Origin of the sequence: Dickeya lacustris (genome assembly GCF_029635795.1) — a bacterium.
Lineage (GTDB): Bacteria > Pseudomonadota > Gammaproteobacteria > Enterobacterales > Enterobacteriaceae > Dickeya > Dickeya lacustris.
Genome location: NZ_CP114280.1, coordinates 2,304,125 through 2,534,810, shown reverse-complemented (window position 1 = coordinate 2,534,810; position 230,686 = coordinate 2,304,125). Strand labels below are relative to the sequence as shown.

Here is a 230,686-nt window from a genome sequence, read left to right as displayed (position 1 = left end):
GCCGCAGATTTGCAATTACGCGGTGTCCCGGCTGTTTTCGTCAACGGTAAATATATGATAAAGAGCGATGGTTTGGATACCAGCTCTATGGATAGTTACGTTAAACAGTATGCTGACGTTGTAAAATTCCTGCTCTCCCAGAAATAAACACGCGGTGACTGCCACCGTACGCCACACGATAATCTCGTGTGGCGTTTTTTTTGACAACAACTCAGTGATGGTGATTTAGCAGGATTTTCTTTTGCTACGGCCAGGTTATCGCTTTTTTTCAGATATTTTTATCTGATATCTATCCACATTAGCAGAAAGGCTCTCTCAGCTATTATTGGCATGTTTTTTATTTTCAATATATTGATATTTAAAATATTTAATTGTTTTTCTCGCTGTTTTATCGAAGAAGTTAGCACTCTGTTAATTTCTATTCACAAAGTTATCCACAGTTTTTTTTGCGAATTGCTGTGCAAATATCGTCGCTGCTGCGCGTTAGCATTCGTTTCCCACAGCCAGCTATGGCATCCTTAGCCCCATGTCAGAAATTAACGTTTGCGAAATATCATGGTTCAAATAGCGGATAACCCCCTTATTCTGGTTGATGGTTCCTCTTATCTCTATCGTGCCTATCATGCCTTTCCTCCACTGACTAACAGTGCGGGAGAGCCGACCGGCGCGATGTATGGTGTGTTGAATATGTTGCGTAGCCTGTTGCAACAATATCACCCCAGCCATGTTGCAGTTGTTTTCGATGCGAAAGGCAAAACGTTCCGTGATGAGTTATTCGAGGATTACAAATCCCATCGTCCGCCAATGCCTGAGGAGTTGCGCGCTCAAATTGAGCCGTTGCACCGGATGGTCAAGGCCATGGGGCTGCCGTTGCTCGCTGTGCCAGGCGTTGAGGCCGATGATGTGATTGGTACATTGGCGCAACAGGCTGAAAAAGCGGGCCGCGCAGTGCTTATCAGCACGGGTGACAAAGACATGGCGCAATTGGTTACGCCTGCTGTCACGCTGATTAATACCATGAATAACACTATTCTCGGGCCGGATGAGGTCTGTGCTAAGTATGGTATTCCGCCCGCGCTTATCATTGATTTTCTGGCACTGATGGGCGACTCCTCAGATAACATTCCTGGCGTTCCCGGTGTGGGGGAGAAAACCGCCCAGGCGTTATTGCAGGGGATTGGCGGGCTAGATGCGCTGTATGCCAATCTGGATAAGATTGCCTCACTGACGTTCCGTGGTGCCAAAACGATGGCGGCGAAACTGGAACAGCATAAAGAAGTGGCTTATCTCTCCTATCAACTGGCGACGATTAAAACCGATGTTGAGCTGGAGCTTGGCTGTGAACAACTGACCATCAATGAATTAGACAGCGATGAATTGCGTGAACTGTTTAGCCGCTATGAGTTTAAACGCTGGCTGGCGGATGTTGAGGCAGGGCAATGGTTGCAAAGCGGCAGGAAAAGCCAGCCTGCGGTGCCATTTGTAAAAGATTCGAGTGAACCTACTGCTACGCCGGATGAGATAGCTTGTGTGTTACCTCAGGATGGTTATGTCACAATTCTGGATGAGCCTACCTTACAGGATTGGATCGCTCGTATTCGTACTGCGGGGCTATTCTCGTTTGATACTGAAACCGATGGGCTTGATACCCTGAGCGCGAATCTGGTCGGGGTGTCGCTGGCGATTAAACCGGGTGAGGCGGCGTATTTACCGCTGGCACATGATTATCTTGATGCGCCAGTACAGCTTGACCGCGAGCGAGTGCTAACGCTGTTGAAACCGCTGTTAGAAGACCCGGCTGTCGGTAAAATCGGCCAGAATCTGAAGTTTGATAAAGGCGTGATGGCCCGTTACGGCATTGATTTGCGCGGTATTGTGTTTGATACCATGCTGGAGTCGTATGTGCTGGATAGCGTAGCCGGTCGTCACGACATGGATAGCCTGTCTGAACGCTATCTACAGCATAAAACCATTACGTTTGAAGAGATCGCTGGTAAGGGGAAGAATCAGCTAACTTTTAATCAGATCCCACTGGAGCAGGCATCGGTTTATGCCGCCGAAGATGCAGACGTAACATTGCGTTTGCATGAAACGCTGTGGGCGAAGCTGAAACCGCAGGCGGAACTCTGCAACGTCTTCCAGAATATTGATATGCCGCTGGTGCCGGTGTTGTCGCGGATGGAGCGCACCGGTGTGCTGATTGATACCGCGATTTTGGCCGAACATTCTCAGGAACTGACGCAACGACTGGCTGAACTGGAAGTTCAGGCACACGAACTAGCCGGGGAGGCGTTCAATTTATCCTCCCCTAAACAGCTTGGGGCGATTCTGTACGAGAAGTTGCAGTTACCCGTCATTAAAAAAACGCCGAAAGGCGCGCCATCGACTAACGAAGAAGTCTTGGCGGAGCTGGCGCTCGATTATCCGCTGCCCAAATTGATTCTTGAGCATCGAGGGTTGGCCAAACTGAAATCGACTTACACGGATAAGTTGCCGCAGATGATCAATGTGCAAACGAAGCGGGTGCATACTTCTTATCATCAGGCGGTAACGGCAACCGGTCGGCTTTCATCCAGTGATCCTAATTTACAGAATATCCCGGTGCGTAACGAACAGGGCCGACGGATTCGTCAGGCATTTATTGCTCCTGAGGGGTTTAGCATTTTGGCGGCGGACTATTCGCAAATTGAATTACGGATCATGGCGCACTTATCACGAGATGCCGGGCTACTTAATGCCTTCTCACAGGGGTTGGATATCCACCGTGCAACAGCGGCGGAAGTATTTGGATTACCGTTGGAAAAGGTAACGAGTGAGCAGCGACGCAGTGCCAAAGCCATTAATTTTGGTCTGATTTATGGCATGAGTGCGTTTGGGTTAGCCCGTCAGTTAAGTATTCCCCGCAGCGACGCGCAAAAATACATGAATCTCTATTTTGAGCGTTATCCTGGCGTACAGGCGTACATGGAGCGCACGCGTCAACAAGCGGCAGAGCAGGGCTACGTCGCTACGCTCGATGGTCGCCGTCTCTATTTACCGGATATCCACTCCCGTAATGCCATGAGCCGTAAGGCAGCGGAACGTGCGGCTATCAACGCACCGATGCAGGGTACCGCAGCGGACATCATCAAAAAGGCGATGATTGCCATTGATGGTTGGCTACAACAGGAAAAACCGCTAGTGACGATGCTGATGCAAGTACATGATGAACTGGTGTTTGAGGTGCATCACTCTGTTCTTGAGGAAGCTCGCACCAAAATACGCCAATTAATGGAGGGCTGTATGCAGCTGGATGTTCCATTACAGGTTGATATTGGTACGGGAAGTAATTGGGATCAGGCTCACTAAATGGGTTGGATAAGGCTACTGTGAATGGAGAGCGGTAGCATCGAGTGTGTTATTCGACGTAATGCCATCAATACCGGTAAAAATATTGCATATTCTCTTTTTGGTGGTTTTTACAGCTAGTGATGAGCGATTTCTGTAATTAAACTACAGGATTATGTGACTGAGTTTGGCTTTGCTTAATTCATCGCCGATTTTTATGAAATTAAACAACAAAAAAACCTTTTTTCCAGAAAAGAATTGGGGTAAAGTTAAACACGTAGGGTACAGAGGTAAGATGTTCTATCTTTCAGACCTTTTACTTCACGTAATCGGATTTGGCTGAATGTTAGCCGCCCCGGTCAGGTTTCTGACCGGGGCGTTTTTTATTGCATCGCGGAAAATCTATTGATAACTCAAACTTATGCCACCGATGCCAAAGCCAGCCCGGTAGCATAAATGGTTGATATCACTATTCTGAAGGAAGAGGCCGGTACTATCGTTGCAGCCCGGTTACTCGGCTGCGTCAGCGGTGGGCTCATCGTCCTGCGGGGGTAATGTGCTAAACCAGTTATCGAGTTTCTGGCGTAATTTATCTACACCGCTTTTTTTCAGGGATGAGAATGTTTCAACCTGAATGTCTCCCATTAACGGCAATACCGCTTCACGCACCATATTAAGCTGAGACTTACGCGCACCTTGCGCCAGTTTGTCAGCTTTGGTGAGCAGTACCAGAACCGGTAACTGCGTGGCCACCGCCCATTCCAGCATTTGTTGGTCGAGATCTTTAAGCGGATGGCGTATGTCCATCAATACCACCAGCCCTTTTAGGCATTGGCGTTTTTGCAGATATTCGCCCAAGGCTCGCTGCCACTTGCGTTTCATCTCTTCGGGTACTTCGGCATAGCCGTAGCCGGGTAAATCGACCAGGCGCACGCCCTGTGTGACTTCAAACAAGTTGATAAGCTGGGTTCGGCCTGGCGTTTTACTGGTTCTGGCCAGATTTTTTTGATTCGTTAATGTGTTCAGCGCACTCGATTTTCCCGCGTTAGAACGTCCTGCAAAGGCGACTTCAATACCGCTATCGGCAGGAAGATGACGAATGTCCGGCGCACTGGTGACAAAATGGGTCACATGGTAGTTGTATTGTTGGGTCACAATCTTTGTCTCTGTCTGGGTTCGCAGTGTATGTGGCTGATTATACCTGTAACAGAGGATAAAGGCGGTGTTTATCTGTTTTTAGCCAATCGGCAGTGACTTCCCGGAGCGAAAAAATAAAACCACGCCTGAAGACGAGGATCACTTTTTTATTGGTATGCTTTCTGCTAGATTCCGCCGCAACTCTCCTTTTTATCCGCTCATCCGAACCCGAGATTGATGCTATGAAACAACCATTCAAAGGCCCGGGACGTAAAGTTTCCGCGCCAAAAATTAAAAGAAAAAGCCGCGAAGAGTTAGATCAGGAAGCGCGCGCGCGTAAACGCCAGAAAAAACACCGTGGTCATGTGGCAGGAAGCCGTGCTCAGGGAACTGGCAATAAAAAGCAGAACGCGTCCTCAGGGCAAGCTAGCGATCCGCGCATCGGCAGTAAAAAACCGGTGCCACTATTGCCAGAAGGCGCGGCATTGCCGGTATCGAGACCTGTCGTTGCCGAGGAACAAATCGTTCGTTTATCGCCGCAAGAAGAGCTCGATAAACTGGAAAACGATCCACAACTTGATGCATTGCTGGACAGGCTGGAGAGAGGGGAAACCTTATCGGCCAAAGAGCAATCATGGGTAGATGAAACTCTGGATCGAATTGATATTCTGATGGAACAGTTGGGTATCGATCTTGATGATGACGAAGACGAAGAAGAGCAGCAAGAGGATATGTTGCAATTGCTGCGCCGTAATAATCCGAAAGACGGTTATTGATGCTAAAAGCGCTGTTTGTACTGATAGCCATACTGCTTTTATGTTTTTTAGCCGGTCTGTTGGTTAAACTGTGGTGCCTGTCGAAGCGTAAAGGCAGGCTACAGCGAGCGGTTTTGGGCGGGCAACGTAGCGTGTTCCGGCGTCAGTCATCAGGAAAGGGGTATCGGAGGGAGTAATCAGTATGTCCGGGCAGACGATAGACTGGGATTTGGCGCTGATCCAGAAATATAACTATTCTGGGCCGCGTTATACCTCTTACCCAACGGCGTTGGAATTCAGCGAACGTTACGATAGCGCCGCATTTGCTAGCGCCGTAGCGCGCTATCCTGAGCGGCCGCTTTCGTTATATTTGCACATCCCGTTTTGCCATAAACTGTGTTACTTCTGCGGTTGTAACAAGCTGGTGACGCGCCAGCAGCATAAAGCAGATGAGTACCTCGAGCATCTGGCGCGGGAGATTCACCAACGTGCGCCACTGTTTGCCCACCGTACGGTTACTCAGATGCATTGGGGCGGCGGCACGCCTACCTTTTTGAATAAAGCGCAGGTCAGCCGGTTGATGGCGCTGTTACGCCAGCATTTCCACTTTTCCGCTCAGGCAGAGCTGTCGCTGGAAGTTGACCCTCGTGAAATTGAGCTTGATATGCTTGACCACCTCCGTGCTGAAGGCTTTAACCGCCTTAGCATGGGAGTGCAGGATTTTAATAAAGAGGTGCAGCGGTTGGTCAACCGCGAGCAGGATGAAGCCTTCATTTTTGCCCTGATTGAGCGCGCCAAGGCGTTGGGGTTTGCTTCGACCAATATCGACCTGATTTATGGCCTTCCCAGGCAGACGCCGGAGAGCTTTGCGTTTACCTTGCAACGGGTAGCCGAATTGCGCCCTGACCGGCTCAGTGTCTTTAACTACGCGCATTTACCGGCGCTGTTTGCCGCCCAGCGTAAAATAAAAGAGGCTGACTTACCGAATGCAGAGCAAAAGTTGGCGATTTTGCAGCAAACTATCGAAAACCTGACGGCATCTGGCTATCAGTTTATTGGTATGGATCACTTCGCCCGACCTGACGATGAGCTGGCAATAGCACAGCGCGAAGGCAAATTGCACCGTAATTTTCAGGGTTACACCACGCAGGGAGAGACTGACCTATTGGGGTTAGGCGTGTCTGCCATCAGTATGATTGGTGATAGCTATGCCCAGAATCAAAAAGAGCTGAAGCTGTATGCGGCATCGGTTGAGCAACAGGGGCATGCGCTGTGGCGAGGTGTGACGCTCACACAGGATGATTGCCTGCGTCGCGATGTGATTAAAGCGTTGATTTGCCATTTCCGGCTGGAGTTCACGGTTGTTGAGCAGGCGTATGGCGTGTCATTCCGTGAATATTTCCGCGAAGATTTGGCCTTGCTGGAGCCGATGGTGCAAGATGGCCTGGTTGACATTCTGCCGCAAAGCATTGAGGTCACGGCCAAAGGGCGTCTGCTTATTCGCAATATCTGTATGTGCTTTGATGTTTATTTGCGCAGTAAAATGCGTGAGCGGCAATTCTCTCGCGTGATTTGATATCGCATGTTGAGCAATATGGCATGATGAAAAAAACAGCCCGCAGTCTTGCGGGCTGTTTGCATTTTATATCAGTGATGATATCAGTAAGTTTTCTGGTGTATTCAGCGATGAATTAGCTGAAGAAATTGATTAACACTGCACATAGCACGGCTGCAATAGCAGTTTGCGATGAATGACCCACCGCACTGCTGATTTCAGCGCCGTGCGTCACGGCAGAAAAAAGTGATTCCAGCATGGTTCCCCTCTCCAGTCAGCGGCACGATCATACTGCTGGCGCTGTGCAAGTAAAGTATAAAATAGCGGAAAATTTGTACGCTACATCGTACTTTTTCACAGCGCTATTTTTGCGCGTAGGCTGAGGGGTAACACGACACGCGCGTTATTCCATGCCCAGTTCTTTCAGTTTGCGCGTCAGGGTATTTCGGCCCCATCCCAGCAAACGAGCCGCCTCTTGTTTATGCCCTTGCGTGTGGCGTAACGCCGTTGTCAGCAGCGTGCGTTCCATTTCCGGTTGTGCCTCCGCCAACAGATTTTGATGACCGGAACGCAGCGCGCGGTCAGCCCACTGTGCCAGTAACGTGGCCCAGCTATCTGGCATCACATGTACGGTGGCATCCGGTGCCGTGGTTTCAAACAACTCCGGCGGCAGATCCTGAATTAACACTTCTTGCCCGGCTGCCATCACCGTCAGCCAGCGGCAGGTGTTTTCAAGCTGGCGCACGTTGCCCGGCCAGGGTAAACGCGTCAGCGCCGCTTCGGTTTCCGGGTGCAGATTCTTTGGCTCCACACCCAGTTCTTTCGCGGTTGCTTGCAGGAAGTAACGCGCCAGACGGGGAATATCTTCACGTCGTTCGCGTAGCGGCGGCAAATGAACGCGAATCACGTTCAGACGGTGGAACAGGTCTTCACGAAATTTACCTTCCTGCACCCGCAACTCAAGATTCTGGTGCGTTGCAGCAATGATGCGTACATCGACTTTAACCGCCGCATAGCCACCAACGCGGTAAAACTGGCCGTCAGCCAATACGCGTAACAGGCGGGTTTGCACATCCAGCGGCATGTCGCCGATTTCATCTAAAAACAGCGTGCCGCCATCTGCCTGTTCAAACCGCCCTTGCCGAATCTGGTTTGCGCCGGTAAACGCGCCTTTTTCATGGCCGAACAGTTCTGATTCAATCAAATCCTTGGGGATCGCTGCCATATTCAGCGCAATAAAAGGCGCTTTGGCGCGCGGGCTGTGGCGATGTAGGGCATGAGCCACCAGCTCTTTACCGGTGCCGGATTCCCCATTGATCAGCACACTGATCGAGGAGCGTGAAAGCCGACCGATAATTCGGAACACATCCTGCATGGCAGGGGCTTCGCCAATAATATCGGTGGTTGGCCCGCTAATGGGTTGGTTGCGAACCGGTTGCTGTTGCTCAAGATAATGGCTGATGGCGCGTTCAACCAGCGCGACGGCTTCGTCAATATCAAACGGTTTAGGCAGATAATCAAAAGCGCCTTGTTGATACGCACTGACGGCGGCATCTAAATCGGAGTGCGCGGTCATGATAATCACCGGCAGCATTGGGTGGCGTTGCTTAATCTGTTGCAGCAATGCCAGTCCGTCCATACCGGGCATACGAATGTCGGACAACAGCACATCGGGCGTTTGTGTGGCCAGCGCATTGAGCGCCTGAGTGCCGTTATCAAACGTGGCGCAGGTTAAGCCCGCTCCGGTAAGCGCACGTTCCAGCACCCAACGGATGGAGCTATCGTCATCGACAATCCAGACTATCCCTCGTTGCATCGTGAACCTCACTGGCGAATGGGCAGATACACCGAGAATTCGGTATGACCTGGCCAACTGTTAAATTCAATTTTTCCTGAGTGCTGATCGATAAGATTGCGAGCAATCGATAGGCCTAATCCGGTACCGCCTTCGCGGCCGCTCACCATTGGGTAGAACAGCGTATCCTGCAAATGAGCGGGAACACCGGGGCCATCATCTTCAATATCGATACGAGCAACCAGCCGGTAACGCACGCCGTGCAAGGTGAGCTGAAAAGCGGTTCGCGTTCGGATGGTAATGGTGCCGCCTTCTTCCCCGAGCGCTTGCATGGCGTTACGGGTAATGTTGAGCAGCACTTGTTCAATTTGGTCTGGGTCGTGCGTGAGTTCTGGCAAGCTCGGGTCGTAGTCTCGCACCAGCGTGACATTCTCGGCTTTTTCCATCGACACCAGTTGGAATACTCGCTCGGCTACCTGATGGATACTTTGCGTGACGTGTAAACCGGGTTGCTGCGGGCCGAGTAAACGGTCAACCAGATTGCGCAGGCGATCGGCCTGCTCAATGATCACTTTGGTGTATTCCAGCAGCGAGGGGTCTGGTAAGGCTTTAGACAGTAATTGCGCCGCGCCACGCAACCCTCCGAGCGGGTTCTTGATTTCGTGTGCCAGGCCGCGAACCAGATCGCGCGCTGCCTGCTGTTGCGCATGCTGTAGCTGTTCCTGGCTGAGGCGGCGTTGATTATCCATCGGCGCCATTTCCAGCAGAATGAAGTCGTGATGAATACGCTGCGCGGTCAGCGACATAATATGTGCCCGACCATCAACGACAAGCGTGACTTCGTTATCGGTAAAGCCTTGCCCGGAATCGAGGCTTTCGCGCATTAAATCGATATTCAGTGAAAAGTAACCGAGTAGCTCCGGTAGCGGTGTGCCTGAGAGCTTACGCGAACTTTGCGCTAAAAGTTGCTGCGCAGCCGGGTTGGAATAGTGAATAGCCAGATCTTTATCCAGCAATAATATGCTGTTTATTAAAGAATTTAGGATCTGCCCAGCATCGGGCAGCGTGCCTGTTGCCATAACGCAGACTCCCACACTATTTGAGTGCACACTATTCTGGATTGTAGGTTAAGTCGCAACGATAAAATGTTTGGTGGAGAAAAAAGCCCATCCGAAGATGGGCTGAAAAGTTTCCACGGCAACAAAAATAAACATAAATAAAAAACGGTCATCAGACGGCAGAATGAACATCATTTTCTTCGTTCCTGCCGCCTGTAAGCGGGATTACACGCTGTAGTACAGTTCGAACTCAACCGGATGCGGCGTCATACGAACGCGGTCGTTCTCAGCAATACGCAGTTCGATGTAAGCATCTATGGCATCGTCAGTGAACACGCCGCCACGGGTCAGGAACTCGCGGTCTGCGTTCAGCGCGTTCAACGCTTCTTCCAGAGAACCTGCAACGGTTGGGATCTCTTTCGCTTCTTCCGGCGGCAGATCGTACAAGTTCTTGTCCATGGCATCACCAGGGTGGATCTTGTTGATGATACCGTCCAGGCCAGCCATCAGCAGTGCAGCGAAGCACAGGTACGGGTTAGCAGCCGGGTCCGGGAAGCGGACTTCGATACGACGTGCTTTCGGGCTTGATACCACCGGAATACGAATAGACGCAGAACGGTTACGGGCAGAGTAAGCCAGCATAACCGGTGCTTCGTAACCCGGGACCAGACGCTTGTAAGAGTTGGTAGTCGGGTTAGACAGGGCGTTGATGGCTTTCGCGTGTTTGATAACACCACCGATGTAGTACAGCGCAGTTTCAGACAGGCCGCCGTATTTGTCGCCGGAGAACAGGTTGGCACCATCTTTAGCCAGAGACATGTGGCAGTGCATACCAGAACCGTTATCACCGAACATCGGTTTCGGCATGAAAGTTGCGGTTTTGCCGAAAGCGTGAGCGACGTTGTGTACAACGTATTTGTAGATCTGAATTTCGTCAGCTTTTTTGGTCATGGTGTTGAAGCGGGTAGCCACTTCATTCTGACCAGCGGTAGCGACTTCGTGGTGGTGAGCTTCAACCACCAGGCCCATCTGCTCCATGGTCAAACACATGGCTGAACGCAGATCCTGTGCGGAATCTACTGGCGGAACCGGGAAGTAACCCCCTTTCACTGCCGGACGGTGGCCTTTGTTGCCGCCTTCGTATTTGGTGCTGGAGTTCCATGCACCTTCGATATCGTCGATAGCGACGTGAGAACCAGAAATGCTGCTGCCGAAACGGATGTCGTCGAACAGGAAGAATTCTGGCTCAGGCCCGAACAGTACGGTATCCGCGATGCCGGAAGAGCGCAGGAAATCTTCAGCGCGTTTGGCAATGGAGCGCGGGTCACGGTCATAACCCTGCATGGTGCCCGGTTCCAGGATGTCACAACGGATGATCAGGGTCGATTCTTCAAAGAACGGATCCAGAACCGCAGTAGTCGCGTCCGGCATTAATACCATGTCGGATTCGTTGATGCCTTTCCAGCCACCAATTGAAGAACCGTCAAACATTTTGCCGTCTTCGAAGAAATCAGCGTTGACCTGGTGGGCCGGAATGGTGACGTGCTGTTCTTTACCTTTGGTATCCGTGAAGCGGAGGTCAACAAACTTCACCTCGTGTTCATTCAGCATCGTCAAAACGTGTTCTACTGACATACTTGGTTCTCCCGATTGTGTCATTTATCTATCGTCGTGGAACGAATATCGTTGTGGAAATGATGTTGTTACCGTACGTAAGTTATAGCTAAAACTGTGCCAACTTTATCCGAATAGTGCAAACAGGCATTCCCGCTGGTTTTTCACGCGCAGACAGACTGCACCAAGATAGTTAATTGCACCAGAGTTGCGCACCATATTGGTGATACTGCACCTAATTGGTGCTTGACGGGTAACGGGTTGCTGCTTTATTGCACCGTGAAAGGGATCACAGACCCGAGATACGCAGGTTGTTTGCGGAAGATGATTGTGATCTTGTTTAGTCGCTCGCTTAATACGTGTACAATAGCGCGCTATTTCTAAAATGCCTGAGGCAAAGCTGTGATCGAAAATTTGCGTAACATCGCTATTATTGCGCACGTTGACCATGGAAAAACCACCCTGGTTGATAAGTTGCTGCAACAGTCCGGTACTTTGGGTGAGCGTAATGACGCCACCGAACGTGTTATGGACTCCAATGATTTGGAAAAAGAGCGCGGAATTACCATCCTCGCCAAAAACACCGCCATCAACTGGAATGACTACCGTATCAACATCGTAGATACCCCGGGACACGCCGACTTCGGCGGCGAGGTAGAGCGCGTGATGTCCATGGTGGACTCGGTATTGCTGCTGGTAGACGCGATGGACGGCCCGATGCCGCAAACGCGTTTCGTAACCCAAAAAGCTTTTGCCCATGGCTTAAAGCCGATTGTTGTTATCAATAAGGTAGACCGTCCGGGCGCTCGCCCTGACTGGGTTGTCGATCAGGTTTTCGATCTGTTTGTAAACCTGGGTGCGACCGACGAGCAGTTAGACTTCCCGATTGTTTATGCCTCCGCGCTGAATGGTATTGCCGGCCTGGATCATAACGAAATGGCGGAAGACATGACGCCGCTGTTTGAAGCGATTGTGAAGCATGTGGAAGCGCCGAGCGTTGACGTTAACGGCCCGTTCCAGATGCAGATCTCCCAGCTTGATTACAACAACTATGTTGGTGTTATCGGTATCGGCCGTATTAAACGCGGCGTGGTGAAACCGAACCAGCAAGTCAGCATCATCGACAGCGAAGGCAAAGTACGTAACGGCAAAGTGAGCCAGGTGCTGGGCCATTTGGGTTTGCAGCGTATTGAAAGCACGCTGGCAGAAGCGGGCGATATCATTGCTATCACCGGGCTTGGCGAGCTGAACATCTCTGACACTATTTGCGACACCTCCTGTGTGGAAGCGTTGCCTGCGCTGTCAGTTGATGAGCCGACTGTAACCATGTACTTCTGCGTGAACACGTCGCCGTTCTGCGGTAAAGAAGGTAAATTCGTTACATCACGTCAGATTCTTGACCGCCTGCGTAAAGAGCTGGTGCATAACGTGGCGCTGCGCGTAGAAGAAACGGAAGACCCGGATGCATTCCGCGTGTCTGGTCGTGGCGAGCTGCATTTATCTGTTCTTATCGAAAACATGCGTCGTGAAGGTTTCGAACTGGCGGTATCCCGTCCGAAAGTTATCTTCCGCACGATTGACGGCCGTCGTCAGGAACCGTTCGAACAAGTGACTGTGGATATCGAAGAGCAGCATCAGGGCTCGGTGATGGAAGCGCTGGGTCTGCGCAAAGGCGAAATGCGCGACATGATCCCAGACGGCAAAGGTCGCGTCCGTCTGGATTACGTGATTCCAAGCCGTGGTCTGATCGGTTTCCGTACCGAATTTATGACCATGACCTCGGGTACCGGTCTGCTGTACTCCACGTTCAGTCACTACGATGACATTCGTCCGGGTGAAATCGGCCAGCGCCAGAACGGTGTGCTGATCTCTAACGGTCAGGGTAAAGCGGTTGCCTATGCGCTGTTCAGCCTGCAGGATCGCGGTAAGCTGTTCCTGGGCCACGGCGCTGAAGTGTACGAAGGCCAGGTCATCGGTATTCATACTCGTTCTAACGACCTGACAGTAAACTGCCTGACCGGTAAGAAACTGACCAACATGCGTGCTTCCGGTACTGACGAAGCAACCGTGCTGGTGCCGCCGGTGAAAATGTCACTGGAGCAGGCGCTGGAGTTTATCGATGATGATGAACTGGTTGAAGTCACGCCGAACTCGATTCGTCTGCGTAAACGTCACCTGACCGAGAATGACCGTCGTCGCGCGAATCGCTCCGCTAAAGACGAGTAATTCTCCGCTGGATGACAGCTTGCGTGAGTGCCGTCATGACTGACGGTACCACCCTGCGATAAGGCCCCGCTCTGGGGCCTTAGTTTTTTCTGCCAATACAGAGCAATGATCTTCGGCACTATTTTGTACCGTATTATGATCCTGCTTAGTCCCTGTTCAGCACCATTATTTCTCGCTACAGTGAAAATCTCACCGATGAATCTGGAGGATGCATGCTGTATATCTTTGATTTGGGTAACGTCATTATTGATGTTGATTTCAACCGCGTACTGGGAGTGTGGAGTAATTTAAGCGGAACGCCGCTGGCCACATTGCGTGAGCGCTTTGTCATGGGGCATACCTTTGAGCAACATGAGCGTGGTGAAATCAGTGATGAGGAGTTTGCGTCTCGTTTGTGCCATGAAATGGGTATTTCACTGAGTTTTGAGCAATTCTCTGCGGGGTGGCAGGCGATATTTCACGGTATTCGCAAAGATGTGATCGACATCATGCACCGCCTGCGACAAGAAGGACACCGTGTCGTCATACTCTCCAATACGAATCGACTTCATTGCCTGCATTGGCCTGAGCTTTACCCGGATGTGATACCGGCGGCAGACAAACTCTATTTATCGCAGGAAATGGGATGTCGCAAACCTGAAGCGGCGATTTACCAGCAGGTGCTGCAAGCAGAAGGCGTCATAGCGTCTGAGGCCTGCTTTTTTGACGATAACCCTGCCAACATTGATGCTGCGCAGGCTCTGGGTATTCAGGCCGTTCTGGTGAGTGATAAGCAGGTTGTGCCCGATTTTTTTGCCAGTCAGCTTTTTAAGCAGGAGTCATAAGGGCGTTATGATTGCATTAATTCAGCGGGTGTCGGCTGCCAGTGTTGTCGTTGATGGCGATACGATAGGGGAAATTGCACATGGGTTGCTCGTGTTACTCGGCGTAGAGCAGGGTGATGATGAACAAAAGGCGACCCGATTATGTGAAAAAGTGATCGGGTATCGGATTTTTAGCGATGACAACGGCAAGATGAATCTAAACGTTCAACAAACCGGCGGCAGCTTACTGGTGGTATCGCAATTCACGCTGGCGGCGGATACGCAAAAAGGCATGCGCCCCAGTTTCTCTCGCGGCGCGGCACCGGCGCAAGCCGAGCAACTGTATCAATATTTTGTCAGCCAGTGCCGTGAACATGGCGTGATGACGCAAACCGGTCGGTTTGCCGCTGATATGAAAGTCTCTTTAGTGAATGATGGGCCTGTCACTTTCTGGTTGCAGGTGTAGTGCCTAAATAAACAGAGGTTGAGACAGACATATGTATTACCTGAGAGTGCCGGAAAGTGCCGAAGAACTGGATGCCTACTACCAGTTTCGTTGGGAGATGTTGCGTAAACCATTACATCAGCCGCTCGGTTCTGAACGCGATGCCTATGATGCGCTGGCCCACCATCAAACGATTGTGGATGGGCAAGGCAATTTAGTGGCAGTGGGTCGCCTCTCAATCAATGCCGATAATGAAGCATCGATCCGTTTTCTGGCTGTGCACCCAAACGTACAGCGTAAAGGGCTGGGCACACTGATGGCGATGGCGCTCGAATCCGTGGCGCGGCAGGAGGGCGTTAAGCGCGTGGTGTGCAGCGCGCGTGAGGATGCTGTCGCCTTCTTTTCGCGGCTTGGATTTGCCAACCAGGGGGAGATAACAACGCCGCTGAGTACGCCGGTGCGTCATTTTCTCATGATTAAGCCGGTCGCTACGCTTGATGATATCCTCCATCGCCCGGACTGGTGCGGTCAGTTGCAGCAAGCCTGGTACAACCATATCCCGCTGAGTGAAAAGATGGGTGTACGTATCAGTCAGTATACCGGGCAGAAGTTTATTACTACGATGCCGGAAGCGGGTAATCAAAACCCTCATCATACGTTGTTTGCCGGTAGTTTATTTTCGTTGGCGACGCTAACCGGCTGGGGGCTTATCTGGCTGTTGCTGCGTGAGCGTCAGCTCGGCGGTACGATTATTCTGGCGGATGCGCATATTCGCTACAGCTCACCGGTGACGGGGCGTCCGAGTGCGGTTGCCGATCTTGGTTCGTTGAGTGGCGACCTGGACAGACTGGCTCGTGGCCGTAAGGCGCGGGTACAGTTGCAGGTCGAACTGTTTGGTAACGATCGGCAAGGGGCTGTTTTTGAAGGGGTGTACATCGTTCTGCCGCCAGAGGCGGACTCATCGGGCGAGCTGCCGGTTGCGGCTATCCGTTAAACGGCTATGCCCGCATTAATAGCGGCTGTCGATGAATGATATCTATTGTGTGCGTATATTTTTTGCATATATTGTGTACGCATCGTGAACAGCCCACCGCGACGGTAAACGTAGCGGCGGGCTGAGGTTCTTAAATCTGTGCTGATGGTGTGGCCGATGGTGCTGGTGGCGTTGCGGCAGGAGCCTCGGCTGGTGGTGTGACCGTGACCGGTGCCGGTGTGCTGTCAGCTACGCTACCTTGATGCATATTCTGGCTAAAGGTTCGTCCGTTACTATCAATTCCTTGCAGCGTTCCGCCCAGCGTTGATTTGAGCGGGGTGCTGGCATCCAGTCGGCCATTTACATGCAGTTGCAGATTGGTGTTGCCTGCTGGTGAGCTAGCCGGTTGCGGCCATCCCCATCGGGTTAACACATCAAACGCGACCGCTTTGCCGTTCAAATCCAGTGTAAATGCGCGTGAGGGCTGCTGGCTGATAACCGCTTTGGCTTCCAGCAAGCCGGTTTTTGTAAATGCGCTAAGATCGGTCAACGTAATTTGGTTGTCATTGGCGCTTAACGCCACGGACGGTCTGCGAACGTCCACCTTATTAAACGTCGCGTCGCTGGCATTCAGCGTCAGTGAGCCTTGCCAGATACCCCATTGATGATCGCGCGCCAGCAAAAGGTTATTGCCGAATCCATCAAGTGCCGTCAGTTGGAAAGGAAAATCGGGCGTGATGTCGATCAGCAGATTATGGTTGGCGTTAAACTTCTTGATTTCCACCTCAGCCAGCCAATCCGGTAGCGTGCGCAACCAGCGCTGCCGCCAGTCTGTCGGCAATGTGTACTCCATCCCCGCGACGGCCAGTTCATCGAGCGTCAGTCGGTGAGTGTTACGCAGCCAGTTGCCTGTGGTACGTAATAAGCCGCCTTCCCAACGGGTTGAGAATTGTTTGATATTCACGCCTTGCTTTGACAGATCAAGGCTGACTATCGGGTCAACAAAATGCATGTTGCCGTTGACGATGTCAGTTGCATTAAACGACAGGGAGCCATCATCACTTTGCCAGTCGTTCTGGCGGAAGGTGACATTTTGCAGCGTGACGTCCAAATCGGTAAATGCCCAGTTTAGCCCCTCGATGCGAGCATCAATCAGGTCAAAACGGTTAACCGTCACGGCGGGCAGCCGCGCCACTGGTTGCCAGAAATCCGTAATAGATTGCTGGGTTTGCAGTCGAACATTACTCAAGCGCAGTGTATTAATCAGCCAACTGCCATCTGCCGTCCGGGAGGCATTACCGGTCAGTTCACCGCGTGCGACGTCTGCACCGAAATTCTCAAGCGTCAGTTGCTGTTCGTTAAACTGACCCTGTACCAGCACTTTGCTGGCAGGGAGGTCATTGAGCGTTAACGATTGAGCGCTTAACTGAAAAGCGGCTTTTTTACCTAACAACGCCCCTTGCTCTGGTTTCCAGGGAACGATACCACCGGTGACTTGTTCACCCTGTAGACGCCAATCGCCATCCTGACCCTGTAGCGCCATATTTTTTAGCTGGAGCCGGTCGGCTTCAATGGGCAGAGTAAAACCGGTTTGTGCCAGATTAAGTGTGCCGCCTTCTAATATCAGGCTGGAAAAATGCCGAGGATCGGTTATCTGGCGTACGCTGAACCCCACCACAATGTTTTTAGCCGTCAGTGTAACGGGCTGATTTTTATGACTGAAACTCGTGTCCTGAAGCGTGATTTGCCCAGGGGAAGACCAGTCATGCGCCATTTTCTTAAATGACACCTGGTATTCGGAGCGCTGATTCACCCACTGGGTAATCTGCTTTGCCCCCCATTCTGTCTGGGCCAATACATACAGCACGATCGCGACCAGTAATGCCAGTAGCAGCAGTGTGAGAATAAGTTTCCCGATAAGTTTCATTGCCTCAGTCCGTGCCAGTCATAAAAGATTATGGTGTTATGCCGTAATTACTCAGCCGCCTCAACAAGTAACTTATTACAGCAAATAAATAAGGGCCGATGTTACACCATCGGCCCTTATTATCACGTCAGATTAAAAATTTCTGGAAGCGTGGCTTACTCTTTTTCGTGAGGAAAGACCAGATTCAACACAATTGCTGTGATGCCGCCCGCAGCGATACCGGACGATAACAGTGTTTTCAGCCAGTCTGGCGCAAATTGCAGAATCAGCGGCTGCTGAGAAACGCCCAGCCCGACGGCCAGCGACAGCGCAATGATCATGATAGCCCGACGGTTGAGCGGCTCACGGGAAACAATCCGCACGCCTGAAGCCGCGATGGTGCCGAACATGACGATGGTCGCGCCACCCAGCACCGGTTCAGGAATATGCTGGACAAATCCGCTGACTGCCGGGAACAAACCAAGCACGATAAGCATCAGCGCGACAACAAAACCGACATAGCGGCTGGCGACGCCGGTCAACTGGATTACGCCGTTGTTCTGGCCAAAGCAAGAGTTAGGGAAAGTGTTAAATACCGCAGACAGGCAGGAGTTGAGGCCGTTTGCCAGTACGCCGCCTTTCAGACGTTTCATATACAGCGGCCCGCTAACCGGCTGTTCCGAAACATCGGACGTTGCCGTGATATCGCCAATAGTTTCCAGTGACGTCACCATAAACACCAGCATTAACGGAACCAATAAACTCCAGTCAAAGCCAAGACCATAGTACATCGGCGTCGGCACCATGATGAGCGATGTGGTGCCGGAAGCGGTGTGCTCTGGCAACATCCCCATCAACCAGGCAGCCAGGTAGCCAATCGCCATGGCTATCACCAGTGAGGCGACGCGCAGATAAGGATTACGCTGGCGGTTGAGCAAAATAATGACGGCCAACACCACAGCGGCCAGTAAGAGATTTTTGGGGGCGCCGAAAGTGTGGTTGCTCATTGCCGCAAAGCCTCCGCCGATAGAGGTCAGGCCGACCTGAATCAGCGATAAGCCGATAATCATTACAACAATGCCGGAAACCAGCGGGGTAATGATGCGGCGCGCCAGATGTAATACGCGCGAGAGCAGCATTTCTGTGCAAGACGCTATCATCAGGGTGCCAAACAGCGCGGCCATCATGGTTGGCACATCTGCCCCGCCGTTTTTCAGCGCCATGCCGCCCATAATGAGCGGAGTCACAAAGTTAAAGCTGGTGCCCTGAATCGACAACAGGCCAGAGCCGACCGGCCCCCAGGTTTTAATTTGTAAAATTGATGCCAGGCCGGAGGCGAACAGCGACATGCTAATAATGTGCTGAGTGTCCTGGGCTGGCAGACCTAATGCCTGACAAATCAATAGCGCTGGGGTAATCACCGCAACAAACATGGCAAGCAGGTGCTGACAGGCGGCAAACAGCGTTTGCGGCAGCGGTGGTCTGTCTTCAAGGCGATAGATGAGTTCACTGCGCTGAGGTGCGGCAGCGGCTTCTGTTTGGGATGTTTCCGTGGTGGTAGTCATGATGTAAGTTGGCGTTCCTGAAACGACAAAGAGCGCATTTTAATGATCTCTTGGTTGAAAGCAAACGTTTGCTAATGTTCGAACGAATGATTTTTGGGTTATGGAATAACGCTAAAGATGATTTTTATTCTTAAAATAAGGGATACATGAATAAACCATCTGAATGGCTAAAATTTTATTTAGATATGAATTTCAATTCACTATATATAATTTTATTATCCTGCTAATTATATGTAATGTATTAATACCTATTATAAGTATTATTTTCAGCTAGATTAAAATATTTTGTATGATATATAATGACATAAAGTGTTATACGATAATTGTAATATGGCAAGATTGCGGGAAGCGACTTTCTCCCTTCTGCACTATATAAATAAAAATATTTCCCTTTAAAATACTCAAGAATGGTAATGTGAAATTAAAAATAGTGTTGATAGCGCTATTTTTTCTATAACGGCTCAAGCAACTGTCACCGAATTAAAAGGTGTTTGTGTTTTTGGCACTGTTTATGACACGCTACCAAAGGGGTTAAATTTGATGTGAATGATGAATTGATTGTGTCTGAATTAATCATTATTCCTATTGAAGGTGCTGAATACATACATTTTGTTGTACTTGATAGAATGAATAAAGAAAGTGCAATCGTTTATGATCCTGAAATTGGGAAAGTGAATATGCCGATTTATGAGTTAAAACATCGATGGAACGGATATGCATTATTAATCGGAGGCTGAGGTGACGAATAATATCAATGGGTTGAATAAGGGTGATGCAGCAGCTTATGGGGCATGGGGAATTCAGGTTAATAAAAGACATGAAAAATTCAATGAGCTCCTAAATATAGCAGCTAATGAACAGCAAAAAAACACGATGTCACCTGTTTCACTCGTGAATTCAAAAACAGGGAATCATGTTTTTAATGGTTTTTTCAGTAATTTCTTGGAAGGTAATCCTGATACTCCATCAGGAAAAGATGTATCGAATAGCTTATCTAAGGAGGAGAAGTTTATTTTAAATGAAGCTAATTCTTTGTTAAGAAATAGGATTATCTTCAATAAATATATATCACAGTTACAAAATTCTGAAACCAATACCGGTTCAGTGATTTTTGTTAAAATATAATATATATTTTTTAGCTATATGTAGTAATGATATTGACCATAAAATGGATCCTAACGTGGTGCATCAAGCGTTGGTATAGCGTGTACGTTCAGGAAGCCAGCGTGCTATCAGGGCGTTGGCGTGTTCAGGGTAATGGGTATGGAGATGGCGGGCAACGCGTTGCACCTGAGGGATAAGTGCCTGATCGCGCAATAAATCGGCGACCTTAAACACGGCATTACCGGTCTGGCGTGTACCAAGAAGCTCCCCTGGGCCGCGAATTTCCAGATCGCGCTGGGCAATCACAAAGCCGTCATGGCTGTCGCGCAATACCTGCAAACGCATTTGCGCGGTTTTACTCAGCGGTGATTTATATAGCAGCACGCAGTGTGACGCGATGGCTCCTCGCCCGACGCGGCCACGCAACTGATGCAATTGCGCTAACCCCAGTCGCTCCGGGTTTTCGATAATCATCAAACTGGCGTTAGGCACATCAACGCCGACTTCTATCACCGTTGTTGCAACCAGTAATTGTAATTGGTTGGCTTTAAAGGCCTCCATGACCGCCTGCTTTTCTTTGGGTTTCATGCGGCCATGCACCAGACCAATCGCGAGATCGGGTAAGGCTAACTGTAACTCCTGACAAGTGGCTTGCGCCGCTTGTGCTTCCAGCAGGTCAGACTCTTCAATCAGCGTACACACCCAATATGCTTGTCGCCCCTCTTGCAGACAGGCGTGGCGTACTCGTTGGATAATCTCGTCGCGCCGGGTATCCGGGATTGCGACGGTGGTAATAGGGGTGCGCCCAGGCGGTAGCTCATCGATGATGGAGGTATCAAGATCGGCATAGGCGGTCATTGCCAGCGTGCGCGGGATGGGGGTGGCGGTCATAATCAGTTGATGAGGATGAAAGCCCTGCTCTTCGCCTTTCTCCCATAACGCCAGTCGCTGATGTACGCCAAAGCGGTGCTGCTCATCAATGATGACCAACGCCAACCCGTTGAATTGTACCTGCTGCTGAAAGATGGCGTGCGTGCCGACCACCATCGCCACCTGACCGCTGGCGATAGCATCTTGTTGCGCCTGACGCGCCTTGCCTTTTTGTTTGCCTGCCAGCCAACCGACTTCGATGCCCAGTGGCTCAAACCAGCGGCGGAAGTTGGCGGCATGTTGTTCGGCGAGCAGCTCGGTCGGTGCCATCATGGCGACTTGCTTACCATGGGCTATCGCCCGCAGTGCCGCCAGAGCCGCGACCAGCGTTTTCCCCGACCCAACATCGCCTTGCACCAGACGCATCATCGGAAACGACTGACCCATATCTTGCTCGATTTCGGCCACGACTCGCTGCTGTGCGGCCGTTGGCGTAAAGGGCAGCGCCGCCAGTAGCCGTGATTTTAACGGGTGTTCCGGTGGCAACGGCTGGGCGTGATGACGTTTTGCGCCAGCTCTGACCGCCAGCATACTGAGCTGATGGGCCAGCAGTTCTTCCATGACCAGCCGCTGCTGCGCCGGATGATGCCCTTGCTCAAGCTCACTGAGTTTGACATCCGGCGGTGGGCGATGCAGCGTACGCAGCGCCTCGGGCAAGCTGATCAGTCCATGGCACAGCTCTTGTGGCAGCAGTTCGGTCATTGGGCTGCTATCCAGACAGGCGAGCGCCTGATCGGTCAATTTGCGCAGCGTCGCTTGCCGCACCCCTTCTGTCGTGGGGTAAACTGGCGTGAGCGTTTCCTGAAGTTCAACGACGGCGCTCTCGCCCTGCACCCGGTATTCAGGGTGGATTATTTCGCCGCCGAGTTTACCCCGGCGCACTTCACCGTAAGCGAGCACTCGCTTACCGGGTGAGAGGCTATTTTTCATGGCAGCGTTAAAATTGAAGAAGCGCAGCGTCAGCACACCGCTGCCATCGCTAATCTGGCATGTCAGCATGCGTTTACGACCAAACGAGATGTCGCAGCGCAACACGTCGCCTTCCACCGTGGCATACATACCCGGCAGCAGGTCGTTGATGGTGTAGAGATGGGTGCGGTCTTCATAGCGCAACGGCAAGTGCAGTAACAGGTCTTGTACGGTTTCAAGCCCAAGCCGCGCCAGTTTTTCCGCCAGGCTGGCCCCAACACCCGCAAGCGTACTCAACGGTTGGGTGTGCAGCAGGCCGCGATGCATTATCGCTCCGCGACGAGCTGAGGTTCGGCTGCCTGCATCGCGGCCCACCATGCGGTTTCGGCGATAACCTGACCGTTTGTGTCAATCAACGGGCGCGGCAGGCCTTTACGTTTGGCGACGCGAGCCAGCACCGGGTAGCCGCCCTCAAAAAGCAGGCGTTGCTGCTCTTCTTCATCCAGCGGGCTGCTGTCTCGCCGATACAGACCGGCGATTTGGCGCTGGCGCTGTGCTTCATACAAAATCAGTGCAGAGGCAACGGACACGTTGAGTGACTGCACCATGCCAGTCATCGGGATGATGATGTCATGATCGGCTAATGCCAGCGCTTCGTCGGAGATGCCGGTTTTTTCCTGGCCGAGCAGAATACAGGTTGGACGCGTGTAATCGATGTCACGAAAATCAACCGCGCTGGCTGAGAGATGTGTGGCAAGAATTTGCATTCCCTGCGTTTTTAGGTGGGAGACCGCATCGTGAATCGTGCGATGCGTTTTCACCTGAACCCAGCTATTGCTGCCCGCAGCCGTCGAGACGAGCGTCCTCATGCGGTGTGTCGGCCAAACCGCATGAACCTGATGTACGCCTACCGCATCGGCCGTGCGGATCACGGCGGAAATATTGTGCGGTTTGTGTACCTGCTCCATGCAAACTGTCAAATCAGGCTGGCGGTTATTGAGCATCTCACGGATGCGTGCATAACGTTCTGGGCTCATAACGGGTTAATTTCGGTTACGGTTAACTTTTATCACATCCGGCATCACCCGAATCTTGCGCATAATATTCGCCAGATGAACGCGGTCGCGTGCGGTGAGGCGGATAAAGGCACTGTATACACGGCCATCGCGCTCTTCGGTATTAATACTCTGAATATTTGAGCTCGATGCGCTGATAGCCGCCGTCAGGTTCGCCAGCGCGCCCTGATGATTGAACATATCGACCTTAATTTCGGTCATGAACTCCTGCTCAGTCACTTTATCCCACTCTACCGCCATGAATTTTTCTGGCTCTTTCTGGTAGCCACGGATGTTGCGGCAGGACTCGTGATGAATCACCAACCCTTTGCCAGGGCTGACGTGTGCAATAATCGGATCGCCTGGAATCGGGCGGCAGCACTTGGCAAAGGTGATCAGTACGCCGTCTGCGCCTTTGATAGGCAGCTTGCGAATACCGGTTGTGCCGGTTTCCGTATGCTCTTCCAGCAGGTTATTGGCGACAACCACGCTCATTGCATTACCGAGGCCCACTTCGGCCAGTAAATCATCCAGCGAAGCCAGTTTCATGCGCTCCAGCTCACGCTGGATATTATGTTCAGGAATATCAGACAGTTTGCGTCCATTACCCAGAGCATGGTTGAGCAGACGACGGCCAAGACTGACGGAATCATCGCGCTTGAGGTTTTTCAACATCTGGCGGATTTTTGCCCGGGCTTTCGAGCTGACGACAAAATTCAGCCAGGCGGCATTCGGGCGAGCGCCCGGCGCGGTGATAATTTCTACCGTCTGACCGCTGGAAAGCGCCTGCGACAGAGGGTATGGCTGGCGATCGACGCGCGCGCCGACGCAGGCATGGCCGATGTCGGTATGTACTGCGTAGGCGAAATCGACCGGAGTAGAACCGGCGGGTAACTGAACGATACGCCCTTCGGGTGTGAAAACGTAAATCTCATCAGGGAACAGATCAGATTTCACGCTTTCAATAAATTCAAACGAGCTGCCTGCGCTTTGTTGCAGTTCCAGCAAGCTTTGCATCCAGCGTTGCGCCCGCACCTGAGCGGTGGTGCTGCTGCTTTCGCCTTCTTTGTACGCCCAGTGTGCCGCCACCCCCATTTCCGCCATTTGGTCCATGTCCTCGGTGCGAATTTGTACTTCAACCGGAACACCGTGCGGGCCAATCAATGAGGTATGCAGTGACTGATAGCCGTTGGCTTTGGGAATGGCGATGTAATCTTTTACCCGCCCAGGGCGTGGTTTGTAGAGACTATGTACCTGGCCGAGTACGCGATAACAGGTATCCACCTCTTTGACTATCACCCGGAAGGCATAAATATCCATAATCGAGTGAAAGCGCTGCTCTTTGAGGTGCATCTTGCAGTAAATAGAATAGAGGTGTTTCTCTCTACCACTGACGCGGCAACTGACGCCTGCTTCTTTTAAACGCCCTTCGATTTCAGAGAGGATCTTCTGAATCATCTCTTTACGATTACCGCGTGCGGCTTTGACCACCTCTTTGATAACGCGATAACGGTTGGGATAGAGCGCTTCGAACCCTAACTCTTCCAGCTCGGTTTTCAGATGGTGAATACCGAGGCGGTGAGCCAGCGGGCTATAGATTTCCAGGGTTTCGCGGGCGATACGGCGGCGTTTATCTGGCCGCAGCGAGCCGAGCGTACGCATGTTATGGGTGCGGTCGGCCAGTTTTATCAGGATAACGCGAATATCCTGCACCATCGCCATGATCATTTTGCGGAAGTTTTCCGCCTGCGCCTCTTTCTTGTCGCGGAATTTCAGCTTATCGAGCTTAGAAACCCCCTCCACCAGCTCGGCGACGCTTTTTCCGAACAACTGCTCCATATCCTGATAGGTAGCAGGCGTATCTTCGATAACATCATGCAGCAGCGCCGCCATCAACGTTTCGTAATCAAGGCGCATTTCCGCCAGAATACACGCGACGGCGACAGGATGTGTAATGTAAGGCTCACCGCTGGAGCGAGTTTGCCCCTCGTGAGCATCACGTGCGACAAGATAAGCCTGCTTAAGACGTTTTATCTGATCTTGTGGCAGATAACGTTGAATCAGCAGGTCGAGGCTTTCGAAAAGATACAAGGGCGACTCGTAGGCAGATGCGAAATTAACGACGACCTTCAGCGATAGCGGTGACAGCCTGAATCTCTGCTGCTTCCTGCTCCTGCTGTTCCTGACGCTCGCGGGTATCCAGAATCTGATTATTGATGAGACCTTCCTCGATTTCGCGCAGTGCGATCACGGTATATTTGTCGTTCTCTTCTGGAACCAGCGGATCTTTGCCACCCACCTGGATCTGACGGGCGCGACGGGCTGCGACCAGCACCAGGTCAAAGCGATTACCAATTTTTTCTACAGCGTCCTGAACAGTTACGCGTGCCATAGTGTGTACTCCAGTGGGGAAATAAAATGACTGGGCATCATACTGAAACTGCCGTCAGTCTGCCAATAGTTTGCTGATTAAAGCGTCATGCCGAACTTTCTGGCGCGCCAGACGCAGCCGTTCGGCCCGAATAATGGTTTTCAAATCCAGCAATGCCAGATCGAAATCGTCATTAACAATCAAATAATCATATTCGGCGTAGTGGCTCATTTCGGCGACCGCCTGTTTCATTCGACGGGCGATAACCTCTTCGCTGTCCTGACCTCGGCCACGCAGACGACGCCCCAGCTCATCTTGTGATGGCGGCAGGATAAAGATGCTACGGGCTTGCGGCATACGCTGGCGAATTTGACGAGCGCCTTGCCAGTCGATATCCAGAAACACATCAACGCCGGTGGCCAGCACCTGCTCTATAGCCGCGCGGGATGTGCCGTAATAGTTGCCGAAAACTTCAGCATACTCCAGAAAATCCTCTTCGGCGATCATGCGTTTAAACTCATCGACCGACACGAAAAAATAGTGCTCGCCATGGACTTCACCTGGCCGTACCGCCCGGGTGGTGTGCGAAACGGACACTTGAGTGTCATACAACGGCTGTGTTTTCAGCAGCGCCTGAATCAGGCTGGATTTTCCTGCTCCGCTGGGCGCGGAAACGATATACAACGTGCCTTGAGCCATAGTGAATTCTGTTTGGTAGAGAAGATAACGAGAAGCGCAGCCAGTCGCGCATTTTTCCGCATTATACACGCCGTTTTATTGTCAGTCGCGTTCAATAGCCTGCGCGGATTGCAGGAGGATGTCATGCAGACATTGGCCATTATGCCAATGCGCTTCCGGTTATCTTTGTCTGTAACGCCAGTGCGTTTTTTTTCTGCGGCCCATTGCGCAGTTTGCTGCATCAGCACTCGTTTTCAGCGGTTTCCTGCGTTTTACTCCGGCGAGTTTCACGGAGGAGACGCGATGCGATATCAATGGATACTGATAGTGGTTGTCGTAATGGGATGCGGTATGGCCGGTGCATCCTGTCCGGCATGGTCGCCCTGGCGCGCCGAACAGGAGATGACGCGGGTGGGCGAGCAACTGGCAGAGTGGGATAACGCCTATTATGCGCGAGGCGAGAGTTTGGTGTCCGATCAGGTTTATGATCAACTTCGCCAGACGCTGTCAGTCTGGCAGGCTTGCTTTTCCTCTGATACGGCTCGCTATGCCGTTCGTTTGCCTTCTGGCGGTAAGCAACAGCATCCGGTGGCGCATACCGGGTTGAAAAAACTCTCGCAGCCTCTTGAGTTAACGCAGTGGTTTCGGGCCCATCATGATATTTGGGTGCAACCCAAAATAGACGGCGTTGCCGTCACCCTTGTCTATGAGAACGGCCAGCTGGCCCGCGCGATAAGCCGTGGTAATGGTCTGCAAGGTGAGGACTGGACGGAGAAAGTCCGGCTAATGCGCCGCGTGCCGCAGTCCCTTTCTGGTGCGCCGGGTAGCCTTGTATTGCAGGGGGAGATTTTTTTACCGGTGGAGGGCCATCGTCAGCAGCAAAAGGGCGGCCTTAATGCCCGCGCCCGTGTGGCAGGTGAAATGCGGCGCACTCACCCTTCGGCGCTATTGCCTCATCTTGGTGTGTTTATCTGGGCGTGGCCGGATGGCCCGGTCGAAATGGCGCAGCGATTAGCGCAATTGCGTGCGATGGGCTTTGGTTTGACGGCAGAGTATACCCATTCGGTGGCATCTCTGGAGAATGCCCGCTATTGGCGAGATTTTTGGTATCAGTCACCGTTGCCTTTTGTCACCGATGGTGTGGTATTACGTCAGTCTCAGGAGCCGGCAGGGCGTTTTTGGCCAGACAGTCCGGCAGGCTGGGCGATAGCCTGGAAATATCCGCTAGTGAGTCAGGTAGCGGAGGTGGCGGCGGTTGATAAACGCGTGGGGCGAACCGGAAAGATAGCCGTCGTTTTGCGATTACAACCGATCATTCTTGATGATAAGCGGGTAAGTCGAGTGAATCTTGGCTCTTTAACGCGCTGGCGTCAGTGGGATGTGATGCCGGGAGACTGGGTGAGTATCAGTCTCGCGGGGCGCGGAACCCCGCGCTTAGAGCACGTTGTGTGGCGCAGCCGTATGCGCCAGGCACCAGACGTACCCGAATGGGAGCCGATGGATGTGCTCGGTTGCCTGCGCTGGAGTCCGCCATGTCATGAACAATTTCTTGCCCGCCTGGTATGGATGAGCGGGCGTAATGGGCTGGCGCTTACAGGGGTCAGTGAGGGGACATGGCGGCGTTTGATACGTAAGGGCGGATTGCCGGATATGGTGTCGTGGCTGGCGATGAGTGCGGAACAATTGGCTCAGGCGGGCGAACTGGGGGAAAAACAGGCGCTGACCCTTTATCACCGTTTGCAGCAGGCCCGCCACCAGCCGCTAAAAAACTGGTTGCTGGCATTGGGTATACCATTACCACGTAGCGCTTTCTCGGTATTGGATGGCGTGCCATTAGACGTATTAACACAGCGAACGGTGGCTGACTGGCAAGGTTTTGCGACAATTGGAGCCCGGCGGGCACAGCGAATATGGGATTTTTTTCATCATCCCGAACTTGCCAGTCAGCTCCAATGGTTGAATGAGCAACGCGTGGAAATATCGCCCCGGTAATAAAGCGCTTTACTCATAACGTTCATCTATAAATCGTCCTGTCAGGGAATTTCATTTTGTGCGCTAAAACAGCAAAAAGAAAATTAACATGTCGGTAGTCAGAAATAGAATCGCTATTCTGGTGATGGATAAATTAATTTTATCTGTTTGTGTAAAGTTATTTCAGTTAATTTCCGTTTATTTCGCTGATGGTGGGCGGGTAATAGGCTGGCGACGGCGGGGGGCTGAACTTTCTGTGGCGCGCTCTGTCTGTTTACAGGATATCTTTTACCTCTGGAGCAGAGTCTGGCATGAAATTTCCGCAGGCATTGTCACAGCCGCGCCTGTCTTGGTTGCTGGCGTTCTATATTGGCTTTTTTTTGAATGCATCGATTTTCTATCGCCGAGAAGATGCCTTCCCTTTTTTCAGCAGTAATATTTTTGCCAGCCATATTCCTATTTTGGTGGAATTAACCGCCTGCGTTTTGTTTACCTTTTTCTTAATGCGGATATTGTCTTTAGGGGGACGGCGTTTTTTTCGTATTACGGCATCATTACTGGTCATCATTTCGGTGGCGGCCAGTTATTACATGACATTTTTTAATGTAGTGATTGGTTACGGCATTATTGCTGCGGTCATGACAACAGATATTGATTTATCTAAAGAGGTGGTCGGTGGGGCTTTTGTCATTTGGCTGGCGGGCCTAACCCTTCCCGCGCTGTATCTTATCTGGAAAGCGCCCTTGCAACAGACGCTGATGACACAACTGCAATCGCGGGATAAACGCTGGACGACAGTGCTCGGCTTGCTGGCGGTTGCCGCGATGGTGTGGGCACCATTGCGTTATCTTGACCGAATGAACAGCTCTGCCGAGAAAGCGGCCAATCAGGATTTACCCAGTTATGGCGGCGTGGTAGCCCATTCTTATCTGCCAGCGAATTGGCTGTCTGCTGTTGGGTTATTTGCTTACGCCCGTTATGACGAGAGTCAGGATGACAGTGAGTTGTTTGATCCTGCTAACGCTTTTACGTATCAGCCTCCAGCCGGAATAGAGGAGACCTATGTGGTCTTCATTATTGGCGAAACCACCCGCTGGGATCACCTGGGATTGCTGGGTTATCAGCGAGATACAACCCCTCAATTGGCGCAGGAGCCTGACTTGCTGGCGTTTCGTGGCCGCTCCTGCGATACCTCTACCAAGTTGTCGATGCGTTGTATGTTTGTGCGCGAAGGCGGAACGGAAGACAACCCGCAGCGAACGCTGCGCGAGCATAATATTTTTGCTGTGATGCAGTCTCTTGGCTTTAGTTCAGAGCTGTTCGCGATGCAAAGCGAGGTCTGGTTTTATAACAATATTCGGGCCGATAGCTACGCGTTTCGTGAAATGATCGCGTCAGAAAAGCGCAACGAAGGTAAAGCGGTTGATGACATGCTGCTGGTGGATGAATTATCGCGCTCGCTGGCCCGTTACCCTAAAGGCCAGCATTTGGTGGTGCTGCATACGAAAGGCTCACACTACCTTTATTCGATGCGCTATCCACGCAGTTATGCCCGTTTCCAGCCGGAGTGTATGGGCGTTGATGCGTCTTGTACTCGTGAGCAATTAATTAATTCATTTGATAACAGCGTGTTATATACCGATGCGTTTATCAAGCGGGTGATAGATCAGCTACGCGGCAAAAAAGCTTTATTGGTGTACGCATCCGATCATGGCGAATCAATAGACGAAAACTACCATCTGCACGGAACGCCACGGCAAGTGGCACCGCCAGAGCAATTCCGTTCGCCGATTATGCTATGGGCATCGCCGTTGCTGTTGGCCCAGCCGGATTATCGGCGCGCATTTGACCGCCTGCGAGTGTTACAGCAGCAAGGCCGGGTATTACGGCATGAGGAAATCTTTGACGCTATGCTGGGGTGCCTGGGTTATCGCTCGCCCGATGGCGGCATAAAGGCCGACAATAATTGGTGCGCTTTGCCAGCGGAGTCAGCGCGTTGAGCGCCTCTACTGCCTACTGATACTGTGGCCACGCAGGGTAAACCGGCGTTAATCCTATCCGGCGTTAATCCTATGATGTGCAGCGAGGGCGGCGAAAAGTGGCAAATTCTGTATGTCAGCATAGCGGGAGCCTACTTTGTCGCCAACCTGCGGGCTTTGATGAAAAAGGGATTGACGCTACCATAGGTGCGCAGTAATATGCGGCCCGCGTTCGGTGAGTGGCGCAGCCTGGTAGCGCACTTCGTTCGGGACGAAGGGGTCGGAGGTTCGAATCCTCTCTCACCGACCATTTTCAAACGGTTTCCCGATAACTGTTAACATGAAACTCGCATCGTAAAGATAGCGAGTTTTTTTGTTTCTGGCCTCAGCCCGTCAATTCCCGCATGGCATTTTCTGTTTTTCCCATCGTTGCCTCGTTATCCCATGACTATTGCACAGATTACAGCGACATCTCTTGCTTCAGTCCGTTTTTTTGGGGTGATTTCTGGTCTGTTTATTTTTTTATTTTCTGTTTTTTATTGGGTTTTTTATTAATACATTCTGTTTTGTCTGTTATTTACCTTATTTTACAGATTGACCAATTTCTTGATCATTTAGTCAATGAATCGTTAGGTTTTTTAATGAAATAACATTGATTGAGATGAAAAAAACAGCACGTGCATGATGTGCTGATGTCATGCGTTTATGGCCGGCTATTTTTGTCTCTGGCGTGGGTTATTGCAGTAAGCGCAATGCTTGCTCTGCTTGCATCCGGCGTCCCTGATCGGCAAGTTCACGACCAGAACGCGCGGGAGCGCGCAGCGCTGCGTTCAGGTAGGTTTTTGCCTCGGTTTTGCGGCCGGATTTCAGTAAGAAATCGCCGTAAAAGTAGTTGGCATCAATACTGTTGGGGTTTATGGTCAGTGCCGTTTTCAGGTATGTTTCCGCTTTTTCTTCATTGCCAAAACCTAACGGCCAGCCGGGAACCTGATAATACAGTACGCCGAGAATGGTATACGCCGAGCCATCAAGGGCCTGAGGGTCAAGGGCGAGGGCTTTTTCCAGCGAATTTTTCGCCTGTTTCGCCAGGCTCAGTGCCTCGCGACCTTCTTTAACTCCGGCAAGGCTACTGTCTACCATGGCTGACCAGATAAGATAGTCAGCCTTGCCGGGGTGTTGGTTGGCCTGCGCCTGCGCCGTTTGGCTGAGTTCGGAAAAGCACGGCGCTTTTTGTCTTGCCAGCGTGTGGTACTGGCAAACTGACCACTGCCGATGAATATCAACCGGTGCAATCGCGCCCGCTTGCCCAACGATAACAACGCTACTGAGTAGCGTGATGGCCTGATACCTGAGCGGGCGAATGCGCATGCGGAGTTCCTGTTATTCCTGTCCTTTGGTATGACGCCAGTGTTTAGCGAACTGGCGGCAGAGTGTGCTATCTAGTACCGACGGCATCAGCGTGTTTAAGCACATCACCAGCTTTTCACGCAGGCTCTGTTTACGACGAACGTTCTCTTTTTCCAGCATCATGACCGCCTTTTCCGCGATTTTTTGTTCGTTATCAACGCTCGTTAACGGTAGCGGTTCTTGTGTTCGGGTGTGTAACGCAGGTGCGCCACGCGGCAACCTGGGTGACAGGTGCAATACATTAACACCCTGAGATGACAATTCTCGGTACAGCGCTTCGCTAAAACCGCGCAGCGCGCTTTCCCCGGCGCAGTACACGCTGTAGCCGGGGTATCCCACGCTAAATGTGGGGCTGATATTCATGATAATTGCCGACGAATTAAGGCAATCAAGCAGGGCATTTGTAAGCAGGATAGGGGTTGCCGCTGTTTGCATCAGCTGGCGTTGGATTGTGCTGTAATTCTGTGTCGCAAACGGATGAAAAACGGGGGCGTCGATATAATTTATCAGGACATCTAGCCTGGCGTTTTCTGGAAAACACTCCGCCAGCGCGCTGAGGTCTTGTTCGTCGCCCAGGTCTGCCAGCAGAATATTATGGTGGCCAGGGTTCGGTAAGCGCCGAATCAGTGCTAATAATGGCTGTTCGTTCTGGCCTGCCAGATACAGCCGCGCGCCTTTGGCTGCCAGTAATAGCGCCAGTTCCTGACCGAGAACACTGATAGCGCCTGTCAGTAAAATGCGTTTGTTTTCAAGTTTCATTTTAGTGCTCCGTGAGGCTGTGCAGCATATTGCTGTACAGCGGATAGACCACGTGAGCGGTATGAATAATGGCGTGTTTGTCGCCACCATCACGGATGTTGTCCATCAGCGTTGCAAAAAAGCTGAGATGCGCATCGTTGGAGGCGCGGTGTGATCGCAGGTACGTCATGGCGCTGGCTGGTAAACCCAGCTCGCTTTCTACCTGTTCGGCCAGTTCTGGCGCAATGTGCATATCGCTGCCTTCAAGTACGTGTACCAGGCCGAAAATGCTCATCGGGTTATGCTGGATTTGCTCATAAAGGTAGGCGGCCATCAGGTCGGTGTGGCGTGGCGGCGCATGGCGATGCAGGAACGCTGTTTCTCCGCCACACGCCAAAATGTCGTTGATTATCCAGGCTTTGTGGCCGTATTCCACCTGAATGTAGTCGCTAATCGCCCGGCGCAGCCAGGTTTGGTGAGGGGGAAGGCGGCTTCCGGCAGCCATCAGCAGCGATGCCGTATAACTGGCGTAATAGTAAGCCTGCGTCAGAAAAGCGATATACACATTTTCAGTCAGCGTTCTCTGGCGGCAGGCGTGAACCACCGGAGAGGTGAGAATCAGTTGTTGCGATGGCAAGGTAGCGGATTGTAATTGTTGATAAAAACCCATTTTGTGCTCCCGAATAGCCTTAGCAGGCAGGTATGTGGATAGCCGCGTTTTATGGCGCTTATCGCTCGTCAGGTATGTCCAGACCGTAAGATTTCTCTGGTTAGCCATAAGGCAATTTACGATGCTGCCATACTAGCGAGGGAGCATTAAGAGAGACTTAAGACCGTTAAAAAACCTCGTGCAGGCAATAATAATGCTGATAATTCAAAGCCGATTTAACGGGGCTGATTACTCACAGGAGAAAAGATGTCGGGATCTCGCTTGGCCTATCGAATGGCAATGATGGCAGTGATGACCAGCGCCTCGCTGGTTGGGCTGGCTCAGGGGTATTCAATCCCGCTGGTGACATTGAAATTAACGGCGTTGGGGTATGGCACCGCGTTAACCGGGGTGATGTCTGCGTTACCGGCGATTGGCGTGTTTGTGTCTTCATGGGTGGCAGCACCGGTGGCAGCACGCCTGCCCGCCGGGCGGTTACTTGCACTGTCAACCCTGGGGATGGGAATCAGTCTGGCGCTCTCTTTTTATCTCGACAGCCTGCCAGGGCTGGTGCTGCCGCGATTTGTGATGGGGTTTTGCTGTGGCCTTATCATCGTCATGGGAGAAACCTGGGTGAGCGGTTATACGGCGGAACATCGGCGTGGCGTATTAGTCGGGATTTACGCTACCGCCTTTACCGGTTTGCAATTGCTTGGGCCGTTGATGATTTCGCTGACAGGGCTGGATAACCCGATTGGGCTATGGCTGATTCTGGCGCTGCATGTTGGTTGCCTGTTGATGTTGCCCGGCGCTTCTTTTGCACGGATGACGTTCAACGCCCATCGCCAGCGCAACCTGTTTTCTCTGCTGCTGGCTGCGCCGGCATTGGCGATGGCAGTGTTCGCATTTGCTTTCTTCGATGGCGCTGTGCTGGCGATGCTGCCGCTATACGGTATGTCGTATGGCTATGAGGAGAGCCTGGCGGTGTTGCTGGTAACGGTATTATTTATTGGTGATACGCTGCTTCAGGTGCCTATCGGCTGGCTTTCCGACAAGTTTGGTACGGCGCAGGTACACCGCTACTGTGGCGCTCTTTTTGTGCTGATGCTGGTGGGGTTGCCGCTCAGTTATGGTACGGGTTGGGTATGGGTGAATGTGTTCTGGCTGGGTGCGGTGGCGGGCAGTATTTATACCCTGTCGCTGGTGAGAGCCGGTAAGCAGTTTCAGGGCGTGGATTTGGTCGCGATTAATGCGCTGTTTGGTGTGTTATGGGGGGTCGGCAGTTTTAGCGGGCCACTGATGAGCGGCGCACTGATGCAGTGGTATGGCCATAATGGTTTGATAATTATTCTGACGTTACTGGGCTTACTGTTCCTGCTGGCCAATGCGTTGCCCGCGCCGTGGCTATCATCACGCACCCATACGCTGAAATAAGCGCGTCTGTTTTACGGCGCAACGGCAATTTAACCTGCCGTCGCTTAACCCGTCGCGGCTGTCATCCTGATCATCCTGACGACCGCATTCGCTGTGTGCCCGCCGCATGTGGTCGCCGGGGAGGGATAACGATGACACACGGGCAGGCGCGCTGCCCGTGTATTTGCTCAGGTCGCCTTCGCGTGTTCGCGGCTTACTTTGAGTATTGCACCGGTAACAGCGCGCTGTTATCCACAGCGTCGTTCAGCCGTTTTAGCGCGGCATCCAGCGGGCATACCGTGCCGATTTCTGTTTTCTCGCATCCCTCGAAAGAAAACTCACTGCGCAGCGGCGGATGTTGGCTGTCCAGCGGCTCAAGGTTGCGGATTTGGTCGAGCGATTGCGCCTGAAAGTAGAGTCGCAGGAAGCGCTGGCCGGATTGCAGGTTCCGCCAGCGCTCGAAAATCAGGCTGCCCGCCGGCGGAATATTACCGCGCGGATAATCGCCTTGTTGCCAGGTGAAACCCAGCATGGCGCGCAATTTGGCAATATTGGTGTCATGAGCAACATACAGCAGCCATTTGGCCTCGGGCGGTGCGTCAGCCTGATGGTCAGGAGCCAGCGCCAGTGCAATTTGGTGCATCAGCGTTGAGGCTCCCCGGCGGGCAACGTAGGGTAAATCGTTAGTGAAATCATACTGGATAGTCGCCATCGTCATCAGGGCGCTCACCTCGGCGGCGCTGCGCGCCTGACCAAAAGCGACCTGGCTGAGTGGGTTGTTGTTGCTATAGGCCAGCCGGATAGTTTCGGCCATGTTCGCCAGTGTTTCCGGGCCGTGTAGCGAGATGTTGCCCTTCTTGCTCTCTTTGATGGCCCATTCGGTTTCAAAGGCTGGGCAGGCGGTATTCGGCAGGCAGACCGCCTGTTTCAGCTTGTCGATAACCGGTTGTAGCGAGGTTTGTATCTGGCGCGCGCTTTGGCCCTGCATGGCATGTTCGAGCGCGGCTTTGACCTGTGCCTGGTCGAGCGTCACGCCGGCGGCTTCCGCATGAAATAGCGTATCCTGTTTTTCGCTGGCCGGGCCTTGAATCGTAACGCCGCAGCCGGGAAACACGCCATCCATTAACGCCATCGCGGTTTCCTGCGTGCGCTGCAACGGGCTTGCCCAGACAAACACGTCGCCGGGCTGTGGGCAGTGTTGTGTCAGCAGGCCGTGCTGACGCAGATAGCTACCTTCATACTGACCTTTGTGTACCGCCGCCGCGTAGCCATGGCCGGTGAGCTCGCCGTAGCGGGTCAGCCATTGCGGCCACTCGCGCCCGGTGCCCGCCTGAATGGTCTTCATGTTGCCTTCTGTGGGCGGCCGCACACCGTGGCGGCTAATCTCAACCACCTTTTCCAGTTGCCAGTCAGCGCTGGTTTGCGCCTGAGCGCTGAATAATGGCAGCGCGGACAAAAATAGCCCGGCTGCGATGCGCGTCATGATTTTTTGCTTGCGTGTAGAGAGCATGATGAATCCTCAGAGTGGGGATGTCGGCGGCGGATGCCACTTGTCGTTGTGACTCGTTATGACGTCGTCGCTACATGGTGCATAAGGCTAAGTCAGCACGGCGGCAGGAAACATCCTTTTTCTATGTAAGAATCGCAGGATGTTTTGCAGCCTGTAACTATTTTTCAGCTGTTATTATTTTGGCGTGTGATTTTAGCCCGGTATGGCGCTTGCGCCATTGTGTTATCCCGCATGTGTGACCGGGGTTGAAAGCGCAAAGTCAGGCGCATCTTATTCTCAGGAGATGGCATGTCCGATAGGTTTTCTCATTGGGCCATTAGGTTAGAACGGCATCAAACGCCGCTCTATCTGCTCAGTATGTTATGCGCGGCGCTATACGCCTGGTGGCGGCCATCCGGCGGCACGACGGTGTTATGGCTCAACCCGGCAATGGCAGGCATGCTGTTCGTCACATTTTTACAATTGCCGTTGGATGATGTATTGCGAGCGCTAAGACAACGGCGGTTTTTGCTGGCGTTATTGGTGACGAATTTTATGGTTGTCCCGCTGTTGGTGGCGGCATTAGTACGCCTGTGGCCAATGGAAGCGCTGGTCGCGACCGGTGTTGCTATTGTTTTGCTCTGCCCTTGTGTGGATTACGTGGTGGCGTTCTCTCACCAGGGGAGCGCTGACTCGCGGTTGTTGTTGGCGACGACGCCATTGCTGCTGTTGGTGCAAATGCTGGCGCTGCCATTGTGGTTGCCTGTGGTGGTGCCGCAGCTGTTGGCGATAACCCTCGATATCACGCCATTTTTGCAGGCGTTTAGCGTATTGATGGCGCTGCCGTTGTTGCTGGCCTGCTGGGTGCAGCGTTGTGCGAACCGGTATCGAGCCGTCGCGCGGCTGGCAGCGGGGTTGGCGCTATGCCCAGTCCCGGCTATGGCACTGGTGTTGGCGTTGATAGTGGCATTTGTCGTGCCGCAACTCGCGCAGGCGGGGGCCGTTGCTGCACAGGCATTGCCGGTGTATGTGGTCTTTGCCTTGACTGCCCCGGCGCTGGGCTGGCTAATGGCGCGTTGTTTTGCGTTAGCGGCGCCCGCAGGCCGGGCACTGGTGTTTAGCGCGGCAACGCGTAATGCGCTGATTATTCTGCCGCTGGCGCTGGCATTACCGAATGCGTTGCCGGTGATCCCGGCGGTGGTCGTGACACAAACGCTGGTGGAGTTGCTGGCGGAGCTGGTGTATATCCGCTGCGTTCCGCGCTGGCGTTTTATTCATCGTTGATGCGCGGTTTTTTACCTATCGCTGAGATAAAAAGGATAGCAATGAGAACATTCAAACAGTTACGTGGGCCTGAGCGGTTGATTCGAACCGGGCAATGGGCCATTGCGCTGCTATTTGCCTATTTTCTGGTGATGATCAGCGCCGGTTTGCTCGAAGACCTGCCTTCGTTCACACAAGCGCCGCAGCGCAGCCAGTTTATTGATAAAAGTGCGCTGGAAGCGGAAAAAAACCGCATGGCACCGCTTCAGGAGGAGCAGGAAAAACTGACGACGGCGCTGGCGGATAAGCAAGAGGCGCGCGAAATGGCCGCCAGTGATTACGCCAAAGCCAAGGCCAGTTTCGATAACTGGCGCGCCACCCGCAGCAGTACCGAACAGTCTGACCAGAACCCGGAAGTGATAACGCGCAATCGCGAGCTCGATCGCCTGCTCACGTTGCAGCGTCAGTTAGATGGGCAACTGGCCGAGTTGCAGCGACAGCAAAGCCAATTGCGCACACAATTAGCGCCGATGACACGCGCTATCAACCTCATTCACAGTGAGGCGGATGAGCGTTACGCACAGGCGCTGCGCTCGGCAGAATTGCAGGCGTTCTTCATCCGTCTGGCGTTTATTGGCCCGTTGCTGATTGCTGCACTGTGGCTGTTTCGCCGTTACCGGAAGAGCAGTCAGTGGCCGTTTGTCTGGGGTTTTATTCTGTTTGCCCTGTTCGGCTTCTTTGTCGAGCTGGTGCCTTATCTGCCCAGTTTTGGCGGTTACATTCGTTATGGCGTCGGTGTGGTTTTAACCTATTTTGGCGGGCGAGCGCTGTTGCGCGGCTTGCAGCGCTATCTGGAGCGAAAAAAGCAGGAGCAGGAAGCTTCGCAGGAGGCGCGTAAAGAATCCATTCACTATGAGGCGGCATTGACGGCGCTGTCGCGCAACCAGGGCCCAGGGTGTGACCGGCCATTAATTATGCAAAACGGCGCGACACCGGCATTTTGTATGCACTGTGGTTTGCAGTTGCTTTCGACGTGTTCGGCCTGCGGGTTGCGTAAAAACGCGTTTTACCATTACTGCCCGGATTGTGGCACCCCCGCCCAGTCTGCTGCCTCATAAGTTATCCGCCGGGTGTCGATGCACCCGGTGCCTGTGCTGGCGGCGGCCATGTTTTATACCAATTTTACACGGTGATAATTTGCTTTTACGGCAAATTTACTCGCCGTTGCGTAGCCTGCTTGGGTGCGCGGGTTATCTCCGTCGCGACAGGTGGCCGGAATAACGGCCAGAGTCTTGTTATCTGCTGTGCGGCAGGTTCATTCATTGGGGGAGTGAGCCTGCCATAGCAGATAGCCTTGCTGGGAGGAGGTGTGGTGAACATCATCAGGCTGGTTTCAGGAGCGCTATTGTTGGCTGTATCGTGGTCTGTACCGGCTATCGCGCCGTACCCGCCCACAGACAGCCATGTCTTTAGCCCGGCGCAACAAGCGGAGATCCGCCGCATTGTGATGGAGTATTTGCTCTCTCACCCGGAGGTCATCCAGGCTGCGCACCCGGCACCTGGTGAAACCGGGTGCCTGCCCGTGTCGTCACTGCCGATGACCGTCAGGCAGGCCGGGCAGCCCTGATGCGGTGGCAATCTTTGGTGCGAAATCACCTCCGTAGAGATGGATTATTTATCATATTTTTTGAATAATGTGAGCAAATAAACCCGGTTTTAACGCGGAGCTAACAGGTCTATTATCACTTCCATCGAAAGCGATGACGCTTTCAGCAAAGAAAAAACCAAATTTAATGTGAAGGATATTAACCATGAAAGCTATCAAAAATATTGTTGCAGTTATCGCACTTGCTACCGTTTCTTTTGGCACACTGGCCGCAACCGAAGTTCAGCAGTCTGCCCGTGAGAGCATTGGCACCGTCAGCGCTAGCGCGAATACGTTGGATGGTTTGCAGGCCAGCTTGTCTGAAAAAGCCACGGCAGCGGGTGCCAAATCATTTCGCATTATCTCAGCCACCGGCAACGACAACCAACTGCGCGGCGTCGCTGAAATCTATAACTGATAACGCGATGGCGATAAGCCTGCGTGATATTGAGCAACAATGGCCGCCTCAGGGCGGCTTTGTTATTTTGGTACAAGCGTACTGACGGTTATACCGCAAGCCATCCTTTGAGGATATTCACCCGCACCGGAGCATAAGGCTCCAGCCTGCCATCTTGGGGCGTGCCGATTACCCCAGCGCCTGCGCGCAGGCCCAGGCAGAGCTCCAGGCCCACTGGAAGTTATAGCCGCCCAGCCAGCCGGTAACATCCACGACTTCGCCAATAAAATAGAGCCCCGGCACGTTGCGCGCTTCCAGGGTTTTGGAGGAGAGGTCGCGCGTGTCCACGCCGCCCAGCGTCACTTCGGCGGTGCGATACCCTTCGGTGCCGTTAGGTTGTACCCGCCACTGTTGCAGTGTGGTTTCCACCTCGGCCAATTGCGATGGGCCGAGTTGTTTTAGCGTCACCTCCGGTAATTGCCCCAGTGCTTGCAGGCATTCCACCAGCCGTTTCGGTAGCCACTGCGCCAGCGTATTTTTCAGGCTCTGGTTTGGGTGAGCCTGACGTTCAGTGGTTAAAGCGGCGCTGAGATCAAGGCCGGGGAGCAGGTTGATGGTGACAAACTCACCCGGTTGCCAGTAACTTGAGATTTGTAAAATCGCCGGGCCAGAGAGCCCCCGATGGGTAAACAGAATGTTTTCGCGAAAGGTGGTGCCATGGTGTGCGCTGACGATGGCCGGCACGGAGACTCCGGAGAGGGTTTGTAACTGCTCGAGTAGCGGTTTGTGCAGCGTAAAGGGCACCAGCGCGGCGCGGGTTGGCAATACGTTGAGGCCGAACTGTGTCGCCAGTTGATAACCCAATGGCGACGCCCCAAGCCCTGGCATCGACAAACCGCCAGTTGCCACCACCAGTGCCGGTGCCTGCATCAGGCCTTGAGCGAGGGTTATCTGAAACTGGTCTGTTTTTTCTACCGAGATGACCTCGCTGCGTAAGCGCAGTTTGACGTTGCCTGCCTCACACTCTGTTATCAACATATCGACGATTTGCTGGGCAGATTCATCGCAAAACAGCTGGCCGAGGGTTTTTTCATGCCAGGCGATACCGTGGCGACTCACCAGACTGATGAAATCCCACTGGGTATAACGGGCGAGCGCCGATTTGCAGAAATGCGGGTTATGCGACACATAAGCGGCAGGCTCGGTGTACAGGTTGGTGAAGTTACAGCGTCCGCCGCCGGACATCAGGATTTTGCGACCCGGTTTTTTGCCGTTATCCACCAAGGCAACCCGTAGCCCTTTCTGGCCGGCTTGTGCGGCGCAGAATAGCCCGGCGGCTCCGGCTCCGATTACGATAACGTCAAACTGTTCCACATCACTCTCCTGGGGTTATTGCGCCATTCATGCCATCAATACTGCCATCTATGCCGACCTGATTAGCCGCCAGACGGTGATTCTGCGGTAGGCGCTGTACCGCGCGGCTAAGTATATACTGCTCATCCGGTGAGTGGCAGAGAGTGCGTTAGTGGCAGAGAGCGCGTTACGGTGCCTGACGATGCCCGTCTTGCTGACACGGGGGCTGACTGCGCCCGGCGGTGGGTTTATTAGAGAATTTGCTGATTGAAAACAATAATACGTTGATTTTTATTAAATAAATGGTTTTTTGACGCAAAATTGGCGTTAATTAAGTCAAAAAAAAGTCATATTTTGCTTTTCCCGTTTCAGCTTGTCGCCGATAATGCGCCGCGTTCATGACCACTACATGGCCTAACACTTATGCTACATTTATTTGCCGGGCTTGATTTCCACACCGGTCTGATGCTGGTTCTCGCCCTGCTTTTCGTTTTGTTCTATGAAGCCATTAATGGCTTTCACGATACCGCCAACGCGGTAGCCACCGTTATTTATACCCGCGCGATGCGTGCTCAACTGGCTGTTGTTATGGCCGGGGTATTTAATTTTCTCGGTGTGCTGCTGGGGGGGCTGAGTGTCGCCTATGCCATCGTACACTTGTTGCCGACCGATCTGCTGCTGAATGTCAGCTCGGCGCATGGGCTGGCGATGGTGTTTTCTATGCTTCTGGCGGCAATCATCTGGAATCTTGGTACCTGGTATTTCGGCTTACCGGCTTCCAGTTCCCATACCTTGATTGGTTCGATTATCGGCATTGGTCTTACCAATGCGTTAATGACCGATACCTCGGTAATGGAAGCACTCAATTTACCCAAGGTTGTCAGCATTTTCCTCTCGCTGCTGGTGTCGCCAGTGGTTGGGATGATGATTGCCGGGTTGACGGTGTATGTGCTGCGTCGCTACTGGAGCGGCAATAAAAAACGCCAGCGCGTGCATTTGACGCCTGCTGAACGTGAAAAGCAGGATGGCAAACGCAAGCCGCCTTTCTGGACGCGTACGGCGTTGATTCTTTCTGCGGTGGGGGTGAGCTTCTCTCACGGTGCGAACGATGGTCAGAAAGGCATTGGCCTCATCATGCTGGTGTTAATTGGCGTTGCGCCTGCCGGTTTTATGCTCAATATGAATGCGTCTGGCTATGATATCAGCCGCACGCGTGATGCCGTGGCCAACTTGCAGACGTATTACCAATCTCATAACGCTTCGCTGGCGCATGTGATTGACCTGTCGCAACCGGTTATCCCGGCACCGGAAACGGTTATTCCTGCTACCGGGAACAAGCCAGATTTTCACTGCGATACGTCGCGCGCAATGATAGCGATCGACAGGGCCTTGGTGCTGTTTAATAACATTAAACACTATGAGGAACTGCCCGCTGACGATCGCGCCCGCGCCCGCCGTTTACTGATGTGTATTTCCGATACGCTGGATAAAGTGGCGAAGCTGCCTGAAACCTCTGCCGATGATAAACGCCTGCTGAATAATTTGCGTGGCGATCTGCTCTACACCGTTGAGTACGCGCCGATTTGGATTATTGTGGCGGTGGCACTGGCATTGTCTCTGGGCACTATGGTGGGCTGGAAACGCGTTGCCGTCACTATCGGTGAGAAAATTGGTAAGAAAGGCATGACATATGCCCAGGGCGTATCGGCGCAGATGACAGCGGCGGTATCGATTGGCATTGCCAGCTATACCGGTATGCCGGTATCGACCACCCATGTGCTTTCCTCGGCGGTCGCTGGCACCATGATTGTTGATGGTGGCGGCGTACAGAGTAAGACGGTGAAAAGCATTTTACTGGCGTGGGTGTTTACCCTGCCGGTATCGATGGTGATGTCGGGTATTCTCTATTTTGGCTGGCGCTGAAACTGATTTAACGGTTTTGGCGTTGTTCATGTGAAAAAGCGACCGAGAGGTCGCTTTTTTTATGTTTAGTCTTTTGTCCGGCACCCGCGCGGTAATACGCAGGTGCTATAGCCATCAATCATCAACCGTCAATCATCAGGCATTGGGTGGGATAACCCGGCGGCTATTCGCTCAATGCCAGATGGCTAAAGCAATCAGGCTGACGACCACCAGACCGCATAACGCTGAGGTTAAAATAAACTGACCGCGAACCCGCGCGCAGCGGCGGATAAAAGCAGGGTCGTGGTGGTCAAGATAACGTTGTGCGTAGATATAGCGAACCAGCCGTAACTGCTTGCTGGGCTGACCATGCGAGGTGAAAAAACCCGCGCCATCGACATACTGATAAAGCAGCGGATCACAATCCCTCAAAATCAGCAACAGCACGCGCAGCGAGGAGTAATATCGCGCCATATTGATTACACAGACAACACATAAAGCCCAGAAAAGCGCAATTGTACTTATCATCATGCTCCCCTCCCGGATTATGACCCATCAGATGTTCTCATGTGTCGGCTCCTGCTGACATCACATCTGTGGGGGGTTATGCCACAGGTTAGTTACGCGATGTGATGGGCCGCCAGACTGGCGAGTCCCGCTTATTGCTTTGTTTCTTTTCCCTGTTTTTCCCTGTCTCAAGACGGGATTTTTCCCCGGTCTTATTTCTATTGTAGAAGAGCCGCAGGGTTTTTTGCCACATTCCACGTAGGCTTGCTGAAAATGCTAAACATCACGATTTCTTTTGATCCGGTAGTCGTTTCGCAAGCAGCAAGCGGTGAACTTTTTAACAGCGCGACTACACTGTAAAACACGGTCAGGATGTTGCGCCTCTATGAGTCTTATCGGCGTAATTGGCGAAGGCTTCAGGGGGAGATGTCGCCTGCCTTCGCACAACCGTTACAAAATATGTAGCGTTGTGATCTGCTGAACATAACCCTGAAAAGTGTGGGTGGTATGCTTAATTCATCGCTACAGAGTGTCGAACTGGCAGGAGAAGTCTCTGCTGACCCATCAGGTAGTCATTAAGAAAGGAGCTTATCATGGCTTACAAACACATTCTTATCGCGGTTGATCTGTCACCGGAAAGTAAAGTGTTAGTGGAAAAAGCGGTATCGATGGCGCGGCCTTATGATGCCAAAGTCTCTTTGATCCATGTTGACGTGAATTACTCCGATCTTTACACCGGGCTTATTGATGTCAATTTGGGGGATATGCAGCAACGGATTTCTGAAGAAACCCAGAGCGCGTTGAAATCTCTGGCAGATAATGCGGGCTATCCCATTACACAGACTTTAAGCGGTAGCGGTGATTTAGGGCAGGTATTGGTGGATGCTATCCGTAAATATGAGGTTGATTTGGTGCTGTGTGGTCATCACCAGGATTTCTGGAGCAAACTGATGTCTTCTGCCCGCCAGCTTATCAATACCGTACATATTGATATGCTGATTGTGCCGCTGCGTGATGATGAAGAATAAGCCGCATAACGTAAAGAACGTGAGCGTACCATTGATAAGAGGCATAGCCATTGGCTATGCCTCTTTACATGGACACCGGAATTTTTGCATGGACACCGGAATTAATGCACCCGGAACACCTGTACCAATTCGGCCAACTGCCGCGCCTGCTCCTCAAGTGAGGCGGCCGCTGCGGTTGCCTGCTGAACCAGCGCGGCGTTTTGTTGAGTGACGCCATCCATTTCATGCACCGCCTGCGTCACCTGGCTGATGCCCTTGGATTGTTCATCCGAGGCGGCGACGATTTCGCTCATGATGTCGTTAACCGATGTGACCGCCGATAACATATCGCGCATGGTTTTACCGGCATTTTCCACCATGCTGACCCCCTGGCCTACGCGTTCGGCGGATTCGCCTATCAGGGCGGTGATGTCTTTGACCGCGTTGGCGCTGCGCTGCGCCAGGCTACGCACTTCTCCGGCGACGACGGCAAAACCGCGCCCCTGTTCGCCTGCGCGCGCCGCTTCAACTGCTGCGTTGAGCGCCAGAATATTGGTCTGAAATGCGATACTGCTGATGATGCTGGTTATCTCGCTGATTTTCTTTGAGCTGTCATCAATACTGCTCATGACGTTCACAACCTGACTGACGATTTCGTCACCGCGCTGGGCAATATGCGCGGCATTTTGCGTCAGACGGGTAGCGCTGTGCGCGTTATCCGCGTTCTGTTTCACGGTTGCGGTTATCTGCTCCATGCTGGCCGCCGTCTCTTCCAGCGCAGAGGCCTGTTGCTCGGTGCGGGAGGCTAAATCGACATTGCCTGCCGAGATTTCAGCCGCGCCATGGCTAACGGACTCACTGGTGCTCATGAGTTGCTCAACAATACTGCGTAGCTGCTGTTGCATCTCGGACATGGCGTAGAAGATGCTATGGGTGTCGCCCGGCGGCACGACAATGTGCTGCGTTAAATCACCCTGTGCGACCGCCAGCGCAATTTTTGCCGCCGCGATGGGCTCACCGCCGACCGGTCGCAGCACTTTACGGGTAAAAATCAGGGCAATAACCCCGGATACCACCAAAATGCTGATAAGCGTCATGATAATGCCGATATAACGCAGCCTGACCAGCGGAGCGAGGATGACCTCTTGTGGCACCGTGACGCCCAGCATCCACGGCGTGCCGGTATTGCCGATGCTAATCGGCAGGTAGGCATTCATCATCTCTTTTTGGGTGAACGAACTCATTCGTGTGGAAGTAAACGGCGTACCTGACTGAATGCTCTCCAGCAGTTTGGGGTCGCCTTCCAGTTTTTTGGTAATGCGTCCGGCGTCGGGGTGGGCGATGTAATTACCGCTGGCAGAAAACATCATGGCATAACCGGCACCACCGAACGGTTTGATCTCATTGACCATTTTTTGCAGCGTCGCCAGCGAAAAGTCGGCGGTGACGGAGCCATAGAATTTACCGTCAATCATGATTGGCACGGCAATCGACGTCAGCAGCACATCGACCCCGTTATAGGGATAGCTGTAGGGCTCAAGAATCACCTCTTTTTGCAGCTTGCGAGGCAACAGGTAGTAATCACCGCTACCGGGTGTTTCGTAATCGGTCAGGTTATGCAGGGCGACCTGGCCATTGTTATCGCGATCGACATAGCGCACGAAGCGGCCTTTCGGGTCTTGCTCTGGCAGGCTGGCGAACTGTGCGTCTTTGCCGTCAAATGTATTGGGCTCAAAAGCCAGTGACATGGAGAGAAGCTCCGGGTGACTTTTGAGCGCATTCTTCAGGATTTGCTCTGCGGTGGCGCGATCCGGCGTGCCGGATTCCCGCAGGCTGATAACGCTTTGCGCCAGACTGCGGGCGGCTAACAGCGCGGTGTCAATGCGGTTTTGCACAGAATAGGTGCTGGCTGTCGCCGTTTGCTCCAGGATATCTTGTACGCTGGCTTTATGTTGCTGACCGGATTGCCACAGTAAAAAACCAATCGTAATAGCAAACCCCAGAGTGATGATGAGGACGGTGGTGACGAGCACCAGCGCCCGTGTAGACAGGGCATTTTTCCCTGCTGGTTTGTCAAGGGTACTGACGGATGCAATCTCAGAGGATGTATAGGAAACCAATGGGTTAGGCATAGCAGCGCTCCACTGTACAACTTCATTAATGAATTAAATAAAAATAACAGCGGTAGTAAATACAGCCAGATACAGACGGTTATTTTTTTACTGTATTCAAAATTACCATCGACCGTAGCGTAAGTTTCTTTAATCACATGCAGATGACACGTCAGTGGATTTTCTGGTTTTATGCGGTTTAATCGCGTTAGGATAGCCGCGTTTAGTCAGATCATTGGGGAATTTCATGGCGATAAAATTGATTGCGATTGATATGGATGGCACGTTACTGACGCCGGAGAATCGCATTTCACCGGCGGTCAAACAGGCGGTGGCTGCCGCGCGTGAGAAAGGCGTTTATGTCGCATTAGCCACGGGGCGACCGTTTATCGGCGTTGAGCGTTACCTGCGCGAACTCCAGTTACAGCACGAAGGGCATTATTGCATTACAAACAACGGCGCACTGGTTCAGCGCACCAGTGATGGCGAGTGCGTGGCGCAAACCACATTGAGTTTTGATGATTATCGCTACTTTGAGGCATTATCGCGCGAGTTGGGTGTGCATCTGCATGCGCTTGATTTCAACTATCTGTATACCGCCAATAAAGATATCAGCGCCTATACCGTGCATGAGGCGCATTTGACCGGAATGCCGCTTAAATACCGCACAGTTGAGGAAATGGATAGTCAACTGCGTTTCCCAAAAGTAATGATGATAGATGAACCGCAGCGCCTGGATGCGGCGATTGCCGGTATTCCGCAGGCGGATTTCTCACGTTATACCATCATGAAAAGCGCGCCTTTTTATCTGGAAATTCTGGATAAGCGCGTCAATAAGGGCGAAGGGGTAAAAATGCTGGCGCAGCACCTTGGCCTTGAGCGCGATGAAGTGATGGCGTTGGGCGATCAGGAAAATGATTTGGCGATGATCGAATTTGCCGGGCTGGGTGTGGCGATGGGTAACGCGATTGAATCTGTTAAAGCCATCAGCCAGTTTGTCACCCGTGATAACAGCGAGGACGGCGTCGCCTACGCGATAGAGAAGTTTGTGTTGAACGTTTGACCAGCGGAGGCCAAACGTTCAAGTGGGCGGTGGCTCAGTCGTTAAAAAACGTCTGTTTGATGGCAAGCTCCACGCCGCGCACTTCAGCCAGCCCTTTTAACCGACCAATGGCCGAGTAACCCGGGTTGGTCTTTTTCTTCAGGTCATCAAGCATCTGGTGGCCATGGTCGGGGCGCATCGGAATGGCACGGTTATTGCCCTGCTGACGGCGACGATGCTCTTCGGCCAGAATCGCTTTGACCACTTTTACCATGTCCACATCGCCATTCAGATGGGCGGCTTCGTGGAAACTTTTCGGGTTAGCTTCGCGACAAGTCGCGCGCAGATGGGTGAAGTGAATACGATCGGCAAAGGTTTCAATCATTTTCACCAGGTCGTTATCCGCCCGCACACCGTAAGAGCCGGTACACATGGTAAAGCCGTTATGGATGCTGTCTACGGTCTCTTTTAACCACTGCATATCTTCAAGGGTGGAGACGATACGCGGCAGGCCAAGAATCGGGCGCGGCGGGTCATCCGGGTGAACCGCCAGCACGATGCCAGCCTCTTCTGCCACCGGCACAATGGCGCGCAGGAATTCCGCCATGTGTTCGCGCAGTGTGGCCTTGTCGATGCCATCGTACTGCGCTAACTGGGCGCGGAATTGCTCGACGGTGTACCCCTCTTCAGCGCCGGGTAAGCCTGCAATGATGTTGCGCGTCAGTTTCTCTTTTTCAGCCTCCGTCATGGCGGCAAAACACGCAGCGGCCTGACGCTGCTCATCATCACTGTATTCGCTCAGTGCGCCGGGGCGTTGCAGAATGTGCAGTTCAAAAGCGGCAAACGCGATGTAATCAAAACGCAGGGCGCGTGAGCCGTCGGGCAGCGGATATTCCAGATCGGTACGCGTCCAGTCCAGTACCGGCATGAAGTTGTAGCACACGGTATCAATACCGCAGGCGCCGAGATTGCGCAGAGATTGCTGATAATTAGCAATATAACGACGATAATCGCCGGTCTGGGTTTTGATCGCTTCATGTACCGGCACGCTTTCTACCACTGACCAGACTAGCCCTTTTTCAGCCAGCAATGCCTGGCGCTGCTTAATCTCTTCGATGCTCCATACCTCGCCGTTCGGGATATGGTGCAGGGCGGTGACAATACCGGTTGCGCCTGCCTGGCGCGCATCATCCAGTGAAACCGGATCGTTAGGGCCATACCAGCGCCAGGTGTGTTCCATAAAGTCGCTCCTTTAAAGCGGATGGGTAAGTGAAAGCCACGGCATTGAAACGATAGCGTGAGGCGTCGGTTTGCCTCTTCACGTATCGGTCTGGTGGTCAGGCCACCAGACCATGTAACTATTCACTACCTGTGGCTGGTTTTCCGTGATCTAGATCACTAATGCAGCGCAATGATAAATATTGATTATAGGCCGTTTATTTAAAAGCAGAGTGCTGAATGGCATGGTCTGGCACTTATTTTATAGATGAATTTTTTATTCAATCAGGTAATGTTTTTATGTTTTATTTATATCGAAAATAAATAGAAATCTTATAATTCTACCTGTCGCCGCCAGGCATTTTGACAGAATATCATGAACGATATAATGCGTTTCTCTTCTTTTAGTAAAGGTAGTGAAAGTTCGGCTTGTAATAGTGGTGTTGTTGATTTCATGGCCGGTTCATTGTTAAGGGATTTTCATCGAGAGGTAAGAAATTATCTTTTACGTTATCCTGAAACAAAACATATCGATATTTATTTGAACGATATGAATGGGGTTTTTAGAGGCAAGAGAATATCTGTTGACTCTCTGCTATCGATTGCCGATGGCTGTTATTTTCCCCAGTCAGTTTACGCCATGTGTGGCGATGGCGATATTGTAACCCGTGACCCTATTTTTTCAGATGAACCAGATAGGTTATGCCTGCCGGTTATTGGCACATTACGCCCCTGTGCATATGGTTCGAAAGATAACGCACAGCTGCTGTTATCCATGAAAGATGCCAAAGGGAATGTCTATTCTCTTGAGCCAAGAGGGATTCTTGAACGGGTTGTCGGTAAATTACAGCGCTATGGTTTTTATCCTGTGATTGCGCCGGAAATTGAGTTCTATTTAATCGATAAAGACCGCCAGACACGGCCTGAGCCTGGGTGCTTCCATATGGCGGTGCCTTCTTGCCACGGGCAATTTATCGAAAGGCTGGAAAATATCGCTGAAGAGCAGAATATTACGCTCACCGGAATAGTCAGTGAGGCCGAGCCCGGGCAGTATGAACTCAACTTGCCCCATTCTCATCATGTGGTTGATGTGTGTGAACGAGTCCTGGCATTACGTCGGCTGACCGGTATTGCGGCAAAAGAGTTTGGATATCAGGCAAATTTTATGGCCAAACCCTTTTCTTTTGCTTCAGGGAGCGGTTTACATTTTCACATTAGCCTGAGTGATTCTTTAGGTGGCAATATATTCAATTCTGGCGACAGTGAATTGAATAATATCATGAAGCGCTGCATCGCAGGGTTATTAACCCTCATGCCCGCATCCATGGCGATAATTGCCCCGCATGTGAATTCTTTTAGACGAATACGCAAGAGCCTCAATGAACCTATTTTTAACTCATGGGGATATAATAATCGAAATGCGGCGTTACGTATTCCTTGCTCTGGCAGTAATCATCGTCGAATGGAATACAGGCTGGCGGGCGCAGATGCAAACCCTTATTTAGTCATGGCTGCGATTCTCAGTGGGATGCTCTATGGGTTAGAGAATATCCCTGATACGTCGCTGGATGATGCGATGATGGCGGTTCCTGAGTTACCTTTATTTCAGCAACACGCGATTGACGTATTTGAAAAAAATACTTACCTGACAAAAACGTTGGGCGATGAATTCTCGCAGCAGTGGGTTTGCTGTAAGCGTTTTGAGCTTGATGCCTTTGAAAGAAAAGTCACTCAAGAGGAAAGCGCGATGTTCTTTGAACACTGATGCAATACGCCCTATACCATGAGACAAGAGGGTCGGAGCATGAGGAAGAGATGTCACCGTTAGCTATGGTAAGCTGCACGTTGTGATTTTACCCGCTTTTCGTGGCAAATGGCCGACAGGGAGCCTGAGGGGATATGGTGCTACCCACACTAAAAGTTGAGCGGTTATATCGGCAAATCTCTAATTTGCTGATTAGCTGCATTAAAAACGGGCAGTTTACTGCCGGGCAATTGCTGCCTTCAGAGCGTGAACTGGCAAAACAGTTGGGCGTGAGTCGTTCATCAATTCGTGAAGCGCTGATTGCGCTGGAGATTACTGGTTGGGTAGAAATCCGTACCGGTAATGGGATTTACGTTAACGACCCCCTGCCGGATGTGCCGGGAGCAGCTCTGCCGGAAGACGAGTTCAGCCTGCGGGCGTTTATTCAGGCGCGTCAGGTGTATGAGTCAATGATGGCCGAGCTGGCGGCGGAGCATGCCACGGACGAGCAACGCGCGGCGCTCTCCGAGCTTGCTCAGGCATTGAGCCGTTTGCAGGTTAACGATGCGCAGTTTCTGCATGAAGATAAACGCTTTCATCTGCTGATTAGCGAAATGTCTGGCAATGAGGTATTGCAGGACATGATGGAATACCTGTGGAACAAGCGCCAGAGTAGCCGATTTGTGCGGCTGGAAACGCTCTATGCCGACCCTGATGTTCCTCGCATTATGAATCAGGATCATACCGAGATTGCGGCGGCTATCCTGGCGCGAGATCCGGCGCGGGCACGCCAGAGTATGATGCAGCATCTGCAACATGTTTATGAACACTTGTTCAGTGATGACGACCCGGCGAAATAGGCCGTACCCTGAAATAAAAACACCCCGGGGGGGACACAGGCACCGGGGTTGAGGGGCATTCTGTTATGCGCGGTTATTTGTAGATAACGGCGTTGCCGTGCAGCGTATCGTCGCCGCCTGCGTAAGTGATGGTATAAGCGGACGCGCCTGCTGCGCGGGCTTTTTCTGCCAGTTTATCCTGCAATGTGCTCAGGCTGTTGGCGGTTGCGGATACCGCACCGATTTTTTCCAGCTGCTGTGCCTGCGCGTAGTTAACACTCTGTGCGGCAAATGAACCAGATGACAGGGTGGTCAGTACAGCGGCGATCGCCAGGGTTTTGACGTTTTTCATCTCTCTTTCCTTTTTCGATAATCGTGTTGAAAGGCGTTTGTCCTTTCGATAACGCTAAGGTTACGCCTCATAGACCTGCGTGAAAAACGGAGGTTGTTGACGATATCTTTCTATTTTTTTGATGGAAAATACAGTCAGTCTTTGAAAGTAATACAATGATTTTTATTGTTTTTGTCGTTTTTTATGGTTTTTTTTATGATATTCCGGGTTTGGTCAGGAAAGGGGGGAATGTGTGACAAATGAAGACAGACAGATAACGTTTGATGCTTTTTCGCATCAGTTAACCAATATAAACATCTGGACATGTGACGGCAATTGGTTGATTTATGATGTTCGCCCCCACGGTTCTTCATTCACTGGCTTGACGATTGAACGGGTGCAGGTGGATACCGGCCAGCGTGAAGTGATTTACCGCGCCACACAAGGTGCCCATGTCGGTGTGGCGACAGGTAGCCCGACCTTGCCGCAGCGCTATGTATTTATTCATGGCCCGGAACAACCGGATGAGCACTGGCAATATGATTTCCACCATCGCCGTGGCGTGGTGGTTGCGGATGACAACCGCACGCAGGCGACGACGCTGGATGCCTGCGTGTTGATGCCCCCTTATCTTGCCGGTGCGTTGCGCGGTGGCACCCATGTGCATGTCTTCAGCGCGGATGGCAGCCGACTCAGTTTTACCTATAACGACCATGTGCTGCACGCGCGCGATCCTGCGCTGGATTTGCGCAATGTCGGGGTGGCGGTGCCGTTACATCCGGTCGTCGCTCCCCATTGTCATCCCCGTGAGCATGATGGCAGCCATTTTTGTGTGCTGGTCAGCGAGACGACGCCAAAACCTCGCCCCGGCAGCAATGAGATTAACCGCGCTTACGAAGAGGGGTGGGTTGGCAACCAGGGCTATTTACGTGCGGATGGTCAACGTCAACGCTGGGCGTTGGCTTTTATCGGCGACACCTGTTCGGCGCGCGGGGAACGGGTGGCGGAGGTGTTTATTGTTGATTTACCCGAACACCCGCAGGCTTATGCCGTTTCTGGCGCGCATCCCTTGGGGGGCAGTGACAGCGCGTTGCCCGCGCCACCGGCAGGTGTCTCTCAGCGCCGCCTGACCTTCACCGCTGACCGACGTTATCCGGGGCTGGTGAATCAGCCTCGCCACTGGCTACGCGCCTCGCCGGATGGCAGTGAAATCGCATTTTTAATGAAAGATGATAACGCCGTAGTGCAAGTGTGGACGGTGTCGCCAACTGGCGGTGCGCCACGACAGGTCACGCACGCCGACTGGCCGATACAGTCGGCGTTTAGCTGGCACCCAGACGGGCAATATCTGGCGTTCATTTGTGATAACAGCGTGATGGTGTGCGAGGTGGCGACCGGCCGCCTGATGCGCCAGACCGAACGCAGTGATATGCCGCCAGAAGGCGATGCCGTGGTGTTTTCCCCTGATGGCCGACGTATTGCCTATCTACGTAATATCGAGGGCGTGAATCAGATCTTTGTGGTGACGGTCATGATCCAGCCGACGGTGTGATGTTTGCCCGATACCGCTATTGATTGACGGTTTTGGGCGCAGCCGGTATGCGGGCTGGCGGAATCGGCGGGTTGGGCTGTTTGCGGCGTTCATACTCCTCAAGCCTGTCACGCGCCGAGGTGCTGTGCTGGTCGCTGTGATTGCGGTAGAAGTCATAGGGCAGCAGCAGGGTATCGAGGGTGGCGGAGAACGGTACATCCAGCACCACCATCGGCATCATCGCCCAACTGGTGCTGTCATCTTTTAGCGTGGCGACGCTCGCCTGTGTACCGGAGTAGTAACCTTGTTCGCCGCCGGAATGGGTCATCACGCTGGAGCAACCGCCACACGTCACCAACATTCCCCCGGATAGAATGAAGGATAGCGAAGCATTTTTCAGTATGGTCATCATGTTACCTTGAGAGAAAGCGTCCCGGTTACGTGTTTGACGGCGGCGTGGCCAAGCGTTTTACATGTTTTAACAAAATGTGCTTGCTGTCCAGTGGCAACGCGTGATTCTGCCCGATGTGCGGAAAGAATCAGAAATTTTTGTTAGCGCTGTTGAAAAACGCCGAGCCGACACCAGATAGATAACAGACCCGCAGAGATACGCCGACAGGGTATCGCGTCATGAGGCAAACCCGATGTTTGACTCATGCTGTTGTGGTCAGGAGCCCGTCCGTTAAGGAGGGCAATCATGGTGAGACCTCGCTGCACGTTAGGAGGCAGTTTATGCGTAACCCCGATTTTTCCCCACTGTACCGTTCTGCTATTGGTTTTGATCGTCTGTTTAATCTGCTGGAAGCCGGCCAGAGCCAGGGTAATGGCGGGTATCCCCCCTATAACGTTGAATTGGTTGATGAAAACCAATACCGCATTGCCATTGCCGTCGCCGGGTTTGCCGAGAGCGAGCTGGACATCACGGCTCATGACAACATGTTGATTATCAAAGGTGCGCACAGCGGCGAAGCCAGCGCGCGTAATTATCTCTATCAGGGGATTGCCGAGCGCAATTTTGAGCGCAAATTCCAGTTGGCTGAACATATCCAAATTAAAGGTGCCAACCTGGAAAACGGGCTGCTGTTTATCGATTTGCTGCGGGTCATTCCAGAAACGCTCAAACCGCGCCGTATCGAAATCAAATAACCGCAGGCCTCTTTTCAGGCTTTGATATTTGACGTGCAACCGGGTAACGCCGGGTTGCCTGAGTATCCGTTTGCCCTTGGGGAACGGTTCGGCCTTTGGCCGAAAACAGTTATCTCGCTTCACAGAAGGAGTTTCTATCATGCGTAATTACGATTTATCCCCGCTGTTGCGTCAGTGGATTGGCTTTGACAAGCTTGCCAGCAGTATGGGGAGTCAGGAAGCGGTTGAATTTCCGCCCTACAATATCGAGAAAATCGATGATAACCACTACCGCATTACGCTGGCGCTGGCCGGGTTTCGTCAGCCGGAGCTGGATATCGAAGTGGAAGGCCAGCGCCTGACCGTGAAAGGCACCCCGGAACTGGCAGAGAAAAAAGCGCAGTACCTGCATCAGGGGCTGGTGTTCAAACCCTTCTCATTGAGCTTTACGCTGGCAGAGCACCTGCATGTGTCACAGGCACAGTTCCAGCATGGTTTGTTGCATATTGATCTGGTGCGCGAGGTGCCGCTGGCGTTGCAGCCACAGCGCATTGCCATTGGCCGCCAGTCAGACGACGCCAATAGCGCGCAGTCATAACGCGTAAACCGTCATTAACGCGTAAAACCGCGCCTGTGCCAGTGATATGGCCGGGCGCGGTTTGTTAACATGTCGCGCGATCACGGCAGCGATAAGCCAGCAGCGAAATCGTGCTCTCATTAGGGGGGGTTGATACGTCACCGGGTGATTATCGAATTGACCGTGGCGCATTTTCTGATGGATGAACCGCTATTTTGCTGTCATATCGGTCGGTTCAGCTCACGATCAAGACGATATGATAATGATTATTTCTTAATGCTTCCTGCACTCACCTCGCCATACTCAAATATTATTTAATACCCATGGTTTTTATATAATAAATAGAGCAATTAACATATTTTATCTTTAATGGTTTATTATGTTCTTTGTAGTTAATTATATGTTCTTTAAATGTTATTTTTAGTAATTCTGATGCGAGTCAGACTTTTAATGAAATGCTGTTTTCTTTTTTAATGGTAAATTATTAAACCTGTTTAGTAATTAAAATAACGATGATGGGTTTTGTTTTTATAATACTATCCCTTCGTTGATTACTTTACTTGATTTTGATGGGACGAGAAAAAGCACCCTAGTCACTTTATTTTCTCGTCTTTTTTTTACTTTTTATGCTTCTGCTATTAATTTTTACTGAAGTCATACCCGCTGTTTTTACGATAATGAGATGAAGAAATAAAATATAACCACCACTCATGACACGGGCCCTCCGGTAAATAAGGCTGATTTCGTTTTAATCTTGAGTGGTGTTGGTATGTCTGCAAATAATAGCAGGTTAGTTAAGCTTTTTATTATCCTCGGTATTGCCGTTGTATTTTGGTTCATTCCCGTCCCTGAAGGGGTCAATGCTTCAGCATGGCATCTCTTGGCCATATTTGTCGCAACCGTGATTGGCTTGATTCTTTCCCCTTATCCGCTTGGCGCTATCGCGATTTTCAGTATTACCGCTGTGGCCGCGTTGGGTTTGTTGCCCGTAAAAGAGGTGCTGGTTGGATTTAGCGACCCGACTATCTGGATGATTGCCTGTGCGTTCTTTATTTCGCGCAGTTTCATCAAGAGCGGCTTTGGCCGACGCATCGGTTTTTTGTTTATCAGCAAATTGGGTAACAGTAGCCTTGGTTTGGCCTACGGCCTGGTGTTTACCGACCTGCTGTTTTCTCCGGCGATGCCGTCTACGTCGGCGCGCTGTGGCGGCATTATCACGCCGCTGTTTCGCTCGATAGCTGAAGCCTATGGCTCCACCCCGGAACAAGGCACCGAGCGCCGTATCGGGGCCTTTCTGGTGCAGACGATTTTTCAGTGTAACGCTATCACCTCCGCGATGTTTATGACCTCGATGGCGGGCAACCCGCTTATCAGCAAACTGGCGACCCAATTCGGCGTACACCTTAGCTGGACGGAATGGGCGCTGGCGACGCTGGTGCCGGGCGTATTATCGCTGCTGGTTATTCCGCTGGTGTTGTATCGCTTTTATCCGCCGGAGCTGAAAAAAACCCCGGAAATGCGCGAGCTGGCTAAAGTCCGTTTGCAGGAAATGGGGCCAATGAGCCGCAACGAATGGATTGTGCTGGCGGTTTTCCTCGGTCTGGTGGTGTTTTGGGTGTTGGGCGCTTCGCTGAATATCGATGCCACGCTGACGGCGCTGGGCGGTTTGAGCGTGTTATTGCTGACCCGTGCGTTAAGCTGGGAAGATGTGACCGGCGAGAAAGAAGCCTGGCATACCGTGGTGTGGTTTGCCGTGTTGATGATGCTGGCGACACAGCTCAATAAAATGGGGCTGATTGCCTGGCTTGGCGGCATGGCCGGTCACGCGGTTGCCGGAATGCACTGGCTGCCGATGATTGGCCTGCTGCTGCTGGTTTACTACTACAGCCACTACTTTATGGCCAGCGCCGTGGCGCACATCAGCGCCATGTATGCCATTTTTGTTTCTATCGCCATCGCCGCCGGTGCGCCACCGGTATTAACCGTACTGGCGTTCGCCGCTTTCAGTAACCTGTTTATGGCAACGACGCACTACTCCGGTGGCCCTGCCCCCATCATGTTTGGCTGTGGCTATCTGCCGCTGGGCACCTGGTGGCGGATAGGCTTTTTGGTCGGTTTGGTGGTTATCCCTATCTGGCTTGGCATTGGTAGCCTGTGGTGGAAAATTCTGGGGATGTGGTAACGTCCGCTGCTGTAATCACGCCGCCGCCTGTACAAGGGCGGCGGCGTTGTTATTAGCGGGTGGGAAATGACGCAGAAACCGTATGAACAGGTTAAGATAACAGGACAGACGATGCGTATTGCGGAGCATGACATGGGGAAGAAAAAGACACCGCTGAAGCTTGGCACCTCGATAATTCTGATGGTGTCGGCGGTGATAGGTTCAGTGTTGCTGGTGGTGTATGCGCTGCTGTTTTTTCGCATTACCGAATTAACCGAAAGCCACCTGAAAGACAAAGCCTTCGCCATTGCCCGCACCGTTGCCAATTCACCGCTGGTTATTGACGATCTCAAAGGGCTCGGCAATCCGGCGCTGGTTCAGCGCTTTTCCGAAGAGGTAAAAAGCCGCAATCATCTGCTGTTTGTGATTGTGACGGACATGGGCGGAATTCGCCATTCTCACCCGGAGCCTGAGCAGATTGGCCGCCATTTTATTGGCGATGATTTATATCCGGCCCTGTTAGGGCTTGAGAATACAGCGGTGAATCGCGGGGTGCTGGACCCGGCGCTACGCGCGTTTACTCCGGTATTTGATGAAAATAATCAACAGGTTGGTGTGGTGGCGGTCGGTATTTCGCTGACGCGCGTACAGTCCGTTATCGATGAAAACCGCTGGATAATTCCCTGGACTATCCTGTTTGGCGCGTTGGTCGGGCTACTGGGGACGTACTTCCTGGTAAAAGCGCTTAAACGCATCATGCTGGGCTTTGAACCGTTTGAAATCTCCAACTTGTTTGAGCAGCGCAACGCCATGCTTAAACAGATCAAAGAAGGGGTGATCGCGGTCGATACCAACCTGCGTGTCACCATCATCAATGATGAGGCGCGACGCGTGTTCAGCGAGCATGGTTCCGGCGAAACGCTGGCTATCGGCACGACGATTAGCCACTGGCCTGCGTTGATGAATCTGGAAAAGGTGCTGGAGTCCGGTTTGCCGCGTCAGGATGAGGAGATCAATTTCAATGGCAACCTGCTGCTGATTAACACGGTGCCGGTGGTGGTCAAGGGCGATATTATCGGTGCGATTGCGACCTTTCGCGATAAAACCGAGGTCAGCCAGTTGCTTCAACGTCTGACCGGCATGTCCTACTATGCCGATGCGCTACGCGCCCAGTCCCACGAATTTATGAACAAATTGCATGTGATCCTCGGCATGCTGCATTTGAAATATTATCCGCAACTGGAAGAGTATATTTTAAAAACCGCCAATAATTATCAGGCGGAGATTGGTTCGATTATCCGCAAAGTGAAATCTCCGGTGATTGCCGGGTTCCTGTTAGGTAAAATCAACCGCGCGCGGGATTTGGGCGTGACGCTGTCTGTCAGTGAGGACAGCTTGCTACCGGATACCGATGATGCCCAGGCGACCAATGAATTAATCACCGTGCTGGGCAACCTGATCGAAAATGCCATGGACGCATTATCCGGCCTGGAGAATCGTGAAATTACCGTCACGTTTCACCATCAGGACGGGCACCTGCACTGTACGGTCAGTGATGATGGGCCGGGTATCGCGCCTGAAATCCAGCAGCGTATCTATCAGGAAGGTTTTTCCACCAAAGGTGCCGGACGGGGCATCGGGTTGTATCTCACCCGACAGAGCCTTGAGAAAATTGGCGGCACTATTGATTTTGAATCCGAACCGGACGTTTACACCCAGTTTTTTGTGAATATCCCGTATCAGGCAAGGCAGTTTGACCATGATTAAGGCAATTTGACCATGATAAATGTACTGATTGTTGATGACGACGCTATGGTAGCGGAGTTGAATAAGTGTTATCTGAATCAGATTTCCGGGTTTAGCTGCTATGCGACGGTGCCAACGCTACAGCAGGCACGTAATCTGTTAATGCAGCCAGACTGTGAAATCGATTTGGTGTTGCTGGATATTTATATGCAGCAGGACAATGGCCTGGATTTATTGCCGACCATCCGTGAATTCAGTGAACACACGGATGTCATCATCATTTCATCCGCCAGCGATGTGTATACCATTAAAAAAGCGCTGCACTACGGCGTGGTGGATTACCTGATTAAACCGTTCCAGTTTGCCCGTTTTGAACAGGCGCTGACCGCTTATCGCGAAGAAGCTAATTTGCTCAAGCACCGTGAGTTTGTCGCGCAATCGGACATCGATAATCTCATCCGCCGCACCAGCGGCACGCCGACTGTCGAGCGTAAGAAACTGCCGAAAGGCTTAACCAGCCTGACATTGCGCACCGTCTGTGAGTGGATTGAGGGTAATCAGGGCACGGAGTTTTCCACCGAGATGCTGGCGAATGCGATTGGTATTTCCCGCGTGTCCTGCCGTAAGTACCTTATCTATCTGGCGGATACCGGTATTCTTGACACCAATATTCTCTACGGTTCGACGGGACGCCCGGTTTATCTCTACCGCTTGCTGCCGGAAAAACAGGACGCCTTGCGCCAATATTGCGAATAACGCTAATACGACAAAGCCACGAACGACGTGGCTTTTTTATCTGGCGTGTAAAACGAAAAAGGCCACGGAATCCGTGGCCTTGTCGCATTAAATCCGCTGAAGAATTACACCAGCCAGCCTAACAGCAAGGTGGCGGCAATCACGGTGGAAGCACCGCCGATACGGGTGGCGATTTGCGCGAACGGCATCAGCGACATACGGTTAGAGGCAGAAAGAATGGCCACATCGCCCGTACCGCCCAGACCACTGTGGCAACTGGTGACGATAGAGGCTTCAACCGGGTACATTTTCAGGTATGGGGCGATAAAGAAGCTTATCAGCGCCATCGAGAGCACCACCGAGCCACACACCACCACATAGCCGACAGAGAACACTGCAACCACGCTTTCCAGCGGGACATACAGCATGCCAAGGCCAATCATCAGCGGCCAAACCAGCGAGCTTGAGACGAATTTGTAGAAGCTGTTGGCACCGGTTTCCATACTGGCAGGAATGACCCGGCCATATTTACACAGCACGGCGATCAGAATCATCAGTACCGGGCCTGGAATGTGCAGCACTTTTTCAAACAATCCGCCGACGATAAAGAAAGTACAGATCAGCAGCAGGCCGCCGCCCATCAGGTGGAAATCGACCGTTTTGGGCGCGTCTTTGACGGCAAACAGCGCACTGTCATCGGCATTGCGTACCAGATTACCGTTACCATTCAGGTCACTGCGCCAGATACCGATGCGCGCCAGTACGCCAGCGCAGATGATGGCGAAGATATTACCGACAACGGCGGCAGGCGCGAGCTGGGCGACGTAGACATCCGGCGTCTGGCCGAGAATCGACGAGTAAGCCAGCGACAGCGGCAGAATGCCTTCGCCGATACCACCGCCGATGATAGGAACGATGATGAAGAAGAAGGTGTGGTAGAAGCTGTAACCAAACAGTTTACCGACCAGCAGACCGGTAATCACTGCGGTTGCCGTACCGATGACCAGCGGGATGAACATACGAATCATCCCCTGAATCAGGATGACGCGGTTCATGCCAAGAATACTGCCGACCACCAGGCTTGCGATAACGAAGTAAAGGAAGTTGGCGTCTTTCATTAACAGCTTGACGGTATCAAGCGTGTTGGCGTTGAACAAATGGAAATAAACCAGCACTGACGGCACCATCAGGCAAAGAATGGCTGGCCCGCCAACTTCTTTAAGTACCGGAATACGCTGGCCAATATAGGCCAACAGAAAACCCATCGTCATAATAACCGCGAACCCGCCAATCATATTTTTTGGCAGATAGCTGGCATAAGATGCAATAAAAACAATGGCAGAAATAACCAGGAAAAGAATAAAAGGCACAGAGCCAATGCGGACTTTGTTGATATTCTCCAGTAAACCTGATGGTGCGGTAGTAAGCGTATTATCGCTCAGTATTTCAGTTTCAATGCTTTTCATTATATTCACCCTGTTGTAGCGGCATAGGACAGAGGGTTGGGCTTGCTCTGCAAGGCGTGGAAACATTTTGTTAAATGTGCTGCGCACAATAACCATCAGTCACACCATCAAAATAAAAAGGCGATGTTATTATTATGACGATATATTCTTTAAGTAATCTAGCATAGGCAAATGTTAAAAATAATAGGCGTTCGCTACAAACGTGAAAGAGTTGTGAACTGCACTCCAATTCGCTTTTAAGTAATTTAATTAGTCGTTTTGTAATTAAAATTCGTTTGCTGGGGTAAATAAGGGAGAGGAAATGAATAAAGAAATAATTTTGAAAGCAGGTAAGCGACGTAATAGCTGAAAAATATCATGTCATGACGAAAATAAAAATAAATTTTTAAAAGTTACATAAATAAAAACCCCGCTGTAAAAAGAACAAAAATTAACAATACCCGCAGGGGAAACGGCGAGATCGCCGCAGACGATCGCCATGCGCAGGGCTGATGGTGGTGGAGGGGTTTTTTGGCGCGGTTAGCTGCCATCACCGCTGTCGTATGCACAATGGGGTGGCGTAGGCCCGGAACGGCGGCATTTTCTGCTGTGCGGGAAAGTTTTTTTATATTGCGCAAATAGTTGGCGTGTTCTCACACCGATGGTAGGAATGCATCATGGCTGGCCTATTTTTGTCAGTATTTTCACCTGTTTTTAACCTTTTTAACACGCTTTACTGTGTACTAATTCACCATTCGAGAGGATTTTCATATGAGTTATTGTGTGGTGATAATTATCGCATGAGTGAGTTAACCTGGTTTTAACTGTTGTGTTTTTGTTATTTTGTGGGCTTAGTCACCAAAAATTAAGCCAATTGAGCTAATTTTATACCTTGATGATTCTGCGGTTTCTGTTTGTAAATCCTAACAGGTTATATTGACGCGATTGTCATCTGTTGACACATTGTGGGCGTCACAAGGAGGAGAAGCGGCAGAGTACCCGGAATCATGATGATTGATCCGACAGGGCTGGCGGGGTTTCCTGCTTGTCCCGCACTGTTGTCTTTCCCTGTTTACTCGCGTGTCTGTCTTTAGGCTTGTTCCAGACTGACGCAGATAAAGAAGAAGTACAGACCACCGTGAAAAAGGGCCGCGATAATCTCCGTCGCGCTCGCCAGCACTTCGCGAGCACAATAATGGGTCTGACTCACACACAACATCCACAATGGAGTTCATGTAATGGCTAAATCCCTGATGAAATCAAGGGTGCTGAAATTCAGCCTTGGTCTTCTGGCGCTATCTGTTGCCGCCGGTGTACAGGCAAAAACCCTGGTGTATTGTTCAGAAGGTTCTCCTGAAGGCTTCAACCCGCAGCTGTTTACCTCCGGCACCACCTTTGATGCCAGCTCCATTCCAATTTATAACCGTCTGGTTGAGTTTAAAAACGGCACCACCGAAATCGAGCCGGGTCTGGCCGAGAAGTGGGATATCAGCGCTGACGGCAAAACCTATACTTTCCATTTACGCAAAGACGTGAAGTGGCAGGACAGTAAAGATTTCAAACCGAGCCGTAACCTCAATGCCGATGACGTGCTGTTCTCTTTCCAGCGTCAATTGGATGCCAATCACCCGTTCCACAAAGTCTCCGGCGGCAGCTACGAATACTTTGAAGGTATGGGGATGAATGAGCTTATCAGCAAAATTGAGAAAGTGGATGACAACACGGTTCGCTTCCAGCTGACGCGTGCCGAAGCGCCGTTCCTGGCTGACCTGGCGATGGATTTCGCGTCGATTTTGTCTGCTGAATATGGCGACAAGGTACTGAAAGCCGGTACGCCGGAGAAAATCGACCTTGACCCTATCGGCACCGGGCCGTTCCAGTTGCAGCAGTACCAGAAAGACTCCCGTATTCTCTACAAACGCTTTGACAGCTTCTGGGGCACGAAACCGAGTATTGACCGTCTGGTCTTCTCCATCACCCCGGATGCCTCCGTGCGCTATGCCAAGCTGCAAAAAGACGAATGCCAGATTATGCCGTACCCGAACCCGGCCGATCTCGCCAGCATGAAGCAGGATAAAAACATCAACCTGTTGCAACAGCCGGGCCTGAACGTGGGCTATCTGTCATTCAACGTTGAGAAAAAACCGCTGGATAACGTGAAAATCCGTCAGGCGCTGACCTACGCGGTGAACAAGCAAGCCATTATTGATGCGGTGTATCAGGGTGCCGGTCAGGCAGCGAAAAACCTGATCCCGCCGACCATGTGGGGTTATAACGATGACGTGAAAGACTACGCCTATGACCCTGCCAAAGCCAAAGCACTGCTCAAAGAAGCGGGTGCGGAAAACGGCTTTGAGATTGATCTGTGGGCGATGCCGGTACAGCGTCCGTATAACCCGAATGCGCGCCGTATGGCTGAGATGATCCAGGCGGATTGGGCGAAAGTGGGCGTGAAAGCCAAAATCGTCACCTACGAGTGGGGCGAATACCTCAAGCGTGCCAAAGCCGGTGAACACCAGACGGTGCTGATGGGCTGGACTGGCGACAACGGAGACCCGGATAACTTCCTGGCGACGCTGTTTAGCTGCGATGCGGCGAAAAAAGGCTCCAACTACTCCAAATGGTGTTACAAGCCGTTTGAAGACTTGATTCAGCCAGCGCGTTCCGTATCCGATCAGGCCAAGCGTATCGAGCTGTACAAACAGTCTCAGGTGGTGATGCACGATCAGGCTCCGGCGCTGATTGTTGCCCACTCTACCGTGTATGAACCGATCCGTAAAAACGTGAAAGGTTATGTTATCGAACCTCGCGGTGTGCATAACTTTAATCACGTATCTGTAGAGTAATCATCCATATACGTCATATTCACGGGCGATAGCTGTGCTATCGCCCCTGCTGTTTCTATCGGGGAATAGCGGGGGAGGCTTCGGCGTCCGTTTTTTCAGTGAGCCATGTCAGGCTCGGCGGCGAGACCGCCGGGCCCTTTATCTCTAATAAGAGAACGCACAGAGAGTTCGGGATATGTTGCAGTTCATACTCCGGCGTTTGGGGCTGGTTATCCCAACGTTTATCGGTATTACCCTACTGACTTTCGCTTTCGTGCACATGATCCCCGGCGACCCGGTGATGATCATGGCAGGGGAGCGCGGTATTTCTCCAGAGCGCCATGCGCAGTTGATGGCGCAGCTTGGTCTTAACAAGCCGCTGTGGGAGCAATATCTGCATTACATCTATGGCGTGTTGCACGGTGATTTAGGCATGTCGCTAAAAAGCCGCATGCCGGTGTGGGACGAATTTGTGCCGCGTTTTAAGGCCACGCTGGAACTGGGCGTCTGCGCGATGATCTTCGCGGTGATTATCGGTATTCCCGTTGGTGTGATGGCGGCGGTTAAGCGCGGTTCTATCTTTGATCACACATCCATCAGCCTGGCATTAACCGGCTATTCGATGCCGATTTTCTGGTGGGGCATGATGCTTATCATGCTGGTTTCCGTGCAACTGAACCTGACGCCGGTGTCCGGTCGCATCGGCGATACGGTGTTTTTGGATGACACCCTGCCGCTGTCCGGTTTTATGTTGATAGATACCTTAATCTGGGGCGCAGACGGTGACTTCAAAGACGCCGTGATGCACATGGTGCTGCCCGCCGTGGTGCTCGGCACCATTCCGCTGGCGGTGATTGTGCGTATGACGCGCTCGGCGATGCTGGAAGTGCTGGGCGAAGATTACATCCGTACCGCCCGCGCCAAAGGCTTAAGCCGCCTGCGCGTCATTGTCGTGCATGCGTTACGCAACGCCATGTTACCGGTGGTAACGGTGATTGGTTTGCAGGTCGGCACCATGCTGGCGGGCGCGATCCTGACGGAAACCATTTTCTCCTGGCCGGGCCTCGGGCGCTGGTTGATTGATGCGCTGCAACGCCGTGACTATCCGGTGGTGCAAGGCGGGGTGTTGCTGGTTGCCACCATGATAATTCTGGTGAACCTGCTGGTAGACCTGACATACGGCGTGGTGAACCCGCGTATCCGGCATAAGAAATAACAGGAGGCGCAGAATGACGCAAATAACGCAACCCGCAGTACAAACGGCTGCGCCAGTGCCGATGACTCCGCTTCAGGAGTTCTGGCACTATTTTAAGCGTAACAAAGGGGCCGTGGTCGGCCTGGTTTACATTGTTTTGATGCTGATCGTGGCGATTGGGGCCAGTGTGCTGGCTCCCCACGCGCCTGCCGAGCAGTTTCGTGATGCGCTGTTAAAGCCACCAGTCTGGCAGGAAGGCGGTAGCTGGCAATTTATTCTTGGCACCGATGATGTCGGGCGCGATGTGCTGTCACGCCTGATGTATGGCGCGCGCCTGTCGCTGCTGGTCGGCTGTCTGGTGGTGCTGATGTCACTGGTGCTGGGCATCGTGTTCGGATTGATGGCCGGTTACTTCGGCGGTTCGATAGATGCTGCCATCATGCGTCTGGTGGATATCATGCTGGCGCTGCCGAGCCTGCTGCTGGCGCTGGTGCTGGTGGCGATTTTCGGCCCCTCCATTTTCAATGCCTCGCTGGCGTTGACCTTCGTGTCGCTGCCGCACTATGTGCGTTTGACGCGCGCGGCAGTGCTGATGGAAGTCAACCGTGATTATGTGACCGCTTCCCGTGTGGCGGGCGCTGGGGCGCTGCGCCAGATGTTTATCAACATTTTCCCTAATTGCCTGGCACCGTTGATCGTGCAGGCATCAATGGGCTTTTCTAACGCCATTCTCGATATGGCTGCGCTTGGGTTCCTCGGCATGGGCGCACAGCCGCCGACACCGGAATGGGGCACCATGCTCTCCGACGTGCTGCAATTTGCGCAGAGCGCCTGGTGGGTGGTGACGTTCCCCGGACTGGCGATTTTGCTGACGGTATTGGCATTTAACCTGATGGGGGACGGCTTGCGTGATGCTCTCGACCCCAAACTCAAGCAGTGACAGCGCAAGCGGCGATAGAGGTAGAGAGATGGCGTTACTCAATGTAGATAAACTGTCGGTACACTTTGGCGAAGGTGCGCTGCCGTTTCGTGCGGTAGACCGCATCAGCTATCAGGTGGAACAGGGGCAGGTGGTCGGCATCGTCGGCGAGTCCGGTTCCGGCAAATCGGTCAGTTCACTGGCTATCATGGGGCTGATTGATTTCCCCGGTAAAGTGATGGCTGACAAACTGGAGTTCAACCAGCGTGATTTACAGACGCTCTCCGATAAGGAGCGGCGTCAGCTGGTAGGCGCGGAAGTGGCGATGATCTTCCAGGACCCGATGACCAGCCTGAATCCGTGTTACACCGTGGGCTACCAGATTATGGAAGCCATCAAGGTGCATCAGGGCGGCAACCGTAAAACCCGGCGCGCGCGCGCGATTGATTTGCTCAATCAGGTGGGGATTCCTGACCCGGAATCGCGGCTGGATGTGTATCCGCATCAGCTGTCGGGCGGCATGAGCCAGCGTGTAATGATTGCGATGGCGATTGCCTGTCGGCCAAAGCTGCTGATCGCCGATGAACCGACGACGGCGCTGGATGTGACCATTCAGGCGCAGATCATCGAACTGCTGCTGGAGTTGCAGCAAAAAGAGAACATGGCGCTGATCCTGATTACCCACGATTTGGCGCTGGTGGCGGAAGCGGCGCACCACATCATCGTGATGTACGCCGGACAGGTGGTGGAATCGGGCAAGGCGGTGGATATTTTCCGCGCTCCGCGCCACCCCTACACCCAGGCGCTGCTGCGCGCGCTGCCGGAGTTTGCCGCAGACAAATCACGGCTGGCGTCGCTGCCGGGCGTGGTGCCGGGCAAGTATGACCGGCCGCAGGGTTGTCTGTTGAACCCTCGCTGCCCCTACGCCAGCGATCGTTGCCGTCAGGAAGAGCCTGAGATGCGGGATATTCCCGGTCGTCAGGTGAAATGTCACACACCGCTGGATGATGCGGGGAGGCCAACCGTATGAGCCAGACCATGAACGCAGCCGGGCAGCCCTATCTGCTCGAAGCGATTGATTTGAAAAAACACTACCCGGTGAAAAAAGGGTTGTTCGCACCGGAGCGACTGGTGAAAGCGCTGGATGGCGTGTCGTTCACGCTGGAGCGTGGCAAAACGCTGGCGGTGGTGGGTGAATCCGGTTGCGGCAAGTCCACGCTGGGCCGCCTGCTGACCATGATTGAAACGCCGTCGCACGGCGAGCTGTATTATCAGGGCCAGGATCTGCTCAAGCCAGACCCGGCAGCGCAGAAGCTGCGTCGCCAGAAAATCCAGATCGTGTTCCAGAACCCGTATGCGTCGCTCAATCCGCGCAAAAAAATTGGCCAGATCCTGGAAGAGCCGCTGGTTATCAACACCGAGCTCACCAAGGCAGAGCGCCGCGAGAAAGCGCTGGCGATGATGGCGAAAGTCGGGCTGAAAACCGAGCATTACGACCGTTACCCGCACATGTTTTCCGGCGGCCAGCGCCAGCGTATCGCTATCGCTCGCGGGCTGATGCTTGACCCGGACGTAGTGATTGCCGACGAACCAGTGTCTGCGCTCGACGTGTCGGTGCGCGCACAGGTGCTGAACCTGATGATGGATTTGCAGCAGGAACTGGGGCTGTCTTACGTGTTTATCTCGCATGACCTGTCGGTGGTGGAACACATCGCCGATGAAGTGATGGTGATGTATCTGGGCCGCTGCGTGGAGAAAGGCAGTAAAGACGCGATTTTCAACAACCCGCGCCACCCGTACACCCAGGCGCTGTTGTCTGCGACGCCGCGCCTGAACCCGGACGCGCGCCGTGAGCGCATCAAGCTGACCGGCGAGCTGCCAAGCCCGCTCAGTCCGCCGCCGGGCTGTGCTTTTAACGCCCGTTGCCAGCACCGTTTCGGGACTTGCACCCAGTTGCAACCTCACCTCAAACCGCACGGCGACCAACTGGTTGCCTGCTTTGCGGTGGAGCAGCAGGAAGAGAGTCCGGCTGGCTGATTCGCGTCTCGCACAATAGCGTGACGTGTAATAGCGTGACGCACAGCAACGTGACGTACAATAACGCGACGTACAACAACGTGAGACAACACGGCCTCGGTTAATCTCCGGGGCCGTTTTTTTGTGCCGGGCCTTGGCCGTTCAACTTCAGTACGGCGCGGGTTTCCCTGATATGGCCTGCTGCGCGTTGCCATCGGTGAGGTGTCCGGTTTTTTTCGTCTGATTTTTCTTATCAACACCCCGCTATGTTCATGGGGGGATGCGTGCAGATGTGGGCGACTCGGGCAGGTATTTGCTGTTGCGCAACGCTGGGAATGATTAATAAAGCTTGAGTTAAAGTAAACGGGTGTGGGGTGGATTTTATTAGTTTCGCTAACTTATTTCGCGAGTTATTCGGCGTTTAAGCCCGATTTTTTTGTGAAATATGTAAAATACATTTTAATTTTTATGAAATGTTCGGTGTTGAAATATTAGTTTTCCCATTGATTATCGAGTTTTTGACGATCTATGGCGTAAATTAGCGCCAGTAGCAATAATAATGTGGTTAACGAATGCCGGTAGCCTATTTACTTACAGCGCGCTTATTTATTTTTCTGAAGGAATTTACCTTCGTCACAAATCTCGGTATAAGACTAATCTTAAAAGATTGTTTTTTGCGCTGCCCAATGACAGCGTATTTCGACCACCCTTTTCCAGGGAAATGACAGTCAGATGAACAGTTATGATGATATGCAGCGCTTTAGGGACAAAGCCCAAATAAAAGATATTGATTTCAGGGACATGTCCAGCCAAATGTTGCAGTCAGACACTGTTGCCTGGCCGTTGATGAAACAGTTGTTGCGCAACCCGGCAGAGGACGATGCCCTGTCAGGCGTACACGCGACCGGTGTGGCACAACCTGCGCCGATTAATCCCTCATTGTTTAACGAGCCGACGGCGACTCCCGCGACCGCGCGTTTAGCGCCGAAAGCCGCGTCGCCGGATGCGACGCCTGCGCTGTTGAGTGCGGTTGCCGCCTCTCTGGCGCCACCGGCGGTGGCATCGGCAATAGCTGCGCAATCGATAGCCATGCAACCGATAGCCACGCGATCGATAACAGAACAGCTGCTAACCGCGCAGTCGCCAGTAGCGCAAGCCGTGCAACCGATCGCGTTAGTACCCCCTCAAGCGCCGCTGAGTGCGCCTGTTGAGCCGTTAGCGGAAGTTAGAACGCTGCAAAACGCGCCGAGGCAGGCATTTGCTGCGGCAACGCCGGTGCGCCCGGCTGCGTTTGCTGCCGCTGCATCAGCGCAGCCGGATAATAGCCGTTTTCGCGCGCTGTTCAGTAGCCGAAGCCAACCAGACAATACCCCCTCATTATCAAAAACGATGTTATTAAAACCCTTGCTGGAGAAGATTGCGTTATGCCGTTAGTGTGTGTTTGTTCTCCGAAAGGAGGTGTTGGAAAAACCACCATGGCAGCCAATCTGGCTTATGCGTTAGCCCGTGGGGGAAGTAAAGTGCTGGCGATTGATTTTGACGTGCAAAACTCATTGCGCCTGCATTTTGGTGTACCGCTTACCGATGAGAGGGGATTTGTCGCTAAATCGGCCGAAACGCCGGACTGGAGCCAGTCTATTCTGACCAGTGATGACAATATTTTTGTGCTGCCTTACGGCAGTGTGACGCAAGAGCAGCGCCTGGCGTTTGAGCATAACCTGGCCAATGACCCGCTGTTTTTGCGTCGTGGCCTGAGCACCGTCATGAATTACCCCGGCCTGGTGGTGATTGCCGATTTTCCGCCCGGCCCCGGCCCGGCGTTGCAAGCGATGACGGAGCTTGCCGACCTGCATTTGGTGGTAATGATGGCGGATACCGCCTCATTGTCATTAATGCCGCAGATTGAAAACAATAAGCTGACCGGGCAGGAACTTAACCGCAAAAAAGGCACTTATCTGCTTTTAAATCAGACTGATAATCGCCGCGCACTCTGTAGTCAGGTGGCCTCGTTTGTTCAACTGCGTATGCCGGACAAACTGATAGGTAGCGTTCACCGTGATGAAAGCGTCGCTGAAGCCAATGCTTCTCAACGTTCGATTTTTGATTTCAGCCCCGTGTCTGCGGCGGCGTTTGATATTGAGTTAATCGGAAAGCGCGTTGCGGCTTTGCTGGATATCCGCATCGGTAATGGCGAAGTTCAGGCTGATTTTCCTGCATATCAGGCCGTATCTGGCCGATAATGCAAAACACAGTCTGACACCCTGCATGGATTGATACCCCTGACCCACGTTGTTGGGCGCAGGGGACGTTTGCATGGACTTATTTTCACGGACTTTTTCCATTTTTCGACTTCAGGATAATCTATGAAAAAGATCCTGTTTTTGGCGTTGTTGTTGGTTTTGCTGCCGGTTGCGGTGGTGGTGGTGATAACCCCGATGGACAGCGAAAAACAATATATCTTCGGCCTTATCAGCATCGGGTTGATGCTGTTGTTAGGGCAGAGCAAACGCCGGACGGTAACGGTCATACTGGTGGTGATGGCGGCGTTGACATCGACGCGCTACATCTACTGGCGCGCGACAGAAACGCTGCACTTTAACTCGGAAATCGAAGCGATTCTGGGCATTGGGCTGTTTGTTGCCGAGCTATACGTGTGGGTGATTCTGATGCTGGGTTTTTTGCAAACCACCTGGCCGCTGGAGCGCACCATTGAACCGATGCCGCAGGACACGGACTTGTGGCCAACGGTTGATGTGTATGTTCCGACCTATAACGAAAGCCTGGATGTGGTGCGCGATACCGTACTGGCGGCGCAATGTATTGATTACCCGCGCGATAAAATGAAGGTTTACCTGCTTGATGACGGTAAACGCAGCGAGTTTGCCGTTTTCGCCGCTCAGGCCGGTGTCGGCTACATTACGCGCGATAATAATGCTCACGCCAAAGCGGGCAACCTGAATCACGCGCTGAAGTTAACGCAGGGTGAGCTAATTTGCGTTTTCGACTGTGACCATGTTGCGAAACGTATCTTCCTGCAAGCGACGATCGCGCCGTTTTTGTCAGACCCAAAGCTGGCGCTGTTACAGACGCCGCACTATTTCTACTCGCCCGACCCGTTTGAGCGTAACCTGCGCGCCGCGCGGCAGATCCCAAACGAAGGCGCGCTGTTTTATGGCCCGGTGCAGCAAGGCAATGATTTGTGGGATGCGGCCTTTTTCTGCGGCTCTTGTGCGGTGATTCGTCGTTCCGCGTTAGATGACATCGGCGGGTTCGCGGTTGAAACCGTCACCGAAGATGCGCACACCGCGATGAAAATGCAGCGCAAAGGCTGGAAATCCGCATTTTTGGCGATTCCGCTGGCCGCTGGGCTTGCTACCGAACGTTTGGTGTTGCATGTGATTCAGCGTACCCGCTGGGCCCGTGGCATGGCGCAAATCTTCCGCGTTGATAACCCGTTGCTGGGGCGCGGGCTGACATTGCCGCAGCGCCTGTGCTATCTCAATGCCATGCTGCATTTTCAGTTTGGTTTGCCGCGAGTCGCCTTCCTGACGGCGCCGCTTGCTTACCTGCTGTTTAATCTCAATATTATTCACTCATCGGCGTTAATGATTTTTGCCTATGCGCTGCCGCATCTGGCGATTTCGATGTACGTCAACTCACGGATGAACGGGCGTTTCCGCTACAGTTTCTGGGGCGAAATTTATGAAACAGTGATGGCGTTTCACTTGGTTATTCCAACCATTGTGACGCTGATTTCGCCCAAACACGGCAAATTTAACGTGACGGACAAAGGCGGCTTGCTGGACGAAGGCTTCTTTGATTTTCGTATCGTCCGGCCGCATATCATTGCCGCACTGCTGCTGGGAGCCGGTGTGGTCGCGGGCATCACCCGCATCGTCGCCCATGATTATTTCAACGTTGACCCCTACGTCATTATGCTCAATCTGGTGTGGGCGATGTTTAGCCTGCTGACACTGCTGGCGGCGATTGCCGTGGCGCGTGAAACCAAGCAGGTGCGTAAAACCATCCGCGTCGATGTGGACGTCCCTGCCATTATTCACTATGCCAGCGGTATCGCCTCACGCACCACCACGGTCGATCTGTCGATGGGCGGCGCGCAGTTAAAGGCGCCGGACAAGCGCCACGAGCATGATGAAATCGAAGCCATTGAGCTGTTGCTGCAATCGAGTGAGATTTGCCTGCCGGTGCAGTCCGTGGCGGCCAATGACGACAAAATTCGCCTGCGTTTTGATGATATTCCGCTCTCGCAACGCCGCGCGTTGGTGCGTGTGGTGCTCTCGCGTGCCGATGCCTGGATTAATCCGCCCTATCCTCAGGATCGCCCTTTGCGTTCGCTGTGGGCGGTGGTCAAAACGGTGTGTGAGTTCTTTTGGCTCAGTCTCACTACCCGCAGTAAAAAACCGGCTTCTGCAGCGGTGGATGTGAAAAAAGAGGATGCCGCAACATGATGACACCCGGTTTTTTGACCACCCTGCGAGTTAATGCCAGTGCGCTGGCGTTATGGATAGCGGGTGCGCTGGCGCTGAGTTCAGCAGCGGTACTGGCTGCGCCCGAGAGTGATGACACGCCGTTGCCGATGATGTTAAGTCCGGGCGGCAGCGCGGGCCAGCCACCGGTTGTCTCGCCGGTTACGCCCGTGGCGGGTGCGGCAGATGTGCACGCAATAGATGTGCCCGCAATGCCGCCGATAGTGTCACCGGCAGCGTCACCGATAGTGCAACCGATAACGTCACCGACAGTATCGCCTGCGCCGGTCAATCCGCCAGCCAGCGCTGATGCGCCAGCAATGACGCCGCCTCTGCCCGCTATTGTCGCGCCGGATAGGGCGACGGCAAATGTCGTGCCTGTCGATGCAGCGGGCGGGACGACGCCATCCATGTTACTGCCGGTGGGCGGCGATGCCGGGTATCAGCCGCTATCCAGCCGCGTATCCGTCGCTCAAATGGGCCAGCCTAACGGGATTACGCTGGCTGGCGGCCAGACGCAGGCGGGGGTGATCTTTACCCTGCCGGGCGATCAGGTTGTTACCAATGCGATGCTGGATTTATCGCTGCGGGTGTCGCCGGAACTGGCGGCGCTCAATGCGTCAATGCAACTGATGCTCAACGGCCAGCCGCTCGGTACGGTGCCGCTGAGTGCGGCAACCGGTGAAAGTACCCGCTTTCAGTTAGATATTCCCGCCGCGATGGTGGTGTCGAGCAATAACCTCAGCTTTCGTATTAATGACGCCGAGCGCCTGTTGTGCGAACGCGATAGCGCGACCCGTTATAATCTGACCATTTTGCCTGCAACCACCTTGCAACTCGAAGGCCAGCAGCTCGATATCGGCACCCGGCTGAGTAATTTTCCGCGTCCGTTTATTGACCCGCTGCAAATGACCGCAGCGGTGGTGCCCATGGTGTTCCCCGAGCAGGTGAGCCCTGCTCAGGTCAGTGCGGCAGCGTTGGTGGCCTCGTGGCTTGGCATGCGTATGGATGGGTACGGTGCGAACTTCCCGGTGATACGCGATGCGCTGCCGGAGAAAAGCGGCATCGTATTTGGCTACCCCGGTGACAAAATCGGTACGCTGGTGTTGCCTGCGGTGAGCGGGCCTACGCTGCAACTGGTGGATAACCCGGTGAACCCGGTCAACAAATTGATGCTGGTCATCGGTCAGGATGAAGTGCAATTGCGTCAGGCTGCTTACCGTTTGGTGAGCCAGCCGCTGGATGTCGATGGCGCAACGCTGTCGGTGCCGCCTCAGACCATCACGCCGCGCCGCCCTTATGATGCGCCGCGCTGGATCAATACCGACCGGCCGGTGCGTTTTAGCGAGCTGCTGCGTAAAGACCAGAACATGACGGTGAGCGGAATCTGGCATGAGGCGCTGCGTATCAACTTCCGCGCCGCTCCCGATCTGTTCTTGTGGGACGGTGATACCATTCCGGTAAAAGTTGATTATCGCTTTCCGTCAGAAAGCTGGATTGATGAAGATCGCTCCTACCTGAATGTGATGCTCAACGGGACGTTTTTACATAACCTCACGGTCAATAAGGTTGGCGTGTTGCAGCGTGCGTGGCGTGAAATGGGCGGTGACAGCCGTCAGGAAACCTATGCGCTGAAAGTAGACCCTTACCTTATCTACGGTTACAACCAGTTCCAGCTCTATTTTAATATTCGTGCCAAAGATGATGCGCCGTGCAGCGTATTGCAAAATAACAACATCAAAAGCCAGATTGTGGACAGCGCTTCTATTGATTTAAGCCGGACGCGCCATTTCACGCTGTTGCCTAATCTCTCCTACTTTGTAGGGGCCGCGTTCCCGTTCTCCCGGCTGGCGGATTACGCCCAGACGGTATTGTTGCTGCCGGAAAAACCGACTAACGCGGAAATTGGCCTGCTGCTGGATTTGGCGGGCCGGGCGAGTGACGCCACCGGCGTTAGCCTGAATGCAGCCAAAGTGATGTTTGGCCTGCCTGCCAATGCGGGCGATCGCCTGAAGCTTGAGAACAGCGATGTGCTGGCGATAACGTCACTTGGGCAAAGCGCCTTTAACAAGAGCCTGTTGGCCGATTCCCCCTTTAACGTAAATGACCGCACGTTTGGCGTCAGAACCCAGAGCACCCTTGAGCATTTACGCACGTTGCTGACGGGCGATTGGGATCGTGCGCCATTGGATGCCGACCGTTACTTCTCATCAAACGAAGCCTGGCGGGGTTTTTTGAGCTACCGATCGCCGTGGAATAACGGGCGGGTGGTGGTGGTGGCCACCGGCAGCAGCGATGAGCAGTTATCGCAGCTGTACGGCGATTTGAATTCGCCAGGTATTAATGCGGCCATCAGCGGCGATACAGCGATTATCACCAATGAAAATGGCGTGCGCAGTTTCCGTGTCGGGCCGCAGTTCCCGGTGGGTGAAATGCCCTGGTACATGATGATTGTCTGGTATGCCAATCAACATGCGGTGTTGTTGGCGCTCAGTGCGTTGCTGCTGGCAGCGGTAATCGGGATTGGGCTGACGTCCCTGCTCAGGATGCAGGCAGAAAAACGGCTGTCTACCCGGCGTGATGCGGGTTCAGGTAAAAAATAAGCGAGCCACTTATGAAGATGACAACATTAACGGCCCGAATTCGTCAGGCATGTGCAGTGAGCTCGGTAGTCATGGGCACCGCCGTGGTTATTGGCGGCGTGCTATCTTCCGCTGCGCTGGCCGCTCAGACAAACCCGGCATTGCAGGCGCTGTTTGATCAAGCTGATTACTGGCACCAGCGTTCCCATGATGATCTGGCTCGCGATGCGTTGCAGAAAGTCCTGATGGTGGATGCCAACAACACGCAGGCGCTGTATTTGATGGCGTTGTATGCGCAAAACAATGGTGATAATGCGCAAGCGGCAAAGTGGCGTGAGCGGCTCAGTCAGGCCTCGCCGCAAGACCCGCGTTTACAGGCATTAGATAATGCGCGACAGGCCTCCACCGTGCCGCAGGCACAGCTGGCGCTGGCGCGTCAGCAGGCGCGCAGCGGCAACATCAGCGCCTCGTTGCAAACCTGGCGCAACCTGTTTAGCGGCCCACAGCCGCCAGCCAGCATTGCCGCCGAATATTATCTGACGATGGCAGGCGATCGTACCTTGCTGCCGCAGGCGGTGGATCACTTGCGCGAATTTGTCGCCGCTCACCCGCAAGACACCAATGCCAGCGTCGCGCTCGGCAAGGCGTTGACCTATCAAGAGCCGACACGGCGTGAAGGGGTGCAGATATTGAGCGGATTGGCTTCCGGCAGTACGGATGCCGATCAGTCGATGCGTCAGGCGTTGCTGTGGCTGTCGCCAAAAAGCGATGATGCGCCGCTGTATCAGCTCTACCAGCAGCGCCACCCGCAGGATACGGCGGTCATGGACTATTACCGTAAAAATGTCGGCGGCGTGGAGAAAAACAAAGGGTTCACCGCGCTCAATAGCGGCGATATTTCCAGCGCCCAGACCGCGTTTGATCAGGTATTACAGGCTAATCCGCAAGATGCGGATGCGCTGGCAGGGATGGGCTACGCCGCCCAGCGCCGGGGGGATTTTGCTTCGGCAGCGTCGTATCTGGAGCGTGCGGCGCGTCAGGGCGGTGAAAACAGCGCCCAGCGTCAGCAGCAGGCGGACGACGCGCGTTTCTATGCGCAATTAGCCTCTGCCCAGCAAGCCATGAAAAACGGCGATACCACCCAGGCGCTGGCGATAAGCGAACCCTTGGTTCAGGCCAGCGGGGAGAAGGGACTGGCGGCAAAACTGTTCCGCGCGGATGTATTACGTCGTAGCAATAATTTTGCCCAGGCCGAACGGCTGTATCGCGACATTTTGCAAACCGATGCAGATAACCGCAGCGCCAAAGAGGGGCTGTTTTATGTGTTGCGAGAGCAAAATCGCAGCGCCGAGGCCAATACCCTGTTTGCGGCGCTGCCTGAGAGCGTGCGCCAAAGTATGACACCGCGCCCGGTGGTGGTTGCAACCAGTGCGCCGGTGCGTAAAGACGCGCAGCAAGCGCTGGCCTCCGGTGACAGGGCGCGGGCTGTCGCGCTGTTGCAGCAAGGTATTGCGCGTTTCCCGAATGATGGCTGGCTCAGGCTTGATTTGGCGCGGATTTACCAGCAGCAGGGAAATACCGCTGAAGCCACCGCGCTGATGCAGCCGCTGTTCCGGCCCGCTGCCAGTGCGGATGATTTATACGCCGCCGCGCTCTTTGCCAGTGAAAACAGCGCCTGGCAACAAGCCAGCACACTGCTTGCCCGTATTCCGGCCCGTAACCAGAACGAAGAGTCGCGCACGCTGGCGCGTCGGGTGAATTTCAATCTCCAGATGGCCACCGCGCAGACGTACCTGTCTCGCGGCGAAAATGCAGCGGCAGCCAATACATTAAGGGCGTTGTCGGCGACACCGCCCGAGAACCCGGTGGATGCCGGTAAGCTGGCGCAATCGCTGGCCGCCGCCGGGGAAACGGCGGCAGCGGTTGCGGTGGTGCGTAACAACATGCAGCGCGGCGTACAAGGTAATGCCGGTGATTATGCCGCCCAAATTGGCGTACTCAATCAGGCCGGGTTAAGCGATGAGGCGCAATCGTGGTTAAACCGCCCGGAATTGATGGCGCGCAGCACAACGGCGCAACTGGATGATTTGCGCACCGGGGCTGTCATTCGCGATGCCGATCGCCTGCGTGAAAACCAGCAATATGCTCAGGCTTACGACACGCTTGCCCGCGCGTTGCAGCGTTCGCCGAAAAACACCGATTTGATGTTTGCCATGGCGCGCCTCTACCAGTCGAGCAAGATGAATAAAGAAGCGGCCGATGTGTATGACTATCTGCTGTCGCATGACACGCCGACGCAGGAAGCCCGCATCGGTGCGATGAATGTGGCCCTGGCCCGTAATGACGTCGCGAAAGCGTATGCGCTTTCCTCCGGCCTACAGGGTGAGCCCACGCCGGAGCGGTTACTGCTGCTGGCGCGGCTTGCGGATGCACAAGGCAACCGCGATCAGGCATTAGCCTATTTGCGTTCTGCCCGGGCTAAAGCGGTGGGGCTTGATGGCGCAGGGCCGGGTAAGGCGGCGACGATTGGCGGGCTGGCGATGGCGGAGAATCCGTTTATTAATCGCGCGAGCGTAACCAGTGCGACCCCCTCGTCTTATGGCCGGGTGCTGCCGTGGCAGCAACGCGGCAGTGTCGCTGGTAGCGACACTGCGGTGGTGGCAGATGCCACCACCCAACAACAGACTGCGACGCTTAACCAAATCAACACCATGATGGATGATTTGGAGCGCGATAGCGGCGGCTGGCTACAGGGCGGCGTGCAGGTACGAGCCCGTGATGGCGAGTCTGGCTTAGGGCGATTTACTGAAGCCAAAGCCCCGCTGACCTGGTCGAGCGGCTCATTTGGTGATACCCGTATCAACTTTAGCGTCACGCCAATGACCATGAATTCCGGCAGCGCCAGCGGCGATGGTTATCGTCGTTATGGCGCAGGGGCCGGTGCGCAGGCAGTACAAGGGATGGTGGATACGATCAATACCGAGATCCGTAACATGCAGGCGCAGCTTGCCAGCGGTACGGCCTCGCCTTTGGCGACGTTGCTACGCAGCCAGAATATCGACCCGGCGAGCGTGAGCGCCATTAGCTTTGACACGTTAAACCCGCTGACTACCCAAGGGCAGGCGAACCTGACTGCGCTCAACGGGAATACGGCGCTTAGAAATTATCTCCTGGCCTCTGCAAATAAACCGAATGTGAATGCGGCAAGCAGCAGTTCAACGGATTCACAGAAATCCTCTGGCGTTGAGCTAAATCTGGCGTTGATTGGCAAAAACTACAAGCTGGACTTTGGCAGTACGCCGCTTGGTCAGGAGCTGAATACCTTGGTCGGCGGGGTACAGTGGTCGCCAAAACTGACCGATTTTCTCACGTTGGTGGTGACAGGCGAGCGCCGTGCCGTGACGGATAGCCTGCTCTCTTATATTGGCACCAAAGAAGCGTTTAGCGGCCAGCGTTGGGGGCAAGTCACCAAGAACGGCGGTAACGTGTTACTGAGTTATGATAATGGTGATGTCGGTTTCTATGGCGGTGGCGGCGCTTACAGCTATCTTGGCGAGAATGTCAAAAGTAACCGGGCATTTATGGCGAATGCCGGTGCGTATATTCGCCCGGTACACGATCGCGATCGCGAGTTGAAAACCGGCATCAGTTTGAGCTGGATGGATTTTGATAAAAACCTGAGTTATTACAGCTACGGTCAGGGCGGCTATTTTAGCCCGCAGAATTATGTGTCGGTTTCCGTGCCGCTTGAGTGGAGCCAGCGCTACGATGATCTGAATGTTAAAGCCGGGATTTCTGTGGGCTATCAGTCTTATACGCGCGATAAGAGCGATTATTTCCCGAATAACCCAGACTGGCAGGCATTCCTTGATAATGCAGTCACTAATGGGTTCGCCAAAGAGTCGCACTATGCCAGTGATAGCAAAAGCGGCGTTGGCTATAACGTTCACGTTGGCGCTGATTACCGCGTGACGAAAGATATTACCGTGGGTGGACAAATGGGCTACGACACCTTTGGCAACTATAATGAAACCACCGGTCAACTCTATTTCCGCTACGGACTGGGAGGCAAATAAGCATGATGGAATCACAGCAACATGCGCTGAATTATTATCGTCAACAGCAATTGCCACCCGGCTGGGCCGATCTGCTCGGCGTGATTATCGACGGCATGATGGATAACGCAGGCGAGCAAGATGGGTTAGCGTTTCTGCGCCAGATGGGCGTGCAACTGGCGGCACGTTATCCGCTGGCGCCAGCGGAAACCGTGCTGGATCTCGAGCAAGAAATGAATCGGGTGTTGTCGCGGTTTGGCTGGGGGTGCGTTGACTTACAGCCGCAGGAAACCCGGCTTGTCATTTACCATCTGGCGCTTCCTGAGCCGGTGGGAGAGACGCGCAGTACCCGCTTTCGCATGTCGATGGCGGCGGTGTTACAAGGGGTTTATGCTCACTGGCTGCGTGAACAAGGCGGCGCCGAGCATGTATTGCTATCTTATGAAGGGATGAGCGACGAGTCCGGCGTGGTATTTCATTACCACAGCGAGATGTGTTGAAACGGGAGATGTCATGGTAAAGCCAATATGGCGTGGCTGGATATGGGTATTGATGGTGTGGTTGAGTGCGTCGGCCAGTGCGGCAACCGGTTGGGAAACCTATAAAAGCCGTTTTATCACGCCAGAAGGGCGTGTCATCGATACCGGGAATAAAAATATCAGCCATACCGAAGGCCAGGGTTTTGCAATGCTGATGGCGGCGCAGTACGGCGATCGGGCGGTGTTTGATAGTCTGTGGAACTGGACGCGCGCCAATCTGAGAAATAACGTCAGCGGCCTGTTTTACTGGCGCTATGATCCGGCTGCCGTTACGCCGGTCGCGGATAAAAACAACGCCTCGGACGGTGATGTGTTGATAGCCTGGGCGCTGTTAAAAGCAGGGACGGCCTGGCAGAACGCGGAGTATTTACAGGCGTCCGACAGCATTCAAAAAGCGATTCTTGCCGGGGATGTGGTGCAGTTTGCTGGCCGCACCGTCATGCTGCCGGGGGCGTATGGCTTTAATAAAAACAGCTACGTTATTCTCAACCCGTCCTACTTTTTATTTCCCGCCTGGCGTGATTTTGCCAATCGCAGCCACCTGCAAGTGTGGCGACAGTTAATTGATGATGGACTCTCGCTGGTGGGTGACATGCGGTTTGGCTCCGTCGGCCTGCCGACGGACTGGGTGGCATTGAATGCCGATGGTTCAATGGCTCCGGCGACGGCCTGGCCATCACGCTTTAGTTATGACGCGATTCGTATTCCACTCTATTTGTATTGGTATGATGCGAAAACCACGGCACTGGTGCCGTTCCAGCTCTACTGGCGTAATTATGCGCGTCTTAGCACCCCGGCCTGGATTGATGTGCTGAATAATAATGTCGCGCCTTATGCGATGCAGGGCGGCTTGCTGGCGGTGCGTGATTTGACGATGGGCAATGCCGCTGGCATTGAGGGCGAGTTGGGCCCGTCAGAGGATTACTATTCGTCCAGCCTGCACTTGCTCGCCCTGCTCGCTAAAAACAGCAGATAAGCGCGACGCATCACGATAATAGCGAATACGGCGAGCGCATTTCTCGCCGTTGCCTGCCGCTGGCATTACCTGTGCCAGCGCCTGTCGAAGCAATATTTTACCTGCCATTAACTAAATTGTTACTTGTGATCTTATTCACAAACGATGCTTATGAATCCGCGCAGAATAGCGCAACGGAGCGCGCTTTCGGGGAATGATGGCCGACTCTCTTTTGGGTGGTGTTGCTGATAAATTAATGTAATGTTTTAAACTTGATTTTGTTGAAGCGATTCAGCTCTTGTTTTTAACCTGATGTTCACAAACTAAAGTTATAAAAGTATCCGGCCTGTTATCGGGGTGTTATTTTTCCGGCGCAAGCACAGGCGGCAACTTTTCGTTCTTTGTCCTCCGTGTGTTTTTCCATCAAAGGACGTCACACTATGAAAACATCAATATTCAAAAGCCTTTATTTTCAAGTTCTTGTCTCTATTACTATTGGGATATTGTTGGGGCATTTCTACCCGGCACTGGGGCAGCAGATGCAGCCTCTGGGCGATGGATTCGTAAAACTCATCAAAATGGTGATCGCGCCCGTCATCTTCTGTACCGTCGTTACCGGTATTGCCGGGATGGAGAGCATGAAGGCGGTTGGCCGCACCGGTGCTGTCGCGCTGCTTTACTTTGAAATTGTCAGTACGCTGGCGCTGATTATTGGCCTGGTGGTGGTTAACGTCTTGCAGCCGGGTGTCGGCATGAACGTTGACCCCTCATCCCTGAATGTTGCGGCCGTTGCGAATTACGCGACCGAAGCCGGTAAGCAAGGGGTGGTACCATTCCTGATGGACGTGATTCCGTCCAGCGTTATTGGTGCATTTGCCAGCGGCAATATTTTGCAAGTGTTGCTGTTTGCCGTGATGTTTGGTTTTGCTCTGCATCACCTTGGTGAGAAGGGCGCGCTGATTTTTGATGTGATAGACAGCTTCTCCAAAGTGGTGTTTGGCATCATTAATATGATTATGCGTCTGGCACCGCTGGGGGCATTCGGTGCCATGGCGTTCACCATCGGTAAATACGGTGTGGGTACGCTGATACAGCTCGGGCAGTTAATCATCTGCTTCTACATTACCTGTATTCTGTTCGTGGTATTGGTGCTGGGCTCCATTGCCAGAGCCACCGGTTTTAGTATCTTCAAGTTTATTCGTTATATCCGTGAAGAACTGCTCATCGTGCTGGGCACATCCTCTTCGGAATCCGCGCTGCCGCGTATGCTGGAGAAGATGGAAAAACTGGGCTGTAAAAAATCGGTCGTGGGTCTGGTTATTCCAACCGGCTATTCGTTTAACCTCGACGGTACATCCATTTACCTGACGATGGCTGCGGTGTTTATCGCCCAGGCGACCAATAGCCACATGGATATCTGGCATCAGATAACCTTGCTGGTTGTGTTGCTGCTCTCTTCTAAAGGGGCTGCGGGTGTCACTGGTAGCGGGTTTATCGTTCTGGCGGCAACGATTTCAGCCGTCGGTCATTTGCCGATTGCTGGTCTGGCGCTGATTCTGGGTATCGACCGCTTTATGTCTGAGGCCCGCGCCCTGACTAACCTGGTGGGTAACGGTGTCGCTACCGTTGTGGTTGCCAAATGGTGTAAGCAGCTCGACAGCAAGCAGATGAGTGATGTGCTGTCTGGCCGCGAGAGTGGCTCTCGTCCATCCTGATATCTCGCTGAGATCCTTCCTGCCTCACCCACAGTTCGCCTGGCGCGCTGTGGGTGATTTTCATTCATTCTGTGCTAAATTTGTTCTCCGCCGATTTTTTTTGCTCTTATTTCACGTTGTTGAGTGACATAGACAAAAGCGCGCTGTCTAACGGGGTGGTACACTTCGCCTCTCTTTATTGCGTGGCGAAAGAGTGTGGTGAACATTCCCCCTCTGTTTTATGTTACAGGCACGTTGGCAGTCCGTTTGTGCGTCGGTTTGTTAATGCGTTAATCGGCGGTTCTTCAATCTGGGCTGTCTTTTTGTAGCGTGAAGAGTTTGGGGTATAACACGTCAGGCGGCAGGATAAGGTCGTCCGAATTCACAAAAACATCGTTTTGGATAGTGATTAAAGTAGGGGTTCACATGCAGGACACCAAATCTGGTCTTTTCGTTGGTGGCGTGTTACTGGCGTTTTTCGCGGGTAACGTGCAGGCTGAAGCGCTACAACCCGACCCCGCGTGGCAGCAGGGGAAACTGGATAACGGCTTTAGCTGGCAACTGCTTTCGACTCCCCAGCGTCCGAGTGACCGTATCGAGCTGCGTTTGATGGTGAATACCGGCTCGTTGACGGAAAGTGCGCAACAGACGGGGTTCTCTCATCTTATTCCACGCCTGGCATTGTTGCCGCGTGATATGCCCTCAGCGGTTCAACGGCCTTCAGTGTGGCAGCAGTCTGAGAGTGAAACCAGGCCATTGCCGCCGGCAACAACGTCTTATGATTTCACGTCTTATAATCTGAGCTTGCCGAATAACCGGCCCGATTTGTTAAAAGAGGCGTTGAGTTGGCTGGCGGAGACGGCGGGAAAACTGCCTATCAATGACAAGCGCATTGCCGCTGCGACGAAAATGATCGACCCGGTAGCGACTGCACCGACCAATCCGCAGGATACGTCCTGGCGTTATCGGCTGAAGGGCTCATCGTTGTTGTCGTTTGCGCCGGGGCAGCCTCTGAAAGCCTCGGCAACCGCAGAGCTGGTGAGTAAATATTACAAAACCTGGTACACGCCGGATGCCATGACGCTGTATATCGCAGGCAATGTGGACAGCCGCATGATTGGCGAGCAAATCGAGAAGGCGTTTTCGCCGCTTGAGGGTAAGCGCGTCACGCCGTCGCCTTTACCGGTACTTTCGCCGATGTCCTCTGCGCCGATTAGCCTGATGGATAACAGCGTTAAGCAGGATACGCTGTCATTAGTGTGGGATATGCCGTGGCAGCCGATTCGCGATTCGCAGGCGCTGGCGCGTTATTGGCAGAGCGATCTGGCGCGCGAAGCGTTGTTCTGGCATGTCCAGCAGTCGCTGGGTAAAAGCCCGCTCAAGGAAACCAACGTTCGCTTCGATTGTAATGTGGTGTATGGCCGCGCCCAGTGCGCTATCCATCTCGACAATGTGACCAGTGAGTCTGCACTGGCGGGCGTGACATTCCTTGGCAAAGAGTTGCGCACGCTGCGCGATAAAGGGCTGTCAGCCGCAGAGTTCGAAACGTTAATGGCCCGCAAGACGGAAGAGCTGAGTAAGCTGTTTGCGACTTATGCACGCGCCAGTACCGATATTTTAATCGATCAGCGCTTGCGCTCTCAGAAGAATGGCGTAGTGGATATTGCACCGGAGCAATACCAAAAACTGCGTCAGAATTATCTGGCATCGCTGACGCTGGAGCGGCTTAATCAGGAACTGCATCAGCAATTGTCCCAGGATGCCACGCTCATTATGCTGCAACCGCAGGGGGAACCCGAGGCGAACATGAAAGCGTTGCAGGAAACTTATTCAGAGTTGATGAAACAAGACAGCGCTGCGCCAGCAACACCGTAGCGCCGCCACAGTAAAAACGCCGGTTAAGCGTGTATCGCTTAACCGGCGTTTTCGTTGTCAGGCTCTCTGGGCAGAAAGCCTGACGGGATTTCTTAACTTACGCTGGCATCGCGTCCAGTGGAATAATCGCGCCGCGATATTGAATCACTGTGCTGGCGGTCAAATGCCCGCGTTTTGCCGCGTCTGCGGCGCTGCCGCCGTTAAGACGGACTGACAGGTAGCCTGCGCTGAATGAATCCCCCGCAGCGGTAGTATCGACAACGCTCTCTTTGGGCAGCTTGATGGCCGGGATTTCCTGCAAGGCTTCGCCCTGAATGGAAACCAGGCACGCATCCGCACCGCGTTTGATAACCACTTCGGTCACGCCAGCACCGTGAGTGCGCGCCAGTACGTCATCTATCGGCAACTCGCCCCACAGCATGTCTTCATCATCGAGCGTCAGGAACGCGATATCGGTACAGGTCAGAATGTCGCTGTACGCTTGCCGGGTTTCTTCTTTGCTCTGCCACAGGCGAGGGCGGTAGTTGTTGTCGAAAATCACCTTGCCGCCGTTGGCGCGGCACGCGCGCAGTACGGCCAGCAGGCGTTCACGGCTGGCTGCATTCAGGATGGCAAGGCTGATACCGCTCAGATACAGATAATCAAATTTCGCCAGTTGCTGACTCACGGCATCGGCATCGGCGCTTTCCAGCCAGTAGCGGGCGGCGGCATCATTACGCCAGTAGTAGAATGTGCGCTCGCCGCTGGCATCGGTTTCGATGAAATACAGCCCAGGCAGTTTATTGTCCAGGCGTTGCGTCAGGTCGGTTTTTACGCCTTCCTTCTGCCAAACAGCCAGCATCTCGCTGCTAAACGAGTCGGTGCCCAGTGCGGTGACATAGTGCACGCCAAGCGCGTCTGCCTTGACCTGACGGGAAAGGTAAACCGCTGTGTTGAGGGTATCGCCACCGAAGCCACGGCTGAGATCCGTGCCTTTCTGTGACAGTTCAATCATGCATTCGCCAATAATCGCAATGTTCTTTGTCGTCATGACCGCTGACCTGTAAAAAAGAGATGGGGATGTAAGTGGAAATTAGCGCCAGTCTCAACATTACATGGCGCGTAGTCAATAGTGATGAAACGATGTTTTATTTTTTCATGATATGGATCGGGAAAACCTGTGGTAATCCCTCTCCTGAACGGCAGGTTGCTATTTGAGCGCGATCTTTGCCCTTATAACCCTTTTTGCCGCCGGGTTGTCACGCTTTCTCCGCCGATTCCCCAGTTATCGGTTTCCACTTCATCAATGATAACCACGGTGGTAGCCGGGTTTTTACCCAGCGTATCGACCAGTAGCTGAGTGACTCCGGCAATTAACTGCTGTTTTTGCTCGGCGGTGGCGCCGTCTTTGGTGATGCGAATATTAACAAAAGGCATATTGGCTCCTAGGGTCGTGTAGTCAGGTGCGCGTGAGCGGCACCGGTTTATCGGCACTGTTCTGAGGGAGCGCCGTGGCTATCCAGGCGGCGCAAAACAGCGTCAGACGGGCGAAAAAATAGAAAAATGTCATCAGGCCTATCACTGAACCGAACGCGGCACCCGATGGCGATGTGGCCAGTTGCGGTAACGCCATGGTCATCGCAAATTTTAACGCTTCAAAACCGACGGCGGCCATCAGCGTGCCGCGTAATAGCGGGGTATGGCGCGGTTTATGGCGCGGCAGTACCCACAAAATCCATAAAAATAGCAGGTAGTTGGCAAAAATAGAGATAGAAAGTGCGATAAGCGTCAGCGCCGGGCGCAACCAGCCAATTCCCCCAAGGCCCAGCGTCTGCACGATAAGCGCCTGCGCGCTACCTGCCACCGAGGTTAAAAACAGGGTGATCACCAGCGCCAGCAGCAGGCCAATCAACGATAAGAAATCCCAAAAGTAACGCAGGTAGAATTTCTCTTCCTCATGAGGCTGCCGCTCCCATACGTCTCGCGACTGCGCCAAAATTGCCTCGCGCAAGTTGCCTATCCAGTTGACGCCGGAATAGAGCGCCATCAGCAAGCCGGTCACACCAACGGTTGTACGCTGTCTCACGGCGGTGTTGACGGTGTCTTTCAGGGTATGTGCCAGGCTTGGATCGCTGATGCTGTTCACGATACGGTTGATAAGCCCGGTGAGCAGGTCAGGGTTGGAGGCCAGCACAAACCCGGCGCAGGCGAATGACACCATCAGAATAGGAATCAATGACAGAAACGAAAAATAGGTAATCGCTGCGCCAAACTGGTTGCCCATACGGTCATTAAACCGCTCGCCGGCGCGAATGAAATGGGCAATGGCCGCAACCGAGCGCACCCGGTGCCAAACGCCGTTAGGCGCGCGAGCTGCGTCGGATGGCGCAGTGCGCTCAGTGTGAATGCGTGGGCGGTTTGGCTTCACAGGCGTGCTCTCCTCGGCGATTCATCCTGTTGATTATAACTAACATCCTGTTGCAGTGTGTTAGGCTGAAAAACACCAAATACCAACCCCGTGTTGCCGTGTTGGTCTGCTAACGCGGCCTTGAAGCGAGTTAACGTCCCATGTCTGTGACACCACCAGAAACGACGCCTGGCGCATTACGCCTGAATTTACGCATTATGTCTGTGGTTATGTTCAATTTTGCCAGCTACCTGAATATTGGCCTGCCGCTGGCGGTGTTGCCAGGGTATGTCCATGAATATCTGGGGTTTAGTACATTTTGGGCAGGTTTGGTGATCAGTCTGCAATATTTTTCTACCTTATTAAGCCGCCCTCGGGCAGGCCGTTATGCCGATGAGAAAGGCCCGAAACAGGTGGTGGTGCTGGGGTTGGTGGGCGCGCTATTAAGCGGCGGTTTTTATGCGCTGGCGGCATGGAATGACAGCTCGCCGATGCTGGCCCTGATGCTGTTATGCGTTGGGCGCTTGATCCTCGGAGTGGGGCAGAGTTTTGCCGGAACCGGCGCGACGCTCTGGGGCGTGGGTATTGTCGGTTCACTGCACATCGGGCGGGTGATTTCATGGAACGGCGTAGCAACTTACGGCGCGATGGCCATTGGCGCGCCGCTTGGCGTGTGGATATACCAACAGGGCGGTTTGCGGCTACTGGCGCTGGTTATCATGCTGGTGGCGGCGCTGGCTATCGCGCTGGCGTTGCCCCGCCCGACGGTGAGCGTCACGCCGGGTAAAAAACTGCCTTTTCGTGAGGTGCTGGGCAAGGTCTGGCTATATGGCATGATTTTGTCGCTGGCCTCCGCCGGTTTTGGCGTCATCTCCACGTTTATTACGCTGTTTTATGCCAGTCGGCACTGGTCTGGCGCGGAATTTACGCTGAGTCTGTTTAGCGTGGCGTTTGTCGGCGCGCGATTACTCTTTCCTAATGCCATCAACCGATTTGGCGGCTTACGGGTGGCGCTGGCGTGTTTTGTGGTTGAAGGGGCGGGGTTGTTGCTGGTGTGGCAGGCGGCCAATCCGTTGATGGTGCAAATCGGTGCATTTCTTGCGGGCGGCGGCTTTTCGCTGGTGTTTCCCGCGCTGGGCGTGGTGGCGGTTAAAGCCGTTTCTGCGCAAAATCAGGGCAGCGCGCTGGCAACGTACACCATCTTTCTCGATTTATCGCTTGGCGTGGTCGGGCCCGTAGCGGGGGGGATGATCGCCTACACCGGGGTGGATGCGATTTATCTGGCGGCGGCGGGGTTGGCGCTGATGGGATTATTGATGACAGCGCGGTTGTATCGCACCAGAACAGCGGTATGAAACACGCCCTGCGCGCCATGCGCAGGGCATTCATGGTTCACATTAATTCAGTTTCAGGCTGGCAATTATCTTGCCTGCATCGCTCTGCGCCTGAGGCAGGTTATCGGCGGGCAAGCCGATTTGCAGCGTCACCAAATGGTTGTCCACTTTAGCCATCACGATAGAAGAGAACGCTTTCTGGCCGTTATTGGTGCTGACGCTGTCAAACTGCTGTACCTGCTGGCCATTTAGGGTGACAGGTTTATTACTCAGCACCTGTAAGTTGGCATCACGCCCGCGTTGCTGCTCTTCGATGCGTTGGCCGAATGTCGGCAGATCCTGCGGGGTGTCGTCACCCACAATCACAATAATGGTTTTCTGACCGCTTTGATCAGCATAGACATGCATGTTGTTTTTCTGGTTGCCCAGTTTGCCGGTTTGGTCGCTCAGGCCATCAGGCAGCGTGAATGTCAGCTTGCCGGAGAGCAGGGACACGTTGGGGGATGTGGCATTCTCTGCCGCCGCTGCCGGTTTTGCCGCCGGTACGCTGGTTTTCTTGTCACTGTTGCCATCGCAGGCGGCCAGGGTGGCGGCCAGCAGACCAATACCGAGATATTTCGCTAAATTTGGCATGGGTATCCTTTCTTTCATTACGAATACAGACTGACGCAATATCAGCACAAGCATATGAACATAAGCAGAAGTGGCGCTATGGCACCTGATTCGGGGCATAAAAACAAGCGTTTTGTTGTCACTATGCTTGTTTTAGCCCTGAATCAGGCTTCAGGCAGGCAATTTTCCGGTTATTCCTAATCACCATGTCGTCGCGAAAAACCGTTGTGTTAGCGAACGGTGGCAGAAAAATCCGTTTTACTCAAATCGGCGATCAGGCGGTTTGATCCTGATAAGGCGTACCGCTAACAGACTGGCTCAGGCGACGCAGCAGCATATTGAGCACTACGCCGTACATTGGCAGGAAAAAGACCAGGTTGATCGCTATTTTGAAGAAGTAGTCTACCTTGGCGATTTCCATCCAGTGCGTGGCCATGAACGGGTCGGTGCTGCGATAAAAGGCGATAAAGAAGAATGCTACCGTATCGCTCAGGTTGCCCAATATCGCAGACGCTGCGGGGGCGACCCACCAGGCTTTAAGCTGGCGCAAGCGATTGAAAACCTGAACGTCCAGAATCTGGCCTAAAACGTACGCCATCAGGCTGGCGATGGCAATGCGAGCGACCATCGGGTTGACCTGACCGAGCGCCGCCAGCCCCTGCCATTCGCCTTTGTAGAACAGCGAGGAGAACAGATAAGAGGCGATCAGCGCTGGCACCATCACGGTTAGAATAATTCGGCGTGCCAGCGGCGCTCCGAAAATTCGCACGGTTAAATCCGACGCCAGAAAAATAAACGGGAACGTAAATGCGCCCCAGGTAGTATGAAAGTCGAAAATCGTAATCGGTAATTGAACCAGATAGTTACTGGAAATAATCACCAAAATATGAAAGAGGGACAGCCAGCACAGTGCTGTCAGCCGCTGTTGTGCAGTGAACTGAAACATAGTATGACCTTTTTGGTTATTGGGGTGAGGGAACCCAGATAAATTGCCTCGTTATGCGTGCTTTTAACGCTAACGTGTCGGCATCATACCGCGTTGTAGTGGCTTTGCAATGGTTAATCCCCGTGCGTTTTTAGCGGTTGCGCGCTTAACCTTGAGGGGTAAACTAATTAGCCCTCGATTCCCTGTAATCTTCGTAACGAGAACGCGTATGACCGATATTTTTGCTAATCCCGATCGAACGCTGGATGCCCAAGGGTTACGCTGCCCTGAACCGGTGATGATGGTGCGTAAAACCGTGCGCCAGATGGAGTGTGGGCAAACGCTGCTGATTATTGCCGATGATCCGGCAACAACGCGTGATATTCCCGGCTTTTGCCGTTATATGGAACACGAGCTACTGGCGCAAACAACCGAAACGCTGCCCTATCGTTATCTGTTGCGCAAAGGGGCGTAAACCTTGCATCGGCTTAGCGAGTGTGCAAGGTTTACGGCGAGACGTGAGCACAGTCAGCCATAGAGTGAATGCACCATCAGAAAGTGGCCGCCGAAGTAGCTAATAGCCACCAGCGCCCGATGAGCCCGAAACGGGAAACGGAAGTGGTTCACCAGCCAGATAGCATGCGCCGCGAATAACAATACCGCACCGCTTAACAGTGACAGGTTCGCTTCATTGGCCAGCCAGACATAACGCTCGCCTGCCGTCCAGACCATCAATGCAGTCATGATGATTAGCGTTATCACCGCCAGACGTTCACGGCCAAGTTTACGCCATAAGAGTGTTAACAGCAGGCTTGCCAATAGCACCAGCGTCAGTGAAAGTGGCGATGAGAACCCCAGTGTCAGCGATGATGAAAACAGTGTCAGGGTGTAGAACAGGTGGGCCAGCGCATAGGCCATCAACCCCCAACGTAACCGCTCCTCCGGCAGAGACACTAATGCATCGCCTATCAGCGTGGCGGTTAATGCCAGCAGCACGAAATAACCGGGAACGCCGATGGTTGGGGTTTGCCATACCATACCTATCATCAGTAACAGCGTGAGCGGCTTAAATAGCAGGCGTTGCCAGTGCGGGCCGCGATAACTGGCATCCACATACAGCCAGCCGGAGAAAAAGACGGCGAGAAAAGACCAAAGCATAAAACATCCTTCATTTCACGGAGGAAGCGCTACGGCGGCGGCACAATAGCCCATTTGTAGCACGTTCGACCTGCCGATACGCGTTTGTTATGGCCTGCCCGCAGAGCCAGGTATACCTGGCTCTGCGGGCTGTGTTTTTTCAAATCGTCTGCGCGACGGGCCCGGGGCTGCCACCTGTCTGGCTTCATGCTATCGTAGCGCCCGAATTTGTCACTGCCACTATCAGATACCCGGCGCGCCCGGAGGAGACGAACGATTAATGAGCAATGAACCCGTCCTTTACCGCATTCAGTTTATGAATAACGGCAAAAACTATCAGCTGTATGTACGCGAACTGGTACAAAGCAGCCTGTTCGGATTTGTTGAAATCGCTGACTTCGTTTTTGATAACCCGTCTGCCCTGCTGGTTGACCCGACGACGGAAAAACTAAAAACAGAGTTTGCCGGCGTTGGGCGCAGCTATATTCCGATGCAGGCCGTCATTCGTATTGATGCCGTCAGCGAGCGCGAACGTGGTATTGCCCGCATTTCCGAATTGGGGGATAACGTAACGCATTTCCCCTCGCTGCCCGGCAAAAAAACCTAACCGCTGCGTCGTCCTGCCATGAGCACGGCGTGCAATGATGATGAACACGCCGTGTGTTGTTTGTTGCGTCTTGTTGCGTATCTATAGTCGGGGCGGGTTAGCGGGGTTTACGCGGCGTGACAGGCTGCTTGCGCTGCCAATCCAGTAACTCAAACACCCCGAACAGGAAAATGCGCAATTGCAGCATGCCTCCCAGCGCGGGAGCATCCTTCGGCTGGCTGGCTTTGAGCAGCAAAAATTGCACCCCATGCATCAACAGCATGAACCCCATCGCCACGACCATGAAAATATTCAGCGGGCGTGGAAAAGGGTGAATCAGGTTCATGACAAGAAAGCCCCATATTCCCAGCATCAGCAGGCGGCCCAGGTTAATCCAAATGTTCATCAAGGCTCCCGATGAGAGAATCAGATGCGTGGCGAATGTAAAGGCGATAACAGACCTGCCCGGCGGTTTTTTCCCGATGCAGCGTCCAGTTTGGCGGTAATGTCAGTGTGCGGTTTTCTGCTTCTGTTTCGATATAAACCCAGGCCTCGGCTGCCAGCCAGCCACCGTTTTCCAGTCGTTCTACGGTGTCATCCAGCAAGCCGCGACGAAAAGGCGGGTCGAGAAAAACCACGTCGTAGGGCAGCCCGGCAACGCGCTGGTTTAGCCATTGCAGCGTGTCGATATTGACTACTTCGGCATTATCAGCCCTTAGTTGCGACAGATTCTGCGTTAACTGGCGCGCCACATTGCGCTCGGATTCCAGCAAGGTGGTGTGAGCGGCATAGCGTGATAACGCTTCAAGCCCCAGTGCGCCGCTACCGGCGAAACAGTCGAGGCAGCGTGATTGTTGGATAACGGGTGCCAGCCAGTTAAACAGCGTTTCGCGCACACGGTCGGTGGTCGGTCGCAGACCGGGACTCTCTGGAACGGGGAGTTTTCTGCCGCGCCATTGCCCGCCAATAATGCGGATTTGGCCGGGAGCGGATGTCGCTTGATGTTTTGCCATAACTTTGTATTTGCCAAAGGCGTGTAAGTGCCAACGAGAGGAGACCGGCAACCGATTGCCGGATTTCTAAGGCGTTATTCTAACGGCGCTGGCCGGTCAGGCAAATGTAAAGATGCAGTTAATGGGAGACGGCGCGGGAAAATCCGCCAAATCTCGTTTGGTTAGCATGGCCAGACACACCTGGTTACGGAGATTGTCGCGCTCACCGGTGGCGCGGTGCGTGTTGCTGACGGCGGGAAAGTGTTAAACTCGTTGTTTTATTGGACTCGTAGCAGCGGCAGTCATGGCGTTGCGGGGTCGTGTTTATTGACATGGTTATTGATTAGCCGCACTGGGTGGCAGGAGCGCAATTACACAATGGCGAAAGAGAAAAAGCGCGGTTTTTTTTCCTGGTTGGGTTTAGGGCGTCAGGAAGAGAAGGCAGAAGAGAAGACACAAGAACAACCGCAGGCACCAACCGCACAGGCATCAACCGCCGATGAGGTGACGCCTGTTGCGTCGGTACAGCCCGACACAGCGGCCATTTCCGCCGAGCCGCCCGTTGCAGTAACTGCGCCGCAGGACGCGGTGGCCCCTGCGTCCGAGCCTGTCGAGCCGACGCCTGAGGTACCGGCGCATCACCCGCAGGAAATAGCGCCCCCTTTAGAGCCGCAGGCGCAACAGCAACCTGAAGCGCGGCCCGAGCCTACGCCGCCAGCCCCGGCAGATGCTGAGGACACCGAAACCGTCGCGGCGCAGAGCGTGGTTGCGCTGACCGGTGGTTGACGCGGTTGAAGTAGTTGAAGCGGCTCTGCCGATGCAAGAGCAGGAGCGCCCAACCAAAGAGGGGTTCTTCGCACGCCTCAAACGCAGCCTGGTAAAAACGCGTCAGAATCTGGGTTCAGGATTTGTCGGCTTGTTTCGCGGCAAGAAAATCGATGATGATTTGTTTGATGAGCTCGAAGAGCAACTGCTGATAGCGGACGTTGGGGTAGAAACCACCCGCAAGATCATCGCCCAACTGACAGAACATGCCAGCCGTAAGCAGCTCAAAGATGCCGAAGCGCTGATTGCGTTGCTCAAGGCGGAGATGAGCGAGATTCTGGCGAAGGTGGATGTGCCGCTCGACATTGAACGCAAAACGCCGTTTGTGATTTTGATGGTCGGGGTCAATGGCGTAGGTAAAACCACGACCATAGGTAAGCTGGCGCGTCAGTACCAGGCGCAGGGGAAAACGGTGATGTTGGCCGCCGGGGATACCTTCCGCGCCGCCGCCGTCGAGCAGTTGCAGGTCTGGGGGCAGCGCAATAACGTGCCCGTCGTGGCGCAGCATACGGGTGCGGATTCAGCTTCGGTGATTTTTGATGCGTTGCAGGCGGCCAAAGCGCGTGGGGTCGATGTGTTAATTGCTGACACCGCCGGGCGTTTGCAAAACAAATCACACCTGATGGAAGAGCTGAAAAAGATTGTGCGTGTGATGAAAAAGCTCGACGAAGATGCACCGCACGAAGTCATGCTGACGCTGGATGCCAGCACCGGCCAGAATGCAGTCAGCCAGGCAAAGCTGTTTAATGAGGCGGTCGGGCTGAGTGGTATTACGTTGACTAAACTGGATGGTACCGCCAAAGGCGGGGTGATTTTTGCCATTGCCGATCAGTTTGGCATCCCCATTCGCTACATTGGCGTGGGTGAAAGTATTGATGATTTGAGGCCGTTCAAGGCAGATGATTTTATTGAAGCCTTGTTTGCCCGTGAGGATTAAAACGGATGATTCGGTTTGAGCAGGTCAGCAAAGCCTATCTTGGCGGCCGTCAGGCGTTGCAAGGGGTGGATTTTCACATCCGCCCGGCTGAGATGGTGTTTCTGACCGGTCACTCGGGCGCAGGGAAAAGCACCCTGCTGAAGCTGATTTGTGGCATTGAACGCCCGAGTGCGGGCCATATTTTATTTGGCGGGCATGATATTAGCCGCCTGCGGAAAAGCGAAGTGCCGTTTCTGCGTCGGCAGATAGGGATGATTTTTCAGGATCACCACCTGTTGATGGATCGCACCGTGTACGAAAATGTCGCGATGCCATTAATCATCTCGGGGGCGACGACGGAAGATATCCGCCGCCGGGTGTCGGCCGCGCTGGATAAAGTCGGGCTGCTTGATAAAGCGCGTAATTACCCGATTCAGCTTTCCGGCGGCGAACAGCAGCGGGTCGGGATTGCCCGTGCGGTGGTGAATAAACCGGTGGTGCTGCTGGCTGATGAGCCAACCGGCAATCTCGATGATGCCTTGTCTGAAGGTATTTTACGCCTGTTTGAAGAGTTCAACCGCGTTGGCGTGACGGTGCTGATGGCGACGCATGACACCGGGCTGATTGCGCGCAGGCCCTATCGGGTGTTGACGTTATCACAGGGGCGTATCCTGGGAGGGCACCATGGTGAATAAGAGCCGCGCGCCGAGAACGAATCACCCAAAAAGCCGCTCGCTGCAAGGCGGATGGCAAGAGCAGTGGCGCTATGCCTGGGTGAATACGCTGCGTGATATGTTGCGCCAGCCGCTGGCGACGTTATTGACCATTATGGTGATAGCCATCTCCCTGACCCTGCCGAGTATTTGTTATCTGGTGTGGAAGAATGTCAGTCAGGCTGCCACACAGTGGTATCCGACGCCGCAACTGACGGTGTATCTCGATAAATCGCTTGATGACAATGCCGCCGAAGCGGTGCTGGGGAAAATCAAAGCCGAAGAGGGTGTTGATAAGGTGAATTACCTGTCACGTACCGAGGCGCTGGGCGAGTTTCGCAACTGGTCAGGGTTTGGCGGGGCTCTTGATATGCTTGAAGAGAATCCGCTGCCTGCGGTGGCGGTGGTCTCGCCGCAACTCAGCTTCCAGACTACGCAAACGCTCACCACGTTGCACGATCGCCTCAAGGCGATTGCCGGTGTGGAGGATGTACGGCTTGATGATAGCTGGTTCTCGCGTCTGGTGGCGCTCACCGGATTGGTCGGACAGATAGCGACCGTCATCGGTATGCTGATGGTCGCCGCCGTATTTTTGGTGATCGGCAATAGTGTGCGGCTGAATATTTTTAGTCAGCGCGAAAGCATCAATGTGATGAAACTTATCGGCGCGACGGATGGTTTTATCTTGCGGCCTTTTTTAAATGGCGGGGCGTTGTTGGGTTTTTGCGGTGCTATCGTGTCGCTCATTTTGTCGCAATGTTTGGTATGGAAGCTTTCTGGCGCCGTGTCGCAAGTAGCGGCTGTATTCGGCACCACCTTTGCCGTGCGTGGGTTGGGGTTTGATGAAGTTATCTTGCTGGTATTGATTGCAATCATCATTGGCTGGGCTGCCGCCTGGCTTGCCACGGTACAACATTTACGCCGTTTTACACCGCAGTAACCGCCTGTCACGTTAACGGCGTGTATACTCTTGCAGCGGGCGTTTTCCTGCTGGAAACAGGCATCGCTGCGTAGACGGTGACGTGTTGTGCGACCAATAACACCACGGCATCCTGTCTTGCCATGTCAATGGAGATGGATGAAAATAGCGGAACTTGTGCTGTTCATCACACTCTAAGAGAGAGTCGCGCCAGTTTTTGCGCGCAGATGTTGGTTACGGCACAGAAAGTGCAACAAATATCGCTATGCTGTTTAATCATGTCGAATATAAAGACATTTTCATCGAATTGAGAGGGGTGAAATGACCAAAGATATGCATACTTTCGCCTTAGTTCCCCAAGGCAGTCTGGAAGGGTACATTCGTGCCGCCAATGCCTATCCGATGCTGACGGCGGAGGAAGAGCGGGCGCTGGCTGAACGGCTGCATTATCACGGGGATCTGGATGCCGCCAAGCAACTGATTCTTTCACACCTGCGTTTTGTTATCCATGTAGCCCGTAACTACTCTGGATATGGGCTGCCGCAGGCTGACCTGATTCAGGAAGGGAATATCGGCTTGATGAAGGCGGTGCGCCGATTCAACCCGGATGTTGGTGTGCGACTGGTGTCGTTTGCCGTGCACTGGATTAAAGCCGAGATTCATGAGTACGTGTTGCGTAACTGGCGAATCGTTAAAGTGGCGACCACCAAGGCACAGCGCAAACTGTTCTTCAACCTGCGCAAAACCAAGCAGCGTCTGGGCTGGTTTAACCAGGATGAGGTCGAGCTGGTGGCGCGCGAGCTGGGTGTGACCAGCAAAGACGTGCGTGAGATGGAGTCGCGGATGGCGGCGCAGGATATGACTTTCGATCCAACGCCAGAAGATGAGGCGCAGCCTAATCAGCCGATGGCGCCGATGCTCTACTTGCAGGATAAATCCTCTGATTTTGCCGACGGCATCGAAGAGGATAACTGGGAGTCTCATGCCGCTGACAAGCTGACCTTCGCGCTGGAAGGGTTGGATGAGCGAAGCCAGCATATTATTCGCGCCCGCTGGCTTGATGATGACAATAAATCCACGTTGCAGGAGCTGGCCGATCACTACGGTGTGTCTGCCGAACGTGTGCGTCAGCTGGAAAAGAATGCGATGAAAAAGCTTCGGGCGGCTATCGAAGCGTAACGCCACGCCATTCGCAGACGATACACCGTCTAAACGACCGGAATAGTTCAGACTACCCGGTCGTTTTGTTTTATACCCCAGGCCTCCACCACCGGATGCGCCTGTGGCACGCTACTACTTTTCGTCCTCGTCCTCGACCCCGTTCACTTCCCTTCCGGTTTCACCACGTATTCCCAGCCGCCAGACACCGGGTAGAAACCGCAGGATTGCATAAACCTGTCCATAATTTCTTCGCTGACCAGCGCATGGTCGGCGGCGTCCAGCCACCACTCTTTGACATCCGGGCAGGCACGCAGCACTTCTTCAAGCAGGTATTTCCCCACGCCGTGGCGACGCGTTGAGTTTCTGACTTGCAGGTCGGTTAGCTCCGCGCTGTCGCTGTTACTGTCGATTTCGACGATTACCCCCGCCAGCAGGTGGCCGTTAAAACGGGCGGCGAACAGGCGATGTTCATGATTCAGGTCATGCTCCAGCGCATCAAAATTCTGGTGTGGCCAGATGTATGCGAGATCATGCCTGTCCTGTGCGCTGATTTTGATAAGGCGTTCAACCGCGAGTCTCATACTTCTGCTCCTGTAGATGCTTGAGAATATTGTAGTGAGCTTGTAGAAAAAGAGTTGTGTAACTTTTTCTGTACGGTTATCAGAGAAAAAGGTTTCACAGTCAGTAATTTTTCGAGTAATTAATTATTAAGCAATGCGAAAACCAGCACAACTGACTATTTATAAAACAAAAATAGGTTTTTAAGTGTGGTGTTTTATGCTGTTTACGCCGTGTTTTACTGATAATCACAGTTGATTTACAGCATAAAACTCCTGTTTAATGTCATGAATAATAAAGCGTTATTACAAACTATTGCTTATAGTAAAGTCTAACTCGTTATTACTTATAGAAAAGTGTGAGTAATCACGGTTGATACCAATAATTATAGCAATATCCAAAAATGACAGATGGGGTAAAACGGATGAAATTAAGCAAAGGTAAAGCGCTGCTGATGGCGTGCCTGGCGGCGGCTACCACTCACACGGTAAATGCGGCTGATATCAAAGTGGCTATCGTGGGTGCCATGTCTGGCCCGGTGGCCCAGTATGGCGATATGGAGTTTACCGGTGCGCGTCAGGCGATTGCGGATATCAACGCCAAAGGCGGTGTGAATGGCAATAAGCTGGTAGGCGTGGAGTTTGATGATGCCTGTGACCCGAAACAAGCGGTCGCTGTCGCCAACAAAGTGATTAACGAAGGGATTCACTATGTGATTGGCCACCTATGCTCATCGTCTACTCAGCCAGCATCTGACATCTACGAAGATGAAGGCGTGCTGATGATTACCCCGGCGGCGACGGCACCGGATCTGACCACCCGTGGTTACAAGCTGATTATGCGTACCACCGGTCTTGACTCCGATCAGGGCCCGACGGCGGCAAAATACATTCTGGAGCACGTCAAACCGCAGCGCATCGCCGTGGTGCATGACAAACAGCAGTATGGCGAAGGGCTGGCTCGCGCCGTGCAGGATAGCCTGAAAAAAGCCAATGGTAATGTGGTGATGTTCGAAGGTGTCACCGCTGGCGATAAAGATTTCTCTACGCTGGTCGCGCGCCTGAAAAAAGAGAACGTGGATTTCGTTTACTTTGGCGGTTACTACCCGGAAATGGGCCAGATTCTGCGCCAGGCGCGCGCTGCTGGCCTGACCACCAAATTTATGGGGCCGGAAGGCGTGGGCAACTCCTCGCTGTCTAACATCGCAGGTACGGCGTCTGAAGGCATGCTGGTGACATTACCTAAACGCTACGATCAGGTTCCGACCAACCAGCCGATTGTGGATGCGCTGAAAGCCAAAAAACTCGACCCGACCGGCCCATTCGTCTGGACTACCTATGCCGCGTTGCAGTCGCTGACCACCGCAATGCAGCGCACCGGTAGCACCGAATCAGCCAAATTGGCGGCGGATTTGAAAGCCAAGTCTGTCGATACGGTGATGGGCCCACTGAGCTGGGACGAAAAAGGCGACCTGAAAGGGTTTGAATTTGGCGTATTTGAGTGGCATGCAGACGGTACGTCTTCTTCAGCGAAATAATTTTCAACGAAGCGATTAACCCGCTGTATTACTCTCTATACCGATGCCCCTGTAGCCGCGAGGTTGCGGGGGCAATGTCTAAGGTTAAGGTATGTCCGAGCAGTTCCTCTATTTCCTTCAGCAAATGTTCAACGGCGTGACGTTGGGCAGCACTTACGCGCTGATTGCGATTGGTTACACCATGGTCTACGGCATTATCGGCATGATCAACTTCGCCCACGGCGAGGTGTACATGATCGGTAGTTACGTCTCTTTTATTGTCATTGCCGCACTGATGATGATGGGCATTGATACCAGTTGGCTGCTGATAAGCGTGGCGTTTATTGCCGCCGTGGTGATTTCCAGCGCCTACGGCTGGAGCATCGAACGCGTTGCCTATAAACCGGTGCGTAGCTCTAAGCGACTGATCGCGTTGATTTCCGCCATTGGTATGTCGATTTTCCTGCAAAACTACGTCAGCCTGACGCAGGGGTCGCGCGATGTGGCGCTGCCCAGTCTGATTCACGGCCAGTGGGTGTTGGGTGAAAGCAACGGCTTTGCTGCCACGCTCTCTGCCATGCAGCTCACTATCTGGATTGTCACCTTCCTGGCGATGCTGGCGCTGACGCTGTTCATCCGTTATTCCCGTATGGGCCGCGCCTGTCGCGCCTGTGCGGAAGACCTGAAAATGGCCAGCCTGCTCGGTATCAGTACCGATCGCGTTATTTCGCTGACCTTCGTTATCGGTGCGGTCATGGCGGCGGTAGCCGGGGTGCTGTTAGGTCAGTTCTATGGCGTGATTAACCCCTACATCGGTTTTATGGCCGGGATGAAAGCGTTTACCGCCGCGGTACTGGGCGGCATCGGCAGTATTCCGGGGGCGATGATCGGCGGTTTGATTCTGGGGATTGCCGAGTCGCTGACGTCTGCCTACCTCAGCACGGAATATAAAGATGTGGTCTCCTTCGCGTTACTGATTGGCGTGCTGTTAGTGATGCCGACCGGGATTCTGGGCCGACCGGAGGTGGAGAAGGTATGAAACTGCATACGTTGGTTAATGCCGTGGTGTCCGCGCTGGTGTTGTTGGTGCTGGCGACGTTCCTGATGGGGATGCAACTGAGTCTGGACGGCACGAAACTGGTGGTACACGGTGCGGAGAAAGTGCGCTGGTTATGGATTATCGCCGCTTGCGTGCTGGTGTTTTTGTTTCAACTGCTGCGCCCGATGCTCGCCCGTGGCGCAAAGAAACTCTCTGGCCCCAGTGTTGTTCTGCCTGGATTTGATGGCAGTACGCCGCGCCAGAAGTGGCTGGCGCTGGCATTGGTTGTTGTTGCGATTGTCTGGCCGTTCGTGGTGTCGCGGGGCACGGTGGATATCGCCACGCTGACCATGATTTACATCATGCTGGGCCTCGGCCTGAACGTGGTGGTGGGGTTGTCAGGGTTACTGGTGCTGGGCTACGGCGGTTTTTACGCTATCGGCGCTTACACCTACGCGCTGCTCAGTCACTATTACGGGCTGGGTTTCTGGCAGTGCCTGCCGCTGGCGGGGCTGACGGCAGCGCTGTCCGGCTTCCTGCTTGGGTTCCCGGTGCTGCGCTTGCGCGGTGACTATCTGGCGATTGTGACGCTGGGTTTTGGCGAAATTGTGCGTATTTTGCTGCTCAATAACACCAGCTTTACCGGTGGCCCGAACGGTATCAGCCAGATTCCGAAACCGACCTTTTTTGGCCTGGAATTTAACCGTGCGCCGCGCGAAGGCGGTTGGGACACGTTCCATCACTTCTTCGGCCTGAATTACGACCCCAGCGATCGCATCATTTTCCTCTACATGGTGGCGCTGTTGCTGGTGGTGTTGACGCTGTTCGTCATTAACCGCCTGCTGCGGATGCCGCTGGGCCGTGCCTGGGAAGCGCTGCGTGAAGATGAAATCGCCTGTCGTTCGCTCGGCCTGAGCCCGACCAAAATCAAGCTGACGGCCTTTACCATCAGCGCGGCGTTTGCCGGGTTTGCCGGTACGCTGTTTGCCGCCCGTCAGGGTTTTGTCAGCCCGGAGTCTTTCACGTTCGTGGAGTCGGCATTTGTGCTGGCGATCGTGGTACTGGGCGGGATGGGCTCGCAGTTTGCGGTGATCCTGGCGGCTATCTTGCTGGTGGTGTCACGCGAACTGATGCGTGATCTGAACGAATACAGCATGTTGGTGCTGGGTGCGCTGATGGTGCTGATGATGATCTGGCGGCCACAAGGGTTACTCCCGATGCAGCGCCCGCAGATGAAGCTACAGCTTGAGAAGAAGGAAGAGCAGGCATGAGTCAGCCATTATTGTCAGTCCGGGGCCTGATGATGCGCTTTGGCGGCCTGCTGGCGGTGAATAACGTTGAGCTGGATTTGCATCAGGGTGAAATCGTCTCGTTGATAGGCCCGAACGGTGCCGGAAAAACCACGGTATTTAACTGCCTGACCGGTTTTTACCGTCCGACCGGCGGCACCATTGTGTTGCGCTCTCAACATCTTGAAGGGTTGCCGGGCCAACAGATTGCCCGCATGGGTGTAGTGCGTACCTTCCAGCATGTGCGTCTGTTCCGTGAGATGACGGTGATTGAGAACCTGCTGGTGGCGCAACATCAGCACTTGAAAAGCGGAGTCTTTGCCGGTTTGCTCAAAACACCGGCGTTTCGTCGCGCCGAGGCGGATGCGCAACAACGCGCCGCCGTTTGGCTGGAGCGCGTCGGGTTGCTGGAACTGGCCAACCGTCAGGCCGGTAATCTGGCCTATGGCCAGCAGCGCCGTCTGGAAATTGCCCGCTGCATGGTGACACGCCCGGAATTGCTGATGCTCGATGAGCCGGCTGCCGGGTTGAACCCGAAAGAAACCGATGAGCTCAATGCGCTGATCCTCGATTTGCGCGACAACCATCGGGTGTCAGTGCTGCTGATTGAGCATGATATGAAGCTGGTGATGGGGATCTCTGATCGTATCTATGTGGTCAATCAGGGCACGCCGCTGGCGAACGGCACTCCGGCTGAAATTCGCAACAACCCGGATGTTATCCGCGCATATCTGGGTGAAGGATAAAACGCTATGTTGTCATTGAATCAGGTTTCTGCCCATTACGGCAAAATTCAGGCGCTGCATCAGGTCAGTCTGCACATCAATCAGGGTGAAATCGTGACGCTGATTGGTGCCAACGGCGCGGGTAAAACCACGCTGCTCGGTACGCTGTGCGGCGAGCCGCGCGCCTCGGAAGGGTCAATCGTTTTTGACGGCAAAGACATCACCGACTGGCAAACGGCGCGCATTATGCGTGAGGCGATTGCTATTGTGCCGGAAGGCCGCCGCGTGTTTTCCCGCATGACGGTGGAAGAAAATCTGGCGATGGGCGGCTTTTTTGCCAACCGCGAGCAGTATCAGGAGCGCATTGCGCGCGTCTACGACCTGTTCCCGCGTTTGTATGAGCGCCGCGCCCAGCGCGCGGGCACCATGTCGGGCGGTGAGCAGCAGATGCTGGCTATTGGCCGGGCGTTGATGAGCCAGCCGCGTTTATTGTTGCTGGACGAGCCCTCGCTGGGGCTGGCTCCGATCATCATTTTGCAGATTTTTGACACCATTGCGCAGTTGCGCGAAGAGGGCATGACCATCTTTTTGGTCGAGCAGAACGCAAATCAGGCTTTGCGCCTGGCCGATCGCGGTTACGTGCTGGAAAACGGCCACGTAGTGCTGGAAGATACCGGAGAAGCTTTGTTAGCTAACGAAGCCGTGCGTTCCGCTTATCTTGGCGGTTAAACTGACGGTGAGGCGTCTGGCGGGCCGGATTAACCGGCCCGTTTTTCTATTATCTTGTTAAAAATAAGTGAGATTCGACATGTCAACGAATGGGTTACTGGCGCAGCGTATGGCGCGCCTGAAAAGCTCCGCGATTCGTGAATTGCTAAAACACAGCAAAATGGACGGCGTGATTTCGTTGGCGGGTGGCATTCCTTCTGACGCATTATTTGATTTCCAGGGACTGAGTGAAGCGACGCAACGGGCTATCACCGAGCAGCCAAAATCGGCGTTTCAGTATGGCTTGACCGAAGGCAGCCCGCTGCTGCGTGAGCGTATTAGCGAACTGTGCGCGCTGCGTGGCGTCCATGCCGAGGCGCAGGACATTGTGGTGACGGCGGGTTCCCAACAGGCGCTGGATCTGGTGATGCGCGCCACCGCCAACCCGCAGGATATCTTTGTGGTGGAGCGCCCGACCTATCTGGCGGCACTGCAAACGCTGGAACTGGCGGAAGCGCAGGTGATGTCGGTATCGTCCGATGAAGACGGCATGGTGGTCGATGAGCTGGCTGCACTGCTGGAAACTACCCGTATCAAGGGCGTCTATCTGGTGCCGAATTTCGGCAACCCGAGCGGCGTCACCCTGAGCGAAGCGCGTCGTCGTCAACTGGTGGCGCTGGCTGCCCGTCACGATTTCCTGATTGTGGAAGATGACCCCTACGGTGAGCTGCGTTTTACCGACGAGCGCCACGCCACCCTTTATCAACTGGCTAAAGAGGCCGGCCACGCCGATCGCGTGGTGTATACCTCGTCGTTCTCGAAAATTCTGGCTCCGGGGTTGCGCCTGGGCTGGGCGATTTTGCCTGACTGGTTGCTGCATAAAGTGGCGATTATCAAGCAGGCGGCGGATCTTCACGCCAGCTCGCTGTCGCAGACTATTGTCGAATACTATCTGGAAACCGGGCGCTTACCGGCGCAGATTGACAAAATCCGTCAGGCCTATCGCCAGAAAGGCGAGCTGTTATCGGAACTGGTGGCGCATGAGCTGGGCGATGTGATGAGCTTTAACCAGCCGAAAGGCGGCATGTTCCTGTGGGCGCGTTTCCGCCAACCGTTCGATACCACCGCCTGGCTGGAAAAAACGCTGGCGCAGGGCGTGGTGTTCGTGCCCGGCGAGTTTTTCTTCGCCGATACGCCGGATCGCTCAACGCTGCGCCTGTCGTTTGCGACCGCCACCGAAGAGCAGATGCACGAGGCGGTGGCCCGCCTGCGCCGCGCGTTGTAACCGACGTTGATACTGTTGACAAACAGCGTTGTTGGCGATTTATGGCAGAATGGTGAAGCGTTTCGTGCGTAGTAACCTTGGTTGTTCCTTCGCAACCTCATCGCACGCACGACAAGGAGAGACTCAAACGCCGTCTCTCCTTGACCACTGGCTGGAGGCTAAACTGTGCCGCTGTCGCGGTGCCTTCGGCGTTCGCCTTCGCTGTTCGGGCCGCCCGTGACGCTCTCCCGGAGCGGCACGGGCTTTCGCCGCATCCGTGCGGCTCACCCGGCGAAGTCGCCCGCCTCAGCGCAGTTTTGACGCCGTAAAACTCCTCATCTCGCACTTAAAGGGGGTGTTCAGACGGCGCAAGGGACTGGACGGGGCGGGTTGCTGTTGGCAGGCTGCGAGGTGGCGATGCGATTAACCAGTCGGCCAATGCCGCTGATTTCTACTTCCACCACATCGCCTTCGCGCATAAACAGCGGTGGCGTGCGTTTCTTACCGACCCCACCCGGTGAGCCGGTGATAATCACATCGCCGGGTGACAGCGGGGTAAACCGGGAAATGTACTCGATCAGTTCTGCAACAGAACGCACCATATTGCCGGTGTGGTCATGCTGCACTTGGTTGCCGTTCACGGTAGGTGCTGATGCCTAACTGCTGCGGGTCGCTAATCTCGTCGGTTGTCACCAGCCAGGGGCCAAAACCGCCGGTGTGACGCCAGTTTTTGCCGGAAGTAAACCAGGTGTACTGCATATCGCGTACCGAGCCGTCCATAAAGCAACTGTAACCCGCCACCACCGACAATGCCGTTTCCCGGCTGACGTTATCGGCATGTTTGCCGATGATCACCGCCAGTTCACCTTCGTAGTCAAACTCGTTGGTGGAGTGCGGTTTTAGCAGCGCTTGCTGATGGCCGCTCAGGGTGTCGGCAAAACGGATGAACAGCGTCGGTGCATCAATGGTTTGTTCAAACTCAATCCGCTTTTCCATGTAATTCATGCCGACGCACAGGATTTTTGATGGCCGTTCGATGACCGGCAGATAGGTGACGTCATCAAGACAAAAATCTATCCCGGAATGTTGCGGCAGGCCCGCCAGCGCATCGGCGCGCAGCAAGGAGCCCAGGTCGCTAAAGCGCCCGGACAGACGGCGGCCCAGGTCGATAAGCCCGTTGCCGTTCACCATGCCGAAGGTTTTCGCGCCGCTTTCCGGGTTGATAAAACTCGCCAGTTTCATAAGTGTGTTCCGTTGCTCAATACCGGCGCGATGTCTTCCTGTTCGTAAGACATCGCCAGCCGGTGTGGGTCGTTATTTGATAAAGCGGATCTGTTCGTTGATGTCGGCGATGATCGGCACTTTACGCTCGTTATAGGTCGCCTTATTTTGCTCGAACAGGTTATTGCCGTGGGTGTCGATGGAGATGATAAGCGGGCCGAAGACTTTCACCCGGTTAACCCACAGCGTTTCCGGCATACCGAGGTCACGCCATTGTGCGTCTTCGATTTCCTCGACACAGGTGGCCGCCAGCACCGCACAGCCGCCGGGGAACACCGCGTGTACCGCCTTGAATTGCTGGCAACCCGCTTCGGTGTTCGGTCCCATGCCGCCTTTGCCAACAATCAGCTTCACGCCGGTCTGTTCGATAAACTCTTTTTCGAATTTCTCCATGCGCATACTGGTGGTCGGGCCGATGGAAATCATGTCGAAGCTGCCGTCTTCTTTTTCCACCACAATCGGGCCTGCGTGCAGGATGGCTCCGCCTTTGAGATCGACCGGCAGCTCACGTCCCAGTTCAATCAGGCGGCGATGCGCCACATCGCGGCAGGTGACTAGGGTGCCCGTCAGGTACACCACATCGCCAATGTTCAGATCCGCCAAATCTTCATCTTTAATGGGCGTGGTCAGGATTTTTTTCATAATACGGCACCTTCGTGAGACAGGATTTCATAGGATAAATCGGCACTGAAACGGATAGCGCCGCGACGGTGAGCCCAGCAACCGGTAGAAACGGCAACGCCGATGGTGGACGGGTGGCGCGCGGAAGACTCAATGTTGACCCCCATGACGGATGACGCGCCGCCAAGTCCCTGCGGCCCAATACCGACCTGATTCAGGCCGTCTTCCAGCAGTTTTTCCATTTTGGCGGCATCAGCATTCGGGTGTGACGAGTCAACCGGGCGCAGAATGGCCTTTTTCGACAGGCGGGCGGCGGTTTCCACCGAGGTGGACACGCCCACGCCGACCAGCAGCGGCGGGCAGGCGTTCACGCCGTAAGAGGTAATCACGTCAAAGACAAACTGGTTAACGCCTTCGTAGCCCTGGCCTGGCATCAGCACTTTGGCGGCACCCGGCAGTGAGCAGCCGCCACCGGCCATATACACTTCAATGGTGCAGTGGTCGTCGTCAGGGATAATTTCCCAGTCCAGCCACGGAATGCGTGAGCCGGTGTTGGTGCCGGTATTTTTCTCGATAAAGGTTTCTACCGCATTGTGGCGCAGCGGCGATTTTTTAGTGGCTTCCAGCGTCGCCTGCTGTAACACATGTTCCAAATCACCGAGGAACGGGAAGCGCGCGCCAACCGTAATAAAATATTGAATAACGCCGGTGTCCTGGCAGCAGGGGCGGTCAAGCTTGTCTGCCTGTTTCTGGTTTTCGAACATCGAGTCGTAGACGACTTTTGCCAGCGGGCTGTCTTCTTTCGCACGCAGCTCGTCGAGTTTTTTGATGACATCGGTCGGCAGCCGTTTACCGACATAGCCGGTAAAACGGGTCATGACATCAATCAGTTCCGATATGGATTCAGTATTCACAGTAACCTCCGGGTGTAAAAGCCCTGGCGAGCAGGCCTCTAAAAATGTGGTAAAGGTGCGATGGCATCAGGCCATCGAGGTTTTCATGACCTTACGTTTACGGCTGACCTCGATGAGCAGCGTCAGCAGTGCAGACAACAGCAGCAAACCGGCAATGGCGTAGAGCGCGAGGGAGAAATCACCGGTCTTTTCTTTTAACCAGCCAATCACCGCCGGGCCAAAGAAGCCGCCCAAATTGCCGATAGAGTTAATGGCAGCCAGGCCAGCGGCGGCGGCCGGGCCGGATAAAAACAGTGACGGGATGCTCCACAACGGCGGTTTGCAGGAGTAAATGCCAATACTCGCCAGCACCAGCGCCAGCATGGCCAGACCCAGTGAATGAACCGAACCGGCCAGCACGAAGCCGATGCTTGCCAGCACACAGGCGCTGACCACATGCCAGGTGCGCTCACGGGTGGCGTCTGAATGGCGGGCCCAGAAAATCATGGTGACAACAGCAATCGCCGCCGGAATCGCATTAATAAAGCCAATTTGCAGCGTGCTTAAACCGAAGGATTTAATAAATTGCGGCGACCAGATATTTAATGAATACAGTCCGGCGGAAGTGCCGAAATAAACCAGTGCTAAGGTTAATACGCGAATATCTGTCAGGCCTTTCAGCGCGCTGGTTTTGGTTTCACTGCTTCTGGCGGCTTTTTCTTCTTGCAGCGTGGTGGTCAGCCATTGTGTTTGTTCCTGATTTAACCAGGTGTTTTTTTCCGGTTTATCGTTCAGATAAAAGAAAGTGAAAATACCCAGTAAAATTGCCGCAGCGGAATCCATTAAAAACATGAACTGCCAGCCGGTTAATCCCATTATTCCATGGAAGCTGAGAATAGTGCCTGCCAGCGGTGAGCCCAGCATGGAAGAAATAGGCGCAGCGGCCATGAAAAAGGCGATGACCTGCGCACGGCGTTTGGACGGGAACCAGGTGCTAAGATAAAGAATGATGCCAGAGAAGAACCCGGCCTCAGCCACGCCAAGGAAAAAGCGCAGAATATAAAAGCCGGTCACGGTTTTGACTGATATCATGCACGCCGCGACAATGCCCCAGCTTATCATGATGCGTGCCAGCCAGATACGCGGGCCGACTTTTTGCAAAATAATGTTTGAAGGGACATCAGTAAAAAAATAGCCAATAAAAAACATGCCTGCGCCAATTCCAAATACGGTAGAGGAAAAGCCCAGATCCTGATTCATGGTGAGTGCGGCAAAACCGATATTTATACGATCAAAGAAAGCGATAAAATAAGCGAACATCACAAAAGGCACTATTCGCCAGGTTATTTTTTTGAGAGTTTCTTGCTCAATGTCTGTTTTCATTTTGCGTTCCAGATTAATAAAGCAGGGTAAGAAGAAATAACGTCGGGCAAGACGATGACTGTGAGATAAACAGGCAGGAGAACTATGCGGTCAGCGGTGTTTTTGATCATCCCTCTGCGTTTATATAAATAATTTGTATAATTCGCAGAGGTAGAAAAAGCGGAAAGTGAAAAATGATCGAAATCAATATTGCGGTGGTTTTTATTGTGACCGGTGTCGCTATTTTTTCGGTTATTAGAAAATACTGTCGCTGCATACTGAGAAACGGCGTTTCCCATTCTGTGATAAAGATCAGCTATAACGCAAACAGCGGGCACCGACGGTTGTTCAGAAAAAAAACAGCGTTATGATTTATGCAAATTTTTCACATATACCCAAAATAATTCGAGTTGCAGGAAGGCGGCAACCGAGTGAGTCCCCAGGAGCTTACTGAAGTAAGTGACTGGGGTGAGTGAGGGCAGCCAACGCATCTGCAACTTGAAGGATGATGGGTATAATCGCCAGAGGAAGAGAATGGAGCTTAACCAACTGCGCTGTTTTATTGCTGTGGCGGAAACCCTGCATTTTGGCCATGCCGCCCAGCGGCTTGACATGCTGCCTTCCGCGCTTGGGCGACACATTCGCCTGCTGGAAGAGGGGCTGGGGACGCGGCTATTTATTCGCTCCACCCGTAATGTGGCGCTCACGCCAGATGGACAAACGTTGTTGGAAGAAGGCCGGGTGTTGCTGGCGAGTGCGGATGCGCTGAGTGCCCGTTTTCGCCATCAGGGTCGCTTGAATGCCACGACGTTAAGGCTGGGGGCGATTGACAGTGCGGCTATCGGCCTGGTGCCACATCTGTTGCCTATTTTTCGTCAGGCCCACCCGGAAATTGATGTACAGATTTATGAGGATAAGAGCTCTCGTCTGTTACCGAGGTTGAAATCGGGTCGGCTGGATTTGATTTTTATTCGCCCGCCACAGCAGTGCGATCCGTGGATGACGATGCGGTTTCTGTTGTCTGAAAACGTGGTGCTGGCTATCGCCCGGCATCATGAGCTGGCAAGCCGCAAAGAGGTGAGCATTCAGGATTTGGCGGCGTTGCCGCTGATTGTTCCAGAGCGGCGCTCGCGCCCGCACAGCCACGATCTCACCATGAACCTGTTCGTTGAGGCGGGTCTGAAACCCTATGTTGTGCAAAGGGCCGACGAGAAGCAGACCATCATTAATATGGTGGCAGCGGAGGTGGGAGGGGCGTTAATGCCACGCTGGGTGTCGCGCATGTCGGTGCCGAATGTGTGTTTTATCCCTATTCGTCGCCAGCATGACTCTTTCGGTAATGGCTTGCCGCTGGCGGCGGCCTGGATGAGTCAGGGCCGTGATAGCGCACGCGATGCGATGCTGGCGATTCTGGAGCGCGAACTGCCGCAAATAGCGCGCCAGTTTTGAATGCGGCAAAGGCGCAGGCGGCCAGCGGCGAGCGTTGCCGTTTTGCCCTGTGGCCGCAAACGGCAACGCGCTAGCGTGGTGCGCTCATGACGAGCTAGTGATGAATGATAGGCTGATGATGAGCGGCCCCCATCAACGGATTTGGTGCTCCCATATCAAGCCGCTGACGTGAAATCATGTCTTCAACGACAAACACTTTAATCAGATCAACCAGATGTGCTGCCTGACCGCTGAGGCTGTCCGTCGCCGTGGCCGATTCTTGTACCAGCGCGGCGTTTTGGTGCGTGACCTGATCCAACTGGGCAACGGCGGTGTTGATTTGCGAAATGCCTAACTGCTGTTCACCGGTTGAAATACTGATTTCATTAATCAACTGCGCAACCTGACGGGTTTGTTCCAGAATAGTGCCCATGGTGCTGCCCGCATGGGTGACGAGATCGGCACCAGAGGTGATTTTCTGTACGCTTTCGGTAATTAAGGTTTTGATGTCGTGTGCGGCACTGGCAGAGTGCTGCGCCAGCGAGCGGACTTCACTGGCTACGACGGCGAAACCTTTGCCTTCCTCACCGGCACGGGCGGCTTCTACACCGGCATTCAATGCCAGAATATTGGTTTGGAACGCAATGCTATCAATGAGTTGAATGATATCGACGATTCTCTGCGAGCTGCTGCTGATGTCATTCATCATGGTGACGACGTGGCTAAATACTTCATTGCCGGTCTGCGCGGTGTGGGTGGCGGTATTGGCCAGTTCGGTGACGTGTTTGACTATCTCCACATTGTGCGTCACCGCATTACTGATCTGTTCCATAGAGGCCGCCGTTTGTTGCAGGCTGGCGGCTTGCTCTTCGGTGCGTTGACTTAAATCACTGGTGCCGTTAGCGATTTCATTCGAGCCGAGCGCGATGGAGTAACTGCTTTGGCGTACCTGATCGACAATGTGGCATAAATTCTGTCGCATCACCTCGATGGCGGCCAGCACGCTACTGGTGTCGTTTTCTTTCAGTGCGATGTTGATAGCCAGATTGCCCTGGGCAATTTGCTGTGCGATATAGGCCGCCTCAGCCGGTTCGCCGCCGAGTTTGCCTTTGACCTGCCGGGTAATAAACCAGGCGATGAAGCTGCCCAGAATCAGCGCCACGACGGTTAGCGTAAACATGATATTGCCGGAGTCACCGGCCAGCTCTATCGAACCGGCAGCTAACTCATTGGTTTTATTCTTCTGATAAATAATGATGTCATCGATTGCGCCCATAAGCTTAACTTGTGCTGGTTTAAAGTCGCTGAGAATCACGCTTCGGGCTTCTTCAGTGCGATTAGCAAGGCCAAGATCAATCACTTTTTTCAGCGCGGTGATGGCGGCTGGCCGTGCATCTTCCAGCGCTTTTAATAGCGTCCTCGCTTCGGATGAGACTGTGACGGCGCTGTAGCGCTGCAGCAGGGCTGTACTGCTGGCAACCGCCTCATCAATCCGCTGTTTTTCCGCCTGCTTCTGTACAGGGTCAGATGACAACACTAAATCGCGTGCGGCGTTAGTCACGGTCATGATGTTGCTTTGATAGGTCTGCATCATGATGAGTTTAGGCACACGATTGTCAGACAAATCTTTGATATTGCTGCTTAACTGCCAGAGCTGTATGCGGCCGAATCCGGCAACGATAAAGCCAATAATAATCACCATGGCGAAGCTGGAACCAAGCATGGTGCTCAATTTCATATTATGGAGTGTGTTCATAAGATCCCTGCCTGTGTGATGCAACGGTCTGAGCCAGAATGAAAAGGTGTATGACGCCAGCGCAACGGAGTGCCGATGCCGCTATACACATAACGTTTACCCTGTTTTTCATGCCCGCCTCGACGAAGGCGAGGGGTTTTACAGAGCACACCACCCCCGGAGCCGCTATGTATGAAATGGCCCTGAGAGTAAGAAATAAGGTGTTGCCCGCGCTAAAAAACACGGTCACAGACTTGCTAACCACGCTTATTGCATAAGCGTTTGCGCTGGTGTTTGGCCGTCACATGCGTCATGACACGATGGAGGGCTAAAAGAGTGGGATCAGCGTAGGGTGTCATCCTGATGGATGCCGTATGGCTGGATTTTCTTCCGTGATGATGGGTCTCTGCGGCTGACAATTTAACTATGTGTGGAGAATGGCGATTTGTCTAATCGGGGGAGAAAAAGAACTATGGCAGAGTGTAAAACATCGATAATAAAGTAATGAAACGAGTTGTATTGCTTTGGTTTTAAAGGACAGATCTTTTTTGTATGACGGTTTGGATGTACTCCTGCCGCCAGCAAGCCAGCGGCAGGGGTGTGGCACTTAGAAGGTTTCCCAGTCAGTGTGTTTACTGGTATGTGCGGTAGCCAGCGCCATTTTTGCCGGTGCCAGTTTCGGCGTAGCCGATTTACGCGCAGCGGTAGCCGGGGCCTTACGCGGCTGGGCCTGAGCGGGCTGTGGCGTGGTGGCCTGGCCGATGTTGAATACACTCATCAACTCAACCAGTTTTGCGGCTTGGTCGTTCAGGCTATCTGCGGCACTGGCTGATTCTTCCACCAGCGCGGCATTTTGCTGTGTCACGCTGTCGAGCTGGGTAATGGCCTGATTGATTTGCGCGATACCCGATTCCTGCTCTTGCGTGGTGACGCCAATTTCGCTTATCAGATTAGCGACATGCTGCGCTTGCGTGACGATATCGCTCATGGTTTCGCCCGCCCGGGAGACCAACTGTGAGCCGCTTTCCACTTTTTCCATACTGGTGGTGATGAGCTCTTTAATTTCACGTGCTGCCGAGGCAGAGCGCTGGGCCAGTGAGCGAACCTCGCCGGCGACCACCGCGAAACCGCGACCCTGTTCGCCTGCCCGTGCCGCTTCCACCGCCGCATTGAGCGCCAGAATATTCGTCTGGAAGGCGATGCCGTCAATGACTGTAATAATGTCGCCAATTTTGCGTGAACTGGTGCTGATATCGCCCATCGTGGTGATGACGTCATTGACGACATCGCTGCCCTTGGCCGCAGTCTGGCTGGCGGTACCGGCAAGCTGGGCGGCTTCACGTACGGTATCGCCATTTTGCCGGATGGTTTGGCTGATTTGTTCCATCGAGGCGGCGGTTTCCTGCACACTGGCGGCCTGTTCTTCGGTGCGGCGGCTCAGGTCATTACTGCCGATGGCAATTTCACTGGAGCCGGTTGAAATGGAGGCGCTGCTGTCATGCACCTGCTGCACCATCTTACTCAGCCCGATACGCATATCATCCATCGCGGCCAGTAAGCTTGCATCGTTACCTGATTGCCGCTCGATGTGGATAGCCAGATTGCCTGCCGCAATTTGCCGGGCGATGTCAGAGGCATATGCCGGTTCACCACCGAGCAGCCCTTTAATTCTGCGGGTAATTAACCAGGCGACGGTCACGCCGAGCACTGTCGATGCGACGGTGAGTATCAGCATTAATAATCCAGAGCTCTGTGCTGATTCGCTGGCGTCATCCGCTGAACGGCGGGTCTCGCCTTTTTGATAACTCACCATCTCGTTAATGGCTTTGAAATAGGCCTCTTGAGCGGGTCTCACCTCGTTCATGATGGTATTTTTGGCGTCATCCAGTTTGTTGTCCTGGCTTAAGGCAATCGCTTTTTGCGTAGCGGCAAGGCTTGCCGGACGTACCTGATTTATTGCCGCAAACAGGGCTTTTTCTTTACCGGAACTGGCTAATTCATCCAGACGCTTAAGAATTTCGCTGTTGCGTGCGATGACTTTGGTAATCAGTTGTTTTTCTTGCGCAACGTTATCCGGCGCGGTAAACAACGTCAGATTACGTACTGAAATCGCGATAGTATTTAAATTATCTTTCAGCTCTTGTACCAGCAACAGCCCCTCTAATTGGTCACTGGCTAACGTATTTATATTTTGGCTTTGCTGGCGTAATTGTAGTTGACCGTAGGTAGAGACAAAGAAGCTGATAACTAACACCAGAGCGAACCCTGTGCCGAGCATGGTGGCGAGCTTCATGTTTTTGAGAACACTCATGTTTTATCCCCTAAAGGCTATTTTTTGCGATACGCCAGTCATGATTAAGGCATAAAGCGCAGTGTGTAAAATCGAGTGGCAACGGCCATTCAAGAATTGCTGCTGAATAAATCTGTCAGGCTGTCAATGGCTGCAGGGTTTAATGTAGACAATGAGTCTTTGTTATATCTTAAGACGAGAAAATTTATTTCATCAGATTATTTTTTTAGTGATTCATGAATGGGAAATATGTTTTTAACCGGGTTTGTTGATAATTCAAATAACAATTTTCAGCGTGATTATCTGTTGAGTGACAAAATAAATTCCCGCATTTTTAAAAAGAAGGTTTTATTTTTTTATAAGTTGAAGCGGTGTTTTTCAATTGGCCTTATGCTGGCGCGGGGGGCTGCCATTAGCCATTCGGCGGGCTCAAAAACCGAATCTCAACCAGCGGGCCTAAAGCTGGCGAATTTTTTGCCGTTATATTTCAACATGTGTCAGCAAGTATTTTGCCTGATGTGTGTTAGCACGCTTCACGCACATTAGTACGCTTCACGCACAATAGTTGCTGACGGTAAATAACCGTTACTGCACAGGACATTGCATGACGTCTCCCATTTCTACCTCCCGCTATTCGACCATGACGGCGCTGACGCAGAGCGCCAAAACCGAGAACGACGCGCGCCTGGCACAAACGCATACCGACACTAACAGCGCCGGGACGTCGCCGTCGCTCAATTCCGTGATGGTGCAATTTAGCGATGAGGTGCGTAAACGCTTTGATGCCGCGATGCGGGAAAATATGAGTCAGCTCGGCGATGTGAAAAAGGATGTGGCGCGTTCGCGCGTGGAACAAATCAAACAGCGTATTCAGATGTTAAAGATGATGCTGATGTCTCTGGCGGGTCAGGCTATTCCTCCGGGGCTATTGAGCGAGTTGCGCCAGTTGGCCAGAGAGCTTGGGCAGGCTGCGCAGGCACTGAATCAGGGCGGTGGTGGTGCCGCAGTGGGAAATTCGTCAGGCGAGGCGCCAGCCAGTGATGCGGCGCAATCCGGCGCGGGCGCGGCGTCGGCTGCCGCTGAAAGTGCCTCTGCCGGGTCTGAGGCGGTGAGTGCCGGCGAGGGGGCCAGTACCACTGGCGAAGCCGCAAAAGGGGACTCTTCGCAGGCGCTGGCACAAGCAGCGCAGGCATTGCAGAACCAGGTTGCGGCGTTTATGGCGCACGGGAACGGCTCATCGGAGCGGCAGGCGGATGCCAAAGCGGTGCAAGAGGCTGTGCGTGAGCTGAAATCGCTGCTCGCAATGGTGAAGCATGCGAGCAAGCAGAGCGACAAAGAGACGCAAAAGAAAATTCAGGAGATTGATAACGCCGTTGCTGATACCGAGAAGACCGTCCAGTCGATGAATGTGGGCGGCGGCAGTAGCGACATCAGCGTTGAGATAACGACAGGCACTGTCGGTAATGTCTCGGTAGATGTGCAGGTTTGACGGCAAACCGCGTGATGTAGCGCCCGCCAGCGCCGTAATAGCGGTAATAGCAGTGATAGCAGTAATAGACGGGAGAGCGGCTCCGTTGCGCTCCCCCGTCGTCGCCATAACACACGGCTTTCGGGCTTAGTGCGATGACAAGGCCAGCCGTAATGCGGCAGGCTCATGCGATGACGGCTGCCGCTGAGTGGTATGGCTGGCGAGTACGAACATATTCATTAACTGCAACAGGTGGCAGGCCTGTGCGTTCAGGCTATCGGCGGCATTCGCCGACTGTTCCACCAACGCCGCATTTTGCTGGGTAACATGGTCGAGTTGATTAATGGCCTGATGAATCTGGCCGATACCTGATTCCTGCTCGGTTGTTGTCACGCCAATTTCCCGAATCAAGTCAGCGACATGGCGCGCCTGGCTCACAATATCAGTCATGGTATTACCGGCGTCACCGACCAACTGCGCACCGCTTTCTACTTTTTCCATACTTTCCGTAATCAGCGCTTTAATCTCGCGCGCCGCAGAAGCGGAACGCTGCGCCAGCGAGCGTACTTCCCCGGCGACGACAGCGAAGCCACGCCCCTGCTCACCGGCACGCGCGGCTTCTACGGCGGCGTTTAGCGCCAGAATATTGGTTTGAAAGGCAATACCGTCAATAACGCTGATAATATCGCCAATTTTACGCGAGCTGGTGGTGATGTCTGCCATGGTTCGAATCACATCGCTCACCACTTCGTTGCCTTTGGCGGCGGTGGTGCTGGCGGTGGTGGCGAGTTGCGCGGCTTCGCGCACGGTGTCACCATTTTGGCGGATGGTTTGGCTTATTTGCTCCATCGACGCCGCCGTTTGTTGCAGGTTGGCGGCTTGCTGTTCGGTACGGCTGCTTAAGTCGGCATTACCGCTGGCGATTTGCTGTGAACCGCTCGCAATCGATTCGCTGCTTTGGCGCACCTGACTGACGATTTGCCCTAGGCTTTCGCACATGGCCTGCATGGATGACAACAAGCTTTGGCTGTCGTGGCGCGCCCTGACCACCTCCACTGCCAGATTACCCTGTGCGACCTGTTGAGCAATGTGCGCGGCATATTGCGGCTCGCCCCCTAACTGGCGACGGATATAGCGGCTGAGATAACTGGCTGTGGCGACGCCGATAATGCTGCTTATCAGTGCCAGCGTCAGCATCAGCCAGCCTGACTGTGTCGCCTGGTGCTCGGCATGTCGGGTCATGGACAGCGTTTGCGATGACTGGTAATCAATCATTTTCTCAAGCGTGATAAATATCCCTTCCTGCGCCTTTTGCAGGTCAGCCACGATGATGTTACGCGCCTGTACCGGATGGCCTTCCATACCGGCATCGACCGCGTTTTTCATCGCGTCATTGTAAGCAGGGCGAAACTGGTCAAGTTGCTGAAGGAAGGCTTTCATGTCCGGGTCATTATTCGCCTGAGTGAGCTTTGTCATCAGAGCGGCCATACCGCTATTTACCGCTTCCAGGCTTTGGCGCTCTTGTTCGCGCTGGGCTTTATCGTTCAACAGCGCAATGTTGCGTACCCGGCGGGCCGCATCATTGACGTGGTCTTTGACTTTTTCCAGTTGTAACAGCATGACCACATGGGATGCGGATAATTGCTGCATCGAGGCGCTGAGTCGGCTTAACTGGAGCTGGCCAAACAGCGCAATCAGAAAACCAATTACTATCACCCATGCAAAACCGGCATTGAGCCGGGTGGAAAGTCGAATGTTCCTGAAAAGAGCCATAATATCCCCCTAAGCGATTGAGGCCATAATCCCGATGGCGTAATCCGTTATGCGATGCTTGGCTGTGTGAACGTCATGTGCTGATTGCAGACGTATGGCGTTAGCGACACCGGCGGCATGCCCGCCGTCAATGCCCTGTCTTTAAGGCTTGCCTGTCTGGTATGCGTGTTCACCCTGCTTATGGGATGCAGGCCGATGAGGTGCAGGCGGGCTTCGTGCGTCGAGGGCGGCACGTTCGCGTTTGCACCACGCTGCATGTTTACCTATCAGCATGTTTATCTATCAATATGTCTACATATCAATATGCCTATATATCAACATCTTGCACATATCAAGACGGTGTTAGCGTGCATACCAGACAGAAATTGGCGCAAACCCGTTAACCGGCGCAGGCGTTCATGGTCACGAGTCCGGTACATCAACGGTCTACGTTATAAATAACCAAAATAGCGAAGGTTGAGTAATAGGTATTCGCTATGTCAGCAGCGGACGGGGGCGGGAAAAACAGCGCGCCACAGCCGCCGCCGATAAACGGCGACGGTGGGCATCACGGAGGGCATGTGGTGGACTAGAACTGTTCCCAGTCGTTGTTATTGCCGGAGGCCAGCGCTAATTTGGGTGCGCTGGTCGGCTTTTGTGCAGCAGACGTTGGCCGTGAGGAGAGCGAGGAGAAATCATTACCGGCGTGCCTGATTTTGAAGATGCTCATCAGTTCTACCAGCCGTACCGCCTGATCGCTGAGGCTATCAGCGGCGCTGGCCGATTCTTCCACCAATGCGGCATTTTGCTGGGTGACTTGATCAAGCTGGTTGATGGCATCATTGATTTGCGAGATGCCAGAGCCTTGTTCATGCGTGGTCACACCGATTTCACCTATCAGGTCAGCCACCCGACGCGCCTGGCGCACCAGTTCGTTAATGGTTTCACCGGCCTCATCCACCAGCGTTGAACCGGTTTCGACTTTTTCCACGCTGGTGTTAATCAGCTCTTTAATTTCTTTGGCGGCTGAGGCAGAACGCTGTGCCAGCGAGCGCACCTCACCGGCGACGACGGCAAAACCGCGCCCCTGTTCACCGGCCCGCGCCGCTTCTACCGCCGCATTCAACGCCAGAATATTGGTCTGGAATGCAATGCCGTCAATCACGCCGATGATGTCGCTAATTTTGTGTGAACTGCTGGAAATCTCTTCCATGGTACGCACGATATTGTTGACTGCCTCACCCCCTTTTGCGGCGGTGGCGCTGGCTGACTGCGCCAGTTCAGCGGCTGTTTTGACCGTATCCCCATTTTGGCGAATGGTTTGGCTCATCTGCTCCATTGACGCAGCCGTTTGCTGCAAGCTGGCCGCCTGCTCTTCGGTGCGCTGACTCAAATCGGTGCTGCCTGCGGCAATTTCGCTCGCGCCAGTGGCGATGGATTCGCTGCTCTGGCGAACCTGGCTGACGATCTGCTCCAGTTTTTGTCGCATTGCGTTCATCGCAGCCAGCACGCTGTGCTGGTCTCCGGCTTGTAACTCAACCTGGAATGAGAGATGGCCGTCGGCAATATTTTGCGCCACCGTCGCGGCATAAGCGGGCTCACCGCCCAATTGCCCTTTGACGGTTCGGGTGATCAACCATGCGGTCAGCGCGCCCAGCACGCCAGCCACCAATGCCAACGCCAGCATCACGCTGCCGTCTGCGCGCGCATCTTGCATGGAGCTGCTGACCACGTTCATGGTGACTTTTTTCTGGAAGTCGAGCATGTTATCAAGCGCTTTGAACACGCCATCCTGCGCGGTCTGCATGTCGTTGAGGATTAACTCGCGCGCCTGACTGCGCTGATTCTGATCGGCCGACATGCCGAGCGCGACGGCTTTGTTGAAGGCTTGCAGATAAGCCGGGCGCGCCAGTGTCAGTTGATTAAGCTGATCGCGCGTTTCCGGGGTATCCAACCGTTCGGAAAGCTGTTTGAGCACTTCGGTATTACGCGCAATTTGCCGGTCTATCTGCTGTTTTTCGCTGGTGATGCGCCCGACATCGTTACTGAGTGCGATATTGCGAACCAGACGGGAGTTGGTATCAAAGCCGGTTTTGGCTTCTTGAATCAATATCATGTTCGTCAGGGTGGTTTGCGAGAGGTGGTCGATGTCGTCCCCCAGATTGAGTAACTGGATTCGGCCAAATGTTGCAACCAGTAGGCCAATAACGATAACCAGAGCGAATCCGGCACTTAGCATGCTGCCCAGTTTCATTTTCTTTAGCGCGTTCATAAATGTCCTCAACGTCGTTATTCCATGCGTTTATTCGAGACCTCTTCCTGGAGGTAAAGCCGTTCTATCTGTTTATAATTTGAGTTAATTCTATTTTTTTCTGAGCGTTTATTGGGTGCAGACGATAAATCTCCTGTGATATTCCTTTTCCTTGAAAAATATATAGAGTGATAATGATTTTATGAAAACCGATAACATGATGATATAAAATATTTCGTTAAACAGAACCCAGTTCCGTTGGCTGAAACCGATGCCGAAAATAATAAACCCGTCAATTTTTTAGGGGACAGACTAAGTATTATGTGGCTATTTTTCAAATATAATGTGCTGATCATCAAATAAAAGGGCTTTTTTTATCGGTGTGGTACACCGCCAGGCAGCGGGATGAAGTGAAACGCTACAGAAAACCACAATATCCGTCAATTCCGTGCAGTAGCGCTAATTTTTACATATTCCAATAAACGTATTTATCAAGACGAAAATAGCCCGGAGATATATTTGATGGATATCTCATTTTCTCTTTGTGAATGCTTAACGTTATGTAGAAAGCTGACTTCATCAGGCAAATATAGGTGCCCGCGTTATTATTAGGAAATTTTTATTTCTTAAGGGTGATCACATTACGAAAATAGTCATGTTGTCAGCGTGATTTTTTCTTCATGCCCCGTTTGAACGCAATGAACTGGCCGAAGGCGCTGCCTGTTTTTTTCAGCGATAGCCAGAGCGAGCGCGGCGAATGCCATCGCATGCACCTGTCATCGGCTTGTCATCTCTCAGTTATTTTTCTGTCATCCGGTCATGTCATGTTACCTGCCGCACATAAAATGCGCTTTTTCGCTCAAATTCACGCGCCCAATATTCTCTCAGGAGACAGCATGTTTCAGCACGCTATCCGTAAAACCGCCGCCGTTGTCATCATGGCGTTAGCCGCCAGCGCGCAGGCGCAGGCCGTTACCGAAGTCCCGTTCTGGCACTCGATGGAGGGGGAGTTGGGTAAAACCGTTAATGCTCTGGTTGACCGTTTCAACCAGGCGCACAGCGACGTCAAAATCGTGCCGGTATATAAAGGCAATTATGAGCAGAGCCTGGCGGCCGGGATCGCGGCGTTTCGCAGCGGCAATGCGCCCGCTATTTTACAGGTGTACGAAGTGGGTACGGCAACCATGATGGCCAGCAAAGCCATCAAGCCGGTGTATCAGGTGTTTAAAGAGGCGGGAGTGCCGTTTGATGAGAGCATTTTTGTGCCGACCGTCGCCGGTTACTACTCCGATGCCAAAACCGGCCACCTGTTGTCGCAGCCGTTTAATAGCTCGACGCCGGTGATGTACTACAACAAAGACGCGTTCAAAAAAGCGGGCCTTGACCCGGAGCAGCCGCCGAAAACCTGGCAGCAGATGGCTGAGTACACCGCTAAACTGCGCGCGTCCGGCATGAAATGTGGGTACGCCAGCGGCTGGCAGGGCTGGATTCAGATTGAAAACTTCAGCGCCTGGCATGGCCTGCCTATCGCCAGTAAAAACAACGGTTTCGACGGCCTTGATGCGGTGCTGGAGTTCAATAAACCGGTTCAGATCAAGCATATTCAGATGCTGGAAGAGATGAACAAGAAGGGTGATTTCACCTATTTTGGCCGTAAAGATGAGCCGACCGAGAAGTTCTATAACGGCGACTGCGCGATGACCACCGCGTCATCCGGTTCGCTGGCGAATATTCGTCAGTACGCCAAATTCAACTACGGCGTGGCGATGATGCCGTATGACGCCGACGTGCAAGGTGCGCCGCAGAACGCCATTATCGGCGGGGCCAGCCTGTGGGTGATGAGCGGCAAAGACGCGGCGACCTACAAAGGCGTGGCAGAATTTATGCAGTTCCTGTCTACGCCGGAAATCGCCGCAGAATGGCACCAGAAGACCGGCTATCTGCCGATCACCACGGCGGCTTACGAGCTCACCAAACAGCAGGGTTTCTATGACAAGAACCCCGGTTCCGATATCGCCACCCGCCAGATGCTGAATAAAGCGCCGCTGCCGTTCACCAAAGGGCTGCGTCTGGGCAATATGCCGCAAATTCGCACCATTGTGGACGAAGAGCTGGAAAGTGTCTGGACGGGCAAGAAAACCCCGCAACAGGCGCTGGACACGGCGGTGGAACGCGGTAACGCCCTGCTGCGCCGTTTCGAGCAGGCGAATAAGTAACAAGGAATAAGTAACAAGAAATCAGTAACTGATTCCGGGCCGAAGGGATTCGGCCACCCGTCTGCGAACCCTGCTTTCTGAGAACTCAGTGCATGACTGCTTCCCGTCCTGTTTTTGGCCGTAGCCCGCTGCCTTACCTGCTGGTGCTGCCGCAATTGGCTATCACGGTGATTTTCTTTATCTGTCCTGCCGGGCAGGCGCTCTGGTATTCGGTGCAGAGCGTTGACCCGTTTGGCCTGTCCAGCCGGTTTGTCGGACTGGAGAATTTCACCAACCTGTTTCATGACAGCTACTACCTCGGCTCGTTTTACACCACGCTGCTGTTCAGCGCGCTGGTGGCGGCAGCGGGGATGATCATCTCGCTGTTTCTGGCCGCGCTGGTGGATTACACCCTGCGTTTGAGCCGCCTGTACCAGACGTTGCTGATTCTGCCCTATGCCGTCGCACCCGCAGTGGCGGCGGTATTATGGATGTTTTTGTTCAACCCCGGTCTGGGGCTGATTACTTGGCTGCTCCACCAGTGGGGTTATGACTGGAACCACGCGCAACACAGCGGTCAGGCGATGTTTCTGGTGGTGCTGGCCTCGGTCTGGAAGCAAATCAGCTATAACTTCCTGTTTTTCCTCGCCGCATTGCAGTCGATCCCCCGCTCGCTGGTTGAAGCGGCGGCCATTGACGGCGCCGGGCCGGTGCGCCGTTTCTTCAACCTGGTGCTGCCGCTGATTTCACCGGTGAGCTTCTTCCTGCTGGTGGTCAACCTGACTTACGCCTTCTTTGATACCTTCCCGGTTATCGATGCCGCTACCGGCGGCGGCCCGGTGCAGGCGACGACGACGCTCATCTACAAAATCTACCGCGAAGGGTTTGCCGGTCTCGATCTCTCCAGTTCGGCGGCGCAGTCGGTGGTGCTGATGCTGGTCGTGACCGTATTGACGGTGATTCAGTTCCGTTTTGTCGAGCGTAAGGTGAATTATCAATGAGCCAGTTTGCAATCACAGGCAGCCGCATGATTGAGAACCGTCGCGGGCTGGATGTTTTCAGCCACGCCATGCTGGTCGTCGCCATTGTGGTGGTGCTGTTCCCGCTGTATGTGGCGTTCATCGCCGCCACCCTGAGCCAGGAACAGATGTCGCAGGTGCCGATGCAACTGCTCCCCGGCGGCCACCTGTGGGAAAACATGACCTATATCTGGCGGCACGGCGTGGGCGACAACAACAGCGCGCCGTTCGGCCTGATGCTGTTTAACAGCTTTGTCATGGCGCTGACGATCACCGTCGGCAAAATCAGCGTGTCGATGCTGTCGGCTTTCGCCATTGTCTACTTCCGCTTTCCGTGCCGTCACCTGTTTTTCTGGATGATCTTTTCCACCCTGATGTTGCCGGTGGAAGTGCGTATTTTCCCGACGGTCGAAGTGATTTCCCAACTCAATATGACCAACAGTTATGTCGGGTTGACGCTGCCGGTAATGGCGTCGGCCACCGCCACGTTCCTGTTTCGCCAGTTCTTTATGACGCTGCCGGACGAACTGCTGGAAGCGGCGCGAATCGACGGCGCGAGCCCGATGCGCTTTTTCTTCGACATGGTGCTGCCGCTGTCCAAAACCAATCTGGCGGCGCTGTTTGTCATCACCTTTATCTACGGCTGGAACCAATATCTCTGGCCGCTGCTGATCGTCAATGACCCGCATTTAGGCACGGCGGTCGCCGGTATTCAGAGCATGATCGCCACCGGTGACACGGCGACGCCCTGGCATCAGGTGATGGCGGCGATGTTGATGACGTTGCTGCCGACGTTATTGGTGGTGTTGCTGATGCAGCGCTGGTTTGTGCGCGGTCTGGTTGATAGTGAGAAATAAAAGTCTATGGCATGTTTAAAACTTCAGGCCGTCACCAAATCCTACGACGGCAAAAATCAGGTGATTCGACCGATTGACCTCGACGTGGCGGACGGCGAATTTGTGGTGATGGTGGGGCCGTCCGGCTGCGGTAAATCGACCCTGTTGCGCATGGTGGCGGGCCTTGAGCAGACCACCAGCGGCGATATTTATATCGGCGATGAGCGCGTGACGGATAAAGAACCCAAAGATCGCGGTATTGCGATGGTGTTCCAGAATTACGCGCTCTATCCGCACATGAGTGTGTACGACAACATGGCCTACGGCCTGAAAATTCGCGGTTTTGGTAAAGAACAGATTCGCCAGCGGGTGGATGAAGCGGCGCGCATTCTGGAATTGCAGCCGTTGCTCCATCGCAAGCCGCGCGAGCTGTCCGGCGGCCAGCGCCAGCGCGTGGCGATGGGGCGCGCCATTGTGCGCGAACCGGCGGTGTTCCTGTTCGATGAGCCGCTGTCCAACCTTGATGCCAAACTGCGGGTGCAGATGCGCCTTGAACTGCAACAACTGCACAAACGGCTGAAAACCACCAGCCTGTATGTCACCCACGATCAGGTGGAGGCGATGACGCTGGCGCACCGCGTGATTGTGATGAATAAAGGCGTCGCAGAGCAAATTGGCGCACCGGCGGACATTTACCGCAAACCGGCCTCGCTGTTCGTCGCCAGTTTTATCGGCTCACCGGCCATGAACCTGTGGGCCGGGCAGGTGAGCGCCGACGGTAGCTTGGTCGAACTGTCGGCGGATTTTTCGCTGCCGTTGCCGGTGGCGAAACCGCAATGGCAGGGGCGTGCGGTGACGCTGGGCATGCGCCCGGAGCATATTTTGCAGTCCAGCGCCGAGGCTGGTGGCGTGCCGCTGGTGGTGGAAACGCTGGAATTGCTGGGTGCGGATAATCTGGCGCACGGCAAATGGGGCGGGCAAAATGTGGTGGTGCGCCTGTCGCACGAGCATTGCCCGGCGGTGGGGGAAACCTTGTGGCTGAATTTGCCGCCCTCATCATGGCATTTATTTGATTCGCAAAGCGGATTACGGATGGAAGCATGACCCCGAACTGGCCTTATCCTGCCATCGTCGCCCATCGCGGCGGTGGTTCTCTGGCACCGGAAAACACGCTGGCGGCGATTGATGTCGGCGCGCAGCACGGTCACAAGATGATCGAGTTCGACGCCAAGCTGTCGCAAGACGGGCAAATTTTCCTGCTGCATGACGACACGCTGGATCGCACCAGCAATGGCCGGGGTGTGGCGGGCGAGCTGCCGTGGGACAAACTGGTCGGGCTGGACGCCGGTAGCTGGTACAGCAACCAGTTTCACGGCGAGCGCCTGCCGCTGTTATCAGAAGTGGCGAAGCGCTGCGAACAGTACGCGATGGCGGCCAATATTGAGATCAAACCGACCACCGGCTGTGACGCGTTGACCGGGCGCGTGGTGGCGCTGGCTGCCCGCGAGCTGTGGCGCAACCACTCTGCCGCGCCGCTGTTGTCGTCGTTTTCGGTCGCCGCATTGGACGCGGCGCAACAGGCCGCGCCGGAATTACCGCGCGGCCTGCTGCTGGATGAATGGGACGATGACTGGCGTAACCTGACGACGCGCTTAGGCTGCGTGTCGATTCACCTTAATCACCAACTGCTCGATGAAATGCGCGTCAGGCAGTTGAAAGAGGCTGGGCTGCGCATTCTGGTGTATACCGTCAACCAGCCTGAACGGGCGCGTACCCTGTTACAGTGGGGCGTTGACTGCATCTGCACCGACCGGATAGATTTGATTGGACCGCAATTTAATTAACGTCGGCGGATGTCGCCTTTCCTGACGGCAATCACGCCGGTCGATAAACCCGGCGTGTTTCGTCAGGCGTTTCCTGTATGACCTCGGGCCATTTTCTGGCCCGCTCCCCGGTGGGGCCTGCCTCACCGTCGTGACCTGCCATCAGCCTTCGCCCGGGCGACCCGCGCCTTTTTTGAGGAAGGGCGATGCCCACGTTTATTGTTTCGCTTTGGCACCAGATTTTTCTCTCCCTGCCGCTGTTTGTGCTGATTGCACTGGGGTATGGCCTAATCCGCATTGGCCGCTGGCCCTCGACGGTAACGGATGCGCTGAGTAAATTCGTTTTTTCCGTCGCGCTGCCCGCCATGCTATTTCGCATGATGTGTGATTTCTCCAGACGACCGGCGGTGGATGCCCGGCTGCTTATCGCCTTCTTCGGCAGCTGTTTTATTGTGTTTGTGCTGGGGCGGGTGGTGGCGCGCCGGGTGTTCCGGCTCGATGGCGTTTCCGGCTCGGTGTTTTCGCTCAGTGGGATTTTCTCCAACAACGTGATGCTCGGCTTGCCGATTGCCACGCTCATGCTGGGCCCGCAGGCGATCCCCTCGGTGGCGCTGGTGCTGGTGTTCAACGGCTTGATTCTTTGGACGTTAGTCACGGTGTCGGTGGAGTGGGCGCGCAACGGCTCACTGTCGATGCAGGGGTTTGGGAAAACCGCTATCGGCGTGCTGAAAAACCCGCTGATTATCGGCATTTTGTCCGGTACGTTTTACAGCCTGACCGGTTTGCCGCTGCCGGATGTGGTGGACAAGCCAATAGGCATGTTGGGGCAAATCGCCGTTCCGCTGTCGCTTATCGCGCTGGGCATGGGGCTGGCGGAATACCGCATTCGCGACGGCTGGCAAATCAGCGTGGCTATCAGCCTCATCAAGCTGGTGGTGCAACCGCTGGTGGTGTGGGGGCTGGCGCTGGCGCTTGGCCTGCCAGAGATGGAAACCCGCGTGGTGGTGCTGTTGGGGTCGATGGCGGTGGGCGTGAATATCTACCTGATGTCGCGCCAGTTTAATGTGCTGGGCGGGCCGATTGCCGCCAGCTTGCTTATCTCAACGGCGCTGGCGGCAGTCACGACGCCGCTGCTGTTAACGCTGATGGGCGTGCGGGTGTAAAGCGCAACCTGCCGCTCATTCTGCATGAGCGGCAGGGCGGGCGAGTTGGATTGAGCGTATCAATACCGGGGAGCATTACCCGGCGCGGATTGCTGAATGCGCTGCCGGTTTTGCTCCAGCTGTTGTTGCAGCTGTTGCTGTTGCTCGCGGCTGCGCTGCTGGATTTCCTGATTGAGCTGTTGCTGCTGGAGCTGCTGGTTTTGCTGCATCTGTTGCAACAACCGCTGCTGGCTGCTGATGCCGTTTTCATACTGTTGTTGCTGAGGGGAAATCGGCTGGCTGGCGGCCGATGCCAGCATTGGCAACGCCAGCAGTAATAGCAGGGGAATGCGTCTCATGGTGCCTCCGGGCGGCGGGGTGATGTGTTGATTTTAGCGACTCGCGGCGCGGGCGTCGCGGCTTTTGCCCACAATTATTGATGCCCTCTTCAGGCCATTGCCGCTCTGCAACTTGCGCGATGATGGGTATATACTGCGCCCACCTTTTCCCGCTTTTGGCTTGATTATGTTTCACATTGCACTCTATGAGCCGCAAATCGCGCCTAATACCGGCAATATTATCCGTCTGGCAGCCAACAATGGCTGTTCGTTGCACCTGATCGAGCCGTTGGGGTTTGATTTCGAGGAAAAAAAACTGCGCCGGGCCGGGCTGGATTATCACGATCTGGCAAAGGTGCAGCGCCATGCCGACTACGCGGCGTTTCTGGCCGCTGTTCCCGGATGCCGGATTTTCGCCTGCACCACCAAAGGCAGCCGCCCTTACGACGAGCCGCGCTACCAGCCGGGCGATGTGCTGCTGTTTGGCTCAGAAACCGCCGGTCTGCCGGATGCCATCCGCAATGACTTTGCGCCGGAGTTTCGCATTCGGATCCCGATGGAGCCTGACTGCCGCAGCCTGAATTTGTCCAACTCGGTGGCGATTATCAGCTACGAGGCGTGGCGACAACATGGATTTGGTGGCCGACGCTGACCTGCCTGCATGCCATCGCGGAACAGGCTATTTCACCCGATGGCATGCCGGATGGATGACGGTTTACCTGCCGCGTTAATACCGCCATCCATCATGAAAAGCGTGTGTTTTTAATGCGCTAACGCTTCGCGTGGGTGTAAGCCTAACCATCCCGGCGAGGGCTCGCCCGTTACTTCGCCAAAATACAGCGTTATCTGTGAGCGGAAACGTTCCACGGCTTCTCTGTCCTGCATGAAGGCGGCAAAGGCATCAGGATGGGTGTTTTTGTACTCCCAGATAGGCTTATAGCCTTTGGGCGGCGTCACGTCTGTTCTGACAGACCACATGTACCAGATGTTTTGCTGCGTCTCTTTGTCCGTGAGCCAGTTGAGATAGAGTCTGGCGGCGTCAGGGTGTTTGGCCCCTTTCATGATGGCGGCCCGCTGCGCCCAGGAGACAAAGGGGTCATGCTGCGGGAGTACGAAACGCGAATGGGCTTTTTCATCCGGCACCAGGCTGCCATCGGTTGAGAACGTGGCGACAGCCTTGCCGCTCTCGACATCATCGGCAGGGGCCTGCGTGCCTCTGACTAACTGCGGGTTCTGCTCGACAAACTTCTGAACGTATTCCCAGCCATATTGGTCTACGACCTGTTTAAACCAGAAAAGCACCGCATCGTCGTCGTTTGGCCAGGTAACGACAATTTTTCCTTTCAGTGATGGATTTAAATAGTCTTTGGCTTCTCTCGGCCAGGCGTTTTCAGGCAGCGCTTGAGTGTTCACCACGTTCGAAAACGCGTCTACAAAGACACCCGTCCATGCACCGTCTTGATCCCTGAACCCGGGATAAATGTTGTCCCATCCTTTGGGTTTATAGTTCAGCAGAACGCCTTCTTTTTTCCAGCGCGGGTAATCCTGTAGCGTTTGTAACTGGACAACATCAGGCACCAGCGTGCCGCTCGCCAGTTGGTTATCAATACGTGCATCGTGAAACTTGCTGTAATCGACAATGACGTTAAGTGTCAGACCGGGAAAGCGTTTTTCAAACGCCTTTTTGATGCCATCCTGCTGACCGGCTGTGTCACCACCGGCATAGACCGTGACTTCGTGGCCTTCTTTCAATGCGCGCTGGTAAAGCTCGTCAAGGGAGCGAGTTTCAGGCGACACGGCGGCATGTGACATGCCAGCGATCAGCAGAAGCGACAGGGCGCTGATGTTCAGGTATTTCAATTTTTCTTGCATAAATAAACCTCTTCTAAGGTAAATAAACCCGTGGTAATGCCGCAGCCTGATTACGGCGTCTGAATGATTACGGTGTCTGAATGATTACGGTGTCTGAATGATTGAAAGGAAAATACGCTCGGTCATGCGTTCATCGGGCTGCTCGGTGCCTTCACTCAGCAGACTGCGCAGTAACCATGCGTCGGTGTAAGCCACGACGGCATCCGCCTGTTTCGCATTCATCTGAAAGCGTTCTTGCACAATCGCACTGTGCGTTTTGACCCACGCCATCGCGCTCGCTCTGAGCCGGGGCCGCGCAACGGCGGCAACAAAAAGCTCATACTCGCGCAGGAGCCGCGCCTGCTGCTGCATCGTCCAGCAAAGAAAGCGCGTTAACTGGACTTCTGGCCTGTGCGGTGGGCATTCGCTGAACCAGCGCAGCGTTTGTGCTTCAAAATTCGCAACCGCTTTTCTGATAACGGCATCGTGCAGATCGTCAAGCATTCTGAAGTGCCAGGTAATCGTGCCGGGTGACATATTCAGTTCAGCGGCGATCGCTCGTTGAGTACACGCGTGCAGCCCTTCTTCCCTGATGATTTCTGATGCGGCTTCCAGAATGCGCGCTTTGGTCTGTTCGCTTTTTGCGCGTGAAACTGGCTGAAGCCTGGGTTTTTGGTCATTAACCATGCTGGTAGCCCGCCAGCGTTAAACGGAGTCGCAATGTTTTTTCCTCATGCTTTCTTGAGTGGCGTGGGTGTCATGGCGTCAATAGTAACGGGACGGCTAAACAGTAAAATCCCCTTTGGCTGAAGGTGTCCTTCAGATTTCCTGAAAAAGAGTGGTGAGTGAAAATATCGTTCACTGCACAGTAAAAAGAATATTTATCTGCTTACTTGGATTGGTGTTAATTTTTTAGGGCTTTTAACTGAAAATTGTGCGTTGGAACGATGAAGGGTTGTCAATGATTTATTCCGTTATGCAAAACGGCAGGGGCGATCGCGGGCGGTGAGGCATGGATTTTTTGTGCGTGTGACACGACAGGCGGTGTGGCGATAACGGCTATCGAGGATTACGCATCGTGGGCGCACCATCAGCGTATGGGTTCATCATCATCGATAGTGAGAGACAAGCATGGGCGCGCGGCGCGCGGAGGGCGGGTTGAGCAAAAATACCACCTCGCCCCGGTAAAACGGTGAGCCCGCCAGCCGCCGCTGCCACTGCTCGTCCCACTTACCGTGTTGTACCAGGCCAAGGCGAAAAGGCACGTTCAGTTTGAGGAGCGCAGGCAGGTAGTCGGCGTAGTTTTCCACCGTACGGCGGCCCTGATAGGTTTGCACCACTAACTCATCGATAACACCGTTCAGGCGGTTAAGCTCGCGAATGTCGCCGGTTTTTGCCCAATCGAGCAGGCCGGTGACACTCAGGCGGCAGTCGGGAGGCAGTTGCTGGCGTAGGGTGTGTAAAAATGTGGCGTATTGCGCCAGATTACGGCTTTTGGCGTCAAAATCGAGCTGGATGCCGTCAACGTGATTGCCCGCCGCCACCCAGCGCTGCCAGAGCCGCAGCATGCGCCGTTGTTCTGTCTCGCTCAGGTGCAGGTCGGCAATGCGAAACGTTAACCAGAGGTGTTTGACAGCCAGGGTACTGACCGGAATGCCCTGACGTAAAAAGAGCGCTTTGCCGTGGCGTCGGGTCACTTCGCCCTGATGCAGATAGAGCGTTGTTGCCTGGTTCAGCACCGGCTGGGGCTGCACGGCGGCCCACAGCCAAAAAGCCTGATAGCGCCCCGCCTCCACATTGGCGCTTACATTGGCGCTTTTAGCCGACAGGCTTAAGCACAATAGGCCGATTAACAGCGCCGCATTGCGCCTGATGGGGGCGCACATTATCTGAGCACAGCGGGACGTCTGAGCGCAGCGTGATGTCAGGGCACCGGCTACCAGTAGTATTTGAGCTGCCTTGCCCATTGGCTACCTTTGTATTTCGTTTTTAGCTGACGAAACCAGGCCTTGCGCGTTTCAAGGCTAATGTCTTGTGTGCCGCAATCGTTGCTGCCGCTGGGGGCGAAGCAGTAGATAGCGCGATATAACGCATAGCTTTTATCGTCTGTGGCGGCTTTGGCATCGGCGATGACTTGCATATAGTTATCCAGCCGGGTAAAGCGGTTGCCCGCATAGTGAGAGCGAGCGTCGGTCAGGCCGGTGAGCATATTGCCTTCGTCCCAGTCAAACCGGACATCGGTTCCGGTACGCAGAAAAAACTCGCCCAGACAGTTGAGCGCGTGGGCATCGCGGGCGTTCTTGCTGAGTGTCGTCACGGTCTCTTGCAGGCTTGGGCAACTGTAGCCCTCTTCCGTATCACTGCCATCCCAGCCAAAGGTGTTCAGATCCTCGTTGCCCCAACTGGGGTCATCACTATTTTGCAGCGGCGTAATGGTTTTCAGCAGGGCGCTGTCTTTGAGAAAGTCGCTGTAGTTTCGATGCATGAGTTGCTTGGTCAGCAAGGTGTGCAGGGCAACAACCCGTTCTTCATGGGTTTGCTGCGCGCCGGTTTGCTGGCGCAGTAGCTGCGCATCCGCGCTGGTTTTTAGTATTGCCGAGCGAAAACGCAGATTTTTTACCGGGCTTTCTGGCGTGAAGACGCGCTCCGGCTGGTCGTTCGCGACCAGCGTTCTGGCCAGCGCCAGTTGCAGGAATTGTTGCTGGATGTAGCTGGTTTTCAGCGTTAGCAGATGCCGCCAGTGAGCTTCGGCGTCGCCCCACTGTTTTTGCTGCTCCAGCGCCAGCCCGCGTAACACCTGGGCGCTAAACAGCGTCGTGTCGTGCAGATCTTCGGCTGTGGTCATCGGCAGCGTGTATGAGCACCGCATTGTAATCATGTTGGACGTAAAAGGCGAAAGCCGCCTGCAAATAGCGGAACTCTTCCTGCATGCCCGCCTTTTCAAACAGCGGCTGCTGGCGGGCCAGCTCTTCTTGCTGCAACGGCGGCATCAGTCTTTGTATTTCAGGGCTACGCAGGCGTTTCAAATCCTGTATCAGCATCAGGAGCGGGGCATCAGCCGATGTGGTAAATGAGGTGTTTTCCAGCAACTTATTGTCCACTTCATTAATCATCAGTTGCAGTTCCTGAGCGGTTTTAGCTTGGCTTAATGCCTGCCCGGAACGCATCGCCAGCGCAGCGGTATCGCCGATTATCCATTCCGCCCGCCGATAGAGCCCTGCGGCAGAATCGACATAGTGCCCGTTCGGGTAGCTTTTCAGGTAATCAGCGATGCGCTCAATCGCCCGCTGCCCGAGGGCTTTATCGGCTTTGGCCGGGTCAAACATGCTGTATTCATCAAGCGAGTCTTTCATCGCCTGATTAATGGCCACTCGAATCAGCATATAGCGCGCGGTTTCGGCAACCCAGGCTTGCGTGGCTTTGGTCAGTGACGAGAATTCCTGCTCTGCCCTGTCGAATAAACCGTCATAGAACGCCGTGGCCGCAATCAAATAGCGGCGCAGCTCTCCGGCATGGCCGCTTTCCGGTAGCGCATTCAGATCGGCACAGGCATCACTGATACCGTATTCGTTGGATAGCATTCTCACACGCACCAGCGCCAGTTGGGTGCGGTGCGCGTCAGTCAGTTCTTTATCGGCCAGCAGTAAATCGAAGAAGGCTTCCAGCGCAGGCAAATCATTAGAAACCCAGCGACCATCCAGATCGACCGGCGTTAAATCACGCAGTTTCTCTACTTCCGGGGCAGGAAAATGCAGCAGCGTCGCTTTGTGTACCAGTGAGGTGTTTTTCTCACTGTCTTTGTCATCGTTAGAGCGGCTCAGGCTATCGCTAATGGTGGTGATATCGCTGGGGTTAACGCTGTCGGTGTCTGCCACGCCCATCAGTTGGCTGCTGGTAAAAGGGTCGATGCGGGTGCGGGTTTGATCGGGCATGGGCTGAGACAACAGAATGCGATTACGGTAACTTTGCAGCAGAGCCAGATTGGTGCGGGTGTCGTTTTCAGGAAAAAGGTAAGGAACCGCCATGCTGCAATTCGCGTAGAAACTGTCGCACTCCATATCGCCCGACGCAAAGGCAGGCATTTGTCCCAGGAGCGTGATAAGTCCGGCCAGCAAGGCTAATCCTTTCATGTCTTTTTCCTGTTCAACATACTGAATAATATCAAGCGTATTTCTTCTCTGAAGGGATGCTCGCCTTAATGTGGTGGCGCATATCCGCCTGGATTCAGAGGCCGTTTGTTATGGCAGCGACGATATGTTTTTACTGGAATGTTTTTTTACGGGGATGCCGATACACCCGGCACACTCTACCCGAGCGGGAGAAAAACTCAATCGGAAGGCGTGACGGATGTGATGTCGGGCGGTTGATGCCCCGCCGTTGTTGTTTCGGGCGGGGCACTCGTCGTGTGTTGTGGCTCTCGGTCTGTATCGTTCGTAGGGCGGTGCGTTAGCGCTGGTACAGCGGTAGCCATACGGTAAGTTGCAAACCACCAAGCGGGCTATCATCCGCTTTGATCCAGCCGCGATGCTGGGAAATCGCGGTTTCAACAATCGCCAGTCCAAGACCTGTGCCGCCGGATTCACGGTCGCGCGCCTCATCGGTGCGGTAGAAGGGGCGGAATATTTGCTCGCGGTCTTCGGCACTGACGCCCGGCCCATCATCCCCCACCACAATGGTCACGCCTTGACTATCAACGGCGAACGAAACGGCAATGTGGTTGTATGAGTAACGCAGCGCGTTACGCACAATATTTTCCAGCGCGCTGTCAAGTGCCATGGGGTTGCCAAACAGCGGCCATGGGCCGGGCGGCGAAAGCACCTCCAGCGTTTTACCCATCTGTTCGGCTTCAAAGCGGGCATCATCCAGCACATCGTTCCAGAGCGAATCCGCTTGTAACTCTTCGCGCGATAAATCGTGCTTATGCTGGTTACGCGACAGCTCAAGCAAATCGTTAATCATGCCATCAAGACGCAATGTTTCAGTTTCGATGCGATTGAGCTCGTTACCTTCTCCCTGACGGCGGCGCAGCAGCGCCGTAGCCAATTGCAACCGGGTTAACGGGGTGCGTAGTTCATGGGAGATATCGGATAGCAGGCGTTGTTGCGCCGTCACCATGCGCTCAAGCGCGCTGACCATCTGGTTAAAGCTGGCACCGGTGGCCCGAAATTCCTGCGGGCCGGATTCCAGTTCCGGGTGTTGTTGCAAGTTACCGCGAGAGACCTCATCGGCAGCAATTTTGAGCTTGCGTGCAGGCTTTGCCAGACTCCACGCCAGCCACAACAGCAGGGGGGAACTGGTGAGCATGGTGACAATTAGCAGCAGCAAGGGCCGGTCAAATAACAGGTTGATGAAGTCAGATTGTGAGTTGCTGGCGGGGCGCAGCATATACATCAGGTAGCTGTCTTCACCATCGCGCACCGCAAATGGCCCCAGCAGTTCCAGACGGCCATACTTTTTCTTTTGAGGGAAATCCGCGCTGTCGGACTGACCGATGAAGTTGCGCACCATCTGCATTTCGTTGCGTTGTGCACCGATAACACGCCCTTCACTCGTCACCAACAGCAGGCGCTGGCCGGGCGGGGCCCATTTCTCGATAATGCGAAATAGCCGCCGCCACCACATCAGGTCGTTCGCCGGATCGCTCGCTAATTCGGCTTCGATATGCTGCTCAAGCATTAACCCTTGCCGCTGTTCGCTTTCCAGCAACGGCGTCAGTTGCCGTGAGTCGAGCTTCGGCAACATCAGTACCAGCATCAGTACCAGGGCTAATGTCAGCCAGAAAATAGCGAAAATCCGGGCGGTTAGGCTATTAATCATGCCAGCAAGACCTGCATCATGCGGTAGACACCATCAGATAGCCTCTGCCGCGCAAGGTTTTGAACCACGGCAGGCCGTCTTGACGCTCCGGCAATTTGCGCCGCAGGTTGGAGATGTGCATGTCAATGGCACGGTCAAATGGCGTTAAACGTTTACCCAGCACTTCCTGGCTCAGGTGATCGCGGGAAACCACTTGCCCTAAACGCTGTGCCAGCAAATACAGCAGAGTGAACTCGGTGCCGGTTAAATCGAGTACCACATCATCAAAACTGGCCTCTTGCCGACCGGGGTTCAGCCTGAGCGCATCGACCTCGATAATCGGCGCGCTGGCTTCGCCAGACTGCTGTTGATCGGTCCAGTTTGAACGGCGCAGGATGGCGCGGATACGGGCGACCAGTTCCCGGTCGTTAAAGGGTTTTGGCAGATAATCATCCGCACCCAGTTCCAGACCGAGTACGCGATCCAGTTCGCTGCCGCGAGCGGTAAGCATAATCACCGGCGTCTGGTAACGCTGGCGCACTTCTTTTAGCGTATCGATGCCATTTTTCTTCGGCATCATGACATCCAGCAATAACAAATCAACCGAGTCATCCAGCACATTTAACGCCTGTTCGCCATCATGGGCGACAACGACATTAAAGCCTTCCATCTCGAGCAATTCCCGCAACAGGGATGTGAGCTCGCGATCGTCATCAACCAACAGGATTTTGTTCATGATTTACCTACCTCCACGGGCAAAATACGTCATAGATCGCTGCTATTCCATGACTTTACGTAGTTTTACATCCTCTGACGCATGTTTGCAGCAGGGTAATTAGACTGAGCTCCATCGATTCGCCAGACAGTATACGACATGCGCCAGTTAATATGCTCGATATGCCACTAACGTCGTATGCAAAGACATGAGGAGTTATCGATGCGGGGCACCATCATCACATTATCCTGTGCTTCGTTGCTGATGTTGGTCACGGGTACTGTCATGGCAACAGAAAATGGTTTTACCGGTCATGCAACGGAAAGTGGCGCGACCGAAAGCCCTTCAAACATGTCGGAGCGCTGTTATCGGGATGACTCTGCCATGAAACGCGGGGCGAGTCAGCAGACTATGTTTGACGGTGTGAAATTAACCGAACATCAGCGTCAGCAAATGCGTGATTTGATGCGGCAAGTGCGTTACGAGCAGCCGGTTTACGACGCGAATGATGTCGATACGATGCACCAGCTTGTGACGGCCGAAAATTTTGATGCCCCAGCGGTTAAGGCGCTGGTGACGAAAATGGTACAGGCGCAGATTGCGCGTAAAGTAGAAATGGCGCGCATCAGCAACCAGATGTACAACATGCTGACGTCAGAGCAAAAAGAGATTTTGCATCAAAAACATGAACAGATAATGCAGTCGGTTCGCCAGCAAACTCCCCTCCAGGGAGAGGTTATCCGACATGCCGAGTGACGCGCAGAATGCTTGCTTAAGAGCACCGCTAATCATGTGCGTCCTGCCGGTTTCTCCGAGTAGTAGCTGTAGTGTGGTTGTAGTGCAGTTGTCGTAGTGACGAGTAAGTAGTGACGAGTAGTGAGTTGTGCCGAGAGTAATGTAGTGGAAGTAGTGTGTAACAGAAGTAACCTGTTTTCCTTGCCATAGACACCATCCCTGTCTTTTACCCCGCCTTAATGGCGGGGTTTTTTTATGCCCATCCGTCCTCCGTTGTTTGTTGTGCGATTGCCAGTAAAACGTTGCTGACAGGCGCGGTGTTCACGCTATCCGCATACTGTTTTGCGTTGCCGCAATGAACGTGAATGGTTTGAAAATCACGTATTGATGGTGTGGTGGAGTGGGCTCCATAACGCATATGGAACCCGTATCGTAGATTCTGATGAGACAGGATATGAGCATAAAATACACAGCGCTACTGACGCAGGTCGGGGTGAATAAACTGGCGAGCGCTATCGCACAAGGCAGGCAGCTGGCGATTACCCAGATGGGGGTGGGCGATGGGGGTGGCGCACTGCCTGTGCCGAGCCTGACCCAGGCCGCATTGGTTAATGAAAAACGGCGCGCGCCGCTCAATGCACTGAGTATTGACCCAACCAACCCCGGGCAGATTATTGCCGAGCAGGTTATCCCGGAAAATGCTGGGGGGTTTTGGCTGCGGGAAATTGGCTTATACGATGTGGATGGGGATTTGATAGCAGTCGCCAACTGCCCGGAAACGTATAAGCCACAGCTACAAGAAGGCTCTGGCCGGGTACAGACGGTACGAGTCACGCTGGCGGTCAGTCAAACAAGTGCCGTGTCGCTGTCAATTGATGCGACCGTGGTATTTGCTACCCGTAGCTATGTCGATAATGCGCTGGCAAATCATGAAAAGAGTCGCAAACACCCGAATGCCACGCTGACAGCGGCGGGTTTGGCGCAATTGAGTAACGCCATTGATAGTGATAGCGAAACGCTGGCCGCCACCCCGAAAGCGGTAAAAGCGGCGAATGACAATGCTAATGGGCGCGTTCCTTCGCTGCGCCAGATCAATGGCAAAGCCTTGTCTGCCGATGTCATCTTAAATGCAGCGGATGTCGGCGCGATATCTATCAATGAGATGGCGGGCATCCCGTTGCCGTGGCCGCAGGCTAGCGCCCCCGCAGGCTGGCTGAAATGTAACGGCCAGGCATTTGACAAAGCGCTCTACCCTAAACTGGCGCAAATTTACCCTTCAGGCTCATTGCCGGATTTGCGCGGCGAATTTATTCGCGGCTGGGATGATGGGCGCGGGGTGGATGCCGGGCGGGCATTAATGTCTGCACAAGCGGGCACATACATGTCGGTAGACAATAACCCAAATGATTTGGGGGTGTCTGGATGTATCAGTTCTGCGCCTATTGGAAACATATGCGGTGATATGCCTCAGCCTTCAGATAAAATCTCCATTACCACCGCCCAATATGCGTATTTAGAAGGGTCAGTTAAGGTGACATCCACAGTACAGAATACTGTAGTCACCAGACCGCGCAACGTCGCCTTTAACTACATTGTAAGGGCTGCCTGATGGAGCCACGCGCATACGCTGGGCGCTAAAATACCCTTCCTACTCTGACTTTTATGTTGAGAGAAAAAGCGTCGGGCTAATCATCCTTTCTATTTTATCGACCATCAATAGCGCTCCTCTTTCCCGCCTGCAGGCGGGTTTTTTTCATCGAGCCGGTTGTGCCATCGGTGCGACAACTCCTGCCAGACGCTTTCTGACCAGCCCGTTTGCATAATGTTGTGAGAAGCAGCAATGAACAGCGCGGGTGGGCGAATAGCACAGATGCCACTGGTTAGGCGCAATGCTGCGAGATGAGATGAAACAGGGAGAGAAAACATGGCAGTGAAGTACATGACAGTGCTCACGCAGGTGGGTGCGGCAAAACTGGCGAGCGCCACAGCACTCGGCAGCCTGATGAATATCACGTACATGGCAGTAGGGGATGGCGGCGGCAGCCCAACTATGCCCGACCCGGCGCAGACGTCGTTGGTGAATGAAAAACGCCGTGCGGCGCTGAATGCGCTGCGGGTTGACCCGGCAAACCCGAACCAGATTATTGCCGAGCAGGTTATCCCAGAGAATGAAGGCGGTTTCTGGCTGCGGGAAATCGGGCTATTCGATGCGGACGGCGATTTGATTGCGGTCGCCAACTGCCCGGAAACCTACAAGCCGCAGTTGCAAGAAGGCTCGGGCCGGGTACAGACGGTGCGTATGACATTGCTGGTCAGCAATACCGATGTGGTGACGCTGAAAATCGACCCATCCGTGGTACTGGCGACGCGCCAGTACGTCGAGGATAACGTAATAGAGGCGAAGACGTATGCTGATGGGCAGATAGCGAAGCACCTGATTGCGGGCAACCCTCATCCACAGTATGCCCCGCTGGCGAGCCCGGTACTGACGGGAGCACCGACCGCGCCTACCCCATTGACTGGCACCATTAACAACCAACTGGCTACCACGGAATTTGTCAAAAGCAACGCCGTGTGGCTAGGTCGTGCTATTGATGCCGAAACCAATTTGAATACCTTGACGGGAACACGGGCGGCTCGTTACTGGCAGCCGATGTCAGCCCGTGCGCTTACATCGCTCAATTACCCGATGACATTAGCGGGTTCGCTTGATGTTGAACAAAACTACGCCAATGGTGCTGAAGGTTGCGTGCAGCGTTATACGACGTATGGATATTCCAATAATATCGCGCGCGTATTTACACGAACCTATGACCCTGGCTCAAATGTGTGGGGGCCGTGGCAGGAGCAAGCGACGGTAGCCTTTGTTCAGAATGCGCTAGATAGCTTCGTCGGTATCCCTATGCCGTGGCCGCAGGCTAGCGCCCCCGCAGGCTGGCTGAAATGTAACGGCCAGGCGTTTGACAAAGCGCTCTACCCTAAACTGGCGCAAATTTACCCTTCAGGCTCATTGCCGGATTTGCGCGGCGAATTTATTCGCGGCTGGGATGATGGGCGCGGGGTGGATGCCGGGCGTGCAATCATGTCAGCGCAGGGGGGAATGTCGTTTGATCACAGGCACTGGTTGCCCACGGCAAACGGGGACGGCGGGGATGGCGCGATGACAGCGGTCTTTATTGACGGGAATTCAGCAATGGCGTATTACCCGAATGGAACCAACGAATATAACCCGAACCCGGTCACGAACACATTGTTGCAAACATATACCGCAAAAGCCTCACGTTGGGATGCAATGTTTGGTAATGAAACCAGACCCCGCAACGTCGCCTTTAACTACATCGTAAGGGCTGCCTGATGCAGCCACGCGCATACGCTGGGCGCTAAAATCCCTCTCCTACTCTGACTTTTATGTTGAGAGAAAAAGCGTCGGGCTAATCATCCTTTCTGTTTTATCGACCATCAATAGCGTTCCTCTTTCCCGCCTGCTGGCGGGTTTTTTTCATCGAGCCGGTTGTGCCATCGGTGCGACAACGCCCGTTACGGGTAATAGCTTGGACGCATCTACATAATGGTTGTGAGAAAGCCTGGCAAGCCTCTGCCATTTGTTTTATCGCAGATGCTTCATTACTGGCTTATTTTCCGATTAATCAACGTAGATGAGAGAAACAATGGGAACCAAATACTTCACGTTGTTGACCCAGATTGGAGAAGCCCGGTTAGCCGAGGCGATATCAAAGGGACAACCGCTGGAAATTGCCCAAATGGGGGTCGGTGATGGCGGCGGCTCGCTGCAAATACCGAACCCGATGCAAACAAAACTGGTGAATGAGCGGCGGCGTGCGTCAATTAATGCACTGAGTGTTGACCCGAATAACACCAACCAGATAATCGCCGAGCAGGTTATTCCAGAAAATGAGGGCGGTTTTTGGCTGCGTGAAATGGGGCTGTATGATATCGATGGCAATTTGATAGCCGTTGCCAATTGCCCGGAAACCTATAAGCCGGAGCTCAAAGAAGGCTCAGGGCGGGTGCAGACGGTGCGCATGATCCTCATCGTCAGCCGTACCGATGCGCTCACGCTCAATTTTGACCCGACGGTGGCGCTTGCCACAAGACGCTATGCCGATACCTTGCTGTCCGATCATATTGTCGCTGCCAACCCGCACAAGCAATATGCGCCGCTGGCAAGCCCGGCATTGAGTGGCGTGCCAACAGCGCCCACGGCGGTGGCAGGAACCAATAACAGCCAGCTGGCGACCACGGCTTTTGTGACGGCAGCGGCCAATACTGTCTCTGCCAGCGTATCGGCGACGACGGCCGCAAGCCTTGCCAAAAAACTGGATATCGCAGATATCGCGGGTATCCCGTTGCCGTGGCCGCAGGCTAGCGCGCCCGCAGGCTGGCTGAAATGTAACGGCCAGGCGTTTGACAAAACGCTCTATCCCAAACTGGCGCAGGTGTACCCCTCTGGCACCTTGCCGGATTTGCGCGGCGAATTTATTCGCGGCTGGGATGACGGGCGCGGGGTGGATGCAGGCAGAACCATAGGTAGTTGGCAGGAATCAACAAAAATATCGGGATACGTCGGAAATGACGGGTTTGGATCTCTGGCAAGCGGTGTAGTGGAACAAGATATTGCAGAAATTCATGCGACATACACACGATATGTGGTGACGACATCTGCTGCATTTCTTGGTTCTAATTTATATAGAGTTAAGCCCCGCAACGTCGCCTTTAACTACATCGTGAGGGCCGCATAATGCAAACCAATGACATCGCTGTATTAGGCGAAAATGGACTGGCGTCCAACACCGGCTGGCTGACGGTTTATCACGCTGATACGCAAACCGCTGAATATTATGACAGTAGCGAAGAATACCTGATGGCGGGCACCGGCGTGCCCGCACACAGCTATGCCGATGTGCCACCGGCTGATGTGGCGAGCGGGCTGGCGGTACGGCGCGCTGCCGATGGGTTGCGCTGGGAGGTGGTGGCGGACTTTCGCGGTCAAACGGCGTATGACACCCGCACCCGCCAGCCGCAGGTAATTAGCACGCTCGGTGATTTGCCGGAACACCTGACGTTGTTGCCGCCATCCGGTGAGTTTGACCGCTGGCAAGACGATACGTGGGTGACGGATGCGGCGGCGCAGCACGCCGCAACGGTACTGGCGGCGCAGCGCGACCTTGATGCCCGGCGGCAGGCCGCCCGTGAGCGCATCAGCGAGCTGACCTATGCCGAAGAACTGGCGATGGCAACAGAGACGGAGGCGCGCTTACTGAAAGAGTGGAAAGGCTATCTGGTGCAATTAAGCCGGGTTAACCCAGCGTCAGTACCGGATATTACATGGCCGACCATACCCGAAAAACAGGAGGGGTAGCCGCCTGAAATCACCTTGTTGCTCGGTTTTTTCGCCTGGAGGGAGAGTATGAAGATTGGTAATGCTCTCTTTCTATTTCATTGATGAAAAAGCTTTTTCTTTCCTCTTTTCCCGCCTGCTGGCGGTTTTTTTTATCAATCTTGTTGTGCCATCAGCGCGACAACGCCCGCCAGACGATTTCCTGCCCGCCTGTTTGCATAATGTTGTGAGAGGCAGCAATGAACAGCATGGGCTTGCGAAGGATGCGGATATAACACCGCGTAAGCATGATGCCAGGCTATGAGATGAGGTTGGGAGAAAAGGCATGACAGTGAAATACATGACATTGCTCACGCAGGTGGGCGCGGCGAAACTGGCGAACGCCACGGCACTCGGTAGCATGCTGAATATTACGCATATGGCCGTGGGTGATGGCGGTGGCAACCCCACGATGCCAGACCCGGCGCAAAAAGCGCTGATTAATGAAAAACGCCGCGCACTGCTTAATGCGCTGCGGGCTGACCCGGCAAACCCGAACCAGATTATTGCCGAGCAGGTTATCCCAGAGAATGAAGGCGGCTTCTGGCTGCGGGAACTCGGGTTATTCGATGCGGACGGCGATTTAATCGCGGTCGCCAACTGCCCGGAAACCTACAAGCCGCAGTTGCAAGAAGGCTCTGGCCGGGTACAAACGGTGCGTATGATTCTGGTCGTGAGTAACACCAGTGCCGTGACGTTAAAAGTTGACCCGGCAGTGGTGCTGGCGACGCGCAAGTCTGTCGATGATAAAGCGCTGGAGGTGAGAGCCTATGCCGATGGATTGATGGCGAAGCATCTGGCGGCGGGCAACCCTCATGCGCAATATGCGCCGTTGGTAAGCCCGGCATTGAGTGGCGTACCGACGGCACCGACGGCGGTGGCAGGAACCAGTAACAGCCAGTTGGCGACCACGGCTTTTGTTAAAAGCGCAATTGAGGCACTGGTCGCTTCTTCCCCGGAGGCGCTGAATACGCTCAATGAATTGGCTGCCGCGTTAGGTAACAATCCAAATTTTGCGACCACCATGACCAATGCTCTGGCGAACAAGCAGCCGCTGGATAACACGCTGACGGCTCTGTCAGGAAAATCCGTTGCGGCACTGCTCAACTATCTTGGCCTGGGGTCGGCGGCGCAGCGTAATGTTGGCGGTATGCCCGACCAAATCCCCGACATGAGCCATTTTTTGGTTGGGCAGTCTGGCACGCTAGGGGCGTTTCGCTTGCCATCCGGCCATCTTGTGCAGTTTGATTCTGGTGTTTTGAATAATGTTGGCGGATTTACGAAAAGCTATCCCGCGCCGTTCCCTAACGCCACTCTTGTCCTGATTGGGGTGATGTACGGCACGTTAGGCTTCAGATGGGTCGCCACACCGAACACCTTTGACAGGACGGCGGCGAATATCAATTTTGTCGATGCCGTGACAGGTAATGGTATGACGGGGCAAACCGTAGGTTATTTGGCGATAGGTTACTGATATGAAAAATATGAAAAGCGTTTATTCACCCTCTCAGAATGTGATTTATCCCGCGCAGCTTTATACCGACTATCAACGTGCTGGCACATGGCCTGATGATGGAATAGACATCAGCGATGACGATGCTGCGCAGTTCAGCCCGGTTAATCAACCGGTAGATAAAGTGCTGGGGTATGTGGCGGGGGCGCTTGCCTGGGTGAGCCAACCCGCGCCATCGCCAATGCAACTAACCAAAGAAGCCGAGCTAAAACGGCAGCAGCTTCTCTCAGCGGCCAATACCCTGACGGCCGACTGGCGAACAGAGCTTGCGCTCGGCATCATCAATGATGAGGACAAGGCAAAATTGATTGAATGGATGCACTACATCAAAGCGGTGAAAGCTATCGATACCTCGAGCGCGCCAAATATTAGCTGGCCGGAGAAACCGGCGGCGTAGTTAGCGCCAGTCACGCGCGATGTGTTTATCACCGCTTATTTTATTCGCTGCTGTGACGCATTAAGGCAGATTAATTTTGCCGTGGGTTTTTCACCCTCTTTTACTTCTCCCGCCTGCTGGCGGGTTTTTTCTGACGGGGTTGTTGTGCCATCGCTGTCAGTACGTCGATTGCGGGTAATAAATCGTGCTCATCACCATAATGGTTGTGAGAAAGCAGAGTAAGCATCCGCCATTTGCCTTTATCGCGAATTCTCTGCTGAAGGATTATTTTTGATTTAATCAAGGTAGATGAGGAAATAATGGGCGCAAAATATTTCACGTTATTAACCCGGCTGGGTGAAGCCAGGTTGTCTGAGGCGATTTCCGTGGGTAAACCGCTGGAAATAGCCCAAATGGGGGTGGGGGACGGCGGTGGCACATTACAAACACCCGATTCAATGCAAACGCAATTGGTGAATGAAAGACGGCGTGCGCCAATTAATTCACTGAGCATTGACCCGCATAATGCCAACCAGATAGTCGCCGAGCAGGTTATTCCAGAAAATGAGGGAGGGTTCTGGATTCGCGAAATGGGCTTATATGATGCGGCGGGTAACTTGATAGCCGTTGCCAATTGCCCGGAAACCTATAAGCCAGAGCTCAAAGAGGGCTCAGGGCGCGTGCAGACGGTGCGCATGATCCTCATCGTCAGCCGTACCGATGCGCTCACGCTCAATTTTGACCCGACGGTGGCGCTCGCCACAAGGCGCTATGCCGATACCTTGCTGGCCGATCATGTTGCCAAGAGTAATCCTCACGCGCAGTATTTGTTGATCAGTGAATTTGTCGGCATTCCACAGCCTTGGCCACAAGCCGTAGCCCCCACCGGTTGGCTCAAATGTAACGGCCAGGCATTTGATAAAAATCGTTATCCTCGATTAGCGCAAGTCTATCCCTCCGGGATATTGCCGGACTTGCGTGGCGAATTTATTCGCGGCTGGGATGATGGCAGAGGGGTGGATGCAGGCCGTGAATTGTTGACCCCACAATCGCAGAACATTATGCCGTTTAACCTAGGGGTCCGTTACTCAGTTACAGGGATTCAGGGGGGAGCTACCCCCATAAACGCAATTGACGGCAATGGCCTATACACTGGGGCAACAACAACATTTCCTGGTAGTGAAACTCGCCCCCGAAATGTTGCCTTTAACTACATCGTGAAGGCGGCGTGATAACGGTATCTGGGATAGGTAAATTAGACCGATCAGAATTGTATCCATAAACTGGAATTGGCTTATTGATTATATATTCTTTTATCGATAATTTTTTAAAGGTTATTATGTCAGGGTTAATATTCTATTTAATCATTAACTCCTCAATGTGATTAGTTGTCACTTTTATTTATGGCGTGTGTTTTTTTTGGGGTTTTCCTCTTTTTATTCACCTAGGTTAGAGAAATGATTAGGGTTAAATATTTGATGTTATTAATTTGTATTAATTAAGCTGGGTTTTCTGAGGTGATTTTTGTATTTTGTTGTTATTGAATACAGTACGGTATGAGAACTAACTCGATTGAGATCGGGTCTGTTTATTCTTTAAATGCGATATCCTATTCAAAATCCTTTATCTTTGGATGGCTACTGGTTATTAAAGGTGTATTATGAAAACTTATTTTTCTCCTCAATATATGGATTTTTATTCAAGTGATGTGCATGGTGATAATATCCCAGGCGATGCGGTTGAAATTAACGATGACTATTATCAAAAACTATTAAATGACCAGGCCCTTGGTAATGTGATTGTTTTTGACGAGTCAACCAGACAACCTATTGCCGTCACGCCTGCTCCGATTTCCGACGTTGAATTAGCGCAAGCGATGCGACATCAGCGTGATAACCTGTTAGCGGCCAGCGACTGGACTCAGGTAGCCGATGCCCCTGTCGATAAGCTTGCCTGGCGAGCCTATCGTGAGTTATTGCGTCAGGTTCCCGATCAGGCCGGGTTTCCGCAAGACATCCACTGGCCTACGTTGCCGTAGGATAACTATTGTCGCAGGATAACTGATGCATCGTGGTGATTACTGGCCCTTCCCCCGTGGTCAAACGGGGGAATGAGGTGCGTCAGTTTGGTGATGCGCTTGCTGGCCACACCATGGCTACCAGATTTTCCGGGTAGACGATATCGGGCGTGGCAAGCAGCGCGTCACGACTCCACCAGCGATAATCGCGCATCACCTGCCGTTCGTGATCCGTCCATTGTTGCGTATTAAGCGTGTTTTCACGGGTGTGAATGATAAAGAACTGCTCCTCGGCCAATACGGTTTCGCCGTTTGGCATGGCCAGAGGAAACGTCCGGGTTGCCACGCAAGGGCCTGGGTCTTGGCAGCAGATGCCGGTTTCTTCCCGCAGCTCTCTTAATGCCGCCTGTTCAAAGGTTTCTCCGTTTTCCAATGCGCCTCCCGGTGTTGCCCAATAACGCTTCCCGGCAAGGGCATCCGCAGTATGATGAAAAAGAAACAGCAAAACGTGATGCTGAGGGTTGAGTATCAACAATCGTGATGATGGCCGTTGTTTCATGAGGTGTTCCTTACACGTCCTCGTGCTTTTGTCGCGGGAAGGCCATTATCCGACGACCTCCCGAGGGTGTCGATGGCGGCCAGTTTTATCTTCATGGTGCGAAGGTAAATGGTACTGAGGTAAATGGCGCTGAGATGGGCGTGTCATACCCCTGTCGGGTGGCTGTCAGGTTGCTGTCGTGGCGCTGACGGAGGGCGTGTTGCACGCTGCTGACAGGTTTTATCTCATAAGGAGTGAATGATGAACGCAATTAAATCTCAACGTCTCGCCCGGGCCTGGTCGCAGGAGCAGTTGGCTGAATTATCTTCATTGAGCGTCAGAACCATTCAGCGTATTGAAAATGGCGAGCGCGCCAGTCTGGAAACCCTCAGTGCTATTGCGGCGGCATTAGGTATCAATGTGGCGGTGCTCATGGAGCCAATGGAGCCGGATGAAAAACCATCGGCCAGCGGTGAATCGCTGGAAGAGCGTATTGTGCAGGCCAAAGCGCAGGTGCGGCGTGAAAGCCGCTTTTGGCGCAGTCTGTTGCTGTTTATACCGGTTAATGCGCTGCTCTTTGCCATTAATCAGTTTGTGAATCCTCAGCAGCAGTGGTTTTGGTGGCCACTGTCAATTTGGAGCGGAGTGTTGATATTGCGGGCCGTCAAAATGTTTTTATTGCGCGATCGCTGGTCACGCTGGGAACAGCGCCGGTTACAAAAAATCTTACGTAAACCCTGAAAACACCCCTGAATACATCGCGATACGCTTTTACCGAATGCGAGCATGACGCGCTCCGCTTACTAAGCGCGTCTTATTCGCAACTCCTTTTTTTTTAAGGCTATTTTTATTAAAAAACCATGGCGGTACGTAAAACTGTCACGGTTTTTTGCCGTGGTAATTGGCTATACTGACCTCCTTGTTTGGGGGAGAGACAGGTATGAATTCTCATTACGCTCGTTGGGTGACATTAGCCGCGTTTTTAGCCACGGCAACCGCATTGTCACTGTTTGGTTTGAAAGTGTATGCCTGGTGGTACACCGGGTCGGTGAGCTTGCTGGCCTCGCTGGTTGATTCACTGGTCGATATTGCCGCCTCGCTGGTGAATTTGCTGGTGGTGCGTTATTCGCTGCAACCGGCCGATAGCGAACATTCGTTTGGCCACGGTAAGGCCGAATCGCTGGCGGCACTGGCGCAAAGTATGTTTATTTCCGGCTCTGCGCTGTTTTTGTTGTTAACCGGCGCGCAGCATTTGATGAACCCTCAGCCTTTGCAGGGGCCGGAACTTGGCATGTGGATTACGTTAGTGGCGCTGATAGCCACGGGCTTGCTGGTGAGTTTTCAGCGCTGGGTTATCCGTAAAACGCACAGCCAGGCGGTGCGTGCCGATATGCTGCACTACCAGTCTGATGTGTTGATGAATGGTGCTATCTTGTTATCGCTGTTGTTAAGCTGGAAAGGCATTGGCTGGGCGGACGCCGTCTTTGCGCTGGCAATAGGCATTTATATCTTATACAGCGCTTTACATATGGCATACGATGCCATTCAGATGTTGTTAGACAGAGCATTACCGGATGAAGAACGTCAGGAAATCGTCAACCTTATCGCCTCGTGGCCGGGAGTGAGCGGCGCGCATCAGTTACGCACCCGCCGTGCCGGGCCGACGCGCTTTATTCAGTTGCATCTTGAGATGGACGATAACCTGCCGCTGGTGGCGTCGCACCAGATTGCGGATGAACTCGAGCAGGCGCTGCTGCACCGTTTCCCCGGTTCAGACGTGATAATCCATCAAGACCCGGTATCGGTTGTGCCGCTGGCGCAGCGAGGCCGTTGGGATCTGTAGACGCCGCTGTCATCTGCTGTTGCTGTGGCTTTCACTGCGCTAACGCCGCGTCAGAGGGCGAGCGATAACCGTATGTCAGCAGGCCGGAGCGAAGAACCTGGCCTGCAATGTGTTGTAAAAATGTGATATACGATAGATTTTTTTGGGGCGTTGAGCCTGACCTGAATCAATTCAGCTAAGGGTATTTGTTATAATATGCTAAAGAGAAGGTTAGGCGTTGTTCCATCCATTTTAAGATAGAAGAATCTGCGAATTTACATCTACAAACCCAGAGGTTGTCATGATTAAAAAAATCGGAGTACTGACGAGCGGTGGCGATGCGCCGGGCATGAATGCGGCCATTCGTGGTGTGGTGCGCGCGGCGTTGGCTGAAGGGCTGGACATCTACGGCATTTATGATGGCTATCTGGGTTTGTACGAAGATCGCATGGAGCTGCTTGATCGTTATAGCGTGTCTGATGTCATCAACCGTGGCGGCACCTTCCTTGGGTCGGCGCGTTTTCCGGCGTTTAAGGAAGAAGCGGTGCGTCAGGTGTGCGTGGAAAACATGAAAAAACGCGGCCTGGATGCGTTAGTGGTTATCGGGGGCGACGGTTCCTATATGGGGGCTAAACGCTTGACCGAGATGGGATTCCCCTGCATCGGTTTGCCGGGCACCATTGATAACGATGTTGCTGGCACCGATTACACTATCGGCTATTTCACCGCGCTGGAAACCGTGGTGGAAGCGATTGACCGCCTGCGTGATACGTCCTCGTCCCATCAACGCATTTCCATCGTTGAAGTGATGGGCCGTCACTGTGGCGACCTGACGATGGCGGCCGCGATTGCCGGCGGTTGCGAGTTCATCGTGCTGCCGGAAGTGGACTTCAAAAAAGAAGACCTGGTTGAGGAGATCAAAGCCGGGATCGCCAAAGGGAAAAAACACGCCATTGTGGCGATTACTGAACTGGTGTGCGACGTCGATGAGCTGGCGCGTTATATCGAAGCGGAAACCGGGCGCGAAACCCGTGCGACGGTGCTTGGTCATATTCAGCGCGGCGGTGCGCCTGTCGCTTACGACCGTATTCTGGCTTCGCGCATGGGCGCTTATTCTATTGAGCTGCTTCAGCAGGGCTACGGTGGCCGTTGCGTCGGTATCCAGAATGAAAAACTGGTACACCATGATATTATCGACGCCATTGAGAACATGAGACGCCCGTTCAAAGGCGATTGGCTGGAGACAGCGAAAAAATTGTTCTAACCCCGGAATGTCAGGGCCGAAACAAGCAAATCCCGCTCAATGAGCGGGATTTCTTATTGGAAAAGCGTCACCGTTAAAAACGCTATGCTCCCGAAGACGTGATTCGCTGGCATAATAGGCTGGCGGCGCCGCGCGCCGGGGCGTTATTGACCTACACTTTACCCGACTCTTGCTGATTTCACGCCCTCGCTGGCGCACAGGCTTGAGCATCCACACAGAAATGATTGAGGTTTTCGCATGACAAACGTTACCGTTGCCGCCACACAAATGGCCTGCACCTGGGATTTGCCAAAAAATATCGAAAACGCCGAAAGGCTGGTGCGTCAGGCACATGCTCAAGGGGCGCACATCATCCTGATTCAGGAACTGTTTGCTGCGCCTTATTTCTGCATCGATCAGAGCCCTGAGCATTATGCGCTGGCGCAAGAGCTGGCCAATAGCCCGCTTATCAAACACTTTTCCGCGCTGGCGGCAGAACTGAACGTCGTGCTGCCACTGAGCTTCTTCGAGCGCGCCAATAACGCTTACTACAACTCGCTGGTGATGATCGATGCCGACGGCAGCGTATTGGATGTGTACCGCAAAACGCACATTCCGAACGGCCCGGCCTATCAGGAAAAGCAGTTCTTCATTCCAGGGGATACCGGCTTTAAAGTGTGGCAAACCCGCTACGCTAAAATTGGCGTTGGCATCTGCTGGGATCAGTGGTTCCCTGAAACCGCGCGCTGCCTGGCTTTACAGGGAGCCGAGCTGATTTTCTACCCAACCGCCATCGGCTCTGAACCGGCCTACCCGGAGATTGATAGCCAGCCGCACTGGACGCGCGTGCAGCAAGGTCACGCAGCGGCCAATCTGGTGCCGGTTATCGCGTCCAACCGTATCGGCACCGAAGCCAGCAAATACATCGACGGTCTGGAAATGACCTTCTACGGCTCCTCGTTCATTGCCGATCAAACCGGTGCGCTGGTGGCGCAAGCCAACAAGACAGACGAAGCGGTGCTGGTGCATACCTTTGATCTACAAGCTATTGCCGCCCAGCGCGCGTCGTGGGGCCTGTTCCGCGATCGCCGCCCGGACATGTATGGCGTGATTGGCACCTCTGACGGCAAAACCTGGAGATAAGTGATGGCTGAACTGACTACGCCATGGCAGGACGGCTTTGCCATGCCAGCGGAATGGGCCGCACACGACGCGGTGTGGATGCTGTGGCCATATCGCCGCGATAACTGGCGCGCTGAGGGCGATGTTCTCCCTGCCCAGCACACCTTTGCGGCAGTGGCGGCAGCGATTGCCCAGACTACGCCGGTCATCATGGGCGTGCCGCATGACCAACTGGCATTGGCCCAACGTGTGATGCCAGCGAGCGTCACGCTGGTGGAGATGGAAAGCGATGATGCCTGGGTACGCGATACCGGGCCAACCATGGTGCTGAATGCCGCCGGTGAGCGCCGGGGCGTTGACTGGCAATTCAACGCCTGGGGCGGCGCACTGGGCGGATTGTATGAAGACTGGCGCCGTGACGAGAACGTCGCCGCGCAGGTGCTGGCGCATCATGGTGATGCAGGCTACGCCGCGCCGCTGATTCTGGAAGGTGGCTCCATCCACACCGATGGCGAAGGCACGCTGCTGACCACCGCCGAGTGCCTGCTGAACCCGAACCGCAACCCGCACCTGAACAAGGCGCAGATTGAGCAACACCTGCGCGATTATCTCGGTGTCAGCACGTTTATCTGGCTGGAAGAGGGCGTGTATAACGACGAAACCGACGGCCACATCGACAACATGTGCTGTTTTATCTGCCCCGGCGAAGTGGCGCTGCACTGGACGGACGATGAAACCGACCCGCAGTACGCCCGCTCGCAGGCGGCCTATCAGGTGTTGTCACAGGCGCGTGATGCCAAAGGCCGGTCGCTGAAAATCTGGAAACTCCCGGCGCCCGGCCCGCTGTACGCCACGCCGGAAGAAACGGCGGGCGTCACCGAAGGCAACGCCATCGAGCGTAACGCCGGGTCACGGCTGGCGGGCTCATACGTCAATTTCCTGATCAGCAATAAGCAGATTATTTATCCGCTGCTGGACGAACGCACCGACGGTGAGGCCCATGCGCTGTTGCAACAGATGTTCCCCGACTACCTGATAAGCGGCGTACCGGCACGCGAAATCCTGCTGGGCGGCGGAAACATCCACTGCATTACCCAGCAAATCCCGGCGGCACACCGCTAATCTTAGCGCCTCCCCATAACGGACGATGGGGAGGTGCCAGCGCTTTTCTCAACTCGCCAGCGTTGCCTTTACCAGAAGGTTGCTCTTACCAGAATATTGCCTTTACCAAATAAGGTATGGCGGATGGGTTTCTGCGCAGGTAAGTTAATACTGTGACGGGGCCTACAGGTATCTGTCGGTTAACGCTTTTTCTACGGTAACGGGAAACCTATGGGCAGTGAAATTATTGCGTTGTGTGTGATTGGTGTTGCCATTTTACTGGGTGCAATGAGCCCAGGCGCGAGTTTTCTGCTGGTGGCGAGCACCGCTGTGACGTCATCCCGACGGGCGGCGATAGCGGTGTCGCTTGGTATGGGCGTTGGCGCATCGTTGTTTACAATACTGGCGCTTGCCGGGTTTCAGCTATTGTTGGCGATGGTGCCTTGGCTCTATCTGGTGATAAAAATAGCCGGTGGTGGCTATCTGCTGTGGCTGGCGTTCAGGATGGTGCGTCGTAAAGCGCCCGCTGCCGCGCAAGTTGCAACCGCCGCTCCCGTAAATGTGTGGCGTGCCTTTGCCTCAGGAATGATGACGCAAATGAGTAACCCGCAAACTGCGCTGGTGTTTGCCAGTATTTTTACCGCCACGCTTGGCAGCACTATACCAACGTGGATGTATATCGTCTTGCCATTGCTGGCATTAGTCATCGATACGCTATGGTACATGCTGGTTGCATTATTACTTTCAACCGATAAGCCACGACGTCTTTATACTCGTTATCGCCGCCTGATAGACCACCTCAGTGCAGGAGTGATGCTGGCTCTGGGCGTGCGTCTTTTGATTAAGGGGTGAGCGTTGGTTTACCTGTTGCAGGAGGTGAATAGCATTTACGCGCCAAAGGCGGTATCTAACATTTACCCTATATTCCCTACAGCGGTAAGCGTTCAAAAACGGGGGAGGCAACGTAGATGTTTCAATCAATATGCGCGGCCAACCCGTCGAGGCCTTGCTGTGCAAACGTGAACAGCGAGTCACTATAGCCTTGAGCAATCACGCTACGGATGATTTCGGGGTCAATATTCAAATAGTCCTGTACCAGCGCATTGCGAAGGCCAATGATTTTGCGCCAGCCGATCAGTGTGTCAGGGGATAGCTCGCCGCGCTGGACAAGGATCTCGAATGCCTGATAGGCATCCTGAGGGGTATGCTTCGCCAGTGCTCTGGCCCAGTGTTTTGCCACGCCGATACAGGCTTCGATAGACACTTGCAGGGTTCGTTCGGCGGCGCGGTACTCCAGATTGGAAAGCGCGCGCTGTGCCAGAATAGCCCTGATCTCTGACAGCTCTGCCTGATAACGCGACAGGCTGATGCGCACAGCGCTGATATAGGCGTTATCGCTCATTTCTACGACTCCTTTGCATGATGTTTACTGATATCGGTCTGGCAGCGAGGATAACTCAGTTCCATCTGCGACATAATACGCGCCTCTTCCTGCAAGCGTCGCCCCTCATCACGGCAGTAGAGAGGACGATTTGCATCGACCACGGCAAAGGCCAACGGGATTGGAGCCTGATTGATATCGACGACCGAAAGTTTCCCCTCCGACAACCCCAGCGCTCGTTGCCACTCCAGCGCCAGCAGTTCAGGCCGCAACCGGCTTTCCAGCGCAGTACCCAGCGGCCCACTCTGTTTGACCGGATCAAAAGCCACCGCCAGATCCCAATCGCTGGTGGGCCCAGCCGTCCCCTTGACGCGCGAGCCGTAGAGCCAAAGCACCTGCACCTGGGCGTTGGCGCTGGCGAGGCGAATCAACTGTTCGAGTATATCGCTATCGAGTTGCATATTTGGTACTGCCATTTGGTCGTTCGAGACAGAGTACGGGTTGATATGGTGCCACATGGCCAGGCTTTTGTACGTAACTTCTAATCGGCTTCATTGAGCCTGATTGACCTGCCCCGGTATTAGATACACCGCTAAGTACACGTTAAACACGTGCTGTAGTGATACAACATGAAACCATATAAAAAAAGGCCATGATTTACATGGCCTTTTTATCCTGATGAGACTGAGTGAGACAGCGTGAAACGTTACTCAATGTTCTGGATTTGTTCCCGCATTTGCTCAATCAGCACTTTCAGTTCGATGGCGGAGGCGGTGACGTCGGCGTTGATGGATTTAGACGCCAGCGTGTTCGATTCGCGGTTGAATTCCTGCATCATGAAGTCCAGGCGGCGGCCAACGGCTTCCTGTTTGTTGAGGATTTTGTAGGTTTCCTTCACATGGGCTTCCAGCCGGTCGAGCTCTTCGGCTACGTCGATGCGTTGCGCCATCAGCACCAACTCTTGTTCCAGCCGGTTGCCGTCAAGCTGCTGTAGCTGCGCTTCGTCGAGCTTGCTTTGCAGCTTTTCCCGCTGCCATTGCAAAATCTGCGGCATGTGGGCGCGCACCTTGACGACTTCGGCGCTGACGCCTGCCAGCCGCTGTTCAATCAAGGCTTTGAGTGCGTTGCCTTCGCTTTCGCGCGCGAGGATGAAGTCATCCAGCGTCGCTTCCAGCGCCTGCATCAGTTCTGCGCTGATGGCGTCCAAATCCTGCTCTTGTGCCGACATCACCCCCGGCCAGCGCAGGATGTCGAGCGGGTTAACCTCGCCTTCATCGCTTTGCATTTTGACCCAGTTCGCTGCCGCGACCAGCTGTTTGGCCAGTGGCTCGTTGAGGATAAGCTGCCCTTGCGCACGCGGGTCGAGTTCGAAACGCAGGTTGCATTCAATTTTGCCGCGCGTCAGTCGGTTGCGGATGCGCTCGCGAATAACCGGCTCCAGGCTTCGAAACTGTTCGGGTAAACGGATATAGGTTTCCAGATAACGCTGGTTTACGGAGCGAAGCTCCCAGGCGGCGCTACCCCATTCACCCTTGATGTCTCGCCGGGCGTAAGCGGTCATGCTACGAATCATCGGTGCATACCTGTTAAGAAATGATGGGGTAATTATAACGGGCACACCGTTAAAAGCGACAGCGCTAAACGGCGTTGGCGGTGTGCGCCGGTGTCAGGGGGGGACGGTGTTGTGGAGTGCTGCCTGCCGTATCCGCTCAGGCTGCGTCCAGCAGAGGCAAACATTGGTTGGCAAATGTACGGCATGTTTGCCGGAGAACCTGCTTGAGTTGCAGCATCTCGCGGGATTGCGCGATATCGCGGCGGCTTATCAGCATCACTTCAAAGGGCAGCGGCTGGCTGATGGGCACTATCTTGAGTTGGCTGGCATAGCGGTGCGCAGTGAATAAATCGACGATGCCGGTGCCGCCGCCTGCCAGCACCATATCGGCTATCACCGAATAGGTTTTGATGTACAGCGAGGCCGCCGGTTTGAGGTGGCGGTCGCGCAGGGCGCGGTGTACTACCTGGCCGAGCGGGTCTTGTTGCTGCATCATCAACAGGTTGTTGTGGCATAGCCATTCCAGTGATACCGGCCCCTGCTGCGGGCTCTCTTTGGGCAAAATCGCCACCATACGAGACTGGCACAGCGGTTCGGCCAGTAAATCCGGCGGCACCTGCTGGCCGAACACCAGCGCCAGGTCGAGCTGGTGCTGCTGAATGTTCTGGCATAGCGTACAGAAGTGCTCCGTCACCAGTTCCAGCCGGACTCGCGCCGCCTGTTGCTGAAAGGCGACCATCGCCGGGGCAACGATCATCTGGCCAAAGGCGTGAGCGGCACCGAGGCGCAAGGTCTGATGCTGGCCTGTGCGGATTTGCTCGGTGAGCGTCGTTATCTCTTGCAGGTGGTGGTAGAGCCGCGCTATCTCCGGCATCAGCCGCTGCCCTTCTACCGTGGGCACCAACCCTTGCGGGCGGCGCTCAAACAAGGCAAAGCCAAGCTGTTGTTCAGCGTGATTCAGTACCCGGCTGACATTCGGCTGGGAGACATTAAGCAAGCGCGCCGCGCCGCTGATGGTGCCAGCCTGAGTAATCGCCTGAAAGACTTCGATATGACGTAAACGCATGGTTGTTACCTTGTGAGAAGGGCTCATCGCCGGTGTCCGCGCCAGCACAAGCCGTCTGCGCTCGTCAGGACACAAGCAAGAATTACGCCACCTCTCTAACGCGGGTACGCCAGCGCGCACCGTCCGGGGGCTATTCGCCCCAGGTCGCGTGCAACACGCGCAGCCAGTTGCGGTAACTGAGTTTCTCCAACAAGGTGCGTGCGTAGCCGCGTTCGGCCAGCGCCTGCACCAAAACGGGGAATCCGGCGGCATCACGCAAATCGGCGGGCACGGTGGTGCCGTCGAGATCGGAGCCGAAACCGACGCCGTCTTCGCCGAGCTTGTCGAGCAGGTATTCGATGTGACGCACAATCTCGGCCACGGTGGTAGCCGGGTCTTTTTGTCCGTCTGCGCGTAAGAATGCGGAGCCAAAGTTGACGCCGACAAAGCCATTGCGCTCACGAATGGCCGCCAGTTGCTTATCGGTCAGGTTGCGTGACTGGGCACACAGTGCGTGGGCGTTGGAGTGGCTGGCGACCAGCGGCGCATCGGAAACCTGTGCGGTTTGCCAAAAGCCTTTTTCATCCATGTGTGACACATCCACCAGAATGCGTTTGGCATTGCAGGCACGCACCAGCCGGATACCGGCTTCGGTCAGCCCGTTGCCGGTATCCGGCGAAGAGGGAAAGCGAAACGGCACACCCTGGCCAAAAATATTCTCCCGGCTCCACAGCGGCCCCAGGCTGCGTAACCCGGCGGCATAAAGAATATCCAGCAGTTCCAGCCCGGCATCGATCATCTCCGCGCCTTCGATGTGCATCACGGCGGCGATAGCCCCGTCCGCCATGCAGCGCTGAATATCCGCCACGCTGCGGCACACGCGCAACTGCCCGCCGGAGTGCGCCTCAAGGCGCAACAGGGTGGCTATCATCCAGAGGCTGACCTCACGCGCCTGCGCCAGCGATGGCGTGGTAAATGAAATGTTGCCATCTGGTATGGATTTTGCATCACCTCGTTCTGAAGGGACGTAGGTGGCAAACAGGCCGCCGACAAACCCGCCCTGGCGCAAGCGCGGCAGGTCGATGTGGCCTTGTGAGCCGGTGAAAAAGGCCTCGGTTGGGTTGTCGCGATGCAGTCGCCACAGGCGTGAAAGCACGTCGTTGTGGCCATCGAAGACAGGGAGAACCGCGTGATGCACTGACGGCTTGTCTGACGCAGGCGAATCTGACACAGGTGAATCTGACATGGAAGCAGCACCGATACTGGGTTGAAAAGAAACGGATAGTCTGACATGGCGCGTTGAAGACCCCGCCCTTTGGCGGTGGCTTCAGGCGGTGAAATGTTGCTCACCGCGCCACCATTTAAGCCAGTGCCTGAAAGGTCTGTCAAGCCGCAGAGAGAAAAAATAACTCTTATTTTGTTTTTGAATCAGACACTTGGGGGAATGATGGTTACCAGAAGACGTTTTCTTGCCGGTTGCGCGACCGTGCCTTTACTGTCCTGGCTTGGGTTGAACACCGCCTTTGCCGACACGCCGCCCTCGGTGCTGGTGATGGCGATGCAGCTCGACAATATGACCAGCCTCGACCCGCAAGAGGCATTTGAAACGGTGGGCACCGAGATAATCGGCAACCTCTATCAGCGGCTGGTGATGCCAAACCCGGAGAACCCGCAGCAGGTGATGGGCTCGCTGGCCGCGAGCTGGGATGTCAGTGACGACAGCAAAACCTTTACCTTCCACCTTAACCCGCAAGCGACCTTTGCCGATGGCGCGCCGGTGACGGCGGAAGATGCCGCGTTCTCGTTACAGCGCGCGGTGAAGCTGGATAAAAGCCCGGCGTTTATCATCAACCAGTTCGGTTTGACCAAAGAGAATGTGGAGCAGCGCATTACCGCGCCGGATGCGAACACGCTGGTGATAAGCCTTGAGCAACCGGCGGCGGAAACCTTCCTGCTCTACTGTTTGTCTGCGCCGGTAGGCAGCGTGGTGCAGAAAAAACTGGCGCTGGCCAACCAGCAGAATAATGACTGGGGCAACCAGTGGCTGAAGCAGAACAGCGCTGGTTCCGGCCCGTTCTCGCTGGTGAGCTGGAAAGCCAGCGAAAGCATTATATTGCAGAAAAACGATCGCTTCCCGGCAGACAACGTCTTTAAGCGCGTGTTGCTCAAGCACATCGTTGACCCGTCGGCCCAGTTGCTGATGTTGCAAAAAGGCGATGTGGATATCGCCCGTAATCTCACCACCGAGCAAATCCGCCCGCTGGTTAATGACGCCAGCTACCATCTGGTGCGCCAAAGCATCGCCAGCGTGATGTTGTTGTCGTGCAACACCGCCAACGAGTTCCTGAAAAAACCGCAGGTGTGGCAGGCGATTAAGTGGGCGCTCGACTATGACAGCATCCAGAAAAACATCCTGCCGCTGACGCACAAAGTGCATCAGAGTTTTTTGCCGGGTGGTTTCCCGGCGGCGCTGGAAGATAACCCGTTCCATCTCGATGTCGCCAAAGCCAAAGCGCTGCTCAAAGACGCCGGTTATGCCGATGGCTTTGAGGTGACGCTCGATCACTACTCCGCCCAGCCATACCCCGATATCGCGCAGGCGATTCAGACCCAGCTCGGCGCTATCGGCATCCGGGTGAAGCTGATTGCCGCTGAAAACCGTCAGGTGCTGACCAAAATGCGCGCCCGCCAGCAACAACTGGCGCTGACAGCCTGGGGCGCCGACTATTTTGACCCGAACTCCAATGCCGAGGCGTTTTGCATCAACACCGATAACAGCGACGGCGCGCGCAACCGCACGCTGGCGTGGCGCTGCAACTGGTCAGATGCGACGTTCAATCAACTCACCGAACAGGCGCTGCACGAGCAAGACCCGGCCAAACGCATCGCGCTGTATGAAACCCTGCAACGCAACCACCGCGAGCAAAGCCCGTTCACGCTGATGATGCAAGACGAGAAGACGCTGGCCTGCCGTAAGAATCTCAGCGGCGTCACCATGACGGTAGTTAAGCAAGGTGCCGTATCAGCAAGTGAAGAAAGCCTGATGTCCGGCCTGATTCGTGTAGGCAGCGCGCTTGGCAGCCTGCTGCTGACGTTGCTGGGGCTGTCGGTGCTGACCTTTTTTATCGGCCGCATCATGCCGACAGACCCGGTGCTGGCGGCGGTGGGTGACAATGCGCCTCAGGCGGTGGTGGAGCGCGTGCGCCAGGAAATGGGGCTCGATAGCCCGCTGTGGGTGCAATACGGCCACTACCTTAACCAGTTGCTGCACGGTGATTTGGGGCGATCGATCCTGACCTCAAACGCCGTGACGACCGACATCGCCCGCTATTTCCCGGCCACGCTGGAGCTGGCGACGGCGGCGATTATCGTCGCCGCGCTGGTCGGCATTCCGCTTGGCGTGTGGGCGGCGGTGCGTCAGGGCAGCTGGCTGGATCAAACCCTGCGCGTCATCTGCCTGGCCGGGCACTCGCTGCCGGTGTTTGTGCTGGCGCTCCTGAGCCTGCTGGTGTTTTACGCCGTGCTGGGAATTGCGCCGGGGCCGGGGCGACAGGACATCCTGTTTCAGGACATGGTGCCGCACGTCACCGGCTTACTGACCGTCGATGCACTGCTGGCGGGCGACTATGACGCGCTGCGCGATGCGCTGGCGCACATGGTGCAACCGGTGCTGATTCTGGCCTATTTCAGTATGGCGTATATCACCCGCATGACCCGCACCTTCATGCTCAATGCATTAAGCGGTGAATTTATTATCACCGCACGCGCCAAAGGGTTGTCGTCACGCCGGGTGGTGTGGCGGCATGCGTTCCCGACGGTGGCGGTGCAACTGGTGACGGTATTGGCGCTGACCTATGCCGGTTTGCTCGAAGGCGCAGTGGTGACGGAAAACGTCTTCTCCTGGCCGGGGCTCGGTCAGTACCTGACCAATGCGCTGCTCAATGCGGACATGAACCCGGTGGTGGGTGCCACATTACTGGTCGGTGCGGTCTATGTGTTATTGAACCTGCTGGCTGACATTCTCTATCGACTTTTGGATCCGCGCGTCACATGAGTTTTTTTCTCTCACGAGCCTGGTTGCTCGAAGACACGCCCGCCACGCCCCGTCAGGCGCTGTGGGGGCAACGTTACCGACTGTGGCTGGCGTTTCGCCGTCATCCGCTGGCGATGCTGGGGCTGATTATCATCGCCGTGATGTTGCTGCTCTCGCTCACGGCGCCCTGGCTTGCGCCTTACGACCCCGGTTTTCAGGACTTATCGAACCGGCTGGCCGCACCGTCGTGGCCGCACTGGTTGGGCACCGATGAGCTGGGGCGCGATGTGTTAAGCCGCATACTGTATGGCGGGCGAACCACGCTTGGGATGGTGATGGCGGTGGTGGCGCTGACCGCGCCTGTCGGTTTGCTGGTGGGCTGTGTGGCCGGTTATGCCGGTGGTCTGGCGGATAAAATGCTGATGCGGTTAACCGACATTTTTCTGGCCTTTCCCCGGCTGGTGCTGGCGCTGGCGTTTGTGGCTGCGCTGAAACCGGGCGTGGAGAGCGCGGTGCTGGCGATAGCGCTGACGGCCTGGCCGCCCTATGCGCGGCTGGCGCGTGCCGAAACCCTGCAATATCGCCACAGCGATTTTATCGCCGCCAGCCGTATGACCGGTGCCGCGCCGCTGCGTATTGTGGTGCGCCATATCATGCCGCTGTGCGTGCCAAGCCTGATTGTGCGGGTGACGCTGGATATGAGCTCCATCATCATTACCGCCGCCAGCCTTGGTTTCCTTGGCATGGGCGCACAACCGCCGTCGCCGGAGTGGGGCACCATGATAGCCACCGCGCGGCGTTTTTTGTTTAACGCATGGTGGGTGCCGCTGGTGCCTTGCGTTGCCATTTTTCTCACCTCGCTGGCGTGTAATTTTCTCGGTGATGGCCTGCGCGATGTGCTTGACCCAAAGGAGCGCTAAATGTTGGTGGAAATAGAAAATCTGCGTATTGCGTTTAGCCACGGCGCACAAACCGTCGAGGCGGTGCGCGGGGTGAGCTTTAGCGTTGGAAAAGAGAAGCTTGCGATCGTCGGTGAGAGTGGTTCCGGCAAATCGCTGACTGCCCGCAGCCTGATGCGACTGCTGCCGGGCAATGCGCGGCTACAGGCCGATACGCTGCGTTTTGATGGTATCGACCTGCTGGGGGCGAGCGAGAAAACCTTGCGGCAGATTCGCGGCAAGCGCATCGGCTTTATTCTGCAAGATGCGAAATATTCGCTCAACCCGGTGATGAGCGTCGGCCAACAGATAGCCGAGGCATGGCGTGAGCACAAAGGCGGCAGCCGCCGGGCGGCGATGCAGGCGGCTATCGCGTTACTGGATCAGGTGCGCATCCGCGAGCCGCAGCGGGTAGCGAAATGTTATCCGCATGAGGTCTCCGGTGGCATGGGCCAGCGGGTGATGATAGCCATGATGCTGGCGCCTGACCCGGAACTGCTGATTGCTGATGAACCGACCTCGGCGCTCGATGCCACCGTACAGGCAGAGATCCTCTGCCTGATCGATGAGCTGGTGTCGCAGCGCGGTATGGGCCTTATCTTGATAAGCCATGACCTGCCGCTGGTGTCGCACTTTTGTGACCGCGTGGCGGTGATGTATGCCGGGCGCGTGGTGGAAATGGTCAAGGCCAGCGCACTGTTACAGGCGCAGCACCCCTACACGCAAGGGCTGTTGGCCTGCCTGCCGTCGCTGCAACACCCGCGCGAACGCCTGCCGGTGTTACAGCGCGACCCTGCCTGGAGAACGGCATGATTAAGGTAGACAATCTGCGCATTGCCTTTGGCGGTATCGAGGTGGTGAAGGGCGTGAACTTTGCGCTCAAAAGCGGTGACAGCTTTGGCATGGTGGGCGAGAGTGGCTCGGGCAAGTCCACTATCTTGCGCGCGCTGGCCGGGTTGAACCGCCATTGGCAAGGCCGCATTGAATTTGGCGGTATGGCCCAGCAACCACGGCGCGACCGCGCCTTCTTCCGGCAGGTGCAGATGGTGTTTCAAGACCCGTATGGATCGCTGCACCCGCGCCAGACCATTGATCGTATTTTGCACGAGCCCTTGCTGATACACCGTTTTGACCGCGCCGAACAGCGCATCACCCAGGCGCTGGCGGAGGTGGGGTTGCCTGCGAGCGTGCGTTTTCGCTTTCCCCATCAGCTCTCCGGCGGCCAGCGTCAGCGGGTGGCGATTGCCCGGGCGCTGATTGCCGAACCGCAAGTGCTGCTGCTCGATGAACCCACCTCGGCGCTGGATGTGTCGGTGCAGGCGGAAATCCTCAACCTGCTCACGGAATTGCGGCAGGCGCGCCAGCTCACCTACATCATGGTCAGCCATAATCTGGCGGTGGTGTCGCATCTGTGCCAGCGCATCGGCGTGATGCAGCACGGCGAGATGGTCGAGCAACTGAGCGTGACGGATTTGCGCGCGCGTAACCTGCATCACCCGCACACCGCTGAACTGTATGATTTGAGTATGACACTGGAGCAACCCGCATGACATTACACTGGCGCGCCGCCCTCGACGAAGCCGAGGCCATCGCGCAATCCTGGCGGCAACCCGGTGCGCCGGGCGGGGCCATCACCGTGTTTGACGGCGAGCAGATTCATGCCGCCTGCTGCGGCGGGCTGGCGGATTTGGCGCAGCGCACGCCTTTTACCGCCGCAAGCGTAGTGCGCTTTGCCTCCGTCACCAAACATCTGTTTGCGGCGATGGTGACAGGAGCGGCCTCTCACGCAGTGGCACTGACCGACCGCCTCGACACACATTTGCCGCAGTTACGCGGCGCGAGCGCGGCGGTGACTATCGGGCAGGCGCTGGACATGACTTCCGGTTTACCGGATGTGCGCGAAAGCCTGTCGCTACTTGGTTTGTCGGTCTATAACGCCACCACTGCCAGCCGCCTGCTGGCGTTTATCGCCGGGAGTGGTGCGCTCAATTACCCGGCGGGCAGCGAAATTTCCTACACCAATACCGGGTATCGTCTGGTGGAAGAAGCGCTGAAAGCCAAAGGGATGTATTTTGCCGACTGGCTGGCCCGGCAGGTGAATGCCCCGCTGGGGATTGCCCTGAGCGCGCCGGAAACCTGGTTTGATATCGTGCCCGGTCTGGTGCCGGGCTACTGGCTATCGTCGCAGGGCTGGCAGTTATCCTGCGCCGGATTACACCTGTCCACCTCCGGCTGCGTGACGGGCAGCGTGCATGATCTGACGCGCTGGCTACAAGCATTGCTAATGAATCAGGGGCCGGGCGAAGGGGTATTAGCGCGCCTTTGCGCCCCGCGTTATCTGCGTGATGGCCGCCAGACCGCTTACGGGCTGGGCGTCGCCCACAGCCGTCTCGGTACGGTATCGCTTATCGGCCACGGCGGTTCGCACGCGGGCTACAAGAGCTATTTCCTGCTCGACCCACAGCGACGCGTGGGGGTGGCGCTGGTGGCAAACCGTGAAGATGTGGCGACCTATGACAGTGCGCTGCGGGTGATGGCTGCGCTGTCAGGCCAGCCGTTACCGGTACGGGGCCATACGCTGACGCCGGGGCGCTACGTGGCGCAATCCGGCGGCCACTGGCTGGAAATCGGCGCAACCAGCGCCTGCTGGCTTGGCGCAACGGAAACGCTCTATCACGGCGACTCGCTGGGCCACGGCGACACGCCGGGCGAAGCGGTATCGCTCTCAAGCCATTTCCCGATGCGTTTGCGACAACAGGGCGCGGTGATTGAGGGGGAAATCGGCCATGCGCCGTGCCGTTTTGTTGCGGCGCAGGCTGATGACAGCGTGGCGGCGCTGCAAGGGCGCTGGCGGCAGCCCGAGGCGCGCAGCGAGCTGGTGATTGACGGCGAGCAACTCGTGATGGGGATAGGCCCCGCCGCGTTGACCGGCACCGTGCAGGCGCTTGGCCACGGCTGCGCGCTTGCCTGCGTGCAGGATGGCCCGTGGGAGAAGCGCTTCTCACTGTGGCGGGAGCATGGCGAGCTGGTGTTGCTGCTTAATCGCAGCCGGGTAGTGCGCTATCAGCGTGGATAACCGAATGAATCAACGGGCAAATTGCGAGGCCAATCTCGCTTACGAAAACGCGTAATACATAAAAAAAATTAAAGTTTCTGGTGTTCTGGTCGTTAACTTTGTCAGATCGTTACTGTGACGAATGTAAAGGGACTTTGCGTGAAACGGGGTCTGTTACAAGGAAGGCGTCGGTTGCAAAGTGGCCGGAAAGGATTTACAGCGCACGCTGTAGACCGGGCAGGGCGGGCGTGAGCGCCGCTCTGCGACAAAGACAATGTCAACACATGGAAACAACACATTATGTTAATTAAGAACAATATCCTGGGCATGGCTATCAGTGCAGCCGTGATGTTTACCGCACAGGCGGCGTATGCCGGCCCCGCTGTAACCGTTACGTTTAAAAACTTAAGCAATGAAATCGCAACTTATAAGCCGATTACCAATAATGAAATCAGCACCAATGCGATTGCCAGTCCGAGGCCTTTACTTCAAGTGAAACCTCAAGATTCCAATAGCTATTTAGTGCAGAATATTATCAGTCCTGATGTCAATGCTGCGGTTGTGCGTTACACCATGGGCAATAAAACCTGTGTATTCAGCACCACCTTTGTCAACACCGTGATCCCGGGCGGCCTGTTTACCGGCACCATCGCCAAAGTGCCGAAGTGGACAAAAAATGCCGAGGCCAGCAACGGCGCGGTGTGTAATGCCACCATCACGTCACAGAGCCTTGCTAACTATACCTGGAACGTTGAGTTCACCATGAAATAACCCGCAATGGGGCCTCTTACTGCATATGATGCAGGAGGGGCTCCTCGCCGTTTGGCAACGAACAGAACGTTACGCGTTATCGACAGGAGCAGATTGTGAATACTATCAATACCCTGACCCTCACCGCGACCTACAGCAACAGCACTGCTCAGACGCGCACAGCGGCAACCACCGCCACCGGCAGTACGACGACGACGGCAAACGCCACCGGCGGCAGCACGGCGGCAAGTGGTCAGCCGCAGTTATCCGGCATGGCGCGGCTCCTGAGTGAGGCGGCCACCCGGGCTGCGGCGCGGGATGCCAGCACCGACCGGCGTGGCCTTGCCGCTATTGCCGACAGGGTTATCGATAAACTGCTGGGGCTCGGTTATAACCAGAACAAAACGGCCTTTGATGCCGAAGTGCCGGACAGCAGCGACGCACAGCGGCTGGCGCAGGCGCGTCAGGCAACCGATTTTACCAACGGCAAAGGGGCAAACCCGTTTAAGGGCATGTCGCGCGATCAACTGGCGCTGATAACCTATGACGAGAGCGGTGCCTTTACCGTGAATGAACGTCGGGCGGCGTGGGAAGAAACCTACGATCAAGAAAAAGCCTGGAACGAGGCGATGTTTGCCAAAGTGAAAGAAGAATACGAGCGCAAAGGCCGGGTATCGGCCAGCACGTATACATCGATTCTGGAACACTATCAGTCGCTGCCGGCGATAGAAGAAGCGCGACTGCCAGACGGTTACGCCGCCCAACTGACCAACCTGATCCTTCAGGGCGGCAGTGACGACGAGCTGGCACGCCAGCAGGATGCGCTGCGCCCGCTGCTTAATGCACAGGCGCTACGTGCCGGGCAGGCGAAAGCCACACAGCCGTAACCAGCGGGCGTGCAGAACAGACCATGACTCACATCAACACCCTGACCCTCACCACGACCTACAGCAACAGCGCCGCCCAGACGCGCACAGCGGCACCCACCGCCACCGGCAGTACGACGACGACGGCAAACGCCACCGGCGGCAGCACGGCGGCAAGTGGTCAGCCGCAGTTATCCGGTATGGCGCGGCTCCTGAGTGAGGCGGCCACCCGGGCTGCGGCGCGGGATGCCAGCACCGACCGGCGTGGCCTTGCCGCTATTGCCGACAGGGTTATCGATAAACTGCTGGGGCCCGGTTATAACCAGAACAAAACGGCCTTTGATGCCGAAGTGCCGGACAGCAGCGACGCACAGCGGCTGGCACAGGCGCGTCAGGCAACCGATTTTGCCAACGGCAAAGGGGCAAACCCGTTTAAGGGCATGTCGCGCGATCAACTGGCGATGATAGCCTATGACGAGAGCGGTGCCTTTACCGTGAATGAGCGTCGGGCGGCGTGGAAAGAATCTTATGCCCAGCACTCGGAATGGAAGCGTGCTGTCGTAGCCAAAATGAATGACGAGTACGAGCGCAAAGGCCGGGTATCGGCCAGCACGTATACATCGATTCTGGAACACTATCAGTCGCTGCCGGCGATAGAAGAAGCGCAACTGCCAGACGGTTACGCCGCCCAACTGACCAACCTGATCCTTCAGGGCGGCAGTGACGACGAGCTGGCACGCCAGCAGGATGCGCTGCGCCCGCTGCTTAATGCACAGGCGCTACGTGCCGGGCAGGCGAAAGCCACACAGCCGTAACCAGCGGGCGTGCAGAACAGACCATGACTCACATCAATACCCTGACCCTCACCGCGACCTACAGCAACAGCACCGCCCAGACGCGCACAGCGGCAACCACCGCCACTGGCAGTACGACGACGACGGCAAACGCCACCGGTGGCAGCACGGTAGCAAGTGGTCAGCCGCAGTTATCCGGCATGGCGCGGCTCCTGAGTGAGGCGGCCACCCGGGCTGCGGCGCGGGATGCCAGCACTGACCGGAGCGGCCTTGCCGCTATTGCCGACAGGGTTATCGATAAACTGCTGGGGCTCGGTTATAACCAGAACAAAACGGCCTTTGATGCCGAAGTGCCGGACAGCAGCGACGCACAGCGGCTGGCGCAGGCACGTCAGGCAACCGATTTTACCAACGGCAAAGGGGCAAACCCGTTTAAGGGCATGTCGCGCGATCAACTGGCGCTGATAACCTATGACGAGAGCGGTGCCTTTACCGTGAATGAACGTCGTGCGGCGTGGGAAGAAACCTACGATCAGGAGGAGGCCTGGAGTGAGGCGATGGTTGCCAAAATGAACGAAGAAGACGAGCGCAAAGGCCGGGTGTCGTCCAGCACGTATAAATCGATTCTGGAACACTATCAGTCGCTGCCGGCGATAGAAGAAGCGCAACTGCCAGACGGTTACGCCGCCCAACTGACCAACCTGATCCTTCAGGGCGGCAGTGACGACGAGCTGGCACGCCAGCAGGATGCGCTGCGCCCGCTGCTCAATGCACAGGCGCTACGTGCCGGGCAGGTGCAAGCGGCCTCGCAATAATACTTGTCCGCGCTACCGATAGCATGATTTTGCGCTAGAATGCCAGCGCCATTGTGACAGGGAAAGAACAAGGATACAGGACAGGATGCCCGAGGCTGGCCCAGCAGATTCACTTCGTTTAGATCAGATACATTACGCCTATGCAGCCGAGACCCCGGCGGTACTGCACGATATCTCTTTGTCTGTCGCCAGGGGGCAATCCTGCGCCATTATCGGCGCGTCGGGGTCGGGTAAAAGCACCTTACTGAATATCATTGGTTTGCTGGATAAGCCGACCGGTGGCCGGTTGTGGCTGGCAGGCACGGAGATGACGCAGGCCAGCGACGATGCGCGCGCCATGATGCGTAATCGCGCTATCGGCTTTATTTTTCAGAGCTTCAACCTGCTGGCGCGCCTCGATCTTCAGGACAATGTCGCCCTGCCGCTGTATTACCGGGGGATCGCGCGCCCGTTGGCGCGGCAGCGGGCGCGCGAACAGCTGGCCCGCGTGGGGCTGGCCGGGCGTGAGCACCACCGCCCGGCCGATTTATCCGGCGGGCAGCGTCAGCGGGTGGCGATAGCGCGTGCGCTGGTGGGCGAGCCTGCGCTGTTACTGGCCGATGAACCGACCGGCAATCTCGACAGCCAAACCGCACAAGACATTATTGACCTGCTGCTGATGCTGAACCATCAATACGCGGTGACGCTGGTGATGGTCACGCACGACAACAGCCTCGCCCGCCGGATGCAGCGCTGTATTCAGGTGCGCGATGGCCGCATTTGGGAGCAAGCGCATGCGTGAGCGGCTATCGTCATACGGCCCGTCGTTACGCCAGCAGGTCAGTGAACCGCTGGAGAGCTTACGCTTGCTGGGGCGTCGCGCGGTATTGGCGCTGCTGGGCATCGCGGTCGGGTGTGCGGCGGTGGTGGCGCTGATGAATATTGGCCATAACGCCGAAGCGCAGGCGATGGCGGTGTTCCGCAATATGGGCAGCGATTTGCTGGTGGCGAGCGTGCAACTCCCCGCAGGCGGCCAGATGTCGCCGTATCCGGCGGGAGTGCCGGATATGCGCGGGCTGACGCAGGCGCTGGCGGATATTCGCAGCGCCTCAGCGCTGACTATTACCTCGCTGGAGTCGCGTATCGGCGGGCGGAGTCTCAATACTATGCTGGTGGGCGTGAACCCGGCGCTTGCCAGTGTGCTGGATTTGCAACTGGCGCAGGGGCGCTTTTTGAGTGAGTTTGATACCAACAGCACCCACGCGGTGATCGGGGCGCACTTGGTCGAGGAACTGGCGGCCAAAGGGGTGTCGGTCGCCCCTGGCTCGCGGGTGCAGCTGGGCGGCTATCTGTTTCAGATTGTTGGGGTGTTGCACCCTCGCGGGCCGAACCCGTTACTGACGATGTCGGTGGATGACAGCATTCTGGTGCCGCTTGAGGGCATGAGCCGTCTGCTGCCTGCGCCTGCTATCAACACGGTACTGGTGCGCGCGCGCAACAGCGAGGTGCTGGAGTCGCTGGCGCTGGCGTTACCGTCCCACCTTCAGTCACTGCTGCCCGGCCAGCAAATCGAGGTACAAGTCCCCCGGCAACTGCTGGCGGGCATCGCCCAACAATCGCATCTGTTTTCCTGGCTGCTGGCGGGGCTCGGCGGGATTTCATTGATCGTCGGCGGTGTCGGCGTGATGAACGTCATGCTGATGAACGTCAGCGAACGGCGGCGGGAAATTGGCGTGCGCATGGCGCTGGGCGCGCGGCCACGCGATATCGCCAGCCTGTTTTTGTTAGAGGCGGTGGCGCTGACCACGCTCGGGGCGCTGGCGGGGGCGCTGGTGGGCGTGGCGGCGGCCTGGTTGTTTGTGACGCTCTCCGGCGGGGCGGAGTTTAGCTTCTCGCCGTTGTCACTGGTATTAGGGATGGGCAGCTCCGTACTGGCGGGCCTGTTTTTTGGTCTGAGCCCGGCGCGGGCCGCTGCCCGCCTGCAACCGGTCAGGGCGCTGCGTGATGATTAACCGCCATAGCCTGTTTCTGATGATATTTCTGATGCTGTTGCTGATGGGCGTGGCCGGGGCTGAACTCACCCCGTCGCAGGCCACGCGAGCGGGCGCATCGTCATATAATGCCCACCCATCGCCAGCCGCCCAACGCATTGAGCTGACGCTGAGTGATGCGATTTATCTGGGGCTGCGCGATAACCGGGCTATTCGCAGCGCCTACCTCGACCGGATAGCGCAAAAATTTGACCTGCGCGTGGCGGAAGATCGCTTCACCCCGAAGCTGGCACTCAGTGGCAGTTATTTATCGGCGCGCAATCAGTCCGACCGCTATCGGCAGGGCAACCTGACGCCGACCTCCACGTTATTGACCCCTTACGGCACTCGCATGAGCCTTGGCTGGACGGTGCGCCATACGCAGGCGGATGACGCCGGGGTGTCGCGCAACGATGGCGCGAACCTCTCGGTGATTCAGCCGCTGCTGCGCGGTGCGGGCCGTGAGGCGGCGACGGCCCCGGTGCGGCTGGCGCAACTGACGGAACAGATGAACCGGCTGGGGCTGAAAACCACGGTGTCGCAGACGATAACTCAGGTCATCATCGCCTATCGTGATTTGCTGCGCGCGCAGGAGCAGGTGCAGATAGCGCAGGATGCGCTGGCGCGGGCGCGGCAACTGCTGGAAGTCAACCGGGCGATGATTGCCGCAGGCCGGATGGCGGCGTTTGAGATAGTGCAAACCGAAGCGGATGTCGCCACTCAGGAGCTGGGTTATGAAGACGCCGTCAACCAACAAGATACCTCACGGCTGGCGTTATTACAGTTGCTGGCGCTGGGCCTGAATTCGCCGATTGTGGCCACCGACGCGATGCAGGCGGCGCGCATTGAGGTGGATGCGGCGCAGGCGCTCAGGCAGGCGCAGACCTCGCAACCGGCCTACCTCAGCCAGTTGATTAGCGCCGAGCAGGCCGAGATAGCGCTGGCGGTAGCGCGTAACGAGCGGCTGTGGGATGTGTCGCTGGTGGGCGGGCGCACTCAGGTGAGCGACCGCAGCGCGGTCAGCGGCACGAACCGCAACTGGGAGAACTATGTTGGCGTGCAGGTGGATATCCCGATTGGCGACATGAGCCGCCAGCAGGCGCAAACGCAGGCGCAGGTCAGGGTGCAAAATCAGGCGTTGCAACTGGCCGAAGCGCGCCAGCAACTGGAGCGTGACGTGACCAACGCCGTCAGAGCGATTAGCGTACGCTGGCGTCAGTTTGAAATCGCCCAGCGCGCCCGCGACTTATCGCGCCGTAAACTGGAAATTGAACGGGAAAAGCTGACGGCAGGCCGCTCGAGCAACTTTCAGGTATTGAGTTTTGAAAACGATTTACGCAATGCCGAAAATGCGCGGCTCAATGCCTTGATGAGTTATCTGAATGCGCAGGCGGAACTGGACAGAACGCTTGGCACCACACTGGAAAGCTGGGATATCGCGTTAAATGACTGATTTTTTCACCACGCTATACCGCCGTATCGGCCCGCGCGGCGCGGTAGCCGCGCTGGTACTGCTGGTGGTTATCGCCGGTTTTGCGGCGCGCGCCATGATATCGCCGGGCGCACAGACATCGGCGCAGGCGGGCCGCTGGGTCGAGCTGGTGGCACAGCCGCTGGAAACCCAGCTCGGGCTGGTCGGGCAAATTCAGGCGGCAACGCGCATCACACTGACTGCGCCATTCGAAGGCGTGGTGCGTGAGGTGCGGGTGCAGGAAGGCCAGCGGGTTGAGCGCGGCCAGACGCTGTTGACGCTAGACACTGCGCAGCTCGCCATTCAGATGCGTCAGGCCGAGGCGGAGGGGCTAAAAGTGCAGCGTGAAGTACAACAACTGCGCCAGTGGGAGAACAGTACCGAGGTGGCGCGCGCGCGCCGGGCGCTCGCCCATGCCCGACAAGCACTGAGCCAGACTCACGCCAGCCTGCGTGACACGCAGGCGCTGTTTGCCCGAGGCATTGTCGCGCGCATGGAGGTGGATGCGCTGGTACAGCAGGTTAACACCCAGACTCAGGAAGTGAGCAGCGCGCAGGAAGAGTTAGCGGCGGTGCTGGCGCGGGGCCAGGGCGAGGCGCGTAAAATCGCCGAGATGGAACTGCTCAACGCCCAGGCGCGTTATCAGGCGCTGGAGGCGATGCATGCCCAGCGAGAGGTGACGGCACCGGTGGCCGGGGTTATCGTGCGCTCGACCGCGCCGCAAACCGGTAAAGCGATGATGGTGCAAGCGGGCCTGTCGGTGACGCAGGGAACGCCGCTGCTGACGGTTATCGGGCAGGACAGGTTCGAGGTGCTCACGCGGGTCGAAGAGACGGACTTACACCTGTTGCAAGAGGGCATGGCGGTGCAAATCAGCGGCGACGGTTTTGCCGGGCACATGCTGGACGGGCACATCGCCACCATTGCCCTGCAAACCGGCGCGATGCAAACCGGTGCTGCCGAGGGGCAGGGCAGCGGGGCGTATTACGATGTGGTGGTTGCTATCGACAGCCCGCTCGCGGTCCTCAACCCGCCGGTGCGGCTTGGCATGAGCGCCCGGCTGGCGGTGATATTGTACCGTAATGCGTACGGCATCGCGCTTGCGCCCGAGGCCATCCAGCGTGATGAGCAGGGCCAGTCGTATGTCCAGTATCGCGCTACACCAGCGGCACCGGTGGTGACGGTGCCGGTCACGGCCGGTCAGCCGGTGCTACAGGGCGTTGAGGTTCAGGGCCTTGAGCGCGTAGCCGGTCTGGTGACGCCCGACGGCGCACCCGCCAGCCAGCACTCCGCGCAGGGCAGCCCTGGCGATGAGGCACCGCGCCGCGCCGCAGGCAATAATCCCGCGTTGAATAACGCCGGGCCACTGAGCCTCGGTTATGTGTGGGTGCCGTCGCGGTAAATGCCGACCACCGCCTCTTCCCCCACGTAACCGTAGCCGCGATACATCCCCTCGCTGTTAAACGGCAGCGCGATGTGGCCTTGCGCATCCACGGCGATGAGCCCGCCGCTGCCGCCGAGCGCCAGCACGTTTTCCATCACCACCTGTTCTGCTGCCTGGGCAAGCGGCTGCTTGCCGTATTCGATGCGCGCGGCAACATCATAAGCGGCGACGCTGCGCATAAACACTTCGCCGGTGCCGGTGCAGGACACCGCCACGGTGCGGTTATCGGCATAACAGCCTGCGCCGATAATCGGCGAATCGCCGACGCGCCCGGCGCGTTTGTTGGTCATGCCGCCGGTCGAGGTGGCGGCGGCCAGATTGCCTGCGGCATCACACGCAACCGCACCTACCGTGCCGAATTTGCGGTCGGGGTCGAGCGGGTCGCCGCCAGTCGTTGCCTGTGCGCCATCGTGATCCAGCAGGATGTGCCCGCTGCCTGCCTGCGCCTTCAACAGCTGCTGGTAGCGCTCATCGGTGGAGAAAAACTCCGGCTCCACCATCTCAAGGCCCTGCTCGCGGGCAAACGCTTCGGCACCGGCGGCGGTGAACAGCACATGCGGGCTGTACTCCAGCACCGCTCGCGCCGCCAGAATCGGGTTGCGGATTCGGTTTACCCCGGCAATCGCCCCGGCTTCCCGCGTGCGGCCATCCATGATGCTGGCATCGAGTTCGTGGGTGGCGGCATCGGTGAATACCGCGCCTTTGCCCGCGTTAAATAACGGGCACTCTTCCAGTTGTCTCACCGCTTCGGTAACGACATCCAGCGCGCTGGCACCCGCAGCGAGCATCGCCTGACCTGTGGTGACAATCTGTTGCAGCGCGGCGCAATAATGCTGCTCTTTTTCGCTGTCCATCGCCGCACGGCTCAGTGCGCCTGCGCCACCATGAATCACAATAACCGGTTTCATCGTCTCTCCGTTATTCACAAGACGGTTGATATTCACTCATCGGCGCTGGATAACCGCCGGGGTGTTTTGGTACACGCCGCGCGGTGGGCGTGTGGTGCGTTTCTTTGGCGCTCAGTTCTGCGTGGTGGCCAGATAGGAGAAGGCTCCCAGCAGGCTGATGAGCGGCGCGATGGTCGGCGAGTGATAGCGCACGGTCATCGCATCCTGGCGAATCACCCCCGGGATCAGGCAGAACAGGTCGGCCAGCACCGGTTTGGCAACCATCAGCTCCAGTTCATAGGGCGCTTGCAGGCGGCAGGAGGGGATTGTGTGAGCCTGCTGTACCGCTTGCTTTGCGGCCTCGCGGAGCGCTTTGCGCGCCGCCTGCGGGCTGTGAGACTCGGCGGCGGTCTGGGAAATCGCGCGTTTGACACAGACATATGCCGCCGCCGGGTAGTGGCGTTCAATCCAGCGTTGCAGCGTATCGTCGCCGCTTACCAGCCACAGCGGGGTGTTCAGTTCGGCACCGGCAGCGGCGTAGAGATCGGCCTCCGCCATGACTTCGCCGTTTACCCGCACCCGGTAAAACGCCCGGCCATTAATGGTGTGCGCCAGCACGCCGTGCTCGGAGGCGGCGCTGTGAAAGCCGATGAACATCAGGCCATCGAACGCCTGTTGTTGTAGCCCTTCCACCATCGACAAGGCGCGCGGTTTGCCCTGCACCAGCCGGGCGCGCGGGTCGATATTCTCCGCTCGCAGATTGGTCATGGCGGCATGGCTGTCGGCCACCACCACCTCGCGGGCACCACCGGCGAACGCGCCGTCGATGGCGGCGTTCACTTCCTGTTCCATCAGCCCGCGCGCCAGTTGGTAGTCCGGCGTGCCGGGGCTGCATTGTTCCGGGCGCATCACACCTGCGATGCCTTCGATATCGGCAGAAATAAAAACCTTCATGTGGGTGTCCTTATCGGCGGTTGCGCCGGTGACGGCGGTGAAACCAATCGTTGTGCCAGCGTATCAAGCACCTGTGCCAGCGCCGGGCGGTGGTGGCCGCGAAAACCGGTGACGGCCTCAGCCTGTAACAGCGCATCCAGCACGGCGTGTTCGGTGGCATCGGCGGCGGCATTGAGTAGCGGTTCGAGGCGGGCGTCATCCGGCGGCTGCGGTTGAGGCTGGGTGGAGAAAGCCACGGCGATATCGCCGGAGCCGTGGCCCCAATAGCTGCCGAGCCGACCGAGCCCGGCCCCGGCGCGGCGGGCGATGCGGCTTAACTGGCGCGCATCGAGCGCGGCGTCGGTCGCCATAATGATGATGATGGAACCGGCATCGCGCTGCGGGGCCAGTTCCGGCAGCAGCGGCGCAATCGCCTCGCCTACCTGCACGCCGTCAAGCGTCAGCGCCGGTAGCGCGCCGAAATTAGCCAGCACCAGCACGCCCAGCGTGGCATCCAGCGCAGCAATGTGCCGCGACGCGGTGCCGATGCCGCCTTTGAGCGCAAAGCAGCTCATGCCGCGCCCGGCACCGACGCTGCCACGGGCGAAATCCGCCGTGGCGTTATCCAGCGCCGCACGCGCCAGCGCGTCTGTGACCGCCAGCGCCTGAATGTCATTCAGCCAGCCGTCGTTGCACTCCAGCGCCAGCGGGTTGACGGTCGGCAGGCTGCGGCCCAGCTCGGGGTTGCGGCGTATCGCGTCGCGTACCAGCGTGGTAAACAGCGTGCCGATGCTCAGGGTGTTACTGAGCAGGATGGGGGTTTGTAATTGCCCCAGTTCTTCAATTTGCACCAGCCCGACCGGTTTGGCGAAGCCGTTGAGTACCGCTGCGCCACAGGGCAGCGGCTGGCGAAACAGGTTATCGCCGTTCGGCACGATGGCGGTCACGCCGGTTTGAATCTCGCCCTCGGCCAGCGTCGCGTGGCCGACCCGCACCCCGGCGACATCGCTTAAGCGGTTGTGCGGGCCGCACGGCAGGCGCGGCGAGCCAAGCTGCCGCTCGGTGCGCCAGCGTTGCAGCAGCGTCGTCAGTTGTGCCTGTTGGTAGGTGTTCATCGTTATGACCTAATTTTTCATCTTCGGGTCGAGCGTATCACGCAGCGCGTCGCCCAGCAGGTTAAACGCCAGCACGGTGCAGAAAATCGCCAGCCCCGGAAACACGCTAACGTGCCACTGGCCTGCCATCATCAGGCTGCGGCCCATCGCCAGAATATTGCCCCACTCGGGCACATCCGGCTCCGGGCCGAGGCCGATAAAACTCAGCCCGGCGGCGGTCAGAATACTGGTGCCGATACGCATGGTGAAATAGACAATCACACTCGGCAGCGTGCCCGGCAGAATATGGCGCAGCAGGATGATACGGTCTGGCGCACCGACGCAGCGCACCGCTTCCACGTAAGCCGCCTGTTTGAGCGACAGCGTGGAGGCGCGCACGATGCGGGCAAACACCGGCACGCTGAACACCGCCACGGCGATAATCACATTATTCAGGCCGGGGCCGAGAATGGCGACCACCGCGATAGCCAGCAGCATACCGGGAAAGGCGAACAGCACATCGCAGCCGCGCATAATCAGCATATCGACCCAGCGGCCATAGTAACCGGCCAGCAGACCGAGCAGGACGCCAGCGGCCATGCCAAGGCTGACCGAGACGATGCCGATATACAGCGAGATGCGCGCGCCGTAAATAATGCGGCTCATCACATCGCGGCCCAGATCGTCAGTGCCCATCCAGTGCCCGGCGGAAGGCGCAGCGCCAAGCGCCATCCAGTCCGGCTCCATCGGGCTCCAGGGGGCCAGCCACGGCGCAAAGAGCGCCACCAGCACCAGCAGTAGCACGAACCCACCGGCGAAAAGCGCCATCGGGTGGCGCACAAAGGCGTGCAGAAAATCGCGCCACGGCGAGCGGATAGCGGCATGATTGATTGTCGCGGGGGGGACGGCCACAGCCGGTTTTTGAGAGGTGTTCATTGCCGCCGCTCCTAACGCAGACGAATGGCCGGGTTGACCACGGCATACAGCAGGTCAACCAGCAAGTTAATCAAAATAAATTCAAAGACAAACAGCATCACCAGCGCCTGAATCACCGGCTGATCCTGGGTTTTTATCGACTCAATCAACAGCCAGCCAAGCCCCGGCCAGTTAAACACGCTTTCCACCACAATCGAGCCGCCCAGCAGAAAACCGAACTGCAAGCCGAGCATGGTGATGACCGGAATGAGCGCGTTGCGCATCACATGTTTCCAGACGATCAGCCGCTGGCGCAGCCCTTTGGCGCGCGCGGTGCGCACGTAATCTTCCTGCATCACTTCGAGAAATGCCGAGCGGGTAAAGCGCGCCATCACCGCCGCGACGGATGCGCCGAGCGTCAGCGCGGGCAGAATAATGTCAGCGGGTTTGTTGTAGCCGCTGACCGAGAACAGGCCAAACGGCATGGCGACAAACTGAATCAGCAGCAAGCCGAGCCAAAACGGTGGCATTGAGATGCCGCCCACCGCCAGACTCATCAGCGACCAGTCCTGCCATTTACCGCGCTTGAGCGCCGCCATCACGCCAATCAACAGCCCCAGTATCACCGACCAGACAAACCCGGCCAGCGCCAGCCACAGCGTGGGCAGAAAGCTTTTCTGGATAACCGCCAGCACCGGTTGCTGCGTGCGGTAGGTGATGCCGAGATTGCCGTGCAGCAGCCCGCCGAGCCAGTCAACGTATTGCTGTGGCAGCGGGTTATTGAGCCCCAGCCGCACGCGGGCAGCTTCCACCGCTTCAATCGGCGCGTCGGGGCCGGCGTAGATACGTGCCGGGTCGCCCGGCAGTAATTTGATAAAACCGAACACCAACAGGGAGATCACCAGCAACACCGGGATCATTTCCAGCAAACGTCGGACGATATAAGCAAACATGGCGATCCCCTGTGTGATTACTTGAACTCAGCCTGATCGAAAATCAATGACCCGTCAGCCAGCATGTAAACGCCAGACAGATTTTTCACTTTGCCGACCAGGTTATCCGGCACGCCGAGGAACACCATTGGCGCGTCTTTCCAGATGAGTTGTTGGGCGTTAGCGTAGGCGGCGGCGCGCTTGCCGTTATCTGAGGTAGCCAGCCCGGCGACAATGGCGTTATCCACCGCCGGGTTGCTGTAATACGACACGTTATAGGCTTTCGGCACCCAGGACTCTGTTGCGAACAGCGGGCGCAGCGCCCAGTCGGCATCACCGGTAGAGGGCGACCAGCCGCCGTAGTACAGGTCGAATTCCGCCTGTTTCGGGTCTTTGACGCCAAACAGTTTTTCGTTGCGGGTGCCGGAGTCCATCGGGGTGACGGCCACTTTCACGCCGACTTGTTCCAGTTGCTGTTTGAAGAACTGGGCGCTGCGCACAGCGGAGGTGGCGTTGCTCACCCACAGTTTCAGATCCAGCCCTTTTTCGTAACCGGCTTCTTTGAGCAGCTCTTTGGCCTTGGCCGGGTTGTAGGTGTAGTTCGGTTCGCTTTGGCTGGCGAAGAACTGCACGCGCGGGGCCATGACCGAGGAGGCGGGCAGGCCCATACCGGCGAAGCCGACTTTCAGCCACAGGTTGCGGTTAATGGCGTAGTTCAGCGCCTGACGCACCCGCACATCGCTCAACGGCCCGTGTTGGGTGTTAATCGCCATGTAATACAGATAGATGCTCGGGTCACGCTGTACCAGCAGTTTGCTGTCTTCCTGCACGGTGTTGACCAAATCGGACGGCAGCGGGTAGATGGCATCCGACTGGCCGGATTTCAGCGCCGCGACGCGGGTGGCATCTTCCGGTGACGGATAGAAGCTGACGTTATCCACCTTCGGCCAGCCTTTTTGCCAGTAGTGGTCATATTTCGCCAGTTTGACCTCTTTGCCCTGCTGCCATTCGACAAACCTGAACGGGCCGGTGCCGACCGGGTGGACGCGCAACTGGGTTTCGTCCGGGTATTGCGTCAGCGCCGCCGGGCTGTGCATCACCGCTGACGGGTGCGCCAGCGTGTTAACAAACGCCCCGAACGACTTGTTCAGCTCGATTTTGACCTGCGTCGGCGATACCACGGTCACGCTCTTAATCATATTAAACAGGCTGTTACGCTTAAGCCCTTTGCTCTGGTCGGCCAGCCGGTCGAGGTTTGCTTTGACCGCCTCGGCGTTAAACGGCGTGCCGTCCTGAAAGGTGATGCCTTCGCGCAGGGTGACGGTGAATTCGGTGGCATCGGCATTGCCGGTGTAACCGGTAGCCAAACGCGGCTCCAGCTTCATCTGGCTATCAAACTGGAACAGACGCTCAAAAATCCCGCTCTGGATGGAGTAGCTCAGGGTATCTGAGGTGTCGTGCGGGTCTAACCCGGTGATATCGGCGTACATGGAGATGCGCAGATCCTGCGCCTGAGCCGCAGCGGCCAGACACAGTGACAAGCCGAGAGCGACAGCGGAACGACGTGCAGTGACTTGAGGGCGTAACGATTTCATGGTGTCTCCTGTCAGGGTGTGTTGCGGGTTGTGTTGGCTATTTGGGGTGGTGCTTTACTCGTTATTGGTTTTTTTATTTTGTTTACCTTGCGCATGGGCTTATCGCACAAACGCAAGGGGTGGCCCTGGTGTTGGCCGGGTACGTCATGACGGAACAACGCACGCTGTTACTGCCCGAGACCCGCATCGCTCACCCAGTGGTGCGGCGACACTTCGCGGTAACGGGCTTTTTGCACCACCTCATGCGCTTTACGCAGCGGTGACGGAATTTCGCGGTCATCCAGCTCGCGCGTATTGCGCCGCGCCGGGTCAGCGATGGGCACCGAGGCCAGCAGCCGCTGGGTGTAAGGGTGTTGCGGGTTGTTAAATACCGACTGGCGCGGGCCGATTTCCACTATCTGGCCGAGGTACATCACCGCCACGCGATTGGCGATGCGCTCGACCACTGCCATATCGTGGGAGATGAAAATCCACGCCACGCCGGTTTTTTGCTGAAGCGACATCATCAGGTTGACGACCTGCGCCTGAATCGACACATCCAGCGCTGACACCGCTTCGTCGGCGATGATCACCTGCGGTTGCAGTGCCATGGCGCGGGCAATGGCGATGCGCTGGCGCTGGCCGCCGGAGAATTCGTGCGGGTAGCGCTGGGCGTGTTCCGGTTGCAGGCCGACACTTTCCAGCAGCGCCTGCACCTGCGGCGTCGCCTCTTCCAGTGATTTCACCAGCCCGTGCAGCAGCAGCGGCTCGGCGAGGGTAAAGCCAACCGTCAGGCGCGGGTTGAGCGAGGCATACGGGTCTTGAAACACCATCTGCATTTTGCGGCGCAGCGGCAGAAAATCGCGCTCGCGCAGTGAGGCTATCTCCTGGCCGTTGAACAGCAGGCTGTCGGCCTGGCTCTCCACCAGCCGCAGCAGCGCCCGCCCGGTGGTGGATTTACCGCAGCCCGATTCGCCAACGATCGCCAGCGTTTCCCCCGGCCAGAGCGTAAAATCTATCTGTTCGACGGCGTGTACCCGGTGAGTGATGGCGGAAAACAGGCCGCTGCGTACCGGGTAGTAGACTTTCAGGCCGCGAACATCCAGCAGTGGCGGCAGGTCGTAACGGGCGGTGAGGTGGTCGCGGGCCGGTTGTTGCAAATCGGCCTGGCCGAGCAGCGGGAAACGTCGCGGCCAGCCGCTGTCGCGCATGTCGCCCAGACGCGGTACGGCTGCCAGCAGCGCTTTGGTGTAGTCATGCTGCGGGCGGGAGAAAATCTCCGCCACCGTGCCTTGTTCCACCACGTTGCCGCGATACATCACCACCACGCGGTCGGCGATTTCCGCCACCACGCCCATATCATGGGTGATGAACAGTACCGACATCCCGCTTTGGCGTTGTAGGTCGCGCAGAATCTGCAAAATACGCGCCTGCACGGTGACATCCAGCGCGGTGGTCGGTTCGTCGGCAATCAGTAACTGTGGGTCGCAGGCCAGCGCCTGAGCAATCATCACCCGCTGGCGCATGCCGCCGGACAGCGAATGCGGGTAGCTGTCCATCACCCTATCAACATCGGCGATACGCACGTTACGCAGCAGGTCGCGCGCTTTTTCGCGGGCGCTGGCGGCATCGCACAGGCGGTGATCGCACAGCGCCTCGGTAAGCTGGTCGCCCACTTTCAGCACCGGGTTGAGCGAGGTCATCGGTTCCTGAAAAATCATCGCCATGTCGCGACCGCGCAGGCTACGGCGCGCCTCGTCCGTTAGCGTCAGCAGGTCATGGTGCTGGCCGTGGTTGTTACTGTGATTGCTATTGTGGTTGCCACGAAAGCGGATAGCGCCGCGTTCAATACGCGCCGAGGCCGCCAGCAGGCCCATTACCGCCAGCGAAGTGACGGATTTGCCCGAGCCGCTCTCGCCGACCACTGCCACCACTTCGCCTTTATTGATGCAAAAGGAGACGCCGTTGAGCGCCAGATGCCTGCCGGAGCGCCCCTCAAAGCTGACGCTCAGGTCGGTTATCTCCAGCACCGGTTGCGGGGCGGTGATCGATTCAGTGGCGCGGTTGCCTGCGTCCTGGTGTTGGGCAATGGCCGTCATCGTTACTCCACAGGGTTAAAGCCAGATGCGGCCAAGGTTGTAGGTCAGGTAGGGCGAGCTGTCGGCGGCCAGCCAAATCGGGCCATCGAGATCGACATACTCAGCCGCCAGCGTCACCGGCAGCGCTGCTTCCATCGCCAGCGAGGAGCCGAGCATGCAGCCGACCATGATGCGCATCCCGTAGCGGCGGGCTTCAGCGACCATCGCCAGCGCCTCGCTCAGGCCGCCGCATTTATCGAGCTTGATGTTGATAATCTCGTAACGATCGCCCAGCGCGGCGATGTCACCCCGGTGGTGGCAGCTCTCATCGGCGCACACCGCAATCGCATGGTGGAAGCCTGCCAGCGCCGCATCCTGCCCGGCAGGCAGCGGTTGCTCAACCATCGCCACGCCCTGCCCGGCCAACTGGTGCAGCAGCGGCTCCAGCGCCAGCCCGCTCCAGGCTTCATTGGCATCGACAATCAGGGTGGCGGTGGGGGCCGCCTGACGAATGGCGCGCACTTTGTCTACGATTTGCCGGTCATCGAGTTTGATTTTCAGCAGCAGCGCCCCGCGTGCTGCGGCATCGGCCGCTGCCAACGTCATCTTTTCCAGCGTGTCCAGACTGAGGGTTTCAGCGGTGATAACCGACGAGGGCGGCGTCATGGCAAGGTGCTGCCACAGCGTTTGTCTGGCCAACGCCGCATTCAGTCGCCACAGCGCGCAATCGAGCGCGTTGCGCGCCGAACCCGGCGGCAGCGCGAGCTGCAACGCAGCCAGGCTGAGGCCGCTTTCCACCGCCTGACGCACGCTTTCCAGTTGTTGGATGACGCTTACGGGCGTTTCCTGATAATGCGCGGTGGGCGTGCATTCTCCCCGGCCAATAAACCCGTTCTCTTCCAGCGTGACGCGCACCACGGTAACGGCGGTGCGGGTGCCGCGCGCAATGGCAAACGGGCGCGCCAGCGGCAGTTCTATGCTTTCAATATGCAACTGTCGCATCGGCTTACCCCTGCGCCTTGAGCAGGGCGGCAATGTCATCAATGCCGAAGCGAATCGGGTCGGTGGCTGGCACGCCAAAACGCGTGCTTAAGGCCAGACAATAGTCGCGTGCTTCCTGCTCGGCGTAATTCGAGGTGTTGATGGCCAGCCCCGCCAGCTGTACCGCCGGATTGGTGACGCGCGCGGTGCGCAGGCAGGCGTCGATGCATTCCTCCAGCTCCACCATCGGCTGGTGCGGCAGGTGGCGCATATGCGGGCGGCCCATTTCGTGGCACATCACCAGCCAGTGTGGCTGTGCGCCGTGGATAAGGCCGGTTGTCACGCCCGCGTAAGAGGGGTGAAACAGCGACCCCTGACCTTCGACGATATCCCAGTGGTCATCGTCATTGGCCGGTGACAGCGCTTCGGCGGCACCGGCAATAAAATCGGCAATCACGGCGTCAATGGCGATGCCGTCACCGGCGACCAGCACACCCGTCTGGCCGGTGGCGCGAAAATCGGCCTTCATGCCCTGTTTGCGCATCGCCGCTTCCAGCGCCAGCGAGGTGTACATTTTGCCGACCGAACAGTCGGTGCCGACGGTTAACACCCGTTTGCCGCTGCGCGCTTCACCGCTGCCGACCGTCAGTTCCGGGCGCATGTGGCGAATATCGAATAACTGCACCTGATGCTGTTCGGCCAGTGCCGACAAGCCGGGAACGTCTGTCAGGCGCTGATGCAGACCGTTGGCGACGTTCATGCCCGCTGCGATGGCCGCGCGCACGGTATCAAGCCAGTGCGCGGGCAGAAAGCCACCGGCGTTAGCCGTGCCCAGCACCAGCGTTTTCGCACCCTGGGCGCGTGCTTCGGCAATATCCAGATCGTCTAATCCCAGCGACACCGTGCTGCCCGGCAGACGCAACTGCCCGACACACTGTTCGGCACGCCAGGTGTGAATGCCGCGCGCGGTTTTCACCGCCAGCGGGTCGGTCACATCGCCAAGAAAAAGCAGATAAGGTTGAGGGATCAGCATGCTGTCTTGTCCGTGGTTGTCTACAGAAGATGCTTAAGACTATTCCACGGCGCTTTTTTTCTGACGAATGCTTGTTTATGGCAGGGGTATAACCTGAGGCTATAGCGGTAAATTATCTAATTTACTGTTATTTAATGCTTAATTTATTTTCTGCCGCCGGGATATAGCGCAGAGGTATACCCAGACAGGCAGATCAAAAACGTTTGCCTCACCCGAGAGCGGCAGGCGGGCCGTAATACATCACTGCTGACAGGCTTAAGGCGGACAACAGCACCACCAGCGTGAGCAGGCGCATCATCAGGCGTGATGCCCGGCTACAAGGGTGGCCGTTTTGCGCCAGTATGCTCAGGCGTAAACGCGCCCATAGATAGGTCATCGCGCTCATCGCCAGTAACAGGCCGCCGGGTATCAGCCACATCAGGGCGTGCGTTTGCCCGCCGACTCTGAGCAGCAGCAGGCTGTCCAGCAGCAGCACAAATGCGGTGCGAGACCAGGCCAGCCGCGTTCTTTCTGGCTGTAAACCGGGGTCGCGTATCACAGTGGCAGGGCGCGGTATCATGGCGTTAGTGCAACATAGTTAGAGTTAGTGCAATACAGTGAGTGCAATACAGCTAGTGCAACACAATCACCAGCGCCAGCACCCCCGACAGGGTGCAGACCAGGCTTGCCATTACCAGCAGTAACCGGGTGTAGGGCAGCGGTTGGCCGGTGCGCATCGCTTGTTCATTGCCCGCCCAGCGGCGATAGGCCATCCACGCCAGCAGCGCGGAGGCCAGCGACAAAAAAATAGCCGCCACCGTGCGCAGCACCGGTGTCGCCAGCATCGGGGCAAACTGGTCGATGGCGATAGCCCCGGCGAGAAATGCCAGCGCGGTACGAATCCACGCCAGAAACGTGCGCTCATTGGCCAGCGAGAAGCGGTAGTCCGGCGCTTGCCCCTGCTGCTGCCAGTGGGAGGCGCGCGCGTGTGGCGACGGGCTGGCGTCCGTGTCAGACGGTGGTTTTGGTATCGATGATTCTGATACCGACGGTTCTGCTATCGACGGTCTTGATACCGGTGATGATAAAGGTGCGCGGCTCATGTTTTCATGGCTGATAAAGACGTAATGGCGGCATTTTACTGCGCGGCGAGGGCCTGCTCCAGCGGCCTGTCTCGGTTATGCGTAGCATCGCGCAAAGTGTGTCAGGCGGTGGTGAAGTTTTCATCGTCACTGGCGGTAGGCAGGGGCGGGGTAAGCCCGTATAATGCGCGCCAGTTTAACGAACCCGCCGGAGATGAGCCATGCGCCCAACAGGTCGAAGTGCCCCGCAAATTCGCCCTCTCACATTTACCCGTCACTACACCAAACATGCCGAAGGGTCGGTTTTGGTGGAGTTTGGCGATACCAAGGTGCTGTGCACCGCCACCGTAGAGGAAGGGGTACCGCGCTTTCTGAAAGGCCAGGGACAAGGCTGGATTACCGCTGAATACGGTATGTTGCCGCGCGCCACCCACAGCCGTAACGCCCGCGAAGCCGCCAGAGGCAAGCAGGGCGGCCGCACGCTGGAAATTCAGCGCCTGATCGCCCGCTCCCTGCGTGCAGCGGTGGATTTGGCCAAACTCGGCGAGTACACCATCACGCTGGACTGCGACGTATTGCAGGCTGATGGCGGTACGCGCACCGCCTCTATCACCGGTGCCTGCGTGGCGCTGGCGGATGCGCTCAATGGCCTGGTCGCCAGCGGTAAGCTGAAAACCAGCCCGCTGAAAGGCATGGTCGCGGCGGTATCGGTCGGCATCGTCAACGGCGAGGCGGTGTGTGATCTTGAGTATGTCGAGGATTCGGCGGCAGAAACCGACATGAACGTGGTGATGACCGAAGATGGCCGCATGATAGAAATTCAGGGCACCGCCGAGGGCGAACCGTTCAGCCATGACGAGTTGCTCTCCCTGCTGGCGCTGGCGCGTCAGGGGATTGAAGAGATTGTCCGTGCGCAAAAAGCCGCACTGACGGCGTAATGAATGTTTAAAGCGACCTGCGGGTCGCTTTTTTTTGGTGTGTGGTGGCCCAGGCCGGTAGCGTGCTGGCTTTGCGCCACCCCGTGATGACAAGAGAGGGAGTCATGAAGGCCTATCAGCGCCAGTTTATCGAGTTCGCACTGAGCAAGCAGGTTTTGAAGTTTGGCGAATTTACCCTGAAGTCCGGGCGCATCAGCCCCTATTTCTTCAATGCCGGTCTGTTTAATACCGGGCGCGATCTGGCGTTACTGGGGCGGTTTTATGCGGCGGCGCTGGTGGATGCTGGCGTTGAGTTTGATGTGCTGTTCGGGCCCGCCTACAAAGGGATTCCGATTGCCACCACCACCGCCGTGGCGTTGGCCGAGCACCACGATCGCGATGTGCCTTACTGCTTTAACCGCAAAGAGGCCAAAAACCATGGCGAGGGCGGCAATCTGGTCGGCAGCGCGCTGCAAGGGCGCATCATGCTGGTGGATGACGTTATCACCGCTGGCACGGCCATCCGTGAATCGATGGCGATTATCGCCGCGCAGGGTGCCACGCTCGCCGGGGTGTTGATAGCGCTGGATCGTCAGGAGCGCGGGCAGGCCGAGTTGTCTGCGATTCAGGAAGTGGAGCGGGATTATCAGTGCAAGGTGACATCCATCATCACGTTGCGGGAACTGATTAGCTATTTGGCCGAAAAACCGGAAATGGCCGCGCATCTGGACGCAGTAACGGCGTATCGCGCGCAGTTTGGCGTGTAAGCGCGCGTGCGGCTCAGGCTTTATCGCCGTTGAGTGAGCCGCTGCCTGTTATCACCTGCATACGGCGTGGCGTGCCAACCACGCCTGCGGTTATTGCAACTGTGCCGCCAGCAGCGGCCAGCGGGTGTCGAAATCCTGCGTAGGCAGGGTGCGAAACGCCGAGCGGGTAAAGCGGGAAAGCATGCCTTCGCAGAAGGCCAGCAACTGGCTGGCGAGTAGCGTTTCATCATGCCGGAACGCCTGCCCGGTGCGTAATTTGTGTTCACGCAGTACCTGGCGCAACTGTGACTCGATGCGGTCAAACAGCTGGTTGATGCGCCCTTGCAGGCGGTCTTGCTCAAACATCAGCGCATGGCCGGTGAGAATACGCGTCAGGCCCGGATTCTTTTCAGCAAACCCCAGAATCAACAGTAAAATCAGCCGCAAGCGGTTGAAGGTCTCTTTCTCGTCTTGCAAAATCAGGTTGATGCGGGTTGTCAGGCTGTTTTCGATAAACTCGATCAGGCTGTCAAACATGCGTGTTTTGCTGGGAAAGTGCCGATAAAGCGCGGCTTCGGAAACGCCCACGGCGGCGGCAAGCTTGGCGGTGGTAATGCGTTGGCTGCCGTCACTGGACTCCAGCATTTGCGCCAGCGCTTGCAGAATTTCCTCGCGGCGATTCTTCTTGGTGTTCTCTTTCTCTGCCATGTCAGAAAAAACCCTTGCTAAAAATGTAACGGCACAACGCCCAACGGCGCCACAGTCACGGATGTGCTGTGGCTTTATGGTTGTCTTGTGGCCAGAACAGGGGATTAGTGACGACCGGAGTGGCCAAATCCCCCTTCTCCTCGTTCACTACCGGCAAAATCGTTGACCAGATTAAACTCAGCCTGCACCACAGGAACGAACACCATCTGTGCGATGCGCTCGCCGGGCGTAATGGTAAAAGACTGGCTGCCACGGTTCCATACCGACACCATCAACTGGCCCTGATAATCAGAGTCAATCAGCCCGACCAGATTACCCAGCACCACGCCATGCTTATGGCCAAGCCCCGAGCGCGGCAGAATCACCGCCGCCAGTGACGGGTCGGCAATATGGATAGCCAGCCCGGTTGGCACCAGCGTCGTTTCTCCTGCCGCCAGTTCGATGTTGCTATCCAGACAGGCGCGTAAGTCCAGTCCGGCCGAACCGGGGGTCGCATAAGTAGGCAGCGGGAATTGCTGCCCGATACGCGCATCAAGAATTTTTACGTCGATTTTTTTCATCATAACGGCGGACAATCTCGTCAATTAACTGTTGGCCCAATAGGTGTTTGCTGCCGTGCGGCAGGCATTTTTCACCCTCCGGCCAGAAAAGATGCAGGGTGTTGTTTTCCGAATTAAACCCTTGATCGGAAATAGAAACATCATTCGCGCAGATCAGATCCAACTGTTTGCGGGCCAGTTTCTGGCGTGCGTATTCTTCCACATTACAGGTTTCGGCGGCAAACCCGACAACATAAGGGCGATTTTCCGCCATCGCCGCCACATCGGCGATGATATCTGGATTTTTCACCAGAGTGATGCTGATTTCGTCGCCCTGCTTTTTGATTTTTTCATCGGCGATAGTCTGGGCGCGGTAGTCTGCGACGGCGGCACAGCCTATCACGATGTGTTGTTCGGCGGCGTGATGCATAACCGTTTGGTGCATTTCCAGCGCGGTGGTGACGTCAACGCGGTTGACGCCCGCCGGTGTCGGCAGGTTGACCGGGCCCGCGACCAGGGTCACTTGCGCCCCGCGAGCGGCCGCCGCGCCAGCGATAGCAAATCCCATTTTTCCTGAGCTGTGATTACTGATAAAACGCACCGGATCAAGCGCTTCACGCGTCGGGCCAGCCGTTATCATAATCTTCAGCTGTTGCATATCGTTGACAGGCGCACTGGCGGTGAACTGCGCCGCGACCCTTGCCACGATATCTTGCGGGTCAAGCATACGGCCAGGGCCGACATCGCCACAGGCCTGGCTGCCGCTATCCGGCCCCCAGAGCATCACGGCACGCGATGACAATAGCTTGAGGTTATGCTGTGTGGCCGCCGCGCGGTACATCTGCTGGTTCATGGCCGGGGCCAGCGCGACGGGAGCGGCTGTTGCCAGGCAAACCGTGGTGAGCAGGTCATTGGCCATGCCTGCGGCAAGGCGTGCGATAAGGTCGGCTGACGCCGGTGCCAGCAGCACCAAATCGGCCCATTTCCCAAGCTCAATGTGCCCCATCGCCGCTTCGGCAGCCGGGTCAAGCAAGTCGGTCGAAACCGGATAACCGCTGACGGCTTGTAGCGTCAGCGGTGTGATAAACGCGCTGGCGGCTGGGGTCATCACCACGCGGACTTCCGCCCCCCGCTCGCGCAGGCGTCTGACCAGCTCCGGGCACTTATAGGCTGCGATACCGCCGCTGATGCCCAGTACAATGTGTTTACCCAACAGAGGTGTCTCTGCCTGCTGTGTTTCCGCCAGCAACGTGCCGGAGTGCCCATGCAGACCGGAAGAATCTGTCATCGTTATATCCGCTTGTCAGCCTAAAAGGGCGGCTATTTTATCATAAGTCGTGAAAATCGGCCCGGATGGTAGGTTTTTCATCACCCGCCCGCGCCACACCGGTCGGCGGGTGTGGCGGATGGGCGAGAGGTGATAGCAGGCCAGGCAGAGGATTACTGGCAGCGTTTGAAGACAGGCAGGTGGTTATCTTGCGAGGCATCCCGCAGTTTTTGGAACAGCACCACGATGTCACGATGCCGATTAACGAGCGGAATCAGGTTTTTATCGTACATATCGCGGTTCGCGATTTCGGCTTTTACCGCCATGGCGCAGGCCTGTTTTAACGTAGCCGGAAGGCTTGCTTTGGCTCTGTCGCTGCCGGAGAGCGTGTTGGGCGGCACCGCCATGCCATAGCTTTGCATTAGCTGCGCCAACATATACGCATGGTTTTGTTCAGCCTGAACAATGTGTTTGAAGGGCGTTGCCTGGCCCCATTTTTCCGCTGCCGCCGCATAGAAGGCTTCGGCGCGATACTCGTCATGCAGCGCGGTGCGCAGCGCAGTCTGAGCGTCTTTATCCAGCGGTGATTGCGCAGAAAATGCAGGGAATGCAGAGAAAGACAGGGTAGCTAGCAGTAAACCTAAACCGGTAAGTCGTTTGCTGTTCATCGGCGGTGACTCCATCTGATTGGTTAAATTCTTTTATCATTTTGCTGGCTTGAAAGAGTGTGAGCTTTATCCCTTTTATGGTTTTTCTATGGCTTTTCGTCAGTGTTGCCGTCATTGCTGCGAGCCGCTTCGCATGCGCTGAATCGGCCTGTCGAGGCGCGGTTGCGGTCATGAGATGATAATGTTCACCCCGGCGGTGGGGTGTGATGGCGAGCGAGCGGAACATGGAAGCAGAACATGGAATGGAATGACGGGTGTGCGCCGCGAGAAAAATTGATGTCGTTTGGCGTTGCGGCATTGAGTGATGCCGAATTACTGGCGATTTTTTTGCGTACCGGCGTTGAAGGCGTGCATGTGATGCAACTGGCGCAAAACCTGTTGCAGCAGTTTGGCTCGTTACACCAACTAATGACGGCGGACTGGGCGGCATTTAGCGCGGTGCGCGGGGTGGGAGTATCGAAATATACCCAGTTGCAGGCGGTGGCAGAGTTATCCCGCCGGTTATTCTCATCGCATCTGGCGCGGGAAGATGCCATGCTCAACCCGCAGGTGACGCAACAGTACCTGCAATTGCTGCTGGCTCATCATGAGCGGGAAGTTTTTTTGGTGATGTTTCTGGATAATCAGCATCGGGTAATTGAGCATCAGGAGATGTTTGCCGGAACCTTACACAGCGTGGAAGTTCACCCGCGTGAAATTGTACGGCAAGCGCTAAAGCTGAACGCCGCCGCGCTGATTTTGGCCCACAACCACCCTTCCGGGCGTGCGGAGCCCAGCCAGGCTGACCGGTTGATAACCAATCGCATCATTACGGCCTGCCAATTACTGGATATTCGGGTGCTGGATCATCTGGTGATTGGGCGCGCAGAGTACGTCTCTTTTGCCGAGCGGGGCTGGATTTGAAGATATTTCCGCGATCCTTGGGGATCTTTAGCTGTTCGGGACTTGAGCGCATACGCTTCAGAGCGTATACTACGCCACCTTTGAGAATCTTGGGTGTGTGGCGTTAAGAGCCTATCTCAGCAGGTTTACCCTGATGACAGAGTCTTTTCAGTGAAGTTGCTGAGATGGGCTCTAGAGCCTGACGAGGCGGCCAACATCCTATACGAAGCTCGAGCTGATTTGATTTTTGGAGAATAGACATGTCCCGAGTCTGCCAAGTTACTGGCAAGCGTCCGGTGACGGGTAACAACCGTTCCCACGCAATGAATGCGACCAAACGCCGTTTTCTGCCAAACCTGCACTCCCATCGTTTTTGGGTTGAAGGTGAAAAGCGTTTTGTAACGCTGCGCGTATCTGCTAAAGGTATGCGTGTTATCGACAAAAAGGGTATCGAAGCGGTTCTGGCCGATCTGCGTGCCCGTGGTGAAAAGTATTAAGGAACTGAATCATGGCTAAAGGTGTTCGCGAGAAGATCAAGCTGGTTTCTTCTGCTGGTACTGGTCACTACTATACCACCACGAAGAACAAGCGTACTAAGCCGGAAAAACTGGAACTGAAAAAGTTCGATCCAGTTGTCCGTCAGCACGTTATCTACAAAGAAGCTAAAATCAAGTAATTTTAGTGGATATGAAAAACCCGGCTTCGGCCGGGTTTTTTTATGGTCTCATACGGAAAAACAGGAGGGAACATGCCTGAGTTACCTGAGGTAGAAACCAGTCGCCGGGGCATTTCACCGTGGCTGGTTGGTCATACCATTGCATATGCCGAGGTGCGTAATGCACGTTTGCGCTGGCCGGTCTCTCCTGAAATTTTGTCATTGAGCGATACGCCGGTGCTGAGTGTACAGCGGCGTGCGAAATACCTGCTGATAGAGTTACCCACAGGCTGGATGATTGTCCATCTCGGGATGTCGGGTAGCTTGCGGGTGTTGCCTGAATACAGTGAACCGGGCAAACATGACCACGTTGATTTGGTGATGGACAGCGGTAAGGTGCTGCGCTACACCGACCCAAGGCGTTTTGGCGCGTGGCTGTGGTGTACCGATTTGGCAACCAGTCCGCATCTTGCGCATTTGGGGCCGGAACCGTTGGATGAGGCGTTTTCCGCCGCCTATCTTTTTGCGCAGTCTCGCGGCAGAAAAACGGCGATAAAACAGTGGATTATGGATAATAAAACCGTGGTTGGCGTAGGGAATATTTACGCCAGCGAGTCGCTGTTTAGCGCCGGTATCCTGCCGGACAGGTCAGCGGGGTCATTGTCTGAAGAGGACGCGAACCAACTGGTCAAGGCGATTAAACAGGTGCTGCAACGTTCGATTGACCAAGGTGGCACCACGCTGCGCGATTTTCTGCAATCAGACGGTAAGCCGGGCTATTTTGCGCAAGCGCTACAGGTTTATGGCCGCAGCGGTGAGCCGTGCCATTACTGCGGTACGATAATCACGACTATCAAGCAGGGGCAGCGCAGCACCTTTTTTTGCAAGCGCTGCCAGCGATAATAGGCCGTGTTAAGGCAGGCTATTTCCCGGCTAATTTTTCCAGCAATGCGCTGGCGACCGGGGGCGGCAGAAAATGCGATACGTCGCCGCCGTGTCGGGCCACTTCTTTGACCAGCGTTGAGGAAATAAACGACCACTGTTCCGATGGCATCAGAAAAACGCTCTCCAGCGTCGGCATCAGGTGGTGGTTCATCTTGGCTAACTGCAATTCATACTCAAAGTCTGAGACCGCCCGTAGGCCGCGCACCAGAATGGTGGCGTGCTGCTGACGGGCGAAATTCGCCATCAGATCGGTAAACCCGACGACGTCAACATTCGGCAGGTGCTGTGTGGATTTTTTCGCCAATGCAACCCGCTCGTCGAGTGTAAACAGCGTGTTTTTGCCGGGACTGGCGGCGATGGCCAGAATCAGATGGTCAAACATACGCGTGGCGCGAGTCAGCAAATCAAGATGCCCGTTGGTCAGCGGGTCAAATGTGCCGGGATAAATCGCTCTAGTCTTTGTCATGCTGGCTTTCCTGAAGCTGGCTTGCTGAAGGTGTGCGTGGCTGGCGTGCTAATGCCCATAGTCCAGTATATTTGTTAAAGGTGTATTGTGCGTTAACCAGCGCCAGTAAAAATCCCTGTTTACCATCCAGGAAGCCCGCGCGTAAGAGCCAGGTTTTGGCGAATGCGCCCAGCGTATGCAGCACAATCGCCCCGAAATGACAGCGCTTACCCTGTTGAAAGCGCTCGGTGGCCCACGCCTGAGCGTAAGCAAGCTGCTTTTTTTGAAAATCGAACAGATTGCGGCATGTCAGGTGCATCAAATCGCCGTGCAGCGAGATAACGTTCGCACTGCCGTAATCCAGCGACTCGTGTACGGTATTGTCATTATAGCGGTAGTGTTTGGCATAAAGCCGGATGACGGCATCGGGATACCAGCCGCTGTGCCGCATAAACCGCCCGAGGAACAGATTACGCCGGGCACAGCGATACACCGTGTTGTCAGCCGGTGCCTCCAGCACCGCTTCGATAGCCTGACGCAGCGGCGGCGTGACCCGTTCATCGGTGTCAATCATGAAAATATAATCACCGCTGGCATACTGCTGCGCCAGTTGACGCTGTTGACCAAAGCCGCGCCAGTCGGTGTTTTGGTAGACCTGTGCGCCATAGCGGCGGGCGACATCCTGTGTGGCATCCTGACTGCCGGAATCCAGCACGATAATTTCATCGGCCCACTGCACGGAGGCCAGGCAGTCGGGTAGCAGCTCGGCAGCATTGTGGCTGATGAGTACAACAGACAGACGTTTTCGGCTCATTACCGGCTCCGTGGTGGCAGATAAGGCTCCAGCAGCGTCAGCAAGCTTTGCAGCGCACCCTGATTTTTGTGCAACACTTCAACGGCGTGGTGGCCGTGGTAACGGCGGTAATCGTCGTCAGATAGCAATGTCGTCACTTGTTCTATCAGCGATGCGCTATCGCTAACGGTAATAAGCCCGTCAGCGGCTTGCAGCCGGGCACAGATATCTTTGAAGTTAAAGGTATGCGGCCCCATCAGTACCGGAATGGCATGAGCCGCAGGCTCCAGCGGATTGTGCCCGCCGCGCTCAATCAAGCTGCCGCCGACGAATGCTAAATCGGCAATGCCGTACAGTAGCATCAGCTCGCCCATGGTATCGCCAATCACCACATGTGTGCTGGCGGCAGGGACGGTGCCAGCGCTACGCAGTGTATGTGTCAGCCCGGCTTTTTCTACCAGCGCGGTGGCATCGTCAAAACGGTCTGGATGGCGTGGCACCAGGATTAACAAAAGATTAGGAAACGTTTTAAGCAACTCGACATGCGCTTGCAGGATAACGCTTTCCTCTCCTTCATGGGTGCTGGCCGCAATCCACACCGGCCGCTGAGAGGCCCACTGACGACGCAGCGTGACGGCGCGCGCCGCCAGTTCCGGCGTGACGGAAATATCGAATTTCAGGCTACCGGTGACATTTAACTGGCTGCGTTTTAAGCCCAGTTCGATAAAACGCTCGCCGTCTTCCGCGTTTTGCACCGCAATCATCGTAATGCGGCGCAGCAGGGTGGCCATAAAGCGGCCAAGCTTGCGATACCCCTTGGCCGAGCGTTCTGACAAGCGGGCATTGGCGATGATTAGTGGCGTCTGGCGTTGGTGCAATGCGGAGATAAAGTTCGGCCACAGCTCGGTTTCCATCACGATGACCAGTCGCGGCTGTACGTGGTCAAGAAAACGCGCCATGGCGTCAGGCAGGTCATACGGCAGGTAAACGTGGTAGACGTCTTTACCGAATGCCGATAGCGCACGCTCGGAACCGGTCGGTGTCATGGTGGTGACGGTAATCGGCAGAGACGGGTAACGGTGGCGCAGTGCGCGTACCAGCGGCACCGCTGCCAGCGTTTCGCCCACGGAAACCGAGTGCAGCAGGATACCGTCAGGCTTTACCTGACTGTTGTAGAAACCGTAGCGCTCTGCCCAGCGTTTGCGGTAAGCGGGGATTTTACGGCCACGCAACCACAGGCGTATCCATATAAGCGGTTGAATTATATAAAATAGTAAGGTGTACAAAGTTTGTAGCATAGTCATCAGTATTATATTCGTAGTAGAGAACCGGGCATTGTCTTCAGGGTGCCCACGGTGCGTGCTATGGATATCGGTGCGCTCTTGATATCGACGAGCCTTGATATCGACGAACCTTGATATCGATAAGCCTTGATATCAAAAGAAGCGCACGATGGCGACCCACCGCAGCGCGGCGTCACCCAGAGCCAATTAATGCGAGTCTGCCAGCGCCAGATAGCGCGCGCAGATCGCCTCAAGGCGATAGCGATCGAGCTGTTCTGCCTCGATCGACGGCGGCGACTGCAACACCGACAGCATTTTATCCGCCAGATCGCGCTCGTTCAGATCGGATAAACCGCGCGCCAGATCGCCGGTTAAAATCTCTTTCGGGCCGCCCGGGCAGCGTGTACTGACCACCGGCGTACCGCAGAACAGGCTTTCGACCAGAACATTGCCAAAACCTTCGCTGTCAGAACTGAGCACCAGCAAACGCGCGTGGCGAATATAGGGATAGGGGTTGTCGCAAAAGCCGTAAAAAATGACCCGTTCGGCAATGCCAAGTTTTTCAGCAAGCTGTTGTAATCGCTGCGTATATTCGCTTGACCCCTTGCCTAGCAGCAGCAACGGTAGCGTGATGCCGCTCAGGGCATACGCTTGCAACAGGCGATCGTGGCGTTTGTGCGGATGCAGACGCCCGACGTGAATGAGGTACGCTTTGCCCGCCATCTCACAGGGTTGTGCGGCAAGCTGCACAATCTGCTCAAAGTCGAACGGGTTATTGATGACTTCGGCGCGGCTGGGCGTGACCTGAAACGCATGGCGCATATCGTCAAGTACGGCCTGCGAGACGGCAACCAGGTTACGGTGCTGGTAAACGCGCTGAATTTTTTTGCGTTTTAGCCAGCGGGAAAAGCCCTGACGATGACCAATATAAGACGGTGAAAACATGCCGTGCAGACAAAACCAGACGTTGCTGCGCTTTAGCGCCGCGCAACGAGCGACGATGCGATCGGTTTTATGCAAATTAGACAGCACCAGATCGAAGTTGCCGTGGCGGGATTCCGCTGTGCGGATGGCCGTATCCAGCGCGTTTGCCCGGCGCGCCAGCTCGTTTAATTTGCGCCAGGGCGACGAGCAGCGGTCAACAAGGGTCTGATAAGTCAGGCCCGCCGGTAGCGGGTATGCCTGCACATCCCGTAACGAAAATAGCGAAACCTGATGCCGGGCGGCGATCAACCCCTGCGCGAGCGTCAGTACCACTTTTTCCGCTCCGCCACCGGGCAGGCCATCGATAACGATCAGGATCCTCATGCGTTACTCCAGTATGGTTTGGTAGAGCGAGATGAGCTTTTGCGACAGTTTTTGCGGCGACTCATCAAGGATGCGATGACGCGCAGCCGCGCCCATACTACTACCGGGGGCTGCGGATGGCAGCGCCATTATTGCCTCGGTCAGCGCGGTAATATCCAGCGCATCGCAAATGTATCCGTTATTGCCTGATTGAATAAACTCTGCGCCTCCGCACGTTGTTGAGGTAATAACCGGCAGGCCGCACGCCATGGCTTCCAGAATAACATTCGGGAAGGGGTCGTAGAGCGTCGGTAATAGCAGGCCGTCGGCGGCGTGATAATAGGGCTGCGGGTTTTTTTGTACACCGACAAAACGCACCCGTGATGCGCACCCGAGCGATGTGGCAAGAGCGCGGTATTTGCGTTCGGCTTTATCCTGGCCGACGACAATCAGGTAGCGGTCTGTGGTGGCCAGTGCGCGGATGGCGGCATCCAGCCCTTTGCGCTCGAAGCCCGAGCCCACGAACACCAGCACGGTGCTGTGCTCTGGCAAGGAGAGCGCAGCGCGCACCTGTTGGCGCTGTTCGGCGTTGGCGGGCAGAAAGTGCTGGCTGTCGATAGCGTTATAAATGACGTGAATTTTACTGGCCGGTAGACCAAATTCGTCCATGATCTCGCGTTTTATCATCTCCGCATTGCAGATAACGGCTTTGAGCTGCGGCGCACGGTACATTGCTGTTTCCGCCTGCATCACATAGCGGTGAAAGCGGTTAGCGAACAGCAGTTTGCTACGCCAGCCCGGTAAGAGCCGCGCACGCTGCTGTAGCCAGCGATGGTGAACGCCATCACCGGCCCGGTAGATATCACAACCGGCGATACGTTCATGGCTTTGCACAATGTCAAAATGCTGCTGTTGCCACAGGGTTCGCGCCGCATTGGCGAAACCGCGCTCGCGGCTAATACGCCCCCAGTAACCGGGATTGCAGATATGTAGCTGCCAATCGGCCTTTCTGTTGCCCTGCCATTCTCGCGTAATCACGTTCAATTGCAGATTTTCGGTGGTCAGCGCTTCCAGCGCCCGTCCGACAAACCGTTCTGCGCCACCATCGGGGCGGTATTTTTGCCGAACTATCGCAATGCGTAGTGGTGTCACGGTAAGTGTCTCCTGGCGGCGGCAATCACATCCTCTGCGGGAATAAGATCCAGATAGCGCTGCTCGGTGTTGGTATCAATATCATCAGGATCGGGCAAGTCGCCATAGTGACCCGCCCAGATAACCTCTCCACTCGCCTGCCAGGGGTGCCAGAACGTCAACTTCGAGGGGCCAAACAGAGCAATGCAGGGTGTGTGTAGCGCGGCGGCCATGTGCATTGGCACCGAATCTACGCCGAGAAATAACGCGGCGTGGTCAATGAGCGCGGCCAACTGGCGTAGCGTCAACTGGCCAGAGAGCGAAACCACGCGTTCTTTGGGCGCATGCGCCATAATCTGCGCCACCATGCGTTGCTCGCTGGCATCCGGCCCGGAGGTTAGCACAACGTCATAGCCCTCTTGATGCAGAGCGTGAATAACCTCCGCCCATTTCCTCTCGTCCCAGCATTTGAAGAACCAGCGAGAGGTCGGTTGCACGACAATATAACGCTCGGCGGTCTGTTGCTGTTGCAGGCACTGTTGCGCGTGTTGCCAGTCTGACGGGGTATAACACATCGAGACCTGCGTATTGAGCGCAGGTAAACCTAATGGTGCCAGAATAGACAGATTCTGTTCGACCGTGTGCTGGGTGGCGTGATTCTCGGTATCCACCAACTGGCTATGGCAAGCGCGCCAGAAAACGCTCTGACGTTTAGGAAAGTTGAAACCGAGCTTGATAGGTGCGTTTGTCAGGCCGGTAATCAATGCGCTACGCCACTGGTCGGCCAGGTTCACCACCATGTCGTAGCCCTGTTTTTTAATGTCTTTGAGCAGGCGGTACTCATGAGCCAGGTGTGCGGCAACGCCCAGTTTCTTCCACTGGCGATCGATAGTTGTCAGCCGGTGGATTCGGGGGTGTGCTGCCAGCATCTCTTGTGTTTCCAGATACATGAGCACGTCTATCCTGGCATTCGGATAGCACTCACTCAACGTATTGATAACAGGAGTAATCAGCAACATGTCGCCATGATGGCGCAATTTAATCAGCAAAATACGCTGGATCGCGTTGGCTGCGACGTTATGATTCATCAGCGGCGGTTCTCATTGCAAGCAGGCCGTGATTTTAAATGACATCGCTATGAGTGGCTACTGTTGTTCGCGCTAGCGAACGCGTTATGCCTGCCTTAACCCGTCTTCAGCCGCGCTAAGGCTGATATTTGCGGTTTACGGCGTGAAGGCTGCTTGCGTAACATAGGTTTCCCGATTATCAGGTGAATATTTCCATGAGCAAACCCGCGTTTATCATTACGATTGATACGGAAGGCGACAACCTTTGGCAGAATGACGAGCGTATTTTGACGGAAAATACCCGTTATTTGCCGCGTTTTCAGGCATTGTGTGAACAATATGGTTTTAAGCCAACCTGGCTGACCAACTATGAAATGGCCAGCGATCCTGCGTATGTTGAGTTTGCGCGTGATGTTATCGCCAGAAATCAAGGGGAGGTCGGGATGCACCTGCATGCCTGGAACAGCCCCCCGCTGTTCGCTCTGACGGACAATGACTGGCACTACAAACCCTATCTTATCGAATACCCTGAAGCGGTCATGCGCGAGAAAATTGCCTACATGACCTCCTTGCTGGAAGACACCTTTCAGGTGCCGATGCATAGCCACCGGGCCGGGCGCTGGGCTATGAATGCCGATTATGCCAGGCTGCTGGTGGAGTTCGGTTATCGGGTGGATTGTTCAGTGACGCCGCGCGTCAATTGGCAAACGGCACCGGGCGCGCCGAATGGCGAAGGGGGCACCGATTATCGCCATTTTCCGCGTCAGGCGTATTTCATGGACATTCACCACATTGACCAGCCGGGTGATTCCGCCCTGCTGGAAGTGCCGATGAGTATTCAATATAAGCATCATGCAGTGATTAATGGGCTCAAGCAGGCTTTTGGTGCGTTGGCAGGTAAAAAGCGCAGTCCTTCAGTGCATTGGCTACGCCCGAAAAGAAATAATCTGGCGCAGATGAAAATGGTGGTGGAAAAGACGCTGGCCGAGGGCAGTGATTATGTGGAGTTTATGCTGCACTCCTCTGAGTTTATGCCCGGTGGCAGCCCAACCTTTACTGATGAGGCACAGATAGAAGCACTGTATGACGACCTGACAGCGCTGTTTGCCTGGTTATCAGAACGCACCGAGGGCAAAACACTTTACGAATACTATCAGAGCGTCAAGGTTGCTAAAGCATGAAAAAGGGTTGGAAATTCAAAGCGGTTGATTTTTACCTGCGCCTTGTTGCCGCCAGAAAAGCACGCCTGCAACCTGCGCAGCAGTTGGTGAACGAAACCGATTTTTCCCATATCGTGATTTATTCGACGACGGCGTTGGGCGACTTTATGTTTAATACGCCAGCGATACGCGCCGTTCGTCAGCGTTTCCCTGACGCCACCATCACGTTAGTCGTGCATAAAAAACTCTATGAGTTTGTTGCCGACGGGCAGGACTGGCAGCATGTTGTGTGCTGGAACAGTAAGGTCAATAGCGTTCCCCGATTGGTGAAGGATATTCAGCGCATAGCCTTACCTGATTTGGCGATTATCCTGCATTCTCACGACCCTTATGATTATTTAAGCGCCGTACTGTCTGGCGCTCGTTATGTGCTGCGCGATAACCATCAGGATGGCATTGAAGCGATGAACCGCTGGTTGTCTGGTTATGTCATGGGGTTTCATGGGCATTTTATCCAGCGCCGCCTTGAACTGGTGGCGATGCTGGGGGCGGATATTCGCGATATTTCCATGCGTATTCCTTTTCCGCTGATGCCGGTCACGAAATCCAACGCGCGCCGGGTGATTGGTTTTCAAATGGGGGCTTCAACGCCCGAACGTTGCTGGCCCGTTGACTATTTTGCCGATTTAGCTGCGCGCTTGCTTGCCTCGGATGAGCGCATTGAGATTGTGCTGATTGGCGGAGGCGATCGGGAAGTGGCGCAAGGTCAGGCATTTTTCAGCGCTCTTGCCAGCCACTACCATGGTCGGGTGGACAATAAAATCGGCGCGACCACGCTTAAAGAGTTAGTGGCCGTTATTCAGGGTATGGATCTGCTGTTAACCGGCGATACCGGGCCATTGCATCTGGCGATAGCGCTACGCGTGCCGACGGTGAGCCTGTTTGTGGGCGCGATCCCGGCTGTTACCGGGCCTTATCAAGACCCACAGCTGCATGATGTGCTGTATGGCGTGCAAAATAATCTCAACACCCAGGTCGATAATCGAATGAGGATTATTGCGCCAGAGCAGGTAGAAACCAAAGTCCGCGAGCGTATCAAAACGATAGACGCTGCTTAATCGGCATAAGGCCAATTCCGTGCTACGTCATTATCGCGTATCGCGGATTATGGCCTTGACGAGACACCTCTTTCGGGCAGCGGCCTGAAAGAGGGTATTTTTAGCGGGCAAGAAAGCCAAAAGCGTAACGCAGCCACCATAACGGCTTCCACCAGCGGTTTTCCGGCGGTACGGGGGCAGGGCGATTATGCACGTCGATTATCTGCCAGGTGAAATTCAAAAACATTCGGCTATGGCCGTAATCTTTGCCATAGGTTTCGATTTCCTGTTTTTTTCTCGCATCGACAGGCGTGTTGGCGGAAAGATCGCGCTGCAAGGTATGGTAGGACTTTTCCCGGTCAAGATTGCGCTCCGAACAAAGGTACTTTTTCGGTAAGTAGCGCTGAACAGAGCCCTGATATTTCTGGTACTTCACGAAGCGATAATCTTCAGCGCCATAATTACCGGCAAACTCTTCGTCATAGCCAAAGAAACGCATGAACCGTGCGCGAGACATGAAAAACAGGTTAGAGTGACCTTTGTAGATTTTTCCCGGATTTTCCGGCGAGTTTCTATAGATCTTAAAGAAGGAACGTCCGGGATTACGACGTTCAACCATATATCTTAATGTATTTTCATGAATGATGTGATCGAGGTCAGTCACGACAAATTTATCTGATTGCGCATAGAGTACGCCGAGATTTCTGGCACCCGCCTGATTCCACTTTATATCTTCATTGATTTTTAACCATGTGATGTTGAGGTTAAAATCAGGAATATCGTAGCTGACGGGGGAACCATCATCCACGATGATAAATTGAATCATATCCAGCAGTGCCGGGTCATACTGTTCATATTCCCGCAACAGTGAAACAACAGAATTTATATCGCTTTGGTCACAATAAAAATGAGTAATATAACTCAATTTTATGTGGGCCTTATCTACCTTTCTTCTTAATAAAATGTTACTGTTCACGGCGTTCTATTTTCTTTAAAAAATAATTTTGTTATGTTAGCATATAACTTGGTATTCAATCAATTGGTTAAAATTAAGTGTTTTTAATTAATTGATTTTTATGAAAGAAATGATTTTTTTATTTCATCAGATATTGGCCTGGTGTTTATGAGCATGACGACTGAGGTTTTCAGGTGATAATAATATGACTTATCTAAAGTTATTAAAAAATAATATTGATTACGCAATCTATTTTCTTATATTGTTATTTTCATCTTCCTCAGTGTTTCTCTCTTTTCTTGATGCCAGTTATTCCCGGGTTTTTTTCTATCTTGCATCGTATTTGAGTTTTATTTTCATTTTTCTCTCCAAGTTTTCTTTGCCGCACCGATTCTCTGTGGGGTGCTCTAAAGGATATAAATGGTTATTTGGTGCGATATTTCTCTTGGGACTAAGTAAATTAGGATGGTTCTATTATGAGTATATCGGGTCGATTCATCATCATTTAGATGATGCATATTTCAATGCAGGCAAGCGTTTACTGCTCTCTGCCATAATCGGTGTCAGTCTGGTTTTATTTTCCCCTTTAAATATACAGCTGCATAAAAAAATTAAAGATGGATTGTTTGCGCTGTTCGTCTGCTGTTTTTTAACCGCGTCAATCGTTGGTGTTTGGCAATATCTTCATGGTGTTGAACGCGTGGATTTTTTAACCAGAAGGGCAACGGATGGTGCGTATATGTATGCTGCATTATCCATGGCGACAATGGTGATAATAACAGAGTATATTCGTCACTGGATGCGTTTTGTGGCGGTTTTTATTGTTTTTGTTATCAGTTATACCGTGATACTGTTGACTGATACACGAAATATGGTTTTTGCATTTCCTTTTATATTTTTGTTTACCGCATTTTGCGCTATGCGGGTATTAAAAATAAAATGGATTTTGGTTTTTGTTTTGCTCTTAAGCAGTATGATTTGTATTAATTATAATAAAATCTCTCACCGAATGAGTGATGCCGTCAATGAGACACAGGGGTTCGCAAATTATAATGGCAACAATAGTGGCTCACTGAGTTCCCGGCTGGCAATGTGGCGATTGGGGATAGAATTTTTTATCCATCATCCTCTGGGTAGTAATAAAGAGGCGCGCAGCGAGTGGGCCAAAAATTATATTTCAACTGAGAATAAATATCAGGCAGCACTGCCTTATCTGGATGTTCATTTGCATAATGAAATTATCGATACGGCTAGTTTACAGGGCGTGCTGGGGGTGATTTTATTATTCTTATTTTATGTTTCTATTACACTGTATGCCTGGATAAATAAGAATTTTATTTTACTGTCCGTTAGCGCCATAATTATGACAAGCGGCTTGACGGATGTGATATTTATCAGCAGGGAACAAACGATATTTTTTACGTTAATGATAGTGCTGGCCTTGCTATGGCAAAGAAGCTGTCAGTCGTATAAAAAATTCTAACATGGAAACGCTTCTGGGTTAACCCAGAAGCGTTTTGGCTGCATTCATTATGTCATCAACAGCGATTGTCGAGATAGCGTGATGCTTATCTTCTGACGTTATCTGAATCGCCTCAGGATATCCTGGCCCCCACACGCGGCTATTGATGAACGCACCGTGCATATCATTTCCATATAAACAAACTAATGGCTTCTTCCAGACAGCAGCGAGATGAACGATGGCCGTATCCGGTGAAATGATCAGGCTGGCGTGTTGGATAAGTGCCGCTGCGCTTTCTAGCGAAGAGAACGGATTAATATAAATATCTTCTAATTTTAAGGCCTGAATTCTTTCAGCGGAGCCAATAAGAATGATATTTACACCAGCGTATCTTTCTTTTAAGCATGAAACGATAAGGTGTAACTGCTGCTGTGAAATATCCCGACGATTATCGGCTGTATAAGGGTTAATAACAATCGTTTGCTGCCCTGGCAGAGACTGTAAAAAGGTGGTGACGTCTTGCATGACGCGGTCAGGGATAAAATAATCATAGTTAATACTGGGCGTTGCAATATTTATTGCCTGCATCAGCGCCAGATATCTGTCAGTGATATGACGATCGAAACCTTTATAGGATAAAGATAAATTGTAAAGGTTATATTTTTCCTTGTTGAAACCTACCACGTTCTTTGCGTTTATTTTTCTTAAAAAGCGGAGATGAAAGGGAGATATTTTGTCACCCATATCAATCACTAAATCGTATTTTTTTTCAGCAAATTGATTTGCTAACGATAACTTTTCCTGTAGATCGGATGGCGCGGTGATAATGTTATTGACGTATGGGTTGTGGGTGATCACCTGCGCATTATGTGCTCCACAGAGAACATCGACGATGTAACCCGAGGTGGCCAGTTCTCTGATTAATGATGTGGAAACTATCATGTCGCCAATCTTGTCATCGTCTCTTAATAACAGAACTGATTTGATGCCATCAAGCCGAAATGTCTCTCGCGTTTTTTTGTCAAACAAAAGGCGCGCAAGCCACAGGCGGAACTGCTTCATCGCGTAATTTCGCTGGCGGTTTAGCTCCCGTAATTTCACGAATCGCTTTTTAGACATGACTTAATCCGTTATGAGAACACACTAAATGAAAAACATGTTGAGCCGACAGTGACGACATCGTTTGGTCGGCAGAGGTCACTGCCGTTTGGTTTTTCCCATATCCGCCAATCAGACCCGGGTCGGTCGGGCCGTACAGCGTGATATTGGGCCTATCAAGTGCCGCAGTCAGGTGGCTTAAACCGGTGTCTACCGATACCACGGTTTGCGCGCCTGCCAGTACAGAGGCAACCTGCTCTAGCGTAAGCTTTGGCAGCACATCGACATGGGGGAAGCCTTCGGCAAGGCGCAGCGCGCGTTGATGTTCGTGTTCCGCTCCCCAGGGCAGCAAAATGCGTAACCCGGTTGGCGCGACCAGGGCTATTAGCTCGCGCCAGTGGGTTTCCGGCCAGTGTTTTTCATCACGCGTGGTGGCGTGCAAAAACACCAGATAAGGCGGCGTATCGACAGCAGACTCTGAGAGAAAGCGTGCGGCAATGGCATAGTCGCCTTGCTCTGCCGGTTTGCGGTAATTGAGGCTCATGGCAAACAGCGCGCGAATGCGTTCTACCGCATGTTGCTGGCGTGCGACCGGGTGGCGGTATTGATAGAACCAGCTTGCCAGCGGTTCTCGCGCACTTTTCCAGTCAAGGCCGTGCTTGTTGCCATGGGCCAGTCGTGTGACCAGCAAAGCGCTTTTCAGTAATCCCTGCGCGTCTATGACTGCGTCATAGCGCTTTTCCCGCAGGCGCTGTTTAAACGCCGCGCGTTCAGCACGAACCGGCGCACTAAACCAGTTTTTACGCCAGCGGCGAATGGCGACGGGAATGACGCGGTCAACTGCCGGATGCCAGCCGGGTATCTGGGCAAAGCCCTCTTCCACTACCCAGTCAAATTCAATGCCATGAATCACCTGCATTGCATCGGTCAATGCCGGTAGGGTGTGCAGCACATCGCCCATGGATGAGGTTTTAACAATCAGCACCCTCATGCTGGCGCCCCCTGAACAGCAATATGGCGTGACAGGGCTTCGAGTACCTGCTGTGGCTGAATGTCGATCAGGCTTTGATGGTAGCCCTGCTCGGCGTCCCCTTTACGTACCCGATGATAGCCGCTAATTAAGCGAATCACCTCGGCCTGCTGAGACAGTGGCGGTGTGAAGTCCGGGCTGCTGGGGCCATACAGCGCCACCAGCGGGCGGTTGAGCGCAGCGGCGACGTGCATCAGGCCCGAGTCATTACTGACTACCGCCTGACAAGCGGCGATCAGGACGACGGCTTGATCCAGCGAGGTCTGGCCTGCCAGATTTAAGCAGTATCCTTTCGCCTCGTGACTGAGCGTGGCGCAGATATCTTCCCCGGCCTGCCGGTCATTTGCAGAACCGAATAGCACTACCTGATAGCCGTTATCTATCAGTGATTGCGCCAGTGCGCCGTAATGATAGTGAGGCCAGCGTTTCGCCGGGCCGAATTCGGCTCCGGGGCAAAAACCAATAATAGGTCTCTGCCCGGCGAGCGGAAATGCGGCCAGTGCGGTAGCTTTTTCGGCTTCGCTGACGCTCAGTTGCGGTAAGTGTAGCGGCTGCGGCAGGTCGCTGGCGCTATGTATCCGATCGCGGCCATAGGCCAGCGCGACATAGCGTTGCACCATTAACGGGAAGGCGGCTTTATCAAGCACCCGCACGTCGTTCAGTAAGCCGTAGCGCATTTCGCCGCGCCAGCCGGTGCGCTGAGGGATGCGGGCAAAAAACGGCACCAGTGCGGATTTAAACGAATTGGGTAACACATAGGCGCGATCATAGTGCTGTTCACGCAGTCCCATGCCCAATTGCCGCCGTTCGCCAAGCGCCAGCGCACCGTGGCCAAGTGGCATGGCCAGCGCCTGATTGACCTCTGGCATACGCGCCAGCAACGGGCGGCACCAGGCCGGTGCCATGACATCAATCGAGGCTTGCGGGTATTGCGCGTTGAGCGTGCGATACAGGCTGTGCGACATCATCATGTCGCCTACCCACGACGGGCCGATGACCAGAATTTTCATACCGTTGGTATTTCCTTACGGCCAGACAAATCAAACGCTGCGGTTAAGCCAGGCAAGGTATTCAGTCACCCCTTGGGCGACGGTTTTGAACGGCTTGTCATAACCGGCAGCCCGTAATTTGCTGAGGTCGGCCTGGGTATATGCCTGATAGCGGCCTTTCAGTTTGTCCGGGAACGGGATGTATTCGACGCTGTCTTGCTTGTGCCAGGCCAGTACCGCATCGGCAACGGCCTGGAACGACTCGGCGCGGCCAGTGCCACAGTTGAAAATGCCGGAGACACCGTGCTGCCAGAACCACAGATTCACCGCTGCCACATCGCCGACATAAACGAAATCACGCTTGAAGTTTTCGCTGCCGCTGAACAGTTTCGGCTTTTCGCCCTGATTCAGTTGGGTATTGAGGTGGAAAGCCACGCTCGCCATGCTGCCTTTGTGACTTTCACGCGGCCCGTAGACATTGAAATAACGGAAGCCGCAAATCTGTGACTCAGCCTGCGGCAGAATCTCACGCACATACTGGTCAAACAGGAATTTGGAGTAGCCGTACACATTAAGCGGCTGTTCGTACTGGCGATCTTCAATGAAATTATCGGTACGGCCACCGTAGGTTGCCGCAGAGGAGGCGTACAGGAATGGAATACCGCGCTCAAGACAGTAGTGCAGCACCTCTTTTGAATACTGATAGTTGTTATCCATCATGTATTTGCCATCCCACTCGGTGGTGGATGAACAGGCACCTTCATGGAAAATCGCGTCAATATCGCCCAGATCGTCACCGGCAACGATACTGGCAATAAAATCTTCCTTGTCCATGTAATCGGCAATGTCCAGATCAACCAGGTTGGCGAATTTGGTGCCATCTTTGAGGTTATCGACCACCAGAATATCCCGGTGTCCGGCGTCATTGAGCGCCTTCACGATATTGCTGCCGATGAAACCGGCACCGCCAGTCACGATAATCATGGGAGTTACCTTGTTAAGCTTGCTGGTAGAGCACCGTGCCCTACACCTGTTGGGCGCTATCATAGCACTACCGCGCAATGCGGGCATCCTGTGCCGATTTTCTCGTCATCTCCTGCGTACTGCGCCGCATTTATCCTGTGATGACGGTGGCGTTTTGCACGCAAGCCATCAATCCGCTTCGCATTTCTCCACTACCTTTACTGGCAGAGGGTTGGTTATGAAAAGAGGAGCCTTAACGATGCCTGCGGCATTTTATCAACAGCTCACCACCCAACTGGCGGCGGTGCAGCGCGATGGTTTATTCAAAGACGAATTGCCTATTACCAGCGCCCAGCAGGCGCTGGTCAGAGCCGCCTGCGGTGATGAGTTAATCAATTTTTGTGCCAACAACTATTTAGGACTGGCGAACCACCCGGCATTGATTAGTGCGGCCAAAGCCGGGCTGGATAGCCACGGCTTTGGCATGGCCTCGGTGCGTTTTATTTGTGGCACGCAGGATATCCACACCGAGCTTGAGCAACAGCTGGCGCATTTTCTTGGTATGGAGGAGGCCATTCTTTACTCCTCCTGTTTTGATGCGAACGGTGGCCTGTTTGAAACCCTGATGGGCGAAGAGGATGCGATTGTGTCGGATGCGCTGAACCATGCGTCGATTATCGACGGCATCCGGCTATCAAAAGCGCGCCGCTATCGCTATGGCAATAACGACATGCGCCAACTGGAGGCACGGTTGCAGCAGGCGCGTGCTGAAGGGGCGCGTCATCTGCTTATCGCTACCGATGGGGTCTTTTCTATGGATGGCGTGATAGCCAATCTGCCGGGTATTTGCCAACTGGCGCGCCGTTATGACGCGCTGGTGATGGTGGATGATTCGCACGCGGTGGGGATTGTCGGTGAGCAGGGGCGCGGCACGGCGGAGTACCATCAGGTGATGGGGCAGGTCGATATTCTCACCGGCACGCTGGGCAAGGCGCTTGGCGGTGCCAGCGGCGGGTATGTTGCTGCTCGCCGTGAGGTGGTGGCGTGGTTACGCCAGCGCTCGCGTCCTTACCTGTTTTCGAATTCTCTCGCCCCCTCGATAGTTGCCGCTTCGCTTGCCGCGCTAACGCTGGTGCGTGACGGGCAGGCACTGCGCCAGCAGTTGTGGCGCAACGCAAACCGGTTTCGCCAACAGATGACCGCCGCCGGTTTTACGCTGGCCGGGGCTGACCATGCCATTATTCCGGTGATGCTGGGCGAGGCCCGGCTGGCGCAGGCATTTGCTGCCGCTCTGCGCCAGCAGGGGGTTTACGTCAGCGGCTTTTTCTATCCGGTGGTGCCGCAGGGGCAGGCGCGCATTCGCACGCAACTGTCGGCAGCGCATACGCCCGAGCAGGTCGATCGGGCGGTGGCGGCGTTTATTCGCGTGGGGCGGCAGCTTGGCGTGGTGGACTGAGGGGGAACGGTATGAAAGCGCTGGCAAAACTGCGACCGGAACCGGGCATCTGGCTGACTGAGGTGCCAGAGCCTGTGCCCGGCCACAATGATGTGCTGATTAAAATTCGCAAAACGGCTATCTGCGGCACGGATGTTCACATTTATAACTGGGATGCGTGGTCACAGAAAACCATCCCGATACCGCTGGTGACGGGCCATGAGTATGTTGGCGAGATTGTGGCCATCGGGCAGGAGGTCGAGGGGTTTACCCTGGGCGACCGGGTATCGGGTGAGGGCCATATTACCTGCGGTTATTGCCGTAACTGTCGCGCCGGTCGGCGGCATTTGTGCCGTAACACATTCGGCGTCGGTGTGAACCGGCCAGGAGCGTTTGCCGAGTATCTGGTGATCCCGGCCTATAACGCGTTCCGCCTGCCTGCCGCCATTCCCGATGAGATAGCCGCGATTTTCGACCCGTTTGGTAATGCGGTACATACCGCGCTGGCGTTTGATTTGGTGGGGGAAGATGTGCTGATTTGCGGGGCCGGGCCGATAGGCGTGATGGCGGCGGCGGTGTGTCGGCATGTCGGGGCGCGTCATGTGGTGATAACTGATGTAAATGAGTACCGGCTGGCGCTGGCGCGCCGCATGGGGGTGACGCGGGCGGTGAATGTGGCCGACACCGCGCTTGAGGCGGTGATGCATGAGCTGGGGATGACGGAAGGGTTTGACGTGGGGCTGGAAATGTCCGGCGCGCCACAGGCGTTTCGCAGCTTATTGTCGGTGATGAATCACGGCGGGCGTATCGCCATGCTGGGTATTCCGCCGCAGGCAACGCCGGTGGACTGGAGCGAGATCATTTTTAAGGGGCTGGTAATTAAAGGGATTTATGGCCGTGAAATGTTTGAGACCTGGTACAAGATGGCGGCGCTTATCCAGTCCGGCTTGGATCTCTCACCGATTATCACCCATCGCTTTCACCGCGATGATTTCCAGCAAGGCTTCGATGTGATGCGCTCAGGGCAGTCCGGTAAAGTGATCCTTGACTGGTAGCCTGTGCGCATAGATTGGCATGCATCGTCTCACTACGCCCGGCATGTCCTCATGCCGGGCGCAGGTTGCTCTCAGCCGAGCCAGGTTTGCCAGCGCTGTTGCACATAGCGCACACCGGCGCTTTCGCTGAGGTACTGACCGAGGCGAGACCAGAGTTCAAACTGCGAGATAGCCGGTAACGGCTGCCTGATTGTACACAGTTGGATGGGGCGCAGGCGTTTTTGCGGCGCGGGCCTTGCGGCGAGCTGCGTCGGCACCGGCTGATAGTGCGGCTCTGCTTCATTGAGCAACTGGCTTGGCCGTACCAGTACGACATCGGCAGGCAGCGCAGGCAGCATTTGCTGTAACACCGTAATAGTGGCGGGATGAGGGTGGCCGATGGCAATCGCATATCCGCTGCGTCTGGCGATGTCTAAGGCGCGGTTGAACTGCTGGCGGATATCGGCAACGTTTTGGCTGTCATCAAGAAAAACCTTTCGCTTTAAAACTTTAATGCCTGTGCCTGCTGCCGCGAGACTGGCCTGACTGCTCCCTATCGTCATGCTGTCAAGAAAGTAGAGCCGATAAGCGCTCATGGCCCGCATCACTTTTTGCATCCCCGGCAGGCTGGCGGTCATCGCACTGCCCATATGGTTATTGAGCCCTGCTGCATAAGGCACGTTATTGACGGCCTCACGCACGATGCGGGTGATTTCCGCCTCGCTCATGTCCGGGCGTAACGTATCTTTTTCCAGCGGCTGTTTGCTGATAGGGGCCATTGGCAGGTGGATTAACACCTCGCGCCCCTGTGCGTGCGCTCTGGTGGCGACATCGCGGGCATTGGGTGAGTTGGGCAGCACGGCGATGGAAACCGCCGTCGGCATTGCCAGAATCTGATTGTCGTTATGCGCGCGATAACCAAAATCGTCAATCACCAGCGCCAGCTTACCGGCCAGAACTGGCGTTGAGCAGGGGATTGCCCCGACGAATAGCGCAATTGCCATCAATAGACGGCGGAGAAGTAAATGCACACTTACCTTCCTAACCAGGAGCTCGGGTTAATCGCCCGTCCCTGACGTCGAATTTCAAAATAGAGCGCTGGCTGGTTCTGCCCGCCGCTGCTGCCTGCCAGCGCAATCGGCTGACCGGCTTTAACTTGTGCGCCGACGGCAACCAGCGCGCTCTGGTTATAACCGTACAGGCTCATGTCCCCCTTGCCGTGATCGACCACCACCACCTGACCATAACCTTGCAGCCAATCGGCCATTAGCACCGTACCGTCGGCGATGGCGCGCACTTCGGTGCCCTCACGGGTGGCAATCACCAGTCCTTTCCAGTGCAATTCGCCTTGCAACGGCTCGCCAAAACGATGCAGTGTGCGCCCGCGTACAGGCCAGACGTACTGGCCCGCAGGCTGGCCCAAACCGCCGGTGCGGGCGATTAATGATTGCTCTTGCTCCGTTGGTTTGTAACGGGTTCCTTGCTGTTTGGCCTGCTCCTCTTTTTCGCGTAAGCGTGCGGCTTCACGGGCCTCGCGTTCGGCCCGGGCCTTGGCTTCGCGTTCAGCGCGGGCGATTTGATCGCGCAGGCGGCTTTCATTCTGGCGCAGCTCGGTGAGTTGCTGCTGATCTTTTGCCAGCGCCTGTTCCAGCGAGTTAAGCGTGTTCTGGCGCTCGTTTTGCGCTTTTTCCAGCGTTTTTTGCTGCTGTTGTTGCTCGGTAAGTAATTTTTTTTGCTGTGATTGCTTTTGTTCTATCTGTTGTTTCTGCGCCGCCAACTGGCTACGGGTTTGCTGTAATTCATGGATGGATTTTTCGCGCGCCCGGTTCAGGTAATTGAAATACGCCAGAATACGATCGCGGCGTTGTGCGTCTTCGCCGCCGAGCACCAGTTGCAGTCCGCTGTGCTGGCCTTGACGAAAGGCCGCATCCAATTGCAGGGACAACAGCTTTTCCTGCGTTTTTTGCTGGGTCTGTAGTTTGGTTATCGACGCGTTGAGATGGGTGATGTCTTGGTTGAGCCGCTCAAGCGTGGCGTGCGTATCCCGTAGCTGACGGGTGGCCTGAGCGATGGATTGCTCTTGTTGCTTCAATTGGGCAAGCAGCGTACCGCGCCGTTGCTGTTGCGCCCGCACGCTTTTTTCTTTCTCTGCGATGTCCTGCTGTAACGATTTCAGCTGTTGCTGATTGTCTTCACTGCGGCCAGGACACGGCAGCAGCAGCATGCCGATACAAAGCACACTGGCGCATCGGATCAATAAATTGTCACGGCCCGGGGGCAACGGTGCAGAGAACGCTTTTTTGCTCATGGTGAAAGATTATTCCACGATGAACCCTCCCTTACCAGTTGTGTTGTCTGGGATTTCTATTTCCATCCATGATTGGCAGGCGGTGTTCTGTTTCGGCAAAACCCCTTCAGGGCGGGGAATAAATGCAGGCGGCTGCGCAGAATCGTGACACGATGTTGGCATTCAGGCTGTAATTGCACTACTGCATAGGTATACTCAGACTCCCTGTATTTGAATTGCTTAACTGATTTCGGAGTCGTTACACCCCATGCAAGAGATTATGCCATTTATCAGCCGACACCCTGTCATGAGCGTGGCCTGGGTTGCCCTGTTGATCGCGGTCATCGTGCTGACGGTGAAAAGTAAGCTGTCTAAGGTAAGAGAAGTGGCGCGCGGCGAGGCCATTCAGCTTATTAACAAAGAAGATGCGGTTGTGGTGGATACCCGTAATCGTGACGATTATCGTCGTGGCCATATTGCCGGGGCTATCAACACTGTTACCGAATGACATCAAGAACGGCAGCCTGGGTGAACTGGAAAAACACAAGGCACAGCCGGTGATTGTGGTTTGCGCCAATGGCATGTCATCCCGCGAGTCTGGGGAACAGCTGTTCAAAGCCGGTTTTGAGCGTGTTCTGATTCTGAAAGACGGGCTGGCTGGCTGGAGTGGTGAAAACCTCCCGCTGGTTCGCGGTAAATAATGCAGCGCCCTCATTGGGCGTTGTCTGTTTGTGTTATGGCGTGACTTTCCAGGCGAAAGGAAGCGCGCAAGGAAATCCAACAAAAGGGTATTATTCAACATGTCTGAACAAAATAACGTCGAGCTGACTTTCCAGATCCAGCGTATCTACACCAAAGATATTTCATTCGAAGCACCGAATGCGCCGCAGGTGTTCCAGCAAGAGTGGAATCCTGAAGTCAAACTGGATCTGGACACGGCTTCAACCCAACTGGCTGATGATGTCTATGAAGTGGTGCTGCGTGTCACGGTGACGTCAACTATCGGTGAAGAAACCGCTTTCCTGTGTGAAGTCCAGCAGGCGGGTATTTTCACGGTGGGCGGTCTTGAAGGCACCCAACTGGCTCATTGCCTGGGCGCGTATTGCCCGAATGTCCTGTTCCCGTACGCGCGTGAGTGCATCACTAGCCTGGTGTCTCGCGGCACATTCCCGCAGTTGAACCTGGCGCCGGTGAACTTTGATGCCCTGTTCATGAATTACCTGGAACAGCAGGCGGGTCAAGAAGGCAATACTCAGAAGCTGGATGCCTGATGAGCGCGTCTGATGCAGCCATGACAGTGATCGGTGCCGGTTCATACGGCACCGCGCTGGCGATCACGGTGGCCCGTAACGGCCATCGTGTTGTGCTGTGGGGGCACGATCCACAGCATGTTCGCGCGTTGCAAGCCGCGCGCTGCAATCAGGCGTTTTTGCCTGACGTCGCTTTCCCGGATTCGTTGCAGCTTGAAACCTCTTTGGCGCACGCGCTGGCCGCCAGCCGCGATATTTTGGTGGTGGTGCCAAGCCATGTGTTTGGCCAGGTGTTGCAACAGCTCAAGCCGCATTTGCGGGCGGATGCCCGGTTAGTCTGGGCCACCAAAGGGCTTGAGGCGGAAACCGGCCGCTTATTGCAGGATGTGGCGCGGGATGTGTTGGGCGAGTCTATCCCCTTGGCTGTGCTCTCCGGCCCGACGTTCGCCAAAGAGTTAGCCGCCGGATTGCCGACAGCCATTGCATTGGCTTCGACCGATCGGCAATTCTCTGAAGATTTGCAGCAACTGCTGCACTGTGGCAAGAGTTTTCGCGTTTATAGCAACCCGGATTTTATTGGCGTGCAGCTTGGTGGCGCGGTAAAAAACGTGATTGCCATTGGCGCAGGTATGTCTGATGGCATGGGATTTGGTGCCAATGCGCGCACTGCGCTTATCACCCGAGGGTTGGCGGAAATGACCCGCCTTGGCATCGCTCTGGGAGCCGACCCTTCTACCTTTATGGGCATGGCAGGATTAGGCGATCTGGTGCTGACGTGTACCGATAACCAGTCCCGCAACCGTCGTTTTGGCATGATGCTGGGCCAGGGGTTGGATGTCACCCGCGCGCAAGAGCACATTGGGCAGGTGGTGGAAGGCTATCGCAACACCAAAGAGGTGATGGCATTGGCGCAGCGCTACGGTGTTGAAATGCCGATTACCGAACAACTCTGGCAGGTGCTCTACTGTGGCAAAGATGCCCGGGAAGCGGCACTCAGTCTGCTGGGTCGAGCACGAAAAGACGAAAGCAGCCGGATGTGATTGCCGGATAGTATGCGGGCTTCCTGTGGGCGGCTCGGCGTCTTCTTTTTGTGAAAAAAATGTTTTTTGTGACAAAAATAACGTTTCGTTGTGGTAATAAGTTGTGCGGCAGCAAAAGTTAAAGCGGTGGATTAACGGTTTTTCAACGAGGTAGCGCAATGTCGAATGATGAGCTGGAACTGGTCTGGAAACACATTAAAGATGAGGCGCGCAGCCTGGCGGACTGCGAACCGATGCTGGCCAGCTTCTTTCACGCGACGCTGTTAAAACATGAGAACCTGGGCAGTGCCTTAAGCTATATGCTCGCCAACAAACTGGCGAATGCCATCATGCCCGCGATTGCCATTCGTGAGGTCGTGGAAGAGGCGTATCGCGCCGACCCGCAAATGATTGCCTCTGCCGCCCGCGATATTATGGCGGTGCGCCTGCGTGACCCGGCGGTGGATAAATACTCCACGCCGCTGTTGTACCTGAAAGGGTTTCACGCGTTGCAGGCTTATCGCATCGGCCACTGGCTGTGGCAGCAAGACCGTCGGGCGCTGGCGATTTATCTGCAAAATCAAATTTCTGTCTCGTTCGGTGTGGATATTCATCCTGCCGCCCGCATTGGTTGCGGCATTATGCTCGACCACGCAACCGGCATCGTCATCGGTGAAACGGCGGTGGTGGAAAACGATGTCTCCATTCTGCAATCCGTCACGCTCGGGGGAACCGGCAAAACCAATGGCGACCGTCACCCGAAAATTCGTGAAGGGGTGATGATTGGCGCAGGAGCCAAAATCCTCGGTAATATCGAAGTCGGTTGTGGGGCGAAAATCGGCGCGGGTTCCGTGGTGTTACAACCGGTGCCGCCACATACCACCGCAGCCGGTGTGCCCGCGCGGATTGTGGGCCGCCCGGAGAGTGATAAACCGTCGCTGGATATGGATCAATACTTCAACGGCTCGCTGCGCGGCTTTGAAGACGGCGACGGGATTTGACGCTGGGGCTCTGACGTCTTGTTTGACGCCTGCCGGATAAGGGCAGGCTGTCTGTTGATGTGCGGATGTGCCTCAGCACCTGCCGTTTCAGGCCATCTTTCTCTGGTTCGCACAATAACGGCAATTGTGTTTTTCGCCTGGCTGCGTTGGCAATTCTGAGTGGCTGAGTGCGCTTTTTTTGCTCTGATGTAAACCATCTTGACGAAAATTCAGCCGTGTAACTCGACTACAATGCTGCACCCGTTGCGTGTTATGGATATGGAGCGAGCCACACCGTGCCGTTATTAATCATTACCACAATTTTGTGGGCGTTTTCTTTTAGTCTGATTGGCGAATACCTGGCAGGCCAGGTCGATAGCTGGTTCTCGGCGATGTTTCGTCTGGTGCTGGCGGCGCTGGTGTTCCTGCCTTTTTTGCGCTGGCGTGGTTATTCCCCCAAAGTGCTGGGGCTGTATTTACTGGTCGGTGCCTTCCAGCTTGGCATTATGTATCTGTTTTTCTTTCGCAGTTACCTCTATCTGAATGTTCCCTCCGTGTTGCTGTTCTCAGTGATGACGCCGCTTTACGTGACGTTGATTTATGATCTGTTAAGCGGCAGGCGCTTGCGCTGGGGCTATGCGTTTAGCGCGCTGCTGGCGGTGCTGGGCGCGGCGATTATCCATTACCACGGCGTGAGCGATCACTTCTGGTGGGGGCTGTTACTGGTGCAGGCGGCCAACGTCTGTTTTGCCGTCGGTCAGGTTGGTTATAAGCGCCTGATGGAGCTGCACCCGATGCCGCAGCACAGCGCGTTTTCCTGGTTTTACCTCGGGGCGGCATTGGTGACACTGATAGCCTGGGGGCTGTTTGGCAATATGGCAAAACTGCCTGCGACGACAGTACAGTGGCAGGTGCTGGTGTTCCTTGGCGTGGTGGTATCCGGGCTTGGCTATTTTATGTGGAATTACGGCGCGACGCAGGTTGATGCCGGTACGCTCAGTATTATGAACAACTTTCACGTACCGGCCGGGCTACTGGTCAACTTCGCGTTTTGGCAGAAAACGCCGGACTGGAGCCGCTTTATGCTGGGCAGTGCGGTTATTGTGGTCGCACTATGGGTACACCAGCGCTGGGTCGTGAAGCGTCACGCACAAACGGCAGATGCGCACAGGCATGCTGGCGGGCAGAACGAATAAACGCCTCAATGACCGGCTGGCGCTGCTCACCATCGCGCACCGCAGCGTACAGCCGGCTCCACAAGCCTTCGCCCAGCGTTTTCGTCACCACCAGCCCCTGGCGTTCAAAACTCTCCACCACCCAGTGCGGCAGCGCGGCAATGCCCATGCGCGCCGAAACCATCTGAATTAACAGCAATGTGTTATCGACGCTTTTCAGCGAGGGGCTGACGCCTGCCGGTTGCAGAAAATGACGCCAGACATCGAGCCGCTGGCGCTGCACCGGGTAAATCATCAGCGTTTCTTGCGCCAAATCTTCAGGCGAAATGACTTCACGGTTGGCCAGCGGGTGGTCAGGAGCCAGCACCAGCCGCACCTCGAAGTCAAACATCGGCGAATAATGCAGGCCGCTGCGCGGCAGAATATCGGAGGTCATCACCAGGTCCAGCTCGCCTTGCTGGAGCGCAGGCTGTGGGTCGAACGTCACGCCGGATTTAAAATCCATCGCCACCTGTGGCCAGCTTTGGTGGAAATTCTCCAGCGCGGGCGTGAGCCACTGAATACAACTGTAGGCATTCGATAGCCAGTCGCAGCGTTGTTTGATGCGGTTCATTACAGGCCTGTAGCGCCTGTTGAATTTGCGGCAGGATCTGTTCGGCCAACTGCAACAGAATGTCCCCCTGCGGTGTGAAGCGCAGCGGCTGGCTCTTACGAACGAATAGGCGAAATCCCAGACGTTGTTCCAGGTCGCTGAACTGGTGTGACAACGCTGACTGCGTTTGATGAAGCTGGGCGGCGGCGGCGGCTAACGATCCGGTGTTACGCAGCGCCTGCAGTGTCCGTAAGTGTTTAAGTTCGATCATGAGAGTCCTTCACAGTGACAGTGAATAAATTGCGCTTGTGCTCACTACACTACCTGCGGATTATGGATGTGTAAACATCTGGACGGCTAAATGAGGATTCAGGCATGGCAATTATCAATCACACTCTCGGTTTCCCGCGCGTCGGTCTGCGTCGTGAACTAAAAAAAGCACAGGAAAGCTATTGGGCGGGTAACAGCACTCAGGATGAACTGCTGGCTGTAGGGCGTGAGTTACGCACGCGTCACTGGCAACAACAGAAAGACGCAGGCGTTGAGTTGCTGCCGGTGGGCGATTTTGCCTGGTACGATCATGTGCTGACCACCAGCTTGCTGCTGGGCAATGTCCCGGCCCGCCATCAGAGCGCTGACGGCGCAGTAAATCTCGATACTCTGTTCCGTATTGGCCGTGGCCGCGCACCGACCGGTGAGCCCGCAGCGGCGGCAGAAATGACCAAATGGTTTAACACCAACTATCACTACATGGTGCCGGAATTCACCAAAGGCCAGTCGTTCAGGCTGACCTGGACGCAACTGCTTGATGAAGTAGACGAAGCGCTGGCGCTGGGCCACAAGGTGAAACCGGTGCTGCTCGGCCCTGTGACCTATCTGTGGCTGGGTAAAGTCAAAGGCGAGGCGTTTAACCGCCTTGAGCTGCTTAGTGCCATTCTGCCGGTTTATCAGCAAGTGCTGGCGGAACTGGCCAAACGCGGCATTGAATGGGTACAGATTGATGAGCCGTTGCTGGCGCTGGAGCTGGATGCTGAATGGAAAGCAGCATTGAAACCGGCTTACGCTGCGCTGCAAGGCCATAGCAAACTGCTGCTGACCACCTATTTCGACAGCATCAGCCAGAATCTGGATGTTATCAAGGCGCTGCCGGTGCAGGGGCTGCATGTCGATTTGGTGCATGGTAAAGATGACGCTGCCACGCTCAATGCGCAGTTACCGGCTGACTGGGTATTGTCACTCGGTGTTATCAATGGCCGTAACGTCTGGCGTGCCGACCTGGCGAGCTGGTTTGAGCGCCTGCAACCGCTGCTCGGCAAACGCACCCTGTGGCTGGGCAGTTCTTGCTCGCTGCTGCACAGCCCGATTGATCTCAGTGTGGAAACCCGTCTGGATGACGAAGTAAAAAGCTGGTTCGCGTTTGCGATTCAGAAGTGTCAGGAACTGGCGTTGTTGACCAAGGCGCTTAACAGCGGCAATGGCGATGAGCTGGTGGCCTATAGCGCACCGATCCGCGCCCGCCAGACATCGACCCGGGTGAATAACCCGGAAGTGGCGCAGCGTCTGGCGGCGATCACCGCGCAAGACAGCCAGCGTCAGCACCCGTATCCGGTGCGTGCCGAAGCGCAGCGTGCGCGCTTCAAACTGCCCGCCTGGCCGACCACCACGATTGGTTCATTCCCGCAAACCAGCGAAATTCGCGGCCTGCGGCTGGATTTCAAACAAGGTCGTCTGGACGGTCAAAACTACCGTACCGGCATCGCCGGGCACATCAAACAGGCGATTGTGGAACAAGAGCGACTGGAGCTGGATGTGTTAGTACACGGCGAAGCCGAGCGTAACGACATGGTGGAGTATTTTGGCGAGCATCTCGACGGTTTCGTCTTTACCCAGAACGGGTGGGTGCAGAGCTACGGTTCACGCTGCGTGAAACCGCCGGTGGTGATTGGCGACATCAGCCGCCCCGAAGCGATTACGGTGGAGTGGGCAAAATATGCACAATCACTGACCAGCAAGCCGGTAAAAGGCATGTTGACCGGCCCGGTCACGATTTTGTGCTGGTCATTCCCGCGTGAAGATGTCAGCCGTGAAACCATTGCCAAACAGATTGCTCTGGCGCTGCGTGATGAAGTGGCGGATCTGGAAGCGGCCGGTATCGGCATCATCCAGATTGACGAACCGGCGCTGCGTGAAGGGCTGCCGCTGCACCGTTCTGACTGGGCGGCTTATCTGGAATGGGCGGTGGATGCGTTCCGCCTGAATGCGGCGGTGGCGCAAGACGATACGCAAATCCACACCCACATGTGTTATTGCGAATTCAACGACATCATGGATTCGATTGCGGCACTGGATGCGGACGTGATCACCATCGAAACTTCACGTTCTGATATGGAGCTGCTGGAGTCGTTTGAAGAGTTCGAATACCCGAATGAAATCGGCCCCGGCGTGTATGACATTCACTCGCCGAACGTACCGAGTGTTGAATGGATTGAAGCACTGCTGCGCAAAGCGGCCCAGCGTATTCCGGCAGAGCGCCTGTGGGTGAACCCGGACTGCGGCCTGAAAACGCGCGGCTGGCCGGAAACCCGCCAGTCACTGGCGAACATGGTGACGGCGGCCAAACGCCTGCGTGAAACAGCGGAATAAGTCAGCCGAAAACGGTGATGGGGAATGGCGCAAAGGATGACAGGATGCACGTGAACCACAGGATATGACACAGGGCTGGGACGTTCCGCATCACCCCCTGAAAAAGCAAGGGAGACGATGGTGTAAGGGAGACAATAGTGTCTCCCTTATTTTTTCTTTTCGCTTTATCGGTGGAATGGCACCACGCCGTAGCGGGCAAACCAGGCCAGCATGCGTTGCCAGCCATCTTTGGCTGAGGCGTCGTGGTAGCTGGCGCGGTAATCGGAGTGGAAAGCGTGCCCGGCATCGGCATAGACGATGATGTCCGTATCGACACGGCTTGCCTGCAACGCCTGGCGCATGGCATCGACCTGTTCTGGCCCAATGCTGCCGTCCTGCCCACCATACAGGCCCAGCACTGGCGCTATTAATGCGGGGGCGATATCAACCGGATGGCGTGGCGAGGTGAGCGTTTTGTCCGCGACCAGTTTGCCATACCAGGCGACCGCCGCTTTCAGCTGTGGGTTATGCGCGGCATACAACCAACTGATGCGCCCACCCCAACAAAACCCGGTGATCGCCAGACGTGCGGCATCGCCACCCTGCTGCACCGCCCAGTGTACGCTATGGTCAAGATCGCCCAGAACCTGATGGTCTGGCACCTTGCTCACCAGTTCGGCCATTAGCGTTGGAATATCATGGTATTGCTGCGGGTTGCCTTGGCGAAAATAGAGTTCCGGCGCAATCGCCAGATAGCCTTGCTGCGCCAGCCGTCGGCATACATCACGGATATATTCATGCACGCCGAAGATCTCTTGTACCACCAAAACGATCGGGAGCCGGCCATCGGTGCGTTGCGGTTTAGCAAAGTAAATCGGCAGCGCTTCTCCCTGCGTTGTCAGGGTGGTTTCACCGCAGGTCAGCCCGGTGGCGTCGGTAATGATAGCGCCTGCCGCCGTAGGCTCGGCCGCTTTCGCAAAGCCGGGGGATAGGGGGTGGGATGTCAGTTGCTCATCGGAATTCATGGCTTTCCTCCTGTCAGCGGGTGAGCCCGCGTGTGTGAGTCAGTGATGCTGGCATGTCAGGTATGGCGAAGACTGAGGATTCAGGCATCGCTCTCTGTGCTTTGCGCCATGATTACCGCTTAAATTGTGATTTCCATCACTAAAATAATGTAAAAGTCTATTTGTTACTTTCCAATCAGCGATATGCCTCACTTAATTGGCCTGTGGCTGTGCGCTAAGATGACAACGTACCTGAGCGTTTGTCTGGAGGCATATATGTCTGATGTATTTCATCTCGGTTTAACCAAGCAAGATTTGCATGGCGCGACGCTGGCGATTGTGCCCGGCGATCCGGCCCGCGTTGAGAAAATTGCCCGGCTGATGGAAAACCCGGTGTTTCTGGCCTCGCATCGGGAGTTTACCTCCTGGCGCGCTGAACTGGCAGGCAAACCGGTGGTTGTCTGCTCGACCGGTATTGGCGGCCCTTCTACATCGATTGCGGTTGAAGAGTTGGCGCAACTGGGCGTGCGCACGTTCCTGCGCGTTGGCACCACCGGTGCTATCCAGCCGCACATTGCGGTGGGTGATGTGCTGGTGACAACGGCGGCGGTGCGCCTTGACGGAGCCAGCCTGCACTTTGCGCCGCTGGAATTCCCGGCGGTGGCCGATTTCGCTTGCACCAGCGCGCTGGCACAGGCGGCGCGTGACGCCGGTGCGACGCTGCATGTCGGCGTGACGGCATCGTCAGATACGTTCTATCCGGGTCAGGAGCGTTACGACACCTACTCAGGCCGGGTAGTCAGCCGTTTCCAGGGCTCGATGAAAGAGTGGCAGAGCATGGGGGTGCTGAACTATGAAATGGAATCCGCCACGCTGCTGACGATGTGTGCCAGCCAGGGGCTGCGCGCCGGAATGGTGGCAGGGGTCATCGTCAATCGCACCCAGCAGGAAATTCCTGATACCGCCACCATGCAAAAAGCAGAACACGCTTCTGTTAACGTGGTGCTGGCGGCGGCCCGCCAGTTACTGAGCGACGCAGTATAAGACGCCGTTGTAAGACACCGTTGTATCGGCAGGCCACGATGTGTTTTTCTATCGTGGCCTGTGACGGCGCTCTGCCTGTTTGCATGTCTCCCATCGATTGCCCCTGTTTTTTCCGCCCTTCATGCTAATTTAATGCACGAATTGAATAATACCTGTGCGCCTGAGCGAGTGCTGGCGCGGCCAAAACCCCGATACCTGAACTGATAATAACAGGGTAAAACATGACGTTAACTTCCTTACTGCATCCTTCAGTGCTGCCGCTTGACGGTGGCGTCAATTTTCGCGACTTGGGCGGCATTCGGGTCAGCGACGGGCGGCAGGTGCGGCGAGGGCGGCTGTTTCGCTCCGGTGCGCTCGACATGCTGAGTGCGCGTGATATGGCGCACCTTGCCGGTGTTCCGGTGGCGCACGTGGTGGATTATCGTGACCAGCAAGAGGCCTCGCTGCGCCCGGATAAGCTGTGGCAAGGGGCGCGTTATCATCAGGTGCCCGCCAATCCGCTGCGCCATGAAGTGACTGCCAGCCTGGAAACGCTGGGGTCACAGACGCTTGAATCCTTTGATTCGCAAGCGTTCATGTTGGAGTTGTATCGCTGCCTGCCGTTTGGCAATCCGGCGTATCAGCATTTGGTGGCGCTGTTACGCCAGCCTGATGACGGTGCGCTGGTGCAGCATTGCGCGGTGGGGAAAGACAGAACCGGTATTGGCTCGGCGCTGGTGCTGTTTGCGCTGGGTGCTGATGAGCACACGGTGATGGAGGACTATCTGGTGACGGAGTCAACCCTGACACCTTTTCGTCGCCAGCTGCTCGAAGATTTAGCGGCTAACCTGAGTGAAAAAGCCCTGGCGCGCTTTGATTTCGTGCTTTCCGCGCGTGAGGAATTTTTGCTGACGGCGCTGCGTGCCATCCGTGAAAAACATGGCTCGGTGAATAACTGGCTGGCGCAGGATTATGGGCTGGATGCCAGCGCCTGTGCAGCGCTGCAAGCGGCGTATCTGGAGTAATGCGGGAAAGCGCCCCGCCGGGCGCATGGCCAGGCGGGGCGTGGGCGATTAGCCTGTGTTACGCATCCCGGCGGCGACACCGGCAATCGTCACCATTAATGCTTGTTCGACTTGCGGATCTAACGTGTCTTGCTGGCGTGAACGGTGCAGCAGCTCGGCCTGAAGTACGTTGAGCGGGTCCGTGTAGACGTTACGCAGCGCGATGGATTCGGCAATCCACGGTAGGTCAGCCATCAGGTGGTCATCGTTGGAGATAGTGAGCACCGCTTTGATGTCTTTTGCCAGTTGCTCACGCAGCTGTTTGCCCAGCGACCAGAGGGATTTCTCCACCAGCCGCTGGTCGTAATACTCCGCCAGCCACAGGTCGGCTTTGGCAAACACCATCTCCAGCATCCCGATGCGCGTAGAGAAGAACGGCCAGTCGCGGCACATGGCTTCGAGCTGGTTTTGCTGGCCGTCATCAATCACTTTCTGCAATGCGGCACCGGCACCGAGCCAGGCGGGTAGCATCAGGCGGTTTTGCGTCCAGGCGAAAATCCACGGAATGGCGCGCAGGCTCTCCACGCCGCCGTTTGGCCGACGTTTGGCCGGGCGTGAGCCGAGCGGCAATTTGCCCAGTTCCAGCTCCGGCGTGGCGGCGCGGAAATAAGGCACAAAGTCAGGGTTTTCACGCACATAACCCCGATACATGTCACACGAGATGAGCGAGAGCTCATCCATAATCTGGCACCACTCCTGTTTTGGCTCCGGCGGCGGCAGCAGGTTGGCCTCGAGAATCGCCGAGGTATACAGCGACAGGCTGCTGATGGTGACTTCCGGCAAGCCGAATTTAAAGCGGATCATCTCGCCTTGTTCGGTGACGCGCAGGCCCGCCTTCAGGCTGCCCGGCGGTTGAGAAAGCAGAGCGGCGTGCGCGGGGGCACCGCCACGGCCAATCGAACCGCCGCGCCCGTGGAACAGCGTCAGGGCAATGCCGTACTTCTCACAGGTTTTGATCAGCGCATCCTGCGCCCGGTACTGCGCCCAGGACGCGGCCATCACCCCGGCGTCTTTGGCGGAGTCGGAATAGCCAATCATCACCATCTGTTTGCCCTGAATAAAGCCGCGATACCAGTCAATATTCAGCAACTGGGTCATCACGCTGTCGGCATTGTTGAGGTCATCAAGGGTTTCAAACAGCGGAGCCACCGGCAGCGCGTAAGGGCAACCGGCTTCTTTGAGCAGCAGATGTACCGCCAGCACATCCGACGGGGTACGCGCCATCGAAATGACGTAGGCGGCGATGGAGTCGCGCGGGGTTTCGGCAATCACCCGGCAGGTTTCCAGCACTTCGAGCGTATCGGCGCTCGGTTCCCACTGGCGCGGCAGCAACGGACGTTTGGAGTTGAGCTCGCGAATCAAAAACGCCTGCTTGTCGGACTCAGACCAACTCTCGTAATCGCCCAGCCCCAGATAGCGGGTGATTTCCGCCACAGCCTCGGTGTGACGGGTGCTTTCCTGACGCACATCAATGCGCACCAGCGGCACGCCAAAGCAGCGCACGCGGCGCAGCGTATCGAGCAACTGGCCATCGGCGATGATGCCCATGCCGCAGGCATGCAGTGACTGGTAACAGGCATACAGCGGCTCCCAGAGTTGATCATTATTGACCAGCAACTCTTTCGGCGCGACGACATGCTCGCCTTTCAGACGCGCATCAAGGTATTCGAGCGTAATATTCAGGCGTGTGCGCAGTGCCTTCATCAGCTCGCGGTACGGCTCCTGCACCGCATCGCCGCCCGCTAACTGTTGCAGCTCTGGCGTACAGGTGGTCATGGACAGTTCAGACACCAGCACCTGCACATCGCGCAAGAACAGGTCGGCGGCTTTCCAGCGGCTCAACAGCAGCACGTGGCGGGTGATGTCCGAGGTGACATTCGGGTTGCCATCACGGTCGCCGCCCATCCACGACGTAAAGCGCACCGGGACGGAATTCACCGGCAGGCGGTAGCCAAGCTCCTTGTCCATCTGCTCGTCAAGTTCGCGCAGGAACGCTGGCACCCCTTCCCAGAGGCTATTTTCCACCACCGCAAAGCCCCACTTGGCTTCATCCACCGGCGTCGGGCGGATTTTACGGATTTCATCGGTATGCCAATACTGGGCAATCAACTGGCGCAGACGGCGCATTATCTGATGGCGTTCGTAGTCGGCCAGGTCATCGTGGTCGAGCTGCTTGAGGCAGGTATTCACCTCGACCAGTTTATGAATCAGCGTGCGGCGGGTGATTTCGGTTGGGTGCGCGGTCAGCACCAGCTCAATAGACAGCGATTCGACCGCATCACGAATATCTTTCTCGCTTAATGTGTCGCGGCTTTTCAGGTTGCGAAATACGGTTGCCAGCGCTTCCGGGTTACTGGCGGCCTCACCATGCGGTGAAATGCTGTGGTACTGCTCGGCGGTATTGGTCAGGTTAAGAAACTGGCTAAACGCGCGGGCGACCGGCAACAGCTCCTCATTGGACAGATTCTGTAAGGTGGTCAACAGCTCCTGACGATGTGTTTCACTGCCTGCGCGTGATGCTTTCGATAATTTGCGTATCGTTTCAACACGTTCAAGAATATTCGCTCCCAGCGCATCCTTGATGGTGTCACCGAGTAGCTTGCCCAACATGCTGACATTGCTCCGCATGGCGGAATATTGTTCGTTCATAGTTACCCTGACCTGCCTCGTGATTTTGTAAATTTATTACACACAAAAATGGTGTGGTTACTGTCTATTATCTAGCCACGTTCGCCATTGTTCGTCAATCAACCTGATTTAATCCCTACAGTTGTACCTGTTTACGCGGTACAAAGGCAATTTGTGAAATTTAATTACAAAAGCTTGCTGATAAGTGACACTTATCGTAGCGCGCAGAGAAAAGCAAGCCTGACAGGGAATATCGCGGGGGAAAGTGGCAGCCCGACAGGTTATGTCGGGCCGGGAGGTGGTCTAAGCGCGGCAGAAATGCTGCACCAGTTGGGTAATCAACGTGCGGGTCGGTTTGATAAACGACATATCGATAAATTCATCCGGCTGATGCGCCTGATTGATGGAGCCGGGGCCGAGCACCAGCGTTGGGCATAACTGCTGGATAAATGGCGCTTCGGTGCAGTAATTCACCACATCGGTCGGCTGGCCGGCCAGATTTTCTACCGCTTGTGCCAGAGGGTGATCCGCCGGGCACTCGTAACCCGGGATTGGCGGGTGCAGCTCGCTGATGGTCAGGCGGCCCGGCCAGCGCTCACTGACCGGGGCCAGTGCGTCACTCAGCAGGCCGTTCAGATCGCCCAGCGTCATGCCCGGCAGCGGGCGGATATCCATATGCAGGTCGCAGCAGGCGCAAATGCGGTTAGCCGCATCGCCGCCGTGAATGTGGCCGAAATTCATGGTCGGGTAAGGAATGTGGAAGGCCGGGTTGTGATAGCGATTTTTGAGCGTGTTGCGCAGCCCCATCAGTTCAGAGATGGCTTCGTGCATCAGTTCGATGGCGTTAACACCGCGTGACGGGTCGCTGGAGTGACCGGACTGACCCTGAATACGTACCACGTTCGACATGTGGCCTTTGTGGGCGCGTATCGGTTGCAGCGAGGTCGGTTCGCCGATAATCGCGCAATCCGGGCGAATACCGGTTGATTCAGAGAAATATTTTGCACCGGCCATGGTGGTTTCTTCATCGGCGGTGGCCAGAATGTACAGTGGCTTGGTCAGCTTACTGGCATCCACATCGCGCAGTGCATCAAGAATAAAGGCGAAAAAGCCTTTCATGTCGGCGGTGCCGAGCCCGTAGAGCTTATTGTCGTGCTCGGTCAGGGTGAACGGGTCGCGCGTCCAACGGCCATCATCAAATGGCACCGTGTCGGTGTGACCGGCTAACAGCAGCCCGCCGTTGCCTTCGCCCAGCCGGGCCAGCAGGTTGAATTTATTGAACGTGCCCGGTACCGGTTCCACCTCGACATGAAAACCCAGATCGCTAAACCAGCCTGCCAGCAAGTTGATTAAGGTTTCGTTGCTTTGATCCAGCGCGCGCTCGGTGGCGCTGATGGACGGCGTGGCGATCAATGCCCGGTAGATCTCCATAAAAGGGGGTAAATTCATCTTCACTGTTGACAGCCTCTGGGTTAGGATAGTATCAATATTCATGCAGTTATTGTGAATAAAAATACAATAATGCCAGGCGAAATGAAATCATAAGCTGTGCGGCGAGGTGAGATTGCCGCATAATCGTTTCTTCTGGCTTTGTGGGTGCACGGCGTAGCTGCGCTGATGAGCCTGCTCCCTGTTTCACCTATCTGGCAATAAAGGTATACCGAACTCATGCTGAATACGTTGATCGTTGGTGCAAGTGGCTATACTGGCGCTGAACTGGCTTTGTACCTGAACCGTCACCCACAAATGAACATAACCGCTTTGGCGGTTTCCGCGCAAAGTGTTGATGCAGGAAAACGCATTTCCGAGCTGCATCCTCAGCTTAAAGGCATTGTTGATTTGCCGGTACAGCCGCTCACCGATGTGGCTGAAGCCGCCAAAGGCGTCGATGTGGTGTTTCTGGCCACCGACCACAAAGTGAGCCACGATTTAGCGCCGCAATTTTTGGCTGCCGGTTGCACCGTGTTTGACCTCTCAGGCGCTTATCGCGTGCAAGACCCTGAATTCTATACCCGTTACTACGGCTTCGAGCACCAGCATACCGACTGGCTGGCGCAAGCGGTGTACGGTTTGGCAGAATGGCAGGCGGCGAAGATAAAACAGGCCCAACTGATTGCGGTGCCGGGCTGTTATCCGACGGCCTCCCAACTGGCGCTCAAGCCGCTGGTAGAAGGCGGATTGCTCAACCCGAACCAGTGGCCGGTGATTGATGCCACCAGCGGCGTCAGCGGTGCCGGTCGCAAAGCGAGCATGACCAACAGCTTCTGTGAAGTCAGCCTGCAACCCTATGGCATATTTAATCACCGCCATCACCCGGAAATCGCCACTCATCTTGGCATTCCGGTGATTTTCACCCCGCATCTGGGCAATTTCCCGCGCGGCATTCTGGCCACCATCACGTGTCGCCTGAATGCGGGCGTCAGTGCGCAGGATGTGGCGCAGGCGTATCACAACGCCTATCACGACAAACCGCTGGTGCGCTTATACGAGAAAGGTGTCCCGGCACTGAAATCCGTGGTGGGGCTGCCGTTCTGCGACATCGGCTTCGTGGTGCAAGACGAACACCTGATCGTGGTGGCCACCGAAGATAACCTGCTCAAGGGTGCGGCGGCACAGGCGGTGCAGTGCATGAATATTCGCTTCGGTTTCCCTGAAACCCAATCCTTACTCTGATGACCTGCTGAGGCGCAAAGACCGATGAATCCGTTAATTATCAAATTAGGTGGCGTGTTACTCGATAGCGAAGAGGCGCTGGAGCGCCTGTTCACCGCGCTGGTGACTTACCGTCAGCAACATCAGCGCCCGCTGGTTATCGTCCATGGCGGCGGTTGTCTGGTGGACGACCTGATGAAGAAACTGTCGCTGCCGGTGGTGAAGAAAAACGGCCTGCGTGTGACGCCTGCCGATCAAATCGACATTATTACCGGCGCGCTGGCGGGCTCCGCCAACAAAACGCTGCTGGCCTGGGCGATTCGCCACGGCATCAACGCCGTGGGCCTGAGCCTGGCCGATGGCGGCAGCACCGTGGTGACACAGCTGAATGACGATCTGGGCCATGTCGGTAAAGCCGAAGTGGGTTCTCCGGCGCTGCTCAACACCCTGCTGGGCGCGGGTTATCTGCCGGTTATCAGCTCTATCGGCATTACCGTTGGCGGTGAGCTGATGAACGTCAATGCCGACCAGGCGGCTACCGCACTGGCGCAGACGCTGGGCGCGGATTTGATTTTGTTGTCCGATGTCAGCGGCATTCTGGACGGCAAAGGCCAGCGCATTGCGGAAATGACCGCCGGTAAAGCAGAAGATCTGATTGCGCAGGGCATTATTACCGATGGCATGATAGTGAAAGTGAATGCGGCGCTGGACGCGGCGCGCGCGCTGGGCCGTCCGGTGGATATCGCCAGCTGGCGTCACGCCGAGCAGTTGCCTGCGTTGTTTAACGGTGTGTCCATCGGCACCCGTATTCTGGCGTAATCGGCCAGTCTTTATCACGCTTTCTTCCGGCCTAAGCCGCCGGTAAAACGCGAGCAGTTCAACGGTGGGTTTGACAGGAGTCGGCCCGCCTTTATCAGAGAGACCGGGAGTGTAGTTATGGCTTTGTGGGGCGGGCGGTTCACGCAGGCAGCCGATCAGCGTTTTAAACAATTCAACGATTCACTGCGGTTTGATTACCGTCTGGCGGAGCAGGACATCATCGGCTCCATCGGCTGGTCTAAAGCGCTGGTGACGGTGAACGTACTGAGCGCTCAGGAACAGCAGCAACTGGAGCAGGCGCTCAATGCGCTGTTGGCAGAAGTGCAGGCCGACCCTGAGGCGATTCTGCAAAGCGATGCGGAAGATATTCATAGCTGGGTTGAGCAGAAACTGATCGAGAAAGTCGGCAATCTGGGTAAGAAACTGCATACCGGACGCAGCCGTAACGACCAGGTGGCGACGGATCTGAAACTGTGGTGCAAAGAGCAGGTGAGCGAGCTGGTGCAGGCGATTCGTCACCTGCGCGCGGCACTGGTAGCTACCGCTGAGGCCAATCAGGATGCGGTGATGCCGGGTTATACCCACTTGCAGCGCGCCCAGCCGGTGACATTTGCCCACTGGTGTCTGGCCTATCATGAAATGCTGGTGCGTGATGAAAGCCGCCTGGCAGACACGCTCAAGCGTCTGGACGTCAGCCCGCTGGGGTGTGGCGCGCTGGCGGGCACCGCATATCCGATAGACCGTGAGCAGTTGGCCGGTTGGCTGGGCTTTGCCTCTGCCACCCGCAACAGTCTGGATACGGTCTCTGACCGCGACCACGTGCTGGAACTGCTGTCCGACGCGTCTATCGGCATGGTTCACCTGTCGCGTTTTGCTGAAGATCTGATTTTCTTTAACAGCGGTGAGGCAGCGTTTGTCGAACTGTCTGACCGTGTCACCTCCGGCTCATCGCTGATGCCGCAGAAAAAGAACCCGGACGCGCTGGAGCTGATTCGTGGCAAGAGTGGCCGGGTGCAGGGCGCGCTGGCCGGTATGCTGGTGACGCTCAAGGGCTTGCCGCTGGCCTATAACAAAGATATGCAGGAAGACAAGGAAGGGCTGTTTGACGCGCTCGATACCTGGCACGACTGCCTGGCGATGGCCGCGCTGGTGCTTGACGGTATTCAGGTAAAACGCCCGCGTTGCCAGGAGGCGGCCGAGCAAGGCTATGCGAATGCGACCGAACTGGCGGATTATCTGGTTGCCAAGGGCGTGCCATTCCGCGAAGCGCACCATATCGTCGGTGAAGCCGTGGTAGAGGCAATTCGGCAGGGTAAAGCGCTGGAAGCGCTGTCGCTGGCGGACCTCCAGCAGTTCAGCGCGGTCATCGCTGACGATGTGTACCCGGCATTATCGTTGCAGTCTTGCCTGGAAAAACGCGCCGCGCAGGGGGGTGTTTCACCGCAGCAAGTGGCTCAGGCGATTGCGCTCGCGAAGCAAAATCTGGCCTGAACCTAGGGCGATTACGCTTTATGGTGAAAGAAACCGGCCTTCGGGCCGGTTTCTTTTTTTGGGCTGCGCCTTTCTGAAGGCGCTTCGCATTTTATGATCGACAACGCCCGCCGATAGCGGATTTTCTCTCTTACCTCTGGACAGATATACAGTCTCGCTTTACTTTGGCGCAACGCGTCATCAGTCATAGGGCCGAGTGTGGATATCTCCTTGTTTTATGGTGTGGGCGGTGCGGTGGTGGGCATGTTGCTGGGGTGGCTTATCGCAAGCTTGCGACAGCAGCAGCGTCAGGCACGTCATGACACCGAATTACAGTTACAACAGCAGGCGCTTGAACTGACGCGCCAGTCATTGGCTGACGCTCAACAATCCGGGCAACGACAGCAACAGCGGCTAGAGCAGCAGGGGCAAGAGCTGCGCACATTACAGGCGCAACGGGCGGCGGATGAAGAGAAACTGCGCCAGATGGCGGAGCTGCGTGATGAGTGTGCGCTGCTGAATCAAGAACTGCGCGCCCTGCGCGAGGCTAACGGTGCGCAGGAAGCCGAGCTGCGTGAAGTCACCATTCGTCTTGAAGAAACCCGGCTGGCGGCGGAAGAAAAGCAGCGATTGCTGATGAACAGCGAACAGCGTTTATCCAGCCAGTTTGAAAATCTGGCTAACCGTATTTTCGAGCAGACCGGACAGAAAGTGGACAGGCAAAACCAGCAGAGCATGGAGCAATTGCTAACGCCGCTTCGCGAGCAACTGGACGGTTTCCGCCGTCAGGTACAGGAGAGCTTTGGCGCAGAATCGCGCGAGCGGCACACGCTGGCGCATGAAATTCGCAATCTGCAACAGCTTAACGCCCGCATGGCGCAGGAAGCCATCAACCTGACCAATGCACTAAAAGGGGATAATAAAGCACAGGGTAACTGGGGCGAGGTGGTTCTTAGCCGGGTGCTGGAAAGTTCGGGGCTGCGCGAAGGCTATGAGTATGACACGCAGGTCAGCCTGAAAACGGGGGCGAATAATCGCCTGCAACCGGATGTGGTGGTGCATTTACCGCACGGCAAAGATGTGGTGATTGATGCCAAGATGTCGCTGGTGGCCTACGAGCGTTACTTCAATGCAGAGAATGAGCAGGAGCGTGAGGCAGCATTACATGCACATTTACTGTCGATTCGTAGCCATATTCGGCAGCTCGGTGCGAAAGACTATCAGCAGTTGCCTGGGTTGCGTTCGCTGGATTATGTGTTGATGTTTATTCCGGTGGAACCGGCTTTTTTGGTGGCGATTAACCACCAGCCAGACCTCATTACCGACGCTCTGAGCCACAATATTATGCTGGTTAGCCCAACGACATTGCTGGTTGCGTTACGTACCATCAATAACCTGTGGCGCTATGAGCAGCAGAGCCGTCATGCGCAACAAATTGCCGAGCGCGCTTCCCGGCTCTATGACAAATTACGCCTGTTTGTTGATGATATGGTTGGGTTAGGGCAAGGGCTCGATAAAGCGCAGGCCACATATCGACAGGCGATGAAAAAGCTGGCCTCAGGGCGCGGCAACCTGATTAGCCAGGCAGAAGGCTTTCGAGCGCTGGGAGTGGAGATTAAACGGCCGATGAGCCAGCCCGTTATTGATGAAGACACGTTAGCCTCTGATGACCCGACGTCATCGTTATCTGGCTCTCCCACGGCTCCAGAGCCGGGTGAGAGTGAGCATGACGCGATAACAACAGTACGCGGTATTGAGTAGCATGATGTCGATCAGGTTACGTCGCGGGTATGAAAAGAAGGGCGGTCGATTTTGGGCCGGGTCTGTTACACTCTCTAGCTGTTTATATTCCTTACCCATTAATAGGTAATAGGCTCCTGAAGTTGAACAAGCAGGCGGATAAGATGGCAGACGATTCAGACAAAACGACACACTTTGGTTTTCGCACGGTGGCCAGAGACGAAAAAGCCGCGATGGTGGCGAATGTGTTTCACTCTGTGGCAGCCAAATATGACCTGATGAACGATTTGATGTCGCTTGGCATTCACCGTATCTGGAAACGCTTCACGATTGAATGCAGCGGTGTGCGCCGTGGGCAGCGTGTTTTGGATTTGGCCGGTGGTACTGGCGACCTGACGGCGAAATTTTCTCGTCTGGTCGGCGATGAAGGCGAAGTCGTGCTGGCGGATATCAATGCGTCCATGTTGAAGGTCGGGCGTGAAAAATTGCGTAATAACGGCGTAGTGGGGAATATCAGCTATGTTCAGGCCAATGCTGAAGCGCTCCCCTTCCCTGATAATTTCTTTGACTGCATCACTATCTCTTTTGGGTTGCGTAATGTGACGGATAAAGAAAAGGCGTTGCGCTCAATGTGCCGTGTACTCAAACCGGGCGGCCGTTTGTTGGTGCTGGAGTTTTCCAAACCGACGGTGAAAGCGCTCAGTAAAGTCTACGATGCCTACTCTTTCCATGTGCTGCCGCGCATTGGCGAACTGGTTGCCAGTGATGCCGGTAGCTATCGCTATCTGGCAGAGTCCATCCGTATGCACCCTGATCAGGAAACGTTGAAAGGCATGATGGCTGAGGCCGGTTTTGACAACGTGGAGTATTTCAACCTGACCAGCGGTATTGTGGCACTGCATCGCGGATTTAAATTCTGAGTTGGGTATGCCTATGTTGATAATGCCTGTGTTGACGGCAACGCTGGAAACGGCACTGAATTCACTCTTGTTTCGTGACCGCAGTATGAAAGCGGCGCGCCAGCGTTTGCATGGAAAAACGTTGCGTATTGACGTAGCCGAGTTTGAGACCCCGCTGGTGCTGGTGTTCTCTGAGTATCGTCTTGACGTCGTCAATCAGTGGTCGATGTCGCCGGATTGTCTGTTGCAAACACGGCTCCCCGCACTGCTTAAATTGCGCGATCGCCAGCAACTTTCGGCGCTGATGCGCAGTGGCGATCTGGTGCTGGAAGGGGATATTCAGGTGATGCAGCAGTTCGTTTCACTGCTGGACATGGCCGAGTTCGATTTTGCACAGTGGATGTCGCCCTGGCTTGGCGATATTGCCGCAGAGAGCGTGAGCCGAGTGGCGAGCCGATGTGTGCAAGGCATCACTCGTGGTATCGCGCGTCAGCAGCAGGCATTATCAGAAACAATGACTGAGGAGTGGCGTTTATCTCCCGGCAAACTCGAAGGGCTTTGGTTTGCCAGTGAGGTGGACGCATTGGATCAAGCGGTTGACGCGCTGGCCGCACGTCTGGCAAGGATTGAGGGGGAGCGATGACGCCGGGAGAATTATTGCGTCTTTACCGCATTATTGGGGTATTGCTGAGTTATGGGCTGGATGAGCTTATCCCTCGTATTCCACTGACGCTACCGCTGCGTTTATGGCGCAAGCTATTGTTTTGGATGCCAAATCGCCATAAAGAAAAGCCACTGGGCGAACGCCTGCGTCTGGCGTTGCAGGAACTGGGGCCGGTGTGGATTAAGTTTGGCCAGATGATGTCAACCCGCCGCGATTTGTTCCCTCCGGCCATCGCCGATCAACTGGCGATGTTACAAGATCAGGTTGAGCCGTTTGATGGCAAACGTGCCCGTCAGCAAATTGAAGCGTCGATGGGCGGGAAGCTGGAAACCTGGTTTGACGACTTTGAGGTCAAACCGCTGGCATCGGCTTCAATCGCTCAGGTACATACCGCCCGTCTGAAAAGCACCGGCAAAGCAATCGTCATTAAAGTGATTCGGCCAGATATTCTGCCGGTGATTAAAGCCGATATGAGGCTGATGAATCGTCTGGCTGGCTGGCTGCCGATTTTATTGCCTGATGGACGGCGTCTACGCCCGCGAGAAGTGGTGCGTGACTATGAAAAAACGCTGCTGGATGAATTGAATTTGCTGCGAGAAGCGGCCAATGCCATCCAGTTGCGGCGAAATTTTGAAAATAGCCCGATGCTGTACGTCCCGGAA

The 230,686-nt window shown here is 55.0% G+C and carries 201 protein-coding genes, 1 tRNA gene and 7 pseudogenes (2 of these 209 cut by a window edge); 122 read left to right on the top strand and 87 right to left on the bottom strand.

From position 1 onward, the window contains the following. The 3 genes and pseudogenes from dsbA to spfP form a co-directional block, all read left to right on the top strand. Positions 1-147 (top strand): annotated as a pseudogene (gene dsbA / locus O1Q98_RS11495) (thiol:disulfide interchange protein DsbA) (it extends 478 nt beyond the left edge of the window). Positions 148-555: 408 nt separating this feature from the next. Next, the gene (polA, locus tag O1Q98_RS11490) at positions 556-3,348 is read left to right on the top strand and encodes a DNA polymerase I (protein WP_125261207.1); all 2,793 of its coding nucleotides are present in this window, start codon (positions 556-558) and stop codon (positions 3,346-3,348) included. A 274-nt stretch (positions 3,349-3,622) separates the two neighbouring features. Further along, positions 3,623-3,670, top strand: a complete 48-nt coding sequence (gene spfP, locus O1Q98_RS19845; RefSeq protein ID WP_071892919.1) for a small protein SpfP — start codon at positions 3,623-3,625, stop codon at positions 3,668-3,670. A 167-nt stretch (positions 3,671-3,837) separates the two neighbouring features. Here the strand turns inward: spfP and yihA are convergent, their stop codons facing one another. Beyond that, on the bottom strand, positions 3,838-4,485 hold the full coding sequence (yihA, locus tag O1Q98_RS11485) for a ribosome biogenesis GTP-binding protein YihA/YsxC (RefSeq protein WP_125261206.1): 648 nt from the start codon (positions 4,483-4,485) through the stop codon (positions 3,838-3,840). Between the two features lie 221 nt (positions 4,486-4,706). Here yihA and yihI point away from each other — a divergent pair, with 221 nt between their 5' ends. Together yihI and hemN are read left to right on the top strand one after the other, a co-directional pair. Next, a complete protein-coding gene (gene yihI / locus O1Q98_RS11480; protein WP_125261205.1) occupies positions 4,707-5,240 on the top strand; it encodes a Der GTPase-activating protein YihI in 534 nt (177 codons plus the stop codon). 181 nt (positions 5,241-5,421) lie between these two features. Further along, positions 5,422-6,795: an oxygen-independent coproporphyrinogen III oxidase gene (gene hemN, locus O1Q98_RS11475; protein WP_125261204.1), complete on the top strand. Its 1,374-nt coding sequence runs from the start codon at positions 5,422-5,424 to the stop codon at positions 6,793-6,795. Between the two features lie 115 nt (positions 6,796-6,910). Here the strand turns inward: hemN and O1Q98_RS11470 are convergent, their stop codons facing one another. From O1Q98_RS11470 to glnA, 4 genes are all read right to left on the bottom strand, one after another. After that, positions 6,911-7,033: a YshB family small membrane protein gene (locus tag O1Q98_RS11470; protein ID WP_145916220.1), complete on the bottom strand. Its 123-nt coding sequence runs from the start codon at positions 7,031-7,033 to the stop codon at positions 6,911-6,913. 144 nt (positions 7,034-7,177) lie between these two features. After that, positions 7,178-8,590 (bottom strand): nitrogen regulation protein NR(I), encoded by a 1,413-nt coding sequence (glnG, locus tag O1Q98_RS11465; protein ID WP_125261203.1) that lies wholly within the window; start codon positions 8,588-8,590, stop codon positions 7,178-7,180. Positions 8,591-8,598: 8 nt separating this feature from the next. After that, positions 8,599-9,648, bottom strand: coding sequence for a nitrogen regulation protein NR(II) (gene glnL / locus O1Q98_RS11460; protein ID WP_125261202.1), 1,050 nt, complete (start codon positions 9,646-9,648; stop codon positions 8,599-8,601). Positions 9,649-9,852: 204 nt separating this feature from the next. Beyond that, entirely contained in the window at positions 9,853-11,262 is a 1,410-nt protein-coding gene (gene glnA / locus O1Q98_RS11455) for a glutamate--ammonia ligase (protein ID WP_125261201.1), read from the bottom strand. 381 nt (positions 11,263-11,643) lie between these two features. Between glnA and typA the strand changes: the two genes are divergently transcribed. From typA to fabY, 4 genes are all read left to right on the top strand, one after another. Continuing rightward, positions 11,644-13,467, top strand: coding sequence for a ribosome-dependent GTPase TypA (gene typA / locus O1Q98_RS11450; protein WP_125261200.1), 1,824 nt, complete (start codon positions 11,644-11,646; stop codon positions 13,465-13,467). Positions 13,468-13,679: 212 nt separating this feature from the next. Continuing rightward, positions 13,680-14,291 carry a glucose-1-phosphatase gene (gene yihX / locus O1Q98_RS11445; RefSeq protein ID WP_125261199.1) on the top strand — a complete coding sequence of 204 codons (612 nt, stop codon included), beginning with the start codon at positions 13,680-13,682 and terminating at the stop codon, positions 14,289-14,291. A 7-nt stretch (positions 14,292-14,298) separates the two neighbouring features. After that, positions 14,299-14,736, top strand: a complete 438-nt coding sequence (gene dtd / locus O1Q98_RS11440) for a D-aminoacyl-tRNA deacylase (protein ID WP_125261198.1) — start codon at positions 14,299-14,301, stop codon at positions 14,734-14,736. Between the two features lie 31 nt (positions 14,737-14,767). Continuing rightward, positions 14,768-15,709, top strand: a complete 942-nt coding sequence (gene fabY / locus O1Q98_RS11435) for a fatty acid biosynthesis protein FabY (RefSeq protein ID WP_125261197.1) — start codon at positions 14,768-14,770, stop codon at positions 15,707-15,709. A 130-nt stretch (positions 15,710-15,839) separates the two neighbouring features. Here fabY and O1Q98_RS11430 read toward each other — a convergent pair whose 3' ends face one another. Continuing rightward, entirely contained in the window at positions 15,840-17,615 is a 1,776-nt protein-coding gene (locus O1Q98_RS11430; RefSeq protein ID WP_125261196.1) for an AsmA family protein, read from the bottom strand. Between the two features lie 155 nt (positions 17,616-17,770). Then, positions 17,771-19,159, bottom strand: a complete 1,389-nt coding sequence (locus O1Q98_RS11425) for a nucleobase:cation symporter-2 family protein (RefSeq protein WP_125261195.1) — start codon at positions 19,157-19,159, stop codon at positions 17,771-17,773. A 542-nt stretch (positions 19,160-19,701) separates the two neighbouring features. On the opposite strand from O1Q98_RS11425, the gene O1Q98_RS11420 reads away from it, so the two are divergent. After that, on the top strand, positions 19,702-19,896 hold the full coding sequence (locus O1Q98_RS11420) for a cysteine peptidase family C39 domain-containing protein (RefSeq protein WP_125261194.1): 195 nt from the start codon (positions 19,702-19,704) through the stop codon (positions 19,894-19,896). A gap of 1 nt (position 19,897) precedes the next feature. Beyond that, complete coding sequence (locus O1Q98_RS11415) at positions 19,898-20,284, top strand: hypothetical protein (RefSeq protein ID WP_125261193.1); 387 nt, start codon at positions 19,898-19,900, stop codon at positions 20,282-20,284. A 63-nt stretch (positions 20,285-20,347) separates the two neighbouring features. On the opposite strand, the gene recG is transcribed toward O1Q98_RS11415, so the two are convergent. Genes recG through gmk form a run of 5 tightly spaced genes read right to left on the bottom strand, consistent with a single transcriptional unit; the run spans position 20,348 to position 26,227 of the window. Next, entirely contained in the window at positions 20,348-22,429 is a 2,082-nt protein-coding gene (recG, locus tag O1Q98_RS11410) for an ATP-dependent DNA helicase RecG (RefSeq protein ID WP_125261192.1), read from the bottom strand. After that, positions 22,429-23,139, bottom strand: a complete 711-nt coding sequence (gene trmH / locus O1Q98_RS11405; protein ID WP_125261191.1) for a tRNA (guanosine(18)-2'-O)-methyltransferase TrmH — start codon at positions 23,137-23,139, stop codon at positions 22,429-22,431. Before trmH ends, recG begins: the two co-directional genes overlap by 1 nt. A 6-nt stretch (positions 23,140-23,145) precedes the next feature. Next, the gene (gene spoT, locus O1Q98_RS11400; protein ID WP_125261190.1) at positions 23,146-25,248 is read right to left on the bottom strand and encodes a bifunctional GTP diphosphokinase/guanosine-3',5'-bis pyrophosphate 3'-pyrophosphohydrolase; all 2,103 of its coding nucleotides are present in this window, start codon (positions 25,246-25,248) and stop codon (positions 23,146-23,148) included. A 25-nt stretch (positions 25,249-25,273) separates the two neighbouring features. Then, complete coding sequence (rpoZ, locus tag O1Q98_RS11395; RefSeq protein ID WP_035345247.1) at positions 25,274-25,549, bottom strand: DNA-directed RNA polymerase subunit omega; 276 nt, start codon at positions 25,547-25,549, stop codon at positions 25,274-25,276. Positions 25,550-25,603: 54 nt separating this feature from the next. Further along, complete coding sequence (gene gmk / locus O1Q98_RS11390; protein WP_125261189.1) at positions 25,604-26,227, bottom strand: guanylate kinase; 624 nt, start codon at positions 26,225-26,227, stop codon at positions 25,604-25,606. Positions 26,228-26,509: 282 nt separating this feature from the next. Here gmk and ligB point away from each other — a divergent pair, with 282 nt between their 5' ends. From ligB to O1Q98_RS11375, 3 genes are all read left to right on the top strand, one after another. After that, the gene (gene ligB, locus O1Q98_RS11385; RefSeq protein WP_125261188.1) at positions 26,510-28,198 is read left to right on the top strand and encodes an NAD-dependent DNA ligase LigB; all 1,689 of its coding nucleotides are present in this window, start codon (positions 26,510-26,512) and stop codon (positions 28,196-28,198) included. 290 nt (positions 28,199-28,488) lie between these two features. After that, positions 28,489-30,177 carry a kdo(2)-lipid A phosphoethanolamine 7''-transferase gene (eptB, locus tag O1Q98_RS11380; protein WP_125261187.1) on the top strand — a complete coding sequence of 563 codons (1,689 nt, stop codon included), beginning with the start codon at positions 28,489-28,491 and terminating at the stop codon, positions 30,175-30,177. 212 nt (positions 30,178-30,389) lie between these two features. Then, positions 30,390-30,466 (top strand) — tRNA-Pro (locus O1Q98_RS11375). Between the two features lie 425 nt (positions 30,467-30,891). Here O1Q98_RS11375 and O1Q98_RS11370 read toward each other — a convergent pair. The 3 genes from O1Q98_RS11370 to O1Q98_RS11360 are packed head-to-tail and all read right to left on the bottom strand — an operon-like array spanning position 30,892 to position 32,971. Next, positions 30,892-31,494 carry a tetratricopeptide repeat protein gene (locus O1Q98_RS11370; RefSeq protein ID WP_416232435.1) on the bottom strand — a complete coding sequence of 201 codons (603 nt, stop codon included), beginning with the start codon at positions 31,492-31,494 and terminating at the stop codon, positions 30,892-30,894. Between the two features lie 42 nt (positions 31,495-31,536). Next, complete coding sequence (locus O1Q98_RS11365) at positions 31,537-32,322, bottom strand: SDR family NAD(P)-dependent oxidoreductase (protein WP_125261185.1); 786 nt, start codon at positions 32,320-32,322, stop codon at positions 31,537-31,539. A 1-nt stretch (position 32,323) separates the two neighbouring features. Then, entirely contained in the window at positions 32,324-32,971 is a 648-nt protein-coding gene (locus O1Q98_RS11360) for an iron-containing redox enzyme family protein (RefSeq protein WP_125261184.1), read from the bottom strand. Between the two features lie 246 nt (positions 32,972-33,217). On the opposite strand from O1Q98_RS11360, the gene O1Q98_RS11355 reads away from it, so the two are divergent. After that, positions 33,218-34,384, top strand: a complete 1,167-nt coding sequence (locus tag O1Q98_RS11355; protein ID WP_125261183.1) for an MFS transporter — start codon at positions 33,218-33,220, stop codon at positions 34,382-34,384. 193 nt (positions 34,385-34,577) lie between these two features. Here O1Q98_RS11355 and O1Q98_RS11350 read toward each other — a convergent pair whose 3' ends face one another. Beyond that, entirely contained in the window at positions 34,578-35,846 is a 1,269-nt protein-coding gene (locus tag O1Q98_RS11350) for a histidine-type phosphatase (RefSeq protein WP_423201721.1), read from the bottom strand. 315 nt (positions 35,847-36,161) lie between these two features. On the opposite strand from O1Q98_RS11350, the gene O1Q98_RS11345 reads away from it, so the two are divergent. From O1Q98_RS11345 to bhsA (O1Q98_RS11330), 4 genes are all read left to right on the top strand, one after another. Then, complete coding sequence (locus O1Q98_RS11345; RefSeq protein ID WP_125261181.1) at positions 36,162-37,136, top strand: arsenic resistance protein; 975 nt, start codon at positions 36,162-36,164, stop codon at positions 37,134-37,136. A gap of 41 nt (positions 37,137-37,177) precedes the next feature. After that, positions 37,178-38,233 (top strand): zinc ribbon domain-containing protein, encoded by a 1,056-nt coding sequence (locus O1Q98_RS11340; protein WP_125261180.1) that lies wholly within the window; start codon positions 37,178-37,180, stop codon positions 38,231-38,233. Positions 38,234-38,487: 254 nt separating this feature from the next. After that, entirely contained in the window at positions 38,488-38,742 is a 255-nt protein-coding gene (locus O1Q98_RS11335) for a hypothetical protein (RefSeq protein ID WP_125261179.1), read from the top strand. Positions 38,743-38,926: 184 nt separating this feature from the next. Continuing rightward, positions 38,927-39,178: a multiple stress resistance protein BhsA gene (gene bhsA, locus O1Q98_RS11330; RefSeq protein WP_125261178.1), complete on the top strand. Its 252-nt coding sequence runs from the start codon at positions 38,927-38,929 to the stop codon at positions 39,176-39,178. Between the two features lie 168 nt (positions 39,179-39,346). On the opposite strand, the gene O1Q98_RS11325 is transcribed toward bhsA (O1Q98_RS11330), so the two are convergent. Next, the gene (locus O1Q98_RS11325) at positions 39,347-40,531 is read right to left on the bottom strand and encodes a BaiN/RdsA family NAD(P)/FAD-dependent oxidoreductase (RefSeq protein WP_125261177.1); all 1,185 of its coding nucleotides are present in this window, start codon (positions 40,529-40,531) and stop codon (positions 39,347-39,349) included. A gap of 402 nt (positions 40,532-40,933) precedes the next feature. Here O1Q98_RS11325 and pitA point away from each other — a divergent pair. After that, positions 40,934-42,444: pseudogene (gene pitA, locus O1Q98_RS11320) on the top strand (inorganic phosphate transporter PitA). A 160-nt stretch (positions 42,445-42,604) separates the two neighbouring features. On the opposite strand, the gene uspB reads toward pitA, so the two are convergent. Next, positions 42,605-42,940 (bottom strand): universal stress protein UspB, encoded by a 336-nt coding sequence (uspB, locus tag O1Q98_RS11315; RefSeq protein ID WP_125261222.1) that lies wholly within the window; start codon positions 42,938-42,940, stop codon positions 42,605-42,607. 572 nt (positions 42,941-43,512) lie between these two features. Between uspB and uspA the strand changes: the two genes are divergently transcribed. Next, positions 43,513-43,947, top strand: coding sequence for a universal stress protein UspA (uspA, locus tag O1Q98_RS11310; protein WP_125261175.1), 435 nt, complete (start codon positions 43,513-43,515; stop codon positions 43,945-43,947). A gap of 101 nt (positions 43,948-44,048) precedes the next feature. Here uspA and O1Q98_RS11305 read toward each other — a convergent pair whose 3' ends face one another. After that, positions 44,049-46,058: a methyl-accepting chemotaxis protein gene (locus tag O1Q98_RS11305; protein WP_035345211.1), complete on the bottom strand. Its 2,010-nt coding sequence runs from the start codon at positions 46,056-46,058 to the stop codon at positions 44,049-44,051. 226 nt (positions 46,059-46,284) lie between these two features. On the opposite strand from O1Q98_RS11305, the gene yidA reads away from it, so the two are divergent. Continuing rightward, positions 46,285-47,100, top strand: coding sequence for a sugar-phosphatase (gene yidA / locus O1Q98_RS11300; RefSeq protein ID WP_035345209.1), 816 nt, complete (start codon positions 46,285-46,287; stop codon positions 47,098-47,100). Between the two features lie 34 nt (positions 47,101-47,134). Here the strand turns inward: yidA and uxuA are convergent, their stop codons facing one another. After that, positions 47,135-48,319, bottom strand: a complete 1,185-nt coding sequence (gene uxuA / locus O1Q98_RS11295) for a mannonate dehydratase (RefSeq protein WP_125261174.1) — start codon at positions 48,317-48,319, stop codon at positions 47,135-47,137. Positions 48,320-48,673: 354 nt separating this feature from the next. Here uxuA and O1Q98_RS11290 point away from each other — a divergent pair, with 354 nt between their 5' ends. Together O1Q98_RS11290 and O1Q98_RS11285 are read left to right on the top strand one after the other, a co-directional pair. Beyond that, positions 48,674-50,062, top strand: a complete 1,389-nt coding sequence (locus O1Q98_RS11290) for a glutamine synthetase family protein (RefSeq protein WP_125261173.1) — start codon at positions 48,674-48,676, stop codon at positions 50,060-50,062. A gap of 134 nt (positions 50,063-50,196) precedes the next feature. Beyond that, positions 50,197-50,901, top strand: coding sequence for a FadR/GntR family transcriptional regulator (locus tag O1Q98_RS11285; RefSeq protein WP_125261172.1), 705 nt, complete (start codon positions 50,197-50,199; stop codon positions 50,899-50,901). Positions 50,902-50,974: 73 nt separating this feature from the next. On the opposite strand, the gene bhsA (O1Q98_RS11280) is transcribed toward O1Q98_RS11285, so the two are convergent. Further along, a complete protein-coding gene (gene bhsA / locus O1Q98_RS11280; RefSeq protein ID WP_125261171.1) occupies positions 50,975-51,232 on the bottom strand; it encodes a multiple stress resistance protein BhsA in 258 nt (85 codons plus the stop codon). A 232-nt stretch (positions 51,233-51,464) separates the two neighbouring features. Here bhsA (O1Q98_RS11280) and O1Q98_RS11275 point away from each other — a divergent pair, with 232 nt between their 5' ends. Beyond that, complete coding sequence (locus O1Q98_RS11275) at positions 51,465-52,763, top strand: YidR family protein (protein ID WP_125261170.1); 1,299 nt, start codon at positions 51,465-51,467, stop codon at positions 52,761-52,763. A gap of 16 nt (positions 52,764-52,779) precedes the next feature. On the opposite strand, the gene O1Q98_RS11270 is transcribed toward O1Q98_RS11275, so the two are convergent. Then, complete coding sequence (locus O1Q98_RS11270; protein WP_125261169.1) at positions 52,780-53,154, bottom strand: YceK/YidQ family lipoprotein; 375 nt, start codon at positions 53,152-53,154, stop codon at positions 52,780-52,782. 320 nt (positions 53,155-53,474) lie between these two features. Here O1Q98_RS11270 and ibpA point away from each other — a divergent pair, with 320 nt between their 5' ends. The 5 genes from ibpA to dcuR all read left to right on the top strand — a co-directional run bounded on the left by ibpA (position 53,475) and on the right by dcuR (position 59,107). Then, positions 53,475-53,888, top strand: coding sequence for a small heat shock chaperone IbpA (ibpA, locus tag O1Q98_RS11265; RefSeq protein ID WP_125261168.1), 414 nt, complete (start codon positions 53,475-53,477; stop codon positions 53,886-53,888). 139 nt (positions 53,889-54,027) lie between these two features. Further along, positions 54,028-54,465 carry a small heat shock chaperone IbpB gene (ibpB, locus tag O1Q98_RS11260; protein ID WP_125261167.1) on the top strand — a complete coding sequence of 146 codons (438 nt, stop codon included), beginning with the start codon at positions 54,028-54,030 and terminating at the stop codon, positions 54,463-54,465. A 748-nt stretch (positions 54,466-55,213) separates the two neighbouring features. Continuing rightward, a complete protein-coding gene (locus tag O1Q98_RS11255) occupies positions 55,214-56,626 on the top strand; it encodes an anion permease (RefSeq protein WP_125261166.1) in 1,413 nt (470 codons plus the stop codon). A 132-nt stretch (positions 56,627-56,758) separates the two neighbouring features. After that, complete coding sequence (locus O1Q98_RS11250) at positions 56,759-58,372, top strand: sensor histidine kinase (protein WP_125261221.1); 1,614 nt, start codon at positions 56,759-56,761, stop codon at positions 58,370-58,372. A gap of 12 nt (positions 58,373-58,384) precedes the next feature. Further along, the gene (dcuR, locus tag O1Q98_RS11245) at positions 58,385-59,107 is read left to right on the top strand and encodes a two-component system response regulator DcuR (protein WP_125261165.1); all 723 of its coding nucleotides are present in this window, start codon (positions 58,385-58,387) and stop codon (positions 59,105-59,107) included. A 104-nt stretch (positions 59,108-59,211) separates the two neighbouring features. On the opposite strand, the gene O1Q98_RS11240 is transcribed toward dcuR, so the two are convergent. After that, positions 59,212-60,552: a 2-hydroxycarboxylate transporter family protein gene (locus tag O1Q98_RS11240; protein ID WP_125261164.1), complete on the bottom strand. Its 1,341-nt coding sequence runs from the start codon at positions 60,550-60,552 to the stop codon at positions 59,212-59,214. Positions 60,553-61,769: 1,217 nt separating this feature from the next. Here O1Q98_RS11240 and dppA point away from each other — a divergent pair. The 14 genes from dppA to O1Q98_RS11170 all read left to right on the top strand — a co-directional run bounded on the left by dppA (position 61,770) and on the right by O1Q98_RS11170 (position 83,673). Then, the gene (gene dppA / locus O1Q98_RS11235; RefSeq protein WP_125261163.1) at positions 61,770-63,377 is read left to right on the top strand and encodes a dipeptide ABC transporter periplasmic-binding protein DppA; all 1,608 of its coding nucleotides are present in this window, start codon (positions 61,770-61,772) and stop codon (positions 63,375-63,377) included. Between the two features lie 175 nt (positions 63,378-63,552). Beyond that, positions 63,553-64,572: a dipeptide ABC transporter permease DppB gene (gene dppB / locus O1Q98_RS11230; protein WP_125261162.1), complete on the top strand. Its 1,020-nt coding sequence runs from the start codon at positions 63,553-63,555 to the stop codon at positions 64,570-64,572. Between the two features lie 13 nt (positions 64,573-64,585). Beyond that, complete coding sequence (gene dppC, locus O1Q98_RS11225; RefSeq protein WP_125261161.1) at positions 64,586-65,491, top strand: dipeptide ABC transporter permease DppC; 906 nt, start codon at positions 64,586-64,588, stop codon at positions 65,489-65,491. A 28-nt stretch (positions 65,492-65,519) separates the two neighbouring features. Further along, positions 65,520-66,500 (top strand): dipeptide ABC transporter ATP-binding protein, encoded by a 981-nt coding sequence (gene dppD / locus O1Q98_RS11220; protein WP_125261160.1) that lies wholly within the window; start codon positions 65,520-65,522, stop codon positions 66,498-66,500. A gap of 8 nt (positions 66,501-66,508) precedes the next feature. After that, on the top strand, positions 66,509-67,507 hold the full coding sequence (dppF, locus tag O1Q98_RS11215) for a dipeptide ABC transporter ATP-binding subunit DppF (protein ID WP_205744293.1): 999 nt from the start codon (positions 66,509-66,511) through the stop codon (positions 67,505-67,507). A 711-nt stretch (positions 67,508-68,218) separates the two neighbouring features. After that, complete coding sequence (bcsO, locus tag O1Q98_RS11210) at positions 68,219-68,920, top strand: cellulose biosynthesis protein BcsO (RefSeq protein ID WP_125261158.1); 702 nt, start codon at positions 68,219-68,221, stop codon at positions 68,918-68,920. Next, positions 68,911-69,726 (top strand): cellulose biosynthesis protein BcsQ, encoded by an 816-nt coding sequence (gene bcsQ / locus O1Q98_RS11205; RefSeq protein WP_125261157.1) that lies wholly within the window; start codon positions 68,911-68,913, stop codon positions 69,724-69,726. The genes bcsO and bcsQ overlap by 10 nt, the downstream gene beginning before the upstream one ends. 123 nt (positions 69,727-69,849) lie before the next feature. Further along, positions 69,850-71,955: a UDP-forming cellulose synthase catalytic subunit gene (bcsA, locus tag O1Q98_RS11200; protein ID WP_125261156.1), complete on the top strand. Its 2,106-nt coding sequence runs from the start codon at positions 69,850-69,852 to the stop codon at positions 71,953-71,955. Next, positions 71,952-74,576 (top strand): cellulose biosynthesis cyclic di-GMP-binding regulatory protein BcsB, encoded by a 2,625-nt coding sequence (gene bcsB / locus O1Q98_RS11195; protein WP_125261155.1) that lies wholly within the window; start codon positions 71,952-71,954, stop codon positions 74,574-74,576. Before bcsA ends, bcsB begins: the two co-directional genes overlap by 4 nt. A gap of 11 nt (positions 74,577-74,587) precedes the next feature. Continuing rightward, on the top strand, positions 74,588-78,631 hold the full coding sequence (locus O1Q98_RS11190; protein WP_125261154.1) for a cellulose biosynthesis protein BcsC: 4,044 nt from the start codon (positions 74,588-74,590) through the stop codon (positions 78,629-78,631). A gap of 2 nt (positions 78,632-78,633) precedes the next feature. Continuing rightward, on the top strand, positions 78,634-79,110 hold the full coding sequence (gene bcsD / locus O1Q98_RS11185; RefSeq protein WP_125261153.1) for a cellulose biosynthesis protein BcsD: 477 nt from the start codon (positions 78,634-78,636) through the stop codon (positions 79,108-79,110). Between the two features lie 13 nt (positions 79,111-79,123). Continuing rightward, a complete protein-coding gene (locus tag O1Q98_RS11180; protein WP_125261152.1) occupies positions 79,124-80,125 on the top strand; it encodes a glycosyl hydrolase family 8 in 1,002 nt (333 codons plus the stop codon). A 419-nt stretch (positions 80,126-80,544) separates the two neighbouring features. Then, positions 80,545-81,819, top strand: coding sequence for a dicarboxylate/amino acid:cation symporter (locus tag O1Q98_RS11175; RefSeq protein ID WP_125261151.1), 1,275 nt, complete (start codon positions 80,545-80,547; stop codon positions 81,817-81,819). A 405-nt stretch (positions 81,820-82,224) separates the two neighbouring features. Then, entirely contained in the window at positions 82,225-83,673 is a 1,449-nt protein-coding gene (locus O1Q98_RS11170) for a M16 family metallopeptidase (protein WP_125261150.1), read from the top strand. A gap of 97 nt (positions 83,674-83,770) precedes the next feature. Here O1Q98_RS11170 and kdgK read toward each other — a convergent pair whose 3' ends face one another. The 3 genes from kdgK to yhjD all read right to left on the bottom strand — a co-directional run bounded on the left by kdgK (position 83,771) and on the right by yhjD (position 86,080). Beyond that, positions 83,771-84,703 (bottom strand): 2-dehydro-3-deoxygluconokinase, encoded by a 933-nt coding sequence (gene kdgK / locus O1Q98_RS11165; RefSeq protein ID WP_125261149.1) that lies wholly within the window; start codon positions 84,701-84,703, stop codon positions 83,771-83,773. 182 nt (positions 84,704-84,885) lie between these two features. Beyond that, positions 84,886-85,089, bottom strand: coding sequence for a 2-hydroxymuconate tautomerase family protein (locus O1Q98_RS11160; protein ID WP_125261148.1), 204 nt, complete (start codon positions 85,087-85,089; stop codon positions 84,886-84,888). 22 nt (positions 85,090-85,111) lie between these two features. Further along, entirely contained in the window at positions 85,112-86,080 is a 969-nt protein-coding gene (gene yhjD, locus O1Q98_RS11155) for an inner membrane protein YhjD (RefSeq protein WP_420810514.1), read from the bottom strand. A 140-nt stretch (positions 86,081-86,220) separates the two neighbouring features. Between yhjD and O1Q98_RS11150 the strand changes: the two genes are divergently transcribed. Further along, complete coding sequence (locus O1Q98_RS11150) at positions 86,221-87,414, top strand: MFS transporter (protein WP_125261146.1); 1,194 nt, start codon at positions 86,221-86,223, stop codon at positions 87,412-87,414. Positions 87,415-87,456: 42 nt separating this feature from the next. Here the strand turns inward: O1Q98_RS11150 and O1Q98_RS11145 are convergent, their stop codons facing one another. Both O1Q98_RS11145 and O1Q98_RS11140 read right to left on the bottom strand, forming a co-directional pair. Continuing rightward, positions 87,457-88,026, bottom strand: coding sequence for a DcrB family lipoprotein (locus O1Q98_RS11145; RefSeq protein WP_125261145.1), 570 nt, complete (start codon positions 88,024-88,026; stop codon positions 87,457-87,459). A 253-nt stretch (positions 88,027-88,279) separates the two neighbouring features. Beyond that, on the bottom strand, positions 88,280-88,951 hold the full coding sequence (locus O1Q98_RS11140; RefSeq protein ID WP_125261144.1) for a 7-cyano-7-deazaguanine/7-aminomethyl-7-deazaguanine transporter: 672 nt from the start codon (positions 88,949-88,951) through the stop codon (positions 88,280-88,282). Between the two features lie 208 nt (positions 88,952-89,159). Here O1Q98_RS11140 and tusA point away from each other — a divergent pair, with 208 nt between their 5' ends. Further along, positions 89,160-89,405, top strand: a complete 246-nt coding sequence (gene tusA, locus O1Q98_RS11135; protein ID WP_125261143.1) for a sulfurtransferase TusA — start codon at positions 89,160-89,162, stop codon at positions 89,403-89,405. 53 nt (positions 89,406-89,458) lie between these two features. On the opposite strand, the gene O1Q98_RS11130 is transcribed toward tusA, so the two are convergent. Next, a complete protein-coding gene (locus O1Q98_RS11130) occupies positions 89,459-90,088 on the bottom strand; it encodes a lysoplasmalogenase (RefSeq protein ID WP_125261142.1) in 630 nt (209 codons plus the stop codon). Between the two features lie 259 nt (positions 90,089-90,347). On the opposite strand from O1Q98_RS11130, the gene O1Q98_RS11125 reads away from it, so the two are divergent. Continuing rightward, entirely contained in the window at positions 90,348-90,674 is a 327-nt protein-coding gene (locus O1Q98_RS11125) for a DUF1820 family protein (protein ID WP_125261141.1), read from the top strand. A gap of 97 nt (positions 90,675-90,771) precedes the next feature. Here O1Q98_RS11125 and O1Q98_RS11120 read toward each other — a convergent pair whose 3' ends face one another. Together O1Q98_RS11120 and rsmD are read right to left on the bottom strand one after the other, a co-directional pair. Continuing rightward, positions 90,772-91,053, bottom strand: coding sequence for a DUF1145 family protein (locus tag O1Q98_RS11120; RefSeq protein ID WP_205744292.1), 282 nt, complete (start codon positions 91,051-91,053; stop codon positions 90,772-90,774). Beyond that, complete coding sequence (gene rsmD, locus O1Q98_RS11115; protein ID WP_125261139.1) at positions 91,043-91,666, bottom strand: 16S rRNA (guanine(966)-N(2))-methyltransferase; 624 nt, start codon at positions 91,664-91,666, stop codon at positions 91,043-91,045. Before rsmD ends, O1Q98_RS11120 begins: the two co-directional genes overlap by 11 nt. Positions 91,667-92,023: 357 nt before the next feature. Here rsmD and ftsY point away from each other — a divergent pair. From ftsY to rpoH, 4 genes and pseudogenes are all read left to right on the top strand, one after another. Then, positions 92,024-93,407, top strand: a pseudogene (gene ftsY, locus O1Q98_RS11110) (signal recognition particle-docking protein FtsY). A gap of 5 nt (positions 93,408-93,412) precedes the next feature. After that, entirely contained in the window at positions 93,413-94,081 is a 669-nt protein-coding gene (gene ftsE / locus O1Q98_RS11105) for a cell division ATP-binding protein FtsE (RefSeq protein ID WP_125261137.1), read from the top strand. Then, positions 94,071-95,039, top strand: coding sequence for a permease-like cell division protein FtsX (gene ftsX, locus O1Q98_RS11100; protein WP_125261136.1), 969 nt, complete (start codon positions 94,071-94,073; stop codon positions 95,037-95,039). Before ftsE ends, ftsX begins: the two co-directional genes overlap by 11 nt. Before the next feature lie 300 nt (positions 95,040-95,339). Beyond that, complete coding sequence (gene rpoH, locus O1Q98_RS11095; protein ID WP_125261135.1) at positions 95,340-96,197, top strand: RNA polymerase sigma factor RpoH; 858 nt, start codon at positions 95,340-95,342, stop codon at positions 96,195-96,197. Between the two features lie 143 nt (positions 96,198-96,340). Here the strand turns inward: rpoH and panM are convergent, their stop codons facing one another. Beyond that, a complete protein-coding gene (gene panM / locus O1Q98_RS11090) occupies positions 96,341-96,760 on the bottom strand; it encodes an aspartate 1-decarboxylase autocleavage activator PanM (RefSeq protein ID WP_125261134.1) in 420 nt (139 codons plus the stop codon). Between the two features lie 401 nt (positions 96,761-97,161). Here panM and O1Q98_RS11085 point away from each other — a divergent pair, with 401 nt between their 5' ends. The 6 genes from O1Q98_RS11085 (at position 97,162) to O1Q98_RS11060 (ending at position 103,299) form a co-directional block, all read left to right on the top strand. After that, entirely contained in the window at positions 97,162-98,274 is a 1,113-nt protein-coding gene (locus O1Q98_RS11085; protein WP_125261133.1) for a branched-chain amino acid ABC transporter substrate-binding protein, read from the top strand. A 91-nt stretch (positions 98,275-98,365) separates the two neighbouring features. Beyond that, positions 98,366-99,292: a high-affinity branched-chain amino acid ABC transporter permease LivH gene (gene livH / locus O1Q98_RS11080; RefSeq protein ID WP_035345095.1), complete on the top strand. Its 927-nt coding sequence runs from the start codon at positions 98,366-98,368 to the stop codon at positions 99,290-99,292. Continuing rightward, entirely contained in the window at positions 99,289-100,563 is a 1,275-nt protein-coding gene (locus O1Q98_RS11075; RefSeq protein ID WP_125261132.1) for a high-affinity branched-chain amino acid ABC transporter permease LivM, read from the top strand. Before livH ends, O1Q98_RS11075 begins: the two co-directional genes overlap by 4 nt. Next, entirely contained in the window at positions 100,560-101,327 is a 768-nt protein-coding gene (gene livG / locus O1Q98_RS11070; protein ID WP_125261131.1) for a high-affinity branched-chain amino acid ABC transporter ATP-binding protein LivG, read from the top strand. The genes O1Q98_RS11075 and livG overlap by 4 nt, the downstream gene beginning before the upstream one ends. Positions 101,328-101,333: 6 nt before the next feature. Then, positions 101,334-102,035 (top strand): high-affinity branched-chain amino acid ABC transporter ATP-binding protein LivF, encoded by a 702-nt coding sequence (gene livF, locus O1Q98_RS11065; RefSeq protein WP_125261130.1) that lies wholly within the window; start codon positions 101,334-101,336, stop codon positions 102,033-102,035. A 79-nt stretch (positions 102,036-102,114) separates the two neighbouring features. Further along, entirely contained in the window at positions 102,115-103,299 is a 1,185-nt protein-coding gene (locus O1Q98_RS11060) for an aminotransferase-like domain-containing protein (protein ID WP_125261129.1), read from the top strand. A gap of 338 nt (positions 103,300-103,637) precedes the next feature. Here the strand turns inward: O1Q98_RS11060 and O1Q98_RS11055 are convergent. The 4 genes and pseudogenes from O1Q98_RS11055 to O1Q98_RS11040 all read right to left on the bottom strand — a co-directional run bounded on the left by O1Q98_RS11055 (position 103,638) and on the right by O1Q98_RS11040 (position 107,456). After that, positions 103,638-104,520: pseudogene (locus O1Q98_RS11055) on the bottom strand (fumarylacetoacetate hydrolase family protein). Between the two features lie 72 nt (positions 104,521-104,592). Beyond that, the gene (ttdB, locus tag O1Q98_RS11050; protein ID WP_197731766.1) at positions 104,593-105,204 is read right to left on the bottom strand and encodes a L(+)-tartrate dehydratase subunit beta; all 612 of its coding nucleotides are present in this window, start codon (positions 105,202-105,204) and stop codon (positions 104,593-104,595) included. Next, the gene (ttdA, locus tag O1Q98_RS11045) at positions 105,198-106,058 is read right to left on the bottom strand and encodes a L(+)-tartrate dehydratase subunit alpha (protein WP_035346417.1); all 861 of its coding nucleotides are present in this window, start codon (positions 106,056-106,058) and stop codon (positions 105,198-105,200) included. Before ttdA ends, ttdB begins: the two co-directional genes overlap by 7 nt. Before the next feature lie 102 nt (positions 106,059-106,160). Continuing rightward, entirely contained in the window at positions 106,161-107,456 is a 1,296-nt protein-coding gene (locus tag O1Q98_RS11040) for an MFS transporter (RefSeq protein ID WP_125261127.1), read from the bottom strand. A 513-nt stretch (positions 107,457-107,969) separates the two neighbouring features. Between O1Q98_RS11040 and O1Q98_RS11035 the strand changes: the two genes are divergently transcribed. After that, the gene (locus tag O1Q98_RS11035; protein ID WP_125261126.1) at positions 107,970-108,884 is read left to right on the top strand and encodes a LysR family transcriptional regulator; all 915 of its coding nucleotides are present in this window, start codon (positions 107,970-107,972) and stop codon (positions 108,882-108,884) included. A 94-nt stretch (positions 108,885-108,978) separates the two neighbouring features. Here the strand turns inward: O1Q98_RS11035 and O1Q98_RS11030 are convergent, their stop codons facing one another. Continuing rightward, positions 108,979-110,619: a methyl-accepting chemotaxis protein gene (locus O1Q98_RS11030; RefSeq protein ID WP_125261125.1), complete on the bottom strand. Its 1,641-nt coding sequence runs from the start codon at positions 110,617-110,619 to the stop codon at positions 108,979-108,981. Positions 110,620-111,205: 586 nt separating this feature from the next. Then, positions 111,206-112,909 (bottom strand): methyl-accepting chemotaxis protein, encoded by a 1,704-nt coding sequence (locus tag O1Q98_RS11025; RefSeq protein ID WP_125261124.1) that lies wholly within the window; start codon positions 112,907-112,909, stop codon positions 111,206-111,208. 583 nt (positions 112,910-113,492) lie between these two features. On the opposite strand from O1Q98_RS11025, the gene O1Q98_RS11020 reads away from it, so the two are divergent. Continuing rightward, positions 113,493-114,377 (top strand): cell envelope biogenesis protein TolA, encoded by an 885-nt coding sequence (locus tag O1Q98_RS11020; RefSeq protein ID WP_125261123.1) that lies wholly within the window; start codon positions 113,493-113,495, stop codon positions 114,375-114,377. Between the two features lie 126 nt (positions 114,378-114,503). On the opposite strand, the gene O1Q98_RS11015 is transcribed toward O1Q98_RS11020, so the two are convergent. Beyond that, complete coding sequence (locus O1Q98_RS11015; RefSeq protein WP_125261122.1) at positions 114,504-116,129, bottom strand: methyl-accepting chemotaxis protein; 1,626 nt, start codon at positions 116,127-116,129, stop codon at positions 114,504-114,506. A gap of 568 nt (positions 116,130-116,697) precedes the next feature. Beyond that, a complete protein-coding gene (locus tag O1Q98_RS11010; RefSeq protein WP_125261121.1) occupies positions 116,698-118,380 on the bottom strand; it encodes a methyl-accepting chemotaxis protein in 1,683 nt (560 codons plus the stop codon). 875 nt (positions 118,381-119,255) lie between these two features. Here O1Q98_RS11010 and ugpB point away from each other — a divergent pair. The 6 genes from ugpB (at position 119,256) to O1Q98_RS10980 (ending at position 125,395) form a co-directional block, all read left to right on the top strand. Beyond that, positions 119,256-120,575: a sn-glycerol-3-phosphate ABC transporter substrate-binding protein UgpB gene (gene ugpB / locus O1Q98_RS11005; RefSeq protein ID WP_125261120.1), complete on the top strand. Its 1,320-nt coding sequence runs from the start codon at positions 119,256-119,258 to the stop codon at positions 120,573-120,575. A 92-nt stretch (positions 120,576-120,667) separates the two neighbouring features. Further along, positions 120,668-121,555, top strand: coding sequence for a sn-glycerol-3-phosphate ABC transporter permease UgpA (gene ugpA, locus O1Q98_RS11000; protein ID WP_125261119.1), 888 nt, complete (start codon positions 120,668-120,670; stop codon positions 121,553-121,555). A gap of 26 nt (positions 121,556-121,581) precedes the next feature. After that, positions 121,582-122,430 (top strand): sn-glycerol-3-phosphate ABC transporter permease UgpE, encoded by an 849-nt coding sequence (gene ugpE / locus O1Q98_RS10995; RefSeq protein WP_125261220.1) that lies wholly within the window; start codon positions 121,582-121,584, stop codon positions 122,428-122,430. A gap of 6 nt (positions 122,431-122,436) precedes the next feature. After that, the gene (locus O1Q98_RS10990) at positions 122,437-123,513 is read left to right on the top strand and encodes a sn-glycerol-3-phosphate import ATP-binding protein UgpC (RefSeq protein WP_125261118.1); all 1,077 of its coding nucleotides are present in this window, start codon (positions 122,437-122,439) and stop codon (positions 123,511-123,513) included. Further along, entirely contained in the window at positions 123,510-124,253 is a 744-nt protein-coding gene (ugpQ, locus tag O1Q98_RS10985) for a glycerophosphodiester phosphodiesterase (protein WP_125261117.1), read from the top strand. Before O1Q98_RS10990 ends, ugpQ begins: the two co-directional genes overlap by 4 nt. Before the next feature lie 185 nt (positions 124,254-124,438). Beyond that, positions 124,439-125,395 carry an AEC family transporter gene (locus tag O1Q98_RS10980; protein WP_125261116.1) on the top strand — a complete coding sequence of 319 codons (957 nt, stop codon included), beginning with the start codon at positions 124,439-124,441 and terminating at the stop codon, positions 125,393-125,395. 59 nt (positions 125,396-125,454) lie between these two features. Here O1Q98_RS10980 and O1Q98_RS10975 read toward each other — a convergent pair whose 3' ends face one another. Next, positions 125,455-125,733, bottom strand: a complete 279-nt coding sequence (locus O1Q98_RS10975) for a DUF2756 domain-containing protein (RefSeq protein WP_125261115.1) — start codon at positions 125,731-125,733, stop codon at positions 125,455-125,457. Between the two features lie 166 nt (positions 125,734-125,899). Here O1Q98_RS10975 and O1Q98_RS10970 point away from each other — a divergent pair, with 166 nt between their 5' ends. Next, a complete protein-coding gene (locus O1Q98_RS10970) occupies positions 125,900-126,364 on the top strand; it encodes a tRNA (cytidine(34)-2'-O)-methyltransferase (RefSeq protein ID WP_125261114.1) in 465 nt (154 codons plus the stop codon). 110 nt (positions 126,365-126,474) lie between these two features. On the opposite strand, the gene O1Q98_RS10965 is transcribed toward O1Q98_RS10970, so the two are convergent. The 7 genes from O1Q98_RS10965 to cpxR form a co-directional block, all read right to left on the bottom strand. Continuing rightward, on the bottom strand, positions 126,475-127,584 hold the full coding sequence (locus O1Q98_RS10965) for an ABC transporter substrate-binding protein (protein ID WP_125261113.1): 1,110 nt from the start codon (positions 127,582-127,584) through the stop codon (positions 126,475-126,477). 84 nt (positions 127,585-127,668) lie between these two features. Then, a complete protein-coding gene (locus tag O1Q98_RS10960) occupies positions 127,669-128,250 on the bottom strand; it encodes a TetR/AcrR family transcriptional regulator (protein WP_125261112.1) in 582 nt (193 codons plus the stop codon). A gap of 422 nt (positions 128,251-128,672) precedes the next feature. After that, a complete protein-coding gene (locus O1Q98_RS10955) occupies positions 128,673-129,530 on the bottom strand; it encodes a DUF3142 domain-containing protein (protein ID WP_125261111.1) in 858 nt (285 codons plus the stop codon). Beyond that, positions 129,500-130,408 (bottom strand): PA5441 family protein, encoded by a 909-nt coding sequence (locus O1Q98_RS10950; RefSeq protein WP_278141556.1) that lies wholly within the window; start codon positions 130,406-130,408, stop codon positions 129,500-129,502. Before O1Q98_RS10950 ends, O1Q98_RS10955 begins: the two co-directional genes overlap by 31 nt. Next, the gene (locus O1Q98_RS10945) at positions 130,368-131,693 is read right to left on the bottom strand and encodes a PA5441 family protein (protein WP_278141554.1); all 1,326 of its coding nucleotides are present in this window, start codon (positions 131,691-131,693) and stop codon (positions 130,368-130,370) included. Before O1Q98_RS10945 ends, O1Q98_RS10950 begins: the two co-directional genes overlap by 41 nt. Before the next feature lie 316 nt (positions 131,694-132,009). After that, complete coding sequence (gene cpxA, locus O1Q98_RS10940; RefSeq protein WP_125261109.1) at positions 132,010-133,380, bottom strand: envelope stress sensor histidine kinase CpxA; 1,371 nt, start codon at positions 133,378-133,380, stop codon at positions 132,010-132,012. Positions 133,381-133,396: 16 nt separating this feature from the next. Next, complete coding sequence (cpxR, locus tag O1Q98_RS10935; RefSeq protein WP_125261108.1) at positions 133,397-134,095, bottom strand: envelope stress response regulator transcription factor CpxR; 699 nt, start codon at positions 134,093-134,095, stop codon at positions 133,397-133,399. 201 nt (positions 134,096-134,296) lie between these two features. Between cpxR and cpxP the strand changes: the two genes are divergently transcribed. The 8 genes from cpxP to O1Q98_RS10895 all read left to right on the top strand — a co-directional run bounded on the left by cpxP (position 134,297) and on the right by O1Q98_RS10895 (position 142,117). Next, complete coding sequence (gene cpxP, locus O1Q98_RS10930) at positions 134,297-134,830, top strand: cell-envelope stress modulator CpxP (protein WP_125261107.1); 534 nt, start codon at positions 134,297-134,299, stop codon at positions 134,828-134,830. A gap of 433 nt (positions 134,831-135,263) precedes the next feature. Further along, complete coding sequence (locus tag O1Q98_RS10925; protein ID WP_125261106.1) at positions 135,264-136,418, top strand: phage tail protein; 1,155 nt, start codon at positions 135,264-135,266, stop codon at positions 136,416-136,418. Between the two features lie 315 nt (positions 136,419-136,733). Beyond that, positions 136,734-138,164: a phage tail-collar fiber domain-containing protein gene (locus O1Q98_RS10920; RefSeq protein ID WP_125261104.1), complete on the top strand. Its 1,431-nt coding sequence runs from the start codon at positions 136,734-136,736 to the stop codon at positions 138,162-138,164. Positions 138,165-138,477: 313 nt separating this feature from the next. After that, positions 138,478-139,569 carry a phage tail-collar fiber domain-containing protein gene (locus O1Q98_RS10915; RefSeq protein ID WP_125261103.1) on the top strand — a complete coding sequence of 364 codons (1,092 nt, stop codon included), beginning with the start codon at positions 138,478-138,480 and terminating at the stop codon, positions 139,567-139,569. Further along, a complete protein-coding gene (locus O1Q98_RS10910) occupies positions 139,569-140,189 on the top strand; it encodes a tail fiber assembly protein (RefSeq protein ID WP_125261102.1) in 621 nt (206 codons plus the stop codon). The genes O1Q98_RS10915 and O1Q98_RS10910 overlap by 1 nt, the downstream gene beginning before the upstream one ends. A gap of 61 nt (positions 140,190-140,250) precedes the next feature. Continuing rightward, positions 140,251-140,472: a hypothetical protein gene (locus O1Q98_RS10905; RefSeq protein WP_205744290.1), complete on the top strand. Its 222-nt coding sequence runs from the start codon at positions 140,251-140,253 to the stop codon at positions 140,470-140,472. Between the two features lie 21 nt (positions 140,473-140,493). Then, the gene (locus O1Q98_RS10900; protein WP_125261100.1) at positions 140,494-141,681 is read left to right on the top strand and encodes a phage tail protein; all 1,188 of its coding nucleotides are present in this window, start codon (positions 140,494-140,496) and stop codon (positions 141,679-141,681) included. Position 141,682: 1 nt separating this feature from the next. Further along, positions 141,683-142,117 carry a tail fiber assembly protein gene (locus tag O1Q98_RS10895; RefSeq protein WP_125261099.1) on the top strand — a complete coding sequence of 145 codons (435 nt, stop codon included), beginning with the start codon at positions 141,683-141,685 and terminating at the stop codon, positions 142,115-142,117. Positions 142,118-142,217: 100 nt separating this feature from the next. Here O1Q98_RS10895 and O1Q98_RS10890 read toward each other — a convergent pair whose 3' ends face one another. After that, positions 142,218-142,436 carry a hypothetical protein gene (locus O1Q98_RS10890; RefSeq protein WP_125261098.1) on the bottom strand — a complete coding sequence of 73 codons (219 nt, stop codon included), beginning with the start codon at positions 142,434-142,436 and terminating at the stop codon, positions 142,218-142,220. Here O1Q98_RS10890 and O1Q98_RS10885 point away from each other — a divergent pair. Together O1Q98_RS10885 and O1Q98_RS10880 are read left to right on the top strand one after the other, a co-directional pair. Further along, entirely contained in the window at positions 142,417-143,328 is a 912-nt protein-coding gene (locus tag O1Q98_RS10885; protein ID WP_125261097.1) for a phage tail-collar fiber domain-containing protein, read from the top strand. The genes O1Q98_RS10890 and O1Q98_RS10885 overlap by 20 nt on opposite strands. A 428-nt stretch (positions 143,329-143,756) precedes the next feature. Beyond that, on the top strand, positions 143,757-144,134 hold the full coding sequence (locus O1Q98_RS10880; RefSeq protein WP_240632844.1) for a tail fiber assembly protein: 378 nt from the start codon (positions 143,757-143,759) through the stop codon (positions 144,132-144,134). 82 nt (positions 144,135-144,216) lie between these two features. On the opposite strand, the gene O1Q98_RS10875 is transcribed toward O1Q98_RS10880, so the two are convergent. Then, a complete protein-coding gene (locus tag O1Q98_RS10875; protein ID WP_125261096.1) occupies positions 144,217-144,672 on the bottom strand; it encodes an NUDIX hydrolase in 456 nt (151 codons plus the stop codon). A gap of 240 nt (positions 144,673-144,912) precedes the next feature. Between O1Q98_RS10875 and O1Q98_RS10870 the strand changes: the two genes are divergently transcribed. From O1Q98_RS10870 to O1Q98_RS10845, 6 genes are all read left to right on the top strand, one after another. After that, complete coding sequence (locus O1Q98_RS10870) at positions 144,913-145,392, top strand: helix-turn-helix domain-containing protein (RefSeq protein ID WP_125261095.1); 480 nt, start codon at positions 144,913-144,915, stop codon at positions 145,390-145,392. Between the two features lie 199 nt (positions 145,393-145,591). Continuing rightward, positions 145,592-146,494 (top strand): CDF family cation-efflux transporter FieF, encoded by a 903-nt coding sequence (gene fieF, locus O1Q98_RS10865; RefSeq protein WP_125261094.1) that lies wholly within the window; start codon positions 145,592-145,594, stop codon positions 146,492-146,494. 280 nt (positions 146,495-146,774) lie between these two features. Then, complete coding sequence (pfkA, locus tag O1Q98_RS10860) at positions 146,775-147,737, top strand: 6-phosphofructokinase (protein ID WP_125261093.1); 963 nt, start codon at positions 146,775-146,777, stop codon at positions 147,735-147,737. 237 nt (positions 147,738-147,974) lie between these two features. Next, complete coding sequence (gene aguB, locus O1Q98_RS10855) at positions 147,975-148,859, top strand: N-carbamoylputrescine amidase (protein WP_035345005.1); 885 nt, start codon at positions 147,975-147,977, stop codon at positions 148,857-148,859. Between the two features lie 3 nt (positions 148,860-148,862). Continuing rightward, positions 148,863-149,960, top strand: a complete 1,098-nt coding sequence (gene aguA, locus O1Q98_RS10850) for an agmatine deiminase (RefSeq protein WP_125261092.1) — start codon at positions 148,863-148,865, stop codon at positions 149,958-149,960. A 210-nt stretch (positions 149,961-150,170) separates the two neighbouring features. After that, positions 150,171-150,791 (top strand): LysE family translocator, encoded by a 621-nt coding sequence (locus O1Q98_RS10845; protein WP_125261091.1) that lies wholly within the window; start codon positions 150,171-150,173, stop codon positions 150,789-150,791. Between the two features lie 121 nt (positions 150,792-150,912). Here the strand turns inward: O1Q98_RS10845 and hepT are convergent, their stop codons facing one another. The 5 genes from hepT to O1Q98_RS10820 all read right to left on the bottom strand — a co-directional run bounded on the left by hepT (position 150,913) and on the right by O1Q98_RS10820 (position 155,163). Beyond that, a complete protein-coding gene (gene hepT / locus O1Q98_RS10840) occupies positions 150,913-151,341 on the bottom strand; it encodes a type VII toxin-antitoxin system HepT family RNase toxin (protein WP_125261090.1) in 429 nt (142 codons plus the stop codon). Positions 151,342-151,343: 2 nt separating this feature from the next. Next, complete coding sequence (mntA, locus tag O1Q98_RS10835; protein WP_205744289.1) at positions 151,344-151,796, bottom strand: type VII toxin-antitoxin system MntA family adenylyltransferase antitoxin; 453 nt, start codon at positions 151,794-151,796, stop codon at positions 151,344-151,346. A 230-nt stretch (positions 151,797-152,026) separates the two neighbouring features. After that, complete coding sequence (locus tag O1Q98_RS10830) at positions 152,027-152,893, bottom strand: YicC/YloC family endoribonuclease (protein WP_125261089.1); 867 nt, start codon at positions 152,891-152,893, stop codon at positions 152,027-152,029. A gap of 136 nt (positions 152,894-153,029) precedes the next feature. Then, entirely contained in the window at positions 153,030-153,938 is a 909-nt protein-coding gene (locus O1Q98_RS10825) for a LysR family transcriptional regulator (protein ID WP_125261088.1), read from the bottom strand. A gap of 130 nt (positions 153,939-154,068) precedes the next feature. After that, positions 154,069-155,163, bottom strand: a complete 1,095-nt coding sequence (locus O1Q98_RS10820; RefSeq protein ID WP_125261087.1) for a dipeptidase — start codon at positions 155,161-155,163, stop codon at positions 154,069-154,071. A 201-nt stretch (positions 155,164-155,364) separates the two neighbouring features. Between O1Q98_RS10820 and O1Q98_RS19740 the strand changes: the two are divergent. The 14 genes and pseudogenes from O1Q98_RS19740 (at position 155,365) to O1Q98_RS10750 (ending at position 170,050) form a co-directional block, all read left to right on the top strand. After that, positions 155,365-156,961 (top strand): annotated as a pseudogene (locus tag O1Q98_RS19740) (ABC transporter substrate-binding protein). Further along, positions 156,961-157,971, top strand: coding sequence for an ABC transporter permease (locus O1Q98_RS10810; RefSeq protein ID WP_125261085.1), 1,011 nt, complete (start codon positions 156,961-156,963; stop codon positions 157,969-157,971). The pseudogene O1Q98_RS19740 and the gene O1Q98_RS10810 overlap by 1 nt, the downstream one beginning before the upstream one ends. Next, a complete protein-coding gene (locus O1Q98_RS10805; RefSeq protein ID WP_125261084.1) occupies positions 157,968-158,870 on the top strand; it encodes an ABC transporter permease in 903 nt (300 codons plus the stop codon). Before O1Q98_RS10810 ends, O1Q98_RS10805 begins: the two co-directional genes overlap by 4 nt. Further along, positions 158,871-159,701, top strand: coding sequence for an ABC transporter ATP-binding protein (locus O1Q98_RS10800; protein ID WP_125261083.1), 831 nt, complete (start codon positions 158,871-158,873; stop codon positions 159,699-159,701). Beyond that, positions 159,698-160,438: an ABC transporter ATP-binding protein gene (locus tag O1Q98_RS10795; protein ID WP_125261082.1), complete on the top strand. Its 741-nt coding sequence runs from the start codon at positions 159,698-159,700 to the stop codon at positions 160,436-160,438. The genes O1Q98_RS10800 and O1Q98_RS10795 overlap by 4 nt, the downstream gene beginning before the upstream one ends. Then, the gene (locus O1Q98_RS10790) at positions 160,435-161,964 is read left to right on the top strand and encodes a serine hydrolase domain-containing protein (protein WP_125261081.1); all 1,530 of its coding nucleotides are present in this window, start codon (positions 160,435-160,437) and stop codon (positions 161,962-161,964) included. Before O1Q98_RS10795 ends, O1Q98_RS10790 begins: the two co-directional genes overlap by 4 nt. Positions 161,965-162,291: 327 nt before the next feature. Continuing rightward, complete coding sequence (locus tag O1Q98_RS10785) at positions 162,292-162,714, top strand: hypothetical protein (protein WP_333482127.1); 423 nt, start codon at positions 162,292-162,294, stop codon at positions 162,712-162,714. Positions 162,715-162,809: 95 nt separating this feature from the next. Then, positions 162,810-163,580, top strand: a complete 771-nt coding sequence (locus tag O1Q98_RS10780; RefSeq protein WP_125261079.1) for a hypothetical protein — start codon at positions 162,810-162,812, stop codon at positions 163,578-163,580. A 23-nt stretch (positions 163,581-163,603) separates the two neighbouring features. Further along, positions 163,604-164,374: a hypothetical protein gene (locus O1Q98_RS10775; RefSeq protein WP_125261078.1), complete on the top strand. Its 771-nt coding sequence runs from the start codon at positions 163,604-163,606 to the stop codon at positions 164,372-164,374. A gap of 23 nt (positions 164,375-164,397) precedes the next feature. Then, positions 164,398-165,168 (top strand): hypothetical protein, encoded by a 771-nt coding sequence (locus tag O1Q98_RS10770; protein ID WP_125261077.1) that lies wholly within the window; start codon positions 164,398-164,400, stop codon positions 165,166-165,168. Between the two features lie 85 nt (positions 165,169-165,253). After that, positions 165,254-165,949, top strand: a complete 696-nt coding sequence (locus O1Q98_RS10765) for an ABC transporter ATP-binding protein (RefSeq protein ID WP_125261076.1) — start codon at positions 165,254-165,256, stop codon at positions 165,947-165,949. Continuing rightward, a complete protein-coding gene (locus O1Q98_RS10760) occupies positions 165,942-167,159 on the top strand; it encodes an ABC transporter permease (RefSeq protein ID WP_125261075.1) in 1,218 nt (405 codons plus the stop codon). Before O1Q98_RS10765 ends, O1Q98_RS10760 begins: the two co-directional genes overlap by 8 nt. Positions 167,160-167,178: 19 nt before the next feature. Next, positions 167,179-168,630, top strand: coding sequence for a TolC family protein (locus tag O1Q98_RS10755; protein ID WP_125261217.1), 1,452 nt, complete (start codon positions 167,179-167,181; stop codon positions 168,628-168,630). Then, positions 168,623-170,050, top strand: coding sequence for an HlyD family secretion protein (locus O1Q98_RS10750; RefSeq protein WP_125261074.1), 1,428 nt, complete (start codon positions 168,623-168,625; stop codon positions 170,048-170,050). Before O1Q98_RS10755 ends, O1Q98_RS10750 begins: the two co-directional genes overlap by 8 nt. Here the strand turns inward: O1Q98_RS10750 and O1Q98_RS10745 are convergent. The 11 genes from O1Q98_RS10745 to O1Q98_RS10695 all read right to left on the bottom strand — a co-directional run bounded on the left by O1Q98_RS10745 (position 170,026) and on the right by O1Q98_RS10695 (position 181,430). Next, positions 170,026-171,000 (bottom strand): isoaspartyl peptidase/L-asparaginase family protein, encoded by a 975-nt coding sequence (locus O1Q98_RS10745; protein ID WP_125261073.1) that lies wholly within the window; start codon positions 170,998-171,000, stop codon positions 170,026-170,028. The two genes, O1Q98_RS10750 and O1Q98_RS10745, sit on opposite strands and share 25 nt — an antisense overlap. Positions 171,001-171,111: 111 nt before the next feature. Further along, positions 171,112-171,933 (bottom strand): M55 family metallopeptidase, encoded by an 822-nt coding sequence (locus O1Q98_RS10740; protein WP_125261072.1) that lies wholly within the window; start codon positions 171,931-171,933, stop codon positions 171,112-171,114. Further along, positions 171,930-173,027 (bottom strand): DmpA family aminopeptidase, encoded by a 1,098-nt coding sequence (locus O1Q98_RS10735; RefSeq protein ID WP_125261071.1) that lies wholly within the window; start codon positions 173,025-173,027, stop codon positions 171,930-171,932. The genes O1Q98_RS10740 and O1Q98_RS10735 overlap by 4 nt, the downstream gene beginning before the upstream one ends. A gap of 9 nt (positions 173,028-173,036) precedes the next feature. Then, a complete protein-coding gene (locus tag O1Q98_RS10730) occupies positions 173,037-173,942 on the bottom strand; it encodes an ABC transporter permease subunit (RefSeq protein WP_125261070.1) in 906 nt (301 codons plus the stop codon). Positions 173,943-173,953: 11 nt separating this feature from the next. Beyond that, positions 173,954-174,874, bottom strand: a complete 921-nt coding sequence (locus O1Q98_RS10725; protein ID WP_125261069.1) for an ABC transporter permease subunit — start codon at positions 174,872-174,874, stop codon at positions 173,954-173,956. Between the two features lie 17 nt (positions 174,875-174,891). Beyond that, positions 174,892-176,448 carry a glutathione ABC transporter substrate-binding protein gene (locus O1Q98_RS10720; RefSeq protein ID WP_125261068.1) on the bottom strand — a complete coding sequence of 519 codons (1,557 nt, stop codon included), beginning with the start codon at positions 176,446-176,448 and terminating at the stop codon, positions 174,892-174,894. 167 nt (positions 176,449-176,615) lie between these two features. Further along, positions 176,616-178,526, bottom strand: coding sequence for an ABC transporter ATP-binding protein (locus O1Q98_RS10715; RefSeq protein WP_125261067.1), 1,911 nt, complete (start codon positions 178,524-178,526; stop codon positions 176,616-176,618). A 15-nt stretch (positions 178,527-178,541) separates the two neighbouring features. Beyond that, positions 178,542-179,507: an N-acetyl-D-Glu racemase DgcA gene (dgcA, locus tag O1Q98_RS10710; protein WP_125261066.1), complete on the bottom strand. Its 966-nt coding sequence runs from the start codon at positions 179,505-179,507 to the stop codon at positions 178,542-178,544. Positions 179,508-179,511: 4 nt separating this feature from the next. Continuing rightward, positions 179,512-180,519, bottom strand: a complete 1,008-nt coding sequence (dgcN, locus tag O1Q98_RS10705) for an N-acetyltransferase DgcN (protein WP_125261065.1) — start codon at positions 180,517-180,519, stop codon at positions 179,512-179,514. A gap of 208 nt (positions 180,520-180,727) precedes the next feature. Further along, complete coding sequence (locus tag O1Q98_RS10700) at positions 180,728-181,078, bottom strand: DUF202 domain-containing protein (protein WP_164513046.1); 351 nt, start codon at positions 181,076-181,078, stop codon at positions 180,728-180,730. Positions 181,079-181,130: 52 nt separating this feature from the next. Beyond that, positions 181,131-181,430, bottom strand: a complete 300-nt coding sequence (locus tag O1Q98_RS10695) for a YidH family protein (RefSeq protein WP_240632847.1) — start codon at positions 181,428-181,430, stop codon at positions 181,131-181,133. Between the two features lie 371 nt (positions 181,431-181,801). Here O1Q98_RS10695 and rph point away from each other — a divergent pair, with 371 nt between their 5' ends. Next, positions 181,802-182,518 (top strand): ribonuclease PH, encoded by a 717-nt coding sequence (gene rph / locus O1Q98_RS10690; protein ID WP_125261063.1) that lies wholly within the window; start codon positions 181,802-181,804, stop codon positions 182,516-182,518. Between the two features lie 104 nt (positions 182,519-182,622). Further along, on the top strand, positions 182,623-183,264 hold the full coding sequence (pyrE, locus tag O1Q98_RS10685; RefSeq protein WP_125261062.1) for an orotate phosphoribosyltransferase: 642 nt from the start codon (positions 182,623-182,625) through the stop codon (positions 183,262-183,264). 90 nt (positions 183,265-183,354) lie between these two features. Here pyrE and slmA read toward each other — a convergent pair whose 3' ends face one another. The 4 genes from slmA to O1Q98_RS10665 all read right to left on the bottom strand — a co-directional run bounded on the left by slmA (position 183,355) and on the right by O1Q98_RS10665 (position 186,425). After that, entirely contained in the window at positions 183,355-183,951 is a 597-nt protein-coding gene (slmA, locus tag O1Q98_RS10680; protein ID WP_125261061.1) for a nucleoid occlusion factor SlmA, read from the bottom strand. A 104-nt stretch (positions 183,952-184,055) separates the two neighbouring features. Next, positions 184,056-184,514: a dUTP diphosphatase gene (dut, locus tag O1Q98_RS10675; RefSeq protein WP_125261060.1), complete on the bottom strand. Its 459-nt coding sequence runs from the start codon at positions 184,512-184,514 to the stop codon at positions 184,056-184,058. Next, positions 184,483-185,778: a bifunctional phosphopantothenoylcysteine decarboxylase/phosphopantothenate--cysteine ligase CoaBC gene (gene coaBC / locus O1Q98_RS10670; protein WP_125261059.1), complete on the bottom strand. Its 1,296-nt coding sequence runs from the start codon at positions 185,776-185,778 to the stop codon at positions 184,483-184,485. The genes dut and coaBC overlap by 32 nt, the downstream gene beginning before the upstream one ends. 152 nt (positions 185,779-185,930) lie before the next feature. Next, entirely contained in the window at positions 185,931-186,425 is a 495-nt protein-coding gene (locus tag O1Q98_RS10665; protein ID WP_125261058.1) for a ferritin-like domain-containing protein, read from the bottom strand. Positions 186,426-186,662: 237 nt separating this feature from the next. Here O1Q98_RS10665 and radC point away from each other — a divergent pair, with 237 nt between their 5' ends. The 4 genes from radC (at position 186,663) to mutM (ending at position 188,865) form a co-directional block, all read left to right on the top strand. Further along, positions 186,663-187,328, top strand: coding sequence for a RadC family protein (gene radC, locus O1Q98_RS10660; protein WP_125261057.1), 666 nt, complete (start codon positions 186,663-186,665; stop codon positions 187,326-187,328). A 239-nt stretch (positions 187,329-187,567) separates the two neighbouring features. Further along, positions 187,568-187,804 (top strand): 50S ribosomal protein L28, encoded by a 237-nt coding sequence (gene rpmB, locus O1Q98_RS10655; RefSeq protein ID WP_012763801.1) that lies wholly within the window; start codon positions 187,568-187,570, stop codon positions 187,802-187,804. A gap of 11 nt (positions 187,805-187,815) precedes the next feature. Continuing rightward, positions 187,816-187,983, top strand: coding sequence for a 50S ribosomal protein L33 (rpmG, locus tag O1Q98_RS10650; protein WP_026738454.1), 168 nt, complete (start codon positions 187,816-187,818; stop codon positions 187,981-187,983). A gap of 72 nt (positions 187,984-188,055) precedes the next feature. Continuing rightward, positions 188,056-188,865: a bifunctional DNA-formamidopyrimidine glycosylase/DNA-(apurinic or apyrimidinic site) lyase gene (gene mutM, locus O1Q98_RS10645; protein WP_125261056.1), complete on the top strand. Its 810-nt coding sequence runs from the start codon at positions 188,056-188,058 to the stop codon at positions 188,863-188,865. Between the two features lie 19 nt (positions 188,866-188,884). Here the strand turns inward: mutM and coaD are convergent, their stop codons facing one another. The 6 genes from coaD to rfaQ all read right to left on the bottom strand — a co-directional run bounded on the left by coaD (position 188,885) and on the right by rfaQ (position 194,934). Continuing rightward, positions 188,885-189,373, bottom strand: coding sequence for a pantetheine-phosphate adenylyltransferase (coaD, locus tag O1Q98_RS10640; protein WP_125261055.1), 489 nt, complete (start codon positions 189,371-189,373; stop codon positions 188,885-188,887). Further along, on the bottom strand, positions 189,360-190,166 hold the full coding sequence (locus O1Q98_RS10635) for a glycosyltransferase family 2 protein (protein ID WP_125261054.1): 807 nt from the start codon (positions 190,164-190,166) through the stop codon (positions 189,360-189,362). The genes coaD and O1Q98_RS10635 overlap by 14 nt, the downstream gene beginning before the upstream one ends. Continuing rightward, entirely contained in the window at positions 190,166-191,443 is a 1,278-nt protein-coding gene (gene waaA, locus O1Q98_RS10630) for a lipid IV(A) 3-deoxy-D-manno-octulosonic acid transferase (protein ID WP_125261053.1), read from the bottom strand. The genes O1Q98_RS10635 and waaA overlap by 1 nt, the downstream gene beginning before the upstream one ends. Before the next feature lie 192 nt (positions 191,444-191,635). Further along, positions 191,636-192,736, bottom strand: a complete 1,101-nt coding sequence (locus O1Q98_RS10625) for a glycosyltransferase (protein WP_125261052.1) — start codon at positions 192,734-192,736, stop codon at positions 191,636-191,638. A 3-nt stretch (positions 192,737-192,739) separates the two neighbouring features. Further along, positions 192,740-193,867 carry a glycosyltransferase family 4 protein gene (locus tag O1Q98_RS10620; RefSeq protein ID WP_125261051.1) on the bottom strand — a complete coding sequence of 376 codons (1,128 nt, stop codon included), beginning with the start codon at positions 193,865-193,867 and terminating at the stop codon, positions 192,740-192,742. Beyond that, entirely contained in the window at positions 193,864-194,934 is a 1,071-nt protein-coding gene (rfaQ, locus tag O1Q98_RS10615; RefSeq protein WP_125261050.1) for a putative lipopolysaccharide heptosyltransferase III, read from the bottom strand. Before rfaQ ends, O1Q98_RS10620 begins: the two co-directional genes overlap by 4 nt. A 194-nt stretch (positions 194,935-195,128) precedes the next feature. Here rfaQ and O1Q98_RS10610 point away from each other — a divergent pair, with 194 nt between their 5' ends. Next, positions 195,129-196,094: a polysaccharide deacetylase family protein gene (locus O1Q98_RS10610; protein WP_125261049.1), complete on the top strand. Its 966-nt coding sequence runs from the start codon at positions 195,129-195,131 to the stop codon at positions 196,092-196,094. Beyond that, positions 196,091-197,191 carry a glycosyltransferase family 9 protein gene (locus O1Q98_RS10605; protein ID WP_125261048.1) on the top strand — a complete coding sequence of 367 codons (1,101 nt, stop codon included), beginning with the start codon at positions 196,091-196,093 and terminating at the stop codon, positions 197,189-197,191. Before O1Q98_RS10610 ends, O1Q98_RS10605 begins: the two co-directional genes overlap by 4 nt. A 100-nt stretch (positions 197,192-197,291) precedes the next feature. On the opposite strand, the gene O1Q98_RS10600 is transcribed toward O1Q98_RS10605, so the two are convergent. Then, positions 197,292-198,146: a glycosyltransferase family A protein gene (locus O1Q98_RS10600; protein ID WP_125261047.1), complete on the bottom strand. Its 855-nt coding sequence runs from the start codon at positions 198,144-198,146 to the stop codon at positions 197,292-197,294. Between the two features lie 184 nt (positions 198,147-198,330). Between O1Q98_RS10600 and O1Q98_RS10595 the strand changes: the two genes are divergently transcribed. After that, on the top strand, positions 198,331-199,608 hold the full coding sequence (locus O1Q98_RS10595) for an O-antigen ligase family protein (protein ID WP_125261046.1): 1,278 nt from the start codon (positions 198,331-198,333) through the stop codon (positions 199,606-199,608). Positions 199,609-199,626: 18 nt separating this feature from the next. Here O1Q98_RS10595 and O1Q98_RS10590 read toward each other — a convergent pair whose 3' ends face one another. Genes O1Q98_RS10590 through rfaD form a run of 4 tightly spaced genes read right to left on the bottom strand, consistent with a single transcriptional unit; the run spans position 199,627 to position 203,688 of the window. Then, on the bottom strand, positions 199,627-200,706 hold the full coding sequence (locus O1Q98_RS10590) for a glycosyltransferase family 9 protein (protein WP_125261045.1): 1,080 nt from the start codon (positions 200,704-200,706) through the stop codon (positions 199,627-199,629). Then, positions 200,699-201,676, bottom strand: a complete 978-nt coding sequence (gene rfaC, locus O1Q98_RS10585) for a lipopolysaccharide heptosyltransferase RfaC (RefSeq protein ID WP_125261044.1) — start codon at positions 201,674-201,676, stop codon at positions 200,699-200,701. The genes O1Q98_RS10590 and rfaC overlap by 8 nt, the downstream gene beginning before the upstream one ends. Beyond that, positions 201,673-202,725 carry an ADP-heptose--LPS heptosyltransferase RfaF gene (gene rfaF, locus O1Q98_RS10580; protein ID WP_125261043.1) on the bottom strand — a complete coding sequence of 351 codons (1,053 nt, stop codon included), beginning with the start codon at positions 202,723-202,725 and terminating at the stop codon, positions 201,673-201,675. The genes rfaC and rfaF overlap by 4 nt, the downstream gene beginning before the upstream one ends. Before the next feature lie 30 nt (positions 202,726-202,755). Next, the gene (rfaD, locus tag O1Q98_RS10575) at positions 202,756-203,688 is read right to left on the bottom strand and encodes an ADP-glyceromanno-heptose 6-epimerase (RefSeq protein WP_125261042.1); all 933 of its coding nucleotides are present in this window, start codon (positions 203,686-203,688) and stop codon (positions 202,756-202,758) included. A gap of 238 nt (positions 203,689-203,926) precedes the next feature. Between rfaD and O1Q98_RS10570 the strand changes: the two genes are divergently transcribed. After that, positions 203,927-205,123, top strand: coding sequence for a glycine C-acetyltransferase (locus O1Q98_RS10570; RefSeq protein ID WP_125261215.1), 1,197 nt, complete (start codon positions 203,927-203,929; stop codon positions 205,121-205,123). 11 nt (positions 205,124-205,134) lie between these two features. Beyond that, complete coding sequence (tdh, locus tag O1Q98_RS10565; protein ID WP_125261041.1) at positions 205,135-206,157, top strand: L-threonine 3-dehydrogenase; 1,023 nt, start codon at positions 205,135-205,137, stop codon at positions 206,155-206,157. Between the two features lie 71 nt (positions 206,158-206,228). Here the strand turns inward: tdh and O1Q98_RS10560 are convergent, their stop codons facing one another. Together O1Q98_RS10560 and envC are read right to left on the bottom strand one after the other, a co-directional pair. Further along, the gene (locus O1Q98_RS10560) at positions 206,229-207,140 is read right to left on the bottom strand and encodes a divergent polysaccharide deacetylase family protein (RefSeq protein WP_125261214.1); all 912 of its coding nucleotides are present in this window, start codon (positions 207,138-207,140) and stop codon (positions 206,229-206,231) included. 29 nt (positions 207,141-207,169) lie between these two features. Beyond that, entirely contained in the window at positions 207,170-208,444 is a 1,275-nt protein-coding gene (gene envC / locus O1Q98_RS10555) for a murein hydrolase activator EnvC (RefSeq protein ID WP_125261040.1), read from the bottom strand. A gap of 247 nt (positions 208,445-208,691) precedes the next feature. On the opposite strand from envC, the pseudogene O1Q98_RS10550 reads away from it, so the two are divergent. The 5 genes and pseudogenes from O1Q98_RS10550 to O1Q98_RS10530 all read left to right on the top strand — a co-directional run bounded on the left by O1Q98_RS10550 (position 208,692) and on the right by O1Q98_RS10530 (position 212,868). Next, positions 208,692-209,124, top strand: a pseudogene (locus tag O1Q98_RS10550) (rhodanese-like domain-containing protein). Positions 209,125-209,223: 99 nt separating this feature from the next. Further along, a complete protein-coding gene (gene secB / locus O1Q98_RS10545; RefSeq protein ID WP_125261038.1) occupies positions 209,224-209,694 on the top strand; it encodes a protein-export chaperone SecB in 471 nt (156 codons plus the stop codon). Continuing rightward, complete coding sequence (gene gpsA / locus O1Q98_RS10540) at positions 209,694-210,713, top strand: NAD(P)H-dependent glycerol-3-phosphate dehydrogenase (protein ID WP_125261037.1); 1,020 nt, start codon at positions 209,694-209,696, stop codon at positions 210,711-210,713. Before secB ends, gpsA begins: the two co-directional genes overlap by 1 nt. A gap of 158 nt (positions 210,714-210,871) precedes the next feature. Further along, entirely contained in the window at positions 210,872-211,693 is an 822-nt protein-coding gene (gene cysE, locus O1Q98_RS10535) for a serine O-acetyltransferase (protein ID WP_125261036.1), read from the top strand. 275 nt (positions 211,694-211,968) lie between these two features. Next, a complete protein-coding gene (locus tag O1Q98_RS10530) occupies positions 211,969-212,868 on the top strand; it encodes a carboxylate/amino acid/amine transporter (protein ID WP_125261035.1) in 900 nt (299 codons plus the stop codon). Here O1Q98_RS10530 and metR read toward each other — a convergent pair. Then, positions 212,771-213,710: pseudogene (gene metR, locus O1Q98_RS10525) on the bottom strand (HTH-type transcriptional regulator MetR). The gene O1Q98_RS10530 and the pseudogene metR sit on opposite strands and share 98 nt — an antisense overlap. Positions 213,711-213,814: 104 nt before the next feature. Here metR and metE point away from each other — a divergent pair. Next, positions 213,815-216,082, top strand: coding sequence for a 5-methyltetrahydropteroyltriglutamate--homocysteine S-methyltransferase (metE, locus tag O1Q98_RS10520; RefSeq protein WP_125261033.1), 2,268 nt, complete (start codon positions 213,815-213,817; stop codon positions 216,080-216,082). A gap of 164 nt (positions 216,083-216,246) precedes the next feature. Here metE and O1Q98_RS10515 read toward each other — a convergent pair whose 3' ends face one another. Next, entirely contained in the window at positions 216,247-217,086 is an 840-nt protein-coding gene (locus O1Q98_RS10515; RefSeq protein ID WP_125261032.1) for a dienelactone hydrolase family protein, read from the bottom strand. 255 nt (positions 217,087-217,341) lie between these two features. Here O1Q98_RS10515 and udp point away from each other — a divergent pair, with 255 nt between their 5' ends. Further along, positions 217,342-218,109: a uridine phosphorylase gene (gene udp, locus O1Q98_RS10510; protein WP_125261031.1), complete on the top strand. Its 768-nt coding sequence runs from the start codon at positions 217,342-217,344 to the stop codon at positions 218,107-218,109. Between the two features lie 221 nt (positions 218,110-218,330). Next, positions 218,331-219,113 carry a tyrosine-protein phosphatase gene (locus tag O1Q98_RS10505; protein WP_125261030.1) on the top strand — a complete coding sequence of 261 codons (783 nt, stop codon included), beginning with the start codon at positions 218,331-218,333 and terminating at the stop codon, positions 219,111-219,113. Positions 219,114-219,161: 48 nt separating this feature from the next. On the opposite strand, the gene ppc is transcribed toward O1Q98_RS10505, so the two are convergent. Continuing rightward, positions 219,162-221,801 carry a phosphoenolpyruvate carboxylase gene (ppc, locus tag O1Q98_RS10500; protein WP_125261029.1) on the bottom strand — a complete coding sequence of 880 codons (2,640 nt, stop codon included), beginning with the start codon at positions 221,799-221,801 and terminating at the stop codon, positions 219,162-219,164. 282 nt (positions 221,802-222,083) lie between these two features. Continuing rightward, positions 222,084-223,235: an acetylornithine deacetylase gene (argE, locus tag O1Q98_RS10495; protein WP_125261028.1), complete on the bottom strand. Its 1,152-nt coding sequence runs from the start codon at positions 223,233-223,235 to the stop codon at positions 222,084-222,086. Between the two features lie 213 nt (positions 223,236-223,448). Here argE and argC point away from each other — a divergent pair, with 213 nt between their 5' ends. The 7 genes from argC to ubiB all read left to right on the top strand — a co-directional run. Next, positions 223,449-224,453 carry an N-acetyl-gamma-glutamyl-phosphate reductase gene (gene argC, locus O1Q98_RS10490; RefSeq protein ID WP_125261027.1) on the top strand — a complete coding sequence of 335 codons (1,005 nt, stop codon included), beginning with the start codon at positions 223,449-223,451 and terminating at the stop codon, positions 224,451-224,453. Positions 224,454-224,477: 24 nt separating this feature from the next. Next, complete coding sequence (gene argB, locus O1Q98_RS10485) at positions 224,478-225,251, top strand: acetylglutamate kinase (RefSeq protein ID WP_125261026.1); 774 nt, start codon at positions 224,478-224,480, stop codon at positions 225,249-225,251. Between the two features lie 117 nt (positions 225,252-225,368). Beyond that, complete coding sequence (gene argH, locus O1Q98_RS10480) at positions 225,369-226,742, top strand: argininosuccinate lyase (protein ID WP_125261025.1); 1,374 nt, start codon at positions 225,369-225,371, stop codon at positions 226,740-226,742. A 198-nt stretch (positions 226,743-226,940) separates the two neighbouring features. Further along, positions 226,941-228,482, top strand: a complete 1,542-nt coding sequence (rmuC, locus tag O1Q98_RS10475; RefSeq protein WP_125261024.1) for a DNA recombination protein RmuC — start codon at positions 226,941-226,943, stop codon at positions 228,480-228,482. Positions 228,483-228,625: 143 nt separating this feature from the next. Then, the gene (gene ubiE, locus O1Q98_RS10470; RefSeq protein ID WP_125261023.1) at positions 228,626-229,381 is read left to right on the top strand and encodes a bifunctional demethylmenaquinone methyltransferase/2-methoxy-6-polyprenyl-1,4-benzoquinol methylase UbiE; all 756 of its coding nucleotides are present in this window, start codon (positions 228,626-228,628) and stop codon (positions 229,379-229,381) included. Positions 229,382-229,394: 13 nt separating this feature from the next. Continuing rightward, positions 229,395-230,003: a ubiquinone biosynthesis protein UbiJ gene (gene ubiJ, locus O1Q98_RS10465; RefSeq protein WP_125261022.1), complete on the top strand. Its 609-nt coding sequence runs from the start codon at positions 229,395-229,397 to the stop codon at positions 230,001-230,003. Then, positions 230,000-230,686: the 5' portion of a ubiquinone biosynthesis regulatory protein kinase UbiB gene (gene ubiB, locus O1Q98_RS10460; RefSeq protein ID WP_125261021.1), read on the top strand. Its footprint extends 951 nt past the window's final position; the window shows 687 of its 1,638 coding nt (coding positions 1-687); it begins with the start codon at positions 230,000-230,002; its stop codon lies beyond the right edge, outside the window. The genes ubiJ and ubiB overlap by 4 nt, the downstream gene beginning before the upstream one ends.

What these genes read in the sequence shown, in the direction of transcription:
- bcsB (WP_125261155.1), top strand. Translation starts at nt 71,952, where the DNA reads ATGATGACACCCGGTTTTTTGACCACCCTGCGAGTTAATGCCAGTGCG.
- yihX (WP_125261199.1), top strand. Translation starts at nt 13,680, where the DNA reads ATGCTGTATATCTTTGATTTGGGTAACGTCATTATTGATGTTGATTTC.
- O1Q98_RS11020 (WP_125261123.1), top strand. Translation starts at nt 113,493, where the DNA reads ATGACGTCTCCCATTTCTACCTCCCGCTATTCGACCATGACGGCGCTG.
- aguA (WP_125261092.1), top strand. Translation starts at nt 148,863, where the DNA reads ATGGCTGAACTGACTACGCCATGGCAGGACGGCTTTGCCATGCCAGCG.
- O1Q98_RS11470 (WP_145916220.1), bottom strand. Translation starts at nt 7,033, where the DNA reads ATGCTGGAATCACTTTTTTCTGCCGTGACGCACGGCGCTGAAATCAGC.
- dcuR (WP_125261165.1), top strand. Translation starts at nt 58,385, where the DNA reads ATGATAAATGTACTGATTGTTGATGACGACGCTATGGTAGCGGAGTTG.
- tusA (WP_125261143.1), top strand. Translation starts at nt 89,160, where the DNA reads ATGACCGATATTTTTGCTAATCCCGATCGAACGCTGGATGCCCAAGGG.
- ligB (WP_125261188.1), top strand. Translation starts at nt 26,510, where the DNA reads ATGCGATATCAATGGATACTGATAGTGGTTGTCGTAATGGGATGCGGT.
- dppF (WP_205744293.1), top strand. Translation starts at nt 66,509, where the DNA reads ATGAACGCAGCCGGGCAGCCCTATCTGCTCGAAGCGATTGATTTGAAA.
- kdgK (WP_125261149.1), bottom strand. Translation starts at nt 84,703, where the DNA reads ATGACGACAAAGAACATTGCGATTATTGGCGAATGCATGATTGAACTG.
- O1Q98_RS10805 (WP_125261084.1), top strand. Translation starts at nt 157,968, where the DNA reads ATGAGTTTTTTTCTCTCACGAGCCTGGTTGCTCGAAGACACGCCCGCC.
- ttdA (WP_035346417.1), bottom strand. Translation starts at nt 106,058, where the DNA reads ATGACCCGTTTTACCGGCTATGTCGGTAAACGGCTGCCGACCGATGTC.
- O1Q98_RS10725 (WP_125261069.1), bottom strand. Translation starts at nt 174,874, where the DNA reads ATGTTTGCTTATATCGTCCGACGTTTGCTGGAAATGATCCCGGTGTTG.
- O1Q98_RS11175 (WP_125261151.1), top strand. Translation starts at nt 80,545, where the DNA reads ATGAAAACATCAATATTCAAAAGCCTTTATTTTCAAGTTCTTGTCTCT.
- bcsD (WP_125261153.1), top strand. Translation starts at nt 78,634, where the DNA reads ATGATGGAATCACAGCAACATGCGCTGAATTATTATCGTCAACAGCAA.
- O1Q98_RS11180 (WP_125261152.1), top strand. Translation starts at nt 79,124, where the DNA reads ATGGTAAAGCCAATATGGCGTGGCTGGATATGGGTATTGATGGTGTGG.
- ugpA (WP_125261119.1), top strand. Translation starts at nt 120,668, where the DNA reads ATGACTGCTTCCCGTCCTGTTTTTGGCCGTAGCCCGCTGCCTTACCTG.
- O1Q98_RS11270 (WP_125261169.1), bottom strand. Translation starts at nt 53,154, where the DNA reads ATGATGACCATACTGAAAAATGCTTCGCTATCCTTCATTCTATCCGGG.
- O1Q98_RS10775 (WP_125261078.1), top strand. Translation starts at nt 163,604, where the DNA reads ATGACTCACATCAACACCCTGACCCTCACCACGACCTACAGCAACAGC.
- rpoZ (WP_035345247.1), bottom strand. Translation starts at nt 25,549, where the DNA reads ATGGCACGCGTAACTGTTCAGGACGCTGTAGAAAAAATTGGTAATCGC.
- O1Q98_RS10960 (WP_125261112.1), bottom strand. Translation starts at nt 128,250, where the DNA reads ATGGTTAATGACCAAAAACCCAGGCTTCAGCCAGTTTCACGCGCAAAA.
- O1Q98_RS11015 (WP_125261122.1), bottom strand. Translation starts at nt 116,129, where the DNA reads ATGGCTCTTTTCAGGAACATTCGACTTTCCACCCGGCTCAATGCCGGT.
- O1Q98_RS10920 (WP_125261104.1), top strand. Translation starts at nt 136,734, where the DNA reads ATGGCAGTGAAGTACATGACAGTGCTCACGCAGGTGGGTGCGGCAAAA.
- coaBC (WP_125261059.1), bottom strand. Translation starts at nt 185,778, where the DNA reads ATGACAGATTCTTCCGGTCTGCATGGGCACTCCGGCACGTTGCTGGCG.
- O1Q98_RS10795 (WP_125261082.1), top strand. Translation starts at nt 159,698, where the DNA reads ATGATTAAGGTAGACAATCTGCGCATTGCCTTTGGCGGTATCGAGGTG.
- O1Q98_RS10770 (WP_125261077.1), top strand. Translation starts at nt 164,398, where the DNA reads ATGACTCACATCAATACCCTGACCCTCACCGCGACCTACAGCAACAGC.
- O1Q98_RS11355 (WP_125261183.1), top strand. Translation starts at nt 33,218, where the DNA reads ATGTCGGGATCTCGCTTGGCCTATCGAATGGCAATGATGGCAGTGATG.
- glnG (WP_125261203.1), bottom strand. Translation starts at nt 8,590, where the DNA reads ATGCAACGAGGGATAGTCTGGATTGTCGATGACGATAGCTCCATCCGT.
- hemN (WP_125261204.1), top strand. Translation starts at nt 5,422, where the DNA reads ATGTCCGGGCAGACGATAGACTGGGATTTGGCGCTGATCCAGAAATAT.
- slmA (WP_125261061.1), bottom strand. Translation starts at nt 183,951, where the DNA reads ATGGCAGAGAAAGAGAACACCAAGAAGAATCGCCGCGAGGAAATTCTG.
- O1Q98_RS10925 (WP_125261106.1), top strand. Translation starts at nt 135,264, where the DNA reads ATGAGCATAAAATACACAGCGCTACTGACGCAGGTCGGGGTGAATAAA.
- O1Q98_RS10800 (WP_125261083.1), top strand. Translation starts at nt 158,871, where the DNA reads ATGTTGGTGGAAATAGAAAATCTGCGTATTGCGTTTAGCCACGGCGCA.
- dppD (WP_125261160.1), top strand. Translation starts at nt 65,520, where the DNA reads ATGGCGTTACTCAATGTAGATAAACTGTCGGTACACTTTGGCGAAGGT.
- O1Q98_RS10515 (WP_125261032.1), bottom strand. Translation starts at nt 217,086, where the DNA reads ATGAATTCCGATGAGCAACTGACATCCCACCCCCTATCCCCCGGCTTT.
- livH (WP_035345095.1), top strand. Translation starts at nt 98,366, where the DNA reads ATGTCCGAGCAGTTCCTCTATTTCCTTCAGCAAATGTTCAACGGCGTG.
- O1Q98_RS10825 (WP_125261088.1), bottom strand. Translation starts at nt 153,938, where the DNA reads ATGCGTTTACGTCATATCGAAGTCTTTCAGGCGATTACTCAGGCTGGC.
- O1Q98_RS10700 (WP_164513046.1), bottom strand. Translation starts at nt 181,078, where the DNA reads ATGATACCGCGCCCTGCCACTGTGATACGCGACCCCGGTTTACAGCCA.
- coaD (WP_125261055.1), bottom strand. Translation starts at nt 189,373, where the DNA reads ATGACAAAGACTAGAGCGATTTATCCCGGCACATTTGACCCGCTGACC.
- dppA (WP_125261163.1), top strand. Translation starts at nt 61,770, where the DNA reads ATGGCTAAATCCCTGATGAAATCAAGGGTGCTGAAATTCAGCCTTGGT.
- O1Q98_RS10820 (WP_125261087.1), bottom strand. Translation starts at nt 155,163, where the DNA reads ATGTCAGATTCACCTGTGTCAGATTCGCCTGCGTCAGACAAGCCGTCA.
- bcsA (WP_125261156.1), top strand. Translation starts at nt 69,850, where the DNA reads ATGAAAAAGATCCTGTTTTTGGCGTTGTTGTTGGTTTTGCTGCCGGTT.
- O1Q98_RS10900 (WP_125261100.1), top strand. Translation starts at nt 140,494, where the DNA reads ATGACAGTGAAATACATGACATTGCTCACGCAGGTGGGCGCGGCGAAA.
- O1Q98_RS10605 (WP_125261048.1), top strand. Translation starts at nt 196,091, where the DNA reads ATGAAAAAGGGTTGGAAATTCAAAGCGGTTGATTTTTACCTGCGCCTT.
- O1Q98_RS10975 (WP_125261115.1), bottom strand. Translation starts at nt 125,733, where the DNA reads ATGAGACGCATTCCCCTGCTATTACTGCTGGCGTTGCCAATGCTGGCA.
- O1Q98_RS11025 (WP_125261124.1), bottom strand. Translation starts at nt 112,909, where the DNA reads ATGAGTGTTCTCAAAAACATGAAGCTCGCCACCATGCTCGGCACAGGG.
- O1Q98_RS11190 (WP_125261154.1), top strand. Translation starts at nt 74,588, where the DNA reads ATGAAGATGACAACATTAACGGCCCGAATTCGTCAGGCATGTGCAGTG.
- O1Q98_RS11145 (WP_125261145.1), bottom strand. Translation starts at nt 88,026, where the DNA reads ATGCCAAATTTAGCGAAATATCTCGGTATTGGTCTGCTGGCCGCCACC.
- O1Q98_RS10635 (WP_125261054.1), bottom strand. Translation starts at nt 190,166, where the DNA reads ATGAGCCGAAAACGTCTGTCTGTTGTACTCATCAGCCACAATGCTGCC.
- glnA (WP_125261201.1), bottom strand. Translation starts at nt 11,262, where the DNA reads ATGTCAGTAGAACACGTTTTGACGATGCTGAATGAACACGAGGTGAAG.
- tdh (WP_125261041.1), top strand. Translation starts at nt 205,135, where the DNA reads ATGAAAGCGCTGGCAAAACTGCGACCGGAACCGGGCATCTGGCTGACT.
- rfaF (WP_125261043.1), bottom strand. Translation starts at nt 202,725, where the DNA reads ATGAAAATTCTGGTCATCGGCCCGTCGTGGGTAGGCGACATGATGATG.
- O1Q98_RS11240 (WP_125261164.1), bottom strand. Translation starts at nt 60,552, where the DNA reads ATGAAAAGCATTGAAACTGAAATACTGAGCGATAATACGCTTACTACC.
- cpxR (WP_125261108.1), bottom strand. Translation starts at nt 134,095, where the DNA reads ATGAACAAAATCCTGTTGGTTGATGACGATCGCGAGCTCACATCCCTG.
- secB (WP_125261038.1), top strand. Translation starts at nt 209,224, where the DNA reads ATGTCTGAACAAAATAACGTCGAGCTGACTTTCCAGATCCAGCGTATC.
- O1Q98_RS10970 (WP_125261114.1), top strand. Translation starts at nt 125,900, where the DNA reads ATGTTTCACATTGCACTCTATGAGCCGCAAATCGCGCCTAATACCGGC.
- bcsO (WP_125261158.1), top strand. Translation starts at nt 68,219, where the DNA reads ATGAACAGTTATGATGATATGCAGCGCTTTAGGGACAAAGCCCAAATA.
- mntA (WP_205744289.1), bottom strand. Translation starts at nt 151,796, where the DNA reads ATGGCAGTACCAAATATGCAACTCGATAGCGATATACTCGAACAGTTG.
- O1Q98_RS11035 (WP_125261126.1), top strand. Translation starts at nt 107,970, where the DNA reads ATGGAGCTTAACCAACTGCGCTGTTTTATTGCTGTGGCGGAAACCCTG.
- rpmG (WP_026738454.1), top strand. Translation starts at nt 187,816, where the DNA reads ATGGCTAAAGGTGTTCGCGAGAAGATCAAGCTGGTTTCTTCTGCTGGT.
- O1Q98_RS10880 (WP_240632844.1), top strand. Translation starts at nt 143,757, where the DNA reads ATGAAAACTTATTTTTCTCCTCAATATATGGATTTTTATTCAAGTGAT.
- O1Q98_RS10625 (WP_125261052.1), bottom strand. Translation starts at nt 192,736, where the DNA reads ATGAGGATCCTGATCGTTATCGATGGCCTGCCCGGTGGCGGAGCGGAA.
- pfkA (WP_125261093.1), top strand. Translation starts at nt 146,775, where the DNA reads ATGATTAAAAAAATCGGAGTACTGACGAGCGGTGGCGATGCGCCGGGC.
- dgcN (WP_125261065.1), bottom strand. Translation starts at nt 180,519, where the DNA reads ATGCTGATCCCTCAACCTTATCTGCTTTTTCTTGGCGATGTGACCGAC.
- yidA (WP_035345209.1), top strand. Translation starts at nt 46,285, where the DNA reads ATGGCGATAAAATTGATTGCGATTGATATGGATGGCACGTTACTGACG.
- glnL (WP_125261202.1), bottom strand. Translation starts at nt 9,648, where the DNA reads ATGGCAACAGGCACGCTGCCCGATGCTGGGCAGATCCTAAATTCTTTA.
- O1Q98_RS11060 (WP_125261129.1), top strand. Translation starts at nt 102,115, where the DNA reads ATGTCAACGAATGGGTTACTGGCGCAGCGTATGGCGCGCCTGAAAAGC.
- ibpB (WP_125261167.1), top strand. Translation starts at nt 54,028, where the DNA reads ATGCGTAATTACGATTTATCCCCGCTGTTGCGTCAGTGGATTGGCTTT.
- fieF (WP_125261094.1), top strand. Translation starts at nt 145,592, where the DNA reads ATGAATTCTCATTACGCTCGTTGGGTGACATTAGCCGCGTTTTTAGCC.
- O1Q98_RS10750 (WP_125261074.1), top strand. Translation starts at nt 168,623, where the DNA reads ATGACTGATTTTTTCACCACGCTATACCGCCGTATCGGCCCGCGCGGC.
- udp (WP_125261031.1), top strand. Translation starts at nt 217,342, where the DNA reads ATGTCTGATGTATTTCATCTCGGTTTAACCAAGCAAGATTTGCATGGC.
- polA (WP_125261207.1), top strand. Translation starts at nt 556, where the DNA reads ATGGTTCAAATAGCGGATAACCCCCTTATTCTGGTTGATGGTTCCTCT.
- O1Q98_RS10590 (WP_125261045.1), bottom strand. Translation starts at nt 200,706, where the DNA reads ATGTCTAAAAAGCGATTCGTGAAATTACGGGAGCTAAACCGCCAGCGA.
- panM (WP_125261134.1), bottom strand. Translation starts at nt 96,760, where the DNA reads ATGAGACTCGCGGTTGAACGCCTTATCAAAATCAGCGCACAGGACAGG.
- O1Q98_RS11040 (WP_125261127.1), bottom strand. Translation starts at nt 107,456, where the DNA reads ATGAAAACAGACATTGAGCAAGAAACTCTCAAAAAAATAACCTGGCGA.
- O1Q98_RS11125 (WP_125261141.1), top strand. Translation starts at nt 90,348, where the DNA reads ATGAGCAATGAACCCGTCCTTTACCGCATTCAGTTTATGAATAACGGC.
- rfaQ (WP_125261050.1), bottom strand. Translation starts at nt 194,934, where the DNA reads ATGAATCATAACGTCGCAGCCAACGCGATCCAGCGTATTTTGCTGATT.
- O1Q98_RS11360 (WP_125261184.1), bottom strand. Translation starts at nt 32,971, where the DNA reads ATGGGTTTTTATCAACAATTACAATCCGCTACCTTGCCATCGCAACAA.
- dtd (WP_125261198.1), top strand. Translation starts at nt 14,299, where the DNA reads ATGATTGCATTAATTCAGCGGGTGTCGGCTGCCAGTGTTGTCGTTGAT.
- rfaC (WP_125261044.1), bottom strand. Translation starts at nt 201,676, where the DNA reads ATGAGGGTGCTGATTGTTAAAACCTCATCCATGGGCGATGTGCTGCAC.
- cpxP (WP_125261107.1), top strand. Translation starts at nt 134,297, where the DNA reads ATGCGGGGCACCATCATCACATTATCCTGTGCTTCGTTGCTGATGTTG.
- ftsX (WP_125261136.1), top strand. Translation starts at nt 94,071, where the DNA reads ATGGTGAATAAGAGCCGCGCGCCGAGAACGAATCACCCAAAAAGCCGC.
- O1Q98_RS11140 (WP_125261144.1), bottom strand. Translation starts at nt 88,951, where the DNA reads ATGTTTCAGTTCACTGCACAACAGCGGCTGACAGCACTGTGCTGGCTG.
- O1Q98_RS10505 (WP_125261030.1), top strand. Translation starts at nt 218,331, where the DNA reads ATGACGTTAACTTCCTTACTGCATCCTTCAGTGCTGCCGCTTGACGGT.
- O1Q98_RS10720 (WP_125261068.1), bottom strand. Translation starts at nt 176,448, where the DNA reads ATGAAATCGTTACGCCCTCAAGTCACTGCACGTCGTTCCGCTGTCGCT.
- O1Q98_RS10965 (WP_125261113.1), bottom strand. Translation starts at nt 127,584, where the DNA reads ATGCAAGAAAAATTGAAATACCTGAACATCAGCGCCCTGTCGCTTCTG.
- uspA (WP_125261175.1), top strand. Translation starts at nt 43,513, where the DNA reads ATGGCTTACAAACACATTCTTATCGCGGTTGATCTGTCACCGGAAAGT.
- pyrE (WP_125261062.1), top strand. Translation starts at nt 182,623, where the DNA reads ATGAAGGCCTATCAGCGCCAGTTTATCGAGTTCGCACTGAGCAAGCAG.
- O1Q98_RS11250 (WP_125261221.1), top strand. Translation starts at nt 56,759, where the DNA reads ATGGGGAAGAAAAAGACACCGCTGAAGCTTGGCACCTCGATAATTCTG.
- O1Q98_RS10910 (WP_125261102.1), top strand. Translation starts at nt 139,569, where the DNA reads ATGCAAACCAATGACATCGCTGTATTAGGCGAAAATGGACTGGCGTCC.
- O1Q98_RS10665 (WP_125261058.1), bottom strand. Translation starts at nt 186,425, where the DNA reads ATGAACAGCAAACGACTTACCGGTTTAGGTTTACTGCTAGCTACCCTG.
- ugpQ (WP_125261117.1), top strand. Translation starts at nt 123,510, where the DNA reads ATGACCCCGAACTGGCCTTATCCTGCCATCGTCGCCCATCGCGGCGGT.
- O1Q98_RS10740 (WP_125261072.1), bottom strand. Translation starts at nt 171,933, where the DNA reads ATGAAGGTTTTTATTTCTGCCGATATCGAAGGCATCGCAGGTGTGATG.
- gpsA (WP_125261037.1), top strand. Translation starts at nt 209,694, where the DNA reads ATGAGCGCGTCTGATGCAGCCATGACAGTGATCGGTGCCGGTTCATAC.
- O1Q98_RS10915 (WP_125261103.1), top strand. Translation starts at nt 138,478, where the DNA reads ATGGGAACCAAATACTTCACGTTGTTGACCCAGATTGGAGAAGCCCGG.
- O1Q98_RS10875 (WP_125261096.1), bottom strand. Translation starts at nt 144,672, where the DNA reads ATGAAACAACGGCCATCATCACGATTGTTGATACTCAACCCTCAGCAT.
- cpxA (WP_125261109.1), bottom strand. Translation starts at nt 133,380, where the DNA reads ATGATTAATAGCCTAACCGCCCGGATTTTCGCTATTTTCTGGCTGACA.
- O1Q98_RS10980 (WP_125261116.1), top strand. Translation starts at nt 124,439, where the DNA reads ATGCCCACGTTTATTGTTTCGCTTTGGCACCAGATTTTTCTCTCCCTG.
- O1Q98_RS11340 (WP_125261180.1), top strand. Translation starts at nt 37,178, where the DNA reads ATGAGAACATTCAAACAGTTACGTGGGCCTGAGCGGTTGATTCGAACC.
- O1Q98_RS10945 (WP_278141554.1), bottom strand. Translation starts at nt 131,693, where the DNA reads ATGAAAGGATTAGCCTTGCTGGCCGGACTTATCACGCTCCTGGGACAA.
- ugpE (WP_125261220.1), top strand. Translation starts at nt 121,582, where the DNA reads ATGATTGAGAACCGTCGCGGGCTGGATGTTTTCAGCCACGCCATGCTG.
- O1Q98_RS10715 (WP_125261067.1), bottom strand. Translation starts at nt 178,526, where the DNA reads ATGACGGCCATTGCCCAACACCAGGACGCAGGCAACCGCGCCACTGAA.
- radC (WP_125261057.1), top strand. Translation starts at nt 186,663, where the DNA reads ATGGAATGGAATGACGGGTGTGCGCCGCGAGAAAAATTGATGTCGTTT.
- gmk (WP_125261189.1), bottom strand. Translation starts at nt 26,227, where the DNA reads ATGGCTCAAGGCACGTTGTATATCGTTTCCGCGCCCAGCGGAGCAGGA.
- mutM (WP_125261056.1), top strand. Translation starts at nt 188,056, where the DNA reads ATGCCTGAGTTACCTGAGGTAGAAACCAGTCGCCGGGGCATTTCACCG.
- eptB (WP_125261187.1), top strand. Translation starts at nt 28,489, where the DNA reads ATGAAATTTCCGCAGGCATTGTCACAGCCGCGCCTGTCTTGGTTGCTG.
- ubiJ (WP_125261022.1), top strand. Translation starts at nt 229,395, where the DNA reads ATGTTGATAATGCCTGTGTTGACGGCAACGCTGGAAACGGCACTGAAT.
- livF (WP_125261130.1), top strand. Translation starts at nt 101,334, where the DNA reads ATGTTGTCATTGAATCAGGTTTCTGCCCATTACGGCAAAATTCAGGCG.
- argC (WP_125261027.1), top strand. Translation starts at nt 223,449, where the DNA reads ATGCTGAATACGTTGATCGTTGGTGCAAGTGGCTATACTGGCGCTGAA.
- O1Q98_RS11365 (WP_125261185.1), bottom strand. Translation starts at nt 32,322, where the DNA reads ATGAAACTTGAAAACAAACGCATTTTACTGACAGGCGCTATCAGTGTT.
- O1Q98_RS11010 (WP_125261121.1), bottom strand. Translation starts at nt 118,380, where the DNA reads ATGAACGCGCTAAAGAAAATGAAACTGGGCAGCATGCTAAGTGCCGGA.
- dppC (WP_125261161.1), top strand. Translation starts at nt 64,586, where the DNA reads ATGACGCAAATAACGCAACCCGCAGTACAAACGGCTGCGCCAGTGCCG.
- fabY (WP_125261197.1), top strand. Translation starts at nt 14,768, where the DNA reads ATGTATTACCTGAGAGTGCCGGAAAGTGCCGAAGAACTGGATGCCTAC.
- O1Q98_RS10755 (WP_125261217.1), top strand. Translation starts at nt 167,179, where the DNA reads ATGATATTTCTGATGCTGTTGCTGATGGGCGTGGCCGGGGCTGAACTC.
- O1Q98_RS10735 (WP_125261071.1), bottom strand. Translation starts at nt 173,027, where the DNA reads ATGAACACCTACCAACAGGCACAACTGACGACGCTGCTGCAACGCTGG.
- O1Q98_RS11255 (WP_125261166.1), top strand. Translation starts at nt 55,214, where the DNA reads ATGTCTGCAAATAATAGCAGGTTAGTTAAGCTTTTTATTATCCTCGGT.
- O1Q98_RS11170 (WP_125261150.1), top strand. Translation starts at nt 82,225, where the DNA reads ATGCAGGACACCAAATCTGGTCTTTTCGTTGGTGGCGTGTTACTGGCG.
- O1Q98_RS10560 (WP_125261214.1), bottom strand. Translation starts at nt 207,140, where the DNA reads ATGGCAATTGCGCTATTCGTCGGGGCAATCCCCTGCTCAACGCCAGTT.
- envC (WP_125261040.1), bottom strand. Translation starts at nt 208,444, where the DNA reads ATGAGCAAAAAAGCGTTCTCTGCACCGTTGCCCCCGGGCCGTGACAAT.
- ubiE (WP_125261023.1), top strand. Translation starts at nt 228,626, where the DNA reads ATGGCAGACGATTCAGACAAAACGACACACTTTGGTTTTCGCACGGTG.
- O1Q98_RS11290 (WP_125261173.1), top strand. Translation starts at nt 48,674, where the DNA reads ATGAACGATATAATGCGTTTCTCTTCTTTTAGTAAAGGTAGTGAAAGT.
- O1Q98_RS10845 (WP_125261091.1), top strand. Translation starts at nt 150,171, where the DNA reads ATGGGCAGTGAAATTATTGCGTTGTGTGTGATTGGTGTTGCCATTTTA.
- waaA (WP_125261053.1), bottom strand. Translation starts at nt 191,443, where the DNA reads ATGCTACAAACTTTGTACACCTTACTATTTTATATAATTCAACCGCTT.
- bhsA (WP_125261178.1), top strand. Translation starts at nt 38,927, where the DNA reads ATGAAAGCTATCAAAAATATTGTTGCAGTTATCGCACTTGCTACCGTT.
- uxuA (WP_125261174.1), bottom strand. Translation starts at nt 48,319, where the DNA reads ATGGAACACACCTGGCGCTGGTATGGCCCTAACGATCCGGTTTCACTG.
- O1Q98_RS10990 (WP_125261118.1), top strand. Translation starts at nt 122,437, where the DNA reads ATGGCATGTTTAAAACTTCAGGCCGTCACCAAATCCTACGACGGCAAA.
- O1Q98_RS10955 (WP_125261111.1), bottom strand. Translation starts at nt 129,530, where the DNA reads ATGGGCAAGGCAGCTCAAATACTACTGGTAGCCGGTGCCCTGACATCA.
- O1Q98_RS11350 (WP_423201721.1), bottom strand. Translation starts at nt 35,846, where the DNA reads ATGACGCGCATCGCAGCCGGGCTATTTTTGTCCGCGCTGCCATTATTC.
- bcsQ (WP_125261157.1), top strand. Translation starts at nt 68,911, where the DNA reads ATGCCGTTAGTGTGTGTTTGTTCTCCGAAAGGAGGTGTTGGAAAAACC.
- argH (WP_125261025.1), top strand. Translation starts at nt 225,369, where the DNA reads ATGGCTTTGTGGGGCGGGCGGTTCACGCAGGCAGCCGATCAGCGTTTT.
- O1Q98_RS11345 (WP_125261181.1), top strand. Translation starts at nt 36,162, where the DNA reads ATGTCCGATAGGTTTTCTCATTGGGCCATTAGGTTAGAACGGCATCAA.
- O1Q98_RS11430 (WP_125261196.1), bottom strand. Translation starts at nt 17,615, where the DNA reads ATGAAACTTATCGGGAAACTTATTCTCACACTGCTGCTACTGGCATTA.
- O1Q98_RS10810 (WP_125261085.1), top strand. Translation starts at nt 156,961, where the DNA reads ATGTCCGGCCTGATTCGTGTAGGCAGCGCGCTTGGCAGCCTGCTGCTG.
- hepT (WP_125261090.1), bottom strand. Translation starts at nt 151,341, where the DNA reads ATGAGCGATAACGCCTATATCAGCGCTGTGCGCATCAGCCTGTCGCGT.
- O1Q98_RS11285 (WP_125261172.1), top strand. Translation starts at nt 50,197, where the DNA reads ATGGTGCTACCCACACTAAAAGTTGAGCGGTTATATCGGCAAATCTCT.
- O1Q98_RS10895 (WP_125261099.1), top strand. Translation starts at nt 141,683, where the DNA reads ATGAAAAATATGAAAAGCGTTTATTCACCCTCTCAGAATGTGATTTAT.
- O1Q98_RS10885 (WP_125261097.1), top strand. Translation starts at nt 142,417, where the DNA reads ATGGGCGCAAAATATTTCACGTTATTAACCCGGCTGGGTGAAGCCAGG.
- O1Q98_RS10745 (WP_125261073.1), bottom strand. Translation starts at nt 171,000, where the DNA reads ATGAAACCGGTTATTGTGATTCATGGTGGCGCAGGCGCACTGAGCCGT.
- O1Q98_RS11150 (WP_125261146.1), top strand. Translation starts at nt 86,221, where the DNA reads ATGTCTGTGACACCACCAGAAACGACGCCTGGCGCATTACGCCTGAAT.
- recG (WP_125261192.1), bottom strand. Translation starts at nt 22,429, where the DNA reads ATGCATCGCGGCCTGCTGCACACCCAACCGTTGAGTACGCTTGCGGGT.
- O1Q98_RS10760 (WP_125261075.1), top strand. Translation starts at nt 165,942, where the DNA reads ATGCGTGAGCGGCTATCGTCATACGGCCCGTCGTTACGCCAGCAGGTC.
- ftsE (WP_125261137.1), top strand. Translation starts at nt 93,413, where the DNA reads ATGATTCGGTTTGAGCAGGTCAGCAAAGCCTATCTTGGCGGCCGTCAG.
- O1Q98_RS10570 (WP_125261215.1), top strand. Translation starts at nt 203,927, where the DNA reads ATGCCTGCGGCATTTTATCAACAGCTCACCACCCAACTGGCGGCGGTG.
- rph (WP_125261063.1), top strand. Translation starts at nt 181,802, where the DNA reads ATGCGCCCAACAGGTCGAAGTGCCCCGCAAATTCGCCCTCTCACATTT.
- O1Q98_RS10785 (WP_333482127.1), top strand. Translation starts at nt 162,292, where the DNA reads ATGTTTACCGCACAGGCGGCGTATGCCGGCCCCGCTGTAACCGTTACG.
- O1Q98_RS10905 (WP_205744290.1), top strand. Translation starts at nt 140,251, where the DNA reads ATGCTCTCTTTCTATTTCATTGATGAAAAAGCTTTTTCTTTCCTCTTT.
- O1Q98_RS11075 (WP_125261132.1), top strand. Translation starts at nt 99,289, where the DNA reads ATGAAACTGCATACGTTGGTTAATGCCGTGGTGTCCGCGCTGGTGTTG.
- O1Q98_RS11085 (WP_125261133.1), top strand. Translation starts at nt 97,162, where the DNA reads ATGAAATTAAGCAAAGGTAAAGCGCTGCTGATGGCGTGCCTGGCGGCG.
- rfaD (WP_125261042.1), bottom strand. Translation starts at nt 203,688, where the DNA reads ATGATTATCGTGACTGGCGGTGCCGGTTTCATCGGCAGCAATATCGTG.
- O1Q98_RS10830 (WP_125261089.1), bottom strand. Translation starts at nt 152,893, where the DNA reads ATGATTCGTAGCATGACCGCTTACGCCCGGCGAGACATCAAGGGTGAA.
- cysE (WP_125261036.1), top strand. Translation starts at nt 210,872, where the DNA reads ATGTCGAATGATGAGCTGGAACTGGTCTGGAAACACATTAAAGATGAG.
- yihI (WP_125261205.1), top strand. Translation starts at nt 4,707, where the DNA reads ATGAAACAACCATTCAAAGGCCCGGGACGTAAAGTTTCCGCGCCAAAA.
- O1Q98_RS11425 (WP_125261195.1), bottom strand. Translation starts at nt 19,159, where the DNA reads ATGACTACCACCACGGAAACATCCCAAACAGAAGCCGCTGCCGCACCT.
- O1Q98_RS10610 (WP_125261049.1), top strand. Translation starts at nt 195,129, where the DNA reads ATGAGCAAACCCGCGTTTATCATTACGATTGATACGGAAGGCGACAAC.
- rsmD (WP_125261139.1), bottom strand. Translation starts at nt 91,666, where the DNA reads ATGGCAAAACATCAAGCGACATCCGCTCCCGGCCAAATCCGCATTATT.
- bhsA (WP_125261171.1), bottom strand. Translation starts at nt 51,232, where the DNA reads ATGAAAAACGTCAAAACCCTGGCGATCGCCGCTGTACTGACCACCCTG.
- dgcA (WP_125261066.1), bottom strand. Translation starts at nt 179,507, where the DNA reads ATGCGACAGTTGCATATTGAAAGCATAGAACTGCCGCTGGCGCGCCCG.
- O1Q98_RS11160 (WP_125261148.1), bottom strand. Translation starts at nt 85,089, where the DNA reads ATGCCTTTTGTTAATATTCGCATCACCAAAGACGGCGCCACCGCCGAG.
- trmH (WP_125261191.1), bottom strand. Translation starts at nt 23,139, where the DNA reads ATGAGCCCAGAACGTTATGCACGCATCCGTGAGATGCTCAATAACCGC.
- O1Q98_RS11030 (WP_125261125.1), bottom strand. Translation starts at nt 110,619, where the DNA reads ATGAACACACTCCATAATATGAAATTGAGCACCATGCTTGGTTCCAGC.
- uspB (WP_125261222.1), bottom strand. Translation starts at nt 42,940, where the DNA reads ATGATAAGTACAATTGCGCTTTTCTGGGCTTTATGTGTTGTCTGTGTA.
- O1Q98_RS10790 (WP_125261081.1), top strand. Translation starts at nt 160,435, where the DNA reads ATGACATTACACTGGCGCGCCGCCCTCGACGAAGCCGAGGCCATCGCG.
- O1Q98_RS10950 (WP_278141556.1), bottom strand. Translation starts at nt 130,408, where the DNA reads ATGACCACAGCCGAAGATCTGCACGACACGACGCTGTTTAGCGCCCAG.
- O1Q98_RS11305 (WP_035345211.1), bottom strand. Translation starts at nt 46,058, where the DNA reads ATGCCTAACCCATTGGTTTCCTATACATCCTCTGAGATTGCATCCGTC.
- ugpB (WP_125261120.1), top strand. Translation starts at nt 119,256, where the DNA reads ATGTTTCAGCACGCTATCCGTAAAACCGCCGCCGTTGTCATCATGGCG.
- livG (WP_125261131.1), top strand. Translation starts at nt 100,560, where the DNA reads ATGAGTCAGCCATTATTGTCAGTCCGGGGCCTGATGATGCGCTTTGGC.
- O1Q98_RS10765 (WP_125261076.1), top strand. Translation starts at nt 165,254, where the DNA reads ATGCCCGAGGCTGGCCCAGCAGATTCACTTCGTTTAGATCAGATACAT.
- ibpA (WP_125261168.1), top strand. Translation starts at nt 53,475, where the DNA reads ATGCGTAACCCCGATTTTTCCCCACTGTACCGTTCTGCTATTGGTTTT.
- O1Q98_RS10595 (WP_125261046.1), top strand. Translation starts at nt 198,331, where the DNA reads ATGACTTATCTAAAGTTATTAAAAAATAATATTGATTACGCAATCTAT.
- dppB (WP_125261162.1), top strand. Translation starts at nt 63,553, where the DNA reads ATGTTGCAGTTCATACTCCGGCGTTTGGGGCTGGTTATCCCAACGTTT.
- rpmB (WP_012763801.1), top strand. Translation starts at nt 187,568, where the DNA reads ATGTCCCGAGTCTGCCAAGTTACTGGCAAGCGTCCGGTGACGGGTAAC.
- aguB (WP_035345005.1), top strand. Translation starts at nt 147,975, where the DNA reads ATGACAAACGTTACCGTTGCCGCCACACAAATGGCCTGCACCTGGGAT.
- metE (WP_125261033.1), top strand. Translation starts at nt 213,815, where the DNA reads ATGGCAATTATCAATCACACTCTCGGTTTCCCGCGCGTCGGTCTGCGT.
- ppc (WP_125261029.1), bottom strand. Translation starts at nt 221,801, where the DNA reads ATGAACGAACAATATTCCGCCATGCGGAGCAATGTCAGCATGTTGGGC.
- dut (WP_125261060.1), bottom strand. Translation starts at nt 184,514, where the DNA reads ATGATGAAAAAAATCGACGTAAAAATTCTTGATGCGCGTATCGGGCAG.
- O1Q98_RS10870 (WP_125261095.1), top strand. Translation starts at nt 144,913, where the DNA reads ATGAACGCAATTAAATCTCAACGTCTCGCCCGGGCCTGGTCGCAGGAG.
- rpoH (WP_125261135.1), top strand. Translation starts at nt 95,340, where the DNA reads ATGACCAAAGATATGCATACTTTCGCCTTAGTTCCCCAAGGCAGTCTG.
- O1Q98_RS11130 (WP_125261142.1), bottom strand. Translation starts at nt 90,088, where the DNA reads ATGCTTTGGTCTTTTCTCGCCGTCTTTTTCTCCGGCTGGCTGTATGTG.
- O1Q98_RS10730 (WP_125261070.1), bottom strand. Translation starts at nt 173,942, where the DNA reads ATGAACACCTCTCAAAAACCGGCTGTGGCCGTCCCCCCCGCGACAATC.
- argB (WP_125261026.1), top strand. Translation starts at nt 224,478, where the DNA reads ATGAATCCGTTAATTATCAAATTAGGTGGCGTGTTACTCGATAGCGAA.